General features: G+C 66.3%; 222 protein-coding genes, 3 tRNA genes, 3 rRNA genes and 6 pseudogenes (1 of these 234 only partly in view). 114 read left to right on the top strand and 120 right to left on the bottom strand.

Annotated features, from left to right (window positions below; all coding sequences use genetic code 11):
* Both A6E15_RS01165 and A6E15_RS01160 read left to right on the top strand, forming a co-directional pair.
* Nucleotides 1–320, top strand: the 3' portion of a protein-coding gene (locus A6E15_RS01165) for a peroxidase-related enzyme (protein WP_076143020.1). The gene continues 295 nt to the left of window position 1, outside the view; only the last 320 of its 615 coding nucleotides appear in the window; the start codon falls outside the window, past its left edge; it ends in the stop codon at nt 318–320.
* A 48-nt stretch (nt 321–368) separates the two neighbouring features.
* Nucleotides 369–1019, top strand: coding sequence for a class I SAM-dependent methyltransferase (locus A6E15_RS01160; RefSeq protein WP_076143019.1), 651 nt, complete (start codon nt 369–371; stop codon nt 1017–1019).
* Nucleotides 1020–1080: 61 nt separating this feature from the next.
* Here A6E15_RS01160 and gltB read toward each other — a convergent pair whose 3' ends face one another.
* Both gltB and proS read right to left on the bottom strand, forming a co-directional pair.
* Complete coding sequence (gene gltB, locus A6E15_RS01155) at nt 1081–5688, bottom strand: glutamate synthase large subunit (RefSeq protein WP_175607186.1); 4608 nt, start codon at nt 5686–5688, stop codon at nt 1081–1083.
* A gap of 463 nt (nt 5689–6151) precedes the next feature.
* Nucleotides 6152–7633, bottom strand: a complete 1482-nt coding sequence (gene proS, locus A6E15_RS01150; RefSeq protein WP_076143017.1) for a proline--tRNA ligase — start codon at nt 7631–7633, stop codon at nt 6152–6154.
* Between the two features lie 376 nt (nt 7634–8009).
* On the opposite strand from proS, the gene A6E15_RS01145 reads away from it, so the two are divergent.
* The gene (locus A6E15_RS01145; RefSeq protein WP_076148128.1) at nt 8010–8984 is read left to right on the top strand and encodes a quinone oxidoreductase family protein; all 975 of its coding nucleotides are present in this window, start codon (nt 8010–8012) and stop codon (nt 8982–8984) included.
* A 22-nt stretch (nt 8985–9006) separates the two neighbouring features.
* On the opposite strand, the gene A6E15_RS01140 is transcribed toward A6E15_RS01145, so the two are convergent.
* The 6 genes from A6E15_RS01140 to A6E15_RS01110 all read right to left on the bottom strand — a co-directional run bounded on the left by A6E15_RS01140 (nt 9007) and on the right by A6E15_RS01110 (nt 14625).
* The gene (locus tag A6E15_RS01140; RefSeq protein WP_076143016.1) at nt 9007–9495 is read right to left on the bottom strand and encodes an 8-oxo-dGTP diphosphatase; all 489 of its coding nucleotides are present in this window, start codon (nt 9493–9495) and stop codon (nt 9007–9009) included.
* Between the two features lie 321 nt (nt 9496–9816).
* Entirely contained in the window at nt 9817–10665 is an 849-nt protein-coding gene (gene speB / locus A6E15_RS01135) for an agmatinase (protein WP_076143015.1), read from the bottom strand.
* Entirely contained in the window at nt 10665–11039 is a 375-nt protein-coding gene (locus A6E15_RS01130; protein WP_076143014.1) for a translation initiation factor IF-5A, read from the bottom strand. Before A6E15_RS01130 ends, speB begins: the two co-directional genes overlap by 1 nt.
* Nucleotides 11040–11417: 378 nt before the next feature.
* Nucleotides 11418–12506, bottom strand: a complete 1089-nt coding sequence (locus A6E15_RS01120; protein WP_076143012.1) for an enolase-like domain-containing protein — start codon at nt 12504–12506, stop codon at nt 11418–11420.
* A 43-nt stretch (nt 12507–12549) separates the two neighbouring features.
* Nucleotides 12550–14187: an ABC1 kinase family protein gene (locus A6E15_RS01115; protein WP_076143011.1), complete on the bottom strand. Its 1638-nt coding sequence runs from the start codon at nt 14185–14187 to the stop codon at nt 12550–12552.
* Between the two features lie 66 nt (nt 14188–14253).
* A complete protein-coding gene (locus A6E15_RS01110; RefSeq protein ID WP_076143010.1) occupies nt 14254–14625 on the bottom strand; it encodes an Hsp20/alpha crystallin family protein in 372 nt (123 codons plus the stop codon).
* Between the two features lie 734 nt (nt 14626–15359).
* Here A6E15_RS01110 and A6E15_RS01105 point away from each other — a divergent pair.
* Nucleotides 15360–16673: a molybdopterin molybdotransferase MoeA gene (locus A6E15_RS01105; protein WP_076143009.1), complete on the top strand. Its 1314-nt coding sequence runs from the start codon at nt 15360–15362 to the stop codon at nt 16671–16673.
* Nucleotides 16674–16810: 137 nt separating this feature from the next.
* On the opposite strand, the gene A6E15_RS20185 is transcribed toward A6E15_RS01105, so the two are convergent.
* Complete coding sequence (locus A6E15_RS20185; protein WP_139326550.1) at nt 16811–16966, bottom strand: rubrerythrin-like domain-containing protein; 156 nt, start codon at nt 16964–16966, stop codon at nt 16811–16813.
* A gap of 64 nt (nt 16967–17030) precedes the next feature.
* The gene (locus A6E15_RS01100) at nt 17031–18158 is read right to left on the bottom strand and encodes a serine hydrolase domain-containing protein (RefSeq protein WP_076143008.1); all 1128 of its coding nucleotides are present in this window, start codon (nt 18156–18158) and stop codon (nt 17031–17033) included.
* A 110-nt stretch (nt 18159–18268) separates the two neighbouring features.
* Between A6E15_RS01100 and A6E15_RS01095 the strand changes: the two genes are divergently transcribed.
* The 3 genes from A6E15_RS01095 to A6E15_RS01085 all read left to right on the top strand — a co-directional run bounded on the left by A6E15_RS01095 (nt 18269) and on the right by A6E15_RS01085 (nt 21877).
* Nucleotides 18269–20134 (top strand): molybdopterin biosynthesis protein, encoded by a 1866-nt coding sequence (locus A6E15_RS01095; RefSeq protein ID WP_076143007.1) that lies wholly within the window; start codon nt 18269–18271, stop codon nt 20132–20134.
* A 325-nt stretch (nt 20135–20459) separates the two neighbouring features.
* Nucleotides 20460–21446 (top strand): ABC transporter substrate-binding protein, encoded by a 987-nt coding sequence (locus A6E15_RS01090; protein WP_076143006.1) that lies wholly within the window; start codon nt 20460–20462, stop codon nt 21444–21446.
* Entirely contained in the window at nt 21443–21877 is a 435-nt protein-coding gene (locus tag A6E15_RS01085; protein WP_076143005.1) for a desampylase, read from the top strand. Before A6E15_RS01090 ends, A6E15_RS01085 begins: the two co-directional genes overlap by 4 nt.
* 18 nt (nt 21878–21895) lie before the next feature.
* Here the strand turns inward: A6E15_RS01085 and A6E15_RS01080 are convergent, their stop codons facing one another.
* Nucleotides 21896–22333, bottom strand: coding sequence for a hypothetical protein (locus A6E15_RS01080; protein ID WP_076143004.1), 438 nt, complete (start codon nt 22331–22333; stop codon nt 21896–21898).
* A 377-nt stretch (nt 22334–22710) separates the two neighbouring features.
* Nucleotides 22711–24186, bottom strand: a complete 1476-nt coding sequence (locus A6E15_RS01075) for a sulfatase-like hydrolase/transferase (RefSeq protein ID WP_076143003.1) — start codon at nt 24184–24186, stop codon at nt 22711–22713.
* 132 nt (nt 24187–24318) lie between these two features.
* On the opposite strand from A6E15_RS01075, the gene A6E15_RS01070 reads away from it, so the two are divergent.
* The gene (locus tag A6E15_RS01070; protein ID WP_076143002.1) at nt 24319–24549 is read left to right on the top strand and encodes a hypothetical protein; all 231 of its coding nucleotides are present in this window, start codon (nt 24319–24321) and stop codon (nt 24547–24549) included.
* 1 nt (nt 24550) lies between these two features.
* On the opposite strand, the gene hisS is transcribed toward A6E15_RS01070, so the two are convergent.
* Nucleotides 24551–25849 (bottom strand): histidine--tRNA ligase, encoded by a 1299-nt coding sequence (gene hisS / locus A6E15_RS01065; RefSeq protein WP_076143001.1) that lies wholly within the window; start codon nt 25847–25849, stop codon nt 24551–24553.
* Between the two features lie 185 nt (nt 25850–26034).
* Between hisS and A6E15_RS01060 the strand changes: the two genes are divergently transcribed.
* Complete coding sequence (locus A6E15_RS01060; RefSeq protein ID WP_084177320.1) at nt 26035–27081, top strand: sensor histidine kinase; 1047 nt, start codon at nt 26035–26037, stop codon at nt 27079–27081.
* A 28-nt stretch (nt 27082–27109) separates the two neighbouring features.
* Here A6E15_RS01060 and A6E15_RS01055 read toward each other — a convergent pair whose 3' ends face one another.
* The 3 genes from A6E15_RS01055 to A6E15_RS01045 form a co-directional block, all read right to left on the bottom strand.
* Complete coding sequence (locus A6E15_RS01055) at nt 27110–27700, bottom strand: DUF7411 family protein (protein WP_076143000.1); 591 nt, start codon at nt 27698–27700, stop codon at nt 27110–27112.
* Nucleotides 27700–28050, bottom strand: a complete 351-nt coding sequence (locus A6E15_RS01050) for a DNA-binding protein (RefSeq protein ID WP_006180225.1) — start codon at nt 28048–28050, stop codon at nt 27700–27702. Before A6E15_RS01050 ends, A6E15_RS01055 begins: the two co-directional genes overlap by 1 nt.
* Before the next feature lie 105 nt (nt 28051–28155).
* Nucleotides 28156–28611 carry a 30S ribosomal protein S19e gene (locus A6E15_RS01045; protein ID WP_076142999.1) on the bottom strand — a complete coding sequence of 152 codons (456 nt, stop codon included), beginning with the start codon at nt 28609–28611 and terminating at the stop codon, nt 28156–28158.
* A 96-nt stretch (nt 28612–28707) separates the two neighbouring features.
* Between A6E15_RS01045 and thiL the strand changes: the two genes are divergently transcribed.
* Nucleotides 28708–29586, top strand: a complete 879-nt coding sequence (gene thiL, locus A6E15_RS01040; RefSeq protein WP_076142998.1) for a thiamine-phosphate kinase — start codon at nt 28708–28710, stop codon at nt 29584–29586.
* Nucleotides 29587–29610: 24 nt separating this feature from the next.
* On the opposite strand, the gene A6E15_RS01035 is transcribed toward thiL, so the two are convergent.
* The 3 genes from A6E15_RS01035 to A6E15_RS01025 all read right to left on the bottom strand — a co-directional run bounded on the left by A6E15_RS01035 (nt 29611) and on the right by A6E15_RS01025 (nt 32342).
* The gene (locus A6E15_RS01035) at nt 29611–30774 is read right to left on the bottom strand and encodes a site-2 protease family protein (RefSeq protein WP_076142997.1); all 1164 of its coding nucleotides are present in this window, start codon (nt 30772–30774) and stop codon (nt 29611–29613) included.
* A 235-nt stretch (nt 30775–31009) separates the two neighbouring features.
* A complete protein-coding gene (locus A6E15_RS01030) occupies nt 31010–31249 on the bottom strand; it encodes a DUF7123 family protein (protein ID WP_006180229.1) in 240 nt (79 codons plus the stop codon).
* Nucleotides 31250–31505: 256 nt separating this feature from the next.
* Complete coding sequence (locus tag A6E15_RS01025) at nt 31506–32342, bottom strand: molybdopterin synthase (protein WP_076142996.1); 837 nt, start codon at nt 32340–32342, stop codon at nt 31506–31508.
* 137 nt (nt 32343–32479) lie between these two features.
* Between A6E15_RS01025 and A6E15_RS01020 the strand changes: the two are divergent.
* The 4 genes and pseudogenes from A6E15_RS01020 to A6E15_RS01005 form a co-directional block, all read left to right on the top strand.
* Nucleotides 32480–33499 (top strand): annotated as a pseudogene (locus A6E15_RS01020) (CapA family protein); the annotation flags it as partial.
* Nucleotides 33500–33568: 69 nt separating this feature from the next.
* On the top strand, nt 33569–34294 hold the full coding sequence (gene pyrH / locus A6E15_RS01015; RefSeq protein WP_076148124.1) for a UMP kinase: 726 nt from the start codon (nt 33569–33571) through the stop codon (nt 34292–34294).
* Nucleotides 34291–35997 carry a lysine--tRNA ligase gene (gene lysS / locus A6E15_RS01010; protein WP_076142995.1) on the top strand — a complete coding sequence of 569 codons (1707 nt, stop codon included), beginning with the start codon at nt 34291–34293 and terminating at the stop codon, nt 35995–35997. Before pyrH ends, lysS begins: the two co-directional genes overlap by 4 nt.
* 45 nt (nt 35998–36042) lie before the next feature.
* Nucleotides 36043–37884, top strand: coding sequence for a site-2 protease family protein (locus tag A6E15_RS01005; protein WP_076142994.1), 1842 nt, complete (start codon nt 36043–36045; stop codon nt 37882–37884).
* Between the two features lie 16 nt (nt 37885–37900).
* Here the strand turns inward: A6E15_RS01005 and A6E15_RS01000 are convergent, their stop codons facing one another.
* Nucleotides 37901–38425, bottom strand: a complete 525-nt coding sequence (locus A6E15_RS01000; protein ID WP_076142993.1) for a PadR family transcriptional regulator — start codon at nt 38423–38425, stop codon at nt 37901–37903.
* 158 nt (nt 38426–38583) lie between these two features.
* Here A6E15_RS01000 and A6E15_RS00995 point away from each other — a divergent pair, with 158 nt between their 5' ends.
* Both A6E15_RS00995 and A6E15_RS00990 read left to right on the top strand, forming a co-directional pair.
* On the top strand, nt 38584–40071 hold the full coding sequence (locus A6E15_RS00995; protein WP_076142992.1) for a heme-binding protein: 1488 nt from the start codon (nt 38584–38586) through the stop codon (nt 40069–40071).
* A gap of 103 nt (nt 40072–40174) precedes the next feature.
* Entirely contained in the window at nt 40175–41506 is a 1332-nt protein-coding gene (locus tag A6E15_RS00990; RefSeq protein ID WP_076142991.1) for a dicarboxylate/amino acid:cation symporter, read from the top strand.
* Here A6E15_RS00990 and A6E15_RS00985 read toward each other — a convergent pair whose 3' ends face one another.
* The 3 genes from A6E15_RS00985 to A6E15_RS00975 form a co-directional block, all read right to left on the bottom strand.
* Nucleotides 41507–41692, bottom strand: a complete 186-nt coding sequence (locus tag A6E15_RS00985; protein ID WP_076142990.1) for a hypothetical protein — start codon at nt 41690–41692, stop codon at nt 41507–41509.
* A gap of 320 nt (nt 41693–42012) precedes the next feature.
* A complete protein-coding gene (locus A6E15_RS00980; protein ID WP_076142989.1) occupies nt 42013–42399 on the bottom strand; it encodes a DUF5611 family protein in 387 nt (128 codons plus the stop codon).
* Between the two features lie 296 nt (nt 42400–42695).
* Complete coding sequence (locus A6E15_RS00975) at nt 42696–43676, bottom strand: DUF7093 family protein (RefSeq protein ID WP_076142988.1); 981 nt, start codon at nt 43674–43676, stop codon at nt 42696–42698.
* A gap of 197 nt (nt 43677–43873) precedes the next feature.
* On the opposite strand from A6E15_RS00975, the gene A6E15_RS00970 reads away from it, so the two are divergent.
* From A6E15_RS00970 to A6E15_RS00955, 4 genes are all read left to right on the top strand, one after another.
* Nucleotides 43874–44170 (top strand): DUF6432 family protein, encoded by a 297-nt coding sequence (locus A6E15_RS00970; protein WP_076142987.1) that lies wholly within the window; start codon nt 43874–43876, stop codon nt 44168–44170.
* 39 nt (nt 44171–44209) lie between these two features.
* Nucleotides 44210–45301, top strand: a complete 1092-nt coding sequence (gene ygfZ / locus A6E15_RS00965) for a CAF17-like 4Fe-4S cluster assembly/insertion protein YgfZ (protein WP_076142986.1) — start codon at nt 44210–44212, stop codon at nt 45299–45301.
* Between the two features lie 62 nt (nt 45302–45363).
* Nucleotides 45364–46491: a pyruvate dehydrogenase (acetyl-transferring) E1 component subunit alpha gene (pdhA, locus tag A6E15_RS00960; RefSeq protein ID WP_076142985.1), complete on the top strand. Its 1128-nt coding sequence runs from the start codon at nt 45364–45366 to the stop codon at nt 46489–46491.
* A 77-nt stretch (nt 46492–46568) separates the two neighbouring features.
* Nucleotides 46569–47066 (top strand): hypothetical protein, encoded by a 498-nt coding sequence (locus A6E15_RS00955; RefSeq protein WP_076142984.1) that lies wholly within the window; start codon nt 46569–46571, stop codon nt 47064–47066.
* Nucleotides 47067–47108: 42 nt separating this feature from the next.
* On the opposite strand, the gene A6E15_RS00950 is transcribed toward A6E15_RS00955, so the two are convergent.
* Complete coding sequence (locus A6E15_RS00950) at nt 47109–47627, bottom strand: gamma carbonic anhydrase family protein (RefSeq protein WP_076142983.1); 519 nt, start codon at nt 47625–47627, stop codon at nt 47109–47111.
* Nucleotides 47628–47776: 149 nt separating this feature from the next.
* Nucleotides 47777–49132, bottom strand: a complete 1356-nt coding sequence (gene glnA / locus A6E15_RS00945; RefSeq protein WP_076142982.1) for a type I glutamate--ammonia ligase — start codon at nt 49130–49132, stop codon at nt 47777–47779.
* A 123-nt stretch (nt 49133–49255) separates the two neighbouring features.
* On the opposite strand from glnA, the gene lrp reads away from it, so the two are divergent.
* Complete coding sequence (lrp, locus tag A6E15_RS00940) at nt 49256–49720, top strand: HTH-type transcriptional regulator Lrp (protein ID WP_076142981.1); 465 nt, start codon at nt 49256–49258, stop codon at nt 49718–49720.
* Between the two features lie 400 nt (nt 49721–50120).
* Here lrp and thsB read toward each other — a convergent pair whose 3' ends face one another.
* Complete coding sequence (gene thsB / locus A6E15_RS00935) at nt 50121–51776, bottom strand: thermosome subunit beta (protein WP_076142980.1); 1656 nt, start codon at nt 51774–51776, stop codon at nt 50121–50123.
* A 457-nt stretch (nt 51777–52233) separates the two neighbouring features.
* Here thsB and A6E15_RS00930 point away from each other — a divergent pair, with 457 nt between their 5' ends.
* Complete coding sequence (locus tag A6E15_RS00930; RefSeq protein ID WP_076142979.1) at nt 52234–52983, top strand: hypothetical protein; 750 nt, start codon at nt 52234–52236, stop codon at nt 52981–52983.
* A 39-nt stretch (nt 52984–53022) separates the two neighbouring features.
* Here the strand turns inward: A6E15_RS00930 and A6E15_RS00925 are convergent, their stop codons facing one another.
* From A6E15_RS00925 to A6E15_RS00910, 4 genes are all read right to left on the bottom strand, one after another.
* Complete coding sequence (locus A6E15_RS00925) at nt 53023–53337, bottom strand: HalOD1 output domain-containing protein (protein WP_076142978.1); 315 nt, start codon at nt 53335–53337, stop codon at nt 53023–53025.
* Nucleotides 53338–53551: 214 nt separating this feature from the next.
* A complete protein-coding gene (locus A6E15_RS00920; protein WP_076142977.1) occupies nt 53552–53878 on the bottom strand; it encodes a DUF7577 domain-containing protein in 327 nt (108 codons plus the stop codon).
* 74 nt (nt 53879–53952) lie between these two features.
* Nucleotides 53953–54852 carry an acyltransferase gene (locus tag A6E15_RS00915; protein WP_076142976.1) on the bottom strand — a complete coding sequence of 300 codons (900 nt, stop codon included), beginning with the start codon at nt 54850–54852 and terminating at the stop codon, nt 53953–53955.
* Nucleotides 54853–54928: 76 nt separating this feature from the next.
* Nucleotides 54929–55144 carry a hypothetical protein gene (locus tag A6E15_RS00910; RefSeq protein ID WP_076142975.1) on the bottom strand — a complete coding sequence of 72 codons (216 nt, stop codon included), beginning with the start codon at nt 55142–55144 and terminating at the stop codon, nt 54929–54931.
* A gap of 125 nt (nt 55145–55269) precedes the next feature.
* Here A6E15_RS00910 and A6E15_RS00905 point away from each other — a divergent pair, with 125 nt between their 5' ends.
* The 4 genes from A6E15_RS00905 to A6E15_RS00890 all read left to right on the top strand — a co-directional run bounded on the left by A6E15_RS00905 (nt 55270) and on the right by A6E15_RS00890 (nt 58658).
* Nucleotides 55270–56325, top strand: a complete 1056-nt coding sequence (locus tag A6E15_RS00905; RefSeq protein WP_076142974.1) for an aldo/keto reductase — start codon at nt 55270–55272, stop codon at nt 56323–56325.
* Nucleotides 56326–56663: 338 nt separating this feature from the next.
* A complete protein-coding gene (locus A6E15_RS00900) occupies nt 56664–56831 on the top strand; it encodes a DUF7560 family zinc ribbon protein (RefSeq protein ID WP_076142973.1) in 168 nt (55 codons plus the stop codon).
* A gap of 197 nt (nt 56832–57028) precedes the next feature.
* Nucleotides 57029–58015: a bile acid:sodium symporter family protein gene (locus A6E15_RS00895; protein WP_076142972.1), complete on the top strand. Its 987-nt coding sequence runs from the start codon at nt 57029–57031 to the stop codon at nt 58013–58015.
* A 184-nt stretch (nt 58016–58199) separates the two neighbouring features.
* On the top strand, nt 58200–58658 hold the full coding sequence (locus tag A6E15_RS00890) for an NUDIX hydrolase (protein WP_076142971.1): 459 nt from the start codon (nt 58200–58202) through the stop codon (nt 58656–58658).
* An 88-nt stretch (nt 58659–58746) separates the two neighbouring features.
* On the opposite strand, the gene A6E15_RS00885 is transcribed toward A6E15_RS00890, so the two are convergent.
* The gene (locus A6E15_RS00885; RefSeq protein WP_076142970.1) at nt 58747–60183 is read right to left on the bottom strand and encodes a DUF402 domain-containing protein; all 1437 of its coding nucleotides are present in this window, start codon (nt 60181–60183) and stop codon (nt 58747–58749) included.
* Entirely contained in the window at nt 60180–60557 is a 378-nt protein-coding gene (locus A6E15_RS00880) for a DUF7532 family protein (protein ID WP_076148122.1), read from the bottom strand. The genes A6E15_RS00885 and A6E15_RS00880 overlap by 4 nt, the downstream gene beginning before the upstream one ends.
* Nucleotides 60558–60802: 245 nt before the next feature.
* On the opposite strand from A6E15_RS00880, the gene A6E15_RS00875 reads away from it, so the two are divergent.
* Nucleotides 60803–61825 (top strand): PrsW family intramembrane metalloprotease, encoded by a 1023-nt coding sequence (locus A6E15_RS00875; protein WP_076142969.1) that lies wholly within the window; start codon nt 60803–60805, stop codon nt 61823–61825.
* Between the two features lie 40 nt (nt 61826–61865).
* On the opposite strand, the gene A6E15_RS00870 is transcribed toward A6E15_RS00875, so the two are convergent.
* Nucleotides 61866–62471, bottom strand: a complete 606-nt coding sequence (locus tag A6E15_RS00870) for a riboflavin synthase (protein WP_076142968.1) — start codon at nt 62469–62471, stop codon at nt 61866–61868.
* A 23-nt stretch (nt 62472–62494) separates the two neighbouring features.
* Nucleotides 62495–64381, bottom strand: coding sequence for a PAS domain-containing sensor histidine kinase (locus A6E15_RS00865; RefSeq protein ID WP_076142967.1), 1887 nt, complete (start codon nt 64379–64381; stop codon nt 62495–62497).
* Between the two features lie 174 nt (nt 64382–64555).
* On the opposite strand from A6E15_RS00865, the gene A6E15_RS00860 reads away from it, so the two are divergent.
* Nucleotides 64556–64810, top strand: coding sequence for a DUF7533 family protein (locus A6E15_RS00860; RefSeq protein WP_076142966.1), 255 nt, complete (start codon nt 64556–64558; stop codon nt 64808–64810).
* A gap of 40 nt (nt 64811–64850) precedes the next feature.
* On the opposite strand, the gene A6E15_RS00855 is transcribed toward A6E15_RS00860, so the two are convergent.
* The 4 genes from A6E15_RS00855 to A6E15_RS00845 all read right to left on the bottom strand — a co-directional run bounded on the left by A6E15_RS00855 (nt 64851) and on the right by A6E15_RS00845 (nt 68430).
* Complete coding sequence (locus tag A6E15_RS00855; protein ID WP_394329265.1) at nt 64851–66008, bottom strand: M24 family metallopeptidase; 1158 nt, start codon at nt 66006–66008, stop codon at nt 64851–64853.
* Nucleotides 66005–67882, bottom strand: coding sequence for a UvrD-helicase domain-containing protein (locus A6E15_RS00850; protein ID WP_076142965.1), 1878 nt, complete (start codon nt 67880–67882; stop codon nt 66005–66007). Before A6E15_RS00850 ends, A6E15_RS00855 begins: the two co-directional genes overlap by 4 nt.
* Nucleotides 67883–67956: 74 nt before the next feature.
* Nucleotides 67957–68115: a DUF7563 family protein gene (locus A6E15_RS20695; RefSeq protein WP_175607185.1), complete on the bottom strand. Its 159-nt coding sequence runs from the start codon at nt 68113–68115 to the stop codon at nt 67957–67959.
* A 129-nt stretch (nt 68116–68244) separates the two neighbouring features.
* Nucleotides 68245–68430, bottom strand: a complete 186-nt coding sequence (locus tag A6E15_RS00845) for an HVO_0416 family zinc finger protein (RefSeq protein WP_076142964.1) — start codon at nt 68428–68430, stop codon at nt 68245–68247.
* A 177-nt stretch (nt 68431–68607) separates the two neighbouring features.
* Here A6E15_RS00845 and ubaA point away from each other — a divergent pair, with 177 nt between their 5' ends.
* On the top strand, nt 68608–69444 hold the full coding sequence (ubaA, locus tag A6E15_RS00840) for an SAMP-activating enzyme E1 (RefSeq protein WP_076142963.1): 837 nt from the start codon (nt 68608–68610) through the stop codon (nt 69442–69444).
* 35 nt (nt 69445–69479) lie between these two features.
* Here ubaA and A6E15_RS00835 read toward each other — a convergent pair whose 3' ends face one another.
* From A6E15_RS00835 to A6E15_RS00805, 7 genes are all read right to left on the bottom strand, one after another.
* Nucleotides 69480–70382, bottom strand: coding sequence for a transposase (locus tag A6E15_RS00835; RefSeq protein ID WP_076142962.1), 903 nt, complete (start codon nt 70380–70382; stop codon nt 69480–69482).
* A gap of 93 nt (nt 70383–70475) precedes the next feature.
* Nucleotides 70476–71447 (bottom strand): hypothetical protein, encoded by a 972-nt coding sequence (locus A6E15_RS00830; protein ID WP_076142961.1) that lies wholly within the window; start codon nt 71445–71447, stop codon nt 70476–70478.
* Between the two features lie 108 nt (nt 71448–71555).
* A complete protein-coding gene (locus A6E15_RS00825) occupies nt 71556–72341 on the bottom strand; it encodes an SDR family oxidoreductase (protein WP_076142960.1) in 786 nt (261 codons plus the stop codon).
* 59 nt (nt 72342–72400) lie between these two features.
* The gene (locus tag A6E15_RS00820) at nt 72401–72859 is read right to left on the bottom strand and encodes a Tfx family DNA-binding protein (protein WP_076148118.1); all 459 of its coding nucleotides are present in this window, start codon (nt 72857–72859) and stop codon (nt 72401–72403) included.
* A 123-nt stretch (nt 72860–72982) separates the two neighbouring features.
* Nucleotides 72983–73345, bottom strand: a complete 363-nt coding sequence (locus tag A6E15_RS00815) for a hypothetical protein (protein WP_076142959.1) — start codon at nt 73343–73345, stop codon at nt 72983–72985.
* Nucleotides 73346–73422: 77 nt separating this feature from the next.
* The gene (locus tag A6E15_RS00810) at nt 73423–74415 is read right to left on the bottom strand and encodes an MBL fold metallo-hydrolase (RefSeq protein ID WP_076142958.1); all 993 of its coding nucleotides are present in this window, start codon (nt 74413–74415) and stop codon (nt 73423–73425) included.
* A 124-nt stretch (nt 74416–74539) separates the two neighbouring features.
* Nucleotides 74540–75028, bottom strand: a complete 489-nt coding sequence (locus tag A6E15_RS00805; protein ID WP_076142957.1) for a TRAM domain-containing protein — start codon at nt 75026–75028, stop codon at nt 74540–74542.
* 201 nt (nt 75029–75229) lie between these two features.
* Here A6E15_RS00805 and A6E15_RS00800 point away from each other — a divergent pair, with 201 nt between their 5' ends.
* A complete protein-coding gene (locus tag A6E15_RS00800; protein ID WP_076142956.1) occupies nt 75230–76021 on the top strand; it encodes an electron transfer flavoprotein subunit beta/FixA family protein in 792 nt (263 codons plus the stop codon).
* Nucleotides 76018–76974 carry an electron transfer flavoprotein subunit alpha/FixB family protein gene (locus tag A6E15_RS00795; RefSeq protein ID WP_076142955.1) on the top strand — a complete coding sequence of 319 codons (957 nt, stop codon included), beginning with the start codon at nt 76018–76020 and terminating at the stop codon, nt 76972–76974. The genes A6E15_RS00800 and A6E15_RS00795 overlap by 4 nt, the downstream gene beginning before the upstream one ends.
* 86 nt (nt 76975–77060) lie before the next feature.
* Here A6E15_RS00795 and A6E15_RS00790 read toward each other — a convergent pair whose 3' ends face one another.
* The gene (locus A6E15_RS00790) at nt 77061–77945 is read right to left on the bottom strand and encodes an IS1595 family transposase (protein WP_076142954.1); all 885 of its coding nucleotides are present in this window, start codon (nt 77943–77945) and stop codon (nt 77061–77063) included.
* A gap of 284 nt (nt 77946–78229) precedes the next feature.
* On the opposite strand from A6E15_RS00790, the gene A6E15_RS00785 reads away from it, so the two are divergent.
* The 4 genes from A6E15_RS00785 (at nt 78230) to A6E15_RS00770 (ending at nt 83666) form a co-directional block, all read left to right on the top strand.
* Complete coding sequence (locus A6E15_RS00785) at nt 78230–79498, top strand: ABC transporter substrate-binding protein (protein WP_076142953.1); 1269 nt, start codon at nt 78230–78232, stop codon at nt 79496–79498.
* Nucleotides 79498–81933: a methyl-accepting chemotaxis protein gene (locus A6E15_RS00780; protein ID WP_076142952.1), complete on the top strand. Its 2436-nt coding sequence runs from the start codon at nt 79498–79500 to the stop codon at nt 81931–81933. The genes A6E15_RS00785 and A6E15_RS00780 overlap by 1 nt, the downstream gene beginning before the upstream one ends.
* Before the next feature lie 603 nt (nt 81934–82536).
* Nucleotides 82537–82695, top strand: a complete 159-nt coding sequence (locus tag A6E15_RS20690) for a hypothetical protein (RefSeq protein WP_175607184.1) — start codon at nt 82537–82539, stop codon at nt 82693–82695.
* A 128-nt stretch (nt 82696–82823) separates the two neighbouring features.
* Entirely contained in the window at nt 82824–83666 is an 843-nt protein-coding gene (locus A6E15_RS00770; protein WP_076142950.1) for a polyprenyl synthetase family protein, read from the top strand.
* Between the two features lie 4 nt (nt 83667–83670).
* On the opposite strand, the gene A6E15_RS00765 is transcribed toward A6E15_RS00770, so the two are convergent.
* Together A6E15_RS00765 and A6E15_RS00760 are read right to left on the bottom strand one after the other, a co-directional pair.
* Nucleotides 83671–84786 carry a DUF373 family protein gene (locus A6E15_RS00765; protein WP_076142949.1) on the bottom strand — a complete coding sequence of 372 codons (1116 nt, stop codon included), beginning with the start codon at nt 84784–84786 and terminating at the stop codon, nt 83671–83673.
* Nucleotides 84787–84925: 139 nt separating this feature from the next.
* A complete protein-coding gene (locus A6E15_RS00760) occupies nt 84926–86512 on the bottom strand; it encodes a hybrid sensor histidine kinase/response regulator (RefSeq protein WP_076142948.1) in 1587 nt (528 codons plus the stop codon).
* A 113-nt stretch (nt 86513–86625) separates the two neighbouring features.
* On the opposite strand from A6E15_RS00760, the gene A6E15_RS00755 reads away from it, so the two are divergent.
* The gene (locus tag A6E15_RS00755) at nt 86626–87621 is read left to right on the top strand and encodes a radical SAM protein (protein WP_076142947.1); all 996 of its coding nucleotides are present in this window, start codon (nt 86626–86628) and stop codon (nt 87619–87621) included.
* A gap of 96 nt (nt 87622–87717) precedes the next feature.
* On the opposite strand, the gene A6E15_RS00750 is transcribed toward A6E15_RS00755, so the two are convergent.
* The gene (locus A6E15_RS00750) at nt 87718–88989 is read right to left on the bottom strand and encodes a helix-turn-helix transcriptional regulator (protein ID WP_076142946.1); all 1272 of its coding nucleotides are present in this window, start codon (nt 88987–88989) and stop codon (nt 87718–87720) included.
* Between the two features lie 169 nt (nt 88990–89158).
* Here A6E15_RS00750 and A6E15_RS00745 point away from each other — a divergent pair, with 169 nt between their 5' ends.
* On the top strand, nt 89159–90352 hold the full coding sequence (locus A6E15_RS00745; protein WP_076142945.1) for a DUF7096 domain-containing protein: 1194 nt from the start codon (nt 89159–89161) through the stop codon (nt 90350–90352).
* A 142-nt stretch (nt 90353–90494) separates the two neighbouring features.
* Nucleotides 90495–91004: a type IV pilin gene (locus A6E15_RS00740; RefSeq protein ID WP_076142944.1), complete on the top strand. Its 510-nt coding sequence runs from the start codon at nt 90495–90497 to the stop codon at nt 91002–91004.
* 6 nt (nt 91005–91010) lie between these two features.
* Here the strand turns inward: A6E15_RS00740 and A6E15_RS00735 are convergent, their stop codons facing one another.
* Complete coding sequence (locus A6E15_RS00735; protein WP_076142943.1) at nt 91011–91634, bottom strand: methyltransferase domain-containing protein; 624 nt, start codon at nt 91632–91634, stop codon at nt 91011–91013.
* A gap of 157 nt (nt 91635–91791) precedes the next feature.
* Between A6E15_RS00735 and ahaH the strand changes: the two genes are divergently transcribed.
* From ahaH to A6E15_RS00650, 16 genes and pseudogenes are all read left to right on the top strand, one after another.
* A complete protein-coding gene (ahaH, locus tag A6E15_RS00730) occupies nt 91792–92124 on the top strand; it encodes an ATP synthase archaeal subunit H (RefSeq protein WP_076142942.1) in 333 nt (110 codons plus the stop codon).
* A complete protein-coding gene (locus A6E15_RS00725; RefSeq protein WP_076142941.1) occupies nt 92111–94345 on the top strand; it encodes a V-type ATP synthase subunit I in 2235 nt (744 codons plus the stop codon). The genes ahaH and A6E15_RS00725 overlap by 14 nt, the downstream gene beginning before the upstream one ends.
* Nucleotides 94346–94433: 88 nt before the next feature.
* The gene (locus tag A6E15_RS00720) at nt 94434–94664 is read left to right on the top strand and encodes a hypothetical protein (protein ID WP_076148116.1); all 231 of its coding nucleotides are present in this window, start codon (nt 94434–94436) and stop codon (nt 94662–94664) included.
* A 21-nt stretch (nt 94665–94685) separates the two neighbouring features.
* On the top strand, nt 94686–95267 hold the full coding sequence (locus A6E15_RS00715; RefSeq protein WP_076142940.1) for a V-type ATP synthase subunit E: 582 nt from the start codon (nt 94686–94688) through the stop codon (nt 95265–95267).
* A gap of 70 nt (nt 95268–95337) precedes the next feature.
* Nucleotides 95338–96405, top strand: a complete 1068-nt coding sequence (locus A6E15_RS00710) for a V-type ATP synthase subunit C (RefSeq protein WP_076148114.1) — start codon at nt 95338–95340, stop codon at nt 96403–96405.
* Nucleotides 96402–96734, top strand: coding sequence for a V-type ATP synthase subunit F (locus A6E15_RS00705; RefSeq protein WP_006180308.1), 333 nt, complete (start codon nt 96402–96404; stop codon nt 96732–96734). Before A6E15_RS00710 ends, A6E15_RS00705 begins: the two co-directional genes overlap by 4 nt.
* A 3-nt stretch (nt 96735–96737) precedes the next feature.
* On the top strand, nt 96738–98501 hold the full coding sequence (locus A6E15_RS00700) for an ATP synthase subunit A (protein WP_076142939.1): 1764 nt from the start codon (nt 96738–96740) through the stop codon (nt 98499–98501).
* A gap of 2 nt (nt 98502–98503) precedes the next feature.
* Nucleotides 98504–99913: an ATP synthase subunit B gene (locus tag A6E15_RS00695; protein ID WP_076142938.1), complete on the top strand. Its 1410-nt coding sequence runs from the start codon at nt 98504–98506 to the stop codon at nt 99911–99913.
* A gap of 264 nt (nt 99914–100177) precedes the next feature.
* Nucleotides 100178–101839: a long-chain-fatty-acid--CoA ligase gene (locus A6E15_RS00690; protein ID WP_076142937.1), complete on the top strand. Its 1662-nt coding sequence runs from the start codon at nt 100178–100180 to the stop codon at nt 101837–101839.
* A 119-nt stretch (nt 101840–101958) separates the two neighbouring features.
* Nucleotides 101959–103104, top strand: coding sequence for an extracellular solute-binding protein (locus A6E15_RS00685; protein ID WP_076142936.1), 1146 nt, complete (start codon nt 101959–101961; stop codon nt 103102–103104).
* 6 nt (nt 103105–103110) lie between these two features.
* Nucleotides 103111–104034 (top strand): ABC transporter permease, encoded by a 924-nt coding sequence (locus A6E15_RS00680; RefSeq protein WP_076142935.1) that lies wholly within the window; start codon nt 103111–103113, stop codon nt 104032–104034.
* A gap of 1 nt (nt 104035) precedes the next feature.
* The gene (locus A6E15_RS00675; RefSeq protein WP_076142934.1) at nt 104036–104983 is read left to right on the top strand and encodes an ABC transporter permease; all 948 of its coding nucleotides are present in this window, start codon (nt 104036–104038) and stop codon (nt 104981–104983) included.
* A gap of 82 nt (nt 104984–105065) precedes the next feature.
* Nucleotides 105066–106079, top strand: a complete 1014-nt coding sequence (locus A6E15_RS00670; RefSeq protein ID WP_076142933.1) for an ABC transporter ATP-binding protein — start codon at nt 105066–105068, stop codon at nt 106077–106079.
* A gap of 374 nt (nt 106080–106453) precedes the next feature.
* Entirely contained in the window at nt 106454–106657 is a 204-nt protein-coding gene (locus A6E15_RS00660; RefSeq protein WP_076142931.1) for a zinc ribbon domain-containing protein, read from the top strand.
* Between the two features lie 86 nt (nt 106658–106743).
* Entirely contained in the window at nt 106744–107451 is a 708-nt protein-coding gene (locus A6E15_RS00655; protein ID WP_076142930.1) for a V-type ATP synthase subunit D, read from the top strand.
* A gap of 105 nt (nt 107452–107556) precedes the next feature.
* Nucleotides 107557–107782: pseudogene (locus tag A6E15_RS00650) on the top strand (DUF6276 family protein); the annotation flags it as partial.
* Nucleotides 107783–107815: 33 nt separating this feature from the next.
* Here the strand turns inward: A6E15_RS00650 and A6E15_RS00645 are convergent.
* The 4 genes from A6E15_RS00645 to pepF all read right to left on the bottom strand — a co-directional run bounded on the left by A6E15_RS00645 (nt 107816) and on the right by pepF (nt 112288).
* Nucleotides 107816–108214 carry a DUF5811 family protein gene (locus A6E15_RS00645; RefSeq protein ID WP_076142929.1) on the bottom strand — a complete coding sequence of 133 codons (399 nt, stop codon included), beginning with the start codon at nt 108212–108214 and terminating at the stop codon, nt 107816–107818.
* A gap of 66 nt (nt 108215–108280) precedes the next feature.
* Nucleotides 108281–108760 (bottom strand): pyruvoyl-dependent arginine decarboxylase, encoded by a 480-nt coding sequence (locus A6E15_RS00640; RefSeq protein ID WP_076142928.1) that lies wholly within the window; start codon nt 108758–108760, stop codon nt 108281–108283.
* A gap of 277 nt (nt 108761–109037) precedes the next feature.
* On the bottom strand, nt 109038–110270 hold the full coding sequence (pan2, locus tag A6E15_RS00635) for a proteasome-activating nucleotidase Pan2 (protein WP_076142927.1): 1233 nt from the start codon (nt 110268–110270) through the stop codon (nt 109038–109040).
* 224 nt (nt 110271–110494) lie between these two features.
* A complete protein-coding gene (pepF, locus tag A6E15_RS00630; RefSeq protein ID WP_076142926.1) occupies nt 110495–112288 on the bottom strand; it encodes an oligoendopeptidase F in 1794 nt (597 codons plus the stop codon).
* Nucleotides 112289–112443: 155 nt separating this feature from the next.
* Here pepF and hpt point away from each other — a divergent pair, with 155 nt between their 5' ends.
* The 3 genes from hpt to A6E15_RS00615 all read left to right on the top strand — a co-directional run bounded on the left by hpt (nt 112444) and on the right by A6E15_RS00615 (nt 116049).
* Nucleotides 112444–112998 (top strand): hypoxanthine/guanine phosphoribosyltransferase, encoded by a 555-nt coding sequence (hpt, locus tag A6E15_RS00625; RefSeq protein ID WP_076142925.1) that lies wholly within the window; start codon nt 112444–112446, stop codon nt 112996–112998.
* Between the two features lie 186 nt (nt 112999–113184).
* Nucleotides 113185–114597 carry a uracil-xanthine permease family protein gene (locus A6E15_RS00620; protein ID WP_076142924.1) on the top strand — a complete coding sequence of 471 codons (1413 nt, stop codon included), beginning with the start codon at nt 113185–113187 and terminating at the stop codon, nt 114595–114597.
* Between the two features lie 150 nt (nt 114598–114747).
* Nucleotides 114748–116049, top strand: coding sequence for an outer membrane protein assembly factor BamB family protein (locus A6E15_RS00615; RefSeq protein ID WP_076142923.1), 1302 nt, complete (start codon nt 114748–114750; stop codon nt 116047–116049).
* Here the strand turns inward: A6E15_RS00615 and A6E15_RS00610 are convergent.
* From A6E15_RS00610 to A6E15_RS00585, 6 genes are all read right to left on the bottom strand, one after another.
* A complete protein-coding gene (locus tag A6E15_RS00610) occupies nt 116046–116282 on the bottom strand; it encodes a hypothetical protein (RefSeq protein ID WP_076142922.1) in 237 nt (78 codons plus the stop codon). The two genes, A6E15_RS00615 and A6E15_RS00610, sit on opposite strands and share 4 nt — an antisense overlap.
* A 99-nt stretch (nt 116283–116381) precedes the next feature.
* Nucleotides 116382–117221 (bottom strand): tRNA pseudouridine(38-40) synthase TruA, encoded by an 840-nt coding sequence (truA, locus tag A6E15_RS00605; protein ID WP_076142921.1) that lies wholly within the window; start codon nt 117219–117221, stop codon nt 116382–116384.
* A 37-nt stretch (nt 117222–117258) separates the two neighbouring features.
* Nucleotides 117259–118233, bottom strand: a complete 975-nt coding sequence (locus A6E15_RS00600; RefSeq protein ID WP_076142920.1) for a M48 family metalloprotease — start codon at nt 118231–118233, stop codon at nt 117259–117261.
* An 85-nt stretch (nt 118234–118318) separates the two neighbouring features.
* Nucleotides 118319–118792 (bottom strand): hypothetical protein, encoded by a 474-nt coding sequence (locus A6E15_RS00595; protein ID WP_076142919.1) that lies wholly within the window; start codon nt 118790–118792, stop codon nt 118319–118321.
* An 84-nt stretch (nt 118793–118876) separates the two neighbouring features.
* On the bottom strand, nt 118877–119620 hold the full coding sequence (locus tag A6E15_RS00590) for an SDR family oxidoreductase (protein ID WP_076142918.1): 744 nt from the start codon (nt 119618–119620) through the stop codon (nt 118877–118879).
* A gap of 87 nt (nt 119621–119707) precedes the next feature.
* The gene (locus A6E15_RS00585; RefSeq protein ID WP_076142917.1) at nt 119708–121240 is read right to left on the bottom strand and encodes a carboxypeptidase M32; all 1533 of its coding nucleotides are present in this window, start codon (nt 121238–121240) and stop codon (nt 119708–119710) included.
* 249 nt (nt 121241–121489) lie between these two features.
* Here A6E15_RS00585 and A6E15_RS00580 point away from each other — a divergent pair.
* Nucleotides 121490–121710: pseudogene (locus tag A6E15_RS00580) on the top strand (hypothetical protein); the annotation flags it as partial.
* 27 nt (nt 121711–121737) lie between these two features.
* On the opposite strand, the gene A6E15_RS00575 reads toward A6E15_RS00580, so the two are convergent.
* Both A6E15_RS00575 and A6E15_RS00570 read right to left on the bottom strand, forming a co-directional pair.
* Complete coding sequence (locus tag A6E15_RS00575) at nt 121738–122847, bottom strand: M20 family metallopeptidase (protein ID WP_076142916.1); 1110 nt, start codon at nt 122845–122847, stop codon at nt 121738–121740.
* A 62-nt stretch (nt 122848–122909) separates the two neighbouring features.
* Nucleotides 122910–124556, bottom strand: a complete 1647-nt coding sequence (locus A6E15_RS00570; protein WP_076142915.1) for a globin-coupled sensor protein — start codon at nt 124554–124556, stop codon at nt 122910–122912.
* A gap of 153 nt (nt 124557–124709) precedes the next feature.
* Here A6E15_RS00570 and A6E15_RS00565 point away from each other — a divergent pair, with 153 nt between their 5' ends.
* Nucleotides 124710–126587: a PINc/VapC family ATPase gene (locus A6E15_RS00565; RefSeq protein ID WP_076142914.1), complete on the top strand. Its 1878-nt coding sequence runs from the start codon at nt 124710–124712 to the stop codon at nt 126585–126587.
* 107 nt (nt 126588–126694) lie between these two features.
* Here A6E15_RS00565 and A6E15_RS00560 read toward each other — a convergent pair whose 3' ends face one another.
* The 4 genes from A6E15_RS00560 to A6E15_RS00545 form a co-directional block, all read right to left on the bottom strand.
* A complete protein-coding gene (locus A6E15_RS00560; RefSeq protein WP_076142913.1) occupies nt 126695–127735 on the bottom strand; it encodes a Brp/Blh family beta-carotene 15,15'-dioxygenase in 1041 nt (346 codons plus the stop codon).
* Nucleotides 127725–128507 carry a lycopene cyclase domain-containing protein gene (locus A6E15_RS00555; RefSeq protein WP_076142912.1) on the bottom strand — a complete coding sequence of 261 codons (783 nt, stop codon included), beginning with the start codon at nt 128505–128507 and terminating at the stop codon, nt 127725–127727. Before A6E15_RS00555 ends, A6E15_RS00560 begins: the two co-directional genes overlap by 11 nt.
* 216 nt (nt 128508–128723) lie before the next feature.
* Complete coding sequence (locus A6E15_RS00550) at nt 128724–129599, bottom strand: bacteriorhodopsin (protein WP_076142911.1); 876 nt, start codon at nt 129597–129599, stop codon at nt 128724–128726.
* 217 nt (nt 129600–129816) lie between these two features.
* Nucleotides 129817–130542 carry a bacteriorhodopsin gene (locus A6E15_RS00545; protein ID WP_076142910.1) on the bottom strand — a complete coding sequence of 242 codons (726 nt, stop codon included), beginning with the start codon at nt 130540–130542 and terminating at the stop codon, nt 129817–129819.
* 166 nt (nt 130543–130708) lie between these two features.
* Here A6E15_RS00545 and A6E15_RS00540 point away from each other — a divergent pair, with 166 nt between their 5' ends.
* Complete coding sequence (locus A6E15_RS00540) at nt 130709–131311, top strand: hypothetical protein (RefSeq protein ID WP_076142909.1); 603 nt, start codon at nt 130709–130711, stop codon at nt 131309–131311.
* Nucleotides 131312–131584: 273 nt separating this feature from the next.
* Nucleotides 131585–132475, top strand: a complete 891-nt coding sequence (locus tag A6E15_RS00535) for an NAD+ synthase (RefSeq protein WP_076142908.1) — start codon at nt 131585–131587, stop codon at nt 132473–132475.
* Between the two features lie 33 nt (nt 132476–132508).
* Here A6E15_RS00535 and A6E15_RS00530 read toward each other — a convergent pair whose 3' ends face one another.
* The 9 genes from A6E15_RS00530 to A6E15_RS00490 all read right to left on the bottom strand — a co-directional run bounded on the left by A6E15_RS00530 (nt 132509) and on the right by A6E15_RS00490 (nt 141189).
* Nucleotides 132509–132922 (bottom strand): hypothetical protein, encoded by a 414-nt coding sequence (locus A6E15_RS00530; RefSeq protein WP_076142907.1) that lies wholly within the window; start codon nt 132920–132922, stop codon nt 132509–132511.
* Nucleotides 132923–132967: 45 nt separating this feature from the next.
* Nucleotides 132968–133261, bottom strand: coding sequence for a MarR family transcriptional regulator (locus A6E15_RS00525; protein ID WP_006180348.1), 294 nt, complete (start codon nt 133259–133261; stop codon nt 132968–132970).
* A gap of 180 nt (nt 133262–133441) precedes the next feature.
* Nucleotides 133442–135052, bottom strand: a complete 1611-nt coding sequence (locus A6E15_RS00520) for a long-chain-fatty-acid--CoA ligase (RefSeq protein WP_076142906.1) — start codon at nt 135050–135052, stop codon at nt 133442–133444.
* A gap of 176 nt (nt 135053–135228) precedes the next feature.
* Nucleotides 135229–136413, bottom strand: coding sequence for a DUF5305 domain-containing protein (locus A6E15_RS00515; protein ID WP_076142905.1), 1185 nt, complete (start codon nt 136411–136413; stop codon nt 135229–135231).
* Between the two features lie 162 nt (nt 136414–136575).
* On the bottom strand, nt 136576–137754 hold the full coding sequence (locus A6E15_RS00510) for a signal peptidase I (protein ID WP_076142904.1): 1179 nt from the start codon (nt 137752–137754) through the stop codon (nt 136576–136578).
* A gap of 111 nt (nt 137755–137865) precedes the next feature.
* Complete coding sequence (locus A6E15_RS00505; protein ID WP_076142903.1) at nt 137866–139005, bottom strand: CARDB domain-containing protein; 1140 nt, start codon at nt 139003–139005, stop codon at nt 137866–137868.
* A gap of 107 nt (nt 139006–139112) precedes the next feature.
* Nucleotides 139113–139712 (bottom strand): hypothetical protein, encoded by a 600-nt coding sequence (locus A6E15_RS00500; RefSeq protein ID WP_245800507.1) that lies wholly within the window; start codon nt 139710–139712, stop codon nt 139113–139115.
* A gap of 281 nt (nt 139713–139993) precedes the next feature.
* Nucleotides 139994–140557: a hypothetical protein gene (locus tag A6E15_RS00495; protein ID WP_076142901.1), complete on the bottom strand. Its 564-nt coding sequence runs from the start codon at nt 140555–140557 to the stop codon at nt 139994–139996.
* A complete protein-coding gene (locus A6E15_RS00490) occupies nt 140557–141189 on the bottom strand; it encodes a hypothetical protein (RefSeq protein ID WP_139326549.1) in 633 nt (210 codons plus the stop codon). Before A6E15_RS00490 ends, A6E15_RS00495 begins: the two co-directional genes overlap by 1 nt.
* Nucleotides 141190–141719: 530 nt before the next feature.
* Here A6E15_RS00490 and A6E15_RS00480 point away from each other — a divergent pair.
* The 6 genes from A6E15_RS00480 (at nt 141720) to A6E15_RS00455 (ending at nt 147007) form a co-directional block, all read left to right on the top strand.
* Nucleotides 141720–142262 (top strand): hypothetical protein, encoded by a 543-nt coding sequence (locus tag A6E15_RS00480; protein ID WP_076142898.1) that lies wholly within the window; start codon nt 141720–141722, stop codon nt 142260–142262.
* A 416-nt stretch (nt 142263–142678) separates the two neighbouring features.
* Nucleotides 142679–143251, top strand: coding sequence for a DUF7344 domain-containing protein (locus A6E15_RS00475; RefSeq protein ID WP_076142897.1), 573 nt, complete (start codon nt 142679–142681; stop codon nt 143249–143251).
* Nucleotides 143252–143253: 2 nt separating this feature from the next.
* Nucleotides 143254–144342, top strand: a complete 1089-nt coding sequence (locus tag A6E15_RS00470) for a hypothetical protein (RefSeq protein ID WP_076142896.1) — start codon at nt 143254–143256, stop codon at nt 144340–144342.
* 176 nt (nt 144343–144518) lie between these two features.
* Nucleotides 144519–144836: an EMC6-like membrane protein gene (locus tag A6E15_RS00465; protein WP_076142895.1), complete on the top strand. Its 318-nt coding sequence runs from the start codon at nt 144519–144521 to the stop codon at nt 144834–144836.
* A 1-nt stretch (nt 144837) separates the two neighbouring features.
* Entirely contained in the window at nt 144838–146652 is a 1815-nt protein-coding gene (locus tag A6E15_RS00460) for a ribosome biogenesis/translation initiation ATPase RLI (RefSeq protein ID WP_076142894.1), read from the top strand.
* Nucleotides 146653–146740: 88 nt separating this feature from the next.
* Nucleotides 146741–147007: a hypothetical protein gene (locus A6E15_RS00455; protein WP_076142893.1), complete on the top strand. Its 267-nt coding sequence runs from the start codon at nt 146741–146743 to the stop codon at nt 147005–147007.
* 48 nt (nt 147008–147055) lie between these two features.
* Here the strand turns inward: A6E15_RS00455 and A6E15_RS00450 are convergent, their stop codons facing one another.
* Nucleotides 147056–147577, bottom strand: a complete 522-nt coding sequence (locus A6E15_RS00450) for an archaemetzincin family Zn-dependent metalloprotease (protein WP_066302752.1) — start codon at nt 147575–147577, stop codon at nt 147056–147058.
* 39 nt (nt 147578–147616) lie between these two features.
* On the opposite strand from A6E15_RS00450, the gene A6E15_RS00445 reads away from it, so the two are divergent.
* The 3 genes from A6E15_RS00445 to A6E15_RS00435 all read left to right on the top strand — a co-directional run bounded on the left by A6E15_RS00445 (nt 147617) and on the right by A6E15_RS00435 (nt 149638).
* Complete coding sequence (locus tag A6E15_RS00445) at nt 147617–148021, top strand: UPF0146 family protein (protein ID WP_076142892.1); 405 nt, start codon at nt 147617–147619, stop codon at nt 148019–148021.
* Nucleotides 148022–148084: 63 nt separating this feature from the next.
* On the top strand, nt 148085–148705 hold the full coding sequence (locus A6E15_RS00440; protein ID WP_084177318.1) for a DUF3267 domain-containing protein: 621 nt from the start codon (nt 148085–148087) through the stop codon (nt 148703–148705).
* A gap of 54 nt (nt 148706–148759) precedes the next feature.
* Complete coding sequence (locus tag A6E15_RS00435) at nt 148760–149638, top strand: TIGR01548 family HAD-type hydrolase (protein WP_076142890.1); 879 nt, start codon at nt 148760–148762, stop codon at nt 149636–149638.
* 24 nt (nt 149639–149662) lie between these two features.
* On the opposite strand, the gene A6E15_RS00430 is transcribed toward A6E15_RS00435, so the two are convergent.
* Nucleotides 149663–150112 carry a response regulator gene (locus A6E15_RS00430; protein WP_076142889.1) on the bottom strand — a complete coding sequence of 150 codons (450 nt, stop codon included), beginning with the start codon at nt 150110–150112 and terminating at the stop codon, nt 149663–149665.
* A 106-nt stretch (nt 150113–150218) separates the two neighbouring features.
* Nucleotides 150219–150764 carry a Rieske (2Fe-2S) protein gene (locus tag A6E15_RS00425; RefSeq protein ID WP_076142888.1) on the bottom strand — a complete coding sequence of 182 codons (546 nt, stop codon included), beginning with the start codon at nt 150762–150764 and terminating at the stop codon, nt 150219–150221.
* 111 nt (nt 150765–150875) lie between these two features.
* Here A6E15_RS00425 and A6E15_RS00420 point away from each other — a divergent pair, with 111 nt between their 5' ends.
* The 4 genes from A6E15_RS00420 (at nt 150876) to A6E15_RS00405 (ending at nt 154267) form a co-directional block, all read left to right on the top strand.
* The gene (locus A6E15_RS00420) at nt 150876–151106 is read left to right on the top strand and encodes a hypothetical protein (RefSeq protein ID WP_076142887.1); all 231 of its coding nucleotides are present in this window, start codon (nt 150876–150878) and stop codon (nt 151104–151106) included.
* A 90-nt stretch (nt 151107–151196) separates the two neighbouring features.
* A complete protein-coding gene (locus A6E15_RS00415) occupies nt 151197–152855 on the top strand; it encodes an acyl-CoA synthetase (RefSeq protein ID WP_076142886.1) in 1659 nt (552 codons plus the stop codon).
* A 78-nt stretch (nt 152856–152933) separates the two neighbouring features.
* Complete coding sequence (locus A6E15_RS00410; protein WP_076142885.1) at nt 152934–153356, top strand: universal stress protein; 423 nt, start codon at nt 152934–152936, stop codon at nt 153354–153356.
* A gap of 74 nt (nt 153357–153430) precedes the next feature.
* The gene (locus A6E15_RS00405) at nt 153431–154267 is read left to right on the top strand and encodes a GNAT family N-acetyltransferase (protein WP_076142884.1); all 837 of its coding nucleotides are present in this window, start codon (nt 153431–153433) and stop codon (nt 154265–154267) included.
* On the opposite strand, the gene A6E15_RS00400 is transcribed toward A6E15_RS00405, so the two are convergent.
* The 4 genes and pseudogenes from A6E15_RS00400 to A6E15_RS21270 all read right to left on the bottom strand — a co-directional run bounded on the left by A6E15_RS00400 (nt 154264) and on the right by A6E15_RS21270 (nt 156517).
* Nucleotides 154264–154716: a DUF2391 family protein gene (locus A6E15_RS00400; protein WP_076142883.1), complete on the bottom strand. Its 453-nt coding sequence runs from the start codon at nt 154714–154716 to the stop codon at nt 154264–154266. The genes A6E15_RS00405 and A6E15_RS00400 overlap by 4 nt on opposite strands.
* An 89-nt stretch (nt 154717–154805) precedes the next feature.
* Nucleotides 154806–155471 carry an AIM24 family protein gene (locus A6E15_RS00395; RefSeq protein ID WP_076142882.1) on the bottom strand — a complete coding sequence of 222 codons (666 nt, stop codon included), beginning with the start codon at nt 155469–155471 and terminating at the stop codon, nt 154806–154808.
* Between the two features lie 195 nt (nt 155472–155666).
* A pseudogene (locus tag A6E15_RS21835) lies at nt 155667–155853 on the bottom strand (GMC oxidoreductase); the annotation flags it as partial.
* A 64-nt stretch (nt 155854–155917) separates the two neighbouring features.
* Nucleotides 155918–156517, bottom strand: coding sequence for a GMC family oxidoreductase (locus tag A6E15_RS21270; RefSeq protein WP_245800506.1), 600 nt, complete (start codon nt 156515–156517; stop codon nt 155918–155920).
* Between the two features lie 126 nt (nt 156518–156643).
* Between A6E15_RS21270 and A6E15_RS00385 the strand changes: the two genes are divergently transcribed.
* Nucleotides 156644–157120, top strand: coding sequence for a pyridoxamine 5'-phosphate oxidase family protein (locus A6E15_RS00385; protein ID WP_076142881.1), 477 nt, complete (start codon nt 156644–156646; stop codon nt 157118–157120).
* A 165-nt stretch (nt 157121–157285) separates the two neighbouring features.
* On the opposite strand, the gene A6E15_RS00380 is transcribed toward A6E15_RS00385, so the two are convergent.
* Nucleotides 157286–158668: an FAD-dependent oxidoreductase gene (locus A6E15_RS00380; RefSeq protein WP_076142880.1), complete on the bottom strand. Its 1383-nt coding sequence runs from the start codon at nt 158666–158668 to the stop codon at nt 157286–157288.
* Between the two features lie 766 nt (nt 158669–159434).
* Between A6E15_RS00380 and A6E15_RS21265 the strand changes: the two genes are divergently transcribed.
* Together A6E15_RS21265 and A6E15_RS00370 are read left to right on the top strand one after the other, a co-directional pair.
* A complete protein-coding gene (locus A6E15_RS21265) occupies nt 159435–159749 on the top strand; it encodes an SRPBCC family protein (protein ID WP_076142879.1) in 315 nt (104 codons plus the stop codon).
* Nucleotides 159746–160910 (top strand): annotated as a pseudogene (locus A6E15_RS00370) (zinc-dependent alcohol dehydrogenase). The gene A6E15_RS21265 and the pseudogene A6E15_RS00370 overlap by 4 nt, the downstream one beginning before the upstream one ends.
* Nucleotides 160911–161107: 197 nt before the next feature.
* On the opposite strand, the gene A6E15_RS00365 reads toward A6E15_RS00370, so the two are convergent.
* Nucleotides 161108–161857, bottom strand: coding sequence for an MIP/aquaporin family protein (locus tag A6E15_RS00365; RefSeq protein ID WP_076142878.1), 750 nt, complete (start codon nt 161855–161857; stop codon nt 161108–161110).
* 358 nt (nt 161858–162215) lie between these two features.
* A complete protein-coding gene (locus A6E15_RS00360) occupies nt 162216–162422 on the bottom strand; it encodes a hypothetical protein (RefSeq protein ID WP_076142877.1) in 207 nt (68 codons plus the stop codon).
* A gap of 250 nt (nt 162423–162672) precedes the next feature.
* Between A6E15_RS00360 and A6E15_RS00355 the strand changes: the two genes are divergently transcribed.
* The gene (locus A6E15_RS00355) at nt 162673–163353 is read left to right on the top strand and encodes a glycosyltransferase (RefSeq protein WP_076142876.1); all 681 of its coding nucleotides are present in this window, start codon (nt 162673–162675) and stop codon (nt 163351–163353) included.
* Between the two features lie 249 nt (nt 163354–163602).
* Complete coding sequence (locus A6E15_RS00350; RefSeq protein ID WP_076142875.1) at nt 163603–164010, top strand: pyridoxamine 5'-phosphate oxidase family protein; 408 nt, start codon at nt 163603–163605, stop codon at nt 164008–164010.
* Nucleotides 164011–164230: 220 nt separating this feature from the next.
* On the opposite strand, the gene A6E15_RS00345 is transcribed toward A6E15_RS00350, so the two are convergent.
* The 3 genes from A6E15_RS00345 to A6E15_RS00335 all read right to left on the bottom strand — a co-directional run bounded on the left by A6E15_RS00345 (nt 164231) and on the right by A6E15_RS00335 (nt 165725).
* Nucleotides 164231–164449 (bottom strand): hypothetical protein, encoded by a 219-nt coding sequence (locus A6E15_RS00345; protein WP_076142874.1) that lies wholly within the window; start codon nt 164447–164449, stop codon nt 164231–164233.
* 93 nt (nt 164450–164542) lie between these two features.
* Nucleotides 164543–164827, bottom strand: a complete 285-nt coding sequence (locus tag A6E15_RS00340) for a hypothetical protein (protein WP_076142873.1) — start codon at nt 164825–164827, stop codon at nt 164543–164545.
* A 130-nt stretch (nt 164828–164957) separates the two neighbouring features.
* On the bottom strand, nt 164958–165725 hold the full coding sequence (locus A6E15_RS00335) for a Nif3-like dinuclear metal center hexameric protein (protein WP_076142872.1): 768 nt from the start codon (nt 165723–165725) through the stop codon (nt 164958–164960).
* Between the two features lie 140 nt (nt 165726–165865).
* Between A6E15_RS00335 and A6E15_RS00330 the strand changes: the two genes are divergently transcribed.
* Nucleotides 165866–166240: a hypothetical protein gene (locus A6E15_RS00330; RefSeq protein WP_076142871.1), complete on the top strand. Its 375-nt coding sequence runs from the start codon at nt 165866–165868 to the stop codon at nt 166238–166240.
* A gap of 3 nt (nt 166241–166243) precedes the next feature.
* The gene (locus tag A6E15_RS00325) at nt 166244–166573 is read left to right on the top strand and encodes a type II toxin-antitoxin system PemK/MazF family toxin (protein WP_076142870.1); all 330 of its coding nucleotides are present in this window, start codon (nt 166244–166246) and stop codon (nt 166571–166573) included.
* A gap of 56 nt (nt 166574–166629) precedes the next feature.
* Here the strand turns inward: A6E15_RS00325 and A6E15_RS00320 are convergent, their stop codons facing one another.
* Together A6E15_RS00320 and A6E15_RS00315 are read right to left on the bottom strand one after the other, a co-directional pair.
* Entirely contained in the window at nt 166630–169098 is a 2469-nt protein-coding gene (locus A6E15_RS00320) for a cbb3-type cytochrome c oxidase subunit I (protein ID WP_076142869.1), read from the bottom strand.
* A 204-nt stretch (nt 169099–169302) separates the two neighbouring features.
* Nucleotides 169303–170133, bottom strand: coding sequence for a glycerophosphodiester phosphodiesterase (locus A6E15_RS00315; RefSeq protein ID WP_076142868.1), 831 nt, complete (start codon nt 170131–170133; stop codon nt 169303–169305).
* A gap of 98 nt (nt 170134–170231) precedes the next feature.
* On the opposite strand from A6E15_RS00315, the gene A6E15_RS00310 reads away from it, so the two are divergent.
* Both A6E15_RS00310 and npdG read left to right on the top strand, forming a co-directional pair.
* Nucleotides 170232–170489, top strand: a complete 258-nt coding sequence (locus A6E15_RS00310; protein WP_076142867.1) for a hypothetical protein — start codon at nt 170232–170234, stop codon at nt 170487–170489.
* A gap of 101 nt (nt 170490–170590) precedes the next feature.
* On the top strand, nt 170591–171259 hold the full coding sequence (npdG, locus tag A6E15_RS00305) for an NADPH-dependent F420 reductase (RefSeq protein ID WP_076142866.1): 669 nt from the start codon (nt 170591–170593) through the stop codon (nt 171257–171259).
* Between the two features lie 119 nt (nt 171260–171378).
* Here the strand turns inward: npdG and A6E15_RS00300 are convergent, their stop codons facing one another.
* The 5 genes from A6E15_RS00300 to A6E15_RS00280 all read right to left on the bottom strand — a co-directional run bounded on the left by A6E15_RS00300 (nt 171379) and on the right by A6E15_RS00280 (nt 176847).
* On the bottom strand, nt 171379–171648 hold the full coding sequence (locus A6E15_RS00300) for a thioredoxin family protein (protein WP_076142865.1): 270 nt from the start codon (nt 171646–171648) through the stop codon (nt 171379–171381).
* Between the two features lie 89 nt (nt 171649–171737).
* The gene (locus A6E15_RS00295; RefSeq protein WP_076142864.1) at nt 171738–173543 is read right to left on the bottom strand and encodes an ABC transporter ATP-binding protein; all 1806 of its coding nucleotides are present in this window, start codon (nt 173541–173543) and stop codon (nt 171738–171740) included.
* Nucleotides 173540–174589, bottom strand: coding sequence for a glycosyltransferase family 2 protein (locus tag A6E15_RS00290; protein WP_076142863.1), 1050 nt, complete (start codon nt 174587–174589; stop codon nt 173540–173542). Before A6E15_RS00290 ends, A6E15_RS00295 begins: the two co-directional genes overlap by 4 nt.
* Nucleotides 174590–174904: 315 nt before the next feature.
* Complete coding sequence (locus A6E15_RS00285; protein WP_076142862.1) at nt 174905–175654, bottom strand: glycosyltransferase family 2 protein; 750 nt, start codon at nt 175652–175654, stop codon at nt 174905–174907.
* On the bottom strand, nt 175651–176847 hold the full coding sequence (locus A6E15_RS00280; RefSeq protein WP_175607182.1) for a glycoside hydrolase family 26 protein: 1197 nt from the start codon (nt 176845–176847) through the stop codon (nt 175651–175653). Before A6E15_RS00280 ends, A6E15_RS00285 begins: the two co-directional genes overlap by 4 nt.
* 560 nt (nt 176848–177407) lie before the next feature.
* Between A6E15_RS00280 and A6E15_RS20685 the strand changes: the two genes are divergently transcribed.
* The 3 genes from A6E15_RS20685 to A6E15_RS00265 all read left to right on the top strand — a co-directional run bounded on the left by A6E15_RS20685 (nt 177408) and on the right by A6E15_RS00265 (nt 179725).
* A complete protein-coding gene (locus A6E15_RS20685; RefSeq protein ID WP_175607181.1) occupies nt 177408–177731 on the top strand; it encodes a hypothetical protein in 324 nt (107 codons plus the stop codon).
* Nucleotides 177732–177746: 15 nt separating this feature from the next.
* A complete protein-coding gene (locus A6E15_RS00270) occupies nt 177747–179426 on the top strand; it encodes a glycosyltransferase family 2 protein (RefSeq protein WP_084177315.1) in 1680 nt (559 codons plus the stop codon).
* A gap of 137 nt (nt 179427–179563) precedes the next feature.
* Nucleotides 179564–179725: a preprotein translocase subunit Sec61beta gene (locus A6E15_RS00265; protein ID WP_076142858.1), complete on the top strand. Its 162-nt coding sequence runs from the start codon at nt 179564–179566 to the stop codon at nt 179723–179725.
* 114 nt (nt 179726–179839) lie between these two features.
* On the opposite strand, the gene A6E15_RS00260 is transcribed toward A6E15_RS00265, so the two are convergent.
* Both A6E15_RS00260 and A6E15_RS00255 read right to left on the bottom strand, forming a co-directional pair.
* Nucleotides 179840–180910 carry a hypothetical protein gene (locus A6E15_RS00260; RefSeq protein ID WP_076142857.1) on the bottom strand — a complete coding sequence of 357 codons (1071 nt, stop codon included), beginning with the start codon at nt 180908–180910 and terminating at the stop codon, nt 179840–179842.
* 6 nt (nt 180911–180916) lie between these two features.
* Nucleotides 180917–181132, bottom strand: coding sequence for a DUF4177 domain-containing protein (locus A6E15_RS00255; protein ID WP_076142856.1), 216 nt, complete (start codon nt 181130–181132; stop codon nt 180917–180919).
* 126 nt (nt 181133–181258) lie between these two features.
* Here A6E15_RS00255 and pdxT point away from each other — a divergent pair, with 126 nt between their 5' ends.
* The 4 genes from pdxT (at nt 181259) to A6E15_RS00235 (ending at nt 183223) form a co-directional block, all read left to right on the top strand.
* A complete protein-coding gene (gene pdxT, locus A6E15_RS00250) occupies nt 181259–181876 on the top strand; it encodes a pyridoxal 5'-phosphate synthase glutaminase subunit PdxT (RefSeq protein WP_076142855.1) in 618 nt (205 codons plus the stop codon).
* A gap of 115 nt (nt 181877–181991) precedes the next feature.
* Complete coding sequence (locus tag A6E15_RS00245; protein ID WP_076142854.1) at nt 181992–182459, top strand: bifunctional nuclease family protein; 468 nt, start codon at nt 181992–181994, stop codon at nt 182457–182459.
* Nucleotides 182460–182744: a phosphoribosyl-ATP diphosphatase gene (gene hisE, locus A6E15_RS00240; RefSeq protein ID WP_076142853.1), complete on the top strand. Its 285-nt coding sequence runs from the start codon at nt 182460–182462 to the stop codon at nt 182742–182744. It begins immediately after the preceding gene.
* 125 nt (nt 182745–182869) lie between these two features.
* On the top strand, nt 182870–183223 hold the full coding sequence (locus tag A6E15_RS00235; protein ID WP_076142852.1) for a four-helix bundle copper-binding protein: 354 nt from the start codon (nt 182870–182872) through the stop codon (nt 183221–183223).
* A gap of 21 nt (nt 183224–183244) precedes the next feature.
* On the opposite strand, the gene A6E15_RS00230 is transcribed toward A6E15_RS00235, so the two are convergent.
* Nucleotides 183245–183616, bottom strand: a complete 372-nt coding sequence (locus tag A6E15_RS00230; RefSeq protein ID WP_076142851.1) for a DUF5518 domain-containing protein — start codon at nt 183614–183616, stop codon at nt 183245–183247.
* A gap of 82 nt (nt 183617–183698) precedes the next feature.
* Here A6E15_RS00230 and A6E15_RS00225 point away from each other — a divergent pair, with 82 nt between their 5' ends.
* Both A6E15_RS00225 and A6E15_RS20680 read left to right on the top strand, forming a co-directional pair.
* Nucleotides 183699–184685, top strand: a complete 987-nt coding sequence (locus A6E15_RS00225) for an NOG1 family protein (RefSeq protein WP_076142850.1) — start codon at nt 183699–183701, stop codon at nt 184683–184685.
* A gap of 64 nt (nt 184686–184749) precedes the next feature.
* A complete protein-coding gene (locus A6E15_RS20680) occupies nt 184750–184893 on the top strand; it encodes a hypothetical protein (protein WP_175607180.1) in 144 nt (47 codons plus the stop codon).
* A gap of 129 nt (nt 184894–185022) precedes the next feature.
* On the opposite strand, the gene A6E15_RS00215 is transcribed toward A6E15_RS20680, so the two are convergent.
* Nucleotides 185023–186324 (bottom strand): TIGR00341 family protein, encoded by a 1302-nt coding sequence (locus A6E15_RS00215; protein ID WP_076142849.1) that lies wholly within the window; start codon nt 186322–186324, stop codon nt 185023–185025.
* A 138-nt stretch (nt 186325–186462) separates the two neighbouring features.
* Between A6E15_RS00215 and A6E15_RS00210 the strand changes: the two genes are divergently transcribed.
* Complete coding sequence (locus A6E15_RS00210; RefSeq protein ID WP_076142848.1) at nt 186463–186936, top strand: DUF485 domain-containing protein; 474 nt, start codon at nt 186463–186465, stop codon at nt 186934–186936.
* Nucleotides 186937–187021: 85 nt separating this feature from the next.
* Nucleotides 187022–187645, top strand: coding sequence for a GTP-binding protein EngB (engB, locus tag A6E15_RS00205; RefSeq protein WP_076142847.1), 624 nt, complete (start codon nt 187022–187024; stop codon nt 187643–187645).
* Nucleotides 187646–187981: 336 nt separating this feature from the next.
* Here the strand turns inward: engB and ddh are convergent, their stop codons facing one another.
* The gene (ddh, locus tag A6E15_RS00200; RefSeq protein ID WP_076142846.1) at nt 187982–188911 is read right to left on the bottom strand and encodes a D-2-hydroxyacid dehydrogenase; all 930 of its coding nucleotides are present in this window, start codon (nt 188909–188911) and stop codon (nt 187982–187984) included.
* Nucleotides 188912–189173: 262 nt separating this feature from the next.
* Nucleotides 189174–190586 carry an NUDIX domain-containing protein gene (locus A6E15_RS00195; protein WP_076142845.1) on the bottom strand — a complete coding sequence of 471 codons (1413 nt, stop codon included), beginning with the start codon at nt 190584–190586 and terminating at the stop codon, nt 189174–189176.
* Nucleotides 190587–190767: 181 nt separating this feature from the next.
* Here A6E15_RS00195 and A6E15_RS00190 point away from each other — a divergent pair, with 181 nt between their 5' ends.
* From A6E15_RS00190 to A6E15_RS00165, 6 genes are all read left to right on the top strand, one after another.
* Entirely contained in the window at nt 190768–191301 is a 534-nt protein-coding gene (locus tag A6E15_RS00190; RefSeq protein WP_076142844.1) for a metallophosphoesterase family protein, read from the top strand.
* A gap of 84 nt (nt 191302–191385) precedes the next feature.
* Nucleotides 191386–193431, top strand: coding sequence for a hydantoinase/oxoprolinase family protein (locus A6E15_RS00185; RefSeq protein ID WP_076142843.1), 2046 nt, complete (start codon nt 191386–191388; stop codon nt 193429–193431).
* Nucleotides 193428–195086 carry a hydantoinase B/oxoprolinase family protein gene (locus A6E15_RS00180; protein WP_076142842.1) on the top strand — a complete coding sequence of 553 codons (1659 nt, stop codon included), beginning with the start codon at nt 193428–193430 and terminating at the stop codon, nt 195084–195086. The genes A6E15_RS00185 and A6E15_RS00180 overlap by 4 nt, the downstream gene beginning before the upstream one ends.
* Before the next feature lie 92 nt (nt 195087–195178).
* Nucleotides 195179–195700, top strand: coding sequence for a cupin domain-containing protein (locus A6E15_RS00175; RefSeq protein ID WP_076142841.1), 522 nt, complete (start codon nt 195179–195181; stop codon nt 195698–195700).
* 67 nt (nt 195701–195767) lie between these two features.
* Nucleotides 195768–196538 carry a coenzyme F420-0:L-glutamate ligase gene (locus tag A6E15_RS00170; RefSeq protein WP_076142840.1) on the top strand — a complete coding sequence of 257 codons (771 nt, stop codon included), beginning with the start codon at nt 195768–195770 and terminating at the stop codon, nt 196536–196538.
* Nucleotides 196535–197545, top strand: coding sequence for a 5,10-methylenetetrahydromethanopterin reductase (locus tag A6E15_RS00165; protein ID WP_076142839.1), 1011 nt, complete (start codon nt 196535–196537; stop codon nt 197543–197545). The genes A6E15_RS00170 and A6E15_RS00165 overlap by 4 nt, the downstream gene beginning before the upstream one ends.
* A gap of 13 nt (nt 197546–197558) precedes the next feature.
* On the opposite strand, the gene A6E15_RS00160 is transcribed toward A6E15_RS00165, so the two are convergent.
* Complete coding sequence (locus tag A6E15_RS00160; RefSeq protein ID WP_066302856.1) at nt 197559–197753, bottom strand: hypothetical protein; 195 nt, start codon at nt 197751–197753, stop codon at nt 197559–197561.
* A gap of 108 nt (nt 197754–197861) precedes the next feature.
* On the opposite strand from A6E15_RS00160, the gene A6E15_RS00155 reads away from it, so the two are divergent.
* The 6 genes from A6E15_RS00155 to yciH all read left to right on the top strand — a co-directional run bounded on the left by A6E15_RS00155 (nt 197862) and on the right by yciH (nt 203398).
* Nucleotides 197862–198098: a DUF7573 domain-containing protein gene (locus tag A6E15_RS00155; RefSeq protein ID WP_076148112.1), complete on the top strand. Its 237-nt coding sequence runs from the start codon at nt 197862–197864 to the stop codon at nt 198096–198098.
* Nucleotides 198099–198194: 96 nt separating this feature from the next.
* On the top strand, nt 198195–198389 hold the full coding sequence (locus tag A6E15_RS00150) for a cold-shock protein (RefSeq protein WP_006180449.1): 195 nt from the start codon (nt 198195–198197) through the stop codon (nt 198387–198389).
* A gap of 204 nt (nt 198390–198593) precedes the next feature.
* Nucleotides 198594–199574, top strand: coding sequence for an AAA family ATPase (locus A6E15_RS00145; RefSeq protein ID WP_076142838.1), 981 nt, complete (start codon nt 198594–198596; stop codon nt 199572–199574).
* Complete coding sequence (locus A6E15_RS00140; protein ID WP_076142837.1) at nt 199571–200644, top strand: DUF58 domain-containing protein; 1074 nt, start codon at nt 199571–199573, stop codon at nt 200642–200644. Before A6E15_RS00145 ends, A6E15_RS00140 begins: the two co-directional genes overlap by 4 nt.
* Complete coding sequence (locus A6E15_RS00135) at nt 200641–202950, top strand: transglutaminase TgpA family protein (protein WP_076142836.1); 2310 nt, start codon at nt 200641–200643, stop codon at nt 202948–202950. The genes A6E15_RS00140 and A6E15_RS00135 overlap by 4 nt, the downstream gene beginning before the upstream one ends.
* Before the next feature lie 154 nt (nt 202951–203104).
* Nucleotides 203105–203398 carry a stress response translation initiation inhibitor YciH gene (gene yciH / locus A6E15_RS00130; protein ID WP_006180453.1) on the top strand — a complete coding sequence of 98 codons (294 nt, stop codon included), beginning with the start codon at nt 203105–203107 and terminating at the stop codon, nt 203396–203398.
* Between the two features lie 108 nt (nt 203399–203506).
* Here the strand turns inward: yciH and A6E15_RS00125 are convergent, their stop codons facing one another.
* The 8 genes from A6E15_RS00125 to A6E15_RS00090 form a co-directional block, all read right to left on the bottom strand.
* Nucleotides 203507–203872, bottom strand: a complete 366-nt coding sequence (locus A6E15_RS00125; RefSeq protein WP_076142835.1) for a rhodanese-like domain-containing protein — start codon at nt 203870–203872, stop codon at nt 203507–203509.
* A gap of 90 nt (nt 203873–203962) precedes the next feature.
* Nucleotides 203963–204532: an NUDIX hydrolase gene (locus tag A6E15_RS00120; protein WP_076142834.1), complete on the bottom strand. Its 570-nt coding sequence runs from the start codon at nt 204530–204532 to the stop codon at nt 203963–203965.
* A gap of 68 nt (nt 204533–204600) precedes the next feature.
* Nucleotides 204601–205026 (bottom strand): type II toxin-antitoxin system VapC family toxin, encoded by a 426-nt coding sequence (locus A6E15_RS00115; RefSeq protein ID WP_076142833.1) that lies wholly within the window; start codon nt 205024–205026, stop codon nt 204601–204603.
* Between the two features lie 2 nt (nt 205027–205028).
* Nucleotides 205029–205301: an AbrB/MazE/SpoVT family DNA-binding domain-containing protein gene (locus A6E15_RS00110; protein WP_139326548.1), complete on the bottom strand. Its 273-nt coding sequence runs from the start codon at nt 205299–205301 to the stop codon at nt 205029–205031.
* A 38-nt stretch (nt 205302–205339) separates the two neighbouring features.
* Complete coding sequence (locus tag A6E15_RS00105) at nt 205340–205750, bottom strand: DUF5809 family protein (protein ID WP_076142831.1); 411 nt, start codon at nt 205748–205750, stop codon at nt 205340–205342.
* Nucleotides 205751–205775: 25 nt separating this feature from the next.
* Nucleotides 205776–206198 (bottom strand): DUF5810 domain-containing protein, encoded by a 423-nt coding sequence (locus A6E15_RS00100; protein ID WP_076142830.1) that lies wholly within the window; start codon nt 206196–206198, stop codon nt 205776–205778.
* Between the two features lie 36 nt (nt 206199–206234).
* The gene (rimI, locus tag A6E15_RS00095; RefSeq protein ID WP_076142829.1) at nt 206235–206708 is read right to left on the bottom strand and encodes a ribosomal protein S18-alanine N-acetyltransferase; all 474 of its coding nucleotides are present in this window, start codon (nt 206706–206708) and stop codon (nt 206235–206237) included.
* Nucleotides 206709–206889: 181 nt separating this feature from the next.
* Nucleotides 206890–207111, bottom strand: a complete 222-nt coding sequence (locus A6E15_RS00090) for a DUF6360 family protein (protein ID WP_394329273.1) — start codon at nt 207109–207111, stop codon at nt 206890–206892.
* A gap of 736 nt (nt 207112–207847) precedes the next feature.
* Between A6E15_RS00090 and A6E15_RS20675 the strand changes: the two genes are divergently transcribed.
* The 3 genes from A6E15_RS20675 (at nt 207848) to A6E15_RS00080 (ending at nt 208875) form a co-directional block, all read left to right on the top strand.
* Nucleotides 207848–207988: a hypothetical protein gene (locus A6E15_RS20675; protein ID WP_175607179.1), complete on the top strand. Its 141-nt coding sequence runs from the start codon at nt 207848–207850 to the stop codon at nt 207986–207988.
* Between the two features lie 57 nt (nt 207989–208045).
* Nucleotides 208046–208741, top strand: a complete 696-nt coding sequence (locus A6E15_RS00085; protein ID WP_076142827.1) for a DUF7119 family protein — start codon at nt 208046–208048, stop codon at nt 208739–208741.
* A gap of 60 nt (nt 208742–208801) precedes the next feature.
* Nucleotides 208802–208875, top strand: a tRNA-Lys gene (locus A6E15_RS00080).
* A gap of 168 nt (nt 208876–209043) precedes the next feature.
* Here A6E15_RS00080 and A6E15_RS00075 read toward each other — a convergent pair.
* From A6E15_RS00075 to A6E15_RS00055, 5 genes are all read right to left on the bottom strand, one after another.
* Nucleotides 209044–209119: transfer RNA gene (locus tag A6E15_RS00075), tRNA-Cys, on the bottom strand.
* Nucleotides 209120–209259: 140 nt separating this feature from the next.
* A 5S ribosomal RNA gene (gene rrf, locus A6E15_RS00070) occupies nt 209260–209381 on the bottom strand.
* 128 nt (nt 209382–209509) lie between these two features.
* Nucleotides 209510–212431 (bottom strand): 23S ribosomal RNA (locus tag A6E15_RS00065).
* A 222-nt stretch (nt 212432–212653) separates the two neighbouring features.
* A tRNA-Ala gene (locus A6E15_RS00060) sits at nt 212654–212725 on the bottom strand.
* A 152-nt stretch (nt 212726–212877) separates the two neighbouring features.
* A 16S ribosomal RNA gene (locus tag A6E15_RS00055) occupies nt 212878–214350 on the bottom strand.
* The 16S, 23S and 5S rRNA genes sit together here with 2 tRNA genes alongside, the layout of an rRNA operon.
* 926 nt (nt 214351–215276) lie before the next feature.
* Here A6E15_RS00055 and A6E15_RS00050 point away from each other — a divergent pair.
* A complete protein-coding gene (locus A6E15_RS00050; protein WP_076142826.1) occupies nt 215277–215654 on the top strand; it encodes a winged helix-turn-helix domain-containing protein in 378 nt (125 codons plus the stop codon).
* Nucleotides 215651–215947: a DUF7521 family protein gene (locus A6E15_RS00045; protein WP_006648662.1), complete on the top strand. Its 297-nt coding sequence runs from the start codon at nt 215651–215653 to the stop codon at nt 215945–215947. The genes A6E15_RS00050 and A6E15_RS00045 overlap by 4 nt, the downstream gene beginning before the upstream one ends.
* Nucleotides 215948–216176: 229 nt before the next feature.
* On the opposite strand, the gene lpdA is transcribed toward A6E15_RS00045, so the two are convergent.
* The 5 genes from lpdA to lipA form a co-directional block, all read right to left on the bottom strand.
* Nucleotides 216177–217646, bottom strand: a complete 1470-nt coding sequence (gene lpdA, locus A6E15_RS00040; protein ID WP_076142825.1) for a dihydrolipoyl dehydrogenase — start codon at nt 217644–217646, stop codon at nt 216177–216179.
* 59 nt (nt 217647–217705) lie between these two features.
* Nucleotides 217706–219370 carry a 2-oxo acid dehydrogenase subunit E2 gene (locus A6E15_RS00035; protein ID WP_076142824.1) on the bottom strand — a complete coding sequence of 555 codons (1665 nt, stop codon included), beginning with the start codon at nt 219368–219370 and terminating at the stop codon, nt 217706–217708.
* A gap of 2 nt (nt 219371–219372) precedes the next feature.
* Nucleotides 219373–220368, bottom strand: a complete 996-nt coding sequence (locus A6E15_RS00030; RefSeq protein WP_076142823.1) for an alpha-ketoacid dehydrogenase subunit beta — start codon at nt 220366–220368, stop codon at nt 219373–219375.
* Nucleotides 220369–220371: 3 nt separating this feature from the next.
* Nucleotides 220372–221481 carry a pyruvate dehydrogenase (acetyl-transferring) E1 component subunit alpha gene (gene pdhA / locus A6E15_RS00025; protein WP_076142822.1) on the bottom strand — a complete coding sequence of 370 codons (1110 nt, stop codon included), beginning with the start codon at nt 221479–221481 and terminating at the stop codon, nt 220372–220374.
* 358 nt (nt 221482–221839) lie between these two features.
* Nucleotides 221840–222808, bottom strand: coding sequence for a lipoyl synthase (gene lipA / locus A6E15_RS00020; protein WP_076142821.1), 969 nt, complete (start codon nt 222806–222808; stop codon nt 221840–221842).
* 155 nt (nt 222809–222963) lie between these two features.
* Between lipA and A6E15_RS00015 the strand changes: the two genes are divergently transcribed.
* The 3 genes and pseudogenes from A6E15_RS00015 to A6E15_RS00005 form a co-directional block, all read left to right on the top strand.
* Entirely contained in the window at nt 222964–223479 is a 516-nt protein-coding gene (locus tag A6E15_RS00015; protein ID WP_076142820.1) for a PH domain-containing protein, read from the top strand.
* 43 nt (nt 223480–223522) lie between these two features.
* Nucleotides 223523–224120 (top strand): annotated as a pseudogene (locus A6E15_RS00010) (hypothetical protein).
* 54 nt (nt 224121–224174) lie between these two features.
* Nucleotides 224175–224583, top strand: a 409-nt coding sequence (locus A6E15_RS00005) for a DEAD/DEAH box helicase (RefSeq protein ID WP_139326547.1), incomplete at its 3' end; no start/stop codon positions are given.

Raw genomic sequence — 224583 nt, 5'->3', positions numbered from 1 at the left:
ACTACTGCAACGTCGCCCACGGCGCGCTCGTCCGAATCTACGCCGACGATCCGACGCTGGCCGACCAGCTGATCGCGAACTACCGGAGCGCCGACATCAGCGACGCCCACCGGACGATGCTCGACGTGGCCGTCAAACTCACCGAACGGCCGGACGCGATCGAGCCCGCCGACCTCGAGGCGCTGCGCGAGGCCGGCTTCAGCGAGGAGGCGATCTGGGACATCGCGGCCGTCACGGCCTACTACAACATGAGCAATCGCATGGCGACCTTCGCCGAGATGCGGCCCAACGACGAGTTCCACACGCTCGGGCGGGAGTGAACCGCACGGCAACCAAAGGCACTTATCGCGTCCACGAGACGGACGGCTATGGTCGACAGGGAAGCCGTCCGCCGTGCGTACGACGAAATCACGTCGACGTACGCGAACGAGCGAGTCGCGACGCACGACGAGGCCGAGTCGGCAGCGCTCGCGGCGCTGTTCGATTCGGTGCCGGACGGGTGTCGCCTCCTCGACGCCGGCTGCGGGCACGGAATCCCGGCGCTCGAGTACGCCCTCGACCCGTCGAACGGGGTCGCTCCGGACCTGGCCGTCGGCCTCGACCTCTCGCGGGGGCAACTCGAGACGGCGACGCGGCTCGTTCCCGACGCGACGCTGTGTCAGGGTGAGATGACGCGGCTCCCGTTCGCCGCGGCCACGTTCGATGCCGTCACCGCACTGTACTCGCTGATTCACGTCCCGATCGACGACCACTCGACGGCGATCGAGGCGTTCGCCCGCGTCCTTCGACCGGGCGGGCAGCTCCTCCTCACCGAAGGGTGGACCGAGTGGGCCGGGTCGAACCCGGACTGGCTCGAGACCGGCACCGAGATGCAGTGGCACATGGCCGGGGCGGAAGCGACGCGTGAGCAGCTCGAATCGGCCGGGTTCGAACTGGTCGCGACGGGAGAGTTCAGGGACGCGTTGGCCGACGAGGAAGAGGCCCGGTTCCCGTATTTCCACGCGCGGCTGACGGAGTGATCGAGCGCCGGCGACGGGACGTGTCGGCCAGTGCGAACCGAAGAGAAACGCGCCGGCGGAATCAGTCGTCGCTCGCGGCGAAGTTGGCCGATTCGGCTTCGGCCGCGGCCTCGGGTTCGCCGGGCAGTTCGTTGCGGACGTCGTCGCTGCCCTGCTCGGTGATCGCCTCGTAGTAGGCCTCGGGCATGACCTTCACGAAGGCCTCGAGCGCGCGCTCCCAGTTTGCGAGCAGGAGTTCGCCCCGCTCGGAGCCGGTGTAGGCGACGTGGTTCTCGACGAGGCGGCGCAGCATCCGCTCGTCTTTCTCCTCGAGGTCGTCGTGGAGCGAGACCATGCCGGTGTTGGCCTTGGCCGCGAACTCCTCGTCGGGGTCGTAGACGTAGGCGACGCCGCCGGACATCCCGGCCGCGAAGTTGGTGCCCGTCTCGCCCAGCACGGCGACGACGCCGCCGGTCATGTACTCACAGCCGTGGTCGCCGACGCCCTCGACGACGGCCTTGGCACCGGAGTTGCGCACCGCGAAGCGCTCGCCGGCGACGCCGTTGACGTACAGCTGGCCGTCGGTCGCGCCGTAGAGCGCGACGTTGCCGATCGAGACGTTCTCGGTCGGGTCGTAGGCGGCGGACTCGGGCGTCCGGATCGTGAGCTTGCCGCCGGAGAGGCCCTTGCCGACGTAGTCGTTGGCGCTGCCATCGAGGTGTATCGAGACGCCGCTGGCCAGGAACGCGCCGAAGCTCTGGCCGGCGGTCCCCTCCACGTCGACGGTGATGGTGTCCTCGGGGAGGCCGGGCTCGCCGTAGCGGTCCGTGATTCGGTTGGAGAGCATCGCGCCGACGGTGCGGTCGACGTTCGTGACCTCGGTCTCGAGGGCAACCGGCTCTTGGTCTTCGATGGCGTCTGCCGCGGCTTCGATGAGGTCGCGATCGAGCTGGTCCTCGAGTTCGTGGTCCTGCTCGCGGATCTTGCGTCGGACCTCGCTGCCGGGGTCGGCCAGCACTTCCGAGAGGTCGACGTTGCGGGCCTTCGGGTGGTCGACGTCGTCGCGCTGCGCCAGGGCGTCGACCTGGCCGATCATCTCGTCTATGGTCTCGTAGCCGAGTTCGGCCATGATCTCGCGCAGTTCCTGCGCGATGAAAGTCATGTAGTTGATGACGTGTTCGGGCTCGCCGGGGAACCGCTTGCGCAGGTCCTCGCGCTGGGTGGCGACGCCGACCGGGCAGGTGTTCTTGTGACACTGCCGGGCCATGACGCAGCCGCCGGTGACCAGCGAGGCGGTCCCGAAGATGTACTCCTCGGCACCCAGCAGGGCGGCGACGGCGACGTCGCGCCCGGTCTTCATCCCGCCGTCGGCGGAGACGCGGATGCGGTCGCGGAGGCCGGTCCGACAGAGCATCTGGTTGGCTTCCGCGAGACCGAGTTCCCACGGGAGGCCGGCGCTCTTGATCGACGTCTTGGGCGAGGCACCGGTCCCGCCGTCGTGGCCGGAAATGTGGACCACGTCGGCGTTGGCCTTCGCGACGCCGGCGGCGACGGTGCCGATCCCCGCTTCGGAGACGAGCTTGACGTTGATATCGGCGTCCTCGTTGGCCGCCTTCAGGTCGAAGATCAGCTGCTTCAAGTCCTCGATCGAGTAGATGTCGTGCAGCGGCGGCGGCGAGATCAGCCCGACGCCGGGCGTGGACTTGCGGACGTGGGCGATCATCTCGTTGACTTTCGAGCCGGGGAGGTGGCCGCCTTCGCCGGGCTTGGAACCCTGGGCCATCTTGATCTGCAGTTCGTCGGCGTTCGAGAGGTACGTCGAGGTGACGCCGAACCGGCCGGAAGCGACCTGCTTGACGTTACACTCGCGTTCGGTGTTGAACCGCTCCGGCGGTTCGCCCCCCTCGCCCGAGTTGCTCTTGGCGCCGAGCCGGTTCATCGCGATCGAGTTGTTCTCGTGGGCCTCCGGCGAGAGCGAACCCAGCGACATCGCGGCGGTCGAGAACCGCTGGACGATGTCCGTGATCGGCTCGACGTCCTCGATCGGGATCGGATCGCGATCGGAGTCGAACTCGAGCAGGCCACGCAAGGTCTGGAGGTTCTGTTGCTGGTCGTTGATCTGTTCAGCGAACTCCTGGTAGCGCTCGTAGTCGTTCGAGCGGACGGCCTGCTGGAGCGCGCCGACGGTGTCGGGGTTCCACTGGTGGTGGATGCCGCCCGAGCGGTGTTCGAACTCGCCGTGGCGGTCGAGGTCCGGTTCCTCGCCGTCGCCGAAAGCGGTCGCGTGGCGCTCGCGGAGGTCCTCCTCGATCTCGGCGAGGCCGATCCCCTCGGTGCGGTTCTCGGTGCCCTCGAAGTACTCGGCCACGAGGTCCGAATCGAGGCCGACGGCCTCGAAGATCTGGGCGCCCTGATAGCTCTCGACGGTCGAGATTCCCATCTTGGCCATGATCTTCAGGAGGCCGTCCTCGACGGCGTTGATATAGGCGTCGATGGCGACCTCGGTGTCGGCGCCGTCGGGGCCGGCGGTGATGTCCTCGATGGTCTGGTAGGCCAGGTACGGGTTGACCGCGCCGGCGCCGTACCCCACGAGAGTCGCGAAGTGGTGGACGGTCCGCGGGTCGGCCGACTCGACGACGAGGCCCACGTGGTTTCGCAGGCCGTTGCGCACGAGGTGGTGGTGGACGCCGCCGGTCGCCAGCAGGCTCGGGATCGCGACCCGGTCCTCGTCGACGTTCCGGTCCGAGAGGACGATGACGTCGTGGCCGCCGTCCTCGATCGCGTCGACGACGTCCTCGCGGACGCGCTCGATCGCGGCCTCGAGGTCCGCGCCGGGGTCGTCGCTCTCGGGCTCGTAGGTGATGTCGATCGTCGCGGTCGTGATCCCGTTGGCCGAACAGTCGCGGACCGACTCGAGTTCGGCGTCGGTCAGGATCGGCGAGTCCAGCACGAGCTGGCGGGCGTGTTCGGGCGACTCGTCTAACAGGTTGCGCTGGAAGCCCAGCCGCGACTCCATCGAGGTGACCAGTTCCTCGCGGATGTAGTCAAGCGGCGGGTTCGTGACCTGTGCGAACAGCTGTTTGAAGTAGGAAAACAGCGGTCGGTTGAACTCGGTCAGCACCGACAGCGGCGTGTCGTCGCCCATCGAGCCGACGGGGTCTTTCCCCTTCTGGGTCATCGGCTCGATCAGGTTCTCGAGTTCGTCGTGCGTGTAGCCGAACGCGGCCTGTTGGTCGCGCAGCGCCGGAATCTCCGTCTGCGGCGAGCGGTCGTTCGTGGCCCGGATGTCGTCCAGATGGACCTGCTCCTGTGCGATCCACTCGCCGTAGCGGTCGTCGGTGAGGTCGTCGAAGACTTCCTCGTCGGGGATGACCCGGCCCTCCTCGGGGTCGGCGAGGAAGAGCTGGCCGGGCTTGAGGCGGCCACGTTCTTCGATCTCCGCTGGCTCGGTCTCGAGCGCGCCGGCCTCGCTGGCCATGATGAGCCGGTTGTCGGTCGTGACGTCGTACCGGCACGGGCGCAGTCCGTTACGGTCCAGCACCGCGCCGACGCGTTCGCCGTCGGTCGCCGCCACGAGCGCGGGGCCGTCCCACGGCTCGACCAGCGACGCGTGGAAGTCGTACCAGTCCTTCCGGTCGGCGTCCATCGCGTCGTCGCCGTCGCAAACTTCGTCAGAAGTTTGCTGCCCGTGGCGCTTCGCGCCACGACCGCGCCAGGCCTCGGGGACGAGCATCCGCAGGGCGTGTGCGAGGTCCCGGCCGCCCTGCATCAGCAACTCGAGGGCGTTGTCGACGCTCGCCGTGTCCGATTGGTCGGGGTCGTCGATGATCGGCTTGACGGCCTCGAGGTCCTCCAGAACGTCGCTCTCGATGTCGGTCTCGCGGGCCCGCATCCAGTTGATGTTGCCCTGAATGGTGTTGAACTCGCCGTTGTGGATGATGTTGCGGTACGGATGGGCGAGGTGCCACGCGCCGAGCGTGTTCGTCGAGAACCGCTCGTGGACCATTACGAACGTCGATTCCATGCGCTCATCGGTGAGATCGGGGTAGTACGCGGGGACCTGAACGCCCTTCAGCAGTCCCTTGTAGACGACGGTCTTGGAGTCGAGAGAGACGACGTAGAACCGATCTTTGTTCTCGACGTCGGCGTCCTCGACGGCGTTTTCCAGCGCGCGTCGAGCCACGTACAGTCGGCGGTCGAAGTCGTCGCCGGAGATATCGTCCTCGGGCGCGACGACGACCTGATGGACGTCGGGTTCCGAGTCGACGGCGGTCTGTCCGAGGCCGTCGTTGTTCGTCGGCACGTCGCGCCACTCGAGGACCTCGAGATCGTAGGTGTCGAAGGTGTCGGCGGTGAGATCGCGGAGTTGCTCGCGTGCCCGATCGTCCTGTGGCAGAAAGAGCGAGCCGACGGCGTAGGTTTCGGGGAGATCGGTCTCGAGAACGCTCTCGAAGAACGGATCCGGCGTCTGAAGCATGATACCGGCTCCGTCGCCGGTGTCTTTCTCCGCGCCGGTCGTCCCGCGGTGTTCGAGGTTTTCGAGCAGTTCGAGTCCGTCGGCGACGATGTCGTGGCCCCCATCCCCGTCGAGATCCATAACGACACCGACACCGCAGTTCGACCGCGCGTCCGCGGGGTCGGCGAGCCCCTGCGAACGCTCGGTGGATGACTCCATATGTGGCTGTGACATACACACCCGTAGCGGGAAGGGATATAAGAGGCTAATCCATTATGGCTAAGTGTATTATAAACACATATAGATCAGTATAAGGTGTATGTAAACACCTTAGTTTCGGCTATCGAGGCCGGCTATCGGACGGGAAAACTCGCAGTCGTCGGAGCGCCGGTCGAAATCCCGACCCGGAAACGCGAGTTCCCGGTGACGGGACGAAATGTCAGAGGCACGTAGTGCTCACCCACCAGAGTGAACACCACATCCCTTGGAACAGCATCCACCCGTAAGCAATCTTGGGCTAAAGAATTAGGTGTGCGTGAAACAATCACCCGCGTAAACAGTTCGTCGGAGCGCACGTCGCAGGCACCGGCGTCTCGAAGGAGAGCCGATCTCCGGTTCCGAATTCTGCCACCAGCTCGTGACTCGAGCGGGCGTCGAGTCGGTACGGCAGGGAAAACGGAGACCGGACGGGCTCGGTTCAGTACGACTTCGCGAAGTACGCGATTTCGTCGGCGGGATCGCCACAGACGCCACACTCGTCGCGGTCGGGTTCGGGTACCTCACCGCCCGACGAGCCTCCCTCGTCCTCGAGGGGTTGCATGACGATTTCGGCGGCGATCTTCTCCTTGATTACCTCCTCGCAGGCCTCGTCGCCGCACCACGGCGTCTTCACGTAGCCGCCGTGTTTACCGATCGTCCCGAGGATCTCCTCGGGGCTGTGGGCCTCGCGGACGTTGTCCTCGAGGGTCTCCTCGGCGGCCTCGTACAGTTTGTCGTATATTTCCTCGAGGTGTTCGTCGACGGCGTCGACGATCCCGTCGCGGTCCTCGACGGTCTCCTCGTTGTCCGGACGGTGGACCAGCGTGGCCTCCCCGTCTTCGACCTCGTAGGGACCGATCTCCAGCCGGAGGGGGACGCCGTTGAGTTCGTGTTCGTTGAACTTGAAGCCGGGATTGCGCTCGTCGCGGTCGTCGAGTTCGACGCGGAAGCCGGCGTCCTCGAGGTCGTCGGCGATTCCCTCGGCGTACTCGAGGACTTCCTCTTTGGTGTCTTCCTGCCAGATGGGGACGATGACGACTTGCGTGGGCGCGACCGTCGGCGGGAGGACGAGCCCCTGATCGTCGGAGTGAGTCATGATGAGCGCCCCGAGCGCGCGCCAAGAGAGGCCCCACGAGGTGGTGTAGGCCGTCTGTTCCTCCTCGTCCTCGTCGACGAAGGTGATGTCGAAGGCCTCGGCGAAGCTCTGGCCGAGGTTGTGGCTGGTCGCGCCCTGGACGGACTTGCCGTCGGGCATCAACGCCTCGACGGTCGTCGTGGTGTCCGCGCCGGGGAACTTGTCGTGTTCGGGCTTTTTCCCCCGGAGGACCGGAATCGCGAGGACGTCCTCGTAGACGCGCTCGTACTGGCCCAGTCGGGTCCAGACCTCCTCCCACGCGCCCTCGTTGCTGGCGTGGGCGGTGTGGCCCTCCTGCCACATGAACTCCTTCGTCCGGAAGAACGGCTTCGTCTCCGTCGCCTCCCAGCGGACGACCGAACACCACTGGTTGAGCCGCATCGGCAGGTCACGGTGGCTGCGCGTCCAGTCGGCCATAAACGGCGCGATGATCGATTCGCTCGTCGGACGCACCGCGAGGCGTTCCTCGAGTTCGTCGTGCCCGCCCTGGGTCACCCACGCGACTTCCGGGTCGAACCCTTCGACGATGTCCTTTTCCCGCTCCAGGAAGCTCTCGGGGATGAACATCGGGAAGTAGACGTTGTCGACGCCGGTCTCTTTGAACCAGCCGTCGAGCGAGTCCTGAATGGCCTCCCAGAGGGCGTAGCCGCGGGGCTTGGTGACGATGAACCCGCCCATCGGCGCGTAGTCCGCCAGGTCGGCCTTCTGGACGACCTCGGCGTACCACTCGCCGGGCTTGTGTGATTTCGACTCGGTGATGCCGAGTTCTTGACTCTCCGAACTCATTAGTACGACATGCAGTCAGCGCGGGCTTAAACCATGCGAAGGGCAACGCTCGCTCGAGTCCGCTTCGGATCCGCGTACCGGAGGTGTTTTGTACCGATAGCCACTCGAAGGGAGTAGGCGGCACGGTCGGCCGGCCCCTTTCAGCCGCCGCGGTTTCCGTGGCGGTTCCGCTGTCCGACCTACACCGTCTCTCTAACACTCTCGAGCGCCAGCTATCGTACTTGCACCCACCACCGAACCGGTACCGGTGGGACCGCGGGCGACTCGAGCCGTCACGTCCGCGGACGGCAATCGGTGCGAAAAACTCGGAAACCCTCGCTTCGTTTCATCCGGTTCTCACAGGTTTATGGACGCGACCGTCTTATACGGGATCGACATGAAGGCAATCGAAGTCGAGTCCTACGGCGACAGCGACGAACTATCGGTCGTCGACGTCCCGACGCCCGAGCCCGAGGCGGGGGAGGTCCGAATCGAGATCGAGGCCGCGGGAATCAACTTCGCGGACATCATGCAGCGACGGGGCCACTACCCGAGCGGACCCGAAGCCCCCTACGTCCCCGGCATGGAGGCCGCGGGAACGGTCGACGCGGTCGGGGAGGGCGTCGACGATCTCTCGGTCGGCGACCGCGTCGTCGGCATGCTCGATACCGGCGGCTACGCCGAGTACGTCACCGCCCCCGCGGACCTGCTCTTTCCGATCCCCGAGGCGATGAGCTTCGACGAGGCCGCCGGCTTCCCCGTCCAGTTTCTCACCGCTCACGCCTGCCTGTTCGAGTGGGGCGGGCTCGAGGCAGACGAGTCCGTCCTCATTCAGGCCGCCGCGGGCGGGGTCGGCACGGCTGCCGTCCAGCTGGCGTCGAACCACGGCGCGGAAGTCTTCGGCACCGCGAGCACGCAGGAGAAACTCGACCTCGCGGCCGAGTTGGGCTGTGACCACCCGATCAACTACACGGAGACGGACTTCCGCGAGATCGTCGAGGCCGAGACCGACGGCGAGGGCGTCGACCTCGTCTTGGAGAGCGTCGGCGACGACGTCTTCGACCGCAGCCTCGACGCAATGGCCCACTTCGGACGCATGGTCACCTACGGGGTCGCAAGCGGCGTGCCCGCGGAGGTAAGCAACCAGCGGCTGCTCTTCGAGAACAAGACCGTCAAGGGATTCCACCTCGGGCAGGCCGCCATGCACGACCCGGACAGAGTCATGCAAGCCGTCCCCGAACTCACCGAAGGGCTGGCCAGCGGTGACCTCGAGATCATCCTGGGCGAGTCCTTCGCGCTCGAGGACGCCGCCGAGGCCCACCAGTACATCGAGGACCGGAAGAGTTCCGGGAAGATCGTGCTGAAGCCCTAGCGGCGTCGGTATCGACCGCGGGTCAGAACGATACGTCCCACTCGAGGTCGTGATCGACGAAATCGGCCTCGTCCAGGGGCTCGCCGCCCTCGAACCGGAACTCGCCGGCGACCGTCTCCCCCTCGAGGACGCCGGGCAGCCAGAGGTGATCGTCGTCCCACATCCGGTCGTAGGGAACGTCGTCGACGGGGACCCACTCGGGATAGGCCTCCTCGGAGGCGGTCGGCTCGCCGGCGAACGACCGGGTGCGGTAGACGTGACAGCGCGTGTGGCCCTCGCCGTCGAGCAGGAAGGTGAGTTCGCCGGCCTTCTCGAGGGTCGTCACCTCGAGGCCGACTTCCTCTCGCGTCTCGCGGACGGCACACTCCCGCGGGGTCTCCCCGGCCTCGAGTTTCCCGCCGGGGCCGTTGTACCAGCCCTCGCCCAGTCCGCGGCGTTTCTCGATGAGGAGGACTTCGTCGGCGTCGCCACCGTCGTTCCGGAGTGGGAAACACAGCGTCGCCTCGATCATACGCGGGGATTCGCTCGGAGCGTGAAAAGGGTGTACGCTCGCTTCGAAGGTGTCTCGAGTCGTTCGTGAAAACGGGACGCCCGAGAGATCCTTCTGCTATCGTGGCACCACGGAGGTACCACACCCTCCCCAGCCGATTCGCTCGTTCGCTCCGCTCACTCGCTCATCCCTCGCGCGGCTTCGAACGACAGTTCGCCGTCGGCTCACGGTTCCTGCGGTCACCGTTCGCAGTACCGAGGCCCTCCCGCCGGTCGGGCCTCGCGGCTCACTGTCGCTCAGCACGCGCCACTGCAGTACACCGGCGGAGAACGAGTCGACGGCTCACCCGTCGGCGTGCGAGAAGACGAACTCCCGGACCAGTTTCGCGGCCAGCGCGGCCGCCTGGCCGTCGTCGCGGTCGTTGACCTCGACCACGTCGAAGCCGCCGGCCTGCGGTGCCACTTCGCGCACCACGTCGCGGAGTTCGCGGGGCTCGAGCCCGAACGGTTCCGTCGTCCCGGTTCCCGGCGCGTAGCCGGGGTCGGCGGCGTCGATGTCCACGCTGAGGTAGACTTCCCGGTCGGCGAACCGGTCACCGGGAGTCCACTCGCCCACGTCCTCGGGGGGAACGACGGTCACGTCGTCGGCAGCGGCTCGGTCCCACTCGCCCTCGCTACCCGTGCGCACGCCGAGCAGGATGACCTCCTCGACCGAGTCGACGTCCTCGAGGATCCGCCGGGTGACGGCGGCGTGTGAGAGCGGGTTGCCGTCGTAGGCGTCGTACAGGTCGAGGTGGGCGTCGCAACAGACGAACACCTCGGGTTCGACTGCGCGTGCGCCCGCGAGCGAGACGGTGTGTTCCCCGCCCAGCGTCAGCGGGACGGCGTCGTCCCAGACGGCCTCGCGGAGCGTGCTCGTGAGATACTCGAGGTAGGCTTCGACGTCGTTCCACGCGCGGACGTCGCCGCGGTCGACGACGCCCAGCTCGGAGAAGTGCTGGCCCGTCCGGTGGTCGTAGTCGTCGAACGGTTCGGCAAAAGAACGGATCCGTCGGGGACCGAACCTGGTCCCCGGCTGAAAGGTCGTCGTGGCGTCCAGGGGCGCACCGACGACCACGAAGTTCGCGACTCCACGGTCGGCAGCGTCCGCCGCGTCGGTTCCCTCGCCGTCGTCGGTCGCCCCGGGAAACATTAGACGATCTTTCGCTGGTCTTCCATCTCGAGGTATTCGATGTTCTCGTCGGGGGAGACGTCTTTGTCCTCGGGGACCCGCATCGTGATCGTCTCGTACGTTTCGAGGTCCATGACCTGCATGTCCGAGCCGTCGACGGAGACGACCTGGCCCTGTTTGCGCTCGATGATCGGGACCCAGATCTTGGCGTCGACGGGCTGGGAGAGCGAGCGTTTCTTGCCGTCGAAGACGCCCTCGGCCTCGACGCGGGCCTTGGCGCTGCCGTGTTTGCCCGGCTTGGCCGTCGAGTAGGCGTTGATCTTACACGCCGTATCGTCGATCATTACGTAGCTGCCTTCCTGGAGATCGCGAACTTCGGTCTGCTGTTTCGCCATGTCCCGGCGTAATCAATCGACGTGCATAAACCGTTTGGAATGGCCGCTGGCGCGCGTTCGATGTGCTAACAGGGCCGGTCGGGCCGTTCGCGAGCAGTAGTTCACCATGGCGATCGCTCGGGAGTCGACGATCGATCTCGAGGCGGCACCGGCGTGCGCTATCGCGTCCCGGGGGAGTTCGTCGGCTGCCGGAACCGCATCTATTTTTGAGGAGGGTCAGAAACTGAACGAGTGTCCGGGTAAAAAACTCACATCCAGGCTGGACCGCACGCTCACATCCATCCAGTCCAACCCGGACATCTTCGATTGCAGTCACACGAGTAAAGTGTTGCTGGCCGACCAGTGAGGGGCTCGTACGTCGATCGCCCCAGCGACCGCTCAGCCGTCAAATAACGGGCCGAAGCCGACGGCATCGGTCGCGGGCTCGAGCGGGCTTGCCGGCAGTCCGTCCGCCACTCCGGGATCGTTGTACGCCCGCGGCGCGACGTCGTTGGGGCCGTCGGGATAGCCGATCGCGGCCAGCGTCTGGAGTTGGGCGCGGCCGATCCCGAGTTCGAACTGGCCGCCGCCGTAGCACCGGATGTCACGATCGTCGCAGTAGCGCAGCGTCTCGCACAGCGACTCGAGCGAGCCAAAGCGCGAGGGTTTGACGTTGAGCCAGTCGGGCACCCACGGCAGGGCTTCGATATCGTCGACGCCGTGGATCGGCGCGTCCCACGAGACCCGCGCTCGGACCGCGGGATCGTCGAAAAGCGGCCGCGTCCCGTCGGTCAGGTTGGGGTCCTCGATGATCGCTTCGGGGAACGACTCGAGGACGCGTTCGTACAGGTCGGAATCGGCCGGCACGTCGACGTCGGTCCCCTCGTAGTGGCCCTTCAGATCCAGAATGCGGACGGCGTCGGTGCCGACCGCCTCGTCGATCGCGTCGACGAGGGCCGCGTCCCACTCGGGCGTCGGATCGAGCTTGAACTCGAGACCCGGAACCAGCTCGCGCAGTTCCGCGAGCCGGTCGGCCGTCGGCGGGTCGCCCAGCCGGGTGCTGGCGACGAACCGGACGGGATCGGCGGTCCGGTCGAGGACGCTCCCGAGGTCGGTTTCGGCCTGTCGGAGCGCCAGGTCAAGCGCGGCGCTCTCGAGGCCCCAGCGCCGGTAGTTCCGGAAGACTTCGCGATCCGGCGCGCCGCCGGGGAACAGGTCGAGCTCGTCGAGCCGGTCGGCAAAGGAGTCGAGCGTGTACGCCCCAGTGAGATCGGGCAGTCCGGTCTCGACCAGCCGGTCGTGATCGGCGGTCTCGTAGGTGACGTCCTCGCCGCGTCCCGTGACGGTCCCGTTGCCGTCCGGCGCGGGCCCGGACAGCGAGACGATCGTCGTGACGCGGGTGAAATCGCTGGTCGTCTCGCGCTCGAGGCGGGCCGTCGAGACGCCGTCGATCGACACCGAGAGGTCGGCGATCCGATCGTATTCCATACCGGTCCTACGGGGGCGGGACGGAAGGGTGTTTGCGGTCCCGTTACTCCTCGCCGCGGCGCTGGCGGAGGTTCTGTCGCGTGAACTGCGGTCGGGCACCGATCCCCTTGGCCGAGCGGAACGACCGATAGAGCTGGATCAGGATGACCACCGAGAAGACCGCCGCGACGATCGAGGCCCGGGGGGCCTCGAGGGCGTACAGCACGCCCATCGAGAACAGCGACATCGTCAGGAGCATTCCGTAGACGAGCCGCTTGGCGAGGTTCTCGAAGACGTTCGACTCGTCTTCGACGCCGATCCGGACGTAGAGGTCGTCGCGGTCGAGCCGGTCGAGGGCCCGCTCGGCCTTGGGGGCGATCCGGGTCAGAGAGTGGCCGGTTCGCAGGAGCTGGTCGCCGGTCTCGTCGATGTACTGTCGGATCGATTCCTCGCGGTAGCCCTGCTCGGTCAGGTAGTCGGTCGCGACCGAGATGAAATCGAAGTCCTCGTCTAAGGTCACGCAGACGCCCTCGACGACGGTCGCGACCCGGAGGACGAGCGCGAGGTTCTTCGGGAGCCGCAGCGGGAACTCGTAGATCGAGTCCTCGACCTGCCCGACGATCTGGTTGACCCGGTACTGTTCGACGTCCTCGCCGCGGGCGTCCTGAATGGCGATCTCCATGACCTCGGCCATCACGCCCCGATCGGCCTCCGGCGAGAGCGTCCCGATCTCGACTAAGGCGTCGAGGATGCCGTCGATGTCCTGATTGGCGACGGCGACGTAGAAGTCGACGATCTTCTCCTGAACGAACGGGTCGACCCGGCCCGACATCCCGAAGTCGTAGAAGACGATCCGCCCCTCGTCGGTCACCGCGAGGTTCCCGGGGTGGGGATCGGCGTGAAAGACCCCGTCGTCCATGATCATCTGCAGGTAGGACCGCTCTAAGTTCTCCGCGACCCGCGTGCGGTCGATCCCCCTGCGCTCGAGTTCCTCGACGTCGTTGATCTTCGTCCCCTCGACGTACTCCATGGTCAGCACGCGGGGGCCGGAGTGACTCTCGATCACGTCGGGGATGAGAAAGCGGTCGTCGTCCGCGAAGTTCGCCCGGATCTCGGTGAGCATCTCGGCCTCGCGTTCGTAGTCCATCTCCTCGCGGATCGTCTTCGAGAACTCCTCGGCCAGGTTCTCGAGCGAGAACGACCGGGCGTCGTCCACGAAGTACAGCAGGATCGGCAGGGACCACTCGATCACCCGCAGGTCCGCCCGCACGAGCGACTCGATGTTCGGTCGCCGGATCTTCACCGCCACGTCGCGGCCGTCCCGATCGCCCCGTGTGCGCTCGCTTTCGGGGTCGAGCCGCGCGCGGTAGACCTGTCCCAAGCTCGCGCCGCTGATCGGCTCGGTGTCGAACTCGGCGAAGCGCTCCTCGACGGGGCCGAGTTCGTCCTCGAGGACCGCTTTCGCTTCCGTCCAGCCGGCCGGCGGCACGTCGTCTTGCAGCGACGCGAGGACGTCGACGTACGACGGCGGGAGGATGTCGGGTCGAGTCGAGAGCAACTGCCCCAGTTTGATGAAGGTCGGGCCGAGCGTCAGCAGCGACTCGAGCAACACCTCGGCCCGGTGGCGATGGGTCTCGGGGTCGACCCGCCGCCGGCGACCGAACAGCAGGAAGCGCCGCCGGTCACGGGCGTACGCGAGCAACAGCGGGAGGAACTGCCAGGCGACGATGACGAACCGCTTGTACGCACGGAGAGAGGCCAGCCTCGGTCACCCCGTTTGGGCGTCCTCGTCGACGACGTCGATCGTCGTCTCCTCGCCGGCCCCGCGTTTCGGCAGCCGCAACTCGAGGACGCCCCGGTCGACCGTCGCCTCGCCGCCGGCGTCGGAGGCGTCGTCGGGCAGCGGGAGGTCCACCTCGAGGAACAGCGACCGGTTCTCCTCGAGATAGCGGTAGTCGCCGGCGGGGTCTTTCTTCCGCTGGGCGTCGATGGAGATGCGACCGTCCTCGATCGCGACCTCGAGCGACTCGGCGGAGACGCCCGGGACGTCGAGGACGAGGAGATAGGCGTCTTCGCTCTCGAGCAGATCGAAGAAGACGTCGTCGGAGAGGTCCCGCAACGCGTCGCGGAGCGCTGACATAGCTATCGGTTCGAACGCCGATACGAAAAAGGCCGCGGTCGCGGCGATTCGTCGATCGCTCGAGCGTCCCGCGGGAAGAGAGACCGTCCGCCAACGGGCCGCCCTCGAGTCGGGCGACGGCGGACAATCGACGTGCGGTGGCGCGCGCTGTCGGCCGCCTGAGTACTTACGAAGGCGGGCGAGAACATTGCGCGAGGGATGAACGAACGAAGTGAGTGAATCGGCTGGGGAGGGTGTGGCCCTCATTGTTGCCAGATAGCAGGACGCGTTAGCTGCTGTTCACGGCAAAAACCACTGCTCTACTCGAGACGACTATAGTAGCCGCTGAAAGTCATTGCACACCTGATCGCACGATGGCGCTGCGATCAGTGTGTGAATCGTTTCAGCGGCTACTATAGATGGTCGACCTGAATAGATAGTCGACTGGAGAGAGAAGCGTCCTGCTATCGTGGCAACAGGGATTTCCTCGCCCTCCCCAGCCGATTCGTTCGCTCCTTTCAGTCGCTCACTCATCCCTCGCGCAATGTTCTCGGCCGTCCTCGCTAGCGTTCGGTCGGCCGACAGCGCGCGCCACCGCACACCGGTTGACCGGTTTCAGGGGACGACGGAGAACCCGCTATTGAACAGTCGTCGAGACGAGAGCGGGGGACTCTGACGCCAAATTCGGCCTCGAGCCGGCTTCGGAGACGACGGGTTCCCCCACGCTTTTGGCCTCCGGCGACCCGATTCAGGGTATGGAAGGAGCCGACCGCGAGCGCACGGAGGCCGGGTTCAAGGTACGGACGCCGGTCGACGAGGCGCACCGGATACTGCGAGAGGCGGTCGCGGGGGGCGAGAGCGACGTGCCCTGTGGGACCGAGACGGTCGACGTCGACCGCGCGGACGGCCGCGTCCTCGCCGCACCCGTCGAATCGGCCCGCGACGTCCCTCACTACGAACGGGCGGCGATGGACGGCTACGCGGTCCGGGCCGCGGACACCTTCGGGGCCAGCGAGCGCTCGCCGGAAGTATTGGGGCTCACGGAACCGGCCGACGGTGTCGACGCCGAGGGCGACCACGCCACCGCCGACCGGATCGAACCCGGCACGGCCGCGCGAGTCCACACCGGCAGCGCGCTCCCGGAGGGAGCCGACGCGGTCGTCATGATCGAGCGGGTCACCGAACGCGAATCGGTCGGCGAACTCGAGGTCGAGGACGCCCTCGCGGAGGGGGAAAACGTCGCGCCGGTCGGCGAGGACGTCGAGGAGGGCCAGCACCTCTACGACGCGGGCCACCGGCTCCGGCCGTCGGACCTCGGCCTCCTTCGCTCGGCGGGCTACGGCCGCGTCGCGGTCGCCAGGCAGCCGACGGTCGGCGTCGTCCCGACCGGCGAGGAACTCGTGGCGGGCGATCCCGGGCCCGGCGAGGTGATCGAGACCAACGGGCTGACCGTCTCGCGGTTGGCCCAGCGGTGGGGCGCGAGGGCGACCTACCGCGACGTGGTCACCGACGACCCCGAGTCCCTGCGCGTGGCGATCCAGCGGGATCTGACGAAAGACGTCGTCGTCACCACCGGCGGCTCGAGCGTCGGCGAGCGCGACCTCCTGCCGGAGGTGATCGACGACCTCGGCGAGGTGCTGGTCCACGGCGTCGGCCTCAAGCCCGGCCACCCCGTCTGTCTGGGGATCGTCCAGGACACCCCCGTCCTCGCGCTGCCGGGCTATCCCGTCGCCTGCATCGTCAACGCCGTCCAGTTCCTGCGGCCGGTCCTGCGGTGGCTCGAGGGGACCGAGCCCGACCCCCACCCGACGACGCGGGCCCGCCTCGAGCGCAAGATTCCCAGCGAGCCAGGGGCGCGGACGTTCGCGCGGGTGAAACTCGAGGCCCGCGAGGACGGCGACCTCGAGCCAGACGAGCCCCGATACGAGGCGACCCCGACGCGGGCCAGCGGGTCGGGCGTCCTCTCGAGCGTCGCCTTAGCCGACGGCTGGGTGGTCGTCGACGACGACCGGGAGGGGATTCCGGCCGGCGAGACGGTCGCCGTCGAAGACTGGGAACGCCACGCGTGAGACGGGACGGGAACCGCGCGCCGGCTCGCAGTACCCGCGTCGTCGGCCGCCGACTCGATCGACGACGCCGTGGCTGCACGACCGAGGCCGCAGTCCGTACACGCGCCACAGAAGTCGCCGCCGAAATCGCGTCGCGCCTACTCGAGGGACTTCGCCCGGTTCTGATACTCGCCGCCGCAGTCGCAGACGCCGGGGTGCGTGGTCGACTCGACGACGTCGCCGCACTCGAGACACTCGTAGGTCGATACGGACTCCGGGTCGTTCTCGCCTTCGACGTCCTGGTCGTGGGGCATACCCTTGTTTGGGTCTCGGATCACATAAAGAATCGGTGGAGTCTCACGACGGCGAGTCGTCGACTCACTTGATTGCGTGTCGAACCGCGTCCCCCAGCGCGTTCACGCGGGCGACGTGTTCGTAAGAGCCGTCCCGGACGCCGTTGGTCACGTAGGCGAAGCCGACGTTTGCCTCGGGGTCGGCCCAGCCGACGCTGCTTCCCAGCCCCGCGTGGCCGAAGACGTGTTCCGGCGAAAGCGAGCCGTACGGCGCGACCGTCGTGCCTCCCTTCCAGAAGCCGAGCGCGAACCGGCCCTCGCGGCCGATCGTGCCGTCGGCCTCGGTCTCGGCTTGCACCTGCGTCATCCGCTTTACCGTCTCGGACTCGAGCAGTTGCGTTCCCTCGAGTTCGCCGCCGTTGGCCAGACAGGCGTAGAAGCGGGCCATGTCGCCGGCAGTTCCGATCCCGTTGGCGGCGGGGATCACCGCGCGGTGGATCTCCTCCGAGTTGAATGGGGCCGCGACCTCGGCGTTCTTTCCGAGTCCCTCGTCGGGGTCGCGACAGCGGTCGAACGGCTCGAAGCCGACCAGGGTCGCGACGTCGTCGTCCTCGTCGTCCCGCAGGCCGATCCCGGTGTCGTCCAGTCCGAGCGGGTCGAAGACGCGCTCTTCGGCGGCCTGCTCGATCGGCGTTCCCGATACCCGCCGGACGAGTTCACCGACCAGCCAGCCGAACGTCAGCGCGTGGTAGGCCGGCTGTTCGCCGGGCGTGAAGTTCGGCTCCATTTCCTCGAGTTTCTCGACGACGGCGTCCCAGTCGCCCCAGAGGTCGGGCCGGTCGTCGATCTCACCGCGGTTGAGTCCCGACGTGTGACTGAGTACCTGCCGGACGGTGATCTCGGCCTTTGCGGTCCCCTCGTCGGCGAACTCGGGCCAGTGGTCGACGACCCGATCGTCGTACGCGAGGGCGCCCTCCTCGACCAGCGAATGCAGCGTCACCGCGGCGTAGGGTTTCGTACTCGAGAAGAGGATGTGCCGCGTCTCGCGTGTCTCCTCGGGGCCGTCGGGCGCTTCGACGCCGCCGGCGAGGTCGATCTCAGGTTCGCCGTCGACGTAGACGGCGAGTTGGGCCCCGTGATGGAGGCCGGCCTCGAGATGGCGATCGAAGAGGTCGGCGATGCGCTCGCGGTCCCGCTCGGAGATCCGTGACATGGCACGGTACTCTCCGGGCGGACGTTTAACGGTTGTCGTACGAGAACATCTCGCAGGCATTCGTCCGCGCGTCGACCGACGTTTTTAGCCGCGGCGCTCCAAGAACGGGTATGAACCGCAAGGAGTTCCGCGATCTGGCCTCCCCCGACGAGGCCCGCGAGGCGATCGACTCGCTGTCCCTCGAGGGCGGCGTCGAACGCGTCCCGCTCGAAGACGCCCGCGGCCGGGTTCTCGTGGCGCGACTCGACGCCGAACTCGACGTCCCCGGCTTCGACCGGGCGAGTCTGGACGGCTACGCGCTCCGGGCCCGGGACACGTTCGGCGCGGACGAGGCCGATCCCGCCCGCCTCGAGATCGTCGGCGCGGTCCACGCCGGCGAGAAGCCGGACGTGGCGCTCGCAGAGGGACAGGCAGCGGAGATTTCGACGGGCGCGGTGATGCCCGACGGTGCCGACGCGATGGTCCCGGTCGAACGAACCGATACGGATGCGGACGGGAGCGAGGTTCTGGTCCGCACCTCGGTCGCGCCCGGCGACAACGTCATGTTCGCCGGTGCGGACGTCGCCGCGGGCGAGCGCGTGCTCGGTCCCGGGACCACGATCACGCCCCGAGATATCGGCCTGCTGTCGGCGCTGGGGATCGACGAGGTGCCCGTCCGCGCGAAACCGCGGGTCGGCATCGTCTCGACCGGCGACGAACTCGTGCGACCGGGCGAGGCCCTCGAGAGTTCGCGCGGCGAGATCTACGACGTCAACAGCTACACGATCGCCGCTGGGGTCGAGGATTCGGGCGGCGAGGCCGTACTCTACCCCCACGCCGGCGACGAGCAATCGGAGATGGAGGAGATCCTGCGGACCGCGGCCGACGAGTGCGACCTCGTCCTCTCCTCGGGGTCGACCAGCGCGAGCGCGGTCGACGTCATCTACCGGGTGATCGAGGAGCAAGGCGAGTTGCTGCTCCACGGGGTCAGCGTCAAACCGGGGAAGCCGATGCTGATCGGTCGACTGGACGACAGCGCCTACGTCGGCCTCCCGGGCTATCCCGTCTCCGCGATGATGGTCTTCCGAACGTTCGTCGCGCCGGCGATCCGCGAGGCCGCCGGCGTCCCGGAACCCGCGTCGTCGACCGTCTCCGGACGCCTCGCCAGGCAAGAGCGGTACGAAGAAGGTCGCCATCGGCTCATGCCGGTAGGGATAGTTACAAACGGCGACGGCGAGACGCTCGTCTACCCCGTCGACAAGGGCAGCGGCGCGACGACCAGCCTCGCCGACGCCGACGGCGTCGTCGAGGTCGGTCCCGAGACCGACTACCTCGAGGCGGGCGAACCCGTCACGGTCACGCTCTTTTCGCCGGACGTGCGGCCGCCGACGCTGTTTGCCGTCGGCGAGGACGACCCGACGTTCGCCCGACTGCTCGACGGCCTCGAGAACCCCCGCTATCTCTCGGTGGGCAGTCGGCCCGGCCTGCGGCGGCTCCGGGACGGCGTCCCCGACGCGGCCGTCGTCACGGGTCCCGCCGAACCGGACTTCGAAGCGGTCGAACTCGGCCGCTGGGAACGCGAGTGGGGGCTGGTCGTCCCCGCGGGCAACCCCGCCGAACTCGAGGGGCTGGCCGACCTGGTCGATCGCGACCTGCGCTTTGTCAATCGGACGACCGACTCCGGACTGCGCTCGAGTCTCGGCGCGGCGGTAGCTGACCTCGCCGAGCAGCGGGGCGTGGACCGCCACGACATCGTCGACGCGATCGACGGCTTCGACCTCGGACTGCGCGCCCACGAGAGCCCCGCTCGAAAGGTCATCGCCGGCGACGCCGACGCCGGACTGGGCCTGCGCGAGACCGCCGACCGGCTGGATCTCGGTTTCGTCCCGCTCGGCGACCAGCCGATCCGAGTGCTGGCGAACCCCGATCGGACCGAGAAGGAAGGGGTTCGGGAGCTCGAGGCGGCGCTTTCGGACGTGTCGTCGGCGCAGCGATAGCGGCGACGCGGCGTTCGAATCAGTTCTTGACTGTTCGAGGGCGGCCGGCATAGCCGTGGCAGTGAGGAACTGCTCGCTCCGAACCGGCCAGTCAGCGGGCAGTGGCGCGCACTGGGGCGCGGTGAGTCGGTGACGAACCGCGCCCCGACATTGTGCGAGGGATGAGCGAACGCCGATAGGCGTGAGCGAATCGGCTGGGGAGGGCGTGGCCACTCCGTGTTGCCACGATAGCAGGACACGGTTCGTTCTCACCGTCGTCGAATACGCTGCACACCGCCGTTCCTCGAGCCCGCCGTTTTTGACCGCTCGCTCCCTACGGACGACCATGCGAACCGTCACGACGCTCCCCTCGGCCACCGAAATCGTCGCCGCACTCGGCCGCGAGCCGGTCGGCGTCTCCCACGAGTGCGACTACCCGCCCGCGGCCGCGGACGCGCCCGCCGTCACGCGCTCGAGAATCGACGTCGACGAGTCGACTTCGAGCGGCGAGATCGACCGCCAAGTCCTCGAGACCGCCGACACCGAGAGCGGCGTCTACGACGTCGACATCGAAGTGCTCGACGCCCTCGAGCCGGACGCCGTCGTCACGCAGGGGATGTGCGACGTCTGTGCGGTCGACGAGGCGGTGATCGAAGACGCCGTCGACCGCATCGCGGCCGAGCCGGAGATCGTCCCGACCGATCCCCACAGCGTCGGCGACGTCCTCGACGACGTCGAGCGGATCGGCGCGGCGATCGACCGCGAGCAGCGGGCGCGGGAGCTGCGGGCCGACCTCGAGGCCCGGCTCGAGGCGGTCCGGGAGCGGACGGCGGAGATCCCGCCCGAGGACCGCCCGCGCGTGGCGATCCTCGACTGGACCGACCCCGTCATGATCGCGGGCCACTGGACGGCCGAACTCGTCGACTGGGCCGGCGGCGAGTACGGACTGGCCGACATCGGCGAGCCCTCGAGGCCGCGTGACTGGGACCCTATCCGCGCGTACGACCCCGAGGTCCTGATCGCCGCGCCCTGTGGCTTCGGTCTCGAGCAGATCGCACGGAACGCGACGGACCTCACCGAACGCGACGGCTGGGCGGAGCTGACGGCAGTGCAGGAGGGACGCGTGTGGGCGATGGACGGCGACCACTACCTCAACCGGCCCGGCCCGCGGCTGGTCGACACCCTCGAGGCGCTGGCACCGATCGTCCACCCCGAGCGGTTCGACGGCCCCGACCCCGAGGTCGCGGTCCCGTTCGCGGACCTCGAGGGCGTCGCACCGACGGGCGAGTCCGCCGAGACAGAGACACGGGCCGGGGCCGACTCCCGACCGTGATCGTCCTGCCGGCCGGGATTCGGGAAGCGATCCTCGAGCGCGCTCGCGAGGGGACGCCCGAGGAGATCTGTGGCGTCCTCGGCGGCGCGTACGACCCCGACGGTCGGAGCCGCGTGGCGTCGCAGTATCCGGCCGCAAACGTCGCCGAGAACCCCCGGACCCGATACGAGATCGAGCCCGAGCAACAACTCGCGATCTTCGACCGGCTCGAGGACCGCGGCGAGGCGATCGTCGGCTTCTATCACTCCCATCCCCGCGGCCCCGACCGGCCGAGCGAGACCGACGCCGCCCGGGCGACCTGGCCAGATCGGTCGTACGTGATCGTCTCGCTCGAGCCCCTCGACGTGGGGTCGTGGCGGTGGCGAACCGGCGGGGACGGAGCCGACGCTTCCGGCGATCGGTTCGAGCGGGAGGAACTCGTCGTCGCGTGAGACGGGCCGGCTGCGCAGTCAGTCAGCCGACTCCTCGAGTTCGTCGGCCCGTTCTCGCGCCTCGGCCGCCCGCTCGCGGAACTCCTCGATCCGCTGTGTCAGCTTCTTGCCGGCGGCGTAGGCGAACTCGTCGGGCATCATCCCGTACTCGATCTCGAGCGTGATCATCGTGTCACAGCCGTCGACGATCTCGGGGGCCCAGCTGCCCTGTGCCAGTTTCGACTCGTCGGTGACGACCGCCTCGCCGTCCTCGACGTCGATGAAGGCCGAGACGATGTTCCAGATGTTCGGATTGCTCGAGCTGACCTCGTCGAACAGGCCCTCGAGGCGCGACCCCTTGATGTCCTCGTCGCGCAGTTCTTCGAGGAGGTCCTCGAGGGCGTCGGCGATCTCCTCGTCGCGGGCGGCCCGCTCGCGGAGGTCGGCGGGCGAGTCGTCGGTGTCGTCGCGCGTCATCGCTGTCCCCTCGTCTCGTCGGTGGCGGCGATCATAGACGATGGTATCGGCTTCGGCACCGTAAACGTACGCTTCCGTACCGAGATCGTATCGTGGAGTCGGTGCTTCAAGCGAAAATTCGACTGAACACTCCGCTCTCGGTACAGACGACAACAACAGGGAGCGCGCTGTTATCGTGGCAACACGGAGCGGCCACACCCACCCCAACCGATTCACTCGCTCCCTTCAGTCGCTCGCTCATCCACTGGAAGATGCGGAGCATCTTCCAAGCAGTCGCTCGTTTCACTCGCGACGACCCCGCACGAGGTTATCGACCGCTCTCGCTAGCGCTCGATCGGCAGACAGCGCGCGCCACCGCACGTTCTGAAGAACCAAAGCTACGACGCGTTTTCCAACGCGCCGCTCACCCACAGCCGGTTCGGATCCGCCGTCTCGTCCATCCACTCGATCAGCCGCTCGCGCATTTCTCTCCGGGCGTTCGCGTACTCGGGGTGATCGATCAGGTTTTGCAGTTCGGCGGGATCGGCCTCGAGGTCGTACAACTCGTCGATATCCGGACCGTTGTAGACGTACTTGTACCGGTCCGTCCGGACCATCCGCTGGCTGTAGAGGCCGAACTCGTCGCCGTGGTACTGGGCGAACGTCGAGTCGGGCCACTCGAGGTCGGCGGGCGGCTCGCCCCCGTTCTCGAGCAGCGGGACCAGGCTCCGTGCGTCGAAGCTCTCGGGAACGGGTACCTCGGCGATCTCGAGGAACGTCGCCGCGAGGTCGTGGAGGTGGACCGACGTCTCGCAGGTCGCGCCGTCGGTGACGCCGGGCCAGCGGACCTGCAGCGGGATCCGGTAGGTGTCGTCGTACATCAGCGGCCCCTTGTTGAACTGGCGGTGGCTCCCGGCGAAGTCCCCGTGATCGGAGGCGTGGACGACGACCGTCTCGTCGGCCAGTCCGTAGTCGTCGAGGGCCGCGAGGATCCGCTCGAGTTGGTGGTCGATCATCGTGAGAAAGCCCCAGTACTTCGCGAGCGCCTCGGCCCACAGCTCCCAGTCGAAGTCCGCGACGCCGCGGTAGGCGAGGTAGTTCTCGTGGACGCGCGGTTTCCCCTCGTAGGTCTCGGCGTAACTGTCGGGCGGCTCGATGTCGTCCGGATCGTACAGCGAGGCGTAGGGTTCCGGGACGACGTAGGGGTGGTGGGGCCCGTAGAAGTCCGTTCGGTGGAAGAACGGGCCGTCCCGGTCGCCGTCGGCGTGGGACTCGATCGCGTCGATCGTCCGCTCGGCGAGGAAGTACGCGCGCGTCTCCTCGACGTCGACGGCCGTCTTCGCGGCGACGAACGTCCCCTCGTCGGCGTCTCTGGGCTCCTCGCCGGTGTAGATCGCGTCCTCGAGGTCGGCCTCGTCGACGGGCGTGCCCCGCTCCCTGCGGTACTCGCGAAACGCCTCGTCGATGTCGTCGTGGTGCGTGTCGCTCCCGCCGAGATACGAGAAACCGAAGTCGGCCGGCGTCCGATCGCGACCGGCGTGCCACTTGCCCGTGTAGGTCAGGTCGTAGCCGGCCGCGACGAGTTCCTCCGAGAACGTCGGCAGTTCGTCGGGGATGTTCGTCCGGATCGCGTCGGGCTCGTGGCAGTTGTTCAACATCCCGTGACCGTGGGGAAACTGCCCGGTCAGCAGCGACGCGCGAGCGCTCGAGCAGATACTGATCGGGGTCACCGCCCGCTCGAAGCGAATTCCCTCCCTCGAGAGCGAGTCGATCGCCTCGGTTTCGACCGGCGGCCCGTCGGGTGCGCTGGCGTCGTATCGCTCCTGATCTGTGAGGACGAACAGGACGTTCGGGCGGGAGTCGGAGTCGGCCATCGACCGTCGTACACCCCGGTCGCAGTTAATGGTGGGACCTGCGGCGGCGCTCGGCGACGCGCGCGGCTGCCGTTATAAGACGCAACCGCGTGAACCCGATCGTTCATTGGTCCGCCCTTCGAGGGGCCGCACGTGCCGAGCGCGTACTGCGACGAGTGTGGGTGGGAGTATCGGACCGACGGGGCGGACGGGGAACTCAGCCGGGCCATGATCGATCACTTCGTCGAGACCGGCCACTCGCCGGTCGAGCGCCGCGACGCGGACGACCGCCTCGAGACCGACGGCGATCGTCGGGGAGCCGAAGAACAGTCACCGCGATGCCCAGAGCCGGGTACCGGAGAGCAGCGACCGAACCGCGAGTGAGTCAGGCGAGGTCCTCGAACGTCGGCCGCTCGCGGTCGCCGGGGAACTCGCCGACGGGGACCTGCGTCTGGTCGCCCGAGGCCATGTCCTTGATCGTCACCTCGTCGTTCGCGAGGTCCTGTTCGCCGACGATGACGACCGTCTCGGCGTTGATCGAGTCGGCGTAGTCCAGTTGCGCGCCGAACGACCGGCCCGCGATGTCCGTCTCGACGACGTGGCCCCGATCGCGCAGTTCGCCGACGATCCGGGCCGCTTCGGCCCGCGTGTTCCCGATCTGGAGGACGTAGTAGTCGGTCGTCACGTCCTCCTCGGGCCAGACGCCGGCCCGCTGGCAGAGCAACGCGAGCGTCGCGTGGCCCGGCGCGACGCCGACCGCCGGCGTCGGCTGGCCGCCGAAGCTCTCGATGAGGTCGTCGTAGCGCCCGCCCCCGAAGATCGACCGCGAGACCTCGCCCGCGGAGTCGAAACACTCGAAGACGACGCCCGTGTAGTAGTCCAGCCCGCGGGCCGTCTCGAGCGAGATCGTACAGTACTCCCGGGCACCGAAGTCCGCGGCCGCGTCCAGTACGTTCTGTAAGTTCTCGACCGCCGCCGTCACGCGCTCGGTCCCCGCGAACGCCTCGACTTCCTCGAGGTCGCCGCCCGCGATGAGGTCGCCGAACTCGGCGGCCTGGTCCGCCGAGAGCCCGGCACCGATCAGCAGGTCGTGGTACTCCGCCCGCGAGATCTTGTCGGACTTGTCGACCGCGCGGATCGCCGCCTCGGTGTCGACCTCGGTATCGTAACTCTCGAGGACGCCCCCGAGGATGTCCCGGTGGGAGATCCGGAATTCGAAGTGGTCGCCGGTCAGCCCCAGCCCGGTCAGGGCGTCGGCGGCCCACGCGAGGATCTCGGCGTCGGCCGTCGGCTCCGACGAGCCGAAGATGTCGACGTTGGTCTGGTAGAACTCGCGGTAGCGACCCTGCTGAACCTGCTCGTAGCGCCAGAACGGTCGCGTGGAGAACCACTTGATCGGCTTCGAGAGTTCCTGCTGTTTCGCGACGACCATCCGGGCGACGGTCGGCGTCAGCTCCGGCGTCAGCGTGACGTGGCGACCGCTCTGGTCCTCGAAGGCGTAGAGTTCGTCGACGATGTCGTCGCCGCTCTTGTCGGTCCACATCTCGGCGCGTTCCAGCGCCGGCGTCCCGACCTCGCGAAAGCCGTACTCGCGAGCGGTGTCCTCCACGGTGTCGATGGCCTGCCGTCTGGCGGCCATCTCGCCGGGATAGAAGTCACGAAAGCCCTTGATCCGGTCGTACATGGACATCCGTTCGGGGACGGCGAACTTCTATCCTTCCGTTCCGGGACGGCCGAATCGGCAGGGTCGCCTCGCTCGCCGGCGACCGGGGACGAACGTTTGGTTCAGCCATCCGTGGCGTTAGTTCGACAGTCTGGAATCCGAGATCGTCCCGTAAGTTGATACCGGCCTGTACCGAGAGTGCGACCGTGCAACGCGTGGCCGACGACGACTGGGTCGCGGAGATCGGCGAGCAACTGCCGGTGTCGCCGCTGTCGGCGCTGGGACTGTTTCTCGCCGCGCTCATCGGCGTTCGCCTCGCCGGCGAGCAACTCTCGAATCGCGCACTGCTCGAGAGCGTCTTTCCGTTGCTGGCCGCGACGGCGGTCGTCTTCGCCGACCGGTGGCTCGTCGCTCGCGACGTCTCGACGCGGGACCGACTCACCGTCTTCGGCTACGGTCTCGGGGGTTTTCTCGCGGCCTTTCTCGTGACGGCGCTGCATCTCTACGTCCTCTATCTCGAGGAAACCGGCGCGCGGGCCCCGCTCTACCTGCTCTTGATGGGCGGGACGGTCGGCGTCGGAGCGGGCACCGTCGCCGGCATCTACGAGATCCGACAGCGGGCCGCAACTCGGGAAGCGAAACGCCAGAGCGAGCGGTTAGAGGAGTTCGCGAGCGTCGTCAGCCACGACCTGCGGAACCCGCTCAGCGTCGCGCAGGGACGGCTTCGGGCGGCGTTTACCAGCGGCGATCCGGAGCATCTCCACGAGGTCGACGCGGCGCTGACCCGGATGGACGAACTGATCGACGAGAGCCTGTCGGTCGCCCGCAGCGGAACCCAGGTCGAAGACCCCTACGAGGTACCGCTGGTCGAACTCGCGAGCGAAGCGTGGACGGTCGTCGAGACCGACGACGCTACCTACGAGGTCGTCGGTGACCGCCCGCTACGCGTCGATCCAAAGCGGGCGAAACAGCTCTTCGAGAACTGCTATCGAAATGCGATCGAACACGGCCGCGAGGACGTTCACGTCCGCGTCGGCCCCTGTGACGGCGGCTTTTTCGTCGCCGACGACGGTCCCGGTATCCCCGAAGACGAACGCGACGCCGTCCTCGAGCAGGGGTACTCCACCTCGGCGGAGGGATCCGGCCTCGGACTCGCGATCGTCCGGGCCGTCGCCGACGCACACGGCTGGCGAGTGACGATTACCGAAAGCGAGTCCGGCGGAGCCCGGTTCGAGTTCACTCGCGGCGGGTAGACTCCGTCCCGAAGCGCTATAGTAGCCGTCAGCGGACGTCGGTCACGTACGTCTGATCGTGATCCGGGAAGTAGTCCGCGATCGCCGCCCGCCCCTCTTCTGCGGCGATGAGCGCCCGGAGTTCGGCCTCGTAGTCGGCCCGGTCGATCTCCTCGCTCGGACCGACCGTCACGTCCAGTCGCGCTTCCACGAGTCGATCGACGGCCGACCGACCGAAGCCCGACAGCGGCGCGATGTAGTCGATGTCGTGACGGTCCTCGAGGCTCTGGGCCTGCGCCCGCGAGACCGTCGGCACGCGGTCGTCCCGGCGGGTGCCGTCGGCGATGGCGTCGAACTCCTTGGCCGCCAACCGTTCGAGGGCGTGCTGGTGGACGTGCTGGATGCCGTTTCGCGGGAAGCCGTCCTCGCGGATGCGGTCGACGGCCTCGCGGGCGACGTCGGGGTCACACTCGAGGCGTTCGAAGGCGAAGTCCGCGGACTCGGCCGTTTCGCGGGCGTGTTTCCAGTCGTCGCTGATACCGAAGTGGGCCGTCAGTAGCGTCACGTCGTAGAACTCCTCGAGCAAGAGCGCGGCGAGCGTCGAGTCCTTGCCGCCGCTGTAGAGCAGTCCGAGCTCCATCACCGGCGCTGGATGTCGAAGCTCTGGGAGTCGGGTTTCAGCTCCTTGAGGAGCTGTTTCATCTTGTCGTCGTCGATCTTCCCCTGGATGCGGCCGCTGCGGGCGAGACTAATGACCTGGCGCTCGACCTGTTCGCCGAACTGGGGCTTGCTCATCTTGACCGTGTTGAGCCGCTTGCGGGCGTCGTCGGTCAGGTGCTGGCGCAGTACGGCCTTCTTCTGGGCTTCGGCCTGCTGCTGGGCCGCCTCCTGGCCGCCCTCGCCCTGCTGGGCCTCGGCCCGATCCTGTAGCTGCTCCATTTTCTTCTGTCGGAGCTCCTCGAGTTTTTCCTCGTCCGGTGAGCCACTCATCGTTGTCCCGTACTTGGCCGGCGGGCGGGAAAATGATTACGGACGACGGAGGCGTCGCTCTGGGGGCTGCAAGCGGCACGAAAACGGTTCAACTGCGTTCCGCGATCAGGCGTAGCGCTCGAGTTCCGGGCGGTCGAGTTCCTCGAGGACCTCGTCGGCGGTCTCGTCGAGCAGGCTCCGGCCGTCGGCGGTAATGCGGCGACCCTCGCCCTCGGCGGTCTCGACGAGGTCTTCCTCCTCGAGCTGCTGGAGGATGGTCCGGATGAGGTTCTTCGAGCCGTCGGTTCGCTTCGCGGGCGCGACCTGATAGCGGTTCGAGCCGCCCTTCGCGCCGCCGTACTCGGTCGACAGTCGCTCGACGCCGATCGGGCCGCGATCGGCGACCTTGCGCAGGAGACTCGCGGCGCGGGTGGCCCAGAAGTCGTCCTGTTCGGGCGGGAGTTTCTTGTCGACGCCGCTTTTGGCGAATTTGCCCCAGTCCGGTTCCTCGAGTCGGTCCGCGAGATCGTCGGCGAGCGCCTCGATGAGGTCGTCCGCCGGAACGTCGTACATCGTAGCCATTGGCGTGTGATTTCCGTCCGCGGCATTTAAGACCATCGTATCGTGCCGATCCGGCCGGCCCGGACGGTTTTTCGCCCTCGAGTCGAAACGAGGGGTATGGACGAACGCGCCGCCCTCCGACTGCTCGAGGGGGAACTCGCGGCGGCCGGCGACGACGCCGCCGTCGTCGACGGGCTGGTCGTGACGACGGACATGCTCCACGATCGCACCGATTTTCCGGACGGGACGACCCGGTACACCGCCGGCTGGCGCGCCGTCGGCGCGTCGCTGTCGGACGTGGCTGCGATGGGGGCCGAGGCGACGGCCGCGGTCGCCGCCTACGCCGCGCCGACCTTCGACGGGGAGGAGCTGCTGGACTTCGTTCGCGGCGCGAACGACGTCTGCGACCGCGTCGATACCGAATACGTTGGCGGCGACCTCGATAGTCACGAGGAGTTCACGACGGCCACGACCGCGATCGGCCGCGCCGACGACCCCGTCCGTCGGTCGGGAGCCCGTCCCGGCGATCGCGTCTGCGTGACCGGCACCCTCGGCCGCAGCGCGGCCGCGCTCGAGCTGTTCGACCGGGGTCACGCCGAGCGAGCGAACGAACTGTTCCGGTTCGAGCCGCGGATCGCCGCTGGACGGGCGCTCGCTCCGCACGCGAGCGCGATGATGGACTCGAGCGACGGGCTGGCCCGCTCGCTGCATCAGCTGGCCGAGGCCAGCGACTGCGGGTTCGCGATCGAATCCGACCGCGTGCCGATCGACGACGCCGTCCGCGAGATCGCCGACGGTGACGACGACGCGCTCGAGCGCGCGACGACCTTCGGCGAGGACTTCGAACTCGTCGCGACCGTCCCCGCGGACGCGCTGTCGGCGGTCCGGTCGGCGACCGACGTCTCGCTGTCGGTCCTCGGACGGGTCCGGGAGCCCGATCACGGCATCAGCGTGGACGGCGAGTCGCTGGCGGATCGGGGCTACACGCACGGATAGGCGTCGGCGACCGACGACGTCGTCTCAGCCGACGACCATCACCGGCACCGGCATGAAACAGAGCAAGCCGAGCCCGAACGTGACGACGCCGAGGACGGTCCGACCGGTGCCGAGTCGGTCGTCCCGAATCGGCGTCGCCGCCCCCGCCGACGCGAACACCGTCGTCAACAGTCCCCAGATGAGCCAGACCGAGACCGCGTTCACCGTGTACTCCTGGACGTAGTAGAGATAGCCCGCGAGGACGAACAGCGCGCCGGGGACGAGCGCGGCCACGGTGTCGTGGAACTCGCCGGTCATCGCTCGCAGGATGTGGCCGCCGTCGAGCTGGCCGACCGGAATCAGGTTCAGAAACGTCACGAACATCCCGACCCACGCGCCGATGACGACCGGGTTCACGCCCGTCGTCGGATCGTCGCGATACAGCGGCTGGTCGAACGCCGCCGCGAGCAACTCGAGCAGCGGCGGGTAGCCGAGTTCGATCCGGACCGCATCGGGGTTCTGGAGCAGCGACGGGTCGACGGTTACGGGGGGCAGGTGAAGCCCGATCACGCTCACGACGACCGTCGCGACTAACCCGGCCAGCGGCCCGGCGACGCCGATATCGAACAGCGCCTTCCGGTCGGGCATCCGGCCTTTCATCCTGATGACCGCGCCCATCGTCCCGATGAGCGTCGGGATCGGAATGAAGTAGGGCAGCGAGGCGTCGACCCGGTGGTACCGACTCATGACGTAATGGCCCATCTCGTGGACCATGAGGACGCCGAGGATCGCCAGCGAGAACGGCCACGCGTGGAGGAGATCGATCGGGTTCCCGAACGGGTCGAGCGCCGGATACCACCACCACGAGCCGACGAACAGCGTCGACGCGATCGTCGCCAGCAGCAGGATCACGTTCGTCCAGGGAATCCCGTCGATGCCGCGGGTCGACGGTCCGGCGACGAGGACGTACTCGCCGTGGCGGCGCTCGAACTCGAGGTCGTATCCCCGGTCGTTAAACGCCGGCCAGAGTTCGCGCATGACCCGCTCGGGGTGGGTCAACGGATCACCGTAGTACACTAGCTGGTCGTCCTCGCGCCGGACTTCGTAGACCGCAAACACCGACTCGATCCGCTCGATCGGCGGTCCGTCCGCGGGGGAACGGCCGTCGCGAGCCGACCCGCCGAAGCCGGACCGATCGCCGTCGTCCATTACCCGTAATTCGGCTCGGAACCGTATAAAACGACTGTCGTCGGCAGCCGAGTCCGTTTCTCGCAACCGTTCGTGACGGCGGCTATCGGCGACGGGACGGCGACGCGGCTACCGGCGGAGAACACGAACCGCGATCGGACGACGAACGCGCCGGCGCGTCGGGTAGCGTCTACGACGCGTCGGCACGCGGGAGTGAAACTGCGGGGACGGGCGGAACGATCGAGAGACTATCGCGTTACGCGGGGGCGACGCGCCACGTCGTCGCGCTCGTGTACGACCACTTCTCGATCTCGAGGTCGCTGACCGAGTCCGAGAGTTTGACCATCAACGCGCCGATCTCCTTGGGGGACATCCCGACGTCGTCCGCGATGAACTTGCCCTTGAAGTACAGCTCGCCGTCTTCGGCACGTTCGCGTAGGTAGCGTTTCAGGCGGCGTTCCTTGCTTTCCGTGGAGGGTTGGGCTGTCGTACTCATCGACGATTCTCCCTCGTGGCGGCAACCCGTTATAAAGAAGGGTTGGTTAGCCCTGTTTCGATTGTGTTCAGCTATCTGGTGGGTAATAGACGTTTTATACCTGGTAATAGAATTCTTATCGACTCGCTCAGATTCCGCTAGACATTTTAAAACCGCGTCTAACGTATTATCTTCGACTCGATAAACACGGGTAATTCAATGTCGCCTGCCCCAACCGTTTCGCCCGTTCAGCCCGGTCGGTGAACGACGGGAGCGATCACGATCGCTCGTGGACCCAGAACTCGTCCTCGACCGTCACCTCTTTTTTGAACAGCGGAACTTCGTCTTTTAACCGGTTGATCCCATCCTCGACGGTCCGGAACGCCTCCCCGCGGTGGCCGGCTAGCACGACGACGAAAACGATGTCCTCGCCGTCCTCGACGATCCCGGTTCGGTGGTAGAGTTCGACCGCGAAGACGCCGTCTCGCGACTCGAGGTCGGCCTCGAGGGTGGCCAACCGCTCGTCGGCGACCCCCTCGTACTTCTCGAACTCGAGGTACCGCGTGCGCGCGTCGTCCGCGCTGTCTTTCGCTCGGACGCGGCCGGTAAACGTCGCGATCGCGCCCGCACGGTCGGCCGCCGGCGACGCCTTGACTCGGGCGACCAGCGACTCGAGGGTTCGGTGGGGCTCGGCTGCCTCGAGGTCGTCGACCAGCACCGCGAGGTCGAGGCTGGCGGGCCCCTCGACGGCCGCCAGCACCTCGCCGGCGGCCTCGCGGTCGGACTCGTCGCCGCCGACGAGTATCGAGGGGTACTGCAGCGAGGGAACGCCGACGACGACCGCGTACGCGCAGTCGGTCGCCAGTCGGTCGAGCGCGTCGCCGACGTCCATCCCCGTCCCGGAGGCGGTCCAGTCGCCGTCGACGCCGAGGTCGTAGGTGACATCGCCGCCGAGCGTCGCCGACTCGCGGATCTGGGTCCCGTCGGCGATCGTCGCGTCGTATCTGACGACCCCGACCCGTCCCCGCTCGGAGAGCCGGTCGACGACCCGATCGACGACCGCCTCGAGCGCGTCGCCGTCGGCTCCCGCGTCGCGAACACCGAGTACGTGCATGGCTAGACTGTGGGTAGGTCGGGGTTTGTAGCTGTCGACGAAAGCCCCGTGGCCGGGGGGTCATCGCGGTCGGGACACGGAGCCTCGAGCCGTCGAACGCTGGTCCGGATTTCGGGTCTCGGTCGCGAACGGCCCGTATGGCGCTCCGGATCGGCTTCACCGGTGACGTCATGCTCGGGCGGGTCGTCGACGACCGCCAGCAGAGGCGCTCGATCGACGCCGTCTGGGGAACCGTCCTCGAGCGACTCCGCGGACTGGACGGGCTGGTGTGCAACCTCGAGTGCGTCCTCTCGACGCGGGGCCGGGAGTGACAGCGCACTCACCGTCCGTGTCACTTTCGGGCCGACCCCGACTGGGCGGTTCCGGCGCTCGAGCGCGCGGGCGTCGACGTCTGTGCGCTGGCGAACAACCACGTCCTCGACTACGAGGAGATCGGGTTACGGGACACCCTCGGCGCGCTCGACGACGCCGGGATCGCCCGCACGGGTGCGGGGGAGACGCTCGACGAGGCGCTCGAGCCGGCGGTGGTGACGATCCCCGCCTCCGAGGCGAGCAGGGAAAGCACCGACGGGCTCGACCTCGCGGTCGTCTCGTTGACCGACAGCACGCCCGAATACGCCGCCGACGCGGACTCGCCGGGAACGGCGCGGATCGACGTAGACGCCGACGATCCGGAGACGCGACGGCTCGTCCGGGACGCCCTCGAGCGCGCACGCGAACGGGATCTCGATCTGCTGGTGGCCTCGCTACACTGGGGTCCGAACATGGTGACGGAACCGCCGGACTCGTTCAGGGCCTTCGGCCACTGGCTAGTCGAGAACGGCGTCGACCTCGTCCACGGCCACAGCACCCACGTCTTGCAGGGAATCGAGGTCCACGAGGGGGTACCGATCTGCTACGATATGGGCGATTTCGTAGACGACTACAAGATCGACGAGGAGTTGCGTAACGACCGGAGCTTCCTGTTCGTCCTGCGGGCGACGCCCGAGGGCCGGCTCCGCGACCTCCGAGTGTCTCCCACCGAGACCGACGGCTGTACGGTCCGCGAGGCGAGTCCGGACGCGGCCGCGTGGGCCCGGGATCGGATGCGTGAACTATCCGACCCGTTCGGGACCGAGTTCGAACGAGACGGCGACGGACTCGTCCTACCGCTCGAGGGGTGTGTCACCACGCCGTCCGGGCAGTTGACAACCCTTAAGATAGCAACTCCGCTACACCGGGGTAGTATGAAAGTGGTCGTCTCCATCGGTGGGAGCGTACTCGTCCCCGAGCCGGGCGCGGATCGGGTGGCCGAGCACGCCGCCGTCATCGAGGACCTCATCGCCGAAGGCTGTCGGATCGGGGCCGTCGTCGGGGGCGGCGGCGTCGCCCGCGACTACATCGGGGCCGCACGTGACCTCGGTGCCAACGAGATCGAACTCGACCAGCTCGGGATCGACGTCACCCGACTCAACGCGCGGCTGCTCATCGCCGCGCTCAGCGAGGAGTCGGTGACAGCGCCCGCACTGGACTACGAGGAAGCCAGCGAGGCGCTTCGCCGGGACGACATCTGTATCATGGGCGGGGTCGCGCCGGCCCAGACGACCGACGCGGTCGGGGCCGCCCTCGCGGAGTACATCGACGCCGACCTGCTGATCTACGCCACGAGCGTCCCCGGCGTCTACAGCGCCGACCCCAACGAAGACGACGACGCGACCAAGCACGACCGGCTCTCCGCGACGGAACTGGTCGACGCCATCGCCGGCCTCGAGATGAACGCCGGTGCCTCCGCGCCCGTGGACCTGCTGGCGGCGAAGATCATCGAGCGCTCGGGAATGCGGACGATCGTCCTCGACGGCACCGACCCGGACCGGATCGCCCGCGCCGTTCGAGACGGCGATCACGAGGGGACCGACATCGTCCCCGAAAGAGCCGGCGCGGAACCGACCTACTGGGCGGCCGACGAGCAATGAGTCCCGACGGCGACGGGGAGACCGGAGACGCGGCGGAATCGGACGCGATCAGCCCCTACACCCTCCAGAGCGAGGAAGCCAGCGAGACGCGCCACGCGTTCTGGGCCGATACCGTCGCGGATCGGATCGAAAAGCGAGACCCCGACGAACCGATCGTCGTCAAAGGTGGCATCTCGCCCTCGGGCGTTCCCCACCTGGGCAACGTCAACGAGATCATGCGGGGGTACTTCGTCGCCGAGGTGCTTCGGGACCGCGGCCACGAGGTCCGACAGGTCTTCACCGCCGACGACCGCGATCCGCTCCGGGGACTGCCCCGGACCCTCTGTGACCTCGAGGGGAACCTCGTCGATCTCGGCGAGGTCGACGCCGGCGCGCTCGGCCGGAACCTCGGCGCGCCCTACACCGATATCCCGGATCCGTTCGGCTGCTGTGACTCCTACGGCGACCACTTCGCGACGATCATTCAGGACAGCGCCGACGCGCTCGACGTGCCAATCGAGCTGGTCTCGAACACCGAGTTGTACGAGTCGGGCGCGTTCGACGACGTAACCCGGTTCGTCCTCGAACACCGCGAGCGGGCGAGCGAGGTCCTCTCGAAGTATCAGGACAAAGTCGACGCGGACGGCGACTACGTCCCGTTCAACCCGATCTGCGAGGAGTGCGGGACGATCACCGAAACGGTGACGAGCGTCGATCTGGCCGGTGACGAACCGACCGTCGACTACCGCTGTACCGACATGGAGGCCGGCGATCAGACGATCGAGGGTTGCGGCCACGAGGGCACCGCCACGCTGCGGGAGGGCAAACTCCCCTGGCGCTTCGAGTGGCCCGGTCAGTGGCAGCTGCTCGGCGTCGACTTCGAGCCCTTCGGCAAAGACCACGCCGAAGGATCGTGGCCGAGCGGGCAGGACGTCGCCCGCAACGTCCTCGAGATCGAGCCCCCCGTCCCGATGGTCTACGAGTGGTTCACCCTCGACGGCGAGCCGTTCTCCTCCTCCGCGGGCAACGTGATTCTGGTCTCTGACGTCCTCGAGTTACTCGAGCCCGAGGTGCTGCGGTACTTCTTCGCGAAGGACCCCGTGAAGGCACGCGACTTCAGCATCGAGCGCCTCGACCAGCTGGTCGACGAGTTCGACCGGCTCGAGGCGATCTACTTCGGCGAACTCGAGGCCGACGAGGACGAGCGGGCCTTCGCCGAGCGTGTCTACCCGTTCATCGTCGGAGAGCCCCGTGAAGAGCGGATCCGGCTGCCCTACACGTTCGCCGCGGTACTCGGGATGTTCGACGATCCCGGCCTGCGCGAGGAGGTCGCCCGTCGAGAGGGCCACATCCCAGACGACGCGCCCGAGTGGGCCGTCGATGCGGCGCTAAAGCGGGTCGAGCAGGCTCGCAACTGGGCGCGACGCACCGGCAACGAGTTCGACTACGAACTCAAGCGCAGCGAGATCCCCGATCACGAGTTCGACGCGGCGACCGAGGACGCGCTGGCGGAACTGGCCGACTTCATCGAAGCGGGCCACGAGCCCGACGAGATCCAGGGCGAAATCTACGAGACGGCAAAGCGCCACGACGTCGACGTCGGCGACTTCTTCGCGGCGGGCTACCGGCTGTTCTTCGACGAGGACCAGGGGCCGAAGCTCGGCCCGTTCCTCGCGAAGGTCGACCGGGAGTTCGTCGTCGCGCGACTGCGGCGGGAGCGTTGAGGACAGACAAAAGCCATTTGAGAACGCCCGCCCGAGATAGTACCGATGGATCACGGATCCCTCGGTTTCGTCTCGCCCCCTGCAATATACGGCTCCGAACTCGTCACGTGGGTCCTGATCGGGCTCCTCAGTTACTGGGTCGTGATCGTCGGCCTGCGGAACGCGGGCTGGCTCCCGGACTACGTCGGCACGCAGGGGCCGATCCTCACCCTCCACACCAAACGCGGCCGCGCCCTTCTCGACCGTCTCGCTCGTCCCAAACGGTTCTGGCGTGCGTGGTCGAACCTCGGCGTCGGCATCGCGCTTGTCGTGATGATCGGCATGTTCGTCTTTCTCGTCCAGGCGGCGATCACCGCGCTCTCGACGCCGGAGATGGCGACGTCCGCCGTCCGACAGCCGCGAAACGTCCTCGTGATTCCCGGGGTCAACGACTTCCTCCCGCTGTCTGCCACGCCCGGAATCGTCTTCGGGCTGCTCGTCGGTCTCGTCGTCCACGAGGGCGGCCACGGGCTGCTCTGTCGCGTCGAGGACATCGACATCGACTCGATGGGGGTCGCGATGCTCGCCGTCCTGCCGGTCGGCGCGTTCGTCGAGCCCGATCAGGAGAGCAGCAAGTCGGCCTCCCGCGGCGGCCAGACCCGAATGTTCGCCGCCGGCGTCACCAACAACTTCGCGATTACGCTGCTTGCTTTCGCCTTGCTTTTCGGCCCCGTCGTCGGCTCGATCGGCGTCGCCTCCGGGGCCGCCGTCGGCGGCGTCGCACCCGACTCCCCCGCCGCCGACGCCGGAATCGAACCCAACGACCGCATCACGGCGATCAACGGCACCGCCGTCGAGGGCAACGACGACCTCGCGGACCGTCTCGAGGCCACGAGCGGCGAGCAGGTCGCCGTCGAACTCGACGGCGAGGAGACGAAGACCGTCGACCGATCGCTGCTCGTGACCGCGGCGGTCGACGACGGACCGACTGGCCTCTCGACCGGTGACGAGATCCGCGCCGTGGACGGGCAAACGGTCGCGACCGAACGCGGCTTCTTCGACGCCGTCGGCGAGAGCGAGCGCGTGACGCTGACGGTCGACCCCGCCAGCGGCGACGACCGCGTCGAGCGCGAGGTCCCCATCGGAGCCGCCGTCTCGGTCGTCGAGGACGAGCCGCTCGAGGCCGAGACCGGACCGACCGACGAGACGATGGTCATCACCCGATTCGACGGCGAACGTGTCCACGACTACGCGGAGCTGGCCGACCTGCTCGAGGACACCGAGCCCGGACAGGCGGTCGCGGTCGCGGGCTATCTCGGCGACGAACGGGAGAGCTACGAGGTAACCCTCGACGAGCATCCGCGATCCGACAGCGGGTTCCTCGGCATTCAGCCGTTCCAGGGAACGTCCGGCGTGGCGGTCAGTGACATCGGGGTGCAGCTCTACCCCGCCGACGAGTACCTGGGGCTGCTCGGCGGCGACGGGGACACGCGGTTCGGACCGATTACCGACACGTTCCTCGGGAAGATGGGGCTCGCAATCTTGTTGCCGGTGATGGGCGTCAGCGGCGCGCTGCCGTTTAACTTCGCCGGGTTCACCGGCGGGATTCAGAACTTCTACGAGGCACAGGGTCTCCTCGGGGCGTTCGGCGACGGGACCGTCTTCCTGGTGGCGAACCTGTTGTTCTGGACCGGCTGGATCAACGTCCAGCTGGGCTTTTTCAACTGCATCCCGGCGTTCCCGCTGGACGGTGGCCACATCCTCCGGACGAGTACCGAAGCGGTCATCTCGCGGCTGCCGGTCGACGCGACCCGCGGGATGGTCCGGGTCGTGACGACCACGGTCGGCGTGACGATGCTCGTGAGTTTCCTCCTGTTACTGTTCGGGCCGCAGTTGGTCTCGGGATAGTGGGCGGCCCGCTTTCTCACTCCTCCGGCTCGACGCCGTGGCGCTCGTAGAACTCTTCCGGGGTCGCCTCGAGGCGTTCGAACTCGGTATCGAAGTAGTGTTCGTAGTGGCGGACGACCTGTTCGACGACCCAGCGGCTGAACGCCTCGTCGAAGTGCCACTCGCCGTCCATCGGGGGGATCTCGAACCGGTCGTCCGTCGAGAAGGCAGCATAGACGTGGAAAAAGCCGAGGATGACGTCCGCGAAGTCCCGAGCCTTCTCCGCGCCCGTTTCGCGGCGTTCCTCGAGTTCCGCCTGCCCCTCGGCGGTCAGTTCGAAGTACTTCCGATCGGGTTCGTCCGCACGTTCGATGCGCTCGGCCCACCCCTTCTCCTCGAACTTGTAGAGGATGGGGTAGACCGAACCGTAGGACGGCTCCCAGTGACCGCCGCTGATCTCACAGATCTCCTTCAAGATCTCGTAGCCGTACCGCGGTTTTTCCGCGAGCAGCTCGAGGACGAGATAGGCGATGAGTCCTTTCGGCGGGCCACTTTTCCGCATGTGTCTCGGGGATAAAACGGACGGCGGTAAAGGGTTTCGGTCACGTCGAGAACCGACGGTGCAGGTTCGGTACCGGTGGATCTACCGACGACGGGCCGGGGTCGGAACTGTCAACGGAAACCCGGCCCTTCTTGAGCGCCCGGTTCCAACCCGCAACTATGGAACGACGGCGACCACCACAGACCGAAGAAGGCTGGTACGTGCTCCACGATTTCCGGTCGATCGACTGGGACGCCTGGCGAGCGGCTCCGGAGCGGCGACGCGAGCGGGCCATCGAGGAGGGCGTCGACTACCTCGAAGCCAGCGAGGCCGTCGGCGACGCCGACGAGGGCGATTCGGCAACGTTTGCCGTTCTCGGTCACAAGGCCGACCTGCTCGTCCTCCACCTCCGACCCACCCTCGGCGACATCGACGCCCTCGAGCGGCGGTTCGAACACACCGCGCTCGCGGAGTTCACCGAACGAGCCGACTCCTACGTGTCGGTCACGGAGGTCTCGGGCTACATGTCCGAGGACTACTTCGACGAGGACAGCGAGGTCGAGGACGCCGGCCTCGAGCGCTACATCGAGTCCCGGCTCAAACCCGAGATTCCCGACGGCGAGTTCCTGAGCTTCTACCCGATGAGCAAGCGCCGCGGGCCGGACCACAACTGGTACGAACTCCCCTTCGACGAGCGGGCGGACTACCTCTCGAACCACGGCGAGATCGGCAAGGACTACGCGGGCCGTGTCACCCAGATCATCACCGGCAGCGTCGGACTCGACGACTTCGAGTGGGGTGTGACCCTGTTCGGCGACGACCCGACCGACGTCAAGGATCTGCTCTACGAGATGCGCTTTGACCCCTCGAGTTCCCGCTTCGCCGAGTTCGGCCGGTTCCTCTCGGCGCGACGGTTTCCGCCGGAAGACCTCGGGACCTTCCTGGCCGGCGAACGCGTGCCGGCCGAAGGCGAGGAGTCACACCCCCACGCCAGCGGTGACGCCGAGGGCCACCACGGCGGCTCCGGCGGGCACCACCACGGCGACGATTCGGGATCGAGCCACGGCGACGAGAGCGGGGGCGTCCGCGACGAACTCGAGGACGAGGGCATCTACGCGGGCCAGCCCCACGGCGAGGACGTCCACGCGGTCGTCCTCTACTCGACGGCCGACCCCGACGAGCTGTTCGAGGAGGTCGACGGCTACCGGGAGAACTTCGACCACTACGACACCCACGTGAAGACGGCGGTCTACGAGGCCCAGGACGCGGACAGCGAAACCGCAGTCGTCAGCCTCTGGGACACCGACCGGGCCGCCAACACGGCCGCCGGGTTCCTCGCCGAACTGCCCGAGGTCGTCCGACAGGCCGGCGACGACGAGGACGACTCGTGGGGGACGATGGGGATGTTCTACACGGTCGAGCCCGAACACCGCGGAGACTTCGTCGGGACCTTCGACGACGTCGGTGACGTCCTCGCCGACATGGACGGCCACCGCAAGACCGACCTGCTGGTCAACCGCGAGGACGAAAACGACATGTTCATCGCCAGCCGCTGGGACTCCCGGGACGACGCTATGACGTTCTTCCGGAGCGACGCCTTCTCGGAGACCGTCGAGTTCGGGCGGGACATCCTCGCGGACCGGCCGCGACACGTCTTCCTCGCCTGAGGGCGGGGTCCGTCTTCTTCCCACCACGACGGACCGTCACAGGTGTGGGACAGTCTCACCGGTAACGACACGGGTTGATCGGTCCCGTTCATAGGGAGAAGCGATGAGCACGACGCAGGAGTCGTTGCCGCGACGAACGTGGAGGCAGTATCGCTCGATTCCGATCATCTACCGTATCGCGGTCGCGTTCGCCCTCGGGACCGCACTCGGGGCCATCGTCGGCGAACGCGCCGCCGTTTTGAGCCCGCTCGGCGACCTCTTCTTACGGCTGCTCGAGATGCTGATCATCCCGTTGATCGTCTTTACCCTGCTCGGTGGGATGCGCAAGCTGACGCCGTCGAAACTCGGGAAAGTCGGCGGACTGACGGTCGCACTCTACGCCGCGACGACGACGATCGCAGCCCTGATCGGGCTGGCAGTCGCGAACCTGTTCGATCCCGGAACGGCCGTGGAGTTCACCGGTGGTGAGGCTCAGCAGGCCGAACCGCCGTCGGTCTCCGAGGTCGTCCTCGGGATCGTCCCCGAGAATCCGCTGGCCGCGATGGTCGACGGCGAGATTCTGGCGACGATCTTCGTCGTCGTCGTCTTCGGGTTGGCGTTGACGATCGTCCGCGAGTCGACGACCGAAGAGCCGATCGAGGACGCGATCGACGGCTTCTTCGCGTTTATCGACGCCGGCACGCAGGCGCTGTTCAAGATCGTCTGGGGCGTCATGGAGTACGGCGTCGTCGGCGTCTTCGCGCTCATGGCCGCCGCGATCGGGACCGAGGGGGTCGGCGCGATCGTGCAACTGGGCGCGCTCGTCGGCGTCATCGCGATCGGCATCGCGATCCACATGACTGTCACCTATCTTGGCGTGATAACCGTCGGCATCCTCGGCCAGTCCCCGCTGTCGTTTCTCGACGGGGCGAAAGACGCGATGCTGACGGCCTTTACCATCCGCTCCTCGAGCGGGACGCTGCCAGTGACGATCACTGGCGCCGAAACGAACCTGCGGATCGACGAGTCGGTCTACGGCTTTGCCCTCCCGCTCGGGGCGACGATCAACATGGACGGGGCGGCGATCAGGCAGGCCGTCACGGTGGTCTTTGCCGCGAACATGGTCGGCGTGTCGCTCGGCCTCGGCGATCAGTTGATCGTCCTCGCGACCGTGATCCTGATCAGTATCGGTACTGCCGGGGTCCCCGGTGCCGGGCTCATCATGCTGACCGTCATTCTGAACGCCGTCGGACTCCCCCTCGAGATCGTCGGCTTCGTCGCGGGCGTCGACCCGATCCTCGGCCGGATCGCGACGACGAACAACGTCACCGGCGACCTCGCCGTCGCGTCGGTCGTCGGCAAGTGGACCGACGGGATCGATCTCACGGAGGGTGTCTGGGCCGACGGCTCGCACGCCGGTGGCGACGGCGAGGACGGCGTCGCAGCGGGAGACTGATCAGGGACTCGAGTCCGACGACTCGTCGTAGAAGAAGTAGGCGGCGATCCCGGCCAGGCCGAACGCCAGCGTCACGAACGGCCACTTCCCGGGATCGCGGCCGGTCAGGTGACCGTGGGCGGTCACGAAGATCGCGAAGCCGACGTGAGCGACCAGCGTCGCCGCGAGAAACGCCTGTGGTTCCATTACCCGGAATATTCGACGCGGCGGTCAAAGCCGTTACGAAGCAACAGGAACGGCCACGTCAAGGGCGGTGCCGTGGCCGGGAGGGCGGCTCACCGCACTCGCGGTGAGTCGCCCGACTCGGGGGAGGGCAGGCCGCCGCCCGATACCGACCGCGAGTGAGTGTCGACGGCACGAACGAGCGGACCGACGACTGATGTGAGCGAGGACTGGACGGACGAGCGAACGGAAAGAGGAGTGTTTTTGATCGAAATTTTACCGAGGGACATCGCGAGCGAGGCGCTGTTCGCCTCGCTCGCGATAGACCGCAGCGTAAAATTTCGTTAGTCGAAATCGTGGTCCGGGTCGTCCTCGACTTTCCGCTTCATCGAGTCGCGTCGGGCCTTCGCGTCCCGGCCGGTCGCCTCGAGCAGGAAGTCGTTCTTGATGTCGACGGCGTCGGCCGCGGCCTCGAGTTCGTCGGGACCGAGTTCGGTGGGGTCGCGCTCGTTGAACTCGACGCCGAGTTTGTCCTTCTTGCCGGAGTACTCGACGGCACCGACGACGATCTTCTCGAAGACCGGATTGTCCGGCTCCTCGATGAGAAAGAGGTCGCTTCCCTTGTACTCCTCGGTGCCCGTGATCGGACCGAAGTACTCCTCGACCGTCGACTCCATGTCCGGAATGCGCTCCTCGAGATATTCACCGCGACGCATCTTGTACTCCTTCATGAATTGGGAGAAACACGGCGGCGCGTTTACCTCTTTTCATAGCCAACGATTCGATCCGCTGACCTGTCAGAGACGAGTCGAGCGACGGTAAGAGGCGCGTCCACCGGGCCCGTTCGACCGTCGCCGGTCTGACGGCCCGACAGCGGCCGGTGGTCGGACAGTCGAGTCGGCGCGGAAAACGAGCGTCGAGCGACGGAATCGTACGCGAAATCGGGTCATACGGCCCGTTGGAGTTGTGTTCCGGTGCAACCGCGACCGTCGGCGGTTACACCGGAAAATCGTTACAACGGTCCGTATCAGCGCCGCTCGCGTTCGCTGAGATACCCCTTCCGGCAGTCGGGACAGATGTCGCCGGCCCGCAGCGAGCCCCGATCACCGGCGGCGACGTACTCACACCGGGGGCAGTAGAACTCGGTCGGGACGTCCTCGCCGGGACCGCTGTCGCCCTCGACGGGCGTCGGAACCGACTCGGCTCGCTCGATGCCGGTCCCCGGTTCCGACGCGACGTCGGCGGCGGGCTCGGTCGCGTCCTGCGTCGGCGGCTCGGCAGTCACGGAGCGGGCGTCGGCAGCAGCCTCGCCGGTTTCAGGGCCGTCGACGGGGTCGGCCGGCTCGTCGTCGAGAAGGACGGCGTCGTCCTCGATCGCGGCCGGATCGACCCCGGTACCGGCGTCGGCTGCGTCGTCGGCATCGGCGGAGCCGTCGTCGGGCCAGTCGGCCGGTTCACTCGGTTCGTCCGCCGGCGGCCCGACGTCGTCGGAGTCGGGCCACTCGCCGCGTTCGCGGTCGCGGTCGGGATCGGCGGCCGGCTCGTCGTCTTCGAGGATCTCGCCGTCGTCGGTGACCGGCTCGCCGTTCTCGTCGGTCGGGAGATCGAGCGTACCCGGGTCGGGCTCGGCCTCCTCGAGGTCGGGAGCGGCCGGATCGTCGGCGTCCGCGTCGGCGGGCTCGGCGGCCGTGGGGTCGGCGGCCGCCGTCGCGGGTTCGTCGGCGTCGATGAACTCGGCGTCGTCGGGCCCGTCGGTCGGGTCGGGGTCGGACGCGAGTGCTGGTTCGGGCGGTTCGGTATCGGGTTCGGCGGGGGGCGCGTCGGCGTCCGTCTCGGCGGAGAGGCTCGTTACTTCGGTGTTCTCGCTGATGACGTTGCGCTCACCACAGCGGGCACACTCCTCGTACTCCTGGACGGTTACGACGACCTCGCTGCCCCGTTCTTCGCGCTCGCGTTCGACTTCGGCCTCCCCGAAGTCGTGTCCGAGCAACGAACATCGCAGGACCATTGTCCCACCGTACCGACCGGTCCCATAAAAAACGTGCTGCTAAGCGAATTTTCGGTCGTGACAGCGCGTTGAATACCGCTCGCGGGGGTGGGTCGGAGCGTGCGCTCGAGTCGGCTCGAGGGGACGAGTTCGGCGGCGGCGTTCGAGGCCGTCGGAACGACAAACGTCAAATCCCGGGTCGTCGAATGGACACACGGATGAGAGCAAAGCGGGAGTACCGGAACCGGGAGAGGACGGAGGTGGCGGTACTCGACGCCCTGGTCGACCGCGCCGAGGACGGGATGACCGTCTTCGAACTCCGGGCAGCCGTCGAGGTCGATATCGACGAACTCGAGGACGCCCTGGCGACGCTCAAAGACGACGATCTGATCGTCGTCGACTCGGGTTCGGAGACGGTGATCAAGCCCGCCGACCGCGTCGTCCCCGACGAACCGGCCGACGAGGACGACGACCAGTCGTTCGGCGAGTGGCTTCGCGACCGGCTGCCTTTTTGAATCGAAACGCCTGATACGGTCAGGCCCCAGAGAGTATCCATGAGCGTCATCGAGTCCGTACACGAGGATCACGGGGCCACGTTCGGCGAGCGCGCCGACCGGACGATCGTCGACCACTTCGGGCGGCCCGAACGGACCCATCGCGCGGTCCGCAACGGCGTCGGGCTGTTCGAACCGGCCTACGGCGTGATCGTCGTGGAGGGCGACGATCGAATCGAGTACGTCGACAACGTGGTCTCGAACCGGGTCCCCGCCGAGGACGGCGAGGGCTGTTACGCCCTCGTCCTCGATCCCCAGGGCGGGATCGAGGTCGAACTCTACGTCTACAACGCGGGCGAGCGACTGCTGCTTTTCACCCAGCCCGAGACCGCAGAACCGCTGGCCGAGGAGTGGTCGGAGAAGGTGTTCATTCAGGACGTCGAGATTCGGACGGCAAACGACGAGTACGGAATCTTCGGCGTCCACGGCCCGCAAGCGACGGAGAAGATCGCCAGCGTTCTCAACGGGGCCGCCTCGCCCGACCGGCCGCTTTCGTTCGTCCGCGGGACGATGGGCGACGAGGGCGTCACGGTCGTCCGGACCGACGCGCCGACCGGCGAGGAGAGTTTCGACGCGATCTGTGCGGCCGACGACGCCGAAGCTGTCTACGACACGCTGCTCAACCACGGCCTCAACGCCGCCCCCTTCGGCTACCGGACCTTCGAGAGCCTCGCGCTCGAGGCCGGCACCCCCCTGTTTCACACCGAACTCGAGGGAGAGTTGCCGAACGTCCTCGGTCTCCGTAACGCCCTGGACTTCGAGAAGGGCTGTTACGTCGGTCAGGAAGTGGTCTCCCGCGTCGAGAACCGCGGTCAGCCGAGTCGGCGGCTCGTGGGGCTCACGCTCGAGGGCGAGGCCGTCCCCGATGACGGCGCGGCCGTCTTCGACGGCGACGCCTCGGTCGGCGAGGTGACCCGCGCGGGAGAGAGCCCGATGCTCGAGGACGTCATCGCGCTCGCCGTCGTCGACTACGGCCTCGAGAGCAACGAGTTGACGGTTCGCGTCGACGGCGAGGAGGTCGCCGCGACCCGGACCGACCTGCCGTTCGTCGAGGGCTCGAATCGGTCGGCTCGGCTCCCCGAGTACCAGTAGGCGGGACGACGGATCCCGCGTTCGGAGCCACTGTTATATACCGCGGACTCGAGGAACGACGCATGTCCGGAGACGCCCTCGAGCGGGACCTCTTCGACCGGGAGCCGGACGATCGGATCCGCGTCCTCGACGCGGACGGAACCGTCGTCGCGCCCGAGCTCGAGCCGGCTCTCGAGGCTGAGACGCTGCGGTCGATGTACCGTGACATGCGGTTTTCCCGCCGGTTCGACGAGCGGATGATCAGCCTCCAGCGGCAGGGCCGGCTGGGGACCTACTCCTCGCTGGCCGGTCAGGAGGGGTCCCAGATCGGGTCGACGTACGCGCTGGCCGACGACGACATGCTCTCCTTTCAGTATCGGGAACACGGAGCGCTGGTCGCGCGGGACCTGCCCTGGGAGTATCTGCTGTACTGGATGGGCCACGAGGACGGCAACGCCGCGCTGGCCGAGATCGACGTCTTCCCGCTGAACATCTCGATCGCCGCCCACCTGCCCCACATCGTCGGCTGGTCGTGGGCCGCGAAGCTGAACGGCGACGAACGAGTCGGCGTCGCCCACTTCGGCGACGGTTCGACTTCGGAGGGGGACTTCCACGAGGCGCTGAACTTCGCCGGCGTGTTCGACACGCCGACCGTCTTCGTCTGTAACAACAACCAGTGGGCCATCTCGGTCCCCCGCGAGCGCCAGACCGCGAGCGCGACCATCGCGGAGAAGGCCACCGCCTACGGCTTCGCGGGCGTCCAGGTCGATGGGATGGACCCGCTCGCGACCTACGTCGTCACCAGGGCCGCCCGGGAGAAAGCCCTCGAGTCCGGCGACGAGCGGTTACGATCGACGCTGATCGAGGCGGTCCAGTACCGCTACGGCGCGCACACGACGGCCGACGACCCCGACGTCTACCGCGACGAGTCGGAGGTCAAGCAGTGGCGCGAGAAGGACCCGATCGATCGGTTCGAGGCCTACCTGCGGGACGCGGGCGTCCTCGACGACGACCGGATCGAGACGATCGAGAGCGAGATCGAGGAGACGCTCGCGGCGCTGATCGAGCAGGCCGAAGCCGCCGCGGGCAATCCCGGCGAGATGTTCGAGTACACCTACGCGGAGCCGACGCCGCGACTCGAGGAACAGCACGAGTACCTCGCCGACCTGCGGGACCGCCACGGAGACGACGCGTTACTCGAGGACGAGTGAATATCGAAGAGTGCGTTTAAAGACCGCAGTGGGACAGGCCAACGGCTACCCGAACGTCGTCGCAACCCCCAGTCGATATGCAACTCGAGCAGTCGCCCCGGGAGGCGAGTTGGGAGGGCACGGTGCCGAACGCGGTCGACGGGCGGGTCGTCGGCCTGGTCGTCGTGACGGCCGGCCTCGCGGCGTCGATCAACGTTCCCTACGGCGGCCTCGCGATGGCGGCCGCGGCGTTCGCGATCGTGACCGGCCTCGGCCTCGGCTGTCACCTGCTCGGCGAACGAAAGCTCCGCCGGATCACCGACGACCTGGTCGAGCGGTGGGTCGCGGCCGGCGGCGAGATCGAGGGAGTCACCCGCTCGGCGACGGGAACGCGGACCGAGTGGCGCGTCCACACACCCGAGGGCGACATCGTCATCGGCGGGGTCGCGCTGGTCCCGATCGCTCGCCTCTGCGTGGAGTGGCGCGGCATCGCCGACACGATGGCCGCCAGCGAGGCCGAGGAACGGATCGACAGCCTCGCCGAGAGTCTCTACAGGGAGATCTTCGAACTCGGGTCCGCGAGCCAGCGGTCGTAGCGCGATCCCGTACGACCGCTCGAGGGGCCGCCGGCCGGTTTTTCAATCGAACAGTTCCGCGTGGCGCTGGGCCAGGTCCGTGTACTCCCCGGAGGAGTACGCCTCGAGGATGTCGGTCGCGTCGATCCCCGTTTCCCCGAGCGGCGTGATCTCCGCGGGGACGCCGCGGACGAACGAGTCCGGCGGGATCGTGTACCCGTCGGGGACGACGGTGCCGGCGGCGACGATGCTACCGGTGCCGATCGTCACGCCGGTGTTTATCGTCGCGTTGAACCCGATCAGCGACCGCTCGTCGACGGTCGTCTCGTTGAGGACGGCCCCGTGACCGACCATGACTTGGTCGCCGAGTCGCGAGGCGTGAATCGTCGCGTTGTCCCCGACGTGCGTTTCCCGGCCGATCCGGACGGGACCAACGTCGCCACGAAGCACGACGCCGGGCCAGACGCTCGCGTCCGCCGCGACCGCGACGTCGCCGACGAGGGTCGCCTCGCTGCTGACGCGGGCCGCGTCGTCGATCGTGGGTCGGTCGTCCTCGAACGCGTAGGTCCTGCTGTCGACCATATCTGACTGTACCACGATCGAACGCATAATACCGGATCACGGTCATCGTGACAGTCGTCGCCGCGTTGTCGACGGGGCTCGAGTCGCGACCACGAACGAGGGGTTAGTGACCAAAGCGGAGAAGGAAAGAACGGACCGGCCGGCGGCGTCTAGAACGTCTCGAGGTAGCGGTCGAGTTCCCAGTCGGAGACGTCGACGAGGTAGTCCTCGAACTCCTGCTCTTTGGCTTCGATGAACTTCGGCGCGACGTGATCGCCCAGCGCGTCGTAGATGGCTTCGTCCTCCTCGAGGGCCTCGACGGCCTCGCCGAGGTTCGAGGGCAGCGTGTCGATGCCGTACTCCTCGCGTTTCGCTTCGTCGAACTCGTAGATGTTCTCGCGGACCGGGTCGGGACACTCGAGGTCGTTCTCGATGCCGTCGAGACCGGCGTGGATCATGACGGCGAGCGCGAGGTAGGGATTACAGGACGGGTCGGGCGAGCGCAGTTCGACCCGCGAGGCCGCCGGCGTTCGGGCCGCCGGTTTTCGGATCAGCGCCGAGCGGTTGCGGTCGGACCAGGCGATGTAGACGGGAGCCTCGTAGCCGGGCACCAGGCGCTTGTAGCTGTTGACCGTCGGGTTCGCGATCGCCGTGATCGCCGGCGCGTGCTCGAGGATCCCGGCGGTGAAGGCGTGGGCCTCGTCACTCAGGTTGAACTCGTCGTCCTCGTCGTGGAAGGCGTTCTCGCCGTCCTCGGTGAACAGCGAGAGGTGCGTGTGCATCCCCGAGCCGTTGATGCGCGGGATCGGCTTGGGCATGAACGTGGCGTGCAGGTCGTGCTGGGCGGCGATCGCACGAACGACGGTACGGAAGGTGCCGACGTTGTCGGCCGTGGTAAGCGCGTCGTCGTAGGTGAAGTTGATCTCGTGTTGGCCCTCGGCGACCTCGTGGTGGCTGGCCTCGACCTCGAAGCCCATCTCCTCGAGGCCGTAGATGATGTCGCGGCGGACGTCGCTGGCGAGGTCCTTCGGCGCGAGGTCGAAGTAGCCGCCAGCGTCGTTCGTCTTGGTCGTGGCGCGGCCGTCCTCGTCCTCCTCGAACAGGAAAAACTCCGGCTCGGGGGCCGCGTTGACCATGTAGCCCATCTCCTCGGCGCGGTCGAGCGCGTTCTTGAGGACGCGACGCGGATCGCCCTCGAAGGGCTCGTCCGTGGTCGTGTCGTAGACGTCACAGATCATTCGGGCGGCGGCGCTTTCGTCTTTCTGGCGCCACGGGAGAATCGCGAACGTCTCGGGGTCGGGTTTGAGCCGCATGTCCGACTCCTGAATGCGAACGAAGCCTTCGATAGAAGAACCGTCGAAGTAGATCCCCTCGGTGAAGGCCTTCTCGGCCTGCCGGGCCGGCACGGAGACGTTCTTGACCGTCCCCAGAATGTCGGTAAACTGTAGTCGGAGGAAGTCGACGTCTTGTTCCTCGATCTCGTCCAAGACCGCCTGTTCGGTTTCAGAGAGGTTTCCGCTTGTCATCTTTCTCGTCGTATCCTCGTAACCAGTATACTAAAGCACTACCGTTCCGTGCAAATCTTCGCTCTTCTACTCGAAACTGCATATTCGTAAATTTCTAAAGGGCGCAGTGAGTGGGTGTACCTGATGACGTACGAAAATCTCGATGCAAAACTAGTGAATGCACTTCTCGGCGACGGTCGGGCGAGCCTGCGCAGCCTCGCAGAGGAACTCGACGTCTCCGTGACGACCGTCTCGAATCACCTCTCCGATCTCGAGGAACAGGGCGTGATCGAGGGCTATACCCCGCGGGTGGATTACGACGCGGTCGGCTACGACGTGACCGCCGTGATTCAACTGCAGGTCGAGGGGAACGCCCTGCCGGACGTCACGGACACACTGCGCGATCACCGCCAGATGACCAGCGTCTACGAGGTCACTGGCGACTACGACGTGATCGCCATCGGCAAGTTCGAGGACACCGACGGGATGAACGACCAGATCAAGCAGTTGCTGACCGATCCCGACATCAAGGCCTCGAACACGAGCGTCGTTCTCAACGCCGTCTCCGAGAACGAGCAGTTCGAACTCGAGGTCGACGACGAGGAGTAATCGAACGACCCCTTTCCGCGGAGTTCGCTCGAGTAGTGGCGACTCCGCGTCGTCTGTTAAACGCGTCATCACCCACCCGCAAATGTCGGCGGGTGAGCGGTGCGCGGTTCTCACTCGCTCCGCTCGTTTCGAACCGCGAAAATGCGAATAGCGCGAGATCGAAGATCTCGCGAACCGTGCGAACGGGCACTCCGTGCCCGTGAGCAGACGGGGAGCGGAGCGACCCGTGAGCGTTCGAAGAACCCGAACGACGCCTTCACCGCGAGCGAACGCAGTGAGCGAGCGGGCCGACGACTGATGTGGAGACCCGCGTAGCGGGTCGGAACGGAAGGAGGAGTGCTTTTATACTAAATTTTGCCGAGAGCGCGGCTTCGCCGCGCTCGCAGAGCAAAATTTAGTCTCACATCATGCCGCCCATGCCGCCGCCCATGCCGCCCATGCCGCCGGCACCGCCGGGGCCGCCCTCTTCGTCGTCGCCCTTGTCGGTGGAGAGGTCGCCGGCGGAAATGATGTCGTCGATCTTGAGCACGAGGTTCGCGGCCTCGGCGGCGGAGGTGACGGCCTGTTCCTTGGCGTGGGCGGGTTCGACGACACCGGCCTCGAAGGTGTCCTCGACGTCGCCCGTGAAGACGTTCAGGCCGGCCTCGACGTCGCCGTCGTCGTGAGCCGCGCGCAGGTCGACCAGCGTGTCGATCGAATCGAGGCCCGCGTTCTCGGCGAGGACGCGGGGGACGAGTTCGAGCGAGTCGGCGAAGGCCTCGACGGCCAGCTGTTCGCGACCGGAGACGGAGTCGGCGTAGTCGCGCAGGCGGCCGGCGAGTTCGACTTCGATGGCGCCGCCGCCCGCGAGGACGCGGCCGTCGGAGACGGTCTGTGCGACGACGTCGAGCGCGTCGTTGACGCCGCGCTCGAGTTCGTCGACGACGTGGTCGGTCGAGCCACGCAGCAGGAGGGTGACGCCGTGGGCGTCCTCGCCCTCGACGTAGAAGAGTTCGTCTTCCTCGTCGCGGGTGACGTCGCCGAAGCCGAGGTCTTCCTCGGTCGCGCTCTCGAGGTCGGAGACGATCGCCGCGCCGACGACTTCCTGGAGGAACTCGAGGTCGGACTTCTTGGCGCGTCGCACCGCGAGGATGCCTTCCTTGGCGAGGTAGTGCTGGGCGAGGTCGTCGATGCCCTTCTGGCAGAAGACGACGTCAGCGCCGAGGTCGGCGATCGTGTCGACTTTCTCCTGGAGCTGTTTCTCCTCGCGGTCGAGGAACTTCTGGAGCTGGTCGGGGTCGGTGACCGAGACCTCGGTGTCGACGTCGGTCTCTTCGACTTCGATCGCCTCGTCGAGCAGGAGGATGTCGGCGTCTTCCGCCGAGCGGGGCATGTTGTCGTGGACGGGATCCTTGTCGACGATTCCACCCTCGAGGAGGTCGGACTCGCCGGCGCTGCGGCCGGTCTGGGTCTCGATGTTGAGGAACTCGAGGTCGACGACGTTGTCGCCGTTCTCGTCCTCGACGGTGACCTGGCGGACGGCCTCGACGATGAGTTCGGCGAGGTACTCCTTGTTGACCTCGGTCCCCTTGCCGGTCATCGAGGTTTCCGCCGTTTTGCGCAGCAGTTCCTCGTCGTCGGTGTCGATGTCGGTCGCGATGTCGTCGATCTCCTCGCGGGCCTGCTCGCTGGCGAGGTGGAAGCCCTTGATGATCGCCGTCGGGTGGATGTCCTGCTCGAGGAGGTCCTCGGCGTTTTTGAGGAGTTCGCCGGCGATCGCGACGGCCGTCGTGGTGCCGTCGCCGGCCTCGTCTTCTTGCGTTTCGGCGACCTCGATGATCATCTCGGCCGTCGGGTTGTCGATGTCCATCTCCTTGAGGATGGTGACGCCGTCGTTGGTGATCGTCACCGATCCCATGGAGTCGACGAGCATCTTGTCCATGCCCTTCGGGCCGAGCGTGGAGCGAACGGCTTCAGCGACCGCACGGGCGGCGCTGATGTTGTAATCCTGCGCGTCCTTGTCCTTGACGCGCTGGGAGTCCTCGCTCATTACGATCATCGGCTGCCCCTGCTGCATTCGCTGACTCATAGTCACTCGATCGATTGATTGTGATTCTACATAAAACTTTCTCAATCGTCGCAGTCCGTCGTGACGGTTCGGCGGCGGATATGGCGACGAAAACCGCCACAGTGTGCGGGATTGACGACCGATTTCGACGGTCGGATCGGCTCGTGAACGGTTCCCAGTCGGGGGTCAACGCGGCGCTTTTATATTGTGATACCGTGCGGCCGGCGGGGTTCGCGTTCGAGCCTGCCGCTGACCGCCCCCTCGCGGACGCCGCTGGAAAGTCCTCTTGGGACTCTCGACGGGAGTCGACGGCGGCGGGACCACCGTCCCGATCCGATTCGGAAAGGCGCGGTTTCACCGCTGCAACGGTTCCCGACCCGGCGTCGTTCGGCGCATAAATCCTGACTCGAGTGCGAGTCAACACAACGGAAGGGTTATGCCGGTAGTCACGTATTACCACTCGAGCATGGACGAGTCCCCGTCCGTTCCCGAATCGTTCGACGATCCCCGGATCACCCACCAGTTCTGTCGCCGGCTCCCCGGCCCGGACGGCAACCTCGTACTCGTCGGCGTCGTCCACGACCACCCCGCGAGCGTCGCCCGCGTCGAGCGGGTCCTCGAGCGGGTCGATCCCGAGACGGTCGCCCTCGAATTACCGCCCGTCGCCGTCCCGCTGTATCGCGTCTATGCTCGCGACCGCGCCGACGACGCGACGTCGCCGCGGTTCGGCGGCGAGATGAGCGCCGCGATTCGGGCCGCGCCCGACGCCGATCCCGTCGGGATCGACGCCCCGAACTGGTCGTTTCTCCGACGGCTCGTCCGGCGGCTGGTCGCCGATCGCGTCTCACCCGGGACCGCCCGGCGCGTCCTCGCGAGCGTCGGCGGCGCGACCCGCGAAGCACTCGCCTGTCGCGTCGCCGCTACGCTGACTCACGCGACCTCGATGACGGTCGTCCCCGGAACGCAGGCCGAATACGATTGCGTCCGCGACGACCCGCCGGAGCGACAGGCCGAACACGAGCGCGCCCACGTGGCCGGCGTCCAGGCGCTGCTGGGCAGCGTCGACACCGAGGGAACGGCGCTATCCTATCGCGACGACACGCGCGAGCGGTGTATGATCGATCGCCTCGAGGAACTCCGGGCCGAGCCGGGCGACGTCGTCGCCGTCGTCGGCGTCGATCACCTCGAGCGACTCGCGACCGATCTCTCGAGCTGACGGCGGTCGAAACGCGGCCGTTCTCTTGCTCTCGTCCGGTCAGCGGCGCATCGGCGGTTCGATCAGGATCTCGCCGTCGCCACTGACCGTGACGTGGTAGCCGTTCACGACGAACGAGAGCGCCCCGCCGGTTCGGGGGCGGCCGTCGTGGCGCGGGCGGAACAGTTCGTCTAGCGCGGCGGGATCGACGGCATCGTACAGCGCGACGCGACCGTCGGTGACGTCGACGTCCATGCAGTCGGCCAGCGCGTGGACCACGGTCGTGCTGAGCGTCGCCGGGCCAGTGGGATCGTGCGAGACGCGATACAGGGACGGAGAGCGAGACCGGGGGGCAGGAGCGGTGTAATCGTTCATTGCGGTTCGTCTGCTCCCCGTTCCGGACCTGATGACCAAAAGCGTAATCGTTTATTACGCCATCGACCAAACGGATCGACCGACTGTCGGCCATCGGAGTTACTGAAATTCCCCTCATTCGAAACGAATCGTAAACTCTACCGCGACGGAACGAACGGCGACGACGGGACCGACGAACGATCGGTCGAGGGCAGCCGTCGTCGCTCCGGGCGCGTTACCGCCGCAGCGCGGACACGCAGTTCCAGCAGTACGTAAAGGCCTGATCGCCCTCGTTGAGCGCGCCGCAGTGCGGACAGCGGGTCGACTCGCCCTCGACTGCCGCCGTTCGGTCGTGGTCGACCGACTCGGCGTCGACGTCGTCGGACGCCCGCGGGTAGCGGTCGGGCCCCGGCGAGGAACGGACGCTCGCGCGGTTCGGATCGGCCAGCGACGGCGTCCGTTCGCCATCGCCGTCGTCTCGCCGGGCGTAGAGATAGTACAGTAACAGGTGTAACAGGGCAAACAGCGCGATGTACCCGATGAGCCAGCCCCATAGCTCCATCACCGTAACATACGTTCTCTAGGCACTTGGCTATTCCCCGCCGTTCGAACTGAAGACAGTCCGAGAAACGAGAACTACTCGGGCGGCTGGAGGTCGCGGCCGAACTCGTCGAAGACCTCGAGGTCGTCGGGGACGTCGTACTCGATCCGCCGTTGCTCCTGACGGTTCGTGCCGGCCTCGTCGACGGGCGTGGCGACGTCCTCCCAGCCGGGCTTGATCTTGACGCTCGTGGCGGGCGCTCCGATCGCGATGTGGTGAGCGGGGACGTCGTTCTGGACGATGCCGCGCGCGCCGACGATGGCGTTCTCGCCGACCTTGCAGCCGGCCCGGACCATCGCGTCGTAGGTGAGCCGCACGTCGTCCTCGACGATGGTGTGGTAGTTGCGGACCTCGGTCTGGTCGACGACGTCGTGGTCGTGGCTGTAGACGTGAACGCCGTCGGAGATCGAGACGCGGTCGCCGATGGTGAGCTTTCCGCGGTCGTCCAGGTGGACGTCGTCGTGGACGACCGTGTTGTCCCCGATCGTGATGTTGTGACCGTAGGTGAAGGTGATCCCCTTGAAGAACCGGCAGTCGTCGCCACAGTCCTCGAAGAGGTGGTCCGCGAGCATCCGCCGGAATCGCAGTGCGAACTCGACGTTGTCCGCGATCGGGAGGCTGTCGAACTGTCGCCAGAGCCACTGGAGGTGCTTCGAGTGACGAAACCGCTCCTCGTCCTTCTCGGCGTAGTACTCGCTCTCGAGGGTGGTGTTACAGGGATCGTAGCTCTGCAGGCGGACGCGCTCGGCCGCCGACACCGACTCGCCGCGCTGCCAGCGCTCGTAGGCCTGGCGGTCGCCCGAGAGGTCGATCAGGACGTCTTCGACGACCGAACAGGTGTCCTCGTCGCTCGCAAGCCGTCGGTCGACCTCGTCGATGAACTCGCGCATCCCCGATTCGGCCTCGTCGGGGAGCGACACGTACCGCTTTGTCATACCCCGAAGTATTGCTCGCCGCGTTCATAGGGGTTCGGTTGTCCGGTCCCGGTTGCCGGACCTGCTGGCACGCCTGTCACCGCGACTCGTCTTCGGCCTGCCAGCCGGCGAGCAACAGGGCGGGGACCGCGAGCGCGACGACGACCAGCAGGAGACCGACGACGACCCCGCCTATCGTCAGTCGGTCGGTCGCGAGCTCGAGGGAGCGACCGGCGAACAGTCCGAGCGGGATCGATGCGAGGACGATCCCGGACAGGAGCAACCGGGGGTCACGGAGGCGAGCGGCGACCATACCGGTAGCTCTCGGCCGCGCCGGATAACGGTTCGCCTCGCCGACGCGGTCCCGCCCGAACCGGTTCGGACGGGGCGCTCGAGCGTTCCGCACGCCATAAGTTCCCCCGCTACCAAGGGGTCGATATGCAACACAGCGAACTGGGCGACTCCGGCGTCGAGGTCAGCGAGGTCGGCTTCGGTGCGTGGGTCGTCGGGACCGATTGGTGGGGCGACCGCTCCGAGGACGACGCCATCGAGATGGTCCGGTACGCCGTCGATCAGGGGATCACCTACTTCGACACGGGCGATGTCTACGGCCACGGCGACAGCGAGAAACTGCTCGGCCGGGCCCTGGCCGAGGTCCGCGACGAAGTCACCGTCGCCACCAAGGTCGGCTACGACTTCTACGACAACCCCCAGGCCGGCCACGGCGAACTCCCGAAGGAGATGGAACCCGACTACCTGCGGGAGGCCGTCGAACGGAGCCTCGAGCGGCTCGATATGGACTCCGTCGACGTCCTCCAGCTGCACAACGCCGACGTCGACGAGATCACACCCGACGTCCTCGAGCTACTGGACGAACTCGAGGAGGAGGGCCTGATCGACGCGACCGGCCTCGCGCTCGGCCCCTCGATCGGCTGGCTCGCAGAGGGCGATCTGGCCATCGAGGAGGAGTTCGACTCCGTGCAGTTGGTCTGGAACGTCCTCGAACAGGAGGTCGGGAATCATTTCCTCGAGACGATCGAACGGACGGGGTCGTCGACCAGCCTCATCCCCCGCGTGCCCCACTCCTCGGGCATCCTCAACGAGCAGGTCACGCCCGACACCGAACTCGGCGAGGGCGACCACCGAGGCTTCCGCCCCGACGAGTGGTACGAGACCGGCTGGGAGAAACTCGAGCAACTGCGCTTCCTCGAACGGGACGGCGAGCGGACGATGGGCCAGGCCGCGATCGCGTGGCTGCTCTCCCACGACCCCGTCGCGACCGTGACGCCGACGTTCCGCACGAAAGGCGACATCGACGAGTGGGCGGCTGCGAGCGACGTGCCGAAGCTCACCGACGAGGAGATGAACCGCGTCGGCGAACTCTACGCGAACGACTTCGACATCGACCGCGACGACGGGATGGACGCGCTGCGTTCGTCCGTCGACGGCGCGGACATCGAGTCGGCCGGACTGGACAAGCTCGCCGCCGACTGATCGGGAGCGGGGTTTTTTCGACGTCTCGAAGATCAGGCCGCCATCCGGAGTCCGGACGGGCCCGGCGTCTGACTCGTTTCAACAGCTACTGCACCACGGGTTCGGGGCGTACGGAACCGCCCTCGAGTCGTCTCGCTTTCCCCGACTCGGACAGCACCCACCGCGGGCCAAAGCCCGAAGACCGCCCGACAGCTGGCCCCGCGTCCGGCCGCCGAACACCGCCGGACGGCCGAGTTCGAGGCGTGCAACGGAACCACGTATATATGACCCTCTATATCTGGGTCGTCTCCCTATCGAGGACGGTACTGTAGATCCAGTCGTCGAGAACACCACTCACCATGACACCGTACGAATTCACCTGCCCCGACTGTCGCCAGGAAATGGCGGTGACCGATCCCATGCGAGAGGCGACGTTGGCCAACGGCTGCCCCGTTTGTGGGCGGCCCGTCGCCGACGACCATTTCACACCAGTCGCCGACCGGACCGAACGCGCCGATCCCGCATAGCCCGACCACCGATGCGCCGACCGAACGTCTCGAGCCCCCGCCTGTATTACTGACCCGATCGGGAGTCGCTCGTCCCACCGCGTCTCGACTCGCGTTCCACGTGAGCTGTTGCTGTGACAAACGCACACGTAAGCCGTAGTATTAATGTAGCAGACTCACAGACGGCTGTGCATGTTTCACAGCGCGGTGAGAGCCGAATGAGTTTGCAGCGTTCTCTGGAGCGAATCGGCGCAGTGACGAGCAAGTATTTCGTCGTCTGGGTGCTGGTCGTCTCCCCGCTCGCGCTCTACTCCCCCGAGACGTTCACCCCGATCGCGCCCTACATCACGCCGCTGCTTGGCATCATCATGCTCGGGATGGGGCTGACGCTGACCCCCGCGGACTTCCGTCGCATCCTCGAGCGGCCGCGGGACGTCTTCATCGGCGCGGCGAGCCAGTGGCTCCTGATGCCGACGATCGCGTACGTCCTCGTCTTCGCGCTCGGACTGCCGGAAGAGATCGGCGTCGGATTGATCCTCGTCGGTGCGGCCCCGGGCGGGACCGCGTCGAACGTGATGACCTACCTCGGTCGCGGTGACGTCGCGCTGTCGGTGTCGATCACGTCGGTGACGACGATCGCCGCGCCGCTGGTGATGCCGGCGTGGATCGTCCTGCTGGCCGGCGAGTCGATCACCGTCACGTTCATCGACATGGCGACGTCGATCGTGCAGGTCGTTTTGCTCCCGGTCGTCGGGGGTCTGATACTGCGGTACGTACTCGACGAGTACGCGCCGGCGGTCGCACAGGCGGGACTCTCCATCTTCCCCGCCATCAGCGTAATCGCCATCGTCGCCATCGTGGCGGCGGTCGTCGGCCTCAACGTCGAGACGATCCTCGGCGCGAGCGCGCTGGTCTTCCTCGCGGTCGTGTTACACAACGGCCTCGGGCTCGGGGCCGGCTACGCGGTCGGTCGCGCGGCCGACATGGCCGAGGATCGAGCGCGAGCGTGCGCGTTCGAGGTCGGCCTCCAGAACAGCGGACTGGCCGTCGCGCTCGCGACGGCCCACTTCAGCGCGAGCGCCGCGCTGATTCCGGCGCTCTTTAGCGTCTGGCACAACGTCTCCGGCCCGGCGCTGGCGACGTTGTTCACCTACCTCGACGGGGACGCCCCCGTCGCCGACGAGGAACCGGTCGCCGCCGACTGATACGGATGCTGTCCCGATGTCCCGGCGCAACCGCCTCCGGGTCGCGGTTGCGCCGGCAATGACTGACAGTAAACCGTCTGAAGCCGCCGGGCTTCGTCCCCGATCCGACCGAGAAATTCCCTTAAGGTCCTTGAATTGCATCCATGACAGGTTTTTACGTCAGAACAGTGTGGCACATAGCACCATGGACGACGTCACGTACGTCCGGAAGGCGTGTGCCTACATCACCCGCGGCTCGAGCGAACTGCTGGTCTTCGAGGGGCCGGGCCACGACGGGCTCCAGATCCCCAAAGGTACCCTCGAGCCGGGGGAGTCCCCGCAAGAAGCGCTGTTCAGGGAAGTCCGGGAAGAGAGCGGGCTGGGAACGCTGAACGGCGCGCAGCACCTGACGACGGACGTCTGGACGCGCCGCGAATCGCCGCCGAAACGCTACGTCCGGCATTTCTTCCACGCGACGGTCTACGAACCCCGGGACCGGTGGACACACGCCGTCACCGATGGCGGGGCCGAACACGGCGCCGAGTTCGAGTTCCGCTGGGTCCGACCGGCGACGGCGGGGGAGTTCGCGCTCGAGTTGGACGAGTACGTCGATCTGCTGCCGGTCGCCGCGGGGACCGGACCAGCCTCGAGCGCCTCGGACTGATCGCCGGTCGCGGCGACGCGGGCCGGGATCGTCCCGCGCCGTGGCTCGCTCTCGAGCGAGTCCGACGGACGGGAAACCAACTACCCGTCTAGTTCGAGAGCGCCCGCTCGACGGCTTCCGCCACGTCCATGGCTTTCTCGGCGAGTTCGTCGGCGACGAGTCCGTCGGCGACGGCCGCCTCGAGGTCGTCGGCGTCGACGATCTCGACGGTCCCGTCACGCCGCCGGATCACGTCGACGTAGAGGTCGACGTACCGCGCGGTGTCCGGGAAGAGTTCGACCGGCGTACAGACGTTGACGTAGGTCCCTTTCACCGTGCCGTCGGCGGCTTTGTAGGTCGTCGGATACCACCACCGACCCTCGCGGAACTTCGTCACGGCCACGTCGCCCGACTCCTTCGGCGCGCCGAGCGCGTCGTAGCTGCCGCCGGCGCTCATCGAGCGCTCGAGGGTGAGTTTCCCCTCTGGGTCCCAGTGGGTGACCTCGCCCCGGCCCAGCGAGATCAGTCTGCCGTCGGGCTTGCCGTGGCCGATCTCGAGGCGGTCGCCCCGTTCGGGACCGAACTGGCGGGCAACCGCGTCGAACGGGAAGGGGTCGTCGTCGGTGGTGTCGGCACCCATCGAGCCACAGACCGCCTCCGCGAAGTCGACCGCGGCGCTCGCGGCCCGATCGGCCGCCTTCGTCCGGTGGTGGCCTGGCATCGTCGTCTCCACCCGGCGGCGGACGCCGTCCAGTTCGAACCGCGACTCGCGACCGAACCAGATCCACTCGGTCCGCCGAGGCGCGGCCAGCAGCGACGGCTCACCGGGCTCGGCCGGTGCATCAGAAAGCGCGTCCTCGAGCGCCCGGACCCGGTTCGCGGCGTCCTCGAGGGCAGTCCCCATCGCCTCGAGGTCGGCGTCCGCGGCCGAACCCTGCCAGCGCAGCCCCCAGCCGTCGGGGACCGCAACCGAGAGCAGGTCGGTCATGCCGACCAGTTCCTCGGCGCGTTCGCCCCGCAGCGCCGCCGAGACGCCGCTGCGATCCCGCGAGAGCGTACAGAGCCCGCCCGCGACCTCGAGGGCCGGGTCCACGCGCGGGCGGTCGTCGTCCCACGGCGGCGCGGGCTCGCTGACCTGCACGCGATAGCGGTCGCCCGCGTCGACGTAGCCGTCGACGGCGTCGTACGCGAGGTAGCCCCGCCGGCCCTCGCCCAGGTCGACGGCCGCGCCGCCCCCGCCGCCGGTCTCGAGGACCTCGGCGTCGAAGACCGCGCCGCGGGAAACGTCGCTCTCCCAGCGGAAGGCGTCGATCGCCAGCGCCTCGAGGTCGGCCGCGACCGTCTCGACCGCGTCGGGTTCGCCGGAGATCTCGACGCCCTGCCGCTCCCGGGTCGTCTCGACCGTCACGTCGGCGGGCGCGGTCTCGAACGAGCCCTCGAAGCGCTCCCGGATCGGGTCGGACGCCTGCACGACCTCGTGGTCGCCCTCGCGCAGGAGTCGGGTGACTGCCGTCGTGTAGATCCCCCGCACTCGAGCCCGCGTCATTGGAGCATCTCGCGGTCGGCCGCGAACCGCACCCGGTCGTGGATCGTCGGTCCCAGGGAGAGTTCGACCGAGCCGTCCTCGAGGAGCCGCCCGCCCTCGACGTAGACGCCCCAGGTGTCGAACCGGAGCCAGCCCCGCATCTCGTCGCCGTGGGTCGTGATGTCGGCGTATTCGACCGCGTGTTCCGGATACGCGGAACTCGAGTGGGCCATGTCCATATCGGAGTAGACGGTGTCGTACTCGTCGAAAAAGTCCTCGAGCGCCGCCGCGTCCGCGGCGACGGCCTCGACGACCGCCTCCGAGGCAGCCCGGAGGTCGTCGGTCTCGAGGCCGGCGTCCCGAAGCGCCCGCTGGGTTCGCTGGTCGAAGTGCATGGGAGTCGGTTCGGACGGGAAGCCTTTGTGGATTCCGAGTTCGCGTCGTCCGTCGCGGTTCGTGACTGCCACGCGGAGCCGTCGCGCGCCGTCGTACGCCGCACCTTCCCCTGCGATGTCGTGACAACAAAGGAGCGTATCCTCGCCGGCCGATGCGCTCGGTCGAGCGTTCCTCGCGCAGCGACACCGGCCGTCGAGTCGCCGGTTGCCGAACCTATACCGGGCCGGCACCCGTACGGACGGCCATGGAGCGCAGGCGAGACCCGGTCGAACGGGCCGACGAGCGAACCGACGACGAGTCGACGGACCTCTACGACGTCTCGACGTGGGAACCGCGGTCGGTCGCGGACCTGCTCGCGTACACGCTCTACAACGCGGTCAGCTACGGATTTCGAGCGATCGTGTTGCTGATCGCGGTCGCGATCACGCTCTCCCTGCTCGTCTCGCCGGCCGCGCTCGTCCTCGAGGACCCGTTTCTGGCGGGCTTTTTCGCGCTCTCGATCGTCCCCGCGGGACTGCTCGCGGCCTATATCTGGTACGCCGATATCACGACGAGCGAACCGTTGCGATTGCTCGTCGCGACATTTCTGCTGTCGATCCTGTTCGCGACGTTCGCCGCGGTCGTCAACTCCGTCATGCGACCGCTGTTCGGTGTCAGCGCCGTCGGAACCCTGCTCTTTTTCTACCTGATCGTCGGCCCGATCGAAGAGACGGTCAAACTGCTCGCCGTGCAGGTGTTCGCCTACCGGAGCAGCAGTTTCGACGCCGTCATCGACGGCGCGGTCTACGGGGCCGTGGCGGGACTGGGCTTCGCCGCCATCGAGAACGCGATCTACATCGGACGCGTCGTCGGCGAGGCCGATCCCGAGGCCGGCCTCCTCGCGACTGCGGGCGGAATCGCGACCGTCCGGGCACTGGCCGGCCCCGGCCACGTCATCTACTCGGCGATCGCGGGCTACTACCTCGGACTGGCGAAGTTCAACCGCGAGTACGCCGGTCCGATCGTCCTCAAGGGACTGCTCATCGCCGCGTTCGTCCACGGCACGTACAACGTGACCGTCGGGATCGTCCCCGGGCAGGTGGCCGGCGCGCTCCCGATCGGCGACGGGGTTGCCTTCGTCGGCTACGTCGTTTTCTACGACCTCGCGATCGGCTACTACCTCTACCGGAAGCTCGCGCGCTACCGCCGGACCTACCGGGCCCTCACGAACGACGGCGTCGGCGACTCGCGGCCGGAACTGACCGAGTTCGAGCCGCCCCAGCGGTGATCGAGCCGGGATAGCGCGGAAAACAGCCCCGAAGCGCCGCTCAGTCGAACCGCGCTTCCAGCAGGCGCTCGACGTACTTCGAGAGAACGTCGACCTCGAGGTGGACGGGATCGCCCGGCTCCTTCTCGGCGAGCGTCGTCAGGTCGTAGGTCGTCGGGATGATCGCGACGGTGACCCGTCCGCGTTCCTCGTCTACGTCCGCGACGGTCAGGCTGATGCCGTCGAGCGTGATCGACCCCTTCTCGACGACGTAGCGCTCGTAGCTCTCGGGGAGGTCGAACTCGAAGAACCAGTCCTCGTCGACGGACTCGATGTCGGTGACGGTTGCGACCGCGTCGACGTGGCCCTGCACGACGTGGCCGTCGAACCGGCCGTCGGCCGGCATCGCCCGCTCGAGGTTGACCGTCTCACCGGTCTCGAGGTCCCCCAGATAGGTCCGTGCGACCGTCTCGGTCGCGAGGAAGACCTCGAACCACTCGCCGTCGCGGAACTCCTCGACGGTGAGACACGCGCCGCTGATGCTGATGCTCTGGCCGTGTTCGAGCCCCGTCGCGACCTCGTCGGCGCCGATCCGGAGCCGGAGGCCGTCGTCGGTGCGTTCTCGCGCGACGATCTCGCCGGTCTCCTCGACGATCCCCGTGAACATAGCCGCAACTGACGGGCGACGCGTCAAAGCCGTTCCGGGTCCGCCTCGAAGGCGTCGTCGTAGGGAACGGTCCGGACCCCGGTGAACTCGAACCGCGCCCCGCCGGCCGCGCTCTCGGTCACGGCGATCCCCCAGTCGTGAGCCCGTGCGATCTCGCGGACGATGTTCAGCCCCAGCCCCGTCCCGTTCTCGTCGGTCGTCCACCCCGGCTCGAGGACGCAGTCGCGGTCGGCCGGCGGGATACCCGGCCCGTCGTCAGCCACGGCGAATCCCGTCTCCGAGAGCGCGACCGTGACGGTGACGTCCGGGCCACCGTGTTCTACCGCGTTGCGAAAGAGGTTCTCGAACAGGTTGCGGACCCGACTCGAGTCGGCGTAGAAGAGCCCGTTCGAGTCGATCCGAAGCGCCGCGTCGGCGGTCGCCACGCAGTCCCAGCAGTCGGTGACGATCGCGTCGAACTCGAGCGGCTCCACGTCGTCGACCTCGTACCCGCCCCGGACCATCGTCAACACGTCGTCGACGATCCCTTCCATCCGATCGAGGACGGCTTCGATCTCGTCGCCATTGGCTGTCTCGCTCTCGGCCAGATCGTCCTCGAGCAGACCCTGTGCGACGTTGAGCGGGTTCCGGAGGTCGTGGGCCACGATGCTCGCGAACTCGTCCAACCGCTCGTTCTGGCGCTCGAGGTCCCGTTCGTAGGCCAGCCGATTGAGCGCGATCTCGGCGTTGACCGACAGCACCGACGCGAGTTCCTCGTCGGACGGATCGAACGTCCCCACCGCGGGATCGACGACGCTGACCACGCCGTGGTCGCCCATCGGGTGGTACATCGCGGACCGTGCGTCGCCGCGATCGTACCCGTCCTCGAGGGATCGAACGTCGTCGAACCGAAGCGAGTCGCCGCTGTCGTAGGCGCGACTGACCGGAGTCGCTCCGTCGATCGGGTACGTCGGGCGATCGCCCAGTTCCGTTTCGGCCCCGTCGGTCACGGCGGCCGGCCGCAATCGGTCGTCGTCGGCGAGCCGGACGACGTTGTACTCGTAGCCGAGAATCGTCCGCGCAGCGTCGGCGACGAGGGTGGCGATCTCCTCGCGGTCGTCGGCGGCGAGCAGCTGTCGGGTCGCCGAATGGAGCGCTCGGAGCTGGCGCTGGTACTCCTTCCGGTCGGTCATGTCGCGGAAGACGCCCGCGATCAAGCGGCGGTCGTACAGGTCGAAGACGTGGGCGTTGATCTCGACCGGGATCCGCTCGCCGGCGCTGGTCTCGACGTGAACATCGGAGCCATCCGGAAACGCGTGTAAGATCGACCGATCGGAACGTGTGCTGGCGACGTACTCCTCGAAGAGCGCCCGGTACCGCTCGCGCTCGTCCGGCGGGTGAAGGTCGGTCTGGCTACGCCCGACGAGTTCGTGAGGATCGTACCCGAGCAGGTCCCCGGCCCGTTCGTTCACCTCGACGATCTCGCCCGTGACCGCGTCCGCGACGACGACCGGGTCGGGGACCGCCTCGAGGATCGTCTGGTACTTCGCGCGGAGCGCTTCCCGGTCGCGAACGTCCCGAACGGCGGCCATGACCTCGCGTCGGCCGCCGCTCTCGATCGGGCTCAGACTGATGTCGACCGGGATCTCCGAGCCGTCCTTCCGCCGGCCCGAGAGGTCCAGTCCGGCACCCATCGGACGGGTCTCGGGATCGGCGAGGTAGGCGTCGCGATCGGCGACGTGGTCGTCTCGAGCGGCCTCGGGAACGAGGATCTCGATCGGTTCGCCGACGAGTTCGGACGGATCGTAGCCGAATAGATCGGTAACGCGGTCGTTCGCGTAGGTGATCCATCCGTCGTGGTCGACGACGACAATCGCGTCGGGCGAGGCTTCGCAGATCGCTTCGTATCGTTGTCGCAGGTCCTGATCCATGGTAGCTCGGGCTCGGAGTCGATACGGACACCTCGATCCCCGACAGGTTTCAATCTTTTAGTAAATAACCAGTGATGTACCGGGCAAACGAAACCGTTCGAGGGGAGCGACCACGGCACCGGCGGCGTCGCCTCGTCGCCGTGCTTTTGACAGTCGCCGCGCTATCTCGCATCGATGGCTGGCATCATCGAGACGATCAAATTCGCGGGAACGCTCGTTCTCGCCTTGCCCGCGGCCCTCGCCGGACTCGAGTTGCTGGTACTTCGCGGCCAGACGGGGTTCGGCGTCGCGCTGCTCGGACTCGCCGTCGGCCTCGTGGTCGTCCAACACTGGCTGACGACGCCGACCGACGTCCCCGAGCTACTGGCCGAGCGGGTCGTGGGGACAGTCGCGAAAGAGTCCGACTCGGAGAGCGACGACGAGCCGTAGGCCGGGCGAGCGTCGACGTGAGCCACTGCTCTCGTTCGACCTACAGTGACGACGCGGGCGACAGCGACTGGGACGGCGCGACGAGCCACTCGGGCCGCTCGCCCTCGTCGGAGACGACCAGCACGTCGGCGATCCGGATCCGACTGTCCGAGTCGACCGCGCCGGCCACGTCGAGTCGGACCACGGCGCCGGGACCGACCTCGTCGCCGCCCGCGAAGGGGCGCTCGCGGGGCTCGAGTCCCACGCCGGCGACCTCGGTCGCGACCGTCCGATCGGTGTCGAAGCCGAACGACCGAACTTCGGCCTCGAGGTCGGCTTCGACGGCGGTCACCGACTCCGGGCCGGCGGTCAGCATCGACCGCGCCGAGCGAAACGACTGCGTGACGGCGACGTGGACCCGCCGCTCCCGGCCGCCGTCGCTGTCGACGACTAGCGTCCGGACGAGCCCGCCGTAGTAGCCCGTCCGATCGCGGGGCGCGGTCGCGAGAACGATCGGCTCACCGGGCCGGAGCGGTTCGTCGGGATTGCGACTCGAGTCGGGATCGACCGCGGTGTTGCCGGCCGGAAACCCTCCCGCGCCGACGATCGCCTCGTCGATGGCGGTCCGCAAGTGGGCGGCCGTCAGCGGTACGGATTCGGTTCCGTCGCCCTCAGCCAGTGCGAGCCGGCCGTCGTCCACCGCCGACTCGGCCAACAGCGACGCCGCCCGTCGAATCCCGGTCGCAGCCGCCTGCTGTGCCGACGCGATGCGCTCGCGCTCGCCGGCCGTTTTCGTCGCTCGCGCCCGCTCGAGGGCCTCCGTCGAGGCGAGGTCGAACCCCGCCCGCTCGAGGTAGATCGCGGCGTCGTGGGGGAGTCGCGGCGGCGTCAGAACGGTCCCCTCGAGCCCGCGGTCGGCCAGCGCCGACGCCAGCCGGTCCGCGGGGTGGCCGCCGATCCCGTCGGCGCTCGAGCGGACGAGCCACTCGTCGGCGGTGCCGTCGTAGGCCACGGCCGTCGGTCCCGAGGGTGGCGTCGGAACGCAGTACCGAAGCCCCGGATCGCGGTCGGAGCCGGCGTGGACGAACGCGGCGGCGCAGCGGTCGGTCAGCGCAGCCGAGACGACGTCGGCCGCACGTTGCCGGCGCTCGTCGCCGAACGGGATGCCGTCCTCGGGATCGCCGCCGGCGCTCGCGCCGTTAGCGGTCCCACCGGTCACGGCGCTTCGGCTTCGGCCTCGAGGCCGTCGGTCTCGCGGTCGGGATCGGGCTGTTGGGCCTGCTCGATGAGTTCCTCGAGGGTCATGTCGGTCAGCTCGTTCTCGAGGAGGACGTCGACCGGCAGCGTCGGCGCGCCGTCGACGAGGTTCTCGAGGAGGACGAGCCGCTCGCGGGCCCGGGACATCCCGACGTAGAAGACGCGGCGCTCGTTGTCGGTCAGCACGGGCACGGGCGAGGTCGTCTTGGTGAACTCCTCGCAGCCGGGGACGTCGGTGGGGTCGTCGACGGTGGCGACCATCTGCTCGACGACCTTCTCGGTGAGGTCGGTGCCGACGAAGACGTGGTCGGCCTCGCGACCCTTCGCGGAGTGGATCGTGCCGACGCGGACGCGGTCGGTGTCCATCCCCTGGTACTCGCCGATGGCGAAGTACGAGCGGACGCTTTTCTTCTGGAAGTTGGTGACCTTCCGGAGCATGTCCGCCGCCGAGCCGGGACCGGGCATGAACGGCGCGTGGTCCTCGACGACGTCGGCGGGTATGGTGAGGTCCTCGAGGTCGTCGACGCCGGCTTCCTCCTGACGCTCGTCGATCTCGTCGAAGAGGGCGTCGCGCTCGTTAGTGCCGAAGGCCGACTCCTGTAGCATGTCGGCGAGTCGGCGGGCCTGCAAGCCGGTGACGTCCTCGCCGGCGTCGATAGCCTCGACCGCCCGAACGTACTGGGTGAGCCGATCGGTCCACATCCGCTGGTCGGTCAGCGAGGTGAAGGGCACCCCTTCGGTGATGAACTCGTCGATGAACTGGAACATCTGGTAGCGAGCCCGGAAAAGCACCATGATGGTGCCGTCGCCCTCGACGAGGGTTCGGCGGATGTTCCGTACGACATCGAGCATCGAGGCGTTGGTGCGGGCCTCGACCGCGCCGCCCTCCTTGCGGGGCTTGAGGTCCTTGTCCTGTCGGGTCTCGATGTGGCGGATCTCCCTGTTGACCACGTTGAGAACGTTCGAGGGGAGTCGATAGGAGTTCGGAAGAATGACATCTTCGTCGACGTCTTCCTCGAGCAGGAGTGCGGGGTCGGCACCCTGCCAGGAGTAGACGACCTGGTCGTCATCGCCGGCGATCAGCACCTGCTTCATGTGGGGTTTCCACTCCTCGTAGACGTCGTACTGGAGGGTGGTGATGTCCTGGAACTCGTCGATGACCAGGTAGTCGACGTTGGGGAGCAGGGAGCGCTGCTTGACACGCTCTAGCATGTCCGCGAAACCGATCTTGCCCTCCTCGCCCTTGTAGGAGCGCCAGCCGCGGATCGCTTCGGGAACGTCGATTCGATCGTCGTCGCTGGGCCAGGTCGGGGTATACTTGTTTCCTTCCTGAGCGTTCGGGTCGATTTCGGGCGGGAGTCGGACCTCCTCGTCGTCCCACTGGAAGGGGACATCGTACCAGTCCGAGACGTCGCGGCCGGTCCGCTGGAGCCACTGGCTCGTCGCGATGACCTTGTTGCCGATCGTCGTCGAACGGGCGGTGCGTCGCCCCGCACCGGAGTACTCGTCCTCGTACTCGATGCCGTACTCCTCGCAGAACTCCTCCTTGTCGGACTCGCCGATGACGTCGCTACGGGAGAGATCCAGTAGTTCGTAGGCCTTCGCGTGCATCGTACAGACGTTGCCCTGCAGCGCACGCGGACTCTCGTCGAGTCGCTCGGCCAACCGCTCGCGAACCTCCTGAGCCGCCGCTCGCGTATACGAGACGACGAGAATATCCCGAAAAGTGACTCCGTCCTGCTCGAGGATCTCCTCGACGTGGTCCAGCAAGGCGGTCGTCTTGCCGCTTCCCGGACCACCGAACAGGCGGGTAACCGTCGTGTCCGTCGTAGTCATTGTAGCTGTACAGGAGCGCGACACCCATAAGTGACGTGGGTTTTCGGCGGCAGAAACCGACGACGACGCGACGATCAGGGATCGCGGGGGGAACGGGCGTCTCGAACGTCGGCACCGTCGCGTATCTTGTCCTGGCAGTCCGGACAGACGCGGGGATCCTCGACGCCACGGGGCGTGAACACCCGGGCGTACGTCTCCGTGACGAACGCACCGCAGTTCTGGCATTCCGGCATAGTTCTCTTCAATACGCTATCAGCTGTGACCCATTATAATTGTGTCGGATAGGGCGTGATAAAAACGATGCACGGATCGCGAACCTGTCGGCGGTACGGCTCGCAACGGACTCGAGTCAGCGCCCGAACCTACGGCGCTGGCTCCCACCCACAGACGCTACAGGAGTTGGCGGACGTCTCGTGAAGGCCGCCGCAGTCGGGACACTGCTTCTTGTTATACTCCTGCTCCCACCCTACTCGTTCGACCGAATGACCGCGGTCGGACAGGAATTGGTCGATGACGTCGTCACCGGCGTCATTGGGTGAGGTTGCCATATGTGTGTGAAGATATGCCACAGTATTAAATCGTGTGGTCGATGACAATCCTGCCTCCTTCGCGACCCCACGCGTCGGCCCCGCGACCACGGAACCGGCCGCGACCGACTCGACCGGCCGCCGCCCCGCCTCGAGTCGACCCGCGAACTTTTCTCGCTCTCGAGCCTACGACGACGTATGAGCGACCTGCGTCTGAACGCGACCCAACTCGATCGCTACTCGAGACACGTCATCATGGACGAGATCGGCCCCGAGGGACAGGGGCGGCTGCTCGAGGGGTCGGTGCTGGTCGTCGGTGCCGGCGGGCTGGGGTCGCCGGCGATCCAGTACCTCGCCGCGGCCGGCATCGGCCGGCTCGGAATCGTCGACGACGACGTCGTCGAGCGCTCGAACCTGCAGCGCCAGATCGTCCACGGCGACGACGACGTGGGGCGACCGAAGGTCGACAGCGCGGCCGACTACGTCGCGGCACTGAACCCCGACATCGAGGTCGAGACCCACGAGACCCGCGTCACGGCCGACACCGTCGAGGACCTCGTCGCCGACTACGACGTCGTGTTAGACGCCAGCGACAACTTCGCCACCCGCTACCTGCTCAACGACCACTGCGTCCTCACCGAGACGCCGCTGTTCCACGGCGCGATCTACCGCTTCGAGGGCCAGATAACGTCCTTCACGAACGAACGCGGCGGCGACGAGCCGCGGCCGTGCTACCGGTGTCTCTTCCCCGAAGCGCCCGAACCCGGCACCGTCCCCGACTGCGCGACGACCGGCGTCCTCGGCGTCCTGCCAGGGACCGTCGGCTGCATCCAGGCCACCGAGGTCGTCAAGTACCTGCTCGGGAAGGGCGAACTGCTCGAGGGCCGGCTCCTGATGTACGACGCGATGGATATGAGCTTCGAGGAGGTCCCCGTCCAGCCGAACCCGGCCTGTCCCGTCTGTGGCGACGACCCCGAGATCGAGTCGGTCTCGGACGTGGCCTACGAGGGGACCTGCGAGATCTCGGCCGACTGACCGACGGCGGGACGATCGACCCGAAACGGCACCGATTACGAGGCGCTTCCGTACCGACGCCGGTGATCGAGATAGACGACCGACGAGATCCAGAGCGCGATCAGGAAGGCGTAGGCACCGACCCCCGACGGATTCGTCGACCGGACGACCCGTGCCGCCAGGTACGCGACCGCGTAGGTCCCGAGCGACGCACCGAGGTACGTCCAGTAGTTGAGCATCCAGCCTCGGCCCGCCCCACCGTGGGAGGCCGCGTCCTTGAACAGCGCACCGACGACGAGAGCGGCGAACGGAACCAGTGCGAGCAACGACAAAATCGCGACCAAGAGCCCGGCATCACTGTCCGGACGCACGCCGAACACGTACAGCAACACCGCCGGCGCGACGACGACGTACGCGGCGATCAGCCACCACCAGCGGGAGTCGTCGGCCGCCGCGTCCGGAACCGCCCGCGAACTGGCTCCGTCTCGATTCCGGTCGATCCGACCGCCCAGCCAGTCGCCGACGGCCGCGCCGACGCCGCCGCCGAGCCCGAAGAGCGCGACGAGAAACGGGACGACGATCGGGAGCGCGACGACGGCGACCGCCTTCTGCCAGCCCGAAAGCGTCCACACGAGTTCGGCCGTGGAAGCGATTTCCCAGCCGATCGCCGGCGCGGAGCCGACGACGCCGGCGACTACACCGGCCCGACGGCTCACGGCCGGTCGTTTGCCGTATCGAACCGCCTCGAGCAGACCGACGTCGCCGTTTCCGGCCGCACGATCGGTGTAGTGGAGGCCAGCGAACAAGCCGGCGACGACGACGGCTTCGCCCGAAAACGACGTCGGCGCGGACTCCCACGAGAGGACGACGGTGAACGGGATCGAGGCGAGACCGAGGAGGACCGCCGTTCGGAACCGTTCGTCGGTCAGGTCCGCGAGGGTGTTGCGAAGCGGAGGCATTGCAGTTAACTATCTGTCAGGAGTGGCGGCCCTTGGAAGTACTTTTCGCGTCCGATCGAGACCCGGTCGCAGGGGTGCGGACCGGCGTCGCCGTTACCCGCTCGAGGCGGTGCGTCCGAGCCTCGAGCGGACGACGGCGGGCAGTCGCACGGCGCCGGCGACGGCGAGACAGGAGGCGAATGCGGTCGTCCCGAGTTTGCCGCCCGCCCCGGAGAGAGACGGCGCGACGGCGAGGTAGACGAGGCCACAGAGGCAGCCGGCGGCCGCGACCTGGCCCGTGGTCCCCAGCCGCTCGTCGCCCGACATCCCGACGAACGAGGCACAGAAGGCGACCGCGGCCAGCGTCGATCCGAGCGACGGGAAGAGTGGGGGGACGGCGACGCCGGCGACGAGCCCGACCGCGGCGGAGGCGACGACGGAACTGACCTCGCCGCGGGTCCGGAGCGCGACGGTCGCGACCGCCGCGACGACGGCGACGGCGACCACCGGCGGGGCGAGTCGCGGTTCGAGCGCGCTGGCGGCGGCGTAGTCGACGTCGAACACGGCGACCGTCGCGATGCAGCCGAAGAGGGCGATGGTCCCGTACTTGCCGCCGAAGCCGTCGAACGAGCCGGTCGTCGCGACGAACGCGAGGCCGGCGATCACACCGGCGACCGCGACCGACTCGAGCGACGGAAAGACGGCCGGCGAGGCCATTCCGACGAACGTCCCGCAGTAGGCCGGGCCATCGATCCGGGGGAGTCCGACCCCGACGAGCAGGCCGACGGCGGCAGCGGCCACGACCGGACCGAGGCCGGCGTGAACGCTCAAACCGTACGTGACGAGCGCTGCGACGGCGACCGCGAGCGCGTCGACGGCGTCCGCTCGAGCGAGCCCGCTCCCGTCGAGGTTCGCGAGTCGCCGTCGCTCCGTCGCGGCGACGACGGTCCCGGCGAGCCCGACGCCGAGCGGCACCCAGACCGCGCCGACGTGGAGTTCGGGCGGCGCACGGACGGCACCGAGGAGCAACGCGGCCGGCGTCACCAGCAGCGCGAGGTAGCCGGCGAGTCGAATCGGACCGTACACACTCCCACTCTCCCGAGGGGGCCCGAGAGGGTTACGATTCGGAAAATCGGGAGCCGGCTGTCGGGTCCCGGGCACGGCGATCGGTCGATCCGGCCGCGCGAGTCGGCCTCAACTCCGCAATAATCCGCCGTCGATCGGGATCTCGGCCCCGTTGACGAAACTCGCCCGCGGGCTCGAGAGGAAGGCGACGACGTCGCCGAGTTCCCGCGGGTCGCCGATGCGATCCGCCGGGATGTCGTCGGCCATCGCCGCCAGTCCTTGCTCGTAGTCGTCGTAGGTGCCGCGATCGACGCCGGCCTCGATGAGTTCCTCGATCCGGGGCGTCTCGATCGTCCCCGGGAGGACGGCGTTGGCCCGGATGTCGGGCGCGAACTCCCGCGACACCGTCTTGACGAGGCCGATCACGCCCCGACGGACCGAGTTCGACAGCAAGAGGCCGTCCGCGACCTCCCGGACGGTCCGGGAGGTGATGCAGGTGATCGATCCGTAGTCGGACTCGAGGAGGGGCTCGTAGGCCTCCTCGAGCGTCCAGACGACGCTCATCACCAGCAGGTCGTAGGCCCGGTACCAGTCCTGTTCGTCGGTCTCGCGGAAGGTCGTACTCGGCGGACCGCCCGAGGAGGTGACGAGGTGGTCGAGCCCGCCGAAGGCGTCGACCGTTTCGCTCACGAGCCGGGAGACGTCGTCGGGGTCCGTGAGGTCGGTCTGAACTGCGAGTACGTCACCCGTTCCCGCCTCTTCGAGTTGCTCGCGGGCCGCGTCGAGCCGCTCGGCGTCGCGGCCACAGATCGCCACGTTCGCGCCCTCCTCGGCGAGCGCCTGCGCGCTCGCGAAGCCGAGGCCGCTCGAGGAGGCGGTCACCAGTGCCGAATTGCCGTCGAGATCGAAGTCCATACCCGACGACACGAGAGCGGCCTACAAATGGGTCGGGGAGCCGGCAGCGGACGACACCGTCACTCCTGATGGCGCACGCGGACCATCCCCTCCGACGTGACGCCGACGATCAGCGGCGTCGACACCTGACGGCCGGAGACGGCCGAGCCCGCGGCGTCGCTGACGATCTTCATCAGGTCCGGCGCGGTGTGGTCGACCTTGACCCCGGCCTCGTCGCAGGCGTCGTAGACCATCTGGGGCACGTCGTAGAGATCCGTTCCGGCGGCGACGCGGACCCGGACCGGCGCGCGAAGCGCCTCCGCGAACGCGACCGTCTCGCGGGCCTTCTCGACGTTCTCGCGGGCGCTGGACTCGACTGAAGAGACGTTCGCCCGCGAGGTTCCGAGTTCGTCGGCGATGTCGGCCTGCGAGACACCCCGCTCGCGCAACGCGAGTACCTGTGCCTGCCGGTGGGTCAACACGCTGGTCTCGGGATCGAAGCCGATCTCCGCGAGGAGTTCCTCGACGTCGTCGATCACGGCCATCCCCTCCCGCGGGAGCCGCAGGCTCGCGTGGACATACCGAGTACTAATCGGCGGTAGGATCAAAGCTTCCACGGTCCCAGCGCGGGTTCCGGATCGCCGGGGAGAACGAGCGAGGAATCAGTCGGCCGACTGTCCGGACGCGGCGCGGCCGTCGTCGGTCGGCGTCCCGGTGACGACACCGCGGGCCTGACGGGCCAGCGAGCGGCCGAACCGAACGACGTTCGCGGGCCCGTCGCGGGGACCGGGCGAGCGATAGCAGACGATCAGCGACCACATCGTCGCGACGCCCAGCGAGCCGAGCGCGGAGAAGCGCATCCCCATCGTCGCGTAGGTCACCGCGTAGATCGCCCCGATCGTCATCGAGGGAACGCTCGAGCCGAGCGGAATCTTCGCCGTCACGTCCCGAACGGTCGGTGCGAGAAAGACGATCGAGAGGACGCTGCCGGCGAGGAACACGAGGTCTTGCCACATCATACACATTCCTAACTCGGTCCCGAGTAAATACTTCTCGGTATTACAACGGCGGTCGAACGGGGAAACCGAGCCGACCGATCGACTCAGTACTCGAGGTCCCACCGCTCCGCGTCGGTGGCTGCGAGTCGCTCGCTCACGCCGTCGGCGAGCCGGTAGTCCCCACCCTCGCGGACGACGGTACCCGCCCGCTCCAGGTGTTCGAGATGCGCGTAGGACTCGCCGGGGCCGTGGAGGATGTGAATGCCCTCGAGGTCGCCGAACAGGTCGGCGCTGACCGTCCAGACGTCGCAGGGTCCCTTTCGGTCGAGGGCGTCGAGGACCCGCCAGGAGCGCTCCTCGTGGTGATCGATGATGTGTCGAGCGCGGTCGGCGGGGTCGTCGATCGGATCGCGATGGCCCGGCCACGCGCGGTCGTAGTCCGCGTCGACGATTCCCTGCAGCGCCCGGAGATAGCGCTCGAGCGGCCGATCGACGCGGACGTCCGCGCCGCCGACGTTCGGGGTATAGACCGGCAGCAAGGCGTCGCCGGAGAAGACCTCGCGGCCGCCCTCGAGGTCGGCCTCGAACATGCTGAGCCCGGCCGCGTGGCCGGAGGTGTGGACCACCGTGAGTTCGGTGCCGTTGATCGAGAAGGTATCCCCGTCCTCGAATGCCGTGACGGTCGGCGTTTCGACCGTCGTCCCGCCGTCGGCCATCCGCTCGAGCAAGACCTCCTGTCGCTCCTCGGGCATCCCCCACTCCTCGAAGTACCCCCGCTGGCGGTCGTACATCGCGTCCCAGGCCGCCTCGTCGCCCCCGACCAGTGCCGCGTCGGCCCCGTGGACGTACACCTCGGCCCCGCTCTCGGCCTGAATCTCGCCGGCCAGCCCGCAGTGGTCGTGGTGCCAGTGGGTCAGGAAGATGCGATCGACGTCGGAAAAGGCGAGCCCGCGATCGGCCAGGGCCCCCTCGAGTTGCTCGCGCGTGGTCGCCATCCAGTCGCCGGTGTCGATGAGCGCCGTTTCGGGGCCGTCCGCGAAGAGGTACGCGTTGTTGTCGCCTTCGAACGCCGAGTTCGATAACGAGATGCGTTCCATGGGGCCATATCTCACGGGGGTCGAGAAAACGTTACCTGAAGCGGCACATTAGAAGGGACGGCCGAGATACCGCCCAAGCCGCGTCAAAACCGTCGCGTCGGATCGACTGTCCACTCGAGAGGCGTTACGAACCCCAGAAGTTGTCGCGGCTCCCGAGTCGCTCGCGTTCGGGGCCATCGTCAGCGTCGTCACCCTCGTCGGCGTCCGCGGCGCCGTCGTCGACGTCCGCGGCGCCGTCGTCGGCGTCCGTTTTCGCCTCTTCTTCCTCGTCGTCGGGTTCCATCGGCAGTAACTCGAGTTCTTCCGCGCGGGCGTGATTGCTGTGGACGCGGGTGATCTCGACGCGAGCGCGAGCCTCCGGCAGGACGCCGTCGACCATGACGATGAAACCGTCTTCGGTCCGCCCGACGCCGGCACCGCTCTCGTGCATGTCGACGACGTCGATGACGACTTCCTGGCCCGACTTGACCGGCTGGGTCTTGAGGTCCTCGATCGGCTGATTGTAGTGGTTACACCACTCCTTGCCACCCCGGTCACCGTAGTGTTGACACCCCATTCCCGAGATCCGCTCGGAGAACTCGGGGCAGTCGTCGGCGAGTGGACAGTCTGCCATGCACGCCACTACCAGCGGTGGCGTTAAACCGTTTCCGTCTCGTGGATCGACAGCGGGGCGAAACGTTGGAAGTGAAGAGCGGGGGACGAGGCAGCACCACTAACAGTCACCGACGGACAGCGAAAACATGGTAACGAAACGACGCCTGGGTGACGTGCGGTTTCGAAAAGGTTTACGGTATGGACGTAGCAGTGACAAACGATGAAAATTCTCGTAACGGTCAAAGAGGTGGCGACCGTCGAAGACGAGTTCGAAATCGATGGAACCGAAATCGCCGAGCAGTACCTCGGTGCCGACTTGAACGAATGGGACGACTACGCGATCGAGGAAGCCGTCCAGCTCCAGGAAGACGGCATCGCCGACGAGGTCGTGACGGTCACGATCGGGCCGGAAGACTGCGAACAGACTATCCGTCAGGCACTCGCGAAAGGCGCCGACCGCGCCGTCCGCGTCTGGGACGACACACTGGAAGACGTCGACCTGCTCGACGTCAACGCCAAGACCGAGATCCTCAGTGCCGTCATCGAGGAGGAAGACCCCGACCTCGTCCTCTCGGGCGTCCAGGCCGGTGACGACAGCTTCGCCGCGACCGGCGTCTCAGTCGCCGAGAACATCGGCTTCCAGTGGGGAGCCGTCGTCAACCACCTCGAGCACGATCTCGACGACGGGATCGCCTCCGTGCGGCGCGAACTCGAGGGCGGCGTCGAGGAGCTGACCGACATCGAACTCCCCGCCGTGCTGACGATCCAGACCGGGATCAACGAGCCCCGCTACGCCAGCCTCCGTGGCATCCGACAGGCCCAGCAGAAACCGATGGACGTCAAGGCGCTCGCCGACATCGGCGTCGACGAGAGTACGATCGAAACCGAACTCGAGCTGACGGACATGTACGAGCCCGAGAGCGAGAGCGACGTGACAACCTGGGAGGGAAGCGCCGACGAGACCGCCTCGGAGCTGGGTGACCTGCTCCGCGACAAGGGGGTGGCACAATGACGGACGTCCTCGCAGTCGCGGACCACCGCCGCGGCGAACTGCGCGACGTCAGCTACGAGATCATCACCGCCGGGCGCCAGCTCGCCGACGAGACCGGCGGCGACCTCCACCTGGCGGTCATCAGCGGCACCGTCGACGAGTTCGCCGAGAAGCTCAACCGCGAGGGCGTCGACGCCATCCACACCGTTTCCCACGGTGAGGAGTTCAACCACGACGTCTACTCGCAGGCGATCACGCAGCTCTACGACGACCTCGCACCGCAGTTCGTCGTGACGCCCAACAGCGTCAACGGGCTCGACTACGCCCCCGCCGTCGCCAACGAACTCGACCTGCCGATCGTCACCGACACGGTCGACTTAGAGACCGACGGCGAGACCCTGATCGCGACCCGCGAGATGTACGGCGGCAAGGTCGAGACGACCAACGAACTCGAGGGCGATGCGATCGTCACGATCCGCGGTGCCGAGTGGCCCGCCGCCGAGGGCACCGGCGACGCCGCGATCGAGGCCTTCGAGGCCGACATCGACGAGGACGCCGTCGGGTCGACCGTCAGCGGCTTCGAGGAAGTCGGCGGCGGCGACGTCGACATCAGCGAGGCCGAACTGCTGGTCTCGATCGGCCGCGGGATCGAGGAAGAGGAGAACCTCGACCTCATCCGGGACCTGGCCGACACGCTCGACGCGACGCTGTCCTCGTCCCGTCCGATCGTCGACAACGGCTGGCTGCCCAAGAACCGTCAGGTCGGCCAGTCCGGGAAGGTCGTCACTCCCGACGTCTACATCGCCATCGGGATCTCCGGTGCGGTCCAGCACGTCGCCGGCATGAAAGGCTCCGACACGATCGTGGCGATCAACACGGACCCCAACGCCCCGATCATGGACATCGCCGACTACGCGATCGTCGACGACCTCTTCGACGTCGTCCCCGAACTCATCGAAGAGTTCGAAGGGTAAGCAGTCGTACCGCGAGCGAACGGACGCTCGGGGGCTTTTTTGATCCGGATTTTTTGCGTGCGCTCTTGCGTAGTTCATTGTTGATTTCAGAGTGTTGCTCGAATAGCGTGTTTGAGTGCGTCTCGTCCCGGTTTTCGATATAGTTCTCGGCGAAGTTGGAACGCTCTGAGATACTGTGTCAGCTTATCTTTCGAGATTCCTCGATGCGGCGAGAGCCACCGTCGCGTCAGCGACGCGTGGCTCTCGCGGGTATTGACGTGGACCTCTTCGTCGGCGTATTCACCGTCACCGTGGACGACGTATTCACGGGTGAATGCGTCGTCCGCTTCGAGTGGCTCGTACGCTCGAAAGCCGTCAGTATAGACAGTCAACGACTCCTCTTGGCAGTCTGCCAAGAGGAGTCGAATCGTCGATTCATCCGTGGCTTTCGCTGGAATCACGTACCGCTGTCCCGTACCGCGATCAGCGAGAATGAACACGGGTGGCTTGTCACCATCATATGTTCCGCGCCCACGCGTGGACAGGCCACGCGAGCGCGACTCCTGGTCGCGCTCGCGGCCTTTCTTCCCGGCAGAAACGTACACTTCATCGATTTCGACTGGGCCGACAAGATCGAGAGAGGGCGCATCGAGCGCTTCGCCAGAGCGCTCGATGCGCCGGTGCATCGTTTTGTGTGTGACCTCGATTTCGCACTGGAGTTGTCGGAGGCTCGTGTTAAACCGGAGAAACGCGTAGATCGAGAACAGCCACCGGCGGAGTGCAACCTTCGAGTGAGCGAAAATCGTGCCCGTCTTGTCGTTGAACGTGCGGTCGCAATCCTTACAGAGATACCGTTGGAACTCTCTGTAGCTGCCGTTTCTGACCGTTCGGTCAGAACGGCAGCGGGGACAGGTAACACCGTCACGCCAGCGAACCTGCTGCAACAGGTCCGCTTCGACCGATTCCGACCCAAACACATCGAGTGGAATCATTCGTGTCGGGCACCGCGTCAGCGGTGCCCTTGTCCTCTTTGACTTCACAGCGACCGCCCAGCAGTATCAACAATCTCCTACGGATGAGCGTAGTATGTATTTTGTGAGCTGCGACCTCGCCAGTAGCCGACGTATCGATCCGCGATTTTCACGATACAACCCGACGAACATCGGTTAATGGGAATTCTATCGAATATACCTGCCAGTATTAATTCATTCAGTTTTCCGCGTATACTCTAATTTATTAACAGTAAAGTTATATGGTATGCGTTGGATTCGGACATATGCCAGTTCGATCGAACCGTCGAAGACTACTGTCCGGGCTCTGTACCGCTGGTCTCAGCGGGCTGGCCGGTTGTCTCAGTTCGGTGCCGGGGCTTGGCTCGGGTGACGTCGAGCAGGGGAGCAGTATCGGGGGAACGGACAGGACGCTCAAACTCGGGGTAATGCAGCCGCTGAGCGGCGATCTCGATTCTGTGGGTGGACCGATTCGAGACGCGGCGTTGCTGCCGATCCGGCAGGTCGAAGACAGCGTGTCGCTCGAGATCGAGTACGACGTCATGGATACAGAGACGTCACCGGCAGCGGGCGTGCAGGGTGCCGCCGATCTCGTCGCAGCGGGATACCCGATGATCAACGGACCGGCCGCGTCCGACGTGACATTACAGGCGACCCAACAGGTTCTCATTCCCTATCGGACCGTCTGTTGCTCGCCGGGTGCGACCTCTCCGACGATCACGTCGCTCAACGACGCCGGCCTCGTCTTCCGTACAGCGCTCTCGGACTCACTCCAGGCGGTCGTCCTCGCTGATCAGGCGGCGAACGATCTCGACCACGATCGCGCAGCGACCCTCTACGTGAACAACGACTACGGCTGGCAGCTGAGTCAGGCGTTCAGCAGTTCGTTTCAGACCAGCCACGGGGGAACGGTCTCGGCGCAGGTTCCGCTCGAGGAGGGTCAAAGCACCTACACCGACGCCATCGAACGCGCTCGAGTCGACGATCCGGAGTTACTCGTCGTGATCGGCTATCCACAGACGGGAGGCCAGGTACTCACCGACCTGGGCAGGGACGCCGAGGAGGATATCCTCGTTACCGACGGACTGCAGGACAGCGAGCTTCAGGACGAGGTCGACTACTCGCTGGACGGCATTCGCGGAACCGCACCGCTGGTCGCCGGGCCCGGAACCGAGACGTTTACCGAACTGTACGAGAGCGAGTACGACGTCGAACCGAGCGTCTTCACGTCTCACTCGTACGACGCGACCGCCGTCCTGTTGCTCGCGAACGCCTATGCGGGCCAAAACGACGGTACAGCGATCAGAAGCGCGATGCAGGCGGTTACCACCGGCGAGGGCGAGACCATCACACCGAAAACCCTCGCCGACGGCCTCGAACTCGCGGCCGAAGGAGAGCCGATCGCGTACGAGGGAGCCTCGAGTTCGGTCGGATTCGACGAGAACGGGGACGTGGTCGACGCTGTCTTCAAATACTGGGAGTTCGATCAGGATGCCGACGGAGGGATCCGCGAAATAGACCGGGTGAGTGCGTAATGCCGTCGCTCGCGAATCTCGTGCCGGCGTTCGTCAGACGCCGATACCTCGTCAAGTTCGTGATCTCGATCCTGGTAGTCGTGCTGGTGATCGGTTCCGTCGGGTTCGTCAGCTACGCCCAGATCGACCAGACTGTGCGAGCGGACTCGAACGAACAGCTCGAATCGACCTCCGAAATGCAGGCAGATGCGATTAGCAACTGGGTCGAAACGATGCGCGTTCAGACGCGAACGGCGTCCGCATCGCAGGTGCTACAGGAGGGGAACCCGCAGGAAGCACAGGCACACCTCGTCGAAGAACAAGCTCGAATGGACGTCGACGTGCGGGCGATCCACTACGTCGACACCGAAAACAACGAAATCGTCACGAGTACGAACGCGGCCTACCGCGGCGAGTCGTTCTCGTCACTCGAGGAGCCGTGGGCAGACGGCGAATTCACCGACGAGTTCGTCCTCGACGAGTCGGTCTGGAACTCGCCGGCTGCCTACGAATCGCCCTCGCTCGGCGATCAGGTGATGGCGTTCGCCAGCCCGGTGACCGAACGCGACGATCGCGCGGTCATCATCATCGGGACGCTCGAGTATCAGGTCGGACAACTGCAGGACGAGAACGCATCTTCCTCCACGATCATCCTCGATAGTGACGGCTCCGCGATCTTCCAAACCGAGTCGGCGGCGATCGACGCCGACTCGGTCGACACGGACGCAATGGAGGCTGCCCTCGGCGGCCGGCTAATGCGTGTAGAGGACGACGACGCCGTGCGGGCGTACGTCCCCGTCGGGAACACACAGTGGGTAGCAGTCACCAGTATCCCGACAGAGCAGGCCTACGGGGTCGCGAGCGATGTCGGGAACAATGTTATCGCAATGGTGCTTGCGAGTTTGATCACACTCGGGCTCGTGGGCGTCGTGCTGGGACGCCAGACCGTCGTTCCGCTGGCTCGGCTCCGCGACCGGACGACCGAGATGCAAGCGGGCAACCTCGACGTCGACCTCGAGACGAACCGGATCGACGAGATCGGGCGGCTGTACGACGGGTTCGACGACATGCGCACCTCGCTGCGAGAGCAGATTACGAACGCCGAGTCCGCACGCGAGGAAGCCGAAGCCGCCCGTGCCGAAACCGAGTCGATAAACCGCCACCTCGAGACCAAAGCCGAGGAGTTCAGCGCAGTTATGGACGAGTGCGCCGACGGTGATCTGACGCGACGGCTCGATCCCGAAAGCGAGAGCGACGCGATGACCGATATCGCGCTCGCGTTCAACGAGATGGTCGAGGAACTCGAGGAGACGACCGCCGAGGTCAAGTCCTTCGCGAACGAGGTCGCGACCGCGAGTGAACAGGTGACGGCCAGTTCCGAAGAGGTCCGGTCGGCGTCTCAACAGGTCTCCGAATCGATCCAGTCGATTTCTGACGGTGCGGACCAACAGAATCAGAACTTACAGTCGGTCAATCAGGAGATGAGCGGCCTCTCGACGACGACCGAGGAGATCGCAGCTTCCTCGAACAACGTCGCCGACATCGCAGAACGGACGGCGGAGACGGGTCGTCTCGGTCGCGAAGCGGCGCAGGAAGCCATTGACGGCATGCACGAGATCGAGGCGGAATCGACGGAAGCGGTCGACGCGATCAAAGAACTCGAGTCGGAGATGGCACAGATCGACGAACTGGTCGAATTCATCTCCGAGGTCGCCCGAGAGACGAACATGCTCGCATTGAACGCGAACATCGAGGCCTCTCGAGGGGACAGCGGTGAGGACGGCTCCGGGTTCGGTGCCGTCGCGAAACAGGTCAAAGAGCTGGCCGCGGACACGAAATCGACCGCAGAGGACATCGAACAACGGCTCGAGCGGATCGACGAACAGACGGCCGAGACGGCGACGGAGGTCCAGCGGACGGCAGATCGGATCGCGGAGCACGTCGGCTCCGTGGAGAACGCCGCCGAGGCGCTCGACGAAATCGCCGATTACGCCGAGAAAACTAACGACGGCGTACAGGAGATTTCCGCGGCGACCGAGGAACAGGCGGCCTCGACACAGGAGGTCGTCGCAATGGTCTCGTCGGCTGCCGAGATCTCCGAATCAACGGCAGCCGAATCCCAGCGCGTCGCGGCAGCCGCGGAAGAGCAAACGTCCGCCCTCTCCGAAGTGTCGAAAAGTGCGAGTTCGCTCGCCGATCAGGCGACTCGCCTGAGCGAGACGCTCGATCACTTCGAGACGAAACCGAGAGACGAGTCGGACATCAATAGCGAGGCGGCTCTGGAGTTCGACAAAGCGATCGTCGACGGCAACGAGGACGAGCGACGTCGCGGGAACGACGCGGACGGCGACGGTGAATCTGACGGTGCATCGACCCGGCCTGATTCGGATGCGAACGATACCGACCACGAGGAACTCAACGGCTCGTTCACGTTCGACCGACTCGACGACGAGTAGACGGGGTGCCGGCCGTCCGATTCCGCCACGAACGGTCGTTTCTATCACTCCGGATATAAGACACCGTAGTTGAAATCCCCACGGCCGAAACCGGGACGCGCTCGAGCCGTCGAAGTGTTGGACTCTTATAAATGTTAGTAAACATAAGTATAGTTATATTATTCAGTCATACATATATCTGATAGGCGAAGACTATCGAAACTCGTCGCACGTGGGGGAGGCAGCGACAGGAGACGAGCCGTCGTCGTGGGATCGGCGAGGGGGACGGCGGTCGGTACTGGGATCACGCCGAGCCACCTCGGGGAAGACGAAACCAGTCACGATCGGTCACGTCCGGACGGAAGCTCTCCGACGACGGGTGGATCCGGGTTACGACGAGTGCTGACCGACGGTGGAACCGTTTCGAATGCCGCGGACGACCGACCGACGACCGGATCGCCGACCTCGAGTCGCTGAAGAACGATCCCGGTTCGCTCTCGGACGAACTCGAGACGCGGTCGACCGGATCAACGGAAAGCTCGCGTCGGACCTCAAGACCTTTACCTGGACACCGACCTCCGCGAACGGGCCAACGCGGACGAGCGAAGTGTTCTCGAGTAGCTGGTGAAAGACGACGTGTTCGGACTGGTGACGGTCTCGTTCGTGGCGACCAGTGCGATCGGCGCGTCGATTGGGTACGCCGACGGCCGGTACGCCATTGCCGCAGTGTTCGCCGCTGTCCCGATTGCGACCGTGTTAGGTGCCCACGTTCTCTTCCGGTGATCGTAGCGGCTCCGGGACACACGAGCGGCGTTGACCGCTGGATTCGCGAATACGACCCTGCTACCCCGTCTGACCGCAGCCACGTTCGATCCGTTACGTACTTTTCGTCCCCCTCCTAAACGCTCCCAATGGAACTGCTGGAGCGGCGACGGGCGCTAATCGAGGAGCGTCTCGAGGAGGTCGTCGAAGGACTCGAGCCCGAGACGCTCAGCGATGAGGTCCGCCACGTCGCGCTCTCCGGGGGAAAGCGCGTTCGACCGATGGTGACCCTGCTGGCCTGCGAGACGGTCGGCGGGCGGGCCGAGGACGCGGTCGAGTTCGGTGTCGGGATCGAACTCGTCCACACGGCCTCGCTGGTCGTCGACGACATCATCGATCGATCGGAACTCCGACGCGGGACGACCAGCGCGTGGGCCGAGTTCGGCCACGGGCCGGCGATCATCACGAGCGACGGCCTGCTCGGCGAGGCGTTCGCACTGTTTTCGGCGGACCCCGACGCCACTCGCGTCGTCGCCGACGCGATGGTCGAACTCGGCGTCGGCGAGGCGACCGAACTCTCGGCCCAGCCGGAAAACGAAGACGAGTACATGACGCTGGCGCGGCGCAAGACCGGCGCGCTCTTTCGGGCCGCGGCCGAACTGGGTGCGATCGCCGCCGACTCCGATCCCGTCACCGTCGACGCGCTGGGCGAGTACGCCGAACGCGTCGGCGTCGCCTTCCAGATCAGAGACGACGTGTTAGACGCCGTCGCCGACCCCGAGGAACTCGGCAAGCCGACCGGCCACGACGCCGCCCTCGAGCGGCCGTCGGTCGTCCAGGTGACCGATCTCACGCCCGAAGCGGCCAACGCCCGCGCTCAGACCGAGGCCGATCGGGCGATCGACGCCCTCGAGCGGGTCGAGGTCGCCGACCCGGAGGCTCGGGGGTACCTGCTCGAGCTGGCGGAGTTCGTCGTCGAGCGCGAGCGGTGAGCGGTCAGACCCGCTCCGCGCCCCGCCTGTCGTCCTCCCGCTCCGAGTCCGAAAAGCGCGATTCCGCGACGGCGAAGGTGAGCGTACTGACGATGCCGAGCAGCGTCCCCGCCGTCAGCGCCGTCGCGAGGAAGGTGAGTTCGACCCGGTCGAGGAAGAAGGCACTCACCGCGTGGAGAACGACGGCGATCGAGAGGACGTAGAAGGGGGCGTTGAGGTAGCGCCACTCGAGCGAGCCGGCGATGTACTCGTCGGTGATCTGGCCGAGGCTGGTCGTCAGCCCCGCGACGGCGAACCAGCGGATCGAGCCGTTGAGGAGCGCGGCCAGCATGACCGGGACCTCGAGGTCGCCGGCGGTCGATTCCCGGACCGCCTCGAGGGTGTCGAGCCCGTTGACGCCACCGAGGACGAACAGTGCGGCGGCGACGACGTAGGCGAGCAGGGTCGTCCGACCGGCGTACAGCGATCGTCGAGCGCGTTCGACGCTCGCGTCGAGGCGGTCGCCGAGCCCCAGTCCCCGCGAGATGAGATAGAGCCCAAGCAGGGCGGAGGTCGTCCCGAGGACGAACCCCGGCATGTCGAGGACGGTCCCGATCAGGGCGAGCGGATAGATCAACAGCAAGATACCGAGCGGAATCAGGACCGTCCCGCGGGTCTCGGGGTCGTCCAGCACTTGTTTGATCGTGTAGTACATCGACTCGAGGTTCTGTGCCTGCCGGACGACGACGCGGCGGACGCCGTCGATGGGCACCCGCGAGCGGATGATCGGGATGACGGACTCGTCCTGTGCGCCGTCGGTGACGACCAGCGCGGTGACGTCCTCGCCGGTCGAGAGGCTCGCGAGGACGGTGTCGACCTCGTCACCGACCTCGCGGTTGGCGCTGACGTCGCCCTCGTCGTTGCCGGTGACGACGGCGACCTCGACGCTCTCGTCGCGGTCGGCCAGATCGTCGTAGACGTGTAGCCCCTGAAAGATCACGTTGACGTCCGAGTCCTCCGGGTCCGCGGTCGCGAGGGCGACGGCCGCCTCCTCGACGGGCTCGCGGCCGATGACCGGCGTCGAAAAGCCGGTCTTACGACCGAGGTCGTCGTCGAGATCGACACAGAGGACCAGCAGCATCAGGCGGACGTTCGAGGGCGGGGTATTTCCATCTTCTGGGGTCGGAAGAAGACACACGGCGGACTCGAGGGCGGCGCGGCTGTCGTGGTCCGCGACTCCGCTCGAGGGTCGGGAACTGACGCCCCGTTGGCCGTCACAGCTACGTCGATCGCGCCGATTTCGTCCCGTCGGTCGGAACGGCGACGTCCCGGAACTCGAACCGCGCACCGCCGTCGTCGCCGTCGCACGCGGCGACGGTCCAGCCGTGGGCCTCGGCGATCCCCTCGACGATCGCCAGCCCGAACCCGGTCCCCTCCGCCGCGGTCGTGTGACCGAATTCGAACAACGATTCGCGATCCGCCGGCAGCCCCGCGCCCGTATCCTCGACGTAGAAGCCGTCGAAGCGGTCGCCGCTGCCGGTAGACTGGGACTTTCGCTCGAGCGGCCCGACGGTGACGGTCAGGCGATCGTCGTCGCACCCCTGTTCGACGGCGTCCTGCTGCGCGTGCGAAGCAGGGCTCGTCGAGCCGTGTTCGACGGTGTTTCGAAAGAGGTTCTCGAGCAGCGATCGAACACGGGTCTCGTCGCCGTACAGTTCGAGGTCGGTTTCGATCTCGAGGCGGGCGTCGCCGGTGTCGACGGTCGCCCAGGCCGCTCGGACCGTGGCCGCGAGCGGAAACCGCTCCTCGTCGCCGATCGCTTTCCCCTGCCGGGCCAGCTGGAGGAGTCCATCGATGAGTTCCTCGATCCGGGCGAGCGACCGCTGCAATTTCTCGACGCGGTGGTCCTCGGCCTCTCCCTCGATGAAATCGAGATTGCCCTGTGCGACGTTCAGCGGGTTCCGCAGGTCGTGACTGACGAGGGTCGCGAACTCCGCTAACCGCTCGTTCTGGCGCTCGAGTTCGCGTCGGTAGCGTCGCCGGCGCGTGACGTCCCGAATCGCGTGTATCGTCCCGGTGAACTCTCCACTATCGAGCGGCAGAAGTCTGGTGTGGACGTCGTGGATCCGCTCCTCCCCGTCCGGCGACTGAAACCGAACCTGATACTTCGCCCGCTCGCGGTCAGTCGCCGAGGAGAGCAGATCGCGGACTTCCTCGACGTACTTGGTCGTTACCGACTCGCCGTAGTAGCCGCGATCGATGAGGGCCGGAAACGGCGTTCCGATCAGTTCCGTTCGCTCCTCGAGGAAGGGGTCGGCGAACTCGTCGTTACACCAGTCGATGACGGCGTCCGCGTCGAGGGTGAACAGCGCGGTCGGTACGAGTTCGAGGATTCGATCGTTCCCGACGGGGGTCCGGTATCGCTCGAGTTGCCGTTCGCTCTCGCGGCGAACCCGTTCGGCACGGCGGTTCACGACGGCGTTCTCGATCCGGTTTGCGAGTACCGTGTACTGAGCGGTTCCCGACCACTTTCGGCGATAGTCGGTAACGCCGGCCGAGATCGCCTCGCTCGCAATCTCGTCGGGCTCCGTTCCGGTGAAGAGGACGAACGGGACTGCCGGATCGCGCTCCCGTACCGCCGCGAACAGCTCGAGGCCGTCCGTGTCCGGCAGCTCGTAGTCGCTGACGACGCAGTCGATCGGTCGGCCGGGACCGTCGCTCGCGCCGTCGAAAACCGCCAGCGCGTCGCGGCCGTTGGCCGCGGTCGTCACGTCGATCTCGTCGTTCCGTCGCTCGAGAACGGTGGCGGTCAGCTCGCGGTATTGGGGGTCGGCATCGACACAGAGGACGCGGATCCCCGGGGACATGGGTTACGTTACATACAGACGCCACCGTATAATAGTGTGGCTATGTGCTGGCACGACACACGGACCGACGGTTTCGCACTGCTTTTGAGGCTCGGGTGGGTACGTACCCTCGAATGATCTCGAAGGGCTGTGAGCAGTGCGCGAAAGGCGGCAAGATGGTGCTGTTCGTCTACGGTTACTGCGACCAGCGCGACTGCTTTTACTGCCCGCTCGGCGAGAACCGGAAGAACGTCACCGACGTCTACGCCAACGAGCGACTCGTCGAGAGCGACGAGGACGTCCTGACCGAGGCCCATCGGATGGACGCCCTCGGGACGTCGATTACCGGCGGCGAACCCCAAGAGGCACTGGGCCGGACCTGCCACTATCTCGAGTTGCTCGAAGACGAGTTCGGCGAGGATCACCACACCCACCTCTACACCGGCATCACCGGCGGCCGGGAGAACATGCGCCGCCTCTCCGAGGCCGGCCTCGACGAGATTCGGTTCCACCCACCGTACGAACAGTGGGGCGATCTCCACGGCACCGAGTGGGAGGAGATCCTCTACACCGCCCGCGAAGAGGGGTTAACTCCCGCGTTCGAAATCCCAGGCATCCGCCCCGAGGAGGAGTTCCTCGAACTGATCGACGAGGGGGCGGCCGAGTTCTGTAACGTCAACGAGTTCGAGATGAGCGACGGGAACTACCGCCGGATGCAGGAACAAGGCTACGAACTCAAAGACGACCACATGAGCGCCGTCGACGGCTCCCGCGAGGAGATCCTCGACGTCATGGGTGATCACGAGAAGGTCTACTTCTGTACGTCCGTGTTCAAAGACGCCGCCCAACATCGCCGCCGCCTCAAACGCATGGCCCGCAACATCCGCCGCGAGTTCGACGACGTCACCGACGACGGCACCCTCGTCTACGGGAAGACCTACGCCGATCCCGAGGAGTTCGAGGCGCTTGGCGTCCCCGAGGAGTTCTACACCGTCAAGAGCGACCACGTCGAGGTCGCCTGGTGGCTTCTCGAGGAGATGATCGAGGAGGGGGACCTCGAGGACGGCGAAATCGTCGAGCAGTATCCGACCTACGACGGACAAGTAGTCGAGCGGACGCCGCTGGCGTAACGACCGCGAACGAGCGACGTGAGTGAGCGGCTTTTTGATGGAGATTTTTCGAGGAGCGGGCGAGCAGCGCAAACGGACCCGATGAGAAAGCCGTCGTCAGTCGAGTTCGGTCGGATCGACGCCCGGTAGCGTGATGAGGTTCTCCCGACCGATCCGGAGTTTATCTATCTCGTCGTCGTCGTCCATCTGCGAGAGGAGTTGGGAGACCTTGGCGTTCGACCAGCCGGTCTCCGAGACGATCGAGGCCTGCTTCATCCGGCCGCCGTTTTGTTTGAGCAAGCGGAGGACGCGCTCCTCGTCGCTCAGCAGTTCGGGATCGACCGCGTCGTCGGACGACCGCTCGTCGTACTCGAGGTGCGTGTCGGGCTCGGCATCGGGATCGTCGGTCGCGGCCGTCGGCGACGCCGGGTCGGTTCCACCGTTCCCGTCGGTGGCGGCCACGTCGGACTTGTCGCGGTCGAACGGGTTCGAAACGTCGACCGATTCGACGAGCGCCGCGAGCCTGTCGGGCGACCGCGGGACGTGTACGTCGTCCCGTCGGACAACGAGGTACCCGCTTACGCCGACGAGTAGCGCGACGAGCGCGACGAGCAGCCATCCTGTCCCGGAGAGCAGTGGGGGATCGCCGCCGCCGGCGCCGGCCCCGCGGAGCATGGTGATCTCGAGTCCCTCGCTCCGGAACGTGTGCGGCCCGTCCCAGACGAGCGCTCCGTCGTCCGTTCCGGTCGGGGCGTCCACGAAGCCGTAGTTCTCCGGCGGGTCGACGACGAGACGCTGGTCCTCCGACAGTGTCCCGATAACGGGGACTGTATCGCCGGCGTACATCCGGTCGCCGTCGATCTCGGCGAAGTTCGTCCAGGTGAACGAGTACGAGACGATACCGATTCGGGCGTCGGAACCGCTCTCGGACTCCGCGTCCGTTTCGGCCCGTTCGATCCGCTGATCGTCCCAGCCGGCGTTCTCGATCGACATCTCGCGGCCGGTCGACTCCGACGCGTCGGCCGCGTACCGTTGGAACAGTCGCGGATCGTACGGGGCCGCTCGCCGGCCGGACACGATCGCACCGCCGTATTCGCGGAAGAGATCGGCCTCCGTCTCGTTAGTGATCAGAAATCGAGTCTCGACGGACCACCTCGCGTCTCCGTCGTCGGTGATCCGAACCCGGACGACCTGTCCGGGTTCGGGACTCTCGAGGGGTGGGGGCGACTCCTGCGTCGACGAGACTGACGGAGGGCGTTCGTCCGACTGAAACGAGTGGGACGACGCTGACGGGGACCGATCGGCGGGCGGCATCGCAGCCACTGCCCCGAAACTGGCCATCGCGAGGAGGACTGTGAGGGCGACCGCAGCGGCAGTGGAAATCCGCATACGTACAACAGGTGTTCCGCCGGGGGAAAAAACCCTTTCCATCGAAAAATAAAGTGTTACTACCGGCGCTGATGGGTCTCGCCGCCCGTAATCGGTTACTAAAACGAGACGATTCGGTGTCCGACGGCAGACGACCCGTTTTTGTATCAGGAGTTCGTATCGTGGTACGATGAACGAGGCGACATCGGCCCTTCTCGCCGTGCTTCTCGTCCTCGCAGTGCCCGCGACGGTGGCCACAGCGGCGACCGCTGACGGCGACTCCTACGCCCTCCAACGGGAGCCGGCGCTCCAATCGCCGACCGAGCTCGAGAACACGACGAACCGCCTCGAACTCTCGGGCGAGATCAGAAGCGAACACGCCGGGTACAGCGGCGGGCTCGGTACCGAACTCGCGAGCGCGGACGACGAGCTTCGGGTCGATCACACGCAGTACGCGGTCGTCGACGACGGGTTCGAAGCTGCGAGCGCTGACGAACGAACGGCGATGATTCAGGCGGCGTACGATCGGCTCACCGACCGCATCGACGACCTCGAAGAACGCGAGCGGCGGGCGGTGAGAGAGCACGCCGCCGGCGATCGCTCGTCGACGGCACTGCTACGGACGTTGGTACGGAACCAGCACGAAGCGGAGGTCCTCTCGGAACACATCGCCGTGCTGGAGGACCGCGCAGATCGGGTGCCCGGGTATTCCCTGTCATCGGGCCAGGTTCGGGCGACGTACAAGGCCCTCGAGAAGCACCAGACGCCCCTCCGATCGAACCTCGAGCAGCAGGTCACGACGGCGGGTGACGAGGTCGTCGTCTCGACCTCGCAGAGCGGATACAGCGTCGCGATGATAGACGGGAGCCAGTACGTCGTCGAAACAACCCGGTTCGATGCGCGCGGCGAAACGGACCGAAACCGGTTCGACGACGGCGAGGCGTACGACCACGTCTCCGAACTCTACCCGTGGGCGAGCGAGTTCGGCCCTCACTTCCAGGACAACAGCCCCGACTACTACTGGGCGGAGATGGCCCATGATCAGGGTCGCCTCGAGTTCTATTTCGACGGCGATACCGGAGACGTCTACCATGAGATACAAGTGCTGTCGACCGACTCGCTTCCCGTGACCGACGGCGGCACGTGGTCGGAGGACGGCCTCGAGATGACGATCAACGAGACGCCGGCCAACGGGCCGATCGAGGTCCAGGTGACCGACTCGGAGAGCGGCGAACCCGTCGACGCGACGGTCACCGCCGACGGTGCCGAACTCGGATCGACGGGCGAAGACGGAGCGCTGTGGCTCGTTCCACCAGCCGACGGGTACGACCTAGCGGTCGAGTCGAACGACAGAACGGTCAACGCTACGATCACCGTCGACTGATCGACGGACGGTCCCGGCTGTGGCCGCGTTGCGTACCGATCGCGACGCCATCGTGCGATCGGATGACCGGTGAATTTCGTCGCCGAGACGGTGCGCGGCGACCGGGGAGGATTTATATCGGAAAGCGCGCCCAAGACCGGCAATGCGTACACTACGAGGCCGTCGGGTTCGAGGACAGCCGGAAGCGGAGGGTCGACGCGGTATCAGCCCGGTTCTCGGCGTCCTCACGCTCCTCACTTTGACCGTCTGTCTGGCGGGGGTCCTCGTCGTCGGCGTCGGGGCGTGGTCGATCGCGTCCCCGAGGCCGACGGCGACGTTCGACCTCGCGGCGAACGGGTCGGCGTCGACGCTCGACATCGAACACGTCGCCGGCGACCCGATCGACGTTGACGAACTGTCGGTGACGATCGCGATCGACGGGCGGGAACTCGACGACCAGCCGCCAGTGCCGTTCGTCGGTGCGAGCGGGTTCGATGGCATGCCGTCGGGACCGTTCAACGCCGAGGCGGAGTCCGAGTGGACGAGTGGCGAACGGGCCGGCCTCTCGCTCGCGACGACGAACCAGCCGGAGCTTTCGCCGGGCGATTCCGTTACCGTCACGCTCGCTGTCGACGACCGGCAGATAGCCACTCTCGAGACGTCGGCGACGTGAACCGGGCTACTCGGGCGCGCGACCGATCGTCGTGATCGCGACGTCGGGTTCGTAGGACGGCCCCATGAAGGCGTGTTTCACGTTCTCGAAGCCGGCAGTTTTGAACATCCGGTCGGCCTCGTACTCGTCGTAAAAGAGCATGATCGAGTCGGCGAGCAGTTGACTGACGACGTTGTCGGGGTAGTTCGGACCGACGACCAGCACCTGTCCGCCGGGTTTGAGGACGCGGCGGAACTCCCGGAGCGCGAGGATCGGGTTCGGCCAGTACTCGATCGAACCCGACGACCAGACGACGTCGAACGTGTCAGTCGCAAAGGGCAACCGTTCGGCGTCGCCGCGGTGGAAGTGGACCGGCGGGCCGCGTTTGCCGAACTTCTCGTAGGCCTGTTCGAGCTGGTGTTCGCTCTGGTCGAGCGCGTACACCTCGTCGACGTGTTCGAGCAGTCCCTCGGTGGCGAACCCGGTGCCACAGCCGACGTCGAGTACCGTCATGTCGGCCTCTAACTCGAGCAGGGACAGGGCCTCGGCGCGCATCTCTTCGGTCCAGACGAACGGGTTGACCTGATCGTAGACCCGCGAGAGGTACTTATAGAACAGTCGAGCGCGGGCCTTGTTCTCGAGAAGTCCCATTAGTATCGAGTTTCGGTCGGATCGGCATATGTCTGCCGTTCCCGGGGGCTCGCGGCCGGAACGTAAGCCGCTATTACCGGCGATCGTCCCGGTTCTCGCTGAGGCACTTTCGCAACTACCATATACGCGCTCTGGCAAACGTCCGGTTGCTTAGAGTATGCCGAGGCCAGAGGTTCTCGAACGAATTAAGTCGGCGGAAGAGGAGGCCGACGAGATCGTCGCATTGGCAGCAAACGACCGCGACGAGCGAATAGCCGAGGCCCGGGAACGTGCCGAGGAGATTCGCACGAAAGCGGAACAGGAGGCCCAGGAGTTGCGGGAGCGCCGCCTGGAGGAAGCTCGCGAGGAGATCGATGCGGAGTGTGAGCAGGTCCTCGAAGAAGGCGAACAGGAGCGCGAGGAACTCGCCGAGCGCGCCCGGGAGCGGGTCGACGAAGTGACAGACCACGTCGTCGAACTGTTCCAGGAGGACGTCCATGCTCAGACCTGAGCGGATGAGCAAGGTCTCGGTGACCGGATCCAGAGCCGTCATGGCTCCGGTCATCGAGACGGTCCACGACCTGAATCTGGTCCATCTCTCGGACTACGACGGCTCGTGGGAGGGGTTCGACAACGGGAACCCCATCGAGGGAGCCGACCGGGCCTCCGAGAAGCTCGTGACCGTCCGGGCCCTCGAGAGTACCCTCGAGCTATCGGCCGACGAGGCCGAGCCGGGGCGACTCGACGAGGGCTGGGAGGATCGGCTCGAGGAGGTCCGAACGCGGGTCAACGAACTCGACGACCGACGCGGCGAGATCACCGACGAACTGCGGCAGGTCAACGAGAAGATCGACCGCGTCGCGCCCTTCGCCGAGCTCGGGATCGACCTCGACCTGCTGTCGGGGTACGAGTCGGTCGACGTGGCCGTCGTCGAAGGCCCCGTCGGTGCGATCGAGGACGCCGTCGCGGCGTCCGACGACGTCCGGGCGTTCGAGACGTTCACCGGCGGAGACGTCGTGGCGATCGTCGCCGCGCCGACCGCGGACGCCGACGACGCGCCGATCGACGACGCCCTGGTCGGCGTCGACGTCACGCGCCACTCGGTGCCCGAGACCGAACAGAGTCCCGAGGCGTACGTCGCCGACCTCGAGGACGAAAAGGCCGGTCTCGAGGGTCGACTCGAGGAGATCGACGCGGAACTCGAAGCGATCAAGCGGGAGGAGGCCGGCTTCCTCCTGCGGGCCGAAGAGGAGCTGACGGTCGAGGTTCAGCAGGCGGAAGCGCCGCTGCAGTTCGCGACGACCGATCGCGCCTTCGTCGCGGAGGGCTGGATCCCGACCGACGAGTACGATCGACTCGTCGCCGCGCTGGACGACGCCGTCGGCGACAGCGTCGAGATCGAAGAACTCGAGCGGGCGGACTACGACCGCCACGGCGCACACAGCCACACCGAAGACGTTCAGGAGGGTGCGCCGTCGGCAGCGGACGAAGACGACGCAGCCGCCGACGCGGACGACCAACAACAGAAGGCGGTCACGGACGGCGGCTCGACGGTCACGATGGGCGACGAGCCGCCGACGATACAGGACAACCCGGGTCCGGCCAAGCCGTTCGAACTGCTCGTGCAGGCGGTCAACCGGCCGAAGTACAGCGAGCTGGATCCGACAGTCTTCCTGTTCCTGACGTTCCCGGCGTTCTTCGGGTTCATGATCGGAGACGCCGGCTACGGGATCCTGTACATCGCCATCGGCGCGTACATGGCGACCCAGTTCGACAGCAAGGGGATCACCAGTCTCGGCGGCGTCGCCATCTGGGCGGGGCTGTTCACGACCCTCTTCGGGTTCGTGTACGGCGAGATATTCGGCCTGCACATCCTCGGCGAGGTCGTCTGGCACGACCTGTTCAGCGTCGAGCTGTTGCCGCTGAACAAGGGCCTCGAGCCGGCTGCGGGTGACTTCGCGCTCGGCTGGATGGTCGTGAGCGTGCTGGCCGGGATCGTCCACCTGAACATCGGGTACATCCTGGACTTCTACGAGAATCTCAGCCACGGATTCAAGGACGCCCTCTTCCACAGCGGCTCCTGGATCCTCATGATCAACGGGATCTGGGTCTGGATCTTCTCGGCCCAGGCCGAGGGCTCGAAGCCCGACTTCCTGTTCACGACGTTCGCCAGCGACGGGCCGTTCCCGATCGGCTTCACCGGGTTCCCCGAGTGGGTTCTCGTTACCGTTCCCGGGATCGAGTTCCCGCTGTCGGCTCCGCTGCTGGTCTTCCTGATCGGGCTCGTCATGCTGATCGTCAGCGAACCCGTCGAGGCAGTCGAATCGCTCGACGTCGTCGTGAACGTCTTCTCGTACACCCGGATGGGGGCAGTGTTGCTCGCGAAGGCCGGCATGGCCTTCGTCGTCAACCTGCTGTTCTTCGGGGCCTACGAGGACCCCGACGGCGAGTTCCACTTCCTTCGGAATCACGAACCGAGCTACGTCGCCGAACACTACGGCGAGGGTGCCGAGGTCATCTTCAACGGCCTCATGCACTCGGGGACCGCGGCCCTGCTCGGTGGACTCGTTATTCTCGTACTCGGACACATCGTCGTGTTAGTTCTTGGCGTGACAAGCGCCGGCTTACAGGGCGTACGCCTCGAGTACGTCGAATTCTTTAACAAGTTTTATGAAGGCGGTGGGGAGAACTACGAACCGTTCGGAACCGATCGAGATCACATCGAGGACTAAGTAAACCATGACTGAAATCGCACTCACAGAACTGCCGGCGTTCGTCGAGACGGCAAGCATCGCACTCCAGAACAACGGATCCGCCGCGATGGGCCCGGAAGCAGCCCAGAACATCGCAAACGGGTATGGGGCCGCCGCAGCAGGGCTCGCAGTCGGCCTGGCGGCGCTCGCAGCGGGATACGCAGAGCGAGGTATCGGTGCCGCCGCAGTCGGCGCGATCGCCGAGGACGACGACATGTTCGTCCCGGGTCTGATCATGACCGTCCTTCCTGAGACGCTCGTGATCCTGGCCCTGGTCGTCGTCTTCATCCTCGGATAACCACTTCCCCCTTCTCCCACAATGAGTTTGGACACAGTCGTCAAAGACATTCGAGAAGAGGCCAACGCGCGTGCGGAGGACATCCGCAGTGAGGGCGAGACGCGCGCCGAGGAGATCGAATCGGCGGCCGAGGAAGACGCCGAGGAGATCCGCGCCGATGCGGAAGCCGAGGTCGAACGCGAGATCGACCAGCTCCGCGAACAGCGCCTCTCCAGTGCGAAGCTGGAGGCGAAACAGAAGCGTCTGGAGGCCCGCCGCGACGTCCTCGGGGAAGTCCGCGAGGCCGTCGAGGACGAACTCGCCGCCCTCGAGGGAGACGTCCGCGAGGAACTCACTCGCGACCTGCTCGAGGCCGCGAGCGAGGAGTTCGACGAGGGCGACGACGTCAACGTCTACGGTCGCGCCGACGACGAGGGGTTACTCGAGTCGATCGTCGCGGACTACGACGGCTACGCCTACGCCGGCGAGGTCGACTGTCTCGGCGGCGTCGTCGTCGAGAGCGACCAGTCCCGGGTCCGGGTCAACAACACGTTCGACTCGGTCCTGGAAGACGTCTGGGAAGACAACCTCCAGGGGATCAGCAACCGACTCTTCGAGCAATGAGCACGGTCGTTCCCACTCGCATGGCTCGTGAGCCACTCCCTGCAAACACTCACCATCAGGGGTGGTTCGCGTGAGCGCAGGTGCCTCGAATCCGGAATACGTGAACGCTCGCGTTCGGTCGCGCCGAGCCTCGCTGTTCTCGGACGAAGACTACCGCAAGCTGATCCGGATGGGGCCGAGCGAGATCGCACGGTTCATGGAGGAGACCGAGTACGAACGCGAGATCAACGAACTCGGCGCGCGGTTCTCGGGCGTCGACCTGATCGAGTACGCGCTGAACCGCAACCTCGCGAAGCACTTCGAAGACCTGATCGACTGGGCCGACGGTCGCCTCTATGACCTCATCGCCCGCTACCTGCGGAAGTTCGACGTCTGGAACCTGAAGACGATCATTCGCGGGATCTACACCGACACCGCCCCCGAGGACATCCGGACCGACCTCATCCGCGCCGGCGAACTCGAGGAGCGGACGATCGATCGGCTCCTCGAGACCGACGACATCGAGGACGCGATCGAAGTGCTGTACGGGACGATCTACTACGAGCCGCTGACCGTCGCTTACGAGGAGTTCGAGGAGACCGGCGCGCTCGTCCCCCTCGAGAACGCCCTCGATCGGGAGTTCTACGAGAACCTGTTGGCGGACGTCTCGGGCGGCCCGGGCGACGAGCCACAGGAGGGACCGGAAGCGAAGTACATCGAGTTCCTGCAGGCCGAGCTCGACTTCCGGAACGCCCGGAACGCGCTGCGACTCGCCCGCAGCGGTGCCGATCTCGACCCCGCGACCTACTACATCGACGGCGGCGTCCTGTTCGACGAGTCGGAACTGAGCCGACTGGTCGGCGATTACGACGCGCTGGTCGATCACATCGCCGAGAACCGTCGCTACGGTGACCGACTCTCCGCGGCGCTCGGGCAGCTCCGCGAGGCTGACAGCCTTATCCAGTTCGAACACGCACTAGACGCTGCGTTGCTCGAGTACGCCGATACGCTCTCGAGCATCTATCCGGCCTCGGTATCGGCCGTGTTGTCGTACATCCTCGCGAAGGAACGGGAGGTCGAGAACATCCGCGCGATCGCGCGTGGTCGCGAGGTCGGACTCGACGAGAACGAGATCGAAGAGGAGCTGGTGATCCTATGAGCCAGGAGATCGCAGTCGTCGGCAGCCCGGAGTTTACGACCGGCTTCCGCCTCGCGGGCGTCCGTCGGTTCGAGAACGTCCCGGACGACGAGAAAGACGAGCGACTCGACGACGCTGCAACGGCAGCCCTCGAAGACGAGGGCGTCGGTATCGTCGTCATGCACGACGACGACCTCGAGTACCTGTCGCGAAACGTGCGCCAGGAGGTCGAGACGAGCGTCGAGCCGGTCGTCGTCACCATCGGGAGCGGCACCGGTGGCGGGGGGCTGCGCGACCAGATCAAGCGTGCGATCGGTATCGACCTGATGGACGAGGACGAAGACAGCTAAACTATGAGCCAGGCAGAACAAACCGAGACCGTCGACGAAGACGGTGTAATCGAAAGCGTGAGCGGTCCCGTCGTGACCGCCACGGACCTCGACGCCCGGATGAACGACGTCGTCTACGTCGGCGACGAAGGACTGATGGGCGAGGTCATCGAGATCGAAGGGAACCTGACCACGATTCAGGTCTACGAGGAAACTTCCGGCGTCGGCCCGGGCGAACCCGTCGAGAACACGGGCGAACCCCTGAGCGTCGACCTCGGACCCGGCATGATGGACTCCATCTACGACGGCGTCCAGCGTCCGCTGGACGTCCTCGAGGACAAGATGGGGACCGCGTTCCTCGACCGCGGGGTCGACGCGCCCGGTATCGACCTCGAGAAGGAGTGGGAGTTCGAACCCACCGTCGAAGCGGGCGACGCGGTCGAGCCCGGCGACGTCGTCGGCGTCGTCGAAGAGACGGTCACCATCGACCACAAGGTCATGGTGCCGCCGGACTACGAGGGCGGCGAAGTCGTCTCCGTCGAGAGCGGCGAGTTCACGGTCGAGGAGACCGTCGTCGAACTCGACAACGGCGAAGAGATCCAGATGCACCAGGAGTGGCCGGTTCGCGAAGCCCGGCCCGCCGGTGAGAAGGAGACGCCGACCGAGCCGCTGGTGACCGGCCAGCGCGTCCAGGACGGCCTCTTCCCGCTCGCGAAGGGCGGGACGGCGGCGATTCCGGGCCCCTTCGGCTCCGGGAAGACCGTCACCCAGCAGCAACTCGCCAAGTGGTCCGACGCGGACATCGTCGTCTACATCGGCTGTGGCGAGCGCGGCAACGAGATGACCGAGGTCATCGAGGACTTCCCGGAACTGCCGGACCCGCAGACCGGGAACCCGCTGATGGCCCGGACCTGCCTCATCGCGAACACGTCGAACATGCCCGTCGCGGCCCGTGAATCCTGCATTTACACGGGCATCACGATCGCGGAGTACTACCGCGACATGGGCTACGACGTCGCGCTGATGGCCGACTCCACCTCCCGGTGGGCAGAGGCCATGCGGGAGATTTCGAGCCGACTCGAGGAGATGCCCGGCGAAGAGGGCTATCCCGCGTATCTGGCCGCTGCGCTCTCGGAGTTCTACGAGCGCGCCGGCAAGTTCCAGCTCCTTGGCGACGGCGAGGGATCGATCTCGGTCGTCGGGGCGGTCTCGCCGCCGGGCGGTGACTTCTCCGAGCCGGTCACCCAGAACACGCTGCGTATCGTCAAGACGTTCTGGGCGCTGGACGCCGACCTCGCGGAACGTCGGCACTTCCCCTCGATCAACTGGAACGAGTCCTACTCGCTGTACAAGGACCAGCTCGACCCGTGGTGGACGGACAACGTCGCCGGCGACTGGGCCGAAACGCGCCAGTGGGCCGTCGACGTCTTAGACGAGGAAGACGAACTCCAGGAGATCGTCCAGCTCGTCGGCAAGGACGCCCTGCCGGAAGACCAGCAGCTCACGCTCGAGGTCGCCCGCTACCTGCGTGAGGCGTGGCTCCAGCAGAACGCCCTGCACGACGTGGACACCTACTGCGAACCCGAGAAGACCTACCGGATGCTCGGTGCGATCCAGACGTTCAACGACGAGGCCTTCGAGGCGCTCGAGGCCGGCGTGCCGCCGGAGGAGATCACGGACGTCGACGCCGCGCCGAAGCTCAACCGGATGGGCACGGCCGAGGAGTGGGAGGAGTTCATCGACGAGATCGAGAACGACCTCAAAGAACAACTACGCGCACTGTACTAACGATGAAAGAGTACCAGACTATCACGGAAATCAGCGGTCCGCTGGTGTTCGCCGAGGTCGACGAGCCCGTCGGGTACGACGAGATCGTCGAGATCGAGACCGAGGACGGGCGGACGCTGCGCGGGCAGGTGCTGGAATCGAGCGAGGGTATCGTCTCGATCCAGGTGTTCGAAGGCACGGGCGGGATCGACCGCAACGCCTCCGTTCGCTTCCTGGGCGAGACGATGAAGATGCCCGTCACCGAGGATCTGCTCGGGCGGGTGCTTGACGGCTCCGGGAACCCGATCGACGGCGGCCCGGAGATCGTCCCCGACAAGCGACAGGACATCGTCGGCAAGGCGATCAACCCATTCTCCCGGGAGTACCCCGAGGAGTTCATCCAGACCGGCGTCTCCGCCATCGACGGCATGAACACGCTGGTCCGGGGCCAGAAGCTGCCGATCTTCTCCGGCTCGGGGCTGCCACACAACGAACTCGCCCTGCAGATCGCCCGGCAGGCGACGGTGCCGGAGGAAGACGAGGAAGGCGAAGGCTCCGAGTTCGCCGTCATCTTCGGCGCGATGGGGATCACCCAGGAAGAGGCAAACGAGTTCATGGACGACTTCGAGCGTACCGGGGCCTTGGAGCGGTCGGTCGTCTTCATGAACCTCGCGGACGACCCGGCAGTCGAACGCCAGGTCACGCCGCGACTCGCCCTGACCACGGCCGAGTACCTGGCCTTCGAGAAGGACTACCACGTGCTGGTCATCCTGACGGACATGACCAACTACTGTGAGGCGCTGCGCGAGATCGGTGCCGCACGCGAGGAGGTCCCGGGCCGACGTGGCTACCCCGGCTACATGTACACCGACCTGGCACAGCTCTACGAGCGCGCCGGTCGAATCGAGGGCAAGGAAGGGTCGGTCACGCAGATTCCGATCCTGACGATGCCCGGCGACGACGACACGCACCCGATTCCGGACCTGACTGGCTACATCACCGAGGGCCAGATCATGATGGATCGGGACTTAAACAGTCAGGGCATCGAACCGCCGGTCAACGTCCTGCCCAGCCTCTCGCGGCTGATGGACGACGGGATCGGCGAGGGCCTGACCCGCGAGGACCACGGCGACGTCTCCGACCAGATGTACGCCGCCTACGCGGAGGGTGAGGACCTGCGCGACCTCGTGAACATCGTCGGTCGCGAGGCGCTGTCCGAGCGCGACAACAAGTTCCTCGACTTCGCCGACCGCTTCGAGGCGGAGTTCGTCCAGCAGGGGTACGACACCAACCGCTCGATCGACGACACCCTCGAGCTCGGCTGGGACCTCCTCTCGGACCTGCCGAAGGAGGAACTCAACCGGATCGACGAGGAACTCATCGCGGAACACTACCGCGAAGACGAATCGGCCGAAGCCGTCCAGGCCGACTGACGACCGTCTCACTTTTTGCCGCCGCTGCGGTTTCGCAACTCGAGCGACAAGAGGCAGGTGTGTTGCGTATCTTTGTTTGCGCGCACGCGTGCGCCGCGTTCGATCGGCCGTATCGTCACAGACGTGTCGGTGCGCTGTCTCCGTGGCCGTAGCTCGTCACAAGGGGCCGGAGAGATTCCGGCCCCGATCCGTTCGATACACGGACTGTCACTGCGTGCAACGGGGGGAAAGGATCGTATGGATCGTCGATGAAGCCCGATATGTATGCACAAACCACTGCTCGTTCCGGAGTTCTTAGACCGGGCGCGAACCCATTACGGCGACGACGAGGCAGTCGTTGCGACGACGGGCGAACGGTTCACCTACGACGACCTCGGCGAGCGCGCCGATCGGTTCGCGGCGGCGCTGCAGGAACGGGGGATCGAGAAGGGTGATCGGGTCGCGGTGTTGGACCCGAACACCCACTACCACCTCGAGGCAGCGTACGGAAGCATGCAGATCGGGGCGGTTCATACGCCGTTGAACTACCGGCTTACGCCCGAGGACTTCGAGTACATCCTCGCGGACGCGGGTGTGGATGCAATCTACGCCGACCACGAGTACGCCGACAGGATCGAAGCGGTCCGCGACGAGGTGCCGACCGAGACGTTCATCACGAACGACGCGGACGCCGTCGAGGGGGGTGAGGCCGGCGAAGCCGGGCGATCCTCGTCGGACGAGTCCGACGTAGACTGGGAGAGCTTCGACGCCGTCCTCGAGGACGCCGGTCCCGAGTACGACCGGCCGGAGATGAGCGAGGACGAGATTATCACGATCAACTACACGTCGGGGACGACGGGCGATCCGAAGGGGGTCTGCCGCACGCATCGCTGCGAGACGATCCACGCCTACTTGCTGGTCGGCCACCAGGGGATCACCGACGACGACACCTACCTGTGGACGTTGCCGATGTTCCACGCGAACGGCTGGGGGCACATCTTCGCGGTGACGGGCATCGGCGCGACCCACGTCTGTACGCGCGGGGTCGACGCCGCGGAGATATTCGAGACGGTCCGAGCCGAGGACGTTTCCTACATGTGCGGCGCACCGACGGTGCTGAACATGTTGATCGACTACTACCGCGAGAACGAGTCCGAGACGACCGGCGACGCCGACGTGCGACTCGCAACCGCCGGTTCGGCCCCGCCGGAGGCGACCATCCGGACCGTCGAGGACGAGTTCGGCTGGTACCTGAAACACGTCTACGGCGCGACCGAGACGGGACCGCTGATCACGACCTCCGACGCGCGCCGGCACTTCGAGGCCGACAGCGACGACCGATTCCGGATCAAGAAACGTCAAGGGCTGGCCTATCTGGGTACCGAGATCCGGGTCGTCGACGAGGACGGCGCGGACGTGCCCCGGGACGACGAGACGCTGGGCGAGGTCGTCGTGCGGGGCAACCAGATCATGGACCGCTACTGGAACAAGCCCGAGGCGACCGAGGAGGCCTTCACCGACCGCGTCGAGGGCTACTACCACACCGGTGACCTCGCGACGATCGACGAGAACGGCATGATCGCGATCCGCGATCGCAAGAAAGACATCATCATTTCGGGCGGCGAGAACATCTCGAGTATCGAACTCGAGGACGCGCTGTTCGACCACGACGCGGTCTCGGACGCGGCCGTGATCCCGGCACCGAGCGACGAGTGGGGGGAGACGCCCAAGGCCTTCGTCGTCCCGTCGAACGACGATCCGGACGACCCACCGGTGTCGCCCGAGGAGCTGACCGCCTTTACCCGCGAGCAGCTCGCGGGCTACAAGGCCGTCCGCCGGGTGGAGTTCGTCGACGAGTTGCCGACGACCGCGACCGGCAAGGTCCAGAAGTACGAACTCCGCCAGGAGGAGTGGGAGGACGAAGAGCGGATGGTCGGACAGGGCTGACTCGAGGCCGGCGGTCGGGTAGGGATCGAACCCGACCGTTCCGTGTCGCTACCGTCCCCTATATAGGTAAGAGTTCCGAACATAGCAACGAATTAGTACGTTTTGGCGGATTCTCGGGTATGTCCGACCCGACAGGGACGACACGACGCGCAGCGCTTTCGAGTGGGGCCGCGGCCGGGACCGCCGCGATGGCGGGTTGTCTGAGCAGCCTCACCGGCGGGGGGAGCGGCGAGACGTACACCGTCGGTCACGGCGAGTACGAAACCGAGGTCGACGCCTCGTCGTTCCCCGACGAGTTACAGATCTACTGCGTCCAGACCGGCTGGTCGAACTGGGGGGCCGTCATGGAGGCGTTCGAGGAGGAGTACAACCTCCCGCTGTACGACGCGCAGGGCTCCTCGGGCGAGGCCCTCGACGACATGCGGTCCAACGCCCGAAATCCGACGCACTCGGCGTACAACGGCGGCTACTCGTTCGGCCTGCAGGCGATGAACGACGATCTGACGACCGACTACAAGCCGGCCAACTGGGACGTCGTTCCCGAGGACTTAAAGACCGGCAACGGCCACGTGACCGCGACCCGACAGATGACGACCGCGGTGACCTACCGGGCCGACGTCTACGAGGAGCGGGGACTGGACGCGCCCGAAACGTGGGAGGACCTGAAACATCCCGACATCGCGAAGGATCTGGCCTTCACCCCGCCCCACACCGCCAACGGGCAGGCCTCCGCGCTGTCGGTCAATCGGGCCTACGGTGGCGATCTGGATAACCTCGATCCGGTCATCGAGTACCACGAGGAAATCGCCGACCACGGCGCGGACTTCCGACGCAACGTCGAGGGGCCGATGACCAGCGGGGAGATTTCGACCGTCGTCGAGTACGACTACACCGGGTTGAACCTCAAGTACAACAACGACGAGTTCGACGAAGATCGGATCGAGGTCGCGGTCCTCGAGGGGCCCGACGGCGAACCGGGCGCGATGAACGTCCCCTACGGCTACGCCCTCTTGCGGAACGCGCCCAACCCCGAGGCGGCGAAGCTGTTCATGGACTACGTCCTAACAAAAGACTGTCAGGGGTTGTTCTTCGACGCCTACGTCCGCCCGATCCGGGCGAACGAACTCGACCAGCCCGACGAGTTCCCCGACCAGTCGTCCTACGAGGCGGCCGGATTCACGGTCGACCAGCAGACCCTCGTCGAGAACCAGACCGACATTCAGGAGGAACTCGTCGACCGAACCCCGCTGCAGGGAGCCCAGTGATCGCGGATGTCGGTCCGGAAATCGGCGACGGCGTCGGTCCGTCGCGTCGCGACGCTCGCGTCGACGACCGCCCGTCCGACGACCGAACGCGAGCGCGAGCGCCGGCGGATCGCGATCCTCTGTCTCCCCTTCTTCGCGCTCGCGATCGTCGCGGGGTTCGTCCCGCTGGCGATGCTCGTCCGGATCAGCCTCGCGGAGGACACGATCTGGATGGAGGGGTGGTCGCTCGAGGCCTGGGAGACGCTCGCGACGACCCCGGCGTACCGGCGGGTCGCCTGGAACACGCTGTGGTTCGTCGGGCTGGCGACGGGAGTCAGCGTCGCGCTCGGCGTCGCCGTCGCACACGTCCTCGAGAAGTACGCCCTGTCGCTCGAACGACTCGTCGTCGCGGCCGTCTCCTTTCCCATCGCGCTGCCGGGGATCATCGTCGCGTACCTGATCGTCGTCCTGCTGGGACGGCAGGGGCTAGTGACGAACGCGGTCGCCGTCGCGACGGGTGGCGCGCCGATCGACCTCGCGAGCGCGACGGCGATCACCGGCCTCTTTCTCGGGTACGTCTACTCGTTGCTCCCGCGGGCGACCATGGTGTTGCGCGGGACCTACGCGGAGATCAACGCGCAGGCCGAAGAAGCAGCGCGCACACTCGGCGCGAGCCGGTGGCAGACGTTCTATCACGTCACGCTTCCCGAGATTCGCCCGGGAATCGTCGCCGCGGTGATCCTCACGTTCCGCTCCGGGCTCGCGATCTTCGGGACCGTGTTGATCCTGCAGAGCCACCGCGTCGTCACGCTTCAGATACACGAGGAGACGAGCGTCGGCTCGTACAGCCCGGACATCGCGGCCGCGATCGGGTTGGTCTACGTGGCCTTCATCGTCGCGTTCACGTTCGTCGGGCTGCGGTTCGTCGAAAACGACGCGGTGGAGATCTGAGATGACCGGGCCCACGAAATCCGACGAGAGCGACGGTGATCCGGGGTCGGCTCCCGGAACGGCACGGACCGATCCACGCCCGGACGGCGGCGCGACCGAAGCGGCCGCGGCCGAGGAGTGGTCGCGATCCGGAACGGCGCTGTCGACCGCGATCGGTCGCCCGCTACTGGTCGGCGTCGTCGCGCTCGTCGTCGCGTTCCTGACCGTCCCGGTCATCGTCACGTTCGTTTCGTCGTTCGCGGGGTCAGCAGCCGGCGTCGTCCCCAAGGGATTCGTGACGCTCGAGCATTGGCGACAGGTACTCGGGTTCGGCGATCACGGCGTGCAAGCGAACGCGATCCCCGGGCTCGCGTTCAGTCTCGCGATCGCGACCGGCGGCATGCTCCTGAACGTGATCATCGGAGTTCCGGTCGCGTACGCGCTCGCGCGATACGACTTCTACGCGCGGGACTGGGTGAACACGTTCGCGATCCTGCCGCTCGTGCCGGGGCTGATCCTCGGGATCGCGTTCGTCCAGACCTATCCCGACCACGGCCGGTCGGCGCTGGGATTGCTCGCCGGCTACTGTCTGCTCAAGTCGCCCTACATGGTGTTGACCGTCCAGAGTTCCTTCCAGTCGATGGATCTGGTCCGCCTCGAGGAGAGCGCCCGATCGCTGGGCGCCTCGTGGCCCCGGACCCTCCTGACGATCGTCGTCCCCCACGCCAAACGCGGGATCGTCGCCGGCTGTGTCATCACTTGGACGCTCGCGGCCGCGGAGTTCAACTTCACGTACATGGTCGCGAGCGGGAGTCCGGATCCGTTCGCGATCTTCCTCTACCGGAACATCTCGAACGCGACGCATCTGCAGTCGGCGGCGGCCGTGTCGGTCTACTTCACGATCGTCGTGGCCGCGATACTCGTCCTCCAACTGCTCGGCAACAGGGGGTTCTCGACCGCACAACGATGACACGGAGACACACTGTCTATCGGCAACCGAATCGAATCGCTCACCGACCGCGGCCCGCAGCGCCGGCCGGAGGTGACCGCCCGTGAGCGACGTCACCCTCGAGTCGCTGACGAAGGCCTACGGCGACGAGGTGGCCGTCGACGGGATCGACCTGACGATCCGGGACGGCGAGATCCTCGGGGTCGTCGGCCCCTCGGGCTGCGGGAAGACGACCACGTTGCGGACCATCGCCGGCTTCGAGACGCCGACCCACGGCCGGGTGCTGTTCGACGGGGTCGACGTCACCCACGTCCCGCCCGAAGAGCGCAACGTCGGGCTGGTCTTCCAGTCCTACGCCCTGTTCGACACCATGACCGTCCGCGAGAACGTCGCGTTCGGGCCGAAGATGCAGGGGGTTCCGACGGCCGAGCGCCGCGACCGGGCCGACGACCTGCTCGCCATGCTCGACATCGCCGAACTGGCCGACCGGCGACCGACGACGCTGTCGGGCGGCCAGCAACAGCGGGTCGGCCTCGCGCGGGCGCTCGCGATCGAACCCCACGTCCTCCTGCTCGACGAGCCGATGACGGGGTTGGACGCCGAACTCAAGACCCGACTGCGCGAGGAGATCGGCGACCTGCTGGCCGACCTCGAGGTGACCGCGCTCTACGTCACCCACGACCAGGAGGAGGCGATGGCGATGTGCGATCGGATCGCGGTGCTGGCGGACGGCACGCTCGAGCAGGTGGGCCCGCCCGCGGAGATCTACCGCCGGCCCGCCAACCCCTTCGTCGCGAACTTCGTCGGGAGTTCGACCCTGCTCGAGGGCGTCGCCGAGAACGGCCGCGTCGATCTTGGCTTTACCGAACTGCCCGTGGCGGCCGAGACGGACGGCTCGGTGCGGGTCGCCGCCCGGCCCGCCGCCTTCGAACTGGGCGAGGGGGCGCTCGAGGCCGACGTCACCGACGTGACCTACCTCGGTGACCGGACCCGACTGACGGCGACGCTGCCCGACGACACGACGGTGACGCTGCACGCCGACGGGATCGACGGCTACCGGGTCGGCGACTCGGTCCCGCTCTCGATCGACGAGCAGCGGGTCCACGTCCTCGAATAGAGACGCCGTCGTTTCGGTCGACTCCCGACGTGCGAACACCGTCACCGGTCCTCGCGACGGCGGCCGAACTCCCTCGAGCGGTCGTCCCGTACGTCACGGTCCGATCGGTTTCTTCCGTGGCGATCGTCGGTCGGGTGGTCCGGGCTGCCGGTCGAACGAGACGGCTCTCGGCCACCGCGCTCTTTCGCGATCCGTTCGGCTTCTCGCCGGTCCACGACGGTCGGGTCCGACGTTTCCCGACTGATCGCCAGCCACAGAACCAGTGGGATCGCGAGGGAGACCACTAACAGGAGCACGACGGTAACAGCCATGGCTCGGTCGATACTCGAGGGGGCGAACACAAAAGATTTGTTAGTCAAAAAGGAAAAGCGGCTATGCGAGACGACGATCGCGGCTGTCCGAAGTGCGGTCACACTGAAACGGAGATCGACGAGATCTCGACGACCGGCGGCGGGCTCTCCAAGATGTTCGACATCCAGAACCGTCGGTTCCACGTCGTGAGCTGTACGAGTTGCGGCTACTCGGAACTCTACAAGGGTCAGTCGTCGGGCGACATGATCGATCTGTTCCTCGGCTGACGGGGTCGCGGCGTCATGCCGTCGATACCGTCGCTCACGGAAAACTGTAAACAGTTATCCGACTGGGGGCGTTACCCCCCGACAAGATGGCCAACGACGTCAAGCCCACCCGCAAGAACTTGATGGCGATCGAGGATCGCATCGAGCTCTCCGAGCGGGGCCACGGCACGCTCGAGAAGAAACGCGACGGGCTGATCATGGAGTTCATGGACATTCTGGACAAGGCCCAGGACGTCCGCGGCGACCTCGCACAGGACTACGAGGACGCCCAGAAGAAGATCAACATGGCCCGGGCGATGGAAGGCGACGTCGCGGTCCGCGGTGCCGCGGCGGCGCTGCAGGAACACCCCGAGATCACCACCGAATCGAAGAACATCATGGGCGTCGTCGTGCCCCAGATCGAGTCCTCGAAGGTCACCAAGAGCCTCGATCAGCGCGGCTACGGGATCATGGGGACCTCCGCCCGCATCGACGAGGCCGCCGAGGCCTACGAGGACCTTCTCGAGAGCATCATCCTCGCCGCCGAGGTCGAGACGGCGATGAAGAAGATGCTCCGCGAGATCGAGACCACCAAGCGTCGCGTCAACGCCCTCGAGTTCAAGCTCCTGCCGGAACTCTACGAGAACCAGGAGTACATCGAGCAGAAGCTCGAGGAACAGGAGCGCGAGGAGACGTTCCGCCTGAAAAAGATCAAGGAGAAAAAGGAAGCCGAGGAGGCCGAGGAGCGAGAGGCCGAAACGAAAGCCGAGGCCGAAGCCGACGAAGAACTCGAGCAGGCGACCGCGGACGACTGACCGTCCGTCGAGTCATCGTGTTTGTAGCCCTCTCTTCCTGTCCGATGGACTGTTCCGGGTGAGACGTACCCGCGCTTTCCATTTCCGTCCCCGGCGAGTATCGGGATCAGCGACGCGTTCCCGACCGACCCCGAGAGCGCCGTCCCGCTGGCGCTGGCGCTCGGGCTGTGTTCCTCGCTCGCGACGAACCGTCCCGCGACCGAGCGGTTTCGCGCGTCGGGCCGGGACGGACCCGTTGCTCGTCCTCGATCGCCTCGTCGCGGACCCGTCGGTCGAGCCAGCGTTCGATCTCGAGCGGCGACGCCACCAGCTCGAGGGACTGCTGTACTGACGGCGGCGGCGAAAACGGGTCCGAACCGACCGACTACTTCCCGGTCGGCGTGACGTTGTTGCTGACGGCCTGTTTGACCTGCAGGGCGGCGCTCGCGGCCAGTCCGCGGGCGACCTCGTCGCGTTCGTCGGCGGTGATAGCCTCCTCGGCGGCCGCCGCGTCCTCCAGGTCGGGCGTGAAGCCGGCGGAGACGGCGTGGCCGACCGGCGGACGGACGGCGACAGTGACCTGCGGGCCGCTCATCCCGCTCGAGATATCCGAGTCGACGACGTACTCGTTGGGGAGAAACTCCCGGGTGCGGGCGGCGATCCGCGAGACGTCGCGGTGGAGGAGTCGCTTTTGCGTACTCGAGAGGTCCGGAACGTCCGCCGCGGCTCGTTGCCCAGCCCCAGTCTCGCCCGGTAGCCCTGCGTACGGCGTGTTTCCGTTCATGAGAAGTGTGTGCCCGTAGCAACGAGCCGCCCGGTCAAAAGGGTTCGCTTTGGGACAATCTCCGTCCTAGAGGATCGGCTTGCTCTCGCCGTAGACGGCGAGGACGACCGCCGTCGTGTGGCGGCCCGAGTCGGCCTGCCGGCTCTCGAGTGCGACCCGCGGCTCGGCGAACGACCAGTCGCGAAGCTCCTGACCCGCGGCCAGTCCCTCGCGGACCCGGCGCTCGACGTCCTCGCGGTCCATCTCACCCGCCGTCTCGTAGAATAGCCCCGGCCCGCCGTCGGGGGACTGGGACCACGCCAGCGCCGCGCTTACCCGGCCCGGCTCGGCGGTCGTGGCTCGAGCCTCGACGACGGTCAGGCGCTCGCCGGCGGGGCCGAGGTCGGGCGCGGTGCCGACGGCCTCGACCGCGGCACCGGCCGGGATCACCGAGGAAACCGAGACGAGGTTGTAGTTCTCGACGCCGGCCTCGGCCAGCGCCGCGTCGTAGGAGGCCATCGCCGTGGGCCCCGACGCGGCACCCCAGACGACTCGGATCGTACTCATACCCGAAGTCGGGGACGGGCGGCGTAAGGGCTTGCGATCCGGGGTCGAACACACCGTCCTGACAGCGAGTACAGCGGCCGGGAGCGCGGCTCGAGCAGAGGCGAGAACCGCGCGAACCGGGGAAAGGCAGGCGACTCACTGACAGTCACCGCGAGCGAAGCGAGCGGGCCGACGACCGATGTGGAGAACGCTTTGCGTTCGGAACGGAGCGAGGAGTGCTTTTAATCGAATTTTTGCCGAGGGCGCGGCTTCGCCGCGCCCGTAGCGCAAAACTTCGTTACTGGTAGAAGTAGCCGGCCGAGGAGACCACGTCGCTCGAGTCGTCCTCCTCGATCTTCTCTAAGGCGTCGACGAAGTCCTGATGGGAGACCTCGTCGCGGTCGTTGCGGATGGCGAACATGCCGGCCTCGGTGGCGAGGCTCTCGATTTCGGCCCCGGAGTAGCCGTCGGTGTCGCCGGCCAGCGCCGCGAAGTCGACACCGTCGGCGATGTTCATGTTCCGCGTGTGGATCTCGAGGATCTGCTCGCGGCCCTCGGCGTCGGGTTCGGGGACCTCGATCAGGCGGTCGAACCGGCCGGGCCGGAGGATGGCGCGATCGAGCATGTCGAAGCGGTTGGTCGCGGCGATGATGCGGACCTCGCCGCGGGCCTCGAAGCCGTCCATCTCGCTGAGGAGTTGCATCATCGTCCGCTGGACCTCGGCGTCGCCGGAGGTCTTCGATTCCGTGCGACGCGTGGCGATGGCGTCGATCTCGTCGATGAAGATGATGGCGGGCTGGCGCTCGCGGGCCATCTCGAAGAGGTCGCGGACGAGCCGCGAGCCCTCGCCGATGAATTTCCGGACGAGTTCCGAGCCGGCCATCTTGATGAAGGTGGCGTCGGTCTCGTTGGCGACGGCCTTCGCGAGCATCGTCTTGCCCGTCCCCGGCGGCCCGTAGAGCAGGACGCCGCTTGGCGGATCGATCCCGACCTCGTCGAAGAGTTCGGGTTCGGCGAGCGGCTGCTCGACGGCTTCCCGGACCTCCCGGACCTGTTCGTCGATGCCACCGATGTCGGTGTAGGCGACCGCCGGCTTCTCGGTGATCTCCATCGACTGGGCGCGGGCATCGGTCTCGGCGTCGAGAATGGTCTGGATCGCGAAGGAGTCGTTGACTGCGACGCGGTCGCCGGGTTCGAGATCGTCGACGGCGCGACTGGACACCTCGGTCAGCACTTCCTGATTGTTGCCGTGTTGTTTGACGATGACTTCCTCGTTGTCGAGGACGTCCTCGACGGTGGCGATGTACAGCGAGGAGCTTTTGAGCGTCTCGTTTTCGCGTTCGACGCGGTCGACTTTCTCCCGAAGGCGCTCGCGGCGGTCCTCGGCGTCGTCGAGCTGGTCGGAGAGTTGCTCGTTGACGTCGACAAGGTCCTCGTAGTGTCCCCGAAGCGCCTCGAGCCGTTCGTCGTCAGGGAGATCCGAGTCGATATCGCGGTGAGGTCGGTCGGGAATAGACGGGCTTCGAGACATCCTGATGTACGCCGATAGGATTTCGACGGTAAATGTGCCTTTGGGTCGCGGAGGGTTTTCTGACGCGGCGCAGAAATAGAACCCGCAGTTTGACGGTTTCAGCCCGAACGACCCGACCGTTGCGAGAAGCGATAACGGCTCAGACGGACTGTTGTAAGTCATTGCCGGAGCGACCTCGACCCCCGGTCCCGCGGTCGCTCCGAAAATCGGGACAACAGGCCGTATCAGTCGAGCAGCGATTCGAACTCCGCGAGGCGCTGGCCGTAGGTCTCGAGAGCGCGATCGATCGGGTCCGAGGAACTCATATCCACGCCGGCGATTCGCAGGAGGTCCAGAGGGTACTCCCGAGAGCCGCGACGGAGGAACTCGAGGTAGTCCTCGGCGGCGGGCTGTCCGCGCTCTAGGACGTCGTCGACGATGGCCAGCGCCGCGGAGATGCCGGTCGCGTACTGGTAGACGTAGAAGGCCCGGTAGAAGTGGGGGATGCGCATCCACTCGCGGGCGATGCGGTCGTCGATCACGGCGGGGTCGTAGTACTCCGCTTTCAGTCCGCGGTAGAGGTCGTCCAGCCGGTCCGCGGTCAGGGGCTCGCCCGCCTCCTCGAGGCGGTGGGTTTCGTGTTCGAACTCGGCGAAGAGTGTCTGTCGGTACAGCGTCGAACGAACCCGCTCGAGGAATTCGTTGAGGACGTGCTTGCGGAACTCGGGGTCGTCGACGGTCTCGAGGAGATGGTTGGTCAGCAGGGCCTCGTTGACCGTACTGGCGACCTCGGCCACGAAAATCTCGTAGCTCGAGTAGATGTAGGGCTGTTCGTCCTTCGTGAGTTCCGAGTGCATCGAGTGGCCGAGTTCGTGGGCCAGCGTGTACATCGAGGCGATGTCCTGCTGGTAGTTCAGCAGGATGAACGGCTGGGTATCGTAGGTGCCGCCGGAGTAGGCACCAGACTGTTTGCCCTCGTTCTCGTAGACGTCGATCCACTGGGAGTCGAGTCCGTCGGCGACGCGGGACTGGTACTCCTCGCCCAGCGGCGCGAGCGCGTCGACGACGTACTCGGTGGCTTGGTCGTACTCGAGGTCGGGGCCCTCGTCGCCGGTCAGTGGCATGTAGAGGTCCCACATCTGCAACTCGTCGACGCCGAGCGCTCGTTCTTTGAGTTCGGCGTGGCGATGGAGTTTGTCGAGGTTGTCGTGGACCGTGTCGACGAGGGTGTCGTAGACCTCGACGGGGACGTTCGGGCCGTCGAGGGCGGCCTCGCGGGCGGTGTCGTAGTTGCGCGCTCGAGCGGTCTTGACGTCGGCCTTGACGCTGTTCTTGTAGCTGGCCGCGACCGTGTTCCGGACCGACTTCCACTCGTCGAAGTAGCCCTCGTAGACCCGTTTGCGGAAGTCGCGGTCGGGGCGTTTGAGGAGGTTGGTGAAGTTGCTCTGGGTGATCTCGACGGCCTCGCCCTCGGGATCCTCGACGGTCGGGAACGCCATGTCCGCGTTCGAGAGCATGTTGTAGACCTCGCCCGTCGCGCCGGTCACCTCGCTCAGGTCGGCCAACAGCGCCTCGACTTCGGCCGAGCGCGTGTGGGGTTTCATCCGGAGGACGTCGTCGACGTAGTGGTCGTAGGTCTCGAGATCCGGTTCGTCGTCGACCATCTCGTCGAACGCCTCGCGGGTCAGTTCCTGGAGTTCGGGCTCGATAAAGGAGGCGGCGGATTGGGCGTCGGCCGCCAGCGACTGGGCGCGGGCGGTCAGGGCCTGATACTCCTGGTTCGTCGTGTCCTCGTCGCGGCGCATCCGCGCGTAGGCAGAGACGGTCGACACCTCGCGCATGATCTCGTCGCGCAACTCGAGGGTCTCGAGGAGGGTCTCGGCGTCGTCGGTGACCCGGCCCTCGTAGGCCTCGAGGTCGTCGACGCGCTCGGCGACGGCCTCGTAGGCCGCCTCCCAGTCGTCGTCGGTCGCGTAGATGCTCTCGAGGTCCCACGTATACTGCTCGTCGACCTCGGAGCGTTCGGGTACGGAACTCATAGCCACGCGTTCGAAGCGGTGGCGGTAAAGCGTGTCGAACCCTTTCAGGGGGCGGGAACCGGGTCCCCATCGACCCGGCCCGCTGACCGCTCGCGACGGGGACCGGCGGCCGGAAGAACGAACGGCTTTTCACTCCGATTTCCCGAATCGCCAGTATGAACCGGCTCCTCGAGTCGTTAGACGACGCACCGATCATCGACAAGGACGGGTACGAGTATCTCGTCCACCCGATCAGCAACGGGGTTCCGCAGCTCGATCCCGCCCTGTTGCGGGAGGTCGTCGTCGAGGTGATGCGGACCGCGGACCTCGAGGTGGACAAGATCGTCGCGCCGGAGGCGATGGGGATCCACCTCGCGACCGCGCTCTCCCTGCAGGCCGACGTCCCGCTTGTCGTCATTCGAAAGCGGGCCTACGGGCTCGAGGGCGAGGTATCGCTCCACCAGGAGACGGGCTACTCGGAGTCGGAGATGTACATCAACGACGTCGAGCCGGGGGACCGGGTCGTGATCGTCGACGACATGCTCTCGACCGGCGGCACGCTGGCCGCGATCTGTGACGCGCTCGACGGCATCGGAGCCGAGATCGCCGACATCGTCGTCGTGTTGCGCAAGGTCGGCGAGTCGGCGCTCGACGACACGGACTACGAGGCGACGAGTCTCGTCGACATCACGGTCGAGGACGGCGAGGTGACCGTCCACTCGACGAGTTGATAGGCGTGTCGAGGACCGACGGCGGTCGGCGGTTCGTCTCGAGCCGGTCGCTCGACGGGGGCAAGGCGATCCCGTGTATCCGCCACCGCGTGAGCACATACATGCATAGACTCGGTGGCTAATTCACCCATTTGAGCGCGTTTGCGAATCTTTTTGTACACCCATCTGCAACCTCGCGGCCATACAATGTCGACGGAACCGGACGGCGGGATCGAACTCGAGTACGGTCTGGACGACAAACCGCCGTTGCCGAAATCGATTCTGCTCGGCCTGCAACACGTCGCGGTGATGATCGTCCCGGCGACGGCGGTGGCCTACGTCGTCGCGGGCGGGGTCGGCCTCGGTCCGGCGGACACGGCCTACATCGTTCAGATGGTCCTCCTGTTCTCCGGGCTGGCGACGGTCGTCCAGGCGTACACCGTCGGTCCGGTCGGGGCCCGCCTGCCGATCGTCATGGGCTCGAGTTTCACGTTCGTGGGCGCGTCGATCTCGATCGGGGCGGACTACGGGATGGCCGCCGTCTTCGGCGCGATCCTCGTGACGGGGTTCGTCGTCGAGGGACTGATCGGCTGGCAGTTCAAACGCATCAAACCCTTCTTCCCGCCGCTGGTGACCGGACTCGTCGTCGTCATCATCGGCCTCTACCTCGTGCCCGTCGCGATGGACTACGCCGCCGGCGGGGCCAACGCGGCCGACTTCGGCGCGCTCCATCACATCGGGCTGGCCGCGCTCGTGCTGGCGGTCGCCGTCGGGCTCAACATGCTCACGAGAGGCGTCACGCGGCTGCTGTCGGTCCTCGTCGCCATCGCCGTCGGCTACGCCGTCGCCGTCGCACTGACGGTCGCCACCGGTCTCGAACTCGTCGACTTCTCGACCGTCGGCGAGGCCGCGTGGATCGCCTTGCCCGAACCCACGCGGTTCGGCTTCGAGTTCGAACCGATCGCGATCGCGACTTTCGCCGTCCTCTTTCTGGTCTCGGCGATGGAGACGGTCGGCGACATGTCCGGCGTGACAGCCGCCGAGGGTCGCAATCCGACGAACGAGGAGTTCCGTGGCGGGCTGTTCAACGACGGACTGTTGAGTTCGCTCGGCGCTATCTTCGCCGCCTTCCCGATCACCTCCTTCTCCCAGAACGTCGGTATCGTCAACTTCACCGGCGTGATGAGCCGTCACGTCGTCGGCATCGGCGGCGTCTTCCTGGCCGTCCTCGGGCTGAGCCCCAAGGTCGGCGCTGCCGTGACGACGATTCCCAGCTCGGTCTTCGGCGGTGCGGTCCTGCTGATGGCCGGGATGGTCGCCGCCAGTGGGTTCCGGCTGGTCGTCACGCACGTCGACCTCGATCGTCGGAACACGGTCATCGTCGCCGTCTCGCTCGGCCTCGGGCTCGGGGTCGCGACGACGCCGGAGGCCCTCTCGGGACTCCCCAGCGGCGCGGAGCTGTTCTTCGGACAGTCGGTCATCGTGACCGCGCTGTCGGCACTGGTCCTCAACACGTTCGTCCCCGGCGCGGAGAGCCCGCTGTTCGACGCCCGGTCGCCCGAGTCGGGGGCGACCGCGGAGTCCGCGGACGCCGAACCCGTCGGCACCGTCGACGACTGATCCACCGCCGGACCGACCGGCACGCTTGCGGCGATCGAGGACGGATCGAAGGGGACAGGCGACGAACCCGACCGACGTCCGAACCGATTCGATCTCGAGACAGTTCGGCCGTCGAACTACTTTTGGCGGCTCGGTGTCGAAGCGGAGACGATGGGACCGATTTCACGCCGAGGGGTACTCGGGACGTGCGGGACGGCCCTCGCGTTCGGGGCCGGCTGTCTCGGGGACGGCACGGACGGCGAGTCGAACGGGGACGGCGACGGATCGGCGGCCGAAGGCGGGACGTGGCCGTCGTTTCGCGGCGGCCCGTCCAACGCGGCGGTCGCCGACGCCGACGGGTTCGACGAGAAGCCGACGGAGCGCTGGACGATCGACCTGCCGACCGGCCCGGGAACGGCCGCGATCGCCGACGGCACGGCCTACCTCGCGGCCGGCTCGACGCTGTCCGCGATCGATCTCGCGAACGGCGACGAGCGCTGGACGGTCTCCCTCGAGGGGACCCGTACCGGATCGCCTGCCATCGCCGAGGACGCCGTGGTCTGTCCCGACGCCGCGGGGCTGCTCGTCGTCGGTCGCGACGGCGGCGATCGGCGTCACGTCCCGTACGACGGTGAAACGACTGCCCGGCTGACCGCACGGCAACAGGCGGGGCCGACGGTGCCGTCCTCGCCGACCGTGGTCGACGACACGGCGTACGTGGGGACGCCCGACGGCGACCTCGTCGCGATCGGGCTCGCGGAGAGCGCGGTGACGTGGCGCTCGCCGGCGACTACCGGCTGGACGTCGCTGGCACAGCAGCGCCGGACGGCTGGCGGAGTCACCTCGCCGGCGGTCGCCGACGACCGCGTCGTCGTCGGGACGGAATCGGGCATCGCCGCGTTCGACGCCGCTGACGGCTCGAGCGAGTGGACACACGACACCGAGCGCGCGGTCCGGTCCGCGCCGACGGTGGTCGACGGGACCGTCTACGTCGGGGGACCGACGCCGGTCGCGCTCGCGGCCGAGGACGGCGCGGTCCAGTGGGGCGGCGAGGGGGCCGCGTCGCTGTCCCTGCAGGGGACTCGAGTCCAAGAATTGCCGCCGATGGTCCCCTCGGTCGCCGTCGGCGACGAGCGAGTCGTGATTCACGAGTCCGACGAGCGGCTGGTCGCGCTGGATCGAGGGGACGGGAGCAGGCGGTGGGCGGTCCCGCTCGAGGAAGTCGAGTCGCTCTCGCGGCCGGCCGGCAGCACCGGGGCGGTGCAGTACGCGTCGAGCTGGTCGTCGCCGGTCATCGCGGACGATTCGGTCGTCGTCGGAACCTCGGCGGGCGTCGTCGCCGTCTCGCGAGAGGACGGCAAGGGACTGTGGCGAGTCCCGACCGACGGTCGCGTGGTCGCCTCGCCGGCGGTCGTCGACGGGGCGATCGTCGTCGGTGACGGGGGCGGGACGGTCCGCGCGCTCGAGGCCTAGGTCTCGGCGTCGACGGCGGTCCGGACGACCCGTGCGACGCCGAGCGTGGCGAGGAAGGTTCCGACGAGGACCAGCAGGACGAACAGGACGACGCCGAGTGCGGACGCGCCGACTTCGGGATGGGTCCGCAACGGCGCGGTCAGCCGCGTTCCGAAGAAGATCACGAGCGCGCCCGCGGCGACGCGGATCGACGCCCGCCAGTAGGCACCGTACTCTTCCGGAGACAGTTCCATGCGCCGACGTGTGCGTTCGGGGGCCAAAAGGGCTGGTACACCGGCGCGGCCGGTTCGCGCTCGAGGCGATGCGAGGCGGCGAGCCACGCGGCCGGCCGGTCAGCGCGTCCCGTCGGCGAGCTGTCCCGCGACACGCGCGCCCGTTCGCCGGTCGATGCGACGGCGACCGAACACCGCGCGAGCGCTCTCGGCCGCCTCCTCGTCGATCTCGAACTCGAGGGCGGGGTAACTCACGTCGGTCAGGACGAGCGGCTCCGGCGGGGCCGGTGCGATCCCCTCGTGGCCGGGCAGCGGCTCGGGCTCGAGGACGCGGTCGATCTTCTCGCGGGGGGCGTCGCCGGTCCCGACGGCGCGGGCGAGCGAGACGAGCCGACGGACGAGTTCGCGGGAAAAGCCGCCCGCGGCGACCGTGAGGACGAGGTAGTCGCCGTCCCGCTCGGCCGCGAGGGACAGCGAGCGCTCGGTGTTGTGATCGTCGGGCGTCAGGTTGGCGACGTCGTGGGTCCCGGACAGGGCCTCGCAGGCCGCGCGGAACCGGTCGTCGTCGACGGCCGGCGCGCCGTCCGTCTCGGTGAGCGGCGCGTACAGGTGATAGGTGTACTCCCGGCGGGTCGCGTGGTGGGTCGCGTGAAAGTCCGGGGGCGCGTCGGCCGCCGCCCACGCCCGAACGTCGGCCGGGAGCCGGCCGTTCAACGCCCGCGGCGCGAGCCAGTCGGGGGCCTCGAGCGCGATCGTCTGGGCGAGCGCCGAGACGCCCGCGTCGGTCCGCCCGGCCGCGGCGTAGCCGGCGGGCTTGTCGGCGTCGTCCTCGAGGACGGCGAGTTCTCGAAGGGCGTCGAAGATCACGTCCTCGACGGTCGGCACGTCGGGCTGGGGCTGGCGCTGGTAGCCGTGGTAGTCGGTCCCGTCGTAGGCGATCCGGAACGCGCGGCGAGCCATCAGGTCGACCCAGCGCGGCCAGGGTGTTATACCCGTCTCACTGTCGTCGCTCGAGGGCGGCGAGCGCGGCGATTCGATCGTCCGTCGGTGGGTGGGTATCGAAGAGGTAGCGCTCGAGGCGGTAGAGCCGTTTGCGGAGCCGCCAGTACGACGGTTCGGTCTCGCCCTCGGGTCCGAGCATGACCTTCTCGGGTTCGTCCGGTTCGAGCGAGAGGACGGAAAGCGAAGAGACGCTCGAGGCCGCCCGCAGGTCCCGGTCCGGCGTCTCGTCGATCTCCCGGTCGAGCCGCCGGAGCGCGCTCGCGAGGGCGGCGGGCGAACCGGTCGCTTCCGCGGCGGCCCGGTCGGCCGCCCGTTCCCGCGCCCTGGAGAACCGCGCCGTGATCGTTCTACCGACGACCCAAACGGCCGTCGACAGGAACCCCAGCGGGACGGTGACGACGGCCGCCCAGCCGGGATTCTCTATCCGCTCGAGTCGTGATCTCAGTCCGTCGGCGAGTACCACGGGAAGCGACGCGGCCGTCATCACCATCGCGTCGCGGTTGCCGACGTGAGCGAGTTCGTGTGCGATCACCGCCTCGAGTTGGTCGCCGTCGAGCGCGTCGATCGTTCCCAGCGAGAGTACCAGACGGACGGCGTCCGGTCGAAGGCCCACGGCCAGGGCCTCGGGTGCGTCGCGATCCGAGACGGCGATCGTCGGCGCGGGAACGTCGAGCTGGGCGGCGACCCGGGTCGCCGTCTCGTAGAGGTCCGGTGCCGTCTCGCGGTCCACCGGATGGGCGTCGGCGAGGCGCTCGATCGTCTCGAGCTGTCTGTACTCGAGGTAGCCGATCGTCACGAGCGTCGCGACCGTCGTGGCGAACGCCACCCGTGCGGCGATCCCGACGTCGAGCAACCGGAGGACGCCGTAAAAGACGGCCCACACGCCCGCGAGAAAGGCGACCATCACGACGCCGAGGCCGACGATTGCAGCGACCATTCGTATCCGGAGGGCGGTCGGCCCGGAGGGCATGGATCTCCCTTCGAATCGACTCCCAAAATGGGTGACGAATCTACGGGCTGGGCGGGTCGAGCATCTCGATCACGATCCGTCGACGTCAGGGCTCGTTGTCGTCGAAGTCGTCGGCACCGGGTTCGCCGACGTCGAATTCGTCGGTATCGAGCGACGAGCCGTCGGCGCTGACGATCCCCTCCTGAATCTCGATGGTGACGCCGTCGTCGCCGTCGGCCGCCCCGAGCAGTTGGCCGGTCGCCGACTCCACTTCCCGATTGACCGACCAGACGAACCGCAGCACCGACTCGAGTTCGGTGCCGGCCTCGCGGACGCCGCGCTGCTGGGCGAGAGCACCCAGACTCCGCGCGCCCTCGGGGTGGAGATACTGGATCGGGTGGTCGTTGGGGACCTCCTGCAGGTCGAGGTCGAACGACCACAGGTAGGGCAGGAACTGGATGGCGTACCCCTGCGGCTTCGGCGCGCGGCGGCCGGCAGCGGTCAGCGCCACGTTGATCGCCAGCGGTTCCGCATCGGTGTCGAAGTAGACGCCGGGAACGCCCGGAATCGAGAGTCGCATACTCGAGGGAGGGGTCGGGAACGAGTGAGTCTCAACCCGGCACTCACAACCCGATTTTATACTGCTCCGATCGCACACGGTCGGTCAGTGGAAGGTGTCGGCGAACTTGTCCCGACGGTTGATGTCGAGTTCGCTGACGCTCGAGCCCTCGCGGCTCGCGGCGAAGCGGATCGCTTGCGCGACCTCCTCGGGTTCGGTGACCTCGCCCTCGTCGAACCGCTCGGCGAAGCTCTCGCCGTAGGCCGCCCCGAACTCCGAACGGACCTCGGCGGGGTTGACGATGGTGATTCCGATGTCGTCGTCGCCAACCTGTGCCGCGAGGCTCTTGGCGAAGCCCCGGACCCACCACTTCGTGGCAGCGTAGACCGGGTTGGACGGGCGTGGGTGTCGGCCGGCGAAGCTGGCGACGAAGACGAGATGGCCCGCGCGCTCGCGGAGACGTGGAAGCGCAGCGCGCGACGCGTAGAAGACGCCGTCGACGTTGGTCTCCTGCATCGTCTCGTATTCCCCGGTCGTCATCGATTCGACCTCGCCGCCGCGGGCCAGCCCCGCGTTGTTCACCAGCACGTCGATCCCGCCGAACCGGTCGACCGTATCGTCGACGAGGGCGTCGACGTCGTCTTCCTCGCGGACGTCCGTCGGCACGACCAGGGTCTCGACGCCGTGGTCGGCCTCGAGGTCGGCCGCGAGGTCGGACAGGCGATCCTCGCTGCGGGCCGCGAGGACGACGTTCGCGCCGCCGTCGGCGAGTTCGTGACAGGTCGCCGCGCCGATACCCGAACTCGCGCCCGTGACGATCGCCGTCTTCGACTCGAGTGTTGCTGACATCGCCGGTGGATAGGGGCGCAGCGGTCGTAAAAACGAGGGTCGCGGAGCCCGGATCGGTGATCCGACGGTAACCGGTCCGAAGCGCGGTCAGTACCCCTCGAGATCGTACAGCTCACCGTACTTCGACTCGACGTACTCGAGGAAGTAGTCGGCGGTCAGGCCCTCGCCGGTTGCCCGCTCGATGAGGTCGGGCGTGACGTATCGTTTCCCGTGTCGGTGGACGTTCTCGCGGAGCCAGCCGTTGAGGCCGTCGAACTCGCCCTCGCGGATCGCGTCGTCGAAGGGGCCGCGGTCGGCCTCGGCGGCGGCGTACAGCTGGGCCGCGAGCACCGAGCCCAGCGAGTACGTCGAGAAGTAGCCGAAGTCGCCGTGAGACCAGTGGATGTCCTGCAGACAGCCCTCCGCATCCGTCTCCGGCCGGACGCCGAGGTACTCCTCGTACTTGTCGTTCCAGACCCGCGGGACCTCCGCGACCTCGAGGTCGCCCCGGATCAGATCCCGCTCGATCTCGAAGCGGATCACGATGTGGAGGTGGTAGGTGAGTTCGTCCGCCTCGACCCGGATGAGGTTGTCGTCGTGGACCTGATTTGCCGACTCGTAGGCTTCCTCGGGGGTCACGCCCTCGAGTTCGGGGAAGCGCTCGCGGGCGATCGGCAGGAAGTGCTCCCAGAACGGGCGCGAGCGGCCGACGTGGTTCTCCCAGAGCCGCGACTGTGACTCGTGGACCGAGAGATCGCGGGCCTCGCCGAGCGGCGTGCCGTAGCCGTGGTCGGGCAGCCCCTGCGTGTAGTTTGCGTGGCCGAACTCGTGGACCGTCGAGGTGATCGAGCCCAGCAGATCGTCCTCCTCGAAGCGGGTCGTCACGCGGGCGTCGAACTGCGTACCCGAGGAGAACGGATGGGGCGCGGTGTCGAGCCGGCCGCGGTCCCAGTCGTAGCCCAGCGAGTCCAACACGTCCCGGGCGAGTGCCTCCTGATCGTCGTCGTCGAACTCCCCAGAAAAAGCGTCCGTCGTCAGTTCGGCGTCGCTGTCCTGGACGGCGTCGATCAGCGGGACGAGCGTCTCGCGCAGCCGCTCGAGGACCCGTTCGGCCGTCTCGAGGTCGATGTAGGGCTCGTAGTCCGCGAACAGCACGGCGTAAGGGTCGGCGTCGGGATCGATGTGTTCGGCGTACTCGCGTTTGAGATCGACCAGCTGCTCGAGGGTCGGCGCGAACTGCTCGAAGTCGTCTTCCTCCTTGGCCCGTTTCCACGTGGGGTGGGCGTTCGATGCCGTCGCCGAGATCTCTTCGACGAGGGCCTGTGGGACGCTCGTCTCGCGGTCGTACTGGCGGCGAATCTCGCGGACGACCGCGGCCCGCTCGTCAGCGAGCTCGTCGTCTTCGAGCGCGGCCAGCAACTCGCCGGTCTGGTCGGCGGTCAGGAGTTCGTGGCTGAGCGATGACAGCGTCGAGAGCTGCTGTGCCCGGGCCGGCGTTCCCTCGTCGGGCATCACGACCTCCTGGTCCCACCGCAGGATGCCGGCCGCATTGCCGACGTTCGAAATCCGCTGTACTCGCTTCTCGAACTGCTCGTAGGTGTCGGCCTCGTCTGCGTCACTCTCGGCCTGATCGGTCGCCATGAACGTACCGTTCGCCCGGAACCGGTATCAACGTCGGGGTTCCGGACGGCACGAACACCCCAGGACGCACCCATCAACATGTGGGGCAGCCCGAGGTGTCGACTGTTGGGACGATCCGTACTCGGCACGGACGCCGTTCTCGGCAGTTCGCCTGCTCGACTCGAGAACCGATGCAAACGGTGTGGAACGTGCAAGCAGCGAACTGTTCCGCCGATCCGGCGTACGGACGCTATGGCGCTCGCAGCACCGATCGCGTCGGCCGTCGTGTTCGTCGTCGGCTGGATCCCCCTCCTCGGCCCGCTTTGGCACTGATCGCCTACGTCGGCGTCATCAACTGGCGGTATCCCGGCGACTGGACCGCCGCGGCGATGATCGGCCTCGTCGCCTGGGTCACCGTCCTGGTCGTCCTCTATGCCCTCGCCGCGGTCGGGGTCACCGGCTTCGGAGCGGTCGGGGTCCCGGGGCTCTGAGCCGCGCGGTCACTGAGACCCGCCCCGTCACGGTGCAGTCGGCCACGACTCCGCCACCCGCCGGTAGGTGTCCCGACACCGCTCGAGGACGTCGATCGAGACGCTCTCGTCGTCGGTGTGGGCCTCGCCGGGCTCCGAGGGGCCGTAGATCACGCACTCGGCCCCGGCCGCGGCGAGCCAGCCCGCGTCCGTCGCGTGGGGTTTCGTCACGAGTTCGGGGTCGCCCGCCTGCGCGGCGTCGGCGGCCGCCAGCACCGCGTCGGCGAAGGCCGCGTCCCCACAGCGCATCGGTGGCAGGTCCTGGTCGACGGTCCACTCGACCCCCGCGATGTCCGCGACCCGCTCGAGGGCGGCGCGCTCGCCGGGGACCGTCCGCTCGTCGACGGTACACGCACAGCGGGCGGGGACGACGTTCATCGCCGACCCGCCCTCGATCTCCGTGACGGTGAGCCGGCCCTCGAGGGTCTCGCCCGCGACGTCGACCGAGGGGACGGCGAGGTCGCGGACGCGGTCGACGGCCGCGGTGGCGCGGTAGATCGCGTTCTCGCCGGCGTCGGCCTCGCTGGCGTGGGCGGCGGTGCCGCGGGCGGTGATCGTACTCCCGCGCCGGCCCTTGTGGGCGACCGCCACGTCGGTGACGTCCGGCCCCGAGTAGTTCGTCGATCCTTCGCCGACCACGGCGTAGTCGGGAGCGAACCCGTCGTCGATCGCGTGTCGGGCACCGACGCCGCCGACCTCCTCGCCGACGAAGCTCGCGAAGACGAGTTCCCCGGCCGGATCGCCCTCGCGGAAGGCCAGCAGGGCAGCCGCGAGCGCGCCCTTCATGTCCGCCGTGCCGCGGCCGTAGAGCCGGCCGCCGCGTTCCTCGACGACGTACTCGCCCGGGCCGTCCGTACTCGTACCCGGGTCCGCGTCAGCGACTTGCGACGCGGCCGGTTCGACGACGTCGTGGTGTCCAACCAGCGCCAGCGTCTCCTCGCCGGTTCCCTTTCGAGCGATCACGTTTCCGATCCCGTCTCGAGTCACGGCCGCGTCGGTTTCCGTACGGAGCCACTCCGCTATGAAGTCGCCGGCGGCGGTCGCGTCCCCGTGGCTCGGAATCGCGGCGAGGTCGCGGGTCAGTTCGACGAGCGTCATGGCGGACTCGTCGACGGCGGCGCTGTTCAGTGCATCGGAACCGGCGGGGCCGGTCGGCGACGTTAGTCCACGCGCTCGTAGACGGGCTGTGCCGGCTCGGCCTCCTCGTCGGTGAGCCGGGCGACCGACTGCCGTACCTCACGCAGACTGGCGGTCTGTTGCTGGCTCGCCGCTGCGACCGATTCCGCGGCGCTCGCGACCTTGTCGGCCGACTTCGAGAGGTCCGCGAGCGTCTCGGCCGTCGTCTCGACCCCGTGGGCCTGCTGGTCGGCCGCGGTCGCGACGTCTTCCATGCCGGCGGCCGTCGATTCGGCCGCCTCGTGGATCTCCTCGAGCGAGTCGATCGTCTCCCGGACGCGATCGGTTCCGGTGTCGACGCGAGCGACGGTCTCCTCGGTCGTCGCGACCGTCGCGGCCGCGTCCTCGCGAACGGCTTCGACGGCGTCTTCGATCTCCGCGAGGTCGTCTTTCGTCTGCTCTGCGAACGATCGCACTTCCTCCGCGATGACGCCCATGGTCTCGCTGGCCTGGTCGCCCGATCGGGAGGACTCGATCTTGGCGTTGGCCGCCAGCACCGTGGTTCGCTCGGCGAGGTCGTCGAGCCGGTCGACGATCTCGTCGATCTCGTCGGTCCGGGCCGCGAGTCCGTCGACCGCCTCGGCGACGCGGTCGGTCGCGCCCTCGATGGCCTCGAGTTCGTCCAACGCGTCGTCGGCCGCCTCGACGCCCTCGGCCGCGAGGCGCTCGGTCCGGTCGCTCTCGTCGCTGACCTCGTCGGCGACGCTTGCGACTTCCTCGACGGCGGCGCTGACCTCGTCGAGTTCGCGCGCGGCCTGCGTGATGCCCGTCGCCTGGGACTCCGTGTGGTCGCTGATCGCTTCGGCGCGTTTCGCGACGGCCTCGCTGGCGTCGTACAGCTCTCCGAGGGGCGTCTGAACGTCCGTTTCGACCTCCTCGGCGAGGCGCTTCCGACGCTCGATCGACTCCTCGAGCCGCTGGGCGTAGGAGTCGACGTACGTGTCGGTCGCGACCTGCATGTCGAGGTTGATGATCCGCAACAGCGAGAGGACGTCCATCATGCCCTCGTCGATGGCGTCTCTGACGGCCCGCTCGAACGACTCCTCGAGGCCGTCGTCGCCGTCCCCGTCCTCGCCGCCCAGTCCGAGTGCGCCGACGAACCGGCCGAGACCGCCCGCGTCCTGCTCGGCCTCGCGCTCGGCGGCCCACTCCTCGATGGCCTCGACCACCTGTGCTTGCACGCGCTCGTTCATCCGCGACAGGAGGAGATCGTAGTAGACGCCGTACTGCCCCACGTAGTGTTTCAGGGGCATATCGAGCATCTCGTGGAGTTTGCCGATCCGGGTCCGGTTCTCGAAGTACGACTGATCGTAGTCGCCGGTCGCCAGCGAGACGAGATACGCCTGCTGGGTCTGTTTGAGCGCGTCTACCCCCTTCGGCGAGCGGTCGACGATCGCTCGAGTCTGCTCGTACTCGAAGACGTTCTCGTAGAAGTCGTCGGCGATCGTCTCCGAGTTGGCCTGCAAGAGCGGTTCGAGGTCGGCCAGCCGGCGCTCGTCGGCCTCGTCGAACCCGATAAACTCCTTGCGCCACTCGATTTCGTCTTCGTCGAGTCCGATTCGATCGATGAGGTCGTCGACGTCGAGAAAACCGTTGAGTCCGCCGCGGCCGAACGTCTCCTGCGGTTGCATGGCGGAAACGTGTTTGGTCGTTTCATTAAGTTCCGTGAGTGTTCCCGTCGGATAGGAATTGGACGCGGCGTCGGTAGACGGCGCGTGAGACGGGGCCGAACGGCCCGGGTTCGCTGTGAACACCCTTATAGGCGTACGTCGACCAGATTACGTATGAACGTCGTGCCGGACACGAGCGTGGTCATCGACGGCCGCGTCTCGGCGACTATCGAAGACGGGCAGTTCGAGGGAGCGACGATCTGCGTGCCCGAGGCGGTCGTCGCGGAACTCGAGGCGCAGGCAAACGACGGGATCGACAGCGGCTGGGACGGTCTCGAGGAACTCCAGCGGCTGGCCGAGCTGGCCGACGACGGCGTCGTCGACCTCGAGTACGTCGGGGAACGGCCCAACGCCATCGAGCGAGGCCACGCCTCGGAGGGTGAGATCGACGCCCTCATTCGGGACCTCGCGGAGGAACTGGACGCGACGTTCGTCACTAGCGACGTCGTTCAGGCCGAGGTCGCACAGGCGAAGGGCCTCGCGGTCGAACACGTCTCGCCCGAGGTACGGGAGGTCGGGACGCTCGCCGTCGAGGACTTCTTCGACGAGCAGACGATGAGTGTCCACCTCAAGACCGACACCGTCCCCAAAGCCAAGCGCGGCGAACTCGGCGCGATGGTCTACGAGCCGATCGCCGACGAACCCACGGACGAGGCGACGATGGACGAGTACGCCCGCGAGGTCGTCGAGGGTGCCAAGGAGTCCCCGGACGGCTTCATCGAACTCTCGGAGCCCGGGATGCAGATCGTCCAGTTTCGCGACTACCGGATCGCGATCGGCCGGCCGCCATTCTCGGACGGCATCGAGATTACCGCCGTCCGGCCGATCGCCCAGACCGACATCGAGGACTACGAGCACGCCGACGAACTCAAAGAGCGACTGCTCGAGCGCCAGCGCGGCGTCCTGATCTCCGGTGCGCCCGGGGCCGGGAAGTCGACGTTCGCGCAGGCGGTCGCCCGCTACATCGCGGATCACGACTACTCGGTCAAGACCATGGAGAAACCGCGGGACCTGCAGGTCGGCCCCGACATCACTCAGTACACGGAACTGGGCGGCGAGATGGCAAAGACCGCCGACGCCCTGCTGATGGTGCGGCCGGACTACACGATCTACGACGAGGTCCGCAAGACCGACGACTTCGAGGTCTTCGCGGACATGCGCCTGGCCGGCGTCGGCATGATCGGCGTCGTCCACGCGACGCGGCCGATCGACGCCCTCCAGCGACTGGTCGGTCGGGTCGAACTCGGAATGATCCCGCAGGTCGTCGACACCGTCGTCTACATCGAGGCCGGCGAGGTCGAGACGGTCTACGACGTCAGGACCGAGGTCAAAGTCCCCGCCGGCCTCACGGAAGAGGACCTCGCGCGGCCGGTCATTCAGGTCACGAACTTCCGGACCGGCGAGCCCGAGTACGAGATTTACACGTTCAACCGACAGGTCGTCACCGTCCCGCTGAACGACGAGGACGGCGGCCCCGGAACCGAGTCCGGCGTCGACCGCATCGCCAAACAGGAGATCGAACGCGAGATCCGCTCGATCGCCCGCGGCTACGTCGACGTCGAACTCGGAAGTCAGGACAAAGCCGTCGTCTACGTCGAGGAGGACGACATCTCGAGCGTCATCGGCAAGGGCGGCGGTCGGATCACCGACGTCGAGAACCGGCTGGGCATCGACATCGACGTCCGGACCCACGACGAGAACCCCAACTACGGCGCGGGCGGCGCGGGCGGCGGTGCCAGCGCCAACGGCGGCGGTGGCGGCGGGTCGCAAGCCGGCCAGATGGTCCAGCCCGAGATCACCTCCCGGCACATCGTCATCCCCGTCGACGGCAACCACGGCGAGACCGTCGAGATTCAGGCCGCCGGCGAGTACCTCTTTACCGCGACGGTGAGCCGCGGCGGCGAGATTCAGGTTTCGCGGGGCAGCGCGATCGCGGAGGAACTCGAGCGGGCGATCGACCGGAAGGATCCGATCACGGTCGTGCCATCGTAAGCAACTGTACCGCGAGCGGTGCGCGGTTCGGAGCGAACGCAGTGAGCGAGCGAAGCGAGTGAGCGGCTTTTTGATCCAGATTTTTCGCGAGCGACCGGCGTCTCGGCTCAGGGCGACCAGACCCCCGCTTCGCGATCGAGCAGCGTGACCACGACGACGTGCGGGAGCGTCAGCACGGCGATCGCGACCAGATAGACCGCGAGGACGTCGGGGACGGTCGCGGGCGTCCGGGGGACGACGAGCCAGATACCGACGAGGACGCCCAGCGCGGCGAGGGTCAGCGGTGTCGCGTCACGGGCGAAGCGGCGAAACGCGGCCCGAATCGCCCCGCGTTCGAGGGCCGCGTTGGCGACGGGATCGACGAGCATCGTTCTGAGGACGTGTCGAAGCGAGTGCCAAAAACAGAAGTAGAGACCGATGGCGAGGATCGGCGGGACGGTGGCGAAGAAGCCGACGAGGCCGATCGTCTCCGCGGCGTCGACGAGCCACGGCCGCCGCTCGCCGGGACTCGTTCGGCGGAACCCGAGGGTGAGCGAGAGTGCGATCAGGGATCCGAACCCGACCGTCACGGCCGCCCGAACTACCGGTTCGAAGAGGGGCTCGAGCGCGGCCGCCGCGCCGGGGTCGAACAGCCCGACGATCGTCTCGGCGACGAACGCGTACTGCGCCGGAAAGGCGACCAGCGGGACGAGCATCGGGAGGCCACCCCTGACGAGGAGGGCGAGCAGCCGGCTGGCCCGCGTCTCGAGGTGGTCGGCACCGAGGAACTCGAGGAGCGCGTAGACGTCACCCTGCCCCCAGTGGACGAGCGTGACGAGGATGAACAGGACGAACGCGGCGACGGGCTCGAGGACCCAGACGAGGGCGTAGGCAGACCCGAGAAACAGGTAGAGGGCGCCGACGAACGCGAGCGATCGCGGCGTGACCGGGTCGTCTCGGGCCCGCGGTACCACGAGGTGGTCGACGGCGCCGTGGGGAAGTCCGAGAACGAGGACGCTGAGCGCCAGCGGCACGTACTGGTAGACGAGCGGCGGTGATCCGAAGACGATCGTCGCCACGGCGGCGACGGCGAGCAGCGAGGCGGAGCCGAGACTCAGCCGAGCGGCCTGCGACCGGCTCTCGGCGCTCGCTCGCACGTCACCGGTCATCGGAAGTCGTCGGAATCCCCGGAGGGTCGGCCGTCAACGCCGAAGCGCCGCTGATTCGATCGAGTACCCAGACGTACATGGTGATCCCCTGGACGACGAAGAGATTCGTCACGAGGAAGAACAGTGCCTCTTCGATCGGGAGTCCGAAGAGTGCGTACCCGGTGGTGTACGCGTCGGAGATGACCCAGACGCCGAGTTCGATCGCGATCCGGTCGACGAGCCAGAGGTACAGCGTCGGGACGGCGATCGCGACAAGCAGCGGCCGGCGGACGGTCCACAGGTACGTCGACCCGAAACCCCACTGGAGAGCGAGGACCGGCCCGGCCCAGAGGAGCAGCCAGCCCAGATAGTACGTCGCAGTGCTGTCGAGAAGTACCCAGCCGACGACGGCGATCACCAGTCCGCCGGCGGCGCCGAGCAGCCGGTGTATACGGGGAATCGCCAGCGACCGATCGGCGCTCGGTCTCACCTGAAACAGCCAGAGAGCGGTCAGTATCGGCTGGAGGATAAAAAAGAAGTACTCCTCGATCGGCGTGTACCAGACGGTCGCGAGGACGGCACCGTCTCCGTACCACCAGACGCCGACGGGGATGAGGCGGTTCGTAAAGGGCGTCGTGTAGACGACCGCGAGGGCGATCATGATGCCGAGTCCCGAGAGAGGGCGAACCCCCCACCAGGCACGGTCGCGCCGGATCGCGAGCAACCCCAGAATCAGGATTGGCGGCAGCAGGAACACGAGGTGGATTCCGAAGTACGTGAACTGGGTGGTCATGGGTGAGTCAACGTTCGCCGACGGCGCAGCGGCGGGAGCCGGGACTTCCGTAGATGCTGTACGAACGGGATCCGAATAGCGCCGCGTCCATACTGGTTAGGGACAGTCGGGGACGGTCGATCGAAAGCCGTCGAAGACGGTCGCGAAGACGTACCCCGGACGGAAACGCCGTCGACGGTCACGGATCGATTGCGGATCGGATGGCATTCGGTTCGATCAGTCGTCGCCCGGGTCGAATCCGGACATGCTGGTGCCGTAGTCCGCCTCGCCGGTGATCGCGTCGGGTTCGTCGACGACGTAGAGCATGGCGACGCCGGTCACGACGTACTTCGTGATCACGTCGAGGATGCTGTACCCCCAGGAGGTGACGGTGACATCCAGCACGGCGAATCCCTCGACGCCGAGCGCCCAGAGGATCGGATAGCCGAACCAGCCGACGACGGTGAGGAGTTTCAGCGTCCGGAACAGATCGGCCGTTCCCGTCGCCGACGCCTCGGCGGTCCAGTCGACGAGGATGATGTAGACGATCACGAGGAAGAAGATCGTTGACAGGGCAAACCACCACCAGCGAAGCACCAGCGAGGACGTGGTCAACGCGGCGGCGAGGCCAGTGACACACATCGCGATCGTAAACGCACAGGCCGTGAGGATCTTCGTCCAGTCCGACCCGGCTATCATCCCGAGTGCGATCAGGATGAACGGGGTCGAGAACGTCCACGTGAGGTATCGACCCCACATCGTCAGGACGCCGTCCTGACCGGCCGTCGTCGCACCCGCGGCGGGGTGTCCCGGTGGCATCTCGACGACACCCAGCGTCAGCCCCGACGTGAGCCCGGTGTAACTCGAGATCGAAACGATCGAGATCAGCATCAGGGCCGTCGCGATCGCCTTCGAACGGGGGGCCGTCAGATGCCGTCCGAGGTAAGCGATCGCGAGGATGGTGATCCCCGCGAGGGCGATGTTGAGGACGAACGACAGCGCGAGCAAGGTGTTGTCACCGCCGAAGACGTACTCGAATAGTTCCCGATCCGCCGCGCCGTTTTGCAGGACGGCGTGCTGGGCGCGAAAACCGAGGTCGTGGACTGACTGCATGGACGCGGATCACTTCACTGGCGCGACACATAAACGAGTGTCCGTCTCGAGAGAGACACTCACGAGCAGTGACTGAAAAGCGGCCGAGGTTCCGCTACCGCGTCGGTTCGGGTGCCAGCAGCGGGGTACTCGCGTTCGAACCGGTAAGAGAAGTCCGTCGCGGGTCGGCTCCGAGGCAAGCGTCGCGAAGCCGATCGCCGGGAGTCGATGTGCGATCTCAGGCCGGCGCGGCCGTCGGCGTCGTGACTCGCTCGAGGACGGAGCGACTCCGGAGCAGGACCACTCCGAATCCGACCTTCGCCGAGAGATCGAGTACCATGAACGCGGCGGTTTCCCAGTACAGTGGGAGGATGCCGAACGTCCCCTCCGTGCCGAGGATCCAGACCACCGGGTAGAGGAACCACAGCACGATAACCAGGTTGCGGAGTCGCCCGAACAGCGATGCGACCTCGGGGGACTGACTGCGCGCGTTCTCGGAGAGCGTCCCGACGAGGACGTACAGCAGGGCGAGCAGAGCGCCGGTGCTGATCGCCCACCAGGCGATCCGGGTGCCCGGGGTGGACGCGAACGCCGCGATCAGACCGGTCCCGATCATGAAGACGTCGAGTCCGATCAGCGTCGCGATCGTGTTTCGGTTCGCCCCGGCCAGCAGCGAGAGGTCGAGCAGCAACAGCGGCGTCGTGAACAGCCAGTCGGCATAGCGCGCCCAGTAGATCGTGAGCGCCTCGTCGCCGACCATGACTTCGGTGACGCCGAAGCCGGTCGCCATCGCGAAGTACATCGCGGCGGCGATGGTCGTAATGAAGATCGTGATGATGTAGAACTCCTGCATCTTTCGGTCGCGAACGCCGCGTCCGCGCCCGACGAAATACAGGGTTCCGAGGGTCATTCCGATCGTGCCGATCCACAGCCAAATGGATTCTGGGCCAACTGTTGCGGCCATGGTGGTTGCTAGGAAGGGACAATATATACCGTTTGAGCCTAACGAAAATAACCACCATAAGATCGTGTATGTCCAGAAATTTGACGTTGCGAATCAAATCGTAGCGTATTTTGCGACGTTCTGTGTCCAGTCGTATGACCCGATCGCGAAACGCCCTCTCCAACAGATGACTTCGACCGATCCGAACGATCCGATTGCGGACGCACTCCTCGGCGACTCGACGTACGAACGACTCAGAGTGGAACGATACGCGCTGATCGAGCGCCGCATTCCGCAAAAGCTCGTCTATCAGAGCGGCTTACTGTTCGCGCTCGCGCTCGTCGTTCCGATCGTCGCCACCTATCCGTCGACGGTGCAAGCGGCGTTTCCAGGTGGCGATCCACTGTGGTCGTCGCCGCTGGTCCTCTGGGTCGGGGTCTACGCCGGCGGCATCGAAGTGGGGACTGCGACCTGTCTCGTCGCGGTAGCGATCGCGCGTCGGCGATACGAACCCACTCTCTCGGAGTCGCAGGTACACACACTACTGAACGTCGAGGACGTCGCGTCGATGTTCGGGCTGGCGACCGGCGGCTTCGCGATCCTGATCACGATCGGATTCTTCCTGCTCGGCCACGCCGGCGTCGAGACCGTTACTACCGTCGTCGAATCCGCGCCGCGAAACCCCTACGGACGGACCGGCGTCCCGATACCCGTGATCGTCGTCGGTGCCGCGGCGGCGATCAGTTCCGGCGTCGTCTACGCCGTCGGCAGATATCTCGCTCGAGCGTGAGCGACGACCCGGAGAACGCCCCTCGGGGATCTCAGCGGCAAATTCGAACGATCGAACGAACGCGGTGACGATCGAGCCCGCCGACGGGACGGCCGCAAACGTACGGAAGGGGGTGTTTTTGGGCGGCGAATGTGGACATATGATTAATTGAATCCGATAGTGCTAGGCTGTGAGAGACAATTACACGGCGATAGCAACTAGGTGTTTAAGGATTACCTTCATATACGAGACAATCGTTTAGGTTGTGTATGGACAACGGAGTGATTCCAACGTATGAGCGCAGATAAGACGACGTTCGTTTTCTCGGACGCGGAGCGGGCGAACGGAGCATTCGTCACGGACCGCCGCTCGCTCGAGGCGATGCGCGAGCGGATCGTAGCGGATATCGAGACGAGAGTCGCCGACGCGAACGCAAGCGGCGTCGTCGTAGCGATGAGCGGCGGGATCGATTCGACGTTGACGACGGCGCTTTCGGTCGAAGCCGTCGGGGCCGAGAACGTCCTCGGGCTGGGGTTGCCCTGTCACAAAACCGAAGGGACCCACGTCAGCGACGCCCGTACCCTCGCGGACGGGATGGGCATCGAGTTCGAGGAGATCCAGTTGCGGCCGCTGCTCGAGGCCTTCGAGGGAACGGTCGCGAGCGCCCTCGAGACCGACGACGGCCCGGGGAGCGAACGACCTCACGACGTCGGCAACGCGGTCGCCCGACTGCGGATGATCACCGCCTACTACGCGGCGAACTGCCAGTCGCGGCTCGTGATCGGGACCGCGAACCGGTCGGAGCTACTGCTTGGCTACTTCACCAAGTACGGCGACGGCGCGGCCGACGCCTATCCGCTCGGCGACTGCTACAAGACGGAGGTTCGCGCGCTCGCGAAACACCTCGGACTCCCCCGCCGGATCGTCAGCAAGGAGCCGACGGCGGGCTTTTGGGCCACACAGACCGACGCCGGCGACCTCGGGGCGAGCTACGACGTCATCGATCCCCTGCTCGTCCGGCTGGTCGACGAGGGCCGCCCGCTCGAGGAAGCAATGGAGGGGTTGCGGATCGACCGCGAGACCGCGACCGACATCGCGTCGCTGTACGTTGCCAGCGAACACAAACGGACGACGCCGCCGACGCCGGGGCTGGCTGGTGGCGGCGACGACCGCTCGGCCGGGTGATCGCGCTCGGCGGCAAGGGCGGTCCGCGGGGGTTCAGCGCTCGTCGTCGTCGCCGTAGAGGTCCGGGTTCCGCCACCAGAACAGCCCCCACGAGAGCAGGAAGCCGGCGCCCATCGCGAGGATATCGAGCAGGAACGGCGGCAGCCCCCGACCGACCAGCGCCACGAGCGCGATCGCCGACCCGATCGCAGCCCCCGTGACGACGTAGAGGACGTCGCCGACGATCCGCGCCCGCGAGTGTCGCCAGTAGCTTTGCCGGTCCTCGTCGTACCAGACGCCGACGTAGATCAACACCGGTGCCATGGTCGTGATGATCGTGATCGCTCGGTACGCCTCGGGAAAGACGGTCGGGACCAACACGACGAGATTGAGCAGGTTGGCGACCAGCGCCGCGAGAAACAGGCCGATCAACAGCCAGCCCCAGCGTGGGAGCCGCTCTTTGTTCATACGGGGGACGGTCACGGATGGAAAATAAGACTGCCGTTTGGCCGATTACTCCGCGCAGCAGGCGTCCTTTTTCGGGGATTCCTCGACGCCGTTGCCGTCGGCCGCGACCGGCTCCTCGAGCCGATAGAGACTCTGTCGTGCGTCAGCGAAGTAGATGTCCTCGTCGACGATCCCGATCTCCTCGAGGCGCTCGAGCGCGTACCGTACCGTCCGGGCCGAGAGCATCGATTCCTCGACGATCTGTTTCTGCGTCAGCGGCCCGTCGTACTCGAGAACCTTGAAGACGAGTTTCGCGCTCGGTGGCAAGTCTTCGATCTCCTCCCCGTCGGTCTCTGCCATATTACGATTCGAAAGGCCCCAGCAGTATAAAAGTTGAGCCTTACCGAAGCCGGACCGCGATAGGATTCTATATATCTCGCCGAGTAAAGTGCCCCGTAAGTCGCTGCAACGGATGATGTCCGTCTCGTCGCCGCTCGGCCGAAACGCGTCAAAAAAGACGGTAATCGACAGCGAGGGAAGTTACCCCTCGCCGATCATTCGGTCCTCGTCGGCCCACTCCCGCTGGCGGAGTTCGTACTTCTGGGTCTTGCCGGTCGCGGTCTTGGGGAGTTCCTTGACGTACTCGATCCGCCGGACGACCTTGTAGCTCGCGAGGTTCTCGCGGGTGAACTCGGTCAGTTCCTCGGCCGACACCGGCGGATCGGTCGGGTCGCCGTTCGACGGGACGACGAAGGCCTTGGGCGTCTCCCCCCACTCGTCGCTCGGTGCCGGGATCACGGCCGCGTCCGAGACCGCGTCGTGGTCGAACAGCGCGTCCTCGAGTTCGATACTCGAGATGTTCTCGCCGCCCGAAATGATGATGTCTTTCTTGCGATCGCGGATCGCGATCATGCCGTTCTCGTCGATCGTCGCGAGGTCACCGGTGTGGTAGTAGCCCTCGACGCGGTCGGTGAAGGCCTCCTCGGTCGCCTCGGGCTTGTTCCAGTAGCGGTCCATGATCTGGTTGCCCCGCACGACGACCTCGCCCAGCGTCCGATCGTCGCGCGGGACGTCGTCGCCGTCCTCGTCGACGACGCGGACGTCGGTGCCGAGGACGCCCATGCCCTGCCGTTTCTTGATCTCGAAGCGGTTCTCGTCGTTCATCAACCGCTTCGCGTCGGAGATGGTGATCAGCGGTCCGGTCTCGGTCGCCCCGTAGAGGTGCTTGAGATACCAGCCGAAGCGATCTTCGACGGCACGGATGGTCGCTTCCGGCGGGGCCGAGCCCGCGGTCGTGACCCGGACCCGCTTGGCCCCCGCCATCTCGGGTTCGCCCTCGCCCTCGTAGTAATCGATCAGCTGATTGAGTACCGCCGGGGCCGCACAGAGCAGGGAGACGTCCTCCTCGCGGATCGACGACACGACGTCGTCGGCGTTGACCCCGCGCGTACAGACGTGGGTCGCGCCCATCCCGGTCACCGCGTAGATGTGTCCCCACCCGTTGACGTGGAACATCGGCAGCGTCCACAGGTAGGTGTCGTCGTCGGTGATCTCGTGGTAGATCGACATCAGGTAGGCGTGGATCGTCTCCGTCCGATGCGTGCGACAGACCCCCTTCGGATCGCCCGTCGTCCCCGACGTGTAGTTGATCGTGATAACCTCGTCCTCGCTCATCTCCGGTCGGTCGTACTCGGGGTCCGCGTCCTCAAGGACGGCGTCGAAAGCCTCCCAGTCGCCCTCGACGGCATCCGCGTCGTTCGTAACGAACGTCTCGGTCGGCACGTCGTCGCGGACCGCCTCGATCTTCTCGGCGTACTCGTAGTCGGCGTAGATGGCGTCGACCCCCGCGTCCGAGAGGATGTACTCGTAGTCGTCGGGCTCGAGCCGATAGTTCAACGGCGTATGCACGGCGCCGATCCCCATCGCCCCGTGGGCCGCCTCGAGGTGATAGTGAGTGTTCGGGTCCAGCACGGCCACGCGATCACCCTTCTCGATCCCCCGTTCCTGCAGCGCCGCCGCGAACCGGTCGACTCGCTCGCCGAACTCGGCGTAAGTAAATCGTTCGCCGTCGGTCCCGACGATCGCCTCCTCGTTCCCGTAGTGGGAACGGGCCTGGTCGAGAAAGTCCGTGACAATGAGTGGCGTCTCCATACGGCGCGAATTTTGCAGAACGATCTTATATGGATTTCGTTTATGATCAATGAGTAGGATTTGGTTCTGATACAGAACGAGCAGCAGAAGGGCCCCTTCGGTTCACAATCAAACGGCAATCGCCAGACCGCAGTGACGATAGCGGCGACAACGTTACCGCGAACCCGTCGGACCAGTCAGAGCTGTTCCCAGACCTCTTCGTCGTCCTCGAACCCGTCCGGATCGTCGGGTGCAGCGAACTCGTTGCTCGTGTCGAGTGCCGACAGGTCCGTCGTGGGGAGTTCGCCGTCGCCGTCGATGACGGCCGGATTCGCCTCCAGATCCATCTCGGGCCACGCGGTCTCCTCCCAGAGCCCGCGGTCGCTGTAGTAGTAGACGACGCCGTCGTTGACGACCGCGAACAGCCCGCGCTGGGTATCGTGGACGACGCGCTCGTTGGTGTCGATCGCGACGTCGACGACGTCCTCGAGCGTATCGAGCGAGACGTGGTAGTCGCCGATCCACATCGGGATCGAGCCCCGCGAGATCCACTCGGCGTAGCGCTGTTCGTGGAGCGCCCGGCGAGCGGCCTCGAGATCGCCCGGCGACCGGCGCACGACCAGTGCCGCGCCGGCGAGCGACAGCGTCCCCAGCAGCGACAGGCCGCCGATCAGCGCCGGACTTCTGGACGTGGTCGTCCGCTCGGTCCCGCTGCGGTAGCGGTGTGGCGTCGACTCCGACAGTTCGCCCTCGAGCCAGTAGGCCTCGTCGGTGATCTCCATCGGCGCGGTGGTCGTGAGCGTCCCCTGATGGGTGCCGGTGTCGTACTCGGTGTGAAGCACCGCTGCAAGTTCGACCGTCCCGATCCCGCCGAGTTCGCGCTCGAGTTGCCGCTGTTGTCGGCGGTAAGATTCGACGTCGATCGTCGCGTTCGACGTGGCGACGCCGTTCTCGACCGAGGGCGACTCGCGCAGTACCGTCGTGGTGTCGTTCCAGAAGGGGGACCCGTCACGGGTCGCCTGGAAACGCATCGAGACCTCGTGGGTCACGTCCCCGTCCTCGACGGGCGTCCCGCCGGTCTCGTTTCGCAACCGCGTTTCGGCCTCGACAGTCAGCTCCGGCGTCGCGTTCAGCAGGTAGACGGAACTGTCCGAGAGCCGCTGGCCCTCCGGCCAGAGCGTTCCGCTCTCGGTGACGACGGCGCTGGTACTTCCCTCGACCGTCACGCGTTCCTCGGTGTACTGCGGGGCGGTCGTCGTTTCCGGGTTGGCGACGGCCCACCCCGTCGCGGCGATCGACAGGACGCCGATCGCGATCAGTGCGATCACGATGGTCCGACCGCGCTTGGCCAACAGCAACTCGAGACGCGGGTTATCGATCATCCCTGTGCCCCCGGGTGTCCCGACCGGCCAGTCGATTGCCCGGCTCCGGAAGAGCCGATCGGGGCCGAACTGGTCGGGATTCGGGACAATACATGTCTAAGTGAAAGAAACAGACCACTATAAGGGTAGTGGCTTTTCCGTGGTATTTGCAACAACAGAACGTTATTTCCGATCACGGAACCAGCGCCGAGCGCGACGCTGAATGCGAGTCGAGAGGGGGACGTGACCCCCTGCGGACCGGACCCGGATATCGCCGCTACCGAACAGCAGGAGAACGATCGCGACCGCGACCGAGACGATGACGGCGTTGACCGCCCCGATAGCGGCAAGCGGGTGGATGTCGTGGAGCCAGAGCAGCACCGACGGGGGCAACACGGCGAGATACCGGTACTCGCCGAGATGGCGCGTGTACTCGCCCGTCTGCTCGGGGGCCGACAGCGTCACCGTCGCCTCCCCACTGTCACGAATCCCGATCGTCCGAGACCGCGGCTCGACGCCGATACCGCCGCTTTCTGCCTCGTGAGCCACCACGATCGGCAGATAGCCGGCGTTGTCGACCGTCCGTGTCAGTTCCGCCGTTTCGCCGGGCGCAACGATCTGTGGATCGTCGGTGGGCGACTCGGAACTGATGAGACCGTACTCGGTGGTGCCAGACGGGACGACCATCGCCGCAGTCGCGAAGATCACGAACACGAGCAAGACGAGTCCCAGCGCCGTCCAGAACGCGATCACGTTCTCCCGCGAACGGGACCGACTCGTCTCGCGGCGACCCGGTCCGAGCCGCTCGAGGAGGGTCCCGAACCCGAGCATCGCGACCCCGACCCCGACCAGCAAGGCACCGAGCCCGTTCGAGGAGCCGCTGGTCACGCCGAACACCGACGTGACCGTCTCGACGCTTCCCTGCGCAGCGCTCTGGAACCCCATGATCGCGGTGCCCAGATACGGGATCGTCACGACCGCGCCGTTTATCTGCAGGGCTTTGGCGACGATCTGTCCCTCCGTGACGTGGGGTTCGCCGCCGTCCTGATCGGTAAAGGGGTTGGCGTCCCCTTTCGTGACGTAACCCTCCTCGGTCTCGTCGACGACGCGGTGGGTCGTCAGCCCGCCGCCGTTGAGATCCCGCGCCTGAAATACCACCACGTCCCCTTCCTCGACCGAGCCGGCGGCGACGCTGGGCACGGCGACGAAGCCGTCGCCGGCGTCGATTTTCGGCTCCATGCTGCCGGTCGCGACGTAGCCCAGCAGGATCGGCTGACCCAGCAGCTGGCCGACCACCAGCAAGATTACGACCAGCGCGAGGAGGGCACCGAGCCCCCGCGTGACGAGCGTCGCGTTTGTCATCGGTGAGTGACTGTCATAGGCGACAGACGGTTCGAGTTCACTATGTGCCCGCTGGAGCATAAAACTCGCGAGAGCCACCGGACCGCTCCGGTGGCAGCTCGAGTCCGCGACCTACCGGACGAACGACCAGCGCCGGTTCGCGGCGACCGCCAGGAACAGCAATCCGGCCGTCGCCGGCGGCGCGAGCGCCGCCGTCGTCGCAGGCGATAGCTCGCGGTTCCGAACGTCGAATCCGGCCCGCTCCCCGACCGTCACCGTCCCCGCATCGACGCCGCTGACCGCGATCGCGTAGGTCCCCGGCTCGTCGAACGATCGCCGGAAGGCCACCGTCCGCTCGCCGCCGGCGGGGATCGAGACGGTTCGGGTATCGACGACGATCCCGTCGACCGACAGCTCGAGCGTGCGCTCGAGCGACCCGTCGGACGGGTTCCGGACCGTCGTCTGTACGTCCGTGGTCTCCCCGGCGGTGATCGTGGTATCGGCAACGGCGGCGCTCGAGACCTCGACTTGCGGCCCCTCGACGGTCACCGACTGCTGCCCGATCCCCTCGATACCGACCTCGTACGTGCCGGGCCACTCCATCCGGCGCTCGAAACTGACCGTCTGTTTTTCGCCCGCCGAGAGCGCGACCGTCCGCTGGTCGACGACGGTTCCATCGACCGTCAGCCGAGCCGTCTCGGTCCCCCATCCATCGCCGTCGTTTCGGTAGGTCGCGTTGACCGTTACCGTCTCGCCCGCCTCGACGGTCGTCGACGAGACGGACAGGCTCGAGCCGTAGATGAAAGAGTCGCTGCCACTGTCATCATCGACTTCGTCACCCTCGTACTCGACCACGACCGAGAACGTCTCGGTCGTCGATTTGGCGACGTGGGTATCGACGGTAACATCCACGGTCTGCGAGTCGCCCGGGGACAGTTCGAGTCGCGATTCCGGAGTGATCTCGCTCCCGTCCGCGTAGAAGGCCACGCCCTCGACATCGTGCTCGATCCAAACCGACTCGATATCGTCGGCATCCTCGCCGACCGTGATCGTGAACACGTCTCGAGTCACGAACGCCGTGTTTCCGTTGAACCCGTCGAAGTCGAGGACCAGTTCGTTCGACCCGTCGAGTTCCGCGTAGCTGCTCGTCGGCTCGAGGACGACCTCGTCCGACGTCCGGTCTTCCCCGACCGTCAGTGCCGCCGTCGGAATCGCGAGCGTAAAGAGAAAGCAGACGGCGGCCATGACGAGCAGCGTTCGTGACGATAGCATTGCGGTCCGTTATGAGTGTATACGTGGAGCGAACAACCCGTCCGAATCATCCGATGGTCCAATACCGGCACGGTGTCGGGTTTCGGAGCCTCCATTCGGGAGTCCGATCAGGAGTCCTGCTGCTGAGCAGTGATAGTTATATCGGCGGTACTATCCTCATTCAGTGTACCATCGAATCGATCATCACTGTTAGTTGAATTCGTGTTGATAGCAATACCAGCGGAAACGCTTGAACCGTCTGTAGCTGAGCCGGAGTCACTAGCGGAGATTGTTCCGAGTTCGGCATCCGTCACGTCGCCACGAGGTCCATCAGTGGGGAAGCTATCCCCGTAGACTGCGACACTACCAGAATCAGTGGAGATACTGATATCGAAGGTCCCACTGACTTCGTTGCCAGTTTCATCTTGGAGGCCAATCGTTAGAACGTCATCGAAAGCGAACACGGATTCGTCGTTGATACCGACGAAATTGATCTGCGTGACGCTGACGCTCCCATTGTCGCTTTCTGTCGTGGTAGTGCTGTCGACTCCCTCGTAGTCACCGTCGTTAACAGTGGGCCGGAGTAATCCGCTCGAGTCACCCTCGAGGGAAACGCTAACCGACCGCTGTGCTTCCGCCTGGCTGAACGCGCCCGAGCCGAGCGCAGCGCCACCGCCGGCGACGATCGTTCCGAGTCCGAGCAACACGTTTCGTCTGTTCATTGACATTGTATGATCACCGTACGGTCGCTGCCGGTATCCGAAGGCACGGAGTACCGACCGACCTTCTATCCATCCCTCGTTGCTGTACCCACTTTGTATTGATCGAGCAGAACGGTCGAATAGTCGGCGATACCACCTTCAGGCCGTCATTGAACCCAAATATCGCGTGAGGTCGTGTGACAGGCCCCATTCCGGAACGACGGAACGGGCCTCCCGTCACCGTCGAGGGACCTGCGACGAACCGCTCCGAGACCGAATACGGAGGTCGCGTTCGATCCTCGAGGTCGTCACGCCGCCGTCGCGTCGATCAGAATCGCCGGCTCGAAATTGGCGCTGTCGATATCGCCGTTGTCGTATGCGGCCACGGTGTCGTCGATCTGGTCCGCGCGAAGTTCGATGTCGAGGCCGAACGAGACCGCCTCGCCGGGCGCTAACGCGGACGCATTACCGTTATCGGGGAAATCGCCATCACCGAAACTCGTCGGGGTCGGCGTCAGGAGCTCGTCCTCGCCGTTGTCCCCCTGGATCGTGAGCGTGATACTATTGACGTCGTTCGTCCCCTGATTCGTGACGGTGACGAGTTCGTCGAACGATGTGAGGGCGTTCTGGTTGATACCATCTGCGCCCTCCGAGTTGCCGGTGATGTCGATTTCGATTGTGTCTCCGCTATCGTCGACGTACTCGCTTGCGCCGCTTGCCGGCGTGAGTGCGAGAAACGCGTTCGCGTCGCCGGCGGTTTCCACGGTAACCGTCCGCTCGGCTTCCACGCTGCTGAACGCGCCCGTTCCGAGCGCGGCACCCCCGCCCGCAACGATCGTCCCGAGGCCGAGTACGACGTTTCGTCTTTTCATTACGTTTCGGTCGACGCGGTGATCGTCACGGTCACGTCGAGTGACGTACTCGAGTCGACGTTGCTTCCACGCGTATCGATGACGAGATCGTAAGCAGCAATATTGGTAGTGTTCAATGGATTTCCGGAAGTCGGCTCGTTGCTTTTCGACGACTCGGAACTCCCATGCTCGAACCCATCGGTACTCCCGAAGGAGTGATCGCCACGGTACTGAAATTCGATTCCGATTTCATTACTATCGGCTGTTACACTGCCGACCTCGACTCGGCTAAAGGTATTGCCGCTCCCGTCATTATTGGCGACATCGTAGCTGAACTCTAGCTCCGTTACCTTCTGCGTTCCGTTGTTCTGGACGGCAAGCATCGGTTCCCAGCTTGTTTTGGCGTCGATATTGAGGCCGCTCCCGTCGGCATCGTTCCCGCCGGACCCGAGGTTGAGTTGGACCGTATCAGTACCGACATCGTACGCATCATCTGCGTCGAGGCCAAGGAACGCGCTTGCGTCACCAGCAGTCTCGACGGTAACCGTCCGTTCGGCTTCCACGCTACTGAACGCGCCTGTTCCTAGTGCAGCACCGCCGCCGGCGACGATCGTACCCAATCCGAGCAACACGTTGCGTCGATTCAATCTCATAGTTATGATCACCGTTCCCGCCGAGTGCCCCAGCGAGGGCGACAAAGCGGTTCTTACTCTCGTCCACGAACATCACCCACTTTGTATTGAGTGACCGGAAGACCGGAAAGACCAGCCATACGACGGTTCAAGAGTGTCCTGAACGGCGGGTATATCCGTCTCTCCGGGGCAAGAAGTCCCTGAAGATGTCACGAGGTTGGGGCGGATACGAACGATCGTTCTCGAACGCTCGAGGCCGGTCGGAGTACGTCTAGCCTGTTCTCCGCACGAACGAACGAACGATCCGCAGGTTCTTTGGGGGTCGTGTTCAGTAAGGAAGGTGTGAATGACCGCGACCGGCGCGTCGCTCGTCGCCGTCGTCGACTCCGCGGCGGCGGCTCCGTCGGGCCGAATTCGAACGGTCGCTCGAGAACGACGATGGCGTCGATATCGGGGCGAAATCGCGGTATCGTCGGAGTCGGCCCGTCGCGAACTGGAGCCACCGCGCCTTCCGACCGCGATAGCCGGAGTTGCGTTCGAAACCCACGACCATGCGATGGAGCATCTATCTCGGTGTCGGGTTGATCATCAGCGGGGCGATCTTGGTCGCCGTCTCGAGCGGCGCGTTCGACGCGACGCTCGCCGACCGCGGGGTTGAGATCGAAACGGCCAGTGACGACGATGCCCTGCTCGGCCTCAATTATTCGACCTCAGACAGGACGGTCACGCTGGAAAGCGGGGACAGCAACGGTGGCGGTTTCTGTCTATTCGGAGGGTGCAGTTCTTACCGGTACAACGACAGAAAAGCAGTTTTGTTAGAAGATAACGCACCATCTGGCGAATTAACTATGGAAACGTTGTCCGTTAATTTCCAAGGACCCGATATGACTCGCAGAAACGGAGTACGATACGATCAAACTCCTAACGGGATTCGCATCGTACTCGGGGACTTTAGCTGTCCTGCAGAGGGGGACTGGGGATTCGGCGATCAACAACAGCAATCCGGGACAATCATTGTGGACGGCGTGTTCAGCGACGGCACCGTCACGGTCGGCCTCGAGCGAGAGATCGACGTCGAGTGCGTTCCGGACTAACGCGGACTCCGATCGGGGACGGTATCGCCGACGCGGGGCCGACCGATCGACGGCAGTCGATCCCGACAGATTCGGTCCGTACGCTACCGGTCCAACCGAACCGGCTTCGAGTTCTCGATTCACCCGTTGTGAGTCGACAGTGGACCGCGCTCACCGAACTACAGACCCGAACACCGTTAGCACTCGAGAGCAGTTCTCCGTCCCAAGAATTACCACTCGTCTATGCGTCCCGCCATGGAGACATCCGAACGGATCGGAGCCGAACATCGCCGACGTGGCGGCGAAGAAAGCGACCGACGGCAGCGGATTCGGGTCCCACTGTACCCGCCGAAAGCGGGGTTGAGACGCGCTGACACAGCCTTACTCGGCAACAAGGGTTATGTATCAACAGTCACGTAAATCATACCGAACAGGGGATGGCGACGAGTAGCGAAAGCCAACCGGCCCAAACGGATCCGGCGGGCCGCGACGAGCAATCGAGGGAAGGGGAAATATTCGACCTCCTGAGCAACCGGCGCCGACGGTACACCATCCACTACTGCAAGCGCGAAGACGGTCCCGTCACGCTGGGCGATCTCGCCGAACACGTCGCCGCCTGGGAACTCGAGAAAGAGGTCGAGGAGATCACCTCCGCCGAGCGAAAGCGGGTCTACACCTCGCTGCAGCAGACACACCTCCCGACGCTCGAGCGGGCAGACGTCATCGAGTTCGACGATCGGACGATCGAACTCACCGACGAGGCCGCCGAGTTGGACGTCTATCTGGACATCGTCCCGGGCGATTCGGTCCCGTGGGGCGTCTACTATCTAGGCCTGTCGGCAGTCGGTGCGGTCGTGATAGCTGGGTTGTGGCTCGAGGTCGTGCCGACGGAACCGATCCCGAAGCTGGGATGGGCGACGCTGGTATTCGCGCTGTTTGCCGCGTCGGCAATCGTCCACGTGACACAGACGCGGCGGATGCGACTCGGCGAGATGGAACGACCGCCGTGACTATGAATTCGATCAGCAAACTCGCGGTCGTGTTCATTCTCGCGGGAACGGTGCTACTGTCGGGCCCGGTATTCGGGTTCAGTACGCTGGCGGCGGATCGCGGGGTTGGTGTCAGTACGGCCAGTAGCAATGCGTTGATCGGCGTTAGTTCGACACAGTTGACACTGGATGGACCGAACGACGAGGCTCCCGTCTCGATTCGGAACAACGCCGGCACAGATTTGACACTCGAGCTGGCCGATACTACGGGGTCCGATCTGAGAGTCGAGGGAGAACTGCCAAGCGAGATACCCGCGGGAGGGAGTTCGGCAGTCGTAATTTCGTGTGACGGCGGAGGTACAGGCGGAAGTGAATCCGGCGTTCTCACCGTCGTCGAGGCGTTTGGAGACGGGGGGTCACTCCGAATCGAGCAAGCGACATTACCCGTTACGGTCGACTACGAGTGCACTGGCGGACCTCCGGATGAACCGAACGACGGTGATGTCGTCGTCGAAGACGGCAGCAAAGCGAACGACGGGATCGACACCGATGAAAACGTGTTTATCGGCGATAACGGAAAGGCAAACAAGGAAGTCACCGCTGGCGGGGACGTCTCGATCGGCGATAACGGGAAGACGAACGGTCGAGTTACGGCAGATGGTAGCCTCACTACCGGGGGTAGCTACACTGCGAACAAAGAGGTCAACGTCGGCGGCGATATTTCGATCGGCGACGGCGGCAAGACGAACGGAAAGGTCACCGCTGGTGGAGACATCTCGATGGGCGATAACAGCAAAGTGAACAAGGAGATCAACGCTGGCGGGGATATTTCGTTAGGTAATAACAGTAAAACGAACAAAAAGGTGAACGCGACAGGGGACTTCACCGTAGGAGACGACTACACTGCAAACAAAGTAGTCAGCGCTGGCGGTGACGTCTCGATCGGAGACAACAGCAAACTGAACAAAGAGGTTACTGTTGGGGGAGATCTCTACGTTGGAGACTCAGTCACGTTCAATGACGATGTGACGGTCGATGGAACGATCTACACCGGTTGTAACGTTGCGTTTAACGGGGGATACACAGCAGGGTCGTACGTAGATGACTGCTAGACGGTTCGTAGACGAGTTAGTGCCACAGAGTGTCGGCTTCAACCCCGGGGCATTCGCCTTGACTGCCTGTAAAACTTATAAATAGAGGGGGGGGGAACTCTCAACGGCCAGTTCGGCAGGAGCACCGAGCCGCACAATGCGAATTCCTTTTCACTCCCGGCGACAGAGTTCGGTCCATGTCGACCGAATCGATCAGCGACCGACGCGAACACATTCGCTCGGTCAGCGTCACCGCGATGTCGGCGTTGCTGGGCGTCGGCGCGGCGCTTGCGTCTACCACCTGGGTCGGGACCACCGCCGAGGCGGCCCAGGATACGCAGGCGCTCGCGTTCGTCCTCGGCGCGATCCTCTTCCAGTACGTCGTCATCAACGTCTCGGGGATCTACGGCGACGACGAGTTCGGGACGAAACACTACCTCTTCGTCGCGTTCATGACCTTCTCGCTGTGGTTCGTGACGTGGGGAATCCTGCTGACTGCGGAGGTCACGGGCTAACATGGCCGACGACAGCATCGCCGTCGTAGACCTCGATCGGTGCCAGCCCGATCGCTGTGGCTACGAGTGCAAGAACTACTGTCCGCCCAACCGGACCGGCAAGGAGTGTATTACCCTCCGCGGTGAGGAGGCCGCCGAGGGCCAGCCCGAACAGATCCACATCTCCGAGGAGATCTGTCTGGGCGAGACCTGTGGTATCTGCGTCGAGAAATGTCCCTTCGACGCCATCGAGATCATCAACCTCCCCCAGGAACTGCAGGACGAGCCCGTTCACCGCTACGGCGAGAACGCCTTCTCGCTGTACGGCCTGCCCGCCCCACAGGAGGGGCGGGTCACCGGTATTCTGGGGCCAAACGGGATCGGGAAGACCACCGCCGTCCGCATTCTGGCCGGCGAACTCGAGCCCAACCTGGGCCGCCACGAGGAGGAGCCGGGCTGGGACGAGGTACTCGAAGCCTACCGCGGGACCGAACTGCAGGACTACATCGCGGACGTCCGGGACGGCGACGTGACGATCTCGCGAAAGCCCCAGTACGTCGACCAGATCCCCAACAGCTTCGACGGCAACACCCGCGAGCTACTGGAGCGAACCGACGAGCGCGGTGCCCTCGACTCGCTGGTCGAGCGCCTCGAGATCGGACCGGTCATGGACCAGTCGATCGACGACCTCTCGGGCGGGGAACTCCAGCGGGTGGCCATCGCGGCCACGCTGGCTCGAGACACGGACTTCTACTTCTTAGACGAGATCACGCCGTATCTGGACATCGGTCAGCGCGTGACCGCAGCGCGGCTGATCCGGGAACTCGCCGAGGAGGAGGACAAGTCGATGCTGGTCATCGAACACGACCTCGCGATCCTGGACCTGCTGGCCGACACGCTCCACGTCGCCTACGGTGAGCCCGGCGCGTACGGGGTCATCACCTCGCCGAAGTCCGTCCGCAACGGGATCAACGAGTACCTCTCGGGCTATCTCGACAACGAGAACATGCGGATCCGACCGAACCCGATCGAGTTCGAGGAACACGCGCCCAGGAGCGTGAGCCGCGCCGATACGCTCGTCGAGTACCCCGACCTCACCAAGAGCTACGGCGACGGAGAGTTCACCCTCGAGGTCGAGGGCGGCACGATCCGGGAAAACGAAGTTCTGGGCGTCGTCGGTCCCAACGGGATCGGGAAGTCGACCTTCGCGAAACTGTTAACAGGGAACCTCGAGCCCGACGAGGGCGACGCCGACCTCGATCTGGACATCTCCTACAAGCCCCAGTACGTCACCATCGATCAGCACATGCGGGTCGACGCGTTCCTCTCGTCGATCACCGACCAGTTCGGCTCCTCGTACTGGAACACCGAGATCGCCCAGCCCCTACAGTTGGAGCGGATCATGGAGCAGAACCTCTCGGATCTCTCGGGCGGGGAGCGCCAGCGGGTCGCCATCGCGGCCTGTCTCTCCGATTCGGCCGACCTCTACCTGCTCGACGAACCCTCGGCCCACCTCGACGTCGAACAGCGGGTCCAGGCCACGAAGGCGATCCGGCGCTACGCCGAACAGCAAGACGCCACCGTGCTGGTCATCGACCACGACATCTACATGATGGACCTGCTCGCCGACCGGCTGATGGTCTTCGACGGCGAGCCCGCCGTTCAGGGTCGTGCCGGCCAGCCCCAGTCCATGCGCGACGGCATGAACGAGTTCCTCGCGAACCTCGAGGTCACGTTCCGCCGCGACGAGCGCACGTCCCGACCGCGGATCAACAAGCCCGAGTCCCAGCTGGACCGCCAGCAGAAAAGCGAGGGCGAGTACTACTACGCGCCCTGACGCCGGGATTCGAAGTTCGGTCTCAAGCCGGCCGCCGGCCAAGGTGTTTATAATCCAACTATTTTGGCGGAAAGCGTGTCGAACGGCTATGGACAGGGCCCGACTCTATCGGCTCTCGATCGCCGTTACCGGCGGTCTCCTCACGTCGGTCGCGTTGCTACTGCTCGCCAGACGCGGGAGCAGTACCATCGCTGGAGTACTGTTGGTCAGCGGTGTCGGACAGACGCTGGGGGTCGCAGCCGAGTCGCTCTCGACCGACGGCGTGGACCCCGAACCCGGTCCCGTCCCGTTCTGGACGGCGATGGCGTTTACGGGCATCGGGCTCGTCGGTGCGGTCCTGTTCGTCCTGTCGTGAGAATGGGGAGCCGAGACCGGGTATCGAGAAAACAGGGTGAGAGTCGAGTCAACCCATCAGTCGCTGACAGCTCCCACAGAGGTTCTCCTCTTTGATGTCGACCTCGCGGACGGTCGGCGAGAAGTTCATCACGCAGCGGTTGTTGTCGCAGTGTTCGAGGCCGTAGGTGTGGCCGATCTCGTGGACGATCTCCTTGCGGACGCGGTCCTCGAAGATGTCGGCGGCGCTCTGGTTCGAGAAGCCGCCGTCGCTCGAGGTCTGCAGCCGGTAGGTCGAGACGACGCTCCCGCTGCCGTCGAGGTAGGCGAGTCCGAAGACGTAGTTTCGCCGGCGATAGAAGAGGTCGTGGGGGGTGATCGCGATGTTCTTCTGGCCGCGACCGACCCGTTCGGCGAGTTGGATGAAGGTCTCGGCGGAGTACTGGTTCCGGTCGGAGTCGTAGGCACCGTTGGGGACCGACTGCGAGTCGTTGATCGACACGTCGCAGTCGTAGACCGATCGCAACGCGGCGGAGGCCGCCCGCTTGACCTCGGCGGGGACGCTGCCGACCGGCACGATATCGACGAGCATAGCAAGGGCTATGACCGCGGGTAGCATAAACGTCCCGCCGTGGCCCACTCTCGCCGGAATCCCGACGCGTTGCTCGAGGTCCTCGCGGAGTACGATCGCGTCGTCGAAGTCGGGATCGGCCGCCGGACCGATCTAGCGCGAGCGCTCGTCGACCGCGGGGCCACCGTCACCGCGACGGACGTCCACGAGCGGGCGGTTCCGGACGGCGTCCGGTTCGTCCGCGACGATATCGTCGACCCCGAGCCGTCGGTCTACGCGGACGCGGGCGCGATCTACGCGTTGAACCTGCCGCCCGAACTGCATCGTCCCGCGCTCGAGGTCGCCCGGACCGCCGACGCCGACTTCCTGTTTACGACGCTGGGCGGCGACCCGCCCACGGTGCCGGTCGAGCGGAAAACGATCGGGACGGGCACGCTGTACGTCGCTCGAGCCAGCGGAGAGTAGACGGTCGATGCGCCGACGGTCTCGAGGCCAAGAATTATACGGATACGGGACCGTTCGGCGATCGTGAACCCGGGGGGTACCTGCGTCCTCGCGGCCGTTGTCGCGGTCACAGCGCTGGCGGCGGTCGTCCTCGGTTTCGAGGCGCTATTGGGGCTTCTGCTTCGACTGCTCGCAGCGCCGGGCGTCGTCGTCCACGAACTCGCCCACGAGGCGGCCTGTCGGCTCGTCGGGGTCCCCGTCCTCGAGGTCAAATACTTCGGGCTCGGGGATCCGCCGGGGTACGTCCGCCACGGACAGCCCGATCGCTACCGGGAGTCGTTCGTCATCAGCGTCGCGCCGTTTCTGGTCAACACTGTCGTCGCGTTCGGCTGCTTCGTCGGGCTGGCGACGATCGTCGCGGGAGTCGACGGTATCGGAGACGCTCCGCGGTCGACGGTGGCCGCCGCGGCGGTGTTGGGCTGGCTCGGGCTCGCGATCGGGACGCAGGCGTTTCCGAGTACGGGAGACGCGCGGACGCTCTGGAACCGATCGCGGGCGGAGTGGCGACGGTCGCCGAGCGTGCTGGTCGGGGTGCCGATCGTCGCCGTGATCTATCTGGCGAACCTGCTCTCGCGACTGTGGGCCGACGTGGCCTACGCCGCCGCCCTGTTCGTCGCGGCGGCGTGGACCGTCGGCCTCGGCTGATACGGGCCGTCCGAAACCGGACCCCTTTATCCCCGCCGGTCCATCGGGACGGGTATGAACGCAGACGCCGTCGTACTCGACGTCGATGGGGTACTCGTCGACGTCGCCGACTCCTATCGCCGAGCGATCGTCGAGTCCGTCGAGGCGGTCTACGATCGGACGATCCGCAAGGCCGACATCCAGCGGTTCAAAGACGCGGGCGGGTTCAACAACGACTGGGAACTGACCGACGCCGCCGCGCTCTACGTCCTCGCGACCGAGGAGGGCTATAGCGACTCCGTCCAGGCCTTCACCGACGGGATCGCCGCGAACGGCGGCGGCCTCGAGGCGGCCCAGAGCGTCGTTCGCGACGGGATCGGCGCGCGGGCCACCCAGCGCGTGACCGGCCGCCTGGACCACGAGCGGCTGCGGGACGTCTTCCAGCAACTGTATCTCGGCGACGAACTGTACCGCGGGCTCGAGGGCGGCGAGCCCGACCTCGACCGAGAGACGCCCGGGTTTATCCACGACGAACCGGTGTTGCTCGAGCCCGAGGCGCGCGATCGGCTGCTCGCGGCGTGGGACGTGGGCGTGCTGACGGGCCGTCCGGCGGCCGAGGCCGAGATCGCCCTCGAGCGGGTGGGCCTCGACGACGCGGTCCCGCTCGAGCATCGCTTCACGATGGACGACTGGGAGGAGGGCAAGCCGCATCCGCGGGCGCTGACGACGCTGGCCGAGCGGTTCGACGCCGATTCGGTCGTCTTCGTCGGCGACACGCTGGACGACGTTCGGACGGCAGTCAACGCGAGCGACGCCGATCCGAGCCGCGAGTATCGCGGAATCGGCGTCCTCACCGGCGGCCTGACCGGCGGGGAAGGCCGCCGGAAGTACGAAGACGAGGGCGCGGCGGCGGTCGCCGAGTCGATCAACGCCGTCCCGGACCTGCTCGAGTAGTCGGCGTGAGCGAAACCCGGGGCGTCAGGAGCCGTCGCCGGGAAGCCGGACGAACGTCAGCCAGAAGTCCTCGAACGAGCGGCCGAGCTCGATGCACTCCTCGGGATCGACGGGTTTCTGGACGTAGGCGTTGGCGTGGAGATCGTACGAGCGAGCGATGTCCTCCTCCGAGGCCGAACTCGTCATCACGAACACGGGGATCGAACGCAGTGCGGGTTCGGACTTCAGTTCCGACAGGACGTCAGCTCCGTCGACATCGGGGAGCTGGAAGTCCAGCAGGATCATGTCCGGCCGGGGACTCTCGGCGTGGTCGCCGCGCTGGTGGACGAACTCGAGAGCGCTCTCGCCGTCGGTGGCGGTGTGGATGTCGCTGGCGATGTTGGCGTCGTCGAACGATTCGGCGAACAACCTGGCGTCACCGGGGTTGGGTTCGACTAACAGGACAGTTACCGCGTCCGCGGTAGGTAGAGACATGGAGTGTTTTAGCAACGGAAAGGGAAGAAATGCACTGTTGGAGGGACATGGAGTAATCGTTCGTGGCCTATACTCCGTATCGGACGGCAATCGTCCGATTTAAATACTACTCGAGTGGCTCGTCGAGTCGCCGACACGAGTCGAAGCGGTCGTCCGTCAGGTAGACGTCGCCGTCGCGGACGGCGACCGCGATCTCCTCGAGGGCGTCGCCCCGACAGGGACCGGCCGTACAGACGCCGTCGTCACAGTCGAAGCGAGCGGCGTGTTCGTGACACACCAGGTGGTCGTCCCTGACGATCGCGCCGGGGCCGGGATCGAGTCGGACCTCGGGCTTGTGGGGACAGGAATTGCGCCACGCGGTCACTGCGTCGCCGCGTCGTCGGAGAATCAGTTCGATCCCGCGACGATCCCGGCGGGCCTCACACCGGAGCGTTCCGTCGGTCGGGACGGCCGACAGCGGCGCGACGTAGCGTGGCTCGCGGTCGGGATCGATCCCCGCCGGTCTCTCGCCGGTGTCGTCGCCGCTTCCGTCCCCGTCGACGCTGAACCGAAAGGTCGCGCCGTCGGTCGAGACGTCGCCCTCGTCGTCGTAGATCCGGACCGAGGTCGCCTCGTCGTCGTCCTCGACTGTCACCCGGACGGGGTCGGCCATACCTGTCTTTTTCGGCCGGCCTAAAAATACCTTCCGCACCGCTGTGGCGGGTCGTGCTCGTGGCTCAAAAACGCGCGACACCACTTTAGGGGCGCCGAGTGAAGGGGACGTATGGACAACGAAGTCACCGTCGACGTCGAGGTCGAAGTCGAAGTGGACTCGAACGAACTCGAGATCGAGGTCGGCGACGAACGCGAGTTCGAGGGCGAACTCGAGGCCGACGGACTATCGATCGAGGTCGAAGCGGAGATCGAGGTCGAGGGCGAGGGAGACGAAGAAGCGGAGTCGACCGAGGAAGCAGAGTCAGCCGAGGAAGCGGAGTCGGCCGACGACGAGGAGTGACCGGGCTCGCGGGTCGGCCCATCGACCTCGCCCTCGATGACTTTCGCGCGTGTCGAAAGAGGCTATGTGCTGGCCTCGATATCACGAGCCATGAGCTGGACAGTCATGCCGGAGTTCGCGTCGTACGAACGGGCCCGCGACTCGTTCTCGTGGGACCTCCCCGACGAATACAACCCCGCGGTCGATTTCCTCCGAAAACACGAGGACGCGAGTAAAACGGCACTGCGGTACCAACCCTCCGGGGGCGGCCTCGAGACCTACTCCTTTGCCGACCTCGACGAGCGGTCGGATCGGCTCGCCGCGGCGCTCGCCGACCTCGGCGTCGAGGCGGGCGATCGGGTCGGCGTCGTGATCCCACAGAAGCCCGAGAACCCGATCACGCACCTCGCGAACTGGAAGCTCGGCGCGGTGTCGGTGCCGCTGACGGTCCTGTTCGGGCGCGACGCCTTACAGTACCGGCTCGCGGACAGCGAGGCGAAAGCGGTCGTCGTCGATCCGAGCGTCCGCGAGACGGTCGACGAGATCCGCGACGAGTGTCCCGCCCTCGAGGCCGTGATCGAACTCGACGGCGGCGATTCGGTCGCGGACGGGGCCCACGCGTTCGACGCCCTCCTCGCGGCCCACGAGCCCGGGATCGACGTCTACGAGTCGACGCCCGAGACGCCGTCGGCGATCATGTACACGAGCGGGTCGACGGGGCCGCCGAAAGGCGTCCGCCACAGCCACGCGCTCTGGCTCGGGCGGGCCGCCGCGGCCTCCAACTACTTCGACGGCGGGCTGGCCGACGGCGAGGCCACCCTCTGGACGCCCGCCGACTGGGCGTGGGGCGCGGCGCTTGGCGGCACGCTGTTCGCGGCCTGGCACCACGGCTGTTCGGTCGTCGGCTGGCCCCGCGACGAGTTCGATCCCGACGACGTTTACGAGCTGCTCGAGCGCCACGACGTGACCGAGGCGTTCATGCCCCCGACCGCGCTCCGGCTGCTGATGGGCGTCGACGACCCCGAAGATCGGTACGATCTCTCGGTCAGGACGTTCGCCTCGGCCGGCGAGCCGCTCACATCGGAGGTCGTCGACTGGGTCGGATCGACGTTCGACGACGTCGCGATCAACGAGTTCTACGGCCAGACCGAACTCAACCTCGTCGTGGGGAACGTCTCGCGGTGGTTCGACACCCGCCCCGGTAGCATGGGCAAGCCCCTGCCCGGCTACGAGATCGCGGTGTTAGACCCCGAGACGGGCGAGCGCCTCGAGCGCGGCGAGATCGGCGAACTGGCGGTGAAGCCGGCCGATCGGCGGGTCTTCTTCGACGAGTACCACGGCCTGCCGGAGAAGACGGCGAACAAGCGGACGGACTCGGGGTGGTTCCTGACCGACGACCTCGTCGAGCGCGACGAGGACGGCTACGTCTGGTTCCATTCGCGAGCCGACGACGTGATCCTCACCAGCGGCTACCGCGTCGGGCCGACGGAAGTCGAGGACGCGGTCCTCGCCCACGAGGCCGTCGAGCAGGCCGGCGTCGTCGGCGTCCCCGACGAGACCCGCGGCGAGGCGATCAAGGCCTTCGTCAAGCCGGCCGTCGACGACTACGTCCCCGACGACCTCCGCGCGGAGATTCGCGACCGGGTCCGGGACCGCCTCGCCGAGTACGAGTATCCGAAACACATCGAGTTCGTCGAGCGGCTGCCGACGACGACGACCGGCAAGATCCGTCGCCGGTCCCTGCGCGAGGGCGACGGAGCCGACGAGTAACCCTCGAGCGCGGTCGAACCCCTCGGCGCGGTGACAGTCACGGCCGGTTTTATTGTTTCCGAATGCCAACCGCTGCGCATGTACCGCGTGCTGATGCCCGTCGATGCCAGCGAGGACCGCGCAGTCGAGCAGGCCGAGTACGTCGCGTCGCTGCCCGACGCGGCGGAGTCGGTCGAGGTGTACGTCCTCTTCGTCTTCACCGAGAACAGCGAGAAGCTCCCGAAGGAGTTCGAGAAGTTCAAGTCCGCCTCCCGAATCGGCTCGGTCCGGCGCGCGAAGGAACGCCTCGAGGAGGCCGGCATCGACGTGACCCTGATCGAGGACAGCGGCGACACGGAAGACGACATCCTCGAGGAGGCCGCGGAGTACGACGTCGACTCGATCGTCCTCGGCGGTCGGAAGCGCTCGCCCGTCGGTAAGGCACTCTTCGGCAGCACCACGCAGGGCGTGATCCTCAGGTCCGACTGGCCGGTCGTCGTCACCGGCGGCGGCGAGGAGTGACGTGACCGGGCGCTCGTAACGTCGGCTGTTCCTGCCGGCATCCATCTTATCCGGGTCGGCGACGACTACCCACTATGGAGATACGGGAGCCGGAACCGGCCGAGAGCGAGCGGATCCGGGGCGTCGTGGAGAGTTCGATGACGACCTCGGTCAGGCTCAGCCCGGACCAGATCGACGGGATCGCCGACGAGGAGTTCGACGACGAGGAGGTCGCCGCGAAGATCGACGACGAGGAGACGCTGCTTCGGGTCGTCGAGACCGGCGACGGAATCGAGGGGACGACCATCGCCGGCGTCGTCGAGGGACGGCTCGCGGACGAGTGGGGCGAGGTCGACTGGCTGTTCGTCGATCCGGAACACCGCGGGCGGGGGATCGGCACGGAACTCTACGAGACGATGACCGAGCGCCTCCGCGATCGCGGGGCCGACCACGTCCGCGTAACCGTCCTCGAGGAAAACACCGAGGGCCACGGGTTCGTCGAACGGTTCGGCCTCGAACACGACGGCGATCGGGAGGTCGTCGTCGCCGGCGAGTCGCTCGTGACGTACGTCTACACCGATCCCGACGTCGACGTGTCCCTCCCGACGGACTCGCGCGCGGACGACGCGACGGCCACCGCCGACACGGCCGACGAGGACCTCCCCGACACGGAGATGGCCGACGGGAGCCTGACCACGACCGACGGCGGAACGAGGGTCTATCTCGCCCGCGACGAGGCCGACTCCGGCACCGCGGCACCGTTTTTCCCGACTTACGAGGACGAGGCCCTCGAGCAGCAGTACGGCTACTACTGTGCGAACTGCGGCTCGCTCGAGGTCTCGATGGACAACATGGAACGGCTCGCCTGTCCCGACTGCGGGAACGATCACGCGGAGCGGTCCACGGACTCCTACGACGACTCGCGCCTCTAGCCGTTCTTCGCGAAGATGCTGTCGGCCGTCGCCGCACCGACGACGCTGAACACCGAGCCAACGCTGATGGCCTTGAACGTCGTCTTTGCGACCTCGCGGGTCGACTTCGCATCCCGGATGAACGTGTCGGGGGCGTCCAGCAGGAGCGCGAGGACAGTCACCGCGCCGAAGGAGACGATCATCAGCGAGATGAACCGCAACGGAATTCCGGCGACCTCCCGTTCGTCGTCCGCGTCGCGGGTCGTGTCCGCGGTATAGAGCGCGCCGTACCCGATCCCGAACACGACGATCACGGTCCCGACCGCCTGAAAGAGGTTCATGCTCGCCGCGAGCGTCCAGACCTCCTCGGTGACGACGAACGGGCCGGCGAGCAGGAACCCGCCGACGATCTGCTGGGCCGAGTCCGCGGGCCGGAAATCCCGCGGTCGGCGGGGCCGTCGAAGTTTCATGCCGGTCGATTACGGCGGAGCGGTAAAACGCTCCCGCTCGACCGACTCGGGGACCGGTCCCGACGCCGACGGTCCCAGCGGGGCGGCCGTCACTGCTGTGGCGACTGCTCCTCGTAGGGCTGGACCACGACGAACCCCTCGGACCCGGTGAACTCGAGCTGGTAGGTCTCGCCGGAGGACTGCCCGATCATGTTCGAGAACGCCTTGTCGACGTGACTGCCGGGCGTCGTCCCGCTCCAGGCGACGGTCGCGCTGGGGTCGGTCCTGACCGGCGGTCGCAGGACCAGCGGGTCCCCGTGGGTCGTGATCGCGACGGTCCCCGGCCCCTCGAGGAAGACGTTGGTCAGCCCGCCGGCCGAGAAGCCGGCGATGCTCTCGACGGTCCTGATCTCGTAGTCGACGCTCGGCTCGAACGCGAGGACGTCGTTGCCGTTGACCGAGATCGACTGGCCGGCGTCGAGTTCCAGCAGCTGGATCTTCTTTTCCTGATCGGCGAGATAGAGGTGGCCGGTGCCGGTCGCCTCCATGACCGGCGTCCCCTCCCCGGTCGCCTTCTCCTTGAGGAAGCCGGTGATGCCGCCCTCGGCCGAGGAGATCCCCTCGAAGGAGAGGTCCCCGTCGTAGGCGATCATCGAGCCCGCCTTTGCGATCACGGAGCCGTCGACGGCGACGTCGAGCAGCTTGTCGTTCTCGAGTTGGAAGGCCTCGCCGCCGGCTTTCGGTTCGTTTTCGGTGACGAAGTCGTCGACGTTCATAGTCGTTCGAGGGTTTGTCGGGGACGGTGAAATAGTTACCTATCTATCAGTTCCGCGCTCCGAGACGACGCCGGCGGCGCTCGAGCGGTCGGATCAGCCGTCGGTTCGAACGAGATCCGCCGCCTTCTCCGCGATCATCGTCGTCGCGTCCGTGTTGCCGCTGGTGCTCGTCGGCATCACCGAGACGTCGACCACGCGCAGTCCCTCGACGTCGCACCCGGAGTCGGTCGTCGACGACCGCCAACTCGTCGCCCATCTTGCAGGGGAGATACGGCGTCTCGGCGGTCTCGCGGACGTACTCGAGCAGCGCCTCGTCGCTTTGGACGGCCGCTCCCGGCACCACCTCTTCGCCGCGATACTCGTCGAACGGCTCGGCCCGCAGGATCTCCCGGACCAGTTTGATCCCCTCGAGCAGGACCGCGAGGTCGTCGCCCCCCGATCAGGTACTACGACGGGGCGAAGTGGAACTGGATCTCGGGGCGGTCGGCGTCGGCGGTGACGGTCGCGAAGCCGCCGGCCTCCGCGACGTTCGAAGTCAGCGGCCCCCGTTTCAGGAGGAAGAACGTCGCGAGGTTCACCAGCGAGTCCGCGTCGGCGAGACTGATCGGGTTCTCGCACTCGTAGTTGACCCCGACCTGCAGGTTCCGGCCGACGCCGGGGCGGTCCGCGACGACGTCGACGTCGTGGCGCTCGAGGTGATCCGCCGGATCGACGCCCGACAGCGTGAGCAACTGCGACGAGTCGATCGCGCCGGCCGAGACGATCTCCTCCTCGCTCGCGTCGACGGTCGCGGGGCTGCCGTCGCCGTCGAACCGGATCCGCGTCACCCGGGCCCCCGTCACGGCGGTCAGATTGGGGCGATCGAGGACGGGGTTCGGGTAGGCGTCGGCGGCGCTGTGGCGGCGGCCGTCCCGCTGGGTCACCTGATAGAAGCCGACCCCCGCCTGCTCGCCGGCGTTGAAGTCCTCGTTGTGGGACAGGCCGACCGCCCGCCCCGCCTCGAGGTACGCCTCGCTGAGTTCGTTCGGCGACCGAATGTCGGCCACGTGTCGCGGGCCGCCGACGCGTGCCCTCGAGTCACCGACACGGCTTCGGCGGAGCGTGAGCGCTCGATCGGGACGTGACGCGACGCCAGGTCGAGCTTTTTGAGGCTCCTTCCCGAACGGTCACGTATGACTGACTTCCGCGGCGCGTGGGACGAGGACGGCGTCGAGGCGTTCCTCCAGGAGGCGACCATTCCGATCCGGCTCGCGACCCACCGGCCCGACGGGTCGCTGTGGCCGGTCGCGCTGTGGTATCGCTACCGCGACGGTGCCCTCGAGTGTGCGACGGGTGCGAACGCCGCCGTCGTTCGGTTCCTCCGCCGCGAGCCGGCGGTCGGCTTCGACATCTCGACGAACGACGTTCCCTACCGCGGGATCAGGGGGACCGGAACCGTCGAGATCGCGCCCGACGAGGACAAGGCCGTCCTCCGATCGCTGATCGAGCGGTATCTCGACGATACGGACTCGCCGCTGGCGACGAAACTGCTCGACGACGACCGCGAGGAGGTCCGCGTTCGGATCGAGCCCCGGGAGATCTACAGCTGGGACTACAGCGCGCGGATGGGGCGTAGAGCGGGAGAGGACACGGCCAATAGTAGCCGCTGAAGTCATCGCACACCTGATCGCACGACGGCGTCGCGATTAGTGTGTGAATCGTTTCAGCGACTACGAGACGCGGGCTCGCGGCCGATCGTCGATCGGGGAAAACGGCGCTCGAGTCGCCTCGAAACCACCTCGAACGGGTTCGCGTCGATTCGAGGGCGCGGCGGCTCAGTCGTCGGCGTCGGGCGCGGCGACCTTCTTGCCCGCGGCGTCGTCGCCGCGCGGGAAGTTGTCGATCGTCGCCTCGCGGAACGCTTCCTCGTCGAACTCGTAGTCACCCTCGAGGAAGTCAAGCAGCGTGTGCGTGTCCCGCATGGCGTTCTTGAGACAGGTCGAGGCGCCCGGCGACGGCGTGATATTGAAGATGACGTCGTCGCCGACGATCTTGGCCTCGCCCATATCCAGGGACTTGTTCTTCGTGTCGACGATCTGGGGCCGGACGCCGCCGTAGCCCTTCGCGCGTTCGATGTCCTCGAGTTCGACGCTCGGAACGACCTTCTGGACGTGGGGAAGGAACTGCTTCCGGCCGACGTTCGGGAGGTCGTAGACGAGGTTCTGGAGGACGTAGGGCAGCAGGACCCGATCCGAGAGGATGTTCGCGTAGCTGAGGAAAGCGGCCGCGTTCAGCCCGAAGACGTCGAGGAAGTCCTTGACCGTCGAGATGCGACCGCGCTCGAGGGCGGGGACGAGCTTGGCGGTCGGGCCGAACCGAGTGATCGAGTCGTCGTGGACGTCGGCGTCGCCGTGGACGGCCGCGAAGGGTAGCTTCTTCATCTGGAGCGTGTAGACCTTCCCGTTCAGGAGGTCGTCGGCGAGGAAGAAACTCCCCGCGATGGGCAGCAAGACCTTGTCCTGGCCGTAGCCCAACTCCTTGGCCATCTGGAGGCTGTGGGAACCGGCGGCGACGACCGTCGCGTCACAGTCGAACCGACCCGCGTCGGTCTCGATCGTGTAGCCGTCCAGCGTCGGCGTGATGTCCCTGACCTCGGTCCCGGTGAAGACGTCGACGTTGGCCTCCTCCTCGGCCTCCTCGACGAAGGACTTCGTCGTCCGGCCGTAGTCGACGACGTAGCCGTCCGGCGTCTGCAGCGCGAGCATCTCCGTCGAGGGGTCCCGTCCCTCGACGACCTTGGGTTCGATCTCGCCGATCTCCTCGCGGTCGATCGGGCGGAGCTTCGGGAAGAGGTCGCCGAAGCCCTCGTCGTGGTACCGCTCCTCGAGTTCGGCGACTTCGTCCTCGCCGACGCCGAGTACCATCTTGCTGCGCTTGTCGTGCATCTCCCGGTCGGGGTCGTAGTTCTCGAGGTAGCCGGCGAGCAGTTCCGCGCCCTCCTTGACCTCCTCGGCCTTCTCGAGCGTGTAGTTGGTCTCGATGTCCCCGAAGTGCAGCGTCTGGGAGTTGTTCGTGTGATGTGAGTTGATCGCCGCGACCTCCGACTCCTTCTCGATCAGCGCGATCGAGTCGATGTCGGTGAACTTCGCAGTCGTGTAGAGCAGTGATGCACCACTGATACCCCCGCCGACGATTACGAGATCGTATTTACCAGACATTATTGAATCGTGTGAGTCCGTATTGCACTCGCTCGACTCCAGACGTATAACTCATATTTTTTCGATCCGAGTTTCGACAGTCGTCGACGTGCGTATCGACGGTCGAAGGCACGGGACCGGCCGACGGCCGAGAGATCCGGCAGACCGGGTCTTCGATCCCCGATACCGGAGAATTCGTCGGGAAACTGTGTTCCGTTCGTTCGGCCGACTCCCCCGTCCGGCCGCGCCGATCCCGCCGTTCGGTCGTAAATGCCCGCATAGCCTATCGACAGACGACGTACCGTCTCGACACGGTGGGCCGAGCTCCTGACCCGCCAGTCCGACCGCGACGCACCGAGACTCGAGTCACGTCGTTGGGGCGATAGAAAACCCTCGAGGAGTTTCGGTGTCGTCGGCGCGGGGCGCGAGCCGTCAGGCGACGGCGATCACGCCCGCTCGAGCCTGCGCTTGCGGGCACTACCGACAAACGACGGTTCGGTGAATGTCGCGAGGGACCGAATGACCCGATACCGTCTCGCGCGAGACGATAGGCCGTGTCCGGGGCGGTCACTGGGACGGGGCGGCCGGCTCGCCGCAGCGACCGCCGGCGCCTGGCTGCTCTACCGGGGACTCGGCGGCGGCCGAGCCGGCAGCGACGCCGAGGGGAGGGGTCCGGCCGTCGAGACCGATCGGGAGGACGCGACGGCCGCGGTGGAAACGACCTGCTCCGTCACGGTCGGCGCGCCGCCCGAGGGGGTCCCGAGCGCGCTGGCGCGACCCCGAGACGATGGCGCGGCTCTACGGCGACCTGCTCGAGGTCAGCGCACGAAGCGAGGACCGCTGGCACTGGACCGCGAGCGGCCCGCTCGGCGCGATCCGCTTTCGCGAGGCGCCGGCCGGCCGCGGGACGGAGGTGACCTTCCGATTTCGCTTCGAGCCGGCGGGCGGGACCGTCGGCGCCGCGGTGACCGACCGACTCGGGGTCGTCCCCGAGTCGCTCGCGGGCGTCGTCCTCGATCGGTTCAAGAGCCTCGCCGAGACGGGCGAGATCCCCTCGCTCGAGTCGAACCCCTCCACCCGCGGCGCGGGTGATGCCCTGTGAGGGCGCTGTGCTGGCACGGCGAGGGGGACATCCGGGTCGACGAGGTGCCCGAGCCCGAGCGCCAACCCCACGACGCGGTCGCCGAGATCACCGCTACGGCGATCTGTGGGTCCTATTTGCACCTGTACGACGGCTACGTCCCCTCGATGCGGGAGGGCGACCTCGTCGGCCACGAGCCGATGGGCGAGGTGGTCGCGGTCGGCGAGGACGTCCACACGTTCGAGGCGGGCGACCGCGTCGTGGTCCCGTTCATCATCAGCTGTGGCTCCTGTTGGTTCTCCCAGCAGGCATGTGATTGCTGTGTGTCAACTCGAACTCCAACGCCGAGTTGGCCCGGAAGGTGATGGGGCAGTCGCCGGCCGGGCTGTTCGGCTACTCGCACATGCTGGGCGGCTACGCCGGCGCGCAGGCGGAGTACCTGCGGGTCCCCTTCGCCGAGTCGGCCCGATCACGGTCGACTCGGACCTCCCCGACGAGCAGGTACTGCTCCTCTCGGACGTGTTCCCGACCGGCTATATGGCCGCCGAGAACGCCGAGATCGAAGCAGACGATACCGTCGCGGTCTGGGGCTGCGGCCCGGTCGGCCAGTTCGCCATCCAGAGCGCCTGGCTGTTCGACGCCGGGCGCGTCATCGCGATCGACCGCGTGCCAGAGCGGCTCGCGATGGCCCGCGAACACGGGGACGCCGAGACCGTCCACTTCGAGGAGGAGGACGTCTACGACCGCCTGATGGCCGTGACCGGCGGCCGCGGCCCCGACCGCTGTATCGACGCGGTCGGCACCGAGGCCCACGGCACCGGGCTCATGGCGACCACGGACGAGGCCAAACAGCAACTGAACCTCGAGGCCGATCGCCCTCACGTCCTCCGGCAGGCGATCAGGTGCTGCCGGAAGGGCGGGACGCTCTCGGTCCCCGGCGTCTACGTCGGCCACGCGGACGACGTCCCCGTCGGCCCGCTGATGAACAAGGCCCTGACCGTGGATACGGGGCAAACGCACGTCCAGCGGTATCTCGACCCGCTCCTCGAGAAGATCGAGGACGGCGAGATCGATCCGTCGTTCGTCATCACGCACCGGGAGCCGCTCGAGAAGGGACCCGAGATGTACGAGACGTTTCGCGACAAGGAAGACGGGTGTATCACGGTCGTGCTGGAACCCTGACGGGGGCGGCTCGGCGAGCGAACACACACCGTTTTGGTCGCGACGTGTACGGGACGATCGATGGACGCCGAGCGCTGGTGGCCAACCCTCGTCGAGATCCGTCGAAGGATCACGCGAAAGCGTACTTGAGCCCCAAGGAAACGCGCAATCTGAAGGTCCACGTCGTCGCTTCCCGCGACTTCAGGCGCGGGGGAATGTCACGACTCGATAACCAGTTCCTCGAGGACGGAATCGTCGTCGGATTTCGGCTCGCCTTCGTCGATCGGCGTCGGTCGCGGCCAGAGATACCGCCACATGAGACCGGCTGCGACGCCCCCGAGCGTCGAGGCGACGATGAACATGACGGCGTCGAACGGTTGGATACCGGCGATCCCGGAGGTGAAGACTCGAGCGAGCGCCACCTGCGGGTTGAAAAACGCCGTCGAGGCGGTTCCGATGATTCCCATGCCGACGGTAAAGCCCACTGCGAGACCGATCCACTCGCTGTCCTGACGGAGCAGCGAGATGACGGCCGACGCGAGCAGCATCGTTCCGAGGAACTCGGCCAGCCAGGTAGATGCGGGTCGTTCGACGGCGGAGACGGCGAACACCTCCCACCCGATCGTACTCACGAAGGTGAGTCCCGCCAGAGCGACGCCGAGGATGCCGCCGGCGAACTGAACGGGAATGTACTGACGTGCGGTCCTCATATCCGTATCGCCGGTCACGACCAGTGCGATAGTGACAGCGGGATTCACGTGGGCGCCACTGATCGGGCCGAGCATCTGCACGATTACGAACAGCCAGCCGGCCGTCGCCAATCCGATGAAAAGGACGCCGATGCTCGGACTCGCACCGAGAACCCCATCGGCGAGCAGTCCCGACGAAACGAGGACGAAGACGAGCGTTGCGGACCCGAAAAACTCCGCGACGAGTTTCTGTGTGGTAGTGAACTGTTCGGTAGTCATTGCCAACCATGAGCTACAGCCGGTAATAACGACACCTCCTAACCGCCGAAACCCCCGTACTGTCTGTCGTTCCGGACAGTCGTCACACCGTGTCTGGGATCGTAAACGTTCACACGGCCGCTACCCGCGGATTCCTCTCGAGTCACTGCTTTCGATCGGCTACCGACCCGATACCGGGCACCGACTCGCCGATCGAGGCCCGAACAGGATTTCTTTCCGGAAATCGATGGCCTCGGCACTCATAGGGCTCGTCGTCACCGGGTGCCGAGTCCGGTTCGGAGCGAGTGGATCGTCATCGGCCACGCGAGGCTACGCGCGTCGCTCCAAAGACGGTTTGGATTAGGACTCGCTCGAGCGATTACGCCGCTTCGTCGCCCCCGGCGTTGGCGAAAGCCGAGTTCCACTCGTCGATCAGGTTCTCGAGTCGCCCCCCATCGCGGTGGGAGAACGTCCGCGGCGCGCGGTCGGTCGCGGTCCGGGGGTCCTCGAGGGTACTCGAGGGTGTGGATCGGGTGCGGTCGGGCGTCGGTTCGGCGTCGGGTCGAGTGAGGTGTTGGGTGCTCATGTCGGTCGGGTTGTGTCTGTCGTCGAAAATCGGTACTCGTCGTCAGCGACTGATTCAGGCGCGTACGTGTACGACCGACATTGCTTACTCCACCGTACCAACTCCAGGATTATAAAAGTTCATGATAGACATGTTCTCCGGGAGTCGATAGTTGAAAGTAATTCGCACGGGCCACGGTCCCACGGCTCTCTCCGAGCGGTCGGACTCCGATAGCTTGAGAAGTCGCCCAAGAGAGGGCTCGAGTAAGACGATGACGGGCGCTGGAGGCGACGACGCGGTCGACGTGAGTTTCGTGGTACCGGCGCGAAACGAGAGCGACTACCTGCGGGGGACCCTCGCGAGTCTGGCCGCGCTGGACACGGCCTACGAGTACGAGGTACTGGTCGTCGACGGCGACTCGAGCGACGACACCCGCGAGATCGCCCGCGAGTACGGCGCGGCGGTGGTCCAGGAGGGCGGCCACAGTATCGCTACGGCCCGGAACCTCGGGGCCGAGCGCGCCGACGGCGAGTGGCTGGCCTTTATCGACGCTGACACGCGTGTCTGGGCGACGTACCTGACCGAACTGTTGGGATTCGTCGAGCGCAAGAAGCTGGCAGCGGCCAGTTCCTACTGTCGGATCACCGGCCCGCGGCGTGCAAAGCTCGTGGAAGCGACGATCAATCACGGCTTCTCGCGGCTCGAGCGGCCAATCCTGACCGGGTTCAGCTGTCTGGTCCACCGGCGGGCCTTCGAGGACGTCGGCGGTTTTCCCGACGTGCCAAACGAGGCCACGGCGTTCAGCCGGCGGCTGGCCGCCAGCTACCCGACTGGCTACCGGCGGACGGTGCTGGTCGAGAGTTCCGGCCGCCGGATCGCCGACCTGGGGCTGACAGTGACGCTGGGTCACTACTTGCGACTCGACCTCGAGCGGCTCCGAGCGGCCGACTGAACGACTCGGCGGCCACGACGGCGTCTCAACGAGGGCCGTCGGCCCGCGAATCGGCATCGCAGACGGCGATCTCGTCGGTCGCTGGTTCCGGGCCGCGACGGCGGTCGATCGGGGCATGGCAGGGACTCCCGAATACGTCCCGTCAGGGACGAGGTGCTAACGAACGGTGTGGCAGCCGGGGGCACAAGTGGGACGTGACCGGCACGATCATGTGGGTCCCTTATGTCTCCGTCCGTGGGTACTGCACGCGTGTCCACCGTTCCACCCGAAGCCGAGCGGTTGCTCGAGGACGAGCGGCTGATGGCCCACTTCGGGACCTGCGCCGACGGACGGCCCCACGTCGCGCCGGTCTGGTACCACTACCTCGCCGACGAGGACGTCGTCGAGGTCGTCACGACGGGGCGGAAGCTGGCGAACGTCGGGGAGAACCCGCGGGTCGCGCTCTCGATCCAGCAAGACGAGGACGGCCACGCGCGATGGATGGTGACGCTGCTGGGGACGGCGACGGTCGTCGACGACACGGCCGCGACCGACGCGGCCCGCCGCCGGATCAACGCGAAGTACGACGCCGATCAGGACGCCTACGCCGACAACCGGCTGGTCCGGATCGACGTTGGTTCGGCGACCTATCGGACCTACGACGACGATCTCGAGTGAGCGCCGGCGGCCGTGTGACTATCCCTCGAGTTCGCTTCACGAGCGGGTCTCGTCTCACGTCGCGCCCGAGAGGCCGACCAGCGGCGTCGCCGCCGCGATCGTGGTCGTCGCTCGTGTCCACGCGTCCGGAGCCAGCGGTTTCACCGTCGCGACTCTGGATTGAGCGGCCCGCGGACTCGAGCGGTTACGCGGCGACCTGCTGCCAGTAGTCGACGGTGCGCTACAGGAGATAGAGAACGGCGTTGAGCAGTCCGGTCAGCGCGAAGAGCGCATCGAGTTGCGGGCCGATCGCAGTGAAGAGGCTGCCGGGGCCGCCGACGTTGCCGATTCCGTGGGCGAAAACGGCGGCGATAGCGCCCCAGACGAGGTGGATCGCGGCGATTCTGGCACCGTCTTCCACGTCGGTCGAAACCGAGAGTGGCGTCTGTGGTGAAGTCACGAGGCGTCGTTTCGACGGGCGTGACATAACGGTAAGGATACCTGAAAGAGGGGGTTCACCCATTCCGGACGCGTCGACCAGCCTCGAGTCGAATCACCACAGCAGCGAGCGAAGCGCCACTGCGATCAGCGCGACGAGCAGCACGATCGCCGTTACCCGGAGGACGATCGCGGATCGCCGTCGGTTCTTCGGCAACAGTTCCGCGGTACCGGACAGAGCCGTCGCGCTTCCGAAAACCAGCAACGAGAGTGAACCGCTGTTGTACAGGAGTTCGAAGCACGCATAGATCCCGAAGAAGGCGATCGAACTACCGATGGATATCCGCGCCTCCTCCCAGCCGCCTGGTTCGGAAAAGAACGCCTCGATATCAATGTCCATAGACACGAATGCCGGCCGATCGAACGAAAAAGTATGGCCGCGTCCGCGTTCGCAACTGCCGATTGGGATCGGTTCGTCGGCTCACGCATCGGTTCCGACAGGTACGGGTATCCCTATCGACGGACGGCGGTCAGAGCCCCGTCGGGGCCTCGAGGTACGTCGTCTCGAGGCCCCACTCTTCGACGAACTCCTGCAGGGATCGCACGCCGAAGGTCTCGGTCGCGTAGTGGCCCGCGAGGAAGACGTGGATCCCGGCCTCTCGGGCTTCGTGATAGACCTTCCCTTTCCCTTCGCCGGTCACCAGCGCGTCCGCGCCGGCAGCGACGGCCTCGTCGAGCCAGTCGGTGCCGCTGCCGGTGACGATCGCGACGTCTTCGATCGCGTCGGGGCCGAAGTCGAGGTGCTGGACCGGCTGGCCGCCGGTCTCGAGGTTGGTCTCGAGGCGGTCGCGCAGGTCGGCGGGCGCGTAGGGGTCGGCAGCCGTCCCGCGCTGGCCGACGTGTTCGGGGCCGTGGTCGCCGAAGGGCGAGCGGTTCTCGAGGGCGAGCAGGTCGGCGACGCCGGCGGCGTTGCCCAGTTCCGGGTGGCCGTCCAGCGGGAGATGGGAGACGTACAGCGCGAGGTCGTTCTCGATCAGCGGGGCGATCCGGTCGTAGGTCCGGCCGGTCACGCGGTCGAAGCCGCCCCACGAGAGCCCGTGGTGGACGACCAGCAGGTCCGCGTCGGCCTCGATCGCCCGGTCGACCGTCTCGCGGACGCCGTCGACGGCGAACGCGGCCCGTTCGATCTCGGCCTCGTCGGGCCCGACCTGCAGGCCGTTGGCGCTGGCGTCGACGTCGGCGTAGTCGGCGGTTCGCAGCTCCTCGTCGAGTCGATCGACGACGCTCGAGAGTTGCATACGGTCACGTAGGGTCGAGACCGACTTGTATCCGACTGATCTACTGGACTGAACACGGCCGTCCTACGCGCTGACGCTTGGCCGGAGTGGTGATTCATTCTAGCAGTACACTGATTACGGGCGCACACCAAGTACGTCCCATGCCGGTGAGTATCGACGACTTCGAATCCGGGAACCTTCCGAACAGGGCAAGCGTCCCGGAACGGGTAGTCAGGTACCTCTCCGATCGGCGGGACAAGGCGTTCACCCGGTCGGAAATCGCGACTGCCATCGACGAAGATCCGACCACCGTCGGGACGGCGCTCTCACGGTTGAAAGATCGTGATCTGGTTCGACACAAGGGAGAGTACTGGGCGATCGTGGCGGATCGCGATCGAGTGGCCGCCGCGTACGACCTCCACGCTGCGACGGATCGACTCGACGAAGCGGACGGCGGCATCGATCCCGACGAGTGGCAGGCCGCCGCTCCGGAGACGCCCCATCCGAGCGAACGAAGCGACGGGGAGGACGGTTGATCGATGGAACCGGAACGGGGTGACGTCGTTCGGAGTCACGACCCGTTCAAACTCGGGACGGAGAAGCAGCGACCGTGGCTGATAGTGAGCAATGAAACGCATCCGTTCGACGGAGAACAGTTCCTCGCGGTCGCCGTCTCCACCAAGCAGTACGATCGTTCGCTCCCTCTTCGTTCAGACGTCTGGGAGGTCGGCGGCGTTCCGTGCGAGTCATTCGTCTCCCCGTGGGCAGTTCACTCCCCCCGCCGAGAGGACCTGATCGCGTGGCAAGGCCGAGTCACGGAGTCGTTCATTGAGCGGGTCATCGACGAACTGAAACGCTATCTCGGGTGAAACGAAGCGTTCGCCGCCGGTCGATAGTGGACGAGGGACGAAAGCGGTCCGGCCGCCTACAGCAGGTAGAAGATCGGGAACAGGAACACCCAGACGATGTCGACGAAGTGCCAGTAGAGCCCGAAGTACTCCACCGGCCGGTGATCCGTGAGGTAGGCGTCGACCGAGAGAGTCCGATAAATCATGAACCCCGCGATGAGCAGCCCGAGGATGACGTGGAAGGCGTGCAGGCCGGTCGTCACGAAATACAGCGAGTACTCGAGGTCGGTGAACCAGTAGATCCCGTGGGAGAACTCGTAGTTCCACTCGTAGCCTTTGATCCCGAGAAACAGGAGTCCGAGCGCGAGCGTGGCCCCCATCGAGGCCAGCAGGCCGCGTTTGTTCCCGCGTTCGGCCATCACCAGCGCCAGCACGACCGTGAAACTCGAGGTCAGCAGGACGTAGGTGTTGACCAGACCGATCGTCGCCGACGGCGGGACGGTCTCGAAGCTGCCCCAGCCGTTGTGAAGTCGCATGAACAGATACGCGCCGATGACGGCACCGAAGACGACCACGTCCGAGGCGAGGAAGAACCAGACGCCGGTCTTGGTCGTTCCGACGTCCTCGAACGGCCAGCGCTCGGCGATCGCCATCTCGGGGGCGTCGAACCGCTCGCGGCCGTACTCGAAGAGCGAGTAGCCGAGGACCGCGACGCCGATCAGCGAGATCGCGGGATAGATGACGTTCGCCGAACCGGCGACCGAGCCGGGAAAGTCCGCACCGCGTGCGGCCGCGAACGAGGCCACGTACGGCGTCAGCCCGGATAGCCCCAGGAACGTGACGAAGATCCCGACGCCGATCCCGAACGGCCAGATGCTCGCGTGGTCCTCGTGGTCCCCCTCGAGCGCGTCCGCCTGTCCCGTTCGTTCGTGGGCGACCGCCCCGCCGTCGGCCGCCGTCGCGTCGTCGACGAACTCGAGTGTGCCGGAGGCGTAGCTGGGTCGGTCGGGCCAGTTCTCGAGCGGCGGGGGCGAGGTCGTCGCCCATTCGGCGGTCCGGGCGTACGCCCACGGGTTATCGGGCGCGTCGGGACCCGAGACCAGACTCTTCGCGAGCGTGACGAGAACCAACAGGACCGACGTCCCGAGGACGAACGCGCCGACGGTCGCCAGCTGGTGGTAGAGCTGTGCGCCCTCGCCGTAGTGGAAGACCCGCCGGGGCGTCTCCCAGGCGATGAACATCGGGAAGTACAGCAGGTTGAAGCCGACGAAGTAGACGGCGAAGCTGAGTTTCCCGAGTCGTTCGGAGTACATCTTCCCGGTCATCTTCGGCCACCAGTAGTAGAGGCCGCCGATCAGTGCCGTGACGCCGGCGACCATCACGTAGTGGAAGTGGGCGACGACCCAGTAGGTGCCACGGAACTCGTAGTCCAACACGACCGCGCCGAGGAACACGCCCGTGATGCCGCCGATGATGAACAACACGAGCGCCCCCATCGTGAAGAGAAACGGCGTGGTAAACCGCACGCGGCCCTTGACCATGGTGTAGATCAACGAGAACACCATCAGATCGAACGGCAGCGAAATCCCGATCGTCGTGGCCATAAAGAGCGTCTTGATCGGGAGGTTGATCGTCGTCAGAAACATGTGATGCATCCAGACCAGAAAAGACTGGACCGCGACCAGCACCATCGCGATGATGACCCACTTCCGGCCGACTAACCGCCGGCCGGTAAACGTCTGGACGGTCTCGAACATGATCCCCAACGCGGGGAAGAAGACGATGTACACCTCCGGATGGCCGAAGAACCAGAACAGATGGCCCCACAGCAGGCTCGAGCCCTGATCGGTGCCGAAGTACTGGGTCAGCAGGAGCCGGTCGGTCAACAGCAGGATCATCGCGGCCAGCAGCGCCGCGAAGGCAAAGAGCATCATCCAGACGGTCAGCAGCGTCCCCCACGTGAAAAGCGGCATATTCCAGAGACCGAGCCCCTCGGCGCGACAGGTGTGGATCGTCGTCAGGAAGTTCACCGTGCTGAGGGTGGTCGACATGACGAACAGCGTCAGGGCCAGGATCGTCGTGTTCCCGCCCATCGTCAGCGTGTAGCCGGGGTTGTAGATCGGGACGTTCAGCGGGGCGTACATATACCAGCCGTTGGCCCACGTCGTCCCCTGGAAGAACGAGAACAGGACGAGAAGTCCCGAGAACAGGTAAAACCAGTAGCTCAACGCGTTCAGCCTGGGAAACGCCAGATCGTTCGCACCGATCTGTAAGGGAACCAGATAGTTCGCGAAGGCGAAACCGAGCGGTGAGATGAACCAGAACACCATCAGGAGGCCGTGGATCGAGACCGACTGATTGTACTGGGTGTTCGTCAGGAGACCGGTGCCGCCGGCTTGCCACAGGTGCGCGCGGAACAGCAACGCGAGGATCCCGCCGGCCAGGAGGAAGAAAATCGCCGTCGCCAGATAGAGCAGTCCCACGTCCTTGTGATTGGTCGTGACCAGCCACCGCTTGACCGTCGTTCGCGGCGGGAAATCGCTCATCTGCTCACCACCCGATCGATCCGTCGGGCGAGATCACTGACGGCGACGTGATCGGAAACGGTCACGACGTGCCGGAACCGACGAAACGGCGAGGGCGCGACGGAGACCATACCGCTACCTCAGTACGATTCGTCGTATCAAAGTGTCCGGTGCGCCTGCAGGCGATACTTGTACCGTTCGAGGGCCGTTCGCGGGACGGCGACGCTATCGGTCGCCGGCGGCCGCTCCCAGCCGCGGGTAGTCGGCGATGATCCCGTCGACGCCGGCGGCCGCGAGCCGGTCGAACTGGACCCAGTTTCGCACCGTCCAGACGTTGACCGCCCGCCCCGCCTCGTGGGCTCGCTCGAGGAGGTCGACCCCGGCGTCGTCGTCCGCGTTCCCGGTCGCCGTCGACTCGCTCGATCCGGCGTCGGAAATCGCAGTTCGCGGCGGATGGATCGCCTCGCAGTCGTAGCGGCTCGCGATCTCGAGGCCGGCCGCGAGGTCCGCGCCGACCAGCGGCGCGGCGGCGTAGTCGGCGACATCGCGCAGCGCTGCGATCGCGCCCTCACAGAACGAGGAAAACAGCAGGTCGCCGCCGAAGGCCTCGCAGTCGCCGACGACGCATTCGACGAACGGCCGCCACGTCCGGCGACGCCGGTCGCGTTCGTCCGGGGGCAACGCCTCGCCGACACGGCGGTCGGCAGTCCCGGGACTTTTGAGTTCGACGTTGATGCCGATCGACTCGGGGACGGCCTCGAGCAGGGCGACGAGGGAGGGGATCGGCTCGTCGGTACCCAACACGCTCGTCGCTTGCAGGTCCTCGAGGGGCGTCTCGCGAACGAGTCCGGTCGCGTCCGTCAGCGGGCGGCCGTCGCGAGTCCCGTCGAGGCGCTCGTCGTGGACGACCACCGGGGTGCCGCAGGCGGCCGGCCGGACGTCGATCTCGATCATGGCAGTCTCGTCGCGGGCGGCGGCGCGTTCGGCGGCGGCGATCGTGTTCTCGGGCGCGATCCCGGCGTAGCCGCGGTGGGCGATGACAGCAGGGCGGACCATATCGGACCGAGGGCGAGGGGTGTAATGTAAACTGCGCTACGGGACGACGTGGCAGCTCCCGGCCCGCCGTTGATGCGTGTCCACCGCCAACCGCCGGTATGACCGAAACCACGCTCGCCGATATCGAACGCGCGCTGGACCGGGCCGCCGGCCTCGAGACCGAGGACGCCGTCTCGGTCCTGCGGACCGCCCGGCAGGACGTTCGGAATCTGGCGACCGACCCCGAGGTCGACGAGGACCGGCGGACGGACCTCGAGGGCCGGGTCGCACAGCGGATCCGCGAGGTGCGAGAGCGCGACGCCTACGACGGCGGGCTGGGATCGGCGATGAACCCGGCCGAGGACGACGCACCGTAGCGGGACCCGTCGCTGCACGCCGAATCCGAGGCCGTCCGAGAACCCGGCGAGATCGGCCGCGCTCCGGCCCTTTTATTCGGGTGCCGTCCGGAGACGTGGGTATGCGAATCGCACTACTCGGCGGCACGGGCGACATCGGCGAAGGACTCGCGCTGCGCTTTGCACGCGATACGAGCCACGAGATCCTCATCGGCTCGCGCGACCCAGAGAAGGCCCGCGACGCGGTCGCGGACTACGAGGACGAACTCGAGGCCCGCGACGCCGACGCCGATCTGAAGGGCTTCGGCAACGAGATGGCGGCCGACCGGGCCGATATCGTCATCGTCAGCGTCCCGCCGTACTACGTCGGCGACACCGTCGAGGCGGTCGCGGACAGCCTCGATTCCGACTCGGTCCTCGTGACCCCCGCGGTCGGGATGCAGGGCGACGAGGACGGCCTGCACTATCACCCACCCGAGGCCGGCAGTGTCACCGAACTCGTCGCCCAGCGGGCCCCGGACGAAGTGCCGGTCGTCGGCGCGTTCCACAACCTCGCGGCCGACGCCCTCTCGAACCTCGACAACGAGTTGGACCTCGACACGCTCGTCGTCGCCGACGACGACGACGCCAAAGCGACCGTCCTGACGGTCGCCAACGAGATCGACGGGCTGCGCGCGCTCGAGGCCGGGCCACTGGCCAACGCCGCGGAGGTCGAAAGCGTCACCCCGCTCGTCATCAACATCGCGAAGTACAACGAGGACATGCACGACGTCGGCGTCAAGTGGGTCTGATACGGTCTGCTGGCACTGGGGAGGAGCGACGGCGGCTCGGTGTGACCCGCTGCTCGTTCGAGGCGAACGGAGAGTTGGAACTATCGACGGTCGAATCCGCGAGAATTCGGTGATCGTCCCTACGCGCCGGCCGACTCGAGGGCGTCCTCGATGTCGTCGCGCTGGGTGACCCCGACGAAGCGCTCGACGATACCGTCGTCGTTCTCGATGACCAGGGTCGGAAGCGAGCGAACCTGGTATTCGTTGGCGACGTCCTGTTGTTCGTCGACGTTCACCTTCTCGACTTCGAATCGGCCCTCCCAGTCGTCCTCGAGCTCCTCGAGGATCGGGTCCTGGGTCTTGCAGGGGCCACACCAGTCCGCGTAGAAATCCTTCAGCGTGACAGTCATGCGGTCATCTCTAGTTGCCACGCGCCGCGCATAAGGGTTTCCCAGCTGTGTTCGATTGCCGGAACCGACGAGACGGCCGGTGACACCCGTTAGTCCGACTGGATCGCGTACAGCTGTGCGTACATTCCGTCGTGTTGCAGCAGCGAATCGTGGTCGCCGGTCTCGACGATCGCGCCGTCCTCGAGCGTATGGATCCGATCGGCGTTAGTCACGGTCGAAAGACGGTGGGCGATGGCGATGATCGTGTACTCGTCCTCGACGGATTCGATCGCCCGATGGATCCGACGTTCCAGCTCCGAATCGAGATCGCTCGTCGCCTCGTCGAGAATCAACACGTCGGCATCGACCAGCAGGGCTCGAGCGAGAGCGACGCGCTGTCGCTGTCCCCCAGAGAGGCGAACCCCGTCATCCCCGAGGACCGTCTCGTATCCGTTTGGGAGCTCTTCGAGGAAAGGCGTCACTTGGGCCATCTCGCAGACGCGATCGAGTTCGGCCTCCGTCGCCTCGCGGTTCCCGATGGTAAGGTTGAATCGAAGCGTCTCGTTGAAGATGTGTGGGTCCTGTCTGACGACAGCGATCGAGTCGCGCCATTCGTCGATCGGAACGTCCTCAAGCGCCGTCCCGTCGACCGTAATTCGCCCGTCGTCGGGTTCGTAGAACCGAGCGAGCAGCGAGACGATCGTCGACTTCCCCGCGCCCGAAGGTCCGACGAGGGCGACGAACTCCCCGTCTCGTACCTCGAACGAGACGTCGGATAGCACCCGCTCGTCGCCGTAGGAAAACGAGACCTCCTGAAACTCGATCCGATCGACGGCATCCGGGCAGTCCCGCGTTCCGCCGGTCGGTTCCTGCCGCCGCTCGAGGTCGTCAGTGAAACGGTGCGTTCGAACGAGATGGGGGAGGTCGCCCTCCAGTCGGTACACGAGCTGGTTCAGTTCACCGATCTGGGGCGCCAACTGAAACGTCGCAAAGAGGAACACGCCGAGGGTGGCAAACGAGAGGTCGAGGAACCGAAGTGCGCCATAAATCAGGCCGAAGATCGAGACGGCCGCAGCGAGCTGGTAGAAGTTCCTGATCGCGGCCTCGTTGCGCCGGAGGTCGATCGATGCGTCGACGAATGTGTCGACCGCCCGGTCGAACAACTCGAGCAGTTCATCGCGGATGCCGAACAGCTTCACGTCCCTACTTCCCTGGGTGCCGGCCTGAACGGTGCTTTGAATCCGTTCGTTAGCGGCGGTCACGCGATCGCCGACGGTGTAGCCCGGCTCTAACACGCGCCGAACGAGGACTGTAATCCCGCCGAGCGTCCCGACGGCGGCGATCGTTAATACCGGGGCGATATAGCACGCGATCCCGAAGTAGACCAGACAGAGGAGCGTCTTCTCGAAGACGCGGACGAGGTGTTTGATCGTCTTCCCGCCGTACACCGCCTGTGTGACGATCGCGTTGAGGATCTCATCGGAACCCTCCGCATCGTAGTACGATGTTCGGGCGGTAAGCGCGGCGCGAAACCCGCGAGACTGCAGTGTTTCCACGTAGTTTGCTCGGAGCATCTCCCGGATCCACGCGACGAGGAAACTCAACGTGTACCGGGTGGCAATCACAACGGTGACCCCGACGATGATGAACTCCAACGTAAACGGGACCCCGAGGAACTCGTACGCCCTGACGAACGCGAGCATGATCCCCTCGGCTTCCGCCACGGGATCGCCGTCCGACTGGGCAATCTCGATGATCGGTATCAGAAACGTTAGTCCGATCGCCTCGAACAGGGCCGCGAAGCAACCGAAGACAACGATGAGGACGGCGAACCCCGGTCGATACCGGAACGCTCGGGAGACAGCGCGGAGCTTCGTTCCCATCGAGACCTCTGGCGCGTCGGGCTCGCCGCTCATCTGTGGGATTCCGTGGGCGGCCGGTTCTCGATCGGTCGCCGCTCTCCCGTCGCGCCATCGGTGTCCGATTCATTTCCGGAAGACCGGTATCTGAGACGGTTGATCGTCCGCTTGGCGGTCCGCGCGAACCGATGTGTGTACGGGCCACCGACCGCAGCGAAGAGGTGCGCGTACGTCCGAACCGCCAGCGGTCGGTAGCGAAGCGAGCGCAACAGATGTCGTATCGACTCGACGTACCGCCCAGCTAGCAGGGCGTCGTGGCCGATCCCACGCGACAGTTCGCCGCGGAATAGTCGATCGGCCCGCCGCCCGAGCGTCGCGACCCGGTCGCCGTGTTTCTCGACCAGTAGCGGATAGGCCGTGTCCCGTTTCGCCTCGTACCGGTTGGAGATCCGTTCCGACCCGATGAATCGGCGTACCGTAAGCGGCTCCGGAATCGAAACGAAATCGTAGTGCTCGGCGATCCGGAAGTACCACTCCCGGTCCTGCCAGCACGGGAATCGATCGTCGGGGTAGCCGGCGCGTTCGAACACCTCCGACCGAACCATTACGGTCGAGAACGGACCGAAACGAGCGCCTCGAGCGAGATTCGTCATGAAGTCACCCTCGGTTTCGGGGCGGACGACGTCCGTTACGGTCCCCGTATCGTCGATCCAGTGTTGCCCGGTAAACGCCACGCCGACATCGGCGGCCGTCCGCTCGAGCGCGCGGACTTGTCGTTCGATCTTCCTCGGTTGCCAGTAGTCGTCGTCGTCGAGGAACGCGACGTACTCGCCGCTCGATGCCGAAATGCCGGTCTTTCGGGCGACGTTTGCGCCCAAGTTCGTGTCGTGGCAACAGACTCGAACGGAGCCGATGCGGGAATGCGAGGCGCCGTCGAGTGCCGTCTCGGGGTGGGTCGTCGAACCGTCGTCGACGATCACGAGCTCGATGGGGTCGTACGTTTGCTTGGAGACGCTTTCGACCGCGTCGCCGAGAAGATCCGGCCGTTCGTACGTCGGGATAACGATACTAACCAGCGGCTGGTCGCGTTCCGGCTGACTCATTGGAGGCCACATGTCCGAACCGACGTTTTGTTATTCGCTTTGTTGTCGAGTAAGGCGCGAACAAATCGCCGACGGCGGACGAGGAGTAACAAGCGACGACCCGTCGACGGACCCACCCTGTGGTGGCAGCCGGACGCCGGGCCGGACGGTCGCGGCGTCACGGAAGTAAAGATGAGGCTATCCGCAGGTATCGGCTCCGAACACCACGGACCGGCGATCGTCACTCGAAACGCGCCGGTCCCCGGCACCGTTTCCGAGCGGTACAGCACTGCTAACGGGCGTTTGTCACGACGCTGCGGCCGGGTCCCTGTGCCGTTACTCGCGGGAGACTGACTTCGCAACCATTCCCCGGATTCGACCCAGCGTCGCTCCGAGGGTCCCGCCAAACCGAGCCGCCGCGTGTGCGGGTGACACTCCGACGTAGTTCGTGGGATCGAGCGAGAACTGCGCGATCTTGAACCACTGCTGTGACTCCGAAACCCCTCGCTTGTCCCAGTAGTACGGCGTCTGCGTTTCCAATCGATACTGCTTCCGCCAATAGTCACGCAACGACTCGGCGTAGGAATGATAGACGACCAACTCCGGGTCGTAGTAGATCGGATACTTCGCGAGGACCCGCTCGGCGAGCTCTTTCTCCTCGTGCCCCCACGAGATCCGTTCGTCCCAGAGCCCGACATGGTCGAACACCTCCTTTCGAACGGCCATGTTACACCCCCAGAACCGCGTGACGTATCTGCTCGTCTCACCGAAGTCGTAGTGATCGGTGAGTCGCTTGGCGAAGACATCGTCGCCCGGATGGACGGTCTTACCCGCGACAGCCGCCTCGCGCTCGAGTACGTCACGGACGCGCGACAAGTAGCCATCGCACGGTCTGGAGTCGTCATCGAGGAAAACGAGTTTCTCGGCGCTTGCCCGCTTGATCCCCTCGTTTCGCGCCGAGGTCACGATCGGGTCGTCCCGGACGATGACCTCGTAGTCGATATCCGGATCGGGATCGAGAGACGACCGAGCATCGATATCGCCGGTTGCGTCCCGTGTCGGGACGATAACGCTCAGTTCGGTCATGAGTCCGATGGTCGGCCGGCGTCGCTCGCGGTCGTGTCCGCTGTTCCAGCCTCGGAGTCGAACACCCCTCGGAACTCCTCGTCGGTCAGTCGGCGAGGGTGGTCCGGATGCGCCGGAAGCGCGCGGTGTTTACGGATGCCGGTCCGATACTCCGGATAGGTGTTATAGGTCTCGCCCTCGTGTTCCCAGGTCCCCGTCCCGCGACCGCCGTCGAGAACCGCCCAGTCTGTCTCTTTGTCGACGTTGAACCAACAGGCCAACTGTACGTCCGAGTCGGCAAGATATTCGAGGACGGTGTCGATCCACTCGCCTTTCCGCTCCGGACGGTGTTCATCGGCGACCTGCGAAGACGTCCCGTACTCCGAAAACGCGATTGGTTTGTCCGTGACCGACTGGAGTCGGTCGATGACGTGGTCGTAGAGATCACGCGGCGATACCCAGCCACCCCATTCGTACCAGTTGTAGCCGTGCATCCCAATCCAGTCGACGTAGTTGTCGCCCGGGTAGTACTCCGAGATGGAGTATCCCGCGCTCGGTGTGCCGACGTTGTCGGGCGCCCAAATCCACTGCAGGTGGTGATCGCTGATGTCTCCGTCCGTCACTTCCTCGTAGGTCCGCTCCCACATATCGACGAAGTCCGCGGGCGTCGAATCCCCGGTCGCGCCGCTCCAAGGAACCCAGTCGCCGTTCATCTCGGGTGCGAAGTTGAGATAGAGCCGTCGCTCGGCAGATCCGTCACCGGGGTGAAGCCAGTCGTCGAGGGCCGCTGTCCACCTCGAGAGCACGTCGTCGTACTCACCGTCAGCGATATCCCGAGCGACCAGTGGTGACGTCGCCTCGTCGCGGTTGTCGGTCGATTCGGACTGGTCTCCCTCGTCGAAGTCTTCCTCCGTGTCTGGATGGTTCGCGATACCGAAAAACGGTTGCAGGATAAGCATCGGGACGTGGCCGTGTTCCCAAATGCGGGTGAGCCTAATCTCGAACAGGTCTTCGATCTTCGCGTCGGACCAGCCGAGATTAGCGAACACGTTGACTACCGCGGGCGAGGAATCCGCCCACTCCTCAAACAGCGTCAGTCGCTCTCGCGTGACCCGGGACGGCGTCACGCCGTGCAGGAAGGAACCGGTCCGTGTCACCGGTTCCGGGGTCGACTTCTCCGTTTGCGAGTCATCAGCGGTCCAGTCCCAATACAACGTAGTACCTCCAACAGCGACCCCGATACCCGAAGCGAGTGCCGTGACGGCGCGGCGGCGATTCATGTACCTCGGGGCAGTCCCCGACCGTATAGTAATAGAGGCGCTAGCGAGCGCCGCACTCGGGTCCGAAACGGCCGATGTGTGTGCGTTTCGTCCAGATGCATCGGCTTTCAGTGCAGTACATGTAGCGTTCGAAGATAATATCGGTGTCTCGTATATCGGAGCGAAACGGCGAGAAAGGTAGAATACAGACCAAAGAAGAGAGTACGCGCATCCGAACCAGAGTGTACCGATCAGATACGGAGACCGATCGGAGGACCGGCCGTTTTTGAATGTCCTCGGCCATTACCTATACCAATTCACCCAGCGTGGGGCCGCTCAGTTCGGGAACCGAGCGATATCCTTAGACGTGGAAAAGCGGTCCCGAAAGAGCGTCCCGAATCGGCCGAGGGCTCGAAAAAAAAAGATCCACGTACAACTACTCGGAATCGTGTAACCAGCCACTCCCCCAGCGTTGTTGAAAATTAACTATCTATCTATTGTGTCACATCCGTCATATGGTATCCACGCAGAAACCGGGTTTCCTCGGCTCGCCGGCGGATGGGGGATCGGATGAAGAGACAGTCGATCGCGAGACGCAAGTGGAGTTTCCGTGGGTCTGCTCCGAGTGCGAACTCGAAATGGTCGTCCCGAAACCCGTTTGCGAACACGCACGCTGTGGTCACATCGGTCTCAAATCGACGTTCGAGACCGACAGCGGCCAGGAATGTCCACACTGTAGTCAGACCGAAGGCGAGACTCCGGTGACGACCGTCGGGGTTCTCTTTCAGTGTGACGGCTGTGGAGAAGTGTTCGATGTCCCGCCGGAGTCGTGCGCTTGAACGAGGTCACCGGTCATGACTGCAACACCCGATGTGTCCGAGGAAAACCCCATCGACGTGCCGGTTATCACGGCGCTGTTGGTGCTTCTGTTGGCCCTATGGTCCGAACTCGTCAGTTGGTGGCTGGTCGCCGTCCCCGCGGCGTTCACGGTTGGATACGCGGTGATCGTCCTGCTCTCGACCGCTCGGTCAAGCGGCGGGGAGACGTCCGGTTTCGGGCCGGCGATTCCAGGCTGGCTGCTCGTATCGGCACCGTTGGCCTGTCTCGGACTCGTATGGCTGCTGACCGAACGGGCGGTATCGGCTCGGTCGGCGGGCGCGACAGTCCTCATAGCTGTCGCGAGCGTGCAGTTTCTCGCTAGCCTGCGCGGCGGTCGCGCGTACACGTTGCTGTTCGATCGCCGACGCGTGTCCTGGTGGGCACTTGGATGGATCGCCGCAGGCGTTGGCGTACTCGGCAGCGCGCTCGTTCTGGCGAACGGCTCCGTGTTCAAAATGGCGTTTTTCTTCGGCTTCCTCCTGTTCGCGTTGTTCCTGTGGTTCGTCGTCCCGATGGCGGCCGTCCAGAGCCGGAGAACCGCGGATGCGGCGGCAGCCGAGTCTCCCTATCCGAGCGTCAGCGTCATCATCCCGGCGTACAACGAAGAAACGTGTATCGGCCAGTGTATCGAGAGCGTTCTGGAGACAACCTATCCGAACGACCTGTTGGAAATCGTCGTCGTCGACGACGGGAGTACCGACGATACCTATGCGACCGCGTCCCAGTACCGGGATTTCGGCGTCGAAGTATATCACAAAGAAAACGGCGGCAAGTACTCCGCATTGAACTACGGACTGTTCTGCTCGTCCGGGGATATCGTCGTCTGTGTAGACGCCGACGGCTGTCTCGCCTCCGACGCGTTACTGAACGTGGTCGGCGCGTTTCAGCGTGATTCGAACGTCGGCGCGGTCGCGGGGAACGTGAAGGTGGGGAACCGAACCCGACACCTCACTCGATTGCAAGCGCTCGAATACCTCGTCGGTATCAACACCTACCGGCGGGCGTTCTCGTGGTTCGGTGCCGTTCCTGTCGTTCCCGGGTGTCTCAGCGGGTTCCGTCGCGAAGCGCTCGAGCGGGTCGACGGATACGACCCGGACACGATCACGGAGGACTTCGACGTGACGCTCAAGATACTCAAAGACGGCTGGACGGTGCGACAAAGCGACGCGACGGTCTGGACAGAGGCACCGTTCACGCTCCGGGATCTCTACACGCAGCGCCGGCGCTGGTTTACCGGCAGTGCCGAGACTATCCTGAAGCACTGTGACGTACTCATCGACGGCACATCGGGGAACCTTCACAGGGTTTCCTACCCCTTTAGCCTGTTTCGGGTGTTTCTCGCTCCTCTCGTTCTCACTCCGATCTACGCAGTCGTGGTCGCCGCACTGATCACCCGTCCCTACGAGACGGCTCTCGTGATCCTCGTTCTTGGGTTCATCGTCGCCTTCGTCTACTCCCTACTGGTGGTCCGAATGGACCACGACTCGCCGTGGATCGTCCTGTACGCACCCTTATACGTTATCGGCTATAAACAGTTCCGGGAGTGCGTGCTGGTGCTCAGCCTCCTCGGGGTACTGGTCTTTCGAAGCGAACGGACGTGGGGTTCGGTCCGTCGGCAAGGAACGCTCAACACGACGATACTCGATACCGAGTGATTACTGATGGTTCCGGCGGACCGAGCCCGAGGGGAAGTCCTCGTCGCAGGGTTTCGGGCTGGGCCCTCTCGAGTGAGGGCAACGGCGTCACGCTGACCGTTCGAAAGGTTTAGTTCCGGGGGGACGTAGGGACCGGTATGGACAAAGGACAGAACACCGGCGGGCTGATGTCCAGTGCCGGACTGGTCCGGTACTTCGACTCCGAGGACTCGAACGCCATCCGAATCGACCCGAAGACGGTCATCGCTTTCGGCGTCATGCTGGGCGTCGTGGTCCAGTTGCTGACGTTCGTCTCGTAACGCCCCCCGTTCTTTCGCCGTCGCCTCGAGTAGCCACGGTACCGTCGGAATCCCTCGTGGACGGGAAACGATCGGTCGCGGCGGCCAAACGGGGACCGGGAGCCCAAATCATCGCTACCGCTGGGAGTCGCGGAGGATCAGCGGTTCGATAGCGAGCGTTCGCTTGGCGACCGTCACGATTCGGATGACGTAGGCCGCAAACAGCAGAAACGGGACGAGCGTCGCCGTAAAGGCCGCGCCGATCGCCCACGTGACGTTCGCCACGCCGAGCGTTCGCCCGGGGAACGTGCCCGCGTCGACGACCGTGAGCATGACGCCGGCGATGACCAGCGCCGGAACCGCCGCGTAGAGGATCATCTGTGAGAGCGTGACGAGTTCCCACTCGAAGTACAGCGTCTTGACGTGTTCTCGCGCCGGTCCGAACAGGCTGAGCGATGTCTTCAGATCGTCCAGATCGGACAGTTCTTCGTCGCTCAGACTGTCTTCGAACTCGTTTGCGATCCGTTCGACCTGAAATATCTTCCAACCGTAGTTGAAGTTCAGCGCGGCGAACAGGACGTCGAAGCTCCCGAACGTCGCGTCCTCGAGCTGATCGATGACCAGTTCGGCGTTGCCCACGAGGCTGTCGGTGAACTCGTCGACCTCCGCGCGGAGTCGGTCGTCGTCGTTGTCGGCGACACGGTCGCGAAGCGCCTTCGCCCGCAGTTCGGCCACGAAGACGAGTTGGCGGAGGAACTCCGACGGATCCGCCGGACTGGGCGACCCGATAAGTTCCTCGGTGAAATCGCGGAAGTCCATCGCGTTCTCCATCCGGTCGCGCTGGTCGCCGAGCGGACCGTTCTCCTGGGAGAGGACCAGCTGGCCGATGGTGACGACGAGCGTGGTGCCGGTGATGATCGCCCCGATCATCGTCGAGAACATCGTTTCGATGGTGTCGCCGGTCTGCAGCTGTGGGTACAGGGGCGACGGCGTGAGAGTGACGAACGCCACGAACGAGACGAACACGCCGAGCGCCAGGATGGCGGTCACCTGCAGCCGGGAAGCACCGAGCAGGAGCCAGAGTTTGAGCCGACTTTCGCCGGCGCGTTCGCGCATCGTGTTCGCCGTCCCGATGTCGGAGTCACCGGCCGTCTCGACGTCGGAGACGCCGGCCATTCCGTTCTCGGCGTCATCGGTGCCGGTCATGGCGATTCACCCGTCATCGGCACCGGCATTCGTCTCGGCGGGGCGTTTGAATACCAGATACTTGGTCCCGCCACCCGTGTAGTCGATCGTCTCGACGAGTTCCCAGCCGTCAGCGCCGTACTCGTTCAGCGCCGCTTGCGGGTCCTCGGCCTCCTTTTTCGTTTCGCCGCGGGGCGGCCTGAGCGTCCTGTACTCCCATCGGCACGCGTCGGATCGGCTCATCTCCGGTTCGTCAGACGCGTCCGAGGGCAGTAAGGATGTGGCAGACATGTCACGATCGGTCGAATCGGACGCCGCGGCCGAGTCGGTGGCGCGACGTTTTTGACGCCCCCCTCCGTAGCCGCGGCCATGTCACTGACTGCGGGCGTCGTCGCGGTCCAGGGCGACGTCGAGGAACACGCGGCCGCCATCGAACGCGCCGCCGCGGCCCGCGACCGCGAGGTCACGGTCCGCGAGATCCGCGAATCGGGGCTGATCCCCGACTGCGACCTGCTGGCGATGCCCGGCGGCGAATCGACCACGATATCGCGGCTGGTCCGCGACGAGGAGATCGCCCCCGAAATTCGGGCCCACGTCGCCGCCGGCAAACCCCTGCTGGCGACCTGTGCTGGCCTGATCGTCGCCTCGAGCGACCCCAACGACGATCGTGTCGACCAGCTCGGCCTGCTCGACGTGAGCGTCGAGCGCAACGCCTTCGGCCGCCAGAAGGACAGCTTCGAAGCGCCCCTCGAAGTCGACGGTCTCGACGAGCCCTACCCGGCGGTGTTCATCCGCGCGCCGGCCATCGACTCGGTCGGCGACGCCGAGGTGCTGGCCGCGTGGGACGACCGGCCGGTCGCCGTCAGACAGGGCCCGGTCGTCGGTACCTCGTTCCATCCGGAACTGACCCCCGACAGTCGGATTCACAGCCTCGCGTTCTTCGAGAACGAGGCCGCAAGGGTGCCGGGACTCGAAGAGTCGCGATAGCCGCCTGCCCCCGGGCGCTCCCGTCCCGGCCGCTCTATTTCGATCGCCGCGACGGTCCCGCGTGCATGCATTCGCGACCGGACCTGTTTTCTCCCTCCTGCCCGAGGGTACGGGTATGCAGGCATCCATCGACGCGGTTCGGGTCGCGGGGACCCCCGAGGGACCGGTCCCGGTCGTCGTCCTCGCCGTCGAGGGCGAAGACGACGTCGTTCCGATCTTCATCGGGTTCAGCGAGGCGACCAGCATCGCCCGCGGCCTCGAGGCCGAGGACATCGGGCGGCCGCTGACCCACGACCTCCTGTTGGACGTCATGGAGGAACTGGGCAGTCGGATCGACCGCGTCGTCGTCACCGAGATCGAACAGCGCGAGAGCGGGCGGGGCGGGACCTACATCGCCGACCTCTACCTCGAGACGCCGCGGGGCGAGACGGTCGTCGACGCCCGCCCGAGCGATTCGCTGGCGCTTGCCGCCCGGACCAACGCCGGGATCGAGATCACCGAGGGCGTCTTCGCGGACAGCCGAGACGACAGGGAGAAGTTCGCCGACCTCGAAGACATTCGCAACGTGTCGGGTGAGATATAGATGGAGGAGACGCTCGAGGAACTGTTCGCCGTGATCGAGGACCGCAAGGAAACGTTGCCCGAGGACTCCTACACCGCCTCGTTGTTCACCCACGAGAAGGGCGAGAACGCGGTGCTGGAGAAACTCGGCGAGGAGACGACCGAACTCGTCCTCGCAGCCAAAGACGACGACCGCGAGGAGATCGCCCACGAGAGCGCCGACATCGTCTATCACCTGCTGGTGCTGCTGGCGATGAACGACATGGAGCTGTCGGATCTCGAGGCGGAACTCGAGGCGCGTCGCTAACCGCTCAGTCGCCAGGGTGGCCGCGATACCCGGCGATGGGACCGGTGTCGACTCCGTCGTCAGTGACCGACTGCTTGCAATCGCCGAACGCGGCTTCATCGGCCTGCGTGCCGTCCGTCCCAGTGATGGCGCTTCAACAACTCCAAAACGCGCACTCGGACGACCAGATGCAGGCGTGTATCGACAACTGCCTCGAGGCCGCGCAGGTCTGTGAGTGGTGTGCCGACGCCTGTGCGGACGAGGGCGAGGCCATGGCCCGCTGCATCCGGCTCTGCCGGGACGTGGCCGACATCGCCTCGCTGCACGCACGCTTTATGGCCCGCAACTCCGGCTACCACCGGGAGTTAGGCGAGATCTGTGCGGACCTCTGCGAGGAGTGTGCCGCAGAGTGCGAGCGACACGACCACGACCACTGTCAGGCCTGTGCGGAGATCCTGCCGACGTGTGCCGAGAGCTGCCGGGAGATGGCCGCGGCCTGACGGGGACTCGAGGCTGTCTTTTCAGTTACGGACCGCGGCCCCGACGACGCCGGCGATCGCGCTCTCGATGGCCATCACGAGCGAGACGGCGACGGCGATCGCGAAGATTCCGACCCCGGCGGCCCCCGAGATCGCGCCGCCGACGGGGCCGAGCGCCAGCCCGGCGAAGCCGACGGCGACGCCGATCAACAGGCCGCCGATGATCCCGCCCAGCGCGCCGGCCAGCAGGCCGTGCCAGAAGCCGCTTCCGAGTCCGCCGCCGGCCATGTAGCCCGCGACGAACCCGCCGGCCAGCCCCGCGGCGATCTGACCGACCCCCGGCACCACGAGGCCGACGATTCCCACCACCGTCGCGACGACGAATCCGACGAACACCGCGCGCCAATCAGTCATAGCTCCCTGTAGGCGGGCAGCAGGGATAAGCTGACGGCGGCCAACGGACGCCCTTTTATGGTCGCGGCTCCTACCGCTTCCCATGATTTTCGAAGACCTTCCGACGACGCCCACGTCGGAAGAGTTGATCGACAAGGCGTTCTCGCGGGCGGCGCGGGCCGGCAAGGCCAAGGGCGGCCTCGAGGCCCAGCAGTCGATGCTCCAGACGGCGGCGAACATCATCTCGGACAACTTAGAGAACGTGGTGACGGCGTGGCCGGACTTCGAGTACGACGCCCACCCGTTCTACTACGAGCTGGCGGACGCGATCGTCGACGTCGACCGACTCCGGCAGGCGCTGTCGGAGGTCATGTGGGCCAGCCGGAAGGCCCGCGAGATCCACGAGGAGTACCAGCCCCGGCTGCGCAAGACCGACGTCGACACCGCGCGCAAGCACCGGAAACAGGCCTTCGCCCGGCTGGCCGACATCGTCGAGCAGGTCGAGGACCACCTGCTCTACATCAACGAGTCGCGCAACGACCTGCGGGACCTGCCCGAGATCAACCCCGACGAGCCGACGATCGTCGTCGCCGGCTACCCAAACGTCGGCAAGTCCTCGTTCGTCAACGGCGTCACCAGCGCCCGCGGCGAGACCGCCTCCTATCCGTTTACGACGAAGGGGATCGGCGTGGGTCACTTCGAACGGGACCACATCCGCTACCAGATCGTCGACACGCCGGGGCTGCTCGACCGCCCGCCGGAAGAGCGCAACGAGATCGAATCGCAGGCGGTCAGCGCCATCGAACACCTCGCGGACTGCATGCTCGTCATGCTCGATCCCTCGGGAGAGTGTGGCTACCCGATCGACTCGCAGCTCGAACTCCGGGACGCGATCGCGACCCGGTTCGATGCGGTCCCCGTGCTGACCGTCGCGAACAAGATCGACCGGAAAGCGGTCTGGAACGCGTCGCTCGAGGATCTCGGCTCCGACTACACGATGAGCGTCGAGACCGGCGACGACGTCGAGACGGTCCTCGAAGCCGCCGTCGCGGCGATCGACTACGAACCCGAACTGCCGTTCGACGGCTGATGTCGATGCGGCGATGACGTGGCCGAGCCTCCGGTGACTGGTCCAAACGGCGGCGGGTATCTCGATGGCGGGGCCGATGTTCGTCGTCGGGATCGACTTTCCCCGGCCGGGACAGTACGCGGCCGGACTCGGCTTCCTCTCGTTCGGCGCAGTCGTCCTCTACTTCCCGACCTACCTGCTCGAGCGGATCGGCGGCCCGCGGACGTGACTCCGGCGACGGCTCGGGACCGACGACGGCGACTCCACGTCCGGGGAGCCGTCCCTGCTCGAACGGCTGCGACGCTGACCGGGCTCGAGCGATCGAACCGAGCAGTTTCGAACGTAGCGGCGACCGCGTTCAGCCGGTGCCCCGTTCGGAGACTTGGACGTACCTGACTTCGACGGCGACCGAGCCGTCGGCGTGGTCGTTGATCCGCTCGTAGAGGGTGTCGGCCAGTGCGGGCGCGGACGCGCCCGGCGGCCCGCCGATCGTGACGATTACCCGCTCGGGATTGCGGAACGGGTAGTCGTCGTCCATCACGACCTCGAACTCGAGGAGTTGATAGTCCTCGTACTGGGACTGCGAGAGGACCCCCTCGATCTCGTCGCGGGCGTCCTGTTCGAAGTTCCCCGACTCGTAGGAGGCGTAGGTGATGCCGCCGAGAAAGACGGCGAAGACGAGGACGATGACGACGAGCCCGGCGATCCGCTTGCGAAGCCGCTGTTCGGTCTCACCGAGCGAGAACAGGTTCTCCGGACGGTAGCCGGCGTACCACAGCGTCACCAGCCCGGCGAGATTGACCGACAGCAGATTGACCAACACGAGTACCGTCGCACCGATCGCCGATGTCGGCTGGCCCCACGCGATGGCGATGCCCGCGACGCCGGCCGGCGGGATCAACGCCGCCGCGATCATCACGCCGACCAGCGCGACCGCGGTTCCCGTCGCGATGCTGACGACCCCCGCGACGCCGGCTCCGAGCGCGATCGCCAGCGATAGCAGGTCCGGCGCGAGCCGCTCGGAGATCTCACCGACGCTCGAGAGGACGAGATCCGGCGGGACGATGTTCAGCGACCGCACGACCAGCGCGAAGACCGCCGCGGCCACGATCGCGACGACGACGCCGATGAACTGGTAGGTGACGCTCTCGACGAACATGTCCTCGTCGTCGATCACCGTGCCGACGCTCGCGCCGAGTGCCGGCCCGATCAGGGGCGCGATCACCATCGAGCCGACGACGACCGCCGGCGAGTCGAGCAAGAGCCCGGCGGTCGCGACGACCGCGCTGATGACCGTCATCACCACGTAGACGGGAAAACTCGGCGTCAGACCGTCGGCTTCGGCCTGCAGTTCCTGTCGGGAGATGCGGTCCGAGCCGACGTCGCCGTTCTCGTACTCGTCACGCAGTGCCTGAAACCGCCGTGAAACGACCGTCTCCGCGTCGACGACGACCGTGTAGGCGTCGTCGTCGATCCCCGCGTCCTGGATCTCGTCCAGCACCGGCTCGACGGCCGGGTCCGGCAGCGGGAAGTACGTAACCCCCGTGTACGACCGACTGCCGGTCTCGTCGGTCATCACGTAGTCGATCTCCCGCTCGTCGAGGATCGAGAGGATCGTCTCCCGCTTACCCGTCGGGATCGTCAACTGTACGAGCCGCACGGGAGGTCCTGACGAACCCCGAGCCCATAACTCCGGGGCATTCCGTCCCGTTCTGTCCCGTTCCGTCGGTCGGATCGGGGTCGAGCGACGCCGCGATCGCCGCGAAAGACTGTTGTAGGACAGCCAATAATTGCCCCTATGAAGCGACGGACGGTCCTCCCGCTGGGCATCGTCATGCTCGGGCTGGGCAGTGCGTATCTCGCTGCGTTCGGTCCGCACGTCCTCACCGACCCGCTCGCCGGGGTCCTCCTGACCGGTTTTGCCCTCTCGGCGGTCCTCATGATCGTCGGTGGGCTCGTCGTCTCGGTTCCGGTCGGCGACCGAACGATTCCGTGGAACGTCTTCGTCGGCATCGGCGACGTCCTCCTCGCGGCCGTCGTCACGCTCTCGGCGATCCGATCCGCAATCGTCGTCGGCGACACGGCGTCGTGGGTCTTCGCCGCGGCGATGCTCGCCGGGGGATCGTCGATCGCCTGGTTCGGCGTCCAGACTGTCCGCGACAGCCGCCACGTCGACCTCGAGGCGACCCCCTCGAGCCGCCGTCTCGTCGCGATCGCTCTCCTCGTCGCCGTCTCGGTCGGGAGCGGGGCGTTCGTGGCGACGGGCGTGTAGATCCGGCATCGACGCCTCGGACGACGCTCGAGCGACCGGGGCCAGTTACAACGCGTATAAACCTCCCACCGCCCTACCGAACCGTATGATCGACTTCGATACGCGACCGAATCGGGACGCCGAGGTGGCGCTCGTCGGTCGCTCGAACGTGGGCAAGTCCACGCTCATGCGCGAGCTGACCGGCCACAGCTTCGACACCGGCGGCAAGCCCGGCGTCACCCGCTCGCCCAACCACTACGACTGGGCCCCCGAGGACTTCGTCATCACCGACCTCCCCGGCTTCGGCTTCATGAGCGGCGTCGACGAGGACCGCCGCGAGGAGATCAAGACCGAGATCGTCCGCTACTTAGAAGCGTACGCCGACGACATCCTCGTCGCAGTCCTGGTCGTCGACGGCAAGAGCGTCGTCGACATCATCGACCGCCACTCCGGCCCCGACGAGATTCCCTACGACGTCGAGATGTTTCACTTCCTGCGCGACCTCGATATCCCCACCGTCGTCGCCGTCAACAAGATGGACAAGGTCGACGACGAGGACGAGCGCCTCGACGCGCTCTGTGACCGCCTCGGCCTCTACCCGCCGTGGAAACAGTGGCAGGACACCATCGCCCCCATCAGCGCGAAGAAGGGGCAACTCGAGCCGCTCGACGAGGCCGTCCGGAGCCATCTCCACGAGCAACAGCGGGACGATCTGTTCAAGTTCTTCTAACGAAATTTTGCGCTGCGTTCGCTCGTCACTCGGCAAAATCTTCAAAAGAGCGCGAAGCGCTCTTTTGGACCTCGCGGGATCGGAGATCCCGCTGAGTTTCGGTCAAAAGCACTCCTCCCTCCGTTCCGTGACGCTTCGCGTCACTCGGCTCACGGCTCCGCCGTTCGTCTATTCGCGGCGCGTAGCGCCGCGCACTCCACATCGGTCGTCGGCCTGCTCGCTCACCCTTCGGGTTCGCTCGCGGTGAGTATCGGGTAAGCGCCTGCCCTCCCCCGGATCACGCGACTCTCGCAGTTGCTCGAGCCGCGCTCTCGGCCATCGACATCGCGGCTGCGATCAGACCGCGCGGTTGTGGAATGCCGCGCCGTCCGCGAGCCGATCGACGTTCTCGCGGACGATGTCGCCGGTGTCCCGGAAGTAATCTCGCGTGTAGGCGGCGCAGTGGGGCGAAACGATCACCTCGTCCATCCCCCACAGCGGTGAGTCCTCGGGCAGGGGCTCCTCCTCGAAGACGTCCAGGGCAGCTCCCGCGAGGGCGTCGGCCTCGAGCGCGTCGATCAGCGCCGATTCGTCCACGACCGACCCGCGAGCCACGTTCACGAAATAGGCGTCGTCGCGCATGGCGTCGAACGCCACGGCGTCGAAGAAGTGGCGCGTCTCGTCGGTCAGGGGAACGGTGACGATCACGAACTCGACGTCCGCGATCGCCTCGAGCAGCCGGTCGTTCGCGTAGACCTCGTCGAAGCCGGGGACGGGGTCGCCGGAGCGTCGGACCCCCCGCAGGGCCACGCCGAGTCCGCCCAGCGTCTCTGCGACGCCCGTTCCCAGCGTCCCCGTACCGACGACGCAGGCCGTCGCCCCCGGCAGCGTGAACGCCGCGTCCCACTCGGGTCGGTCCCAGCGGCGCGCCCGCTGGTTCGCGACGTGATCGTGCAATCGACGGGCGAACATGAGGAGATAGCCCGCGACCGTCTCGCCGACGGACCGGTCGTGGATCCCCGTACTGTTCGTCAGGACCACGCCGTTGGCCTCGAAGGCGTCGAAGGGAAACCGGTCGACCCCCGCCTGTATCGAGTGGACCCAGTCGACCTCGAGGAGGGCCGCGCGGTGCTCGAGGGTGACGACCGCGTCGCTGGCGGCGATCCCGTCGTCGTCGATCACCGAGACATCGACCGGCAGGTCGGCGAGGTAGTCGGCCAGTTCAGCCGGCGGAAATACGTCGTCGACGGACTCGTGGATCCCGAGTCGCTCGAGTTCGAACTCCATGGGCGTCGCTACGCGCGAATCGCGGTTGAAAGTTTGCCACCGAGAAAGCGACATGGAAAACGGATGGAATCGGGTACTGGTGGCCGAACGTATAGACGGCTCTCCGGTGGCAGAACGATGGTGGCTCAGTGAAAGGTTTCATCACAAAGGGCTAAGCGGGGGTAACTTTCGTCATCGCCACCTAGCGGTCGTAGATCAGCCGTCCGCAAAAACCTCACGGACGAGGGTCCGACGGCCGACCGTCACAGCGAGAACTGACTGACTACCACGTCTCGAGGTCGCGCAACTCCGTTGCGACGGCCTCGATCTCGGCGGGCGCGAGCGCGCCGCGCTCGGTAACGATTTCCGTCACGCAGTCGGCCGGCGTCACGTCGAAGGTCGGATTCAGCGCGTCGATCGCGGCGTCACCGTCGTACACCGCCGACCGGTCGCCGGACTCGAGGGAGACGGCCTCGCGGGTCGAGACCTTGGCCGTGGCGGCGACGACCGACACCGGAATCGCCTCGCGAGCGGCGGCGACCGCGAGCGTGCGGGTTCCGGTCTTGTTCACCACCGAGCCGTCGGGGAGGACGGTGTCGGCCCCGACCACGACGCGGTCGACGTCCTCGCGTGCGAGGACGGCTGCGACGGCCGCGTCGGTGTGGACCGTCACGGTGCAGTCGGTCGTCGCCGCCAGCCGTTCGGCGACGTCGATCCCCTCGCGGGCGGGGCGGGACTCCGCGACGAAGACCCGGGACGGCTCGCCCGCCTCGAGCGCCTCGAGGACGGTCCCCGAGCGCGAGAGCGTCGCCACGCTCCCGTCGAGGCGATCGGCGGCGTTGGTAGCGGTCTCGGTGTCAGCCGCGAGCGCGCGCTCGATCGTCGACAGCGCCGACTCGAGGACGGCGGGCGCGCCCCAGTCGTCGCGGTCGTCCCCGGCAGCGCCGGCCATCGCCCGGTTGACCCGGTTCCGGAGGACGGCCATCGACGGACGGGCCTCGAGCAGTCGACCGGCGAGTTCGGTGAGTTCGTCCCGCTCGTCCGCGGGCCGTGGGCCGGGCTCGCGGGTGCCCCGCTCGCCGTTCCGAGGCGACGATGTCGCCTCGCTCACGGGTTCCCCGTTCGCTCGAGGGATCTCCGATCCCTCGCTGCTCTCCTCCCGCTCCGCGACGAGCAGGCCCGCGCGGTCGCGCAGCACCTCGAGCGCGCGCACCGACAGGAACGCGGCCCCGTGTTCGTCGTCGGCCGCGATCGACCGGACCGTCGGCGCGACCCGCTCGTAGGCGGTCCACAGTTCGGGGACCGTCTCGCGGTCGTCCTCGAGGATCGCGGTCGGCGGGGCCCACTCGGCGGCGTCGTGTTCCTCGCTCAGTTCGATCTCCCTCGTGTCGCAGTCGAACAGATAAGGGTGAACGACCCACTCGCGCTCGAGGTCCGGATCCTCGAACGCGACCGGCCGCCCGGATCGAACGATCGAAACCGTCTCGCCGGGCTCGAGGCCGGTCTCCTCGCGGATCTCCGTGCGGACCTGTTCGTCGGGGTTCCCCGCCGCGAACCCGGAGACGCCGCCCCACTGGCCACGGTAGGTGCCGACGGCGTCGCTGCGGCGCAAGCAGCAAACGTCGCTCCGATGACGGAGGAACGCGGTGACGACGTGAGCCGGGTCGTCGCTCGTGGTGTCGGTGTCCGGGCACATACGATGGCCCACGGCGACCGGGAAGGTGTCGCTTTCGAACGCGCCACTGGGACCGCGCGGGACTCGTCCCGAACCCGTCCGCGAGGCAAGCGGCGACTCAGCACGACTCGAGCGAGCGGGGCGGCGACCGGGGATCGGCCGCCGACGAACGCTTTTCGGAACTGCGGACGAACGCACAGCTATGACGCGTATCGCGATCGTTTCCGACACCCACGTGCCCACTCGAGAGTCGGCGCTTCCCGCGTGGGCCGTCACCGAGATCGAGGCGGCCGATCACACCATCCACGCGGGCGACTTCGAGTCGTTCGGGGCCTACGAGCGGTTCGTCGACCTCACGGGCGGCGAGTTGACCGCCGTTCGGGGCAACGTTGATCCGGCGACGCTCGACGCGCCGACGACGGCCACCCTCGAGGTCGACGGCGTGCGGTTCGTCGTCACCCACGGCGACGGATCGTCGGGCGACTGGCGGGAGCGAGTCGTCGAGACGGCCCGCGAGAACGCGGGCGCGGCGGCCGACGCGACGCTCGTCGCCGTCGCCGGTCACACCCACGCGGTGGTCGACGAGACCGTCGCGTTCGACGAGGGCCGCACAGCCGGTCGCGTCCGGGTGCTCAACCCGGGGAGCGCCACCGGCGCTGCGCCCACGACTCGCGAGACCATGTTCGTCGCCACCGTGACCGACGGCACCCTCACGGTCGAGCATCGAACCGGATAAGTCCGATCCGGGGAACGAAGGCGCGGATCTCGACCGGGAGACGACGGAGTATAAACCGACGGGAGCACAATCCGACGCGTATCGATGGGACCTCCCGAACGAACAGCCGCCGATTCCGGATCGAACGCCCGAATCGGCGTCGACGTCGGCGGTACCTTCACCGACGTGGCGCTCTCGATCGACGATCGCCTCGTCACCGCCAAAGTGCCCTCGACCGATCCCCAGCACCGCGGCGTCCTCGAGGGGATCGAGAAGGCCTGCGACGACGACGGCATTTCGCCGGGCGAGATCGACGGCTTCGCCCACGCGATGACCGTCTCGGTCAACGCCCTGCTCGAGCGCGGCGGCGCGAAGACGGCGCTCGTGACCACCGAGGGGTTCCGGGACGTCCTCGAGATCGGCCGGCAGGATCGGCCCGATCTGTACGACCTCGAGGCCGCAAAGCCCGAGCCGCTGGTGCCCCGCGACCGGCGGTTCGAGATCGACGAGCGGACGACCGCCGAGGGCCTCGAGCGGGCAGTCGACGAGAGCGACGTTCGCGATCTGGCGGCGACGCTGCGCGAGCGCGACGTCGAGGCGGTCGCGGTCTGTCTCTTGCACTCCTACGCCGACCCGGACAACGAGCGCGTCGTCGCCGAGACGCTTCGCGAGGAACTCGCGGTGCCGGTCTCGGCATCCCACGAGGTCCTCGCGGAGTTCCGCGAGTTCGAGCGGACCTCGACGACCGCCGTCGACGCCTACGTCCGCCCGGCGATCGACCGCTACGTCGGGCGGCTGGTCGAGGAAGCCGACGCGGCCGGGATGCCGGCTCCGCGGATCATGCAGGCAAACGGCGGCATCGCCGACCCCGAGACGGTCCGGGACCACGCGGTGACGACGACGCTGTCGGGGCCCGCTGCGGGCGTCGTCGGTGCCGCGGCGACCGTCGACGACGCCGACGTCGCGGGGCTCGTGACCTTCGACATGGGCGGCACCTCGAGCGACGTGAGCCTCGTCCGGGACGGGCGGACCGAGCGGACGACCGACGCGGAGATCGACGGGCTGCCGATCCGGACGCCGATGGTCGACGTCAACACCGTCGGCGCGGGCGGGGGCTCGATCGCGTGGGTCGACTCCGGCGGCGCGCTCCGGGTCGGCCCCGAATCGTCGGGTGCGGAGCCGGGGCCGGCCTGCTACGGCCGCGGCGGAACGGAGCCGACCGTGACGGACGCCAACGTCGTCCTCGGCTACATCGGCCCCGAGACGGCGCTCGGCGGCGAGATGACGCTGGACGTCGACGCCGCCCGAGCGGCCCTCGAGGGGCTCGCCAACCAGGCCGGCTTCGACGGCGCGCTCGAGGCCGCCCGCGGGGTCTACCGGGTCGCGAACGCGACGATGGCGCGGACGATCCGCGCGGTGACGGTCGAGCGCGGCCACGACCCTCGCGAGTTCGCCCTCGTCGCGTTCGGCGGCGCGGGACCGATGCACGCCGCGGCGCTCGCCGACTCGCTGTCGATCGACCGGGTCGTCGTCCCGCGACCCGGCGGCGTCCTCTCGGCGTACGGCCTGCTCGCGGCCGACGAGAGTTACGACGCCGCTCGGACCGTCGGCGAAGAGCTCGCGGACGCGGCCCCGGCCGACCTCGAGGGGGTCTACGACGACCTCGTGGCCGACGTGCTGGCGGACGCGTCGGATCCGGACGCCGCCGCGGTCGATCGCGCGGCCGACTGCCGGTACGCGGGCCAGAGCTTCGAACTGACCGTCCCCGTCGGCGACGGGTTCGACCCCGCGGCGGTCGCCGAGCGGTTCCACGCGGCCCACGAGCGGGCCTACGGCTACAAGATGGACGAGGAAATCGAGGTCGTCACCCTCCGCGCGACGGCGACGGTGCCCGGTTCGGAGCCGACGATCCGTCATCGCGGCGCGGGCGACGCCCGGGTCGGGACCCGGACGGCGCACTTCCCCGCGACCGGCGACCGAGCGCGCGAGGCCGCCGTCTACGATCGGGACCGGCTCGCGCCGGGCGCGACCGTCGACGGGCCGGCGATCTTAGAGCAGGCCGAGAGCACGACGGTCGTTCCCCCGAACTGGGACGGCGAGATCCTCGCCGACGGCACGCTCGTCATGACGCGCGGAGGTGAGTCCCGATGACGGACGCGAGCGAGGGCGTCGATCCGGTGACCCTCGAGGTGTTGCGCAACCAGCTCGAGAGCGTCGCCGAGGAGATGGGCCAGACCCTGATCCGGGGCGCGTACTCGCCGAACATCAAGGAGCGGCGGGACTGCTCGACGGCGCTGTTCGACGCCGACGGGCGGATGATCGCGCAGGCCGAACACATTCCAGTTCACCTCGGCGCGATGCCGGCCGCGGTCGCGGCCGTCCGCGAGCGCGACCCGCAGCCGGGCGACGTGTTCGTCCTCAACGACCCCTTCACCGGCGGGACGCACCTGCCGGACGTGACGACGGTCTCGCCGATCGCCCCGGACCCGGGCGGTTCCGAGGACGGGAGCGGTGACGGGGAGATCGTCGGCTACGCCGTCTCTCGAGCCCACCACGCCGACGTGGGCGGGATGACCCCCGGCAGCATGCCCGCCGGCGCGGAGGAGATCTACCAGGAGGGGCTTCGGCTCCCGCCGACCCGACTCGTCGCCGGCGGCGAGCCCCGGGAGGAGGTCCGCTCGCTCGTCCTCGCGAACGTCCGCAATCCCGACGAGCGCCGGGCGGACCTGCGCGCCCAGCAGGCCGCCAACGAACGCGCGGAGAGACGGCTCGCCGACCTCTTCGCCGACCACGGCCGCGAGACGGTCCTCTCCGGGTTCGACGCCGTGATCGGCTACTCCCGCGAGCGACTCGCAGACGAGATCGCGGCCCTGCCCGACGGGGTCTACGAGGCGACCGACGTCCTCGAGGGCGACGGCGTGACCGACGACGATATCGAGATCGCGGTCGCGGTGACGATCGACGGCGAGTCGATCGACGTCGACTTCTCGGGGACGGCCGACCAGGTCGCGGGCAATCTCAACGCGCCGCTTTCGGTCGCGAAAAGCGCCGTCTACTTCGTCGTCCGCTGTCTCACCGACCCCGAAATCCCGCCGAACCACGGCTGTTACGAGCCGGTTCGCGTCAGCGCGCCCGAGGGATCGCTGCTCAACCCGACCGCGCCGGCCGCCGTGGTCGGCGGCAACGTCGAGACCAGCCAGCGCGTCACCGACGTCGTCTTCACCGCGCTGGCCGAGGCCGCGCCCGACCGCGTCCCCGCGCAGGGACAGGGCACGATGAACAACCTCACCATCGGGGCGCGGGACGGCTCGTTCGCCTACTACGAGACGATCGGCGGCGGCTTCGGCGCGCGCGCCGAGCGCGACGGCATGGACGGCGTCCAGGTCGGCATGACCAACACGCTCAACACGCCCGTCGAATCCCTCGAGACGGAGTACCCGCTCCGGGTCGAGCGCTACGCGCTCCGCGAGGGCAGCGGCGGGCGCGGCCGCCATCGGGGCGGCGAGGGCCTCGAGCGCGCGGTGACCGTCGAGAAACCCGCGACGGTGTCGCTGTTGACCGAACGTCGCCGCCACGCGCCGAAGGGCGTCGCGGGCGGCGGGGACGGCGCGACGGGCGAGAACCTGATCGACGGCGAGGCGGTGCCCGCGAAGACGACGGTCGACGTCGACGCCGGGACGACCGTCACCGTCAAAACGCCTGGCGGCGGCGGACACGGCGATCCGGGCGAGCGGAACGCGAAATCGGTCGAGACCGACCGAGCCGCCGGAACGCACGGTGAGTCGATCGACCGAAACGAGTCGTAACCGGCACGCAGCAGGGCGGCAACGGTATATTCAGCCACACGTTCCGGACGGCGGGAACGTTTTAGAGGGTACACGCCATGCCTAGTGGTAGCATGGAAAAGCGAAGTGTCGACGAGATCGAAAACGTCCCTCATTTCATGGGTATCAACAGCCGCCGCAAACCGCTCTCGCGAGCCATCGAGGAGATGGGCTTCGCGATGGTCCACTTCGAACTCGAGCCCGGCGAGTCGTTCTCCGGCGGCCACCACACGCACCACGATCAGGAGGAGTTGTTCTACGTGATCGATGGGACGGCCACGTTCGAGGTGAAATCGGGGCCGGGTGCCGAGCCCGAAACCCACGAGGTCGGCCCCGGCGAAGTCATTCACTTCGAGCGCGGCGGTTCCTATCAGACCGGCGGTAACGAGGGCGACGAACGAGTCGTCGCCGTGGCGCTCGGCGTCGGGGAGCCCCGCCACGGATGGGCAGACACGAAGGTACTGTTCGACTGTGAGAACTGTGGGCGAGAAACGGTCCACGACATCGAAGCGGTCCGCCCGGAAGACGAGCGGATGCCCGAACCCGACGAAACGGTCATCTCCTGTCAGGACTGTGCAACCGTCGCGGAGCTATAGTCCGTCAATCGCTGGCTCCATTCTCCGGTGACGGTGCGTTTTTAGCGCCGCTCCCCCACGCACCGGTATGGAACTCAACGGCGTGGCGGACCTGCCCGAGGTCCGCCCCGGCGACGACATCGCCGCCCTCGTCGCGGACCGGGCCGCCCTCGAGCCCGGCGACGTACTCACGGTCGCGAGTACGATCGTCTCGAAGGCGGAGGGCCGAACGGCGGACTTAGAGGAGTATCCCGTCAGCGGGCGGGCCGAGGAGATCGCCGACCGGATCGAGGCGGTCGCGGGCGAGGAGAAGGACCCGCGGTTCGCGCAGGCGGTCTTGGAGGAGAGTTCGGAGCTGCTGATCGACTGTCCGTTCCTGCTGGCCGAGACGCGGTTCGGCCACATCGCGCCGAACGCGGGGATCGACCGCTCGAACGTGCCCGGTCACGACATCCTCCTGTTGCCGCGCAAACCCAGCGAGAGCGCCGAGCGGATCCGCGCGGGACTCGCGGCGCGGGGCCACGAGGGCGTCGGCGTCGTGGTGACCGACACCTGCGGGCGACCGTTCCGACACGGCCAGACCGGCGTCGCGATCGGCTGGGCCGGGCTGCCCGCCAGCCGGGACTGGCGCGGCGAACGGGACCGGGACGGCCACGAACTCGGCGTCACCGTCCAGTCGGTGATCGACGAACTCGCCGCCGCCGCGAACCTCGTGACCGGCGAGGGCGCGGGCGGGACCCCTGCAGTCGTCGTCCGCGACTGGGAGTTCGGCGACCACGAGGGCAGCGACGAACTGTTCCGGTCGGTCGACGACGACCTGATACGACAGGCGCTGCGGGAGTGGAGGGTCGACGAATGAGCGACGACTCGAGCCAGCCGACCTGGGGGATCGAACTCACGCCCGAACACCCGCCGGAGCGGATCGCCGACCTGGCCGCGCTCGCGGAGGACGAGGGGTTCGACGTCGCGTTCGCGAGCGGCCACTACTTCAACCGCGACCCCTTCGTCGTTTGCTCCCGGATGGCCGACGCCACCGACGACCTGCGGCTGGGGCCGGGCGTCGTCAACCCCTACGAGACTCACCCGGTGAAACTCGCCTCGCAGACCGCGACGATCGACGAGATCAGCGACGGCCGGGCGGTCTTCGGCGTCGGTGCCGGCGACCGCTCGTCGCTGTCGAACCTCGGCATCGAGCGCGACAGCCCGCTCCGGCGCGTCCTCGAGACGTTCGACCTCGCGCGGGACCTCTGGAACGGCGAGACGGTCACCCACGAGGGGACCTTCGCCGCGCGGGACGCCTCGCTGAACCTCGAGCCCGTCGGGGAGATTCCGGTCTACGTCGGCGCGCAGGGACCGCACATGCTTCGAATGAGCGCGAAACACGCCGACGGCGTGCTGATAAACGCCGCGCATCCGAAGGATCTCGAGTGGTCGGCGGAACAGGTCGCGCAGGGACTGGCCGAGCGGCCCGACGAGCGCGGCGCGTTCGAGTCGCTCGCCTTCGCCAGCGTCAGCGTCGCCGCCGACGAGAGCGAGGCCCGCGAGGCGGCCCGCCCGCCAGTCGCCTTCATCGTCGGCGGAGCCGCCGAGCCGGTCCTCGAGCGACACGATATCGACCGAGAAGCAGCGAGCGCGGTGAGCGAGGCCCTCGAGCGCGGGGACCTGCCCGAGGCGTTCGGCCGCGTCACACCGTCGATGATCGACGCCTTCTGTATCGCCGGGACGACCGAGACGGTCGCCGACCGGTTCGCGGCGGCGCTTTCCCACGTCGGCGGAATCGTCGTCGGCTCGCCGCTGGGACCGGACCTCGAGGACGCGGTCGAACGGGCGAGCGAGGCGCTGGCGCGCGCGAGCGACGATCGCTGAAAACGAGCGGGGGTCAGTTCGCAGTGAAGAGGTTGCCGACCGCGCCGAGGGTGAGTGCACCGAAGACGACCATCGCGAAGACCACGAGGAGGCCGCCGATCAGGACCAGCAACGGCGCGAGGCCGTCTCCGGCAGCGACGTCACTGAAGAGTTCGATCATCTCGGAGAGGTTGTCCACGACGATGTTCGACGGTGTGATGGTGTCCATATGCGGGGGTTGTTATCGGGACTACTTGTCCGTGCCGGTCCCGCCCCGTCGATCGACCACACGGCCCTCGGCGGAGCGATTAAGCCGCTCCCGTTCCAACACCGACCCGTGACTGAGGACGCGACGCTCTCGGCGTTCGACGACCGGACGGCCACCGAATCGGACGGCGACGGCTGCGGAGCCGAGACCGACGCGGCAGGGGGCGACTCGAGTCCCGGCGACGGAAAGACCGCCCGCTCGACGTACGCGTGGGGAACGTATACGTGCGGCTGCTGTGAGGCCGCTGTCGACCGGGTCTGGCGGGCAGACGGCGACCTCGTCTGTCCGGACTGCAAATCGTGGTAATCGGCGACTGCCGGCGGTAACGGCCGGCTTCTCGGGGCTGTCCTGCGGGCGGGCTCCCGAAGTTTTATATCTTCGTCGCGGCTTTGTACACGTGCAATGGCGAAAGGTACGGTCGACTTCTTCAACGACACTGGCGGCTACGGCTTCATCGAAACTGACGACGCGGACGAGGACGTGTTCTTCCACATGGAGGACATCGGCGGTCCTGACCTCGAGGAGGGGCAGGAACTGGAGTTCGATATCGAGGAGGCTGAAAAAGGGCCACGCGCGACGAACGTCGAGCGGCTCTAGGCCGTCCCGCACGGAGGTATCGTTTTCCGACTGCTACCCGGGTAGCTGCGGCACTGTCGACGATTGCGAGCGACGATCGGTCGATCAGCTACCGATACGCCTCACTGAAGTGGTAACTCCCATGACACAAAACATATGTCTCGGAGCGCCGGAAAGCTTAGTAACGGCCGAGTCGCCCGCCTCCCCGCGGCCAGTGACGAGAGCATGACCGATACCAATCCGACGCCGGACCCGAGTACCGATCCACAGACCGACGGCGACACCCTCCGGATCGACACCGTCGAACGGCTCTGTACCGACATCGAGCGAAACGTCGCCGACGTCATCGTCGGACACGAGGACGCCGTCGAACACGTCGTCACCGCCCTGCTCGGACGCGGCCACGTCCTGCTCGAGGACGTGCCCGGGGTCGGCAAGACCATGCTCGCGCGCTCGATCGCCAGATCCGTCGACTGTTCGTTCAGTCGGGTCCAGTTTACCCCCGATCTCCTCCCGACCGACGTCACCGGCGTCAACGTGTTCAACCAGAAGACCCGCGAGTTCGAGTTCCAGCCCGGCCCCGTCTTCGGCAACATCGTCCTCGGCGACGAGATCAACCGCGCGCCGCCGAAGACGCAGGCGGCCCTGCTCGAGGCGATGGAGGAAGAGCAGGTCACCACCGACGGCGAGACCCGCGAACTGCCGACGCCCTTTACCGTGATCGCCACCCAGAACGCCGTCGAGCCCAACCGGACCTACGAGCTGCCCTTCGCCGAGGTCGATCGCTTCATGAAGAAACTCCACCTGGGCTACCCCAATCCCGACGAGGAGGCCGAACTGCTCGGCCGGACCGTCGGCGATCACCCCATCGAGTCCCTCGAGTCGGTGACCGACCGCGAGACCCTCGTCGCTGCCCGCGAGACCGTCTCGACGGTTCGGGTCGCCGAGCCGGTCCGGGAGTACGTCACGCGGCTGGCGGCCGACACCCGCGAGAACGCCCACATCGGCGTCAGTCCCCGCGGGACGATTTCGCTGCTGCGGGCGGCTCAGGCCAGGGCGGTCACGAACGGTCGGGAGTACGTGACTCCCGACGATGTCGAGACCGAGGCGCGGGTCGTCCTGAGCCATCGGATCAAGACGAACAGTCGCGACCGCGACGGTCTCGCGGTCGTCGAGGACGCACTCGAGCGCGTCCCCGTCGAATGAGACTCACGCGCCGCGGCTGGGCCGCCGTCGCCGTCGTCCTCGCGGCCGCCGCGATGAGCTGGCGGTTCGGGCCGCGCGCGTTGAACGCGGTCGTCGTCCCGCTGCTCGTCGTCCTCCTCGCCGGGGTCGTCGTGGTCGCCCGCGCCGAACGGCCCAGCGTGAGCCGCCGCCCGCTCGCGGAGGGGTTCGTCGGCGAGGAACGAACGGCCGCGGTCGCGATCGAAACCGACGGGGCCGTCGCCGCGACGGTGTCCGATACCGTCGGCGACGGCCTCTCGGCGCTCACGACTCCGTACACGGAGACGACCCTCGACGGCGAAGCGACGGTCGCCTACGACCTGCGACTCGAGGCGCGTGGCCGCCGTCGAGTCGGACCGCTCTCGATCGTCGTCAGCGACGTCGTCGGCCTCGTCGAACGGCGGTTCGAGTACGAGGAGGCGACGACGGTCCTGGTCTACCCCCGGGTTCGGGCCCTCGACGACGGTCCCGCGGTCGATCGGCGGACGCTCGCCGGCGTCGCCGACCGACGGACTCGCGAGGAGTTCGACCACCTCCGGACGTACCAGCGCGGCGATCCGCTCCAGGACGTCCACTGGAAGAGCGCGGCCAAACGCCCCGACGAGGACCTCGTCGTCACGGAGTACGCCGACGACGCGGCCGGTGCCGTCACGATCGCCGCCGACTGCCCGGCCGACCGCGACGACGGGGCCGACGAGATGGCGTCGGCCGCCGCCAGCGTCGCGACCGCCCTCCTCGAGCGGGGAGCGACGGTCGGGCTCGTCACGCCCGACGCGACGCACCAGCCGGGATCGGGCCGTGCCAATCACCGGGACCTGCTCGGACTGCTCGCCGTCGTCGAGGCGGGCGAACTCCCCGAACGGGACCGCCGGGACGCCGACGTCGTGGTCCGGACCGAGTCGAGCGGGACGACGATCGCGGTCGACGGCCGCGAGATCCCATTCGACCGGCTGTTCGGAACGGAAAAGCCGGACCGCCGTTCCGATCGGGCTGGAGACGGCGACGCGCGGGCCGACCGCGAGCCCGGCGACCGGTCGGAGGTAAGCGCATGAGTACGGACGCCTCGAGCCGTACCGGGGAGCGGACGGTCGCGATCGATACCGACGGGACGGTCGACGCCGCCCGCTGGCTGGCGCTCGGCTGCGTACTGGCTCTGACGGCGTCGTACGTCTCGGTCCTGTACGGCGTGACACAGGTCGTCGGCGGCAGTCGGTCGCTGGTGGCGATCGTCGGCCTGAGCCTCGCCGCGGCGACGGTCCTCGCGGGCCTGATCCGTCCACGAACGGCGGCGGCCGTCGCCGCGACCGGTGCCGGAGTCGGGTTCGCCTACTACTTCACGTCGGCCGGCGTCGAACTCGGCGTCGTTCTCACCGCGACCGATCAACTGGTCTCCGATACCGTCGCGCTCGCGACCGGGCTCCCGCTGCTCCGGATGGTCCAGGCCGGGACCTGGACGCTCGGGTTCGCGCCCGCCCCCGTGTTCCTGTCGTGGTATCTCGCCGTCCGCGGGCGGTACGCCGCGAGCGTCGTCCCCGGCGGCGCGGCCTTGTGCTTTCTCGTCCTGACCGGCGACGCGGGGACGCTCGCCACCCTGACCGGCACCCTCGCGGCCGTCGGCGCCGTCGCCTTCGGCGAACTCCGACGACGCGGCGGCTCGATCGCTCAGGCGGACCTGCTCGCGGTCCTGTTGGCGGTGACCGTCGCGCTCTCGCTGTCGGTCTCGGTCGTCCCCGGCGAGCCGAGGGGACCGACACACCTGATCCAGGGCGAACCCGGGAGTCTCGAGGCGACGATCGACTCAGCACCTCAGCGCTCGGGTATCTCGGGACAGGTGGACCTCTCGCCCGAGGTCAGGTTCACCGTCGAGTCAGACGAGCCGAGCTACTGGCGGACGGGCGTCTACGATCGGTTCACCGGCGACGAGTGGGTCCGGACCGGACAGGACAGACGATACGACGGGCAGCTGGCCCGGCCCCCCGGCGGCGGCGACACCGTCACGCAGACGGTCACCGCCGAGACGGAGCTAGGCATCATGCCCGTCGCCGCCCAGCCCGTCGATCTCGGCGGCGAGGTCACGCGGCGGACGACCGTCTCCAGACACGGCCAACCCCGGCCCGAAACGCCGCTCCAGCCGGGCGACAGCTACACCGTCGAGAGCGCGATCGTCGACCCCAGCCCGGCTGCGCTTCGGTCCGCGGGGACCGACTACCCCGACCGGATCAGCGACGCGTACCTCCAGACCCCCGAGGACACCTCGAGCGCGTTCGACGACCGGGTCGACGTGATCACCGCCGACGCCGATACCCCCTACGACAAGGCGGTCGCGATCGAGGACTACCTCGAGTCGACGAAAGAGTACTCGCTCGAGGTGTCCCAGCCGTCCGGCAACGTCGCCGAGAAGTACCTGCTGGAGATGGAGGCGGGCTACTGCGTCTACTTCGCGACGACGATGACCCAGATGCTCCGCGAAGAGGGGGTGCCAGCCCGCTACGTCACCGGGTATACGACCGGCCAGCGGGTCGACGACGATACCTACGTCGTCCGCGGACTCGACGCCCACTCCTGGGTCGAGGCTTACTTCCCGGACCACGGCTGGGTCCGGTTCGATCCGACGCCGGGCGGCACTCGGAGCGACGTCCACACCGACCGCCTCCGGGACGCCCGCGCGAACGGCAACGAGGACGCCGACACCGACGAGAGCGCCGACGTGCCGATCGACGGGAACGATTCCGGAAGGGACGAGGGACCGCGACCCAGTGACGGAACCGACCCCTTCGACGGAAACGAGACCGAGCCGAACGACCCGTCCGACGCGCCGGAGCAGCGAAACGACACGGACCCCGGCGGCAACGCCACGAACGACACCGACGGGCCCGAGACATCGTTCAACGGACCCACCGTCGACGACGGGGACGACCGCTCCTGGCTCGAGCGCCTCTCGGCGGTCGCGCGCGAGTCGGTCGCGCTCGGGGTCGTGGCGCTCGTCGGCCTCGCCGCGGGGGCGCGCCGAACGGGCGCGGTGGCGCGACTCCGGCGCGAGGTCGGCGTCTACTGGCACGGCTCCCGAGGCGACCCCGATAGCGACGCCGAACGCGCGTTCGAGCGCCTCGAGCGGCTGCTGGCTCGGCAGTACCGGCCCCGGCGGCGCTCGGAGTCGGCCCGAGCGTATCTGACGGCCCTGTCCGAGGCCGCCGACGAGGGCGAGCCGCCGACCGATCCGCGCCTCGAGCGCGTCCTCGAGGCCTACGAACGGGCGACCTACGGCGGGGGCGTCGACAGGGCGGACGCCGACGCGGCGATCGCGGTCGTCGACGACCTCGCCCGGGAACGACTCCCGGTGATCGGCCGTCGGGAGTGACTGCGGCTCCGTTTCGCTTGCGGTTCAACGATGCCGGAAGGGGCAACCAACTTCGATTTCACCAGCTCTTCGGCTTGCCCCTTCAAAAAGAACCACGCGAAGGCATGCGGGTCCCGATAGTGTTTAATATGCCCGTTTCATACCAACGAACGTAATGTCGGAAGTCTGCTCGACGTGCGGGCTGCCCGAGGAACTCTGCGTCTGCGAGGACGTGGCCAAGGGCCAACAGCAACTCAACATCCGCATTGACGAGCGCAGATACGGGAAAGAGGTAACGATCGTCGAAGGATTCGATCCGAAGGACGTCGATCTGGACAGTCTCTCGTCGGATCTCAAATCAAAATTCGCCTGTGGTGGCACCGTCGAGGACGACCAGATCGAACTCCAGGGCAACCACACCGGCCGCATCGAGGAGTTCCTTCGGGACCGCGGCTTCAACGTCGCCTGATGCCCGCGATGCTCTGAGACGACTTCCGAACCCACGACCGCAGCGCTCCTTCAGTATCCGTTTTTCGCGTCGCCTCACGAGAGCCGCTGCTATCGGTCGATGTCGGCGTTAGAAGGGGGATTCCCGCTCGACCTCGTCGTCCCCGCCGTCGTCCTCGCGGACGAGTCCGAACTTCAGCCCGTACTTGTCCAGCCCGCCCGCCATGCTCTCGACGCGGGCGTCGGCGGTCCCCTCGTAGGTGCCGATGAGCTGGGCCGCCTGGACGCTCGCTTTCCCGTGGGGACAGACCGTGACGATGCGGTCCTCGCCCTCGAGTTCCTCGAGCCGGTCCATGAGCTGATCGAAGGGGATGTTCTCGCTGTCGGGAATGTGACTGTGTTCGAAGCTCCGCTCGTCGCGGATGTCGACGATCCGAACGTCCGCGTCGTCCTCCAGGAGTTCCTTGACCTCGTCGGGAGAGATTTCGCCGTCCATTACCGGAACGATTGGCGTCGACGCGAATAAGAACCGGGGTTTGGCCACTCGGGGATCCGGTCAGCCGGCCGCGAGTCCGACCCGTCGGGCTCAGAGAACGCCGTCCTCCTTCGCGAGCAATAGCCCCGTGAGAGTCGCGTCGTTCGTCGGCCCCTCGCGGACGCGCTCGAGCGCCTCGCTCACCGGGACCGTCCGGACCTCGAGGAACTCGTTGTTGTCCAGTTCCCGCTCGCCCGGCTCGAGCCCCTCGGCGTAGACGATTCCGCGGTCGTGTCGCAACACGCCCGTCGCGACGGCGTACTCCTGTAACAGGGCCGTACTCGAGGGACGGAAGCCGGTCTCCTCCTCGAGTTCGCGGGCCGCCGCCGCCGTGTAAGACTCGCCGTCCTCGACGATCCCCGCCGGCAACTCGAGGTGTGTCTCGCGGATCGTCGGCCGGTACTGCTCGACGAACAGGAGGCGATCGTCGTCGCCGTCCGCGTCGGCGAGAACGCTCCCGTCGACCCGTGCGACCACGACTACCGCGTCCGGCAGTTGGGCCCAGTAGTAGCGCTTTTCGGTCCCGTCGGGCTGTTCGAGCAGGTCGTATCCGCCGTCGTACCAACTCGTCTCGTACTCGGTCCGCTCCTCGAGCAACGCCCACTCGTCGGGTGCAGTCATCGTCGGAGCGTAGGCGCTCGAGGGGCTAAGCGATAGTGGTCGAACGCCTCGACGAGTGGAGCCGTCGACTACTGGTCGATCGTGACTGGATCCGTGACATCGAGCCATTCGAGGTCGGCTCCGACACGTTGGAGGCCGGAATCGTGGGTCCAGAGGCGAGAGACATCGTATCGTTGCATCGCAGCCAGTACCGTCGCATCACGGCCGCCAATGCCTGCGTGGGGATACGAGTTCAGCACGTCCGTTGCGGCTTCGACGTCGTCCGGCGTCAAATCGGCGACGAGAACGTCTTCGAGTCGCAGGAACCGATCGATTCGGTCACGCGGCTCGTCGAGTTGCGTGTGGAGGTAGTGGACGACTTCCATCTGTAGCACCGTCGTGGTAAATAGCGGTTCGCTTTCGAGGAGTGGATCGATCGTTTCCGCGACCGCATCGTGTTCCTCGAGGGTCCGGTCGAGGTAATAGATCCAGACGTTCGCATCGAAACAGTGCATCGTTACGCGTCCGGCAGGTCCGACGTCCAGTCAGCTTTCAGGTCCGTCGGATCGATCGACGGCGCATCGTCAGCTTTCGAGTCTTCGGTGAGACAGCCTCGCATCGACTCGGTGAAAGCCGAGCGGGAGACGCGGGGCCGAACGATAACCGTACCATCCTGGACATCGATGCGAACGCGTTCACCCGGTTCGAGGTTCAGCCGGTCACGGATTCGCCGGGGAATCGTTATACGTCCCTTCTCGTCGAGCCGGCGCTCCTCTCCGTCGGCGCTCATGGTTCCCACTAGGGTGGGAACAAACAAGACGCTTTCTCCTAGACGATCTCCCGATACAACCGCCCGAACGCCTGCCGCCGGAGCGTCGCGACCGCCGCCTCGGGTTCGTTTTGGAAGGTCGCGGCGACGGCGTCGCCGTCCGGCCCCGAGTGCCAGACGACGCGGTCGACGTCCTCGTGTCCGACCGTCGTCACCTCGCCGTCGTACCCCGCCCGCCACTCCTCGAACTCCTCGCGAGATCCCACGTGAGCCTCGAGCAGGCTGGCGAAAAGGGCGTCCCGAGCCGTCTCGACGACGTCGCCGGTGACCCGATCGTCGTACTCCTCGCGATCGAAGTCCATGGCCTTCGCGACCTCGCGGACGACCGTCTGTGCCGCGGGCCCGACCGACTCGTAGCGTTCCCGCGCCTCGGCGGCCGACTCGAAACTGAAAATCCCCTCGGTGTGCATGTTCGGACGATCGGCGGACTGGCAGTTACGCGTTTTCGTTCCCGTCGGTGCCGTCCGCCGAGTCGGTCCCTTCGTCACCGTCGGCGGTCTCCATCTCGCGGGTCAACTCGGCGGCCTCTTGCAGGACGTCCGCCGCTTCGGCCGTCAAGTCACCGCGGCCAGGGCCGCGGCTCCCCCGCCCGACCGTCCCCTCGAGCGAGTCCGGACGGCCCGGCTCGCGACCGTGGCCGTGATCGTGACCCTCGAACTCCGGCGTGTCGATCTCCTCGGCGTGCGGACTGACGCGCGCCCCGAGTTCCTCGGGGCTACAGTCGGCCCAGTCGGGGGCGTGTTCCTCGAGCCACTCGCGGTGTTCCTCGCGGCCCAGCGACGCGGTGATCGCGAGGTGGTTCGCGAGATGGACCGCGTCGGCCTCCTCGGCCTCACAGACCGGACAGGCGTATCCCATACCCGAAGCTACGGTCGCGGACGGTAAAACGTCCCGCTACTCCACCTTCCGGATCATCACGATCGCGTCCTCGCCGTCGCCGTAGTACGCCGGCACCCGGCGGAGCGGCTCGAACCCGAACTCCCGATAGAGTCGCTTGGCCCCGTCGTTCGAGCACCGCACCTCGAGTTTGACCGTTCCCGCACCCTGAGCCGCGAGGACGCCGAGCGAACGGGACAGCAATGCGGAGCCGACGCCGGCACCGCGGTGGTCGGGATGGACGGCGACGTCCTTGACGTGACCCAGCGCCCGGCCGATCTGCTGGGTCACGTCGGAAACGATATACCCGGCGACCTTGCCGTTGATTTCGGCGACCAGAAACCCAGGGTCGCCGAGAAAGCCCTCGAAGGCGTCGTACGGCCACGGCTGAGAAAACGAGTCGTTCTCGATGCGAACGACCGCGAGCAGGTCCGCCCGCTCGGCGGGCCGGATCGATACCTCCTCGCCGTCCTTCGGCGCGAACGTCGTCACAGCCAGAGGTTACACGCCGAACAGTAAAAGCCGTACGCGTCCCGGCGGTCGCGGCGTCGACGCCGCGGCCGACTCGAAGTAGTCCACTGGCTTCGACAGGGCCATCTATTCGTCGTCTTCCGTCTCGTCTTCGATACGGGAACTCGCTCCGCCGGGTTCGCCGCCATCTCGAACGCCGCGGTCAATTCTGTGTGGGCGTCAGGTCGAGTTCCTCCACGTGCTTCGGGACGTACTCCTCAGAGAGGTTATCGAGTTCGAGTTGGAACCGAACGCTCTCGGGATCCTCCCGGTCGGCCGTCGCGTTGACAACGGCGACGGACTCCCACTCGAACGTCTCGTCCACTGCCTTCCACTCGACGTAATCGTACATCGTGTGTGCAGTGACCAATAGCAGTCGAGCCAATAGCCGCACCCACTTAGACTGCACGTCCAGCGTACCGACCAGGATTCCGGCTACCGAGACCGGCGAGACGGAACCGGGCCCGATTACCGTCCGTTCCATCCGGTCGCCGTACCCACCGCGCGCGAGAACGATCGGGAGCCATCACCCCGCGAATCGGCCGGTTCCCGGCCCCGCTCGAGCGTAGATCGGTGCCGAACCACCAGCGCGACCCACGGATCACCGGCCGCCGCCGGCGTTCGTACCCCATCTACCGGCTGATTTTGCTCCAAAGAGATTGAGATAACTCGATGCCGACTCACGGGTTTGTCGGTGGGACTCGGTTCACGACCGCTGACCGTCGTACCCCTCCTGATCGATTCGGCCCGGTCAGAAACGAGCGATCCTGCGACCGACGGTCCGCCTCAATCCACGTCAACCGCCACCCGGCCGACATCGATACGCCGGGAGTTACAATCCGAGACGGCTATCGTATCCGTTGTGACCCCCCGCACCCGCTTTCGTGAATCACCACCGTGGAGCCGTTGGCTCCCCCCTTCCATGGGCTGGGCCGACTCGAACCCCGAGATGGGACGTCCACGTCGTCGACCCGCAACGCCACCACACCGATCGGTAACTCACGATCGTTTCGATCGGTCGATCCGTCAGAGATAACGGCATAATACTCCTGTAAGAGAGAACATGGGTATCGCTTGCAGCCGAAGCGATACTTATACCGCCGGACTCCAAAGGGCGGTCCATGACAGACGCAGCCGAATGCAAACCGGAGCCGCTCGAGCAGGATACGGAGGAGCGCGACGACGCCCACCTCGACGACATCGAAGAAGGGGCCGGCTGTACGGAAATATGGGAACATCTCGCCGAGAAGCGCGAAGAGTAATGCGAGAGCTTCGCCACGGCAGCGACCTTTTTGACCGGCACTCCCGTATTCAGATGCATGACTGACAACCGGTTCGGAGATCGTTCGTCCCGACGCGGCGAAAACGGTCGTTCGATCCCGACGGACCGAGAATCACCCGTCGGCGCACCAGTCATCCGAGGCGACGAATCGGTCGCGGGAACACATGCCCGCGAGGCCGTCCAGTTCGATCCTGACGATCCCGAGAGCCTCGCTGACGCCGCCGAGATTGTCCGCCAGTTTGCAAGCGGTGCAACCAACGACGATCACCTGTACATGCTCCGCGGGGCGGCTGCCTGTGCCGCGCTCGTTCGCGGCGAAGGATCCTACAAAGCAGCCGCTGAACGGGCCGGCGACGAGGCTACCGTCTCCTTTATTCGCAAGTGGGCTCGCGTCCACGATCTGCCGCGCTCGGTACGTAAACAGGTCGCGATCGGACAAATCGCGCCGACGGCTGCCAAACACATCGCCCGCGTCGGTGGCGAAGCACGACTACTGCTGGCCTGGGCAACGCTCGACGGCGACCTCACAGTCCGTGACGTCCGAAGCGTCGCCAGTGCGATCAACGACGGCGACTCTATCCAACGGGCCCTCGCGGATCACGGCGTTACTCTCGGAGAACTCAGTCTCACCCTCTCACCGACGACCTATCGCGACCTCCGACGACGGGCGTCGGTCGACGACGTCGAGCCGGGCCGGATCGTCACCGAAGCGCTCGAACAGTACTTCGAATAGCAGTCCCGGGCGACGAAGAAAGAAACGTTTAACCGCCACTCACTGAAAGTAGTGAACACAGGGCCGGTAGCTCAGTTTGGCAGAGCGTCTGGCTTTTAACCAGACGGTCGCGTGTTCAAATCGCGCCCGGCCCGCTACCCTATTGAGAGAATTTTTCAGCTGCAGCAGGATCAGTGGATCTGTATGCAGAGAGATTGCAGTCGCTACCTGAATCGAATACGGAATCAATCGGCTGTTCGAAGCAAGTCACTCGTTAGACGAACGAGTCAAAACGATAGCCGTCGTCGTTGAAAAACCGAAAAAGCCAAGGGCCGGATTTGAACCGGCGATGGGCGGCTCTGCAGGCCGCTGCGTTCGGCCGGACTCTGCCACCTTGGCGCAGTTTAGCCTTGTTACTGCGTTCGTTTAAGCATAGCGGTACGGATCAACCCTTGTTCCGGATCGAAGCACAGTATAAATACAGAAAACCCCGACAGCCACTGGGGTGCAGTGGCTGTTCGGAGTTAAGTAGGTATGAGTAGTGGCGGCGAATCGGGGTTCCCAGAGGGTCGCCCACTCCAGTACTGACCGAAACGCAGGCGAGCTTATCTTCCGTGTTCGGGATGGGTACGGGAGGCACCTCGCCGCTATGGCCGCCGTAACGCCGACCGACGGACTCGAACCGTCGTCAAACCCTAATCGGTGTCTGTCCAAGACCGAGTGTACGTGTAGTCCAGTTTGCGTCCGGACCCGTTCGCGCGTCACGGATCCAATGCGATGTAGTGTATGAGTGTGTGGCTTGGCCGATTAGTGCTCGCGGGCTCAACACCTCGTTGCCTTGGTGCGTACACCCCGAGTCTATCGATCTCGTCTTCTACGAGTGGCCTCCGTGGTATCTCTTTTTCAGGTGGGTTTCGAGCTTAGATGCGTTCAGCTCTTACCCCGTGGTGCGTCGCTGCCCAGCGCGTGCCCTTTCGGACAGCTGGTACACGAGTGGCACCCAATCGTAGTTCCTCTCGTACTATACGATCGTTCCCGTCAGATACCGTTACACCCCCAATAGATAGCAGCCGACCTGTCTCACGACGGTCTAAACCCAGCTCACGACCTCCTTTAATAGGCGAACAACCTCACCCTTGCCCGCTTCTGCACGGGCAGGATGGAGGGAACCGACATCGAGGTAGCAAGCCACCCGGTCGATATGTGCTCTTGCGGGTGACGACTCTGTTATCCCTAAGGTAGCTTTTCTGTCAGCAATTGGCCGCATCAAGCAGCCTAATTGGTTCGCTAGACCACGCTTTCGCGTCAGCGTCCGTCGTTGTGCCGGACACTGTCAGACTTCCGTTTGCTCTTGCGCTCTGTTCCGCGTCTCCGACGCGGATGAGGAAATCTTGGGGCGCGCCCGATATCTTTTCAGGCGCGTACCGCCCCAGTCAAACTGCCCGGCTACCAGTGTCCTCCGCCAGGAGTGAGAGTCGCAGTCACCATCGGGTAGTATTTCAATGCTGGCTCGGTGGCCCGCTAGCGCGGGTACCTGTGTACCGCCTCCTACCTATGCTGCACAATGGCGACCACGTCTCAGTGACAGCCTGCAGTAAAGCTCTATAGGGTCTTCGCTTCCCCTTGGGGGTCTCCAGACTCCGCACTGGAACGTACAGTTCACCGGGCCCAACGTTGGGACAGTGGCGCTCTCGTTGATCCATTCATGCAAGCCGCTACTGAAGCGGCAAGGTACTACGCTACCTTAAGAGGGTCATAGTTACCCCCGCCGTTAACAGGTCCTTCGTCCCCTTGTACGGGGTGTTCAGATACCTGCACTGGGCAGGATTCAGTGACCGTACGAGTCCTTGCGGATTTGCGGTCACCTATGTTGTTACTAGACAGTCGGAGCGCCCGAGTCACTGCGACCTGCCCCATTGCAGGGCAGGCATCCCTTATTGCGAACGTACGGGACTAACTTGCCGAATTCCCTAACGTCGGTTGCTCCCGACAGACCTTGGCTTTCGCCGCCACGAGTACCTGTGTCGGATCTCGGTACGGACAGTGTGTTCGCCTTTTCACGGGCTCTAGGTTGACCTCTCTTGCGCTATCCTACCATTCGGTCGCTTCGTGCCATTACGGCTTCCACGAACTTCGATAGTTCGACCGGGCGAAAGCCCGGCAGAGGCGGCCCCAAAGCGTTGGCTTTGAGTACACACTGGCATAGGAATATTAACCTATTTCCCTGTTGTCAGCTTCGACTTACGGGCTGACTTAGGACCGGCTAACCCTCAGCTGATCAGCATTGCTGAGGAACCCTTACTCGTTCGGCCGTCGGGGTTCTAACCCGACTAACGCTGCTACTATGACCAGGATTTTCGTTACTGAACGGTCCACACGACTTCTCAGCCGTGCTTCCACCCGAACAGAACGCCAACCTACGAGATCACCAGTCTAAGTGGTGCTGCTAGGTCTCGGTGGTAGACTTGAGCCCCGATCATTTTGGGCGCCTCAAACCTCGGCCGGTAAGCTGTTACGCTTTTCTTAGAGGGTAGCTGCTTCTAAGCTCACCTCCCGGCTGTCTAGGGCTTGAGACCACCTTCGATCGCACTTAGTCTACACTTGGGGACCTTAACCCAGCTCTGGGTTGTCTCCCTCACGGTACACAGGCTTACCCCGTGCACCGGACTCCCTGCGTCGAGCGGCGTTCGTAGGTTCGGAGTTGGACAGGGGGGCACACTCCTCTCGGAGTGCGGTCCCCCAATCCGTCGCTCTACCCCACGAACTACCTCGGCAGAGGTGATGCTTCGACATCTTTCGGTTGGAACCAGCTGTTTCCGGACTCGATGGGCCTTTCACCCCTAGACGTAGGTCACGAGAGGGTATTGTAGGACACCAACTCTAACAGGCCTCCACGTGCCTTTCGGCACGCTTCGCCTTGCCCACGCCTAGATCGTCCGGTTTCGGGTCGTGCCCGTTTGACTCCCCGCGCTTGAACACGGCGGCCCTCGTGCAACGCACTGCGGCCATGTCGGTTTCCCTTCGCCTTCCCCGATGATCGGGTTAGACTCGTCAAACAGGCACACTCCCTGGTTCGTTTTTCAAAACGTACGACAGAACACCGGCTTCCCAAACTTCTTACTACAGGTTCGCACCTGATTCATTTCGTCCGGGACCTTGTGTGCCCTGTCGCTCCATCGCCAACTGATTTCACGCCCTATTGCACCTCCCTTCGTGGGGTGCTTTTCAGCGTTCGCTCACGCTACTTGTTCGCTATCGGTCTTGAGGAGTGTTTAGTCTTCGCGGTCGATGCCCGCGATATTCACGAGGGATATCCAACCCCCGATACTCTGGAACTGACTCGTTCCTTACTTGCCGACGGTACGGGACTGTCACCCTGTCTCGTGCTCTATTCCAAGAGACTTCGCGTCGCCGTTCGGGAAGTGATCGTCAGTCCGAACACCACATTGCCCGTGAGGGCTTCGGTTTGGACTGTGTCGCGTTCTTTCGCCAATACTAACGACATCGCGTTTGCTTTCTTTTCCTGTCGGTACTAAGATGTTTCAATTCCCGACGTTCCCCATTGCGCGAAGCAATTGCGGTGGGGATTCCCATTCGGAGATCCTATGTTCTTCGCCTCCGTGCGGCTCCCATAGGCTTATCGCAGCTTGGCACGTCCTTCGTCAGCTCTCAAGCCGAGCGATCCACCAGCTGGCACAGTAGCCACGTTCATCGGATCGGCGTTGCGACAGAGTCGCAACATCGTGACCCGGGAACGGGTCCAGTGGACGCCTGGACTACACGTACACACGGTCTCATCTGCACGCCGGTAGACGGCCGGCCTGCATTGACCCTTCCCACCCACGCTTGCGCGGGGTGGTGCATCGGTTCGTTCGGATTAGACCGAAATCGTCTGCCCCACTTAAGGGGCACGATTCGGTCCAACCCGAGCCATGGACCCACAGGGATTCGAACCCTGGGCATCCTCCTTGCAAAGGAGGCACTCTACCACTGAGCTATGGGCCCACGTCCGCCACAAAGGCGGACAGCGGGAGTAGGTGTTAGCCTTGGTAGTTCAAAGGTGCCCGATCGGCCACGACGTGGGTCGATCGAACGTGGACTGCGTGGCGCTACGCGCCACGACTTTTGGGCCGGGGCGACGCCCCGGTCCCGGTCTGTGGAGGTGATCCAGCCGCAGATTCCCCTACGGCTACCTTGTTACGACTTAAGCCCCCTTGCGGAGCCCAGATTCGACCGGCGTTGCGTCGGCCTCATCCGGACCCCACTCGGGTGCTTTGACGGGCGGTGTGTGCAAGGAGCAGGGACGTATTCACCGCGCCCTTCTGAGGCGCGATTACTACCGAATCCAGCTTCATGAGGGCGAGTTTCAGCCCTCAATCCGAACTACGACCGAGTTTCGGAGATTAGCGCCCCCTCTCGGGGTTGCATCCCACTGTCTCGGCCATTGTAGCCCGCGTGTCGCCCAGCACATTCGGGGCATACTGACCTACCGTTGCCCGTTCCTTCCTCCAGTTTGGCACTGGCAGTCCTCCTAATGTACCCAACCACCGCTAGGTGTTGCTGGCAATTAGGAGTGCGGGTCTCGCTCGTTGCCTGACTTAACAGGACGCCTCACGGTACGAGCTGACGGCGGCCATGCACCTCCTCTCAATGGCTCCGGTAAGGTCATCAACCTGACCTTCACTGCACATTGTCGATGCTGGTGAGATGTCCGGCGTTGAGTCCAATTAAACCGCAGGCTCCTCCGGTTGTAGTGCTCCCCCGCCAATTCCTTTAAGTTTCATCCTTGCGGACGTACTTCCCAGGCGGTCTGCTTCGCGGCTTCCCTGCGGCACAGCACAGGCTCGTAGCCTGTGCCACACCTAGCAGACATCGTTTACAGCTCGGACTACCCGGGTATCTAATCCGGTTCGTGACCCGAGCTTTCGTCCCTCACCGTCGGATCCGTCTTCCAGAGGCGCTTTCGCCACCGGTGGTCCGTCCAGGATTACGGGATTTCACTCCTACCCCGGACGTACCCCTCTGGTCTTCCGGTCCCAAGCCGTGCAGTTTCCACCGGACGCCCGCGCGTTGAGCGCGCGGATTTCCCGATGGACTTGCACGGCCAGCTACGGACGCTTTAGGCCCAATAATAGCGGTCATCACTCGTGCTGCCGGTATTACCGCGGCGGCTGGCACCGGTCTTGCCCAGCACTTATTCCGCGACCTCCTTACGGTCGCAAAAAGCGAGGACTATATGCCCTCGCACTTGGAGTCCCCCTATCGCACTCGCGTGCAGTGTAAAGGTTTCGCGCCTGCTGCGCCCCGTAGGGCCCGGTATCTTGTCTCAGATACCGTCTCCGGGCTCTTGCTCTCACAACCCGTACCGATTATGGGCACGGTGGGCCGTTACCCCACCGTCTACCTAATCGGCCGCAGCCACATCCTATGGCGCCGGAGCGTTTCGGATTCACACCACTCCAGGTCGTGAATCGTATCCCGAATTAGCCTCAGTTTCCCGAGGTTATTCGGATCCATAGGGTAGTTTGGCCACGTGTTACTGAGCTATCTGCTACGAGTCTGAACTCGTGCAACTAGCATGGCTAAATCGGACTCCAATAGCAATGACCTCCGGCAGGATCAACCGGAATGCTATTTGATCTCCCCAGTTGGGGAGGGTCTGTTGGCGGTGAATGTTGGTACACACTCACACATGGGTCCACGTTCGCTGACGCCGGTCGTGTGACCGATCGGGCGTCACCGAACTACCAAGGCTAACATCAGATCCCATCTGTACGGCGGACCGCAGGGGTGGAATCCTCATTTCCTTCGGACGTATTCGTACACCGTCTGGGGTACATAACCCCTTCGGGTTCGAACTATCCGAGATGACGGACCGAGTTGAACGGCCCGTCGATCACGTCGTCTTTTGCATTCACATCCGAATGCCCTCGAGCATATAAGGGCGTCGGATCGCACCCGCACCGGAAAACACGGCCGGCGAGGGGTGTACGATCACGACTGAACGCCCGGACACGTATAAGGGCCCCGGACTGTCACGGCCGGTTCCCGGACGTGACCACGTCCTCGGTGGAGCCCTCGAGTGTCAATAAGGCCGTCGGAACGAACCGACGAAATTCGAGAGCAGATGTGCAGTTCCTCCGTGCCGGGTGACGGCCGAAGGACGCGACGGCGAGCGCCGCGTTGTTCGCATTACAATCGAGTGCCCGGGAGGTACATAAGGCCGTCGAACGATCCTCGCATCGAATCCCGATACCATAGCACGATTTTCCACGAGAACGGCCGTCGTGTTACTACTAAAACACCCCTGGCTCGAGCAGCGCGATAATCGGTCGCGAGAATGTCACGCGGGCGGAGGTCGGCCGGTCATCCCACCCTCGTAGGGAGTCGGGCCGGATGATACCCGCGTGCGTCGTCGTCGGGCGTGGACGCGCAAGAAGGCTTCGTGTCACCGACCGCTGACGGCCGTTCGTGTCAATCAGTACGGGCGGTCGGCTCGGGCGAGTGCGAGCCGCATCGATGCCGATAAACCACGTGCGTCGTAAGGTAGGGACGAATGGTCCGGGACCCGTTCGCTTCGGAGTCGACGCCGTCCGCGGAGGAGATCTGCTCTGCGCTGGACGATCCCGACTGCCGCGAGATAATCCGCAACCTCGAGGAACCCATGACTGCGTCGGAACTCACGAAGCGGTGTGAGATCCCGCAGTCGACGCTGTACCGGAAACTCGAGTTACTGACCGAGGCGACACTGCTCGAGGAGTCGACCGAGATTCGACAGGACGGCCACCACGCAAGCAAGTACTCGGTCGCGTTCGACGAGATCACGCTGGGGCTGGACGAGAAGCGGCAGCTGACGATCGAGATCGAGCGGCCGACCCGGACAGCCGACGAGCGACTCGCGGAGCTGTGGTCGGAGGTGCGAAAGGAAACATGAACCCGTTTCCTGCCGGTCCGACGGAAACGATGCTCGCGCTGGCGGTCGTGAAGACGCTCGTCCTCGTGGTCGGAAGCGTCATCACGTACTTCGCCTTCAAGGCCTATCGACGGACGCGCCAGCCGGCGCTTGGCTATCTCGCAGCCGGGTTCGGGATCGTGACGCTCGGGTTCGTTCTGGCCGGCATGCTGTACGAGGTGCTCGGTGTCGCGCTCGTGACGGGAATCTTGCTCGAGAGCCTGCTCGTGTTGATCGGCTTTCTCGTGATCGCGTACTCGATGTACGCACAGTGAGCGGTCGCCGTGCAACGGTTGCGGACGTAACGGATGGTTGTGGAGTTCTCGTCTCGGTACCGCGCTCGAGGCGCGTTTCGCTATCGCAGCGGCACGGAGATGCCACGCCGTTCCTGACCGACTTACTCGGGACTGGTCCGTGATTCGCCGGTAGCAACCTCCGGTTCAGCGCGCGCCGGCGTAGCGTTGAGCGGCTACCTCGGTCAGGTCGTCCGTTCGATGGCCGGCGTCACCGATTCAGCGTGTGAATCGCGTGCCCGAGCGCGTTCTCGGCGGCCTCCATCACGGACTCCGAGAGGGTGGGGTGGGTATGGACCGTCGCGGCGACGTCCTCGAGGGTCGCGCCGAGTTCGATCGCGAGGCCGAGTTCGGCGATCAGTTCCGAGGCTTCGGGGCCGACGATCGAAGCCCCGAGCAGGTAGCCGGCGTCCTCGTCGGCGACGATTTTGACGAACCCATCGCTCTCGCCGGTCGTCAGCGCGCGGCCGCTGGCCCGGAACGGGAACTGGCCGGTGACGGGCTCGAAGCCGGCCTCGGCGGCCTCGGACTCGGTCATTCCGACGGTCCCGATCTCGGGATCGGTGAAGACGGCGGCGGGCATGGCCTGATAGTCGATCGCGGCGGGTTCGCCGGCGATAACTTCGGCGGCGACCTTGCCCTCCGCGCTGCCCTTGTGGGCGAGCATCGGTTCGCCGGCGACGTCGCCAACGGCGAAGATATGGTCGATATTCGTGCGCGCGCGGGAATCGGTTTCGACGAACCCGTCGTCGTCGGTCTCGACGCCGGCTTCCTCGAGGTCGAGCGTGTCCGAGACGGGCCGGCGGCCGACGGCGACGAGGACCTTCTCGGTCTCGAGTTCGAGACGCTCCGCTTCGACGGCGTCGGCGCTCCCACCGTCGGCAGCGGCGTGGTAAGCGGGTTCGGCGACGACGCGGATTCCCTCCTCATCGTCTCGCTCGGCCCAGTCCGACACCGTGTACCCGAACTCGAAGTCGATCCCGAGGTCGTTGGCTCGTCCTTTGACGGGGCGTTTGAGATCGTCGTCGTACCCCGGCAGTATCGAGTCGAGCATCTCGATCACGGTCACATCGGTCCCCAGTTTGGCAAAGACGCCCGCCAGCTCCATCCCGATATAGCCCGCGCCGACGACGACGAGCGAGTCCGGTACCGACTCGAGCGCCAGCGCCTGTCTCGAGTCCAGCACGGGCTCGTCGCCGAAGTCGAAGTTGGGGATCTCGATGGGGCGGGAGCCGGTCGCGACGATGGCGTGTTCGAACTCCAGACTCTCCGAGCCCTGGCCCTCGCCGCTGTGGGAGACGCGGGCGGTGTTCTCGCCGGCGAAGCGAGCGGTGCCCTCGAGCAGGGTCACCCCATTGGCCTTGCAGAGCTTTTCGACGCCGCCCGTGAGCTGGTCGACGACGCCGTCTTTCCACGCCATCATCTCGCCGAGGTCGATCTCCGGCTCGGCGTGGATTCCCATCTCCTCGGCGGTCGCGGCGTCGTGAGCCACGTCGGTCGCAGTGATCAGGGTCTTCGACGGGATACAGCCGTAGTTCAGGCAGGTCCCGCCGTAGGCGTCCTTCTCGACGAGCGTGACGTCGAGGTCGAGCTGTCCCGCGCGGATCGCGGCCACGTAGCCCGCGGGGCCCGCGCCGATTACGAGTACGTCCGTGCCGGTCGTGACGTCTCCGACGACCATCAGCGATCCGCCTCCGTCGTGCGTGTACTGAATGTCATGTTCGGTAGCTCCGTCTTCGGTCACTCGAGCAATAGTAGGTGCGGGTTCTCGAGATACTCCATGACGGTGTTGGTAAACTGCGCGCCGACCGCACCGTCGATCAGTCGGTGATCGAACGACAGCGAGAGGGTCATCACGGAACGCGGTTCGATCGACTCCGCCCCGTCCTCGTCGGTGACGACGCGGGGCTTGCGCTTGATCTCCCCGATCGCGAGGATGCCCGCCTCGGGGTAGTTGATGACCGGCGTGGCGTACTCGCCGCCGATACCGCCGATATTGGTAATCGTAAACGTCGAGCCCCGGAGTTCGTCGGGACTGATCGTCCGGTCGCGGGCCTTCTGGACGACCTCGTTCATCTCCGAGGAGAGTTGCAGGAGCCCCTTCCGGTCGGCGTCCTCGAGGACGGGGACCATCAGTCCCACGTCGGTCGCGGTCGCGATCCCGATGTTGTAGTAGTCGCGGTAGACGATTTCCTCGCTGGCCTCGTCGATGACCGCGTTCATCTCGGGGTGTTCGTGCAGCGCCGCGACCACGGCCTTCACGATGAACGGCATGTAGGTCAGCCGGATCCCGCGCTCCTCGGCGCGCGGTTTGAGGTCCTCGCGGGCCGCGACGAGTTCGGTCACGTCGACCTCGTCGTGGTGGGTGACGTGGGGCGCGCTGTACTTGGACTCGACCATCGCGTCGGCGATCGTCTTGCGCACGCCCGTGAACGGCTCGCGGCGTTCGCGCTCGCCCTCGGCGAAGTCGGTGCCCGTCGTCCCGACCGATTCGCCCGCCTCGAGCGCTTCGCGGTCGGCTTCTTGTGCCTGCCGCTGGGCCTCGGCGTACTCGCGGACCGTCTCGGGCGTGACAAAGGCCGCGCCGTCGTGCTCCTCGTCGGTGGGGACGGCGTCGATGTCGACGCCTTCCTCCTGAGCGATCCGTCGCGTCGCGGGCGCTGCCAGCGTCTTGTCGCGGTCGGCGGGCTCGACCTGCCCCGGCGTCTCGCGTCGCCGGGCGCTCGAGTCCGCGGTCGCCGTCGTCGCGCTCCCGGCGGCCGTCTCCTCGGCGGCACCAGCGCCGACGCCGCGTCCGGTCGAATCGGCCGTCTCGGACGCGACCTCGTCTGCCGCCGCGCCGGCGCTCCGTGACTGCGACCCCGCCGTCTGGCCGCCGGACTCGCCGCCCGCCGCGGCCCGCACGTCGGCCGCGGTGATCCGCCCGCCGGGACCGCTCCCCCGAACGCTCGAGAGAGCGATCCCCTGCTCGCGAGCCATGCGGCGAACGCGCGGCGGCGCGAAAACGCGGTCGTCGGGCGGGGCGACAGCTTCGGTGTCGGCACCGGTCGCCCCGGGATCACCGGCGGCCTCGCCCTGCTGCTCGCTCGGTTCGTCGACGCCGGCGGGTTCGCCGGTCAACTCCTGCTCCGATTCGGTCTGCTCTGTGGCTCCTTCGCTCTCTTCGCCTGCGACATCGAACGAGATGATCACCGTCCCGACGGGGACGACCTCGCCCGCCTCGACGTGTAACTCGCGGACCGTACCGTCGACCGGCGCGGGGACCTCCACGAGGGCCTTGTCGGTCTCGACCTCCGCGACCGGCTGGTCCTCGGTGACCTCGTCACCCGGCTCGACCAGCCACGAGACCAGTTCGCCCTCCGCGACCCCTTCGCCGACGTCCGGTAGTTCGAACTCCCTGACCATGGTTAGAACTCCGCGGCCCGTCGAATGCCGTCCTCGATGCGCGCCGCCTCGGGGAGATAGTAGTCCTCGAGCGCGTACAGCGGGAACGGGGTGTCGAACCCGGTGACCCGTTCGATCGGCGCCTCCTGATACAGCAGCGACTCCTCCTGTAGGGTGGCGGTGATCTCCGCGCCCAGCCCGCCCGTCTTGGGGGCCTCGTGGACGACCGCCGCGCGGCCGGTCTTCTCGAAGGACTCGACGATCGTCTCCTCGTCCAACGGCGACACCGTTCGCAGGTCGACGACCTCGGCGTCGATCCCCTCCGCGGCGAGGTTCTCGGCGGCCTCGAGGGTCGGCCGGGTCATCGCGCCCCACGTGTAGACCGAGACGTCCGAGCCCTCGCGGCGGACGGCCGCCTCGCCGAGTGGCACCTCGTAGGGCTCGTCCGGGACGTCCTCACGGAACGCCCGATAGATCAGCTTCGGCTCGAGGAAGATCACCGGATCCGGGCTCCGGATCGCGCTGATCAACAGCCCCTTCGTATCGTAGGGAGTCGAGGGAACGACGACCTTGAGCCCGGGCTGGTGGACGAACATCGCCTCGGTCGACTCGGAGTGGTGTTCCGGGGCGCGAATGCCGCCGCCGTAGGGGGCCCGGATCACCATCGGGCAGGTGAATCGCCCGCGCGAGCGCGTTCGCAGGCGCGCCGCGTGCGAGACGATCTGGTCGAATCCGGGGTAGATAAAGCCGAGAAACTGGATCTCGGGGACCGGTCGCATCCCGTAGGCGGCCATCCCGATCGCCGTGCCGACGATGCCGGACTCGGCCAGCGGGGTGTCGACGACCCGGTCCTCGCCGAACTCGTCGTAGAGCCCCTCGGTCGCGCGGAAGACGCCGCCGTTTTTCCCGACGTCTTCGCCCATGACGACGACGTCGTCGTCGCGTTCCATCTCCGTGTGTAGTCCGTCCCGGACCGCCTGTACCAGCGTCAAACTCTCCGATCCTGATTCTGCTGCCATGTGTTAGCCCTCCAAGAGCGCGTCGTCGCCGTGATCCTCGCGGATCGATTCGAAGTACTCGAGTTGCCGTTGCAGCCGCCGGGGCATCCCCTCGTAGACGTGGGCGAAGATCTCCTCGGGATCGGGCCGGTCGAACGACTCGGCCCCCTCGATGGCGTCGGCCACGTCGTCCTCGATCCGGGCCTCGATCGCGTCGACCCGTTCGTCGTCGAGGATCCCGTTCGAGCGCAGATACGTCTCGAGGCGCGGGATGGGGTCCTTCTGTTTCCAGCGTTCGACCTCGTCCTCGTTGCGGTAGACGGAGGGGTCGTCGGCGGTGGTGTGGGCACCGAACCGGTACTGGACCGCCTCGATTAGCGTCGGTCGCAGTTCGTCCGCGTCGGGGTCTTTGGCCTTCTCGACGGCTTCTTTGGTAACCTTGTAGACCGCCAGCGGATCCATCCCGTCGACCTGGACACCTTCGAAGCCGTAGGCGGCGGCCTTCTGGGAGAGGGTCTCGCTCGCGGTCTGGCGCTCGCGGGGCACCGAGATGGCCCACTGGTTGTTGTTACAGAAGAAGACCGTCGGCGTGTCGAAGACGCCGGCGAAGTTCAGCCCCTCGTGGAAGTCGCCTTCCGATGTCGCGCCGTCGCCGAAGTAACAGACGAAGGCCTTCTCCTCGCCGTTGAGCTTCGAGGCCCAGGCCGCGCCGGTCGCGTGGGGGATCTGGGTCGCGATCGGAACCGCGACCGAGAACATGTTGACGTCCTCGGGGATGTAGTTGCCCTGCTCGTGGCCCATCCAGTACAACAGGGTACGCTCGAGCGAGAGGCCCCGAACCAGCCCGACGCCGTGTTCGCGGTAGCTGGGGAAGACCCAGTCGCCGTCGGCGAGTGCGTGGGCACTGCCGACCTGTGCGGCCTCCTGGCCCGACAGGGGCGGGTAGGTACCCATTCGACCCTGGCGCTGGAGGCTGACAGCCCGCTCGTCGAACCGCCGGACGAGTCGCATCTGCTCGTACATTTCGACGAGTTCCTCCTCGGAGAGGTCGGGCACGTCGGCGCCGTCGAGGACGCGGCCGGCCTCGTCGAGGACCTGTACTCGCTCACGGGGGTCGCGCTGTAACGTACTCACGGGGAAACCCACCTGTACATATCCTACTGAACTATCGCTCAGGGTAAAGGAGTTTCCCAAAATACGTTACTATTAGTGTGATTCTTCGGGGCAGTCATCGAATCACCGTTCGATACCGAACAGTATCGGTTGAAGACGTGCAAAACAGATCATTCTTTGATGTTCGTGAAATTCGAGTCGTGAGAGGGGGAGCGGATTGGACGAACTCGGACTTCGGTCGCGAGCGGGCTCGCGGCGGACTGCCGATGGACTCGAGTAGGTTCGTCGGCCGTCGCTCAGACGGATTGCTGCCCCGATGTCCCGGCGCACCCGCCGCTCGTGTCGCGGGTGCGCCGGCAATGACTGGCAGGTAGCCGTATCAGGGCTCCGTTTGCTGGGGCCTCGAGCGGCGGGCGTCGGCTCTCGCTTCCTCGAGGCTCTTGCCCTCGGCCAATACGGCGTCGACGAACAGTTCGCCGGCCTTGTACGACGAGCGGACCATCGGGCCGCTGGCGCAGTAGAGAAACCCCAGTTCTTCTTCGGCGACGCGTCGCCACGTCTCGTACTTGTGTGGATGGTCGTAGCGACGGACCGCGAGGTGGTCCCGCGAGGGCCGCAGGTACTGCCCCAGGGTGACGATGTCGACGCCGCGTTCGCGACAGTCAGCGAGGGTCCGATAGACCTCGTGGTCGTACTCGCCGTGGCCGAGCATGATCGATGTCTTGGTGAAGATGTCGGACTCGCGGTCGACCTGCTCCAGGACCGAGAGGCTCTGTTCGTAGCCCGCGCGGCGGTCCCGAACGGGGTACTGCAGGCGTTCGACGGTCTCGACGTTGTGGGCGATCACGTCCGGTTCGGCGTCGACGATCTTCCGGACGAGCCGTTTCTCACCCCGAAAGTCCGGGATCAGCACTTCGACGAGGATGCCGGGATGGCGGGCCTTGATCTCGCGGATCGTCTCGGCGAAGTGGCCCGCGCCCTGGTCGGGGAGGTCGTCGCGGTCGACGCTGGTCAACACGACGTAGTCCAGTCCGATCGTGGCGATAGCGTCGGCGACGTTTTCCGGTTCGTCTGGGTCGAGCGGCTCCATGCCGCCGGTCTCGACGTCACAGAAGTTGCAAGCGCGCGAGCAGCGATCGCCCATGAGCATGAACGTGGCCGTTCCGCCGTCCGCCGACCCGCCGCCGGGTCCCGACCGACCGGACCAGCACTCGCCCAGATTGGGACAGTTGGCCTCCTCGCAGACGGTATGGAGGTCGTACTCGCGCAACGTCTCCCGAATACCGGTAAACTCCTGACCCGACGGCGGGCGGCTCTTCAGCCAGTCGGGCTTGCGCGCGCGACGCATACCAATACATCGGGCCGCGCAGGCAAAAACCGTGGCGATCCGGTGAACGACCGCCGGGTGCAGTACGCCTCGAGTCGTCGTCGGCTCGAACGGATCGGCGGTAACGGGTCCGTTACCCCGATAGCTTTACGGACGGGCACGGAATAGGGGGGCCGATGGCCCTCGGTTCGACGCCCGACTGGTTTCACATCAGCGACGACGAGGACGTCGTCTGGGAGAGCCGTCCCCATCCGGTCACGATGGGAACGCGGCTGCCGGTCGGGATCGCGATCGCGATCGCGGGGTTTCTCCTCGCCGGCTGGAGCGGGACCGACGGCATCGGGACCCTGACGGTCCTCGGCGTCCTCGTGACCGTCGTCGGCACGGCCGTCGCCGGTGCCCGCTATCTTCGCTGGACGAACACCCGCTACGTCATCACCTCGACGGAACTCTACAAGAAACGCGGCGTCGTCTCCAGAGACATTACCCAGTTTCGCCTCGAGCGAGTCCAGAACACCAGCCTCCGGCAGTCGTGGATCGGCCGCATGCTCGGGTACGGCGATCTGACGGTCTACACTGCGGGCTCGGGCGAGCCGGAGCTGACCTTCGAGCGGGTACCCAGTCCCGAGCGAGCGAGCAGTCGGCTCAGCGACCAGCTCGAGGCCGTCGCGACCGACGAGTCGACCGTCTGAGAACCACAAGACCCACTATTGCGGTCCCGGGAGCCCCGATACGATGTCGACGACTCGAACGGCGTCCGGCGAACCCGCGGTATCGAGCCGCTCGAGCATCGCGGCGAGTGCGGGCGTCGGCGTCCTGACGGCCGCGATCAGCTATCTCGTCACCTACCTGCTGATCGGGAGCGAGATCCGCGAGCGGTTCGGCGACGGCGTCGTCGACTGGCGGGGCGTTGCCTGGTACTTCTACGAGGCCCCACATGGTCGACGTGGAAGTCACCGGGCGGGTCGGTTCGGTCGGCGGGAGCGACACGCTCGATCTCATCGCGCAAACGGGCGGAACAGCCGACCTGCTGTACGTCGTCGTCCCGCTCGCGCTGGTCGCGGCCGGGGCGGGACTGGCCGTCCGGCTGGGGGCGAGCGAGCTCGGCGACGCCATCACCATCGGCATCCCGATGATGATCGGCTACTCGGCGGTGCTGAGCGTCGGCGCGGTCGCCGCCGAGTCGACGGCCGAGGTGTCGGCGTTCGGAATCGAAGCGACGCGGACGGTCGCGCCGGCGCTCGTGCCCGCGGTCGTCCTCGGCGGCGTGATCTACCCGCTCGTCTTCGCCACGCTCGGGGCCGCGATCGCGACGGTCCTCGCGTCGCGGTAGCCGGAGACGACTCGAAGGAAACGCCTTTGACCCGCCGCTTCTCCTGTCCGTGTGATGGAGGTCGCCGAGATTCTCCCCGAGTTCGCCGACGCCTTCGCCTTCGAGGAGTTCAACCGCATGCAACGCGAGGCCCTGCCGGCCTTGCTCGAGTCGTCGGAGAACGTGGTCGCGAGCGCGCCGACGGCCTCGGGGAAGACGGCGCTCGCGGAACTGGCGATCTGTAAGTCGCTCGCGGACGGCGGTACCGCGCTCTTTATCGCGCCGATGCGAGCGCTGACCAACGAGAAGGAAGACGACTGGGACCGCTTCGAGGCGCTGGACTATTCGGTCTACGTCGTCACCGGCGAGCGCGATCTCAACCCCCGCCGCGCGCGCCGGGCGGACATCCTCGTGATGACTCCCGAGAAACTGGACTCGGCGACCCGCAAACACGACTCCCGACGCTACGACTTCGTCACCGACA

Origin of the sequence: Natrinema saccharevitans, assembly GCF_001953745.1 — an archaeon.
In the GTDB taxonomy this organism is placed as follows: domain Archaea; phylum Halobacteriota; class Halobacteria; order Halobacteriales; family Natrialbaceae; genus Natrinema; species Natrinema saccharevitans.
The sequence above is the reverse complement of the archived record's forward strand: the minus strand, read 5'-3'. Positions and strand labels throughout refer to the sequence as shown.

Coding starts and splice junctions, on each gene's coding strand:
- A6E15_RS00460 (WP_076142894.1), top strand. CDS start 144,838: ATGGCCGACGACAGCATCGCCGTCGTAGACCTCGATCGGTGCCAGCCC.
- pyrH (WP_076148124.1), top strand. CDS start 33,569: ATGAAAGTGGTCGTCTCCATCGGTGGGAGCGTACTCGTCCCCGAGCCG.
- ahaH (WP_076142942.1), top strand. CDS start 91,792: ATGCCGAGGCCAGAGGTTCTCGAACGAATTAAGTCGGCGGAAGAGGAG.
- A6E15_RS00420 (WP_076142887.1), top strand. CDS start 150,876: ATGGACAACGAAGTCACCGTCGACGTCGAGGTCGAAGTCGAAGTGGAC.
- lpdA (WP_076142825.1), bottom strand. CDS start 217,646: ATGGTCGTCGGAGACGTCACGACCGGCACGGACGTACTCGTAATCGGC.
- A6E15_RS00315 (WP_076142868.1), bottom strand. CDS start 170,133: ATGGTCCGCCCTGCTGTCATCGCCCACCGCGGCTACGCCGGGATCGCG.
- A6E15_RS00185 (WP_076142843.1), top strand. CDS start 191,386: ATGGGACCTCCCGAACGAACAGCCGCCGATTCCGGATCGAACGCCCGA.
- A6E15_RS01100 (WP_076143008.1), bottom strand. CDS start 18,158: ATGTCACGGATCTCCGAGCGGGACCGCGAGCGCATCGCCGACCTCTTC.
- A6E15_RS00655 (WP_076142930.1), top strand. CDS start 106,744: ATGGCCAACGACGTCAAGCCCACCCGCAAGAACTTGATGGCGATCGAG.
- A6E15_RS20695 (WP_175607185.1), bottom strand. CDS start 68,115: ATGCCGGAATGCCAGAACTGCGGTGCGTTCGTCACGGAGACGTACGCC.
- A6E15_RS00980 (WP_076142989.1), bottom strand. CDS start 42,399: ATGAAGGAGTACAAGATGCGTCGCGGTGAATATCTCGAGGAGCGCATT.
- A6E15_RS00545 (WP_076142910.1), bottom strand. CDS start 130,542: ATGGCCGCAACAGTTGGCCCAGAATCCATTTGGCTGTGGATCGGCACG.
- A6E15_RS00405 (WP_076142884.1), top strand. CDS start 153,431: ATGGAGATACGGGAGCCGGAACCGGCCGAGAGCGAGCGGATCCGGGGC.
- A6E15_RS01110 (WP_076143010.1), bottom strand. CDS start 14,625: ATGTCAGCGCTCCGCGACGCGTTGCGGGACCTCTCCGACGACGTCTTC.
- A6E15_RS01120 (WP_076143012.1), bottom strand. CDS start 12,506: ATGGAATACGATCGGATCGCCGACCTCTCGGTGTCGATCGACGGCGTC.
- A6E15_RS20680 (WP_175607180.1), top strand. CDS start 184,750: ATGGCGGGGCCGATGTTCGTCGTCGGGATCGACTTTCCCCGGCCGGGA.
- A6E15_RS00360 (WP_076142877.1), bottom strand. CDS start 162,422: ATGAGCACCCAACACCTCACTCGACCCGACGCCGAACCGACGCCCGAC.
- A6E15_RS00100 (WP_076142830.1), bottom strand. CDS start 206,198: ATGGGATACGCCTGTCCGGTCTGTGAGGCCGAGGAGGCCGACGCGGTC.
- A6E15_RS00415 (WP_076142886.1), top strand. CDS start 151,197: ATGAGCTGGACAGTCATGCCGGAGTTCGCGTCGTACGAACGGGCCCGC.
- ygfZ (WP_076142986.1), top strand. CDS start 44,210: ATGAGCGTCATCGAGTCCGTACACGAGGATCACGGGGCCACGTTCGGC.
- A6E15_RS00300 (WP_076142865.1), bottom strand. CDS start 171,648: ATGACTGTCACGCTGAAGGATTTCTACGCGGACTGGTGTGGCCCCTGC.
- A6E15_RS00145 (WP_076142838.1), top strand. CDS start 198,594: ATGACCGATACCAATCCGACGCCGGACCCGAGTACCGATCCACAGACC.
- A6E15_RS00985 (WP_076142990.1), bottom strand. CDS start 41,692: ATGGAACCACAGGCGTTTCTCGCGGCGACGCTGGTCGCTCACGTCGGC.
- A6E15_RS00700 (WP_076142939.1), top strand. CDS start 96,738: ATGAGCCAGGCAGAACAAACCGAGACCGTCGACGAAGACGGTGTAATC.
- pan2 (WP_076142927.1), bottom strand. CDS start 110,270: ATGTCTCGAAGCCCGTCTATTCCCGACCGACCTCACCGCGATATCGAC.
- A6E15_RS00585 (WP_076142917.1), bottom strand. CDS start 121,240: ATGGCGACCGATCAGGCCGAGAGTGACGCAGACGAGGCCGACACCTAC.
- A6E15_RS01095 (WP_076143007.1), top strand. CDS start 18,269: ATGAACCGCAAGGAGTTCCGCGATCTGGCCTCCCCCGACGAGGCCCGC.
- A6E15_RS00860 (WP_076142966.1), top strand. CDS start 64,556: ATGGCTGGCATCATCGAGACGATCAAATTCGCGGGAACGCTCGTTCTC.
- A6E15_RS00035 (WP_076142824.1), bottom strand. CDS start 219,370: ATGGTCAGGGAGTTCGAACTACCGGACGTCGGCGAAGGGGTCGCGGAG.
- A6E15_RS00750 (WP_076142946.1), bottom strand. CDS start 88,989: ATGCGGATTTCCACTGCCGCTGCGGTCGCCCTCACAGTCCTCCTCGCG.
- A6E15_RS00500 (WP_245800507.1), bottom strand. CDS start 139,712: ATGTCAATGAACAGACGAAACGTGTTGCTCGGACTCGGAACGATCGTC.
- A6E15_RS00850 (WP_076142965.1), bottom strand. CDS start 67,882: ATGACTACGACGGACACGACGGTTACCCGCCTGTTCGGTGGTCCGGGA.
- A6E15_RS00175 (WP_076142841.1), top strand. CDS start 195,179: ATGGAAAAGCGAAGTGTCGACGAGATCGAAAACGTCCCTCATTTCATG.
- A6E15_RS01080 (WP_076143004.1), bottom strand. CDS start 22,333: ATGACGCGCGACGACACCGACGACTCGCCCGCCGACCTCCGCGAGCGG.
- A6E15_RS00535 (WP_076142908.1), top strand. CDS start 131,585: ATGAGCGCAGATAAGACGACGTTCGTTTTCTCGGACGCGGAGCGGGCG.
- A6E15_RS00140 (WP_076142837.1), top strand. CDS start 199,571: ATGAGACTCACGCGCCGCGGCTGGGCCGCCGTCGCCGTCGTCCTCGCG.
- A6E15_RS00115 (WP_076142833.1), bottom strand. CDS start 205,026: ATGCACTGTTTCGATGCGAACGTCTGGATCTATTACCTCGACCGGACC.
- A6E15_RS00770 (WP_076142950.1), top strand. CDS start 82,824: ATGGAACTGCTGGAGCGGCGACGGGCGCTAATCGAGGAGCGTCTCGAG.
- A6E15_RS01090 (WP_076143006.1), top strand. CDS start 20,460: ATGCGAACCGTCACGACGCTCCCCTCGGCCACCGAAATCGTCGCCGCA.
- A6E15_RS00430 (WP_076142889.1), bottom strand. CDS start 150,112: ATGTCTCTACCTACCGCGGACGCGGTAACTGTCCTGTTAGTCGAACCC.
- A6E15_RS00195 (WP_076142845.1), bottom strand. CDS start 190,586: ATGTGCCCGGACACCGACACCACGAGCGACGACCCGGCTCACGTCGTC.
- A6E15_RS00740 (WP_076142944.1), top strand. CDS start 90,495: ATGCGTACACTACGAGGCCGTCGGGTTCGAGGACAGCCGGAAGCGGAG.
- A6E15_RS01045 (WP_076142999.1), bottom strand. CDS start 28,611: ATGGCTACGATGTACGACGTTCCGGCGGACGACCTCATCGAGGCGCTC.
- A6E15_RS01035 (WP_076142997.1), bottom strand. CDS start 30,774: ATGGACGACGGCGATCGGTCCGGCTTCGGCGGGTCGGCTCGCGACGGC.
- A6E15_RS00110 (WP_139326548.1), bottom strand. CDS start 205,301: ATGAGCGCCGACGGAGAGGAGCGCCGGCTCGACGAGAAGGGACGTATA.
- A6E15_RS00265 (WP_076142858.1), top strand. CDS start 179,564: ATGGACAAAGGACAGAACACCGGCGGGCTGATGTCCAGTGCCGGACTG.
- A6E15_RS00480 (WP_076142898.1), top strand. CDS start 141,720: ATGCGATGGAGCATCTATCTCGGTGTCGGGTTGATCATCAGCGGGGCG.
- A6E15_RS00575 (WP_076142916.1), bottom strand. CDS start 122,847: ATGACGCTCGTCGAACTGACCCGCGACCTCGCCGCGATTCCGAGCCAC.
- A6E15_RS00555 (WP_076142912.1), bottom strand. CDS start 128,507: ATGACCACCCAGTTCACGTACTTCGGAATCCACCTCGTGTTCCTGCTG.
- A6E15_RS00470 (WP_076142896.1), top strand. CDS start 143,254: ATGAATTCGATCAGCAAACTCGCGGTCGTGTTCATTCTCGCGGGAACG.
- yciH (WP_006180453.1), top strand. CDS start 203,105: ATGTCGGAAGTCTGCTCGACGTGCGGGCTGCCCGAGGAACTCTGCGTC.
- A6E15_RS01145 (WP_076148128.1), top strand. CDS start 8,010: ATGAAGGCAATCGAAGTCGAGTCCTACGGCGACAGCGACGAACTATCG.
- A6E15_RS00245 (WP_076142854.1), top strand. CDS start 181,992: ATGCAGGCATCCATCGACGCGGTTCGGGTCGCGGGGACCCCCGAGGGA.
- A6E15_RS00190 (WP_076142844.1), top strand. CDS start 190,768: ATGACGCGTATCGCGATCGTTTCCGACACCCACGTGCCCACTCGAGAG.
- A6E15_RS01000 (WP_076142993.1), bottom strand. CDS start 38,425: ATGCGGAAAAGTGGCCCGCCGAAAGGACTCATCGCCTATCTCGTCCTC.
- A6E15_RS00165 (WP_076142839.1), top strand. CDS start 196,535: ATGAGCGACGACTCGAGCCAGCCGACCTGGGGGATCGAACTCACGCCC.
- truA (WP_076142921.1), bottom strand. CDS start 117,221: ATGGCTCGCCGCGCGTTCCGGATCGCCTACGACGGGACCGACTACCAC.
- thsB (WP_076142980.1), bottom strand. CDS start 51,776: ATGCAGCAGGGGCAGCCGATGATCGTAATGAGCGAGGACTCCCAGCGC.
- A6E15_RS00920 (WP_076142977.1), bottom strand. CDS start 53,878: ATGGAGCTATGGGGCTGGCTCATCGGGTACATCGCGCTGTTTGCCCTG.
- A6E15_RS00785 (WP_076142953.1), top strand. CDS start 78,230: ATGCCAGTTCGATCGAACCGTCGAAGACTACTGTCCGGGCTCTGTACC.
- A6E15_RS00880 (WP_076148122.1), bottom strand. CDS start 60,557: ATGCACTTCGACCAGCGAACCCAGCGGGCGCTTCGGGACGCCGGCCTC.
- A6E15_RS00210 (WP_076142848.1), top strand. CDS start 186,463: ATGAAGCGACGGACGGTCCTCCCGCTGGGCATCGTCATGCTCGGGCTG.
- A6E15_RS00975 (WP_076142988.1), bottom strand. CDS start 43,676: ATGGTCCTGCGATGTTCGTTGCTCGGACACGACTTCGGGGAGGCCGAA.
- A6E15_RS00150 (WP_006180449.1), top strand. CDS start 198,195: ATGGCGAAAGGTACGGTCGACTTCTTCAACGACACTGGCGGCTACGGC.
- A6E15_RS00970 (WP_076142987.1), top strand. CDS start 43,874: ATGAGAGCAAAGCGGGAGTACCGGAACCGGGAGAGGACGGAGGTGGCG.
- A6E15_RS00285 (WP_076142862.1), bottom strand. CDS start 175,654: ATGACCGAACTGAGCGTTATCGTCCCGACACGGGACGCAACCGGCGAT.
- lipA (WP_076142821.1), bottom strand. CDS start 222,808: ATGCGTCGCGCGCGCAAGCCCGACTGGCTGAAGAGCCGCCCGCCGTCG.
- A6E15_RS00255 (WP_076142856.1), bottom strand. CDS start 181,132: ATGAGCCGATCCGACGCGTGCCGATGGGAGTACAGGACGCTCAGGCCG.
- A6E15_RS00705 (WP_006180308.1), top strand. CDS start 96,402: ATGAGCCAGGAGATCGCAGTCGTCGGCAGCCCGGAGTTTACGACCGGC.
- ddh (WP_076142846.1), bottom strand. CDS start 188,911: ATGGAGTTCGAACTCGAGCGACTCGGGATCCACGAGTCCGTCGACGAC.
- A6E15_RS00565 (WP_076142914.1), top strand. CDS start 124,710: ATGAACGTCGTGCCGGACACGAGCGTGGTCATCGACGGCCGCGTCTCG.
- lysS (WP_076142995.1), top strand. CDS start 34,291: ATGAGTCCCGACGGCGACGGGGAGACCGGAGACGCGGCGGAATCGGAC.
- A6E15_RS00680 (WP_076142935.1), top strand. CDS start 103,111: ATGTCGGTCCGGAAATCGGCGACGGCGTCGGTCCGTCGCGTCGCGACG.
- A6E15_RS00400 (WP_076142883.1), bottom strand. CDS start 154,716: ATGAAACTTCGACGGCCCCGCCGACCGCGGGATTTCCGGCCCGCGGAC.
- A6E15_RS00340 (WP_076142873.1), bottom strand. CDS start 164,827: ATGGACATTGATATCGAGGCGTTCTTTTCCGAACCAGGCGGCTGGGAG.
- A6E15_RS01025 (WP_076142996.1), bottom strand. CDS start 32,342: ATGCACGTACTCGGTGTTCGCGACGCGGGAGCCGACGGCGACGCGCTC.
- A6E15_RS00685 (WP_076142936.1), top strand. CDS start 101,959: ATGTCCGACCCGACAGGGACGACACGACGCGCAGCGCTTTCGAGTGGG.
- npdG (WP_076142866.1), top strand. CDS start 170,591: ATGCGAATCGCACTACTCGGCGGCACGGGCGACATCGGCGAAGGACTC.
- A6E15_RS00540 (WP_076142909.1), top strand. CDS start 130,709: ATGACTTCGACCGATCCGAACGATCCGATTGCGGACGCACTCCTCGGC.
- A6E15_RS00085 (WP_076142827.1), top strand. CDS start 208,046: ATGACTGACAACCGGTTCGGAGATCGTTCGTCCCGACGCGGCGAAAAC.
- A6E15_RS00885 (WP_076142970.1), bottom strand. CDS start 60,183: ATGACGCGGGCTCGAGTGCGGGGGATCTACACGACGGCAGTCACCCGA.
- A6E15_RS00515 (WP_076142905.1), bottom strand. CDS start 136,413: ATGATCGATAACCCGCGTCTCGAGTTGCTGTTGGCCAAGCGCGGTCGG.
- A6E15_RS20675 (WP_175607179.1), top strand. CDS start 207,848: ATGACAGACGCAGCCGAATGCAAACCGGAGCCGCTCGAGCAGGATACG.
- A6E15_RS01055 (WP_076143000.1), bottom strand. CDS start 27,700: ATGGAGCTCGGACTGCTCTACAGCGGCGGCAAGGACTCGACGCTCGCC.
- A6E15_RS00180 (WP_076142842.1), top strand. CDS start 193,428: ATGACGGACGCGAGCGAGGGCGTCGATCCGGTGACCCTCGAGGTGTTG.
- A6E15_RS00435 (WP_076142890.1), top strand. CDS start 148,760: ATGAACGCAGACGCCGTCGTACTCGACGTCGATGGGGTACTCGTCGAC.
- A6E15_RS00915 (WP_076142976.1), bottom strand. CDS start 54,852: ATGACAAAGCGGTACGTGTCGCTCCCCGACGAGGCCGAATCGGGGATG.
- A6E15_RS00230 (WP_076142851.1), bottom strand. CDS start 183,616: ATGACTGATTGGCGCGCGGTGTTCGTCGGATTCGTCGTCGCGACGGTG.
- A6E15_RS00310 (WP_076142867.1), top strand. CDS start 170,232: ATGACCGAAACCACGCTCGCCGATATCGAACGCGCGCTGGACCGGGCC.
- A6E15_RS00990 (WP_076142991.1), top strand. CDS start 40,175: ATGAGCACGACGCAGGAGTCGTTGCCGCGACGAACGTGGAGGCAGTAT.
- A6E15_RS01030 (WP_006180229.1), bottom strand. CDS start 31,249: ATGAGTACGACAGCCCAACCCTCCACGGAAAGCAAGGAACGCCGCCTG.
- A6E15_RS00620 (WP_076142924.1), top strand. CDS start 113,185: ATGTCGACGGAACCGGACGGCGGGATCGAACTCGAGTACGGTCTGGAC.
- A6E15_RS00105 (WP_076142831.1), bottom strand. CDS start 205,750: ATGCACACCGAGGGGATTTTCAGTTTCGAGTCGGCCGCCGAGGCGCGG.
- A6E15_RS00870 (WP_076142968.1), bottom strand. CDS start 62,471: ATGTTCACGGGGATCGTCGAGGAGACCGGCGAGATCGTCGCGCGAGAA.
- A6E15_RS00815 (WP_076142959.1), bottom strand. CDS start 73,345: ATGTGTATGATGTGGCAAGACCTCGTGTTCCTCGCCGGCAGCGTCCTC.
- A6E15_RS00910 (WP_076142975.1), bottom strand. CDS start 55,144: ATGGTCGCCGCTCGCCTCCGTGACCCCCGGTTGCTCCTGTCCGGGATC.
- A6E15_RS00225 (WP_076142850.1), top strand. CDS start 183,699: ATGATTTTCGAAGACCTTCCGACGACGCCCACGTCGGAAGAGTTGATC.
- A6E15_RS01160 (WP_076143019.1), top strand. CDS start 369: ATGGTCGACAGGGAAGCCGTCCGCCGTGCGTACGACGAAATCACGTCG.
- A6E15_RS00530 (WP_076142907.1), bottom strand. CDS start 132,922: ATGAACAAAGAGCGGCTCCCACGCTGGGGCTGGCTGTTGATCGGCCTG.
- A6E15_RS01075 (WP_076143003.1), bottom strand. CDS start 24,186: ATGGCCGACTCCGACTCCCGCCCGAACGTCCTGTTCGTCCTCACAGAT.
- A6E15_RS00330 (WP_076142871.1), top strand. CDS start 165,866: ATGCCGGTGAGTATCGACGACTTCGAATCCGGGAACCTTCCGAACAGG.
- A6E15_RS00045 (WP_006648662.1), top strand. CDS start 215,651: ATGAACCCGTTTCCTGCCGGTCCGACGGAAACGATGCTCGCGCTGGCG.
- A6E15_RS00690 (WP_076142937.1), top strand. CDS start 100,178: ATGCACAAACCACTGCTCGTTCCGGAGTTCTTAGACCGGGCGCGAACC.
- A6E15_RS00600 (WP_076142920.1), bottom strand. CDS start 118,233: ATGCCCTCCGGGCCGACCGCCCTCCGGATACGAATGGTCGCTGCAATC.
- A6E15_RS00905 (WP_076142974.1), top strand. CDS start 55,270: ATGCAACACAGCGAACTGGGCGACTCCGGCGTCGAGGTCAGCGAGGTC.
- glnA (WP_076142982.1), bottom strand. CDS start 49,132: ATGACAAGCGGAAACCTCTCTGAAACCGAACAGGCGGTCTTGGACGAG.
- A6E15_RS00030 (WP_076142823.1), bottom strand. CDS start 220,368: ATGGCAGCAGAATCAGGATCGGAGAGTTTGACGCTGGTACAGGCGGTC.
- A6E15_RS00715 (WP_076142940.1), top strand. CDS start 94,686: ATGAGTTTGGACACAGTCGTCAAAGACATTCGAGAAGAGGCCAACGCG.
- A6E15_RS00125 (WP_076142835.1), bottom strand. CDS start 203,872: ATGGACGGCGAAATCTCTCCCGACGAGGTCAAGGAACTCCTGGAGGAC.
- A6E15_RS00160 (WP_066302856.1), bottom strand. CDS start 197,753: ATGGACACCATCACACCGTCGAACATCGTCGTGGACAACCTCTCCGAG.
- A6E15_RS00725 (WP_076142941.1), top strand. CDS start 92,111: ATGCTCAGACCTGAGCGGATGAGCAAGGTCTCGGTGACCGGATCCAGA.
- A6E15_RS01105 (WP_076143009.1), top strand. CDS start 15,360: ATGGAAGGAGCCGACCGCGAGCGCACGGAGGCCGGGTTCAAGGTACGG.
- A6E15_RS00590 (WP_076142918.1), bottom strand. CDS start 119,620: ATGTCAGCAACACTCGAGTCGAAGACGGCGATCGTCACGGGCGCGAGT.
- pepF (WP_076142926.1), bottom strand. CDS start 112,288: ATGAGTTCCGTACCCGAACGCTCCGAGGTCGACGAGCAGTATACGTGG.
- A6E15_RS00015 (WP_076142820.1), top strand. CDS start 222,964: ATGGCCCTCGGTTCGACGCCCGACTGGTTTCACATCAGCGACGACGAG.
- A6E15_RS00490 (WP_139326549.1), bottom strand. CDS start 141,189: ATGAGATTGAATCGACGCAACGTGTTGCTCGGATTGGGTACGATCGTC.
- A6E15_RS00510 (WP_076142904.1), bottom strand. CDS start 137,754: ATGACAAACGCGACGCTCGTCACGCGGGGGCTCGGTGCCCTCCTCGCG.
- A6E15_RS00805 (WP_076142957.1), bottom strand. CDS start 75,028: ATGGCAGACTGTCCACTCGCCGACGACTGCCCCGAGTTCTCCGAGCGG.
- A6E15_RS00950 (WP_076142983.1), bottom strand. CDS start 47,627: ATGGTCGACAGCAGGACCTACGCGTTCGAGGACGACCGACCCACGATC.
- A6E15_RS00675 (WP_076142934.1), top strand. CDS start 104,036: ATGACCGGGCCCACGAAATCCGACGAGAGCGACGGTGATCCGGGGTCG.
- A6E15_RS00335 (WP_076142872.1), bottom strand. CDS start 165,725: ATGCAACTCTCGAGCGTCGTCGATCGACTCGACGAGGAGCTGCGAACC.
- A6E15_RS00050 (WP_076142826.1), top strand. CDS start 215,277: ATGGTCCGGGACCCGTTCGCTTCGGAGTCGACGCCGTCCGCGGAGGAG.
- A6E15_RS00135 (WP_076142836.1), top strand. CDS start 200,641: ATGAGTACGGACGCCTCGAGCCGTACCGGGGAGCGGACGGTCGCGATC.
- A6E15_RS00865 (WP_076142967.1), bottom strand. CDS start 64,381: ATGGATCAGGACCTGCGACAACGATACGAAGCGATCTGCGAAGCCTCG.
- speB (WP_076143015.1), bottom strand. CDS start 10,665: ATGTTTCCCGGGGCGACCGACGACGGCGAGGGAACCGACGCGGCGGAC.
- A6E15_RS00235 (WP_076142852.1), top strand. CDS start 182,870: ATGGCGCTTCAACAACTCCAAAACGCGCACTCGGACGACCAGATGCAG.
- A6E15_RS00995 (WP_076142992.1), top strand. CDS start 38,584: ATGGAACGACGGCGACCACCACAGACCGAAGAAGGCTGGTACGTGCTC.
- A6E15_RS00290 (WP_076142863.1), bottom strand. CDS start 174,589: ATGAGTCAGCCGGAACGCGACCAGCCGCTGGTTAGTATCGTTATCCCG.
- hisS (WP_076143001.1), bottom strand. CDS start 25,849: ATGTACGACCGGATCAAGGGCTTTCGTGACTTCTATCCCGGCGAGATG.
- A6E15_RS00795 (WP_076142955.1), top strand. CDS start 76,018: ATGACGGACGTCCTCGCAGTCGCGGACCACCGCCGCGGCGAACTGCGC.
- A6E15_RS00595 (WP_076142919.1), bottom strand. CDS start 118,792: ATGCGACTCTCGATTCCGGGCGTTCCCGGCGTCTACTTCGACACCGAT.
- A6E15_RS00660 (WP_076142931.1), top strand. CDS start 106,454: ATGCGAGACGACGATCGCGGCTGTCCGAAGTGCGGTCACACTGAAACG.
- A6E15_RS00465 (WP_076142895.1), top strand. CDS start 144,519: ATGTCGACCGAATCGATCAGCGACCGACGCGAACACATTCGCTCGGTC.
- A6E15_RS00410 (WP_076142885.1), top strand. CDS start 152,934: ATGTACCGCGTGCTGATGCCCGTCGATGCCAGCGAGGACCGCGCAGTC.
- A6E15_RS00640 (WP_076142928.1), bottom strand. CDS start 108,760: ATGAGTACGATCCGAGTCGTCTGGGGTGCCGCGTCGGGGCCCACGGCG.
- A6E15_RS00790 (WP_076142954.1), bottom strand. CDS start 77,945: ATGATTCCACTCGATGTGTTTGGGTCGGAATCGGTCGAAGCGGACCTG.
- A6E15_RS00385 (WP_076142881.1), top strand. CDS start 156,644: ATGACTGACTTCCGCGGCGCGTGGGACGAGGACGGCGTCGAGGCGTTC.
- A6E15_RS00745 (WP_076142945.1), top strand. CDS start 89,159: ATGAACGAGGCGACATCGGCCCTTCTCGCCGTGCTTCTCGTCCTCGCA.
- A6E15_RS00760 (WP_076142948.1), bottom strand. CDS start 86,512: ATGTCCCCGGGGATCCGCGTCCTCTGTGTCGATGCCGACCCCCAATAC.
- A6E15_RS00615 (WP_076142923.1), top strand. CDS start 114,748: ATGGGACCGATTTCACGCCGAGGGGTACTCGGGACGTGCGGGACGGCC.
- thiL (WP_076142998.1), top strand. CDS start 28,708: ATGGACGAACGCGCCGCCCTCCGACTGCTCGAGGGGGAACTCGCGGCG.
- A6E15_RS00570 (WP_076142915.1), bottom strand. CDS start 124,556: ATGCAACCGCAGGAGACGTTCGGCCGCGGCGGACTCAACGGTTTTCTC.
- A6E15_RS01130 (WP_076143014.1), bottom strand. CDS start 11,039: ATGGCGAAACAGCAGACCGAAGTTCGCGATCTCCAGGAAGGCAGCTAC.
- A6E15_RS00755 (WP_076142947.1), top strand. CDS start 86,626: ATGATCTCGAAGGGCTGTGAGCAGTGCGCGAAAGGCGGCAAGATGGTG.
- gltB (WP_175607186.1), bottom strand. CDS start 5,688: ATGTCACAGCCACATATGGAGTCATCCACCGAGCGTTCGCAGGGGCTC.
- pdhA (WP_076142985.1), top strand. CDS start 45,364: ATGTCCGGAGACGCCCTCGAGCGGGACCTCTTCGACCGGGAGCCGGAC.
- pdxT (WP_076142855.1), top strand. CDS start 181,259: ATGTCACTGACTGCGGGCGTCGTCGCGGTCCAGGGCGACGTCGAGGAA.
- A6E15_RS00325 (WP_076142870.1), top strand. CDS start 166,244: ATGGAACCGGAACGGGGTGACGTCGTTCGGAGTCACGACCCGTTCAAA.
- A6E15_RS00365 (WP_076142878.1), bottom strand. CDS start 161,857: ATGACTACCGAACAGTTCACTACCACACAGAAACTCGTCGCGGAGTTT.
- A6E15_RS00810 (WP_076142958.1), bottom strand. CDS start 74,415: ATGGAACGCATCTCGTTATCGAACTCGGCGTTCGAAGGCGACAACAAC.
- A6E15_RS00610 (WP_076142922.1), bottom strand. CDS start 116,282: ATGGAACTGTCTCCGGAAGAGTACGGTGCCTACTGGCGGGCGTCGATC.
- A6E15_RS00450 (WP_066302752.1), bottom strand. CDS start 147,577: ATGCTCGTCGATATCGTGCCGGTCGGCAGCGTCCCCGCCGAGGTCAAG.
- A6E15_RS00380 (WP_076142880.1), bottom strand. CDS start 158,668: ATGTCTGGTAAATACGATCTCGTAATCGTCGGCGGGGGTATCAGTGGT.
- engB (WP_076142847.1), top strand. CDS start 187,022: ATGATCGACTTCGATACGCGACCGAATCGGGACGCCGAGGTGGCGCTC.
- A6E15_RS00645 (WP_076142929.1), bottom strand. CDS start 108,214: ATGAACGGAAACACGCCGTACGCAGGGCTACCGGGCGAGACTGGGGCT.
- A6E15_RS00120 (WP_076142834.1), bottom strand. CDS start 204,532: ATGACTGCACCCGACGAGTGGGCGTTGCTCGAGGAGCGGACCGAGTAC.
- A6E15_RS00395 (WP_076142882.1), bottom strand. CDS start 155,471: ATGAACGTCGACGACTTCGTCACCGAAAACGAACCGAAAGCCGGCGGC.
- A6E15_RS00295 (WP_076142864.1), bottom strand. CDS start 173,543: ATGAGCGGCGAGCCCGACGCGCCAGAGGTCTCGATGGGAACGAAGCTC.
- A6E15_RS00720 (WP_076148116.1), top strand. CDS start 94,434: ATGGGCCCGGAAGCAGCCCAGAACATCGCAAACGGGTATGGGGCCGCC.
- A6E15_RS00780 (WP_076142952.1), top strand. CDS start 79,498: ATGCCGTCGCTCGCGAATCTCGTGCCGGCGTTCGTCAGACGCCGATAC.
- A6E15_RS00735 (WP_076142943.1), bottom strand. CDS start 91,634: ATGGGACTTCTCGAGAACAAGGCCCGCGCTCGACTGTTCTATAAGTAC.
- A6E15_RS00505 (WP_076142903.1), bottom strand. CDS start 139,005: ATGCTATCGTCACGAACGCTGCTCGTCATGGCCGCCGTCTGCTTTCTC.
- A6E15_RS00875 (WP_076142969.1), top strand. CDS start 60,803: ATGGAGCGCAGGCGAGACCCGGTCGAACGGGCCGACGAGCGAACCGAC.
- A6E15_RS00520 (WP_076142906.1), bottom strand. CDS start 135,052: ATGGAGACGCCACTCATTGTCACGGACTTTCTCGACCAGGCCCGTTCC.
- A6E15_RS00320 (WP_076142869.1), bottom strand. CDS start 169,098: ATGAGCGATTTCCCGCCGCGAACGACGGTCAAGCGGTGGCTGGTCACG.
- A6E15_RS00930 (WP_076142979.1), top strand. CDS start 52,234: ATGGACGAGTCCCCGTCCGTTCCCGAATCGTTCGACGATCCCCGGATC.
- A6E15_RS01050 (WP_006180225.1), bottom strand. CDS start 28,050: ATGAGTGGCTCACCGGACGAGGAAAAACTCGAGGAGCTCCGACAGAAG.
- A6E15_RS00455 (WP_076142893.1), top strand. CDS start 146,741: ATGGACAGGGCCCGACTCTATCGGCTCTCGATCGCCGTTACCGGCGGT.
- A6E15_RS21265 (WP_076142879.1), top strand. CDS start 159,435: ATGGCGCGGCTCTACGGCGACCTGCTCGAGGTCAGCGCACGAAGCGAG.
- A6E15_RS00495 (WP_076142901.1), bottom strand. CDS start 140,557: ATGAAAAGACGAAACGTCGTACTCGGCCTCGGGACGATCGTTGCGGGC.
- A6E15_RS00845 (WP_076142964.1), bottom strand. CDS start 68,430: ATGGCAACCTCACCCAATGACGCCGGTGACGACGTCATCGACCAATTC.
- A6E15_RS00170 (WP_076142840.1), top strand. CDS start 195,768: ATGGAACTCAACGGCGTGGCGGACCTGCCCGAGGTCCGCCCCGGCGAC.
- A6E15_RS00475 (WP_076142897.1), top strand. CDS start 142,679: ATGGCGACGAGTAGCGAAAGCCAACCGGCCCAAACGGATCCGGCGGGC.
- A6E15_RS00525 (WP_006180348.1), bottom strand. CDS start 133,261: ATGGCAGAGACCGACGGGGAGGAGATCGAAGACTTGCCACCGAGCGCG.
- A6E15_RS00550 (WP_076142911.1), bottom strand. CDS start 129,599: ATGCAGTCAGTCCACGACCTCGGTTTTCGCGCCCAGCACGCCGTCCTG.
- A6E15_RS01005 (WP_076142994.1), top strand. CDS start 36,043: ATGGATCACGGATCCCTCGGTTTCGTCTCGCCCCCTGCAATATACGGC.
- A6E15_RS00355 (WP_076142876.1), top strand. CDS start 162,673: ATGACGGGCGCTGGAGGCGACGACGCGGTCGACGTGAGTTTCGTGGTA.
- ubaA (WP_076142963.1), top strand. CDS start 68,608: ATGAGCGACCTGCGTCTGAACGCGACCCAACTCGATCGCTACTCGAGA.
- A6E15_RS00900 (WP_076142973.1), top strand. CDS start 56,664: ATGACACCGTACGAATTCACCTGCCCCGACTGTCGCCAGGAAATGGCG.
- proS (WP_076143017.1), bottom strand. CDS start 7,633: ATGAGTTCGGAGAGTCAAGAACTCGGCATCACCGAGTCGAAATCACAC.
- A6E15_RS01140 (WP_076143016.1), bottom strand. CDS start 9,495: ATGATCGAGGCGACGCTGTGTTTCCCACTCCGGAACGACGGTGGCGAC.
- A6E15_RS00765 (WP_076142949.1), bottom strand. CDS start 84,786: ATGCTGCTGGTCCTCTGTGTCGATCTCGACGACGACCTCGGTCGTAAG.
- A6E15_RS20685 (WP_175607181.1), top strand. CDS start 177,408: ATGGTATCCACGCAGAAACCGGGTTTCCTCGGCTCGCCGGCGGATGGG.
- A6E15_RS00270 (WP_084177315.1), top strand. CDS start 177,747: ATGACTGCAACACCCGATGTGTCCGAGGAAAACCCCATCGACGTGCCG.
- hpt (WP_076142925.1), top strand. CDS start 112,444: ATGAACCGGCTCCTCGAGTCGTTAGACGACGCACCGATCATCGACAAG.
- A6E15_RS00260 (WP_076142857.1), bottom strand. CDS start 180,910: ATGACCGGCACCGATGACGCCGAGAACGGAATGGCCGGCGTCTCCGAC.
- A6E15_RS00835 (WP_076142962.1), bottom strand. CDS start 70,382: ATGCCTCCGCTTCGCAACACCCTCGCGGACCTGACCGACGAACGGTTC.
- A6E15_RS00800 (WP_076142956.1), top strand. CDS start 75,230: ATGAAAATTCTCGTAACGGTCAAAGAGGTGGCGACCGTCGAAGACGAG.
- A6E15_RS00695 (WP_076142938.1), top strand. CDS start 98,504: ATGAAAGAGTACCAGACTATCACGGAAATCAGCGGTCCGCTGGTGTTC.
- A6E15_RS20185 (WP_139326550.1), bottom strand. CDS start 16,966: ATGCCCCACGACCAGGACGTCGAAGGCGAGAACGACCCGGAGTCCGTA.
- hisE (WP_076142853.1), top strand. CDS start 182,460: ATGGAGGAGACGCTCGAGGAACTGTTCGCCGTGATCGAGGACCGCAAG.
- A6E15_RS00955 (WP_076142984.1), top strand. CDS start 46,569: ATGCAACTCGAGCAGTCGCCCCGGGAGGCGAGTTGGGAGGGCACGGTG.
- A6E15_RS00890 (WP_076142971.1), top strand. CDS start 58,200: ATGGACGACGTCACGTACGTCCGGAAGGCGTGTGCCTACATCACCCGC.
- lrp (WP_076142981.1), top strand. CDS start 49,256: ATGACGTACGAAAATCTCGATGCAAAACTAGTGAATGCACTTCTCGGC.
- A6E15_RS00925 (WP_076142978.1), bottom strand. CDS start 53,337: ATGAACGATTACACCGCTCCTGCCCCCCGGTCTCGCTCTCCGTCCCTG.
- A6E15_RS00895 (WP_076142972.1), top strand. CDS start 57,029: ATGAGTTTGCAGCGTTCTCTGGAGCGAATCGGCGCAGTGACGAGCAAG.
- A6E15_RS00425 (WP_076142888.1), bottom strand. CDS start 150,764: ATGGCCGACCCCGTCCGGGTGACAGTCGAGGACGACGACGAGGCGACC.
- A6E15_RS00825 (WP_076142960.1), bottom strand. CDS start 72,341: ATGGACTTCGATCTCGACGGCAATTCGGCACTGGTGACCGCCTCCTCG.
- A6E15_RS00560 (WP_076142913.1), bottom strand. CDS start 127,735: ATGACCGGTGACGTGCGAGCGAGCGCCGAGAGCCGGTCGCAGGCCGCT.